General features: G+C 45.3%; 202 protein-coding genes, 2 pseudogenes, 3 riboswitches and 1 other annotated feature (1 of these 208 cut by a window edge). Of the genes and pseudogenes, 61 read left to right on the top strand and 143 right to left on the bottom strand.

The window, feature by feature from the left end; genetic code table 11:
* Positions 1 to 354 precede the first annotated feature (354 nt).
* The 3 genes from NYE58_RS29535 to NYE58_RS29545 all read right to left on the bottom strand — a co-directional run bounded on the left by NYE58_RS29535 (position 355) and on the right by NYE58_RS29545 (position 3,056).
* Entirely contained in the window at positions 355 to 1,011 is a 657-nt protein-coding gene (locus NYE58_RS29535; protein WP_076220464.1) for an XTP/dITP diphosphatase, read from the bottom strand.
* A 1-nt stretch (position 1,012) separates the two neighbouring features.
* Entirely contained in the window at positions 1,013 to 1,771 is a 759-nt protein-coding gene (gene rph, locus NYE58_RS29540; protein WP_036686952.1) for a ribonuclease PH, read from the bottom strand.
* 163 nt (positions 1,772 to 1,934) lie between these two features.
* Complete coding sequence (locus tag NYE58_RS29545) at positions 1,935 to 3,056, bottom strand: GerMN domain-containing protein (protein ID WP_341003726.1); 1,122 nt, start codon at positions 3,054 to 3,056, stop codon at positions 1,935 to 1,937.
* 269 nt (positions 3,057 to 3,325) lie between these two features.
* Between NYE58_RS29545 and NYE58_RS29550 the strand changes: the two genes are divergently transcribed.
* Positions 3,326 to 3,934: a phosphatidylglycerophosphatase A family protein gene (locus tag NYE58_RS29550; protein ID WP_076129198.1), complete on the top strand. Its 609-nt coding sequence runs from the start codon at positions 3,326 to 3,328 to the stop codon at positions 3,932 to 3,934.
* A gap of 1,308 nt (positions 3,935 to 5,242) precedes the next feature.
* Complete coding sequence (locus tag NYE58_RS29555; RefSeq protein WP_341003727.1) at positions 5,243 to 5,386, top strand: hypothetical protein; 144 nt, start codon at positions 5,243 to 5,245, stop codon at positions 5,384 to 5,386.
* Positions 5,387 to 5,805: 419 nt separating this feature from the next.
* Here the strand turns inward: NYE58_RS29555 and NYE58_RS29560 are convergent, their stop codons facing one another.
* The 5 genes from NYE58_RS29560 to NYE58_RS29580 form a co-directional block, all read right to left on the bottom strand.
* Entirely contained in the window at positions 5,806 to 6,759 is a 954-nt protein-coding gene (locus NYE58_RS29560; protein ID WP_341003728.1) for an MBL fold metallo-hydrolase, read from the bottom strand.
* A gap of 95 nt (positions 6,760 to 6,854) precedes the next feature.
* Positions 6,855 to 7,589 (bottom strand): class I SAM-dependent methyltransferase, encoded by a 735-nt coding sequence (locus tag NYE58_RS29565; RefSeq protein ID WP_341003730.1) that lies wholly within the window; start codon positions 7,587 to 7,589, stop codon positions 6,855 to 6,857.
* Between the two features lie 152 nt (positions 7,590 to 7,741).
* Positions 7,742 to 9,433 (bottom strand): glycoside hydrolase family 13 protein, encoded by a 1,692-nt coding sequence (locus NYE58_RS29570; protein WP_076220455.1) that lies wholly within the window; start codon positions 9,431 to 9,433, stop codon positions 7,742 to 7,744.
* A 71-nt stretch (positions 9,434 to 9,504) separates the two neighbouring features.
* Positions 9,505 to 11,160 carry a response regulator gene (locus tag NYE58_RS29575; protein ID WP_341003731.1) on the bottom strand — a complete coding sequence of 552 codons (1,656 nt, stop codon included), beginning with the start codon at positions 11,158 to 11,160 and terminating at the stop codon, positions 9,505 to 9,507.
* Positions 11,161 to 12,981: a sensor histidine kinase gene (locus NYE58_RS29580; RefSeq protein ID WP_076186346.1), complete on the bottom strand. Its 1,821-nt coding sequence runs from the start codon at positions 12,979 to 12,981 to the stop codon at positions 11,161 to 11,163.
* Positions 12,982 to 13,219: 238 nt separating this feature from the next.
* Here NYE58_RS29580 and NYE58_RS29585 point away from each other — a divergent pair, with 238 nt between their 5' ends.
* From NYE58_RS29585 to NYE58_RS29595, 3 genes are all read left to right on the top strand, one after another.
* Positions 13,220 to 14,596 carry an ABC transporter substrate-binding protein gene (locus tag NYE58_RS29585; protein ID WP_076129193.1) on the top strand — a complete coding sequence of 459 codons (1,377 nt, stop codon included), beginning with the start codon at positions 13,220 to 13,222 and terminating at the stop codon, positions 14,594 to 14,596.
* Positions 14,597 to 14,803: 207 nt separating this feature from the next.
* Entirely contained in the window at positions 14,804 to 15,688 is an 885-nt protein-coding gene (locus NYE58_RS29590) for a carbohydrate ABC transporter permease (RefSeq protein WP_036679565.1), read from the top strand.
* Positions 15,689 to 15,715: 27 nt separating this feature from the next.
* Positions 15,716 to 16,606: a carbohydrate ABC transporter permease gene (locus NYE58_RS29595; protein ID WP_036679567.1), complete on the top strand. Its 891-nt coding sequence runs from the start codon at positions 15,716 to 15,718 to the stop codon at positions 16,604 to 16,606.
* Between the two features lie 92 nt (positions 16,607 to 16,698).
* Here NYE58_RS29595 and NYE58_RS29600 read toward each other — a convergent pair whose 3' ends face one another.
* Positions 16,699 to 17,829, bottom strand: a complete 1,131-nt coding sequence (locus NYE58_RS29600) for a homocitrate synthase/isopropylmalate synthase family protein (RefSeq protein WP_076277611.1) — start codon at positions 17,827 to 17,829, stop codon at positions 16,699 to 16,701.
* Between the two features lie 641 nt (positions 17,830 to 18,470).
* On the opposite strand from NYE58_RS29600, the gene NYE58_RS29605 reads away from it, so the two are divergent.
* Positions 18,471 to 19,298, top strand: a complete 828-nt coding sequence (locus NYE58_RS29605; protein WP_036679597.1) for a TerC family protein — start codon at positions 18,471 to 18,473, stop codon at positions 19,296 to 19,298.
* Between the two features lie 78 nt (positions 19,299 to 19,376).
* Here the strand turns inward: NYE58_RS29605 and NYE58_RS29610 are convergent, their stop codons facing one another.
* The 6 genes from NYE58_RS29610 to NYE58_RS29635 all read right to left on the bottom strand — a co-directional run bounded on the left by NYE58_RS29610 (position 19,377) and on the right by NYE58_RS29635 (position 29,639).
* Positions 19,377 to 21,029, bottom strand: coding sequence for a response regulator transcription factor (locus tag NYE58_RS29610; protein ID WP_341003733.1), 1,653 nt, complete (start codon positions 21,027 to 21,029; stop codon positions 19,377 to 19,379).
* Positions 21,016 to 22,779: a sensor histidine kinase gene (locus tag NYE58_RS29615; protein WP_341003734.1), complete on the bottom strand. Its 1,764-nt coding sequence runs from the start codon at positions 22,777 to 22,779 to the stop codon at positions 21,016 to 21,018. The genes NYE58_RS29610 and NYE58_RS29615 overlap by 14 nt, the downstream gene beginning before the upstream one ends.
* A gap of 83 nt (positions 22,780 to 22,862) precedes the next feature.
* Positions 22,863 to 23,750: a carbohydrate ABC transporter permease gene (locus tag NYE58_RS29620; RefSeq protein ID WP_038573097.1), complete on the bottom strand. Its 888-nt coding sequence runs from the start codon at positions 23,748 to 23,750 to the stop codon at positions 22,863 to 22,865.
* 19 nt (positions 23,751 to 23,769) lie between these two features.
* Positions 23,770 to 24,675 (bottom strand): ABC transporter permease, encoded by a 906-nt coding sequence (locus NYE58_RS29625; RefSeq protein ID WP_341003735.1) that lies wholly within the window; start codon positions 24,673 to 24,675, stop codon positions 23,770 to 23,772.
* Positions 24,676 to 24,858: 183 nt separating this feature from the next.
* The gene (locus tag NYE58_RS29630; RefSeq protein ID WP_076194604.1) at positions 24,859 to 26,511 is read right to left on the bottom strand and encodes an extracellular solute-binding protein; all 1,653 of its coding nucleotides are present in this window, start codon (positions 26,509 to 26,511) and stop codon (positions 24,859 to 24,861) included.
* A 755-nt stretch (positions 26,512 to 27,266) separates the two neighbouring features.
* Complete coding sequence (locus tag NYE58_RS29635; RefSeq protein ID WP_341003736.1) at positions 27,267 to 29,639, bottom strand: YcdB/YcdC domain-containing protein; 2,373 nt, start codon at positions 29,637 to 29,639, stop codon at positions 27,267 to 27,269.
* Between the two features lie 113 nt (positions 29,640 to 29,752).
* On the opposite strand from NYE58_RS29635, the gene NYE58_RS29640 reads away from it, so the two are divergent.
* Positions 29,753 to 30,748 (top strand): serine hydrolase domain-containing protein, encoded by a 996-nt coding sequence (locus tag NYE58_RS29640; RefSeq protein WP_081387614.1) that lies wholly within the window; start codon positions 29,753 to 29,755, stop codon positions 30,746 to 30,748.
* Positions 30,749 to 30,896: 148 nt separating this feature from the next.
* On the opposite strand, the gene NYE58_RS29645 is transcribed toward NYE58_RS29640, so the two are convergent.
* The 25 genes from NYE58_RS29645 to NYE58_RS29765 all read right to left on the bottom strand — a co-directional run bounded on the left by NYE58_RS29645 (position 30,897) and on the right by NYE58_RS29765 (position 59,584).
* Entirely contained in the window at positions 30,897 to 31,673 is a 777-nt protein-coding gene (locus NYE58_RS29645; protein WP_076277614.1) for a Cof-type HAD-IIB family hydrolase, read from the bottom strand.
* Between the two features lie 131 nt (positions 31,674 to 31,804).
* Positions 31,805 to 32,893, bottom strand: a complete 1,089-nt coding sequence (locus NYE58_RS29650) for a low temperature requirement protein A (RefSeq protein ID WP_076220415.1) — start codon at positions 32,891 to 32,893, stop codon at positions 31,805 to 31,807.
* A 199-nt stretch (positions 32,894 to 33,092) separates the two neighbouring features.
* A complete protein-coding gene (locus NYE58_RS29655) occupies positions 33,093 to 34,085 on the bottom strand; it encodes a carbohydrate ABC transporter permease (RefSeq protein WP_081387615.1) in 993 nt (330 codons plus the stop codon).
* Between the two features lie 3 nt (positions 34,086 to 34,088).
* Positions 34,089 to 34,964, bottom strand: a complete 876-nt coding sequence (locus NYE58_RS29660; RefSeq protein WP_081382489.1) for a carbohydrate ABC transporter permease — start codon at positions 34,962 to 34,964, stop codon at positions 34,089 to 34,091.
* A gap of 4 nt (positions 34,965 to 34,968) precedes the next feature.
* Complete coding sequence (locus NYE58_RS29665) at positions 34,969 to 37,341, bottom strand: DUF5696 domain-containing protein (RefSeq protein WP_076277615.1); 2,373 nt, start codon at positions 37,339 to 37,341, stop codon at positions 34,969 to 34,971.
* 18 nt (positions 37,342 to 37,359) lie between these two features.
* On the bottom strand, positions 37,360 to 37,974 hold the full coding sequence (locus NYE58_RS29670) for a YIP1 family protein (protein WP_341003737.1): 615 nt from the start codon (positions 37,972 to 37,974) through the stop codon (positions 37,360 to 37,362).
* Entirely contained in the window at positions 37,971 to 39,461 is a 1,491-nt protein-coding gene (locus NYE58_RS29675; RefSeq protein WP_076277617.1) for an NHL repeat-containing protein, read from the bottom strand. The genes NYE58_RS29670 and NYE58_RS29675 overlap by 4 nt, the downstream gene beginning before the upstream one ends.
* A gap of 11 nt (positions 39,462 to 39,472) precedes the next feature.
* Complete coding sequence (locus tag NYE58_RS29680; protein WP_036679629.1) at positions 39,473 to 40,333, bottom strand: carbohydrate ABC transporter permease; 861 nt, start codon at positions 40,331 to 40,333, stop codon at positions 39,473 to 39,475.
* A gap of 1 nt (position 40,334) precedes the next feature.
* Positions 40,335 to 41,300 carry a carbohydrate ABC transporter permease gene (locus NYE58_RS29685; RefSeq protein ID WP_076129175.1) on the bottom strand — a complete coding sequence of 322 codons (966 nt, stop codon included), beginning with the start codon at positions 41,298 to 41,300 and terminating at the stop codon, positions 40,335 to 40,337.
* Positions 41,297 to 43,777: an extracellular solute-binding protein gene (locus tag NYE58_RS29690; RefSeq protein WP_341003738.1), complete on the bottom strand. Its 2,481-nt coding sequence runs from the start codon at positions 43,775 to 43,777 to the stop codon at positions 41,297 to 41,299. Before NYE58_RS29690 ends, NYE58_RS29685 begins: the two co-directional genes overlap by 4 nt.
* Positions 43,705 to 44,226, bottom strand: coding sequence for a hypothetical protein (locus NYE58_RS29695; RefSeq protein ID WP_341003739.1), 522 nt, complete (start codon positions 44,224 to 44,226; stop codon positions 43,705 to 43,707). The genes NYE58_RS29690 and NYE58_RS29695 overlap by 73 nt, the downstream gene beginning before the upstream one ends.
* 167 nt (positions 44,227 to 44,393) lie before the next feature.
* Positions 44,394 to 45,830 (bottom strand): ABC transporter substrate-binding protein, encoded by a 1,437-nt coding sequence (locus NYE58_RS29700; protein WP_341003740.1) that lies wholly within the window; start codon positions 45,828 to 45,830, stop codon positions 44,394 to 44,396.
* A gap of 75 nt (positions 45,831 to 45,905) precedes the next feature.
* The gene (locus tag NYE58_RS29705) at positions 45,906 to 48,479 is read right to left on the bottom strand and encodes an alpha-L-arabinofuranosidase C-terminal domain-containing protein (RefSeq protein ID WP_179087485.1); all 2,574 of its coding nucleotides are present in this window, start codon (positions 48,477 to 48,479) and stop codon (positions 45,906 to 45,908) included.
* Between the two features lie 470 nt (positions 48,480 to 48,949).
* Positions 48,950 to 49,645: an ABC transporter permease gene (locus NYE58_RS29710; RefSeq protein WP_076103733.1), complete on the bottom strand. Its 696-nt coding sequence runs from the start codon at positions 49,643 to 49,645 to the stop codon at positions 48,950 to 48,952.
* Positions 49,646 to 49,695: 50 nt separating this feature from the next.
* Entirely contained in the window at positions 49,696 to 50,472 is a 777-nt protein-coding gene (locus tag NYE58_RS29715; RefSeq protein ID WP_341003741.1) for an ABC transporter ATP-binding protein, read from the bottom strand.
* Positions 50,453 to 51,445: an ABC transporter substrate-binding protein gene (locus NYE58_RS29720; RefSeq protein WP_143761954.1), complete on the bottom strand. Its 993-nt coding sequence runs from the start codon at positions 51,443 to 51,445 to the stop codon at positions 50,453 to 50,455. Before NYE58_RS29720 ends, NYE58_RS29715 begins: the two co-directional genes overlap by 20 nt.
* A 236-nt stretch (positions 51,446 to 51,681) precedes the next feature.
* Positions 51,682 to 52,155 (bottom strand): YhcH/YjgK/YiaL family protein, encoded by a 474-nt coding sequence (locus tag NYE58_RS29725; RefSeq protein ID WP_341003744.1) that lies wholly within the window; start codon positions 52,153 to 52,155, stop codon positions 51,682 to 51,684.
* Positions 52,156 to 52,185: 30 nt separating this feature from the next.
* Positions 52,186 to 53,040 (bottom strand): MurR/RpiR family transcriptional regulator, encoded by an 855-nt coding sequence (locus NYE58_RS29730; protein WP_051491079.1) that lies wholly within the window; start codon positions 53,038 to 53,040, stop codon positions 52,186 to 52,188.
* Between the two features lie 23 nt (positions 53,041 to 53,063).
* Positions 53,064 to 53,942 (bottom strand): ROK family protein, encoded by an 879-nt coding sequence (locus NYE58_RS29735; RefSeq protein WP_076218766.1) that lies wholly within the window; start codon positions 53,940 to 53,942, stop codon positions 53,064 to 53,066.
* A 23-nt stretch (positions 53,943 to 53,965) separates the two neighbouring features.
* Complete coding sequence (locus NYE58_RS29740) at positions 53,966 to 54,655, bottom strand: N-acetylmannosamine-6-phosphate 2-epimerase (protein ID WP_076218767.1); 690 nt, start codon at positions 54,653 to 54,655, stop codon at positions 53,966 to 53,968.
* Positions 54,656 to 54,679: 24 nt separating this feature from the next.
* Complete coding sequence (locus NYE58_RS29745) at positions 54,680 to 55,522, bottom strand: carbohydrate ABC transporter permease (RefSeq protein ID WP_081382492.1); 843 nt, start codon at positions 55,520 to 55,522, stop codon at positions 54,680 to 54,682.
* A gap of 13 nt (positions 55,523 to 55,535) precedes the next feature.
* On the bottom strand, positions 55,536 to 56,411 hold the full coding sequence (locus NYE58_RS29750) for a carbohydrate ABC transporter permease (RefSeq protein WP_341003745.1): 876 nt from the start codon (positions 56,409 to 56,411) through the stop codon (positions 55,536 to 55,538).
* A gap of 44 nt (positions 56,412 to 56,455) precedes the next feature.
* Entirely contained in the window at positions 56,456 to 57,877 is a 1,422-nt protein-coding gene (locus NYE58_RS29755; RefSeq protein ID WP_341003747.1) for an ABC transporter substrate-binding protein, read from the bottom strand.
* A gap of 148 nt (positions 57,878 to 58,025) precedes the next feature.
* Positions 58,026 to 58,667: an SGNH/GDSL hydrolase family protein gene (locus tag NYE58_RS29760; RefSeq protein WP_076129213.1), complete on the bottom strand. Its 642-nt coding sequence runs from the start codon at positions 58,665 to 58,667 to the stop codon at positions 58,026 to 58,028.
* 5 nt (positions 58,668 to 58,672) lie between these two features.
* Positions 58,673 to 59,584 carry a dihydrodipicolinate synthase family protein gene (locus NYE58_RS29765; protein ID WP_038573110.1) on the bottom strand — a complete coding sequence of 304 codons (912 nt, stop codon included), beginning with the start codon at positions 59,582 to 59,584 and terminating at the stop codon, positions 58,673 to 58,675.
* 507 nt (positions 59,585 to 60,091) lie between these two features.
* On the opposite strand from NYE58_RS29765, the gene NYE58_RS29770 reads away from it, so the two are divergent.
* Entirely contained in the window at positions 60,092 to 60,277 is a 186-nt protein-coding gene (locus NYE58_RS29770) for a hypothetical protein (RefSeq protein WP_036679656.1), read from the top strand.
* A 200-nt stretch (positions 60,278 to 60,477) separates the two neighbouring features.
* Here NYE58_RS29770 and NYE58_RS29775 read toward each other — a convergent pair whose 3' ends face one another.
* Complete coding sequence (locus tag NYE58_RS29775; RefSeq protein ID WP_341004313.1) at positions 60,478 to 61,407, bottom strand: aminoglycoside phosphotransferase family protein; 930 nt, start codon at positions 61,405 to 61,407, stop codon at positions 60,478 to 60,480.
* Between the two features lie 248 nt (positions 61,408 to 61,655).
* Here NYE58_RS29775 and NYE58_RS29780 point away from each other — a divergent pair, with 248 nt between their 5' ends.
* The 4 genes from NYE58_RS29780 to NYE58_RS29795 all read left to right on the top strand — a co-directional run bounded on the left by NYE58_RS29780 (position 61,656) and on the right by NYE58_RS29795 (position 65,431).
* A complete protein-coding gene (locus tag NYE58_RS29780; protein WP_341003748.1) occupies positions 61,656 to 62,867 on the top strand; it encodes a sugar efflux transporter in 1,212 nt (403 codons plus the stop codon).
* An 87-nt stretch (positions 62,868 to 62,954) separates the two neighbouring features.
* On the top strand, positions 62,955 to 63,503 hold the full coding sequence (locus NYE58_RS29785) for a hypothetical protein (protein WP_341003749.1): 549 nt from the start codon (positions 62,955 to 62,957) through the stop codon (positions 63,501 to 63,503).
* A gap of 238 nt (positions 63,504 to 63,741) precedes the next feature.
* Positions 63,742 to 64,275, top strand: a complete 534-nt coding sequence (locus tag NYE58_RS29790; protein ID WP_076277623.1) for an RNA polymerase sigma factor — start codon at positions 63,742 to 63,744, stop codon at positions 64,273 to 64,275.
* A complete protein-coding gene (locus NYE58_RS29795) occupies positions 64,262 to 65,431 on the top strand; it encodes a DUF4179 domain-containing protein (protein WP_076277624.1) in 1,170 nt (389 codons plus the stop codon). Before NYE58_RS29790 ends, NYE58_RS29795 begins: the two co-directional genes overlap by 14 nt.
* Before the next feature lie 236 nt (positions 65,432 to 65,667).
* Here NYE58_RS29795 and NYE58_RS29800 read toward each other — a convergent pair whose 3' ends face one another.
* From NYE58_RS29800 to NYE58_RS29850, 11 genes and pseudogenes are all read right to left on the bottom strand, one after another.
* Positions 65,668 to 65,988 (bottom strand): hypothetical protein, encoded by a 321-nt coding sequence (locus NYE58_RS29800; RefSeq protein ID WP_445671773.1) that lies wholly within the window; start codon positions 65,986 to 65,988, stop codon positions 65,668 to 65,670.
* Positions 65,961 to 66,461: an ABC transporter substrate-binding protein gene (locus NYE58_RS29805; protein WP_143761955.1), complete on the bottom strand. Its 501-nt coding sequence runs from the start codon at positions 66,459 to 66,461 to the stop codon at positions 65,961 to 65,963. The genes NYE58_RS29800 and NYE58_RS29805 overlap by 28 nt, the downstream gene beginning before the upstream one ends.
* 193 nt (positions 66,462 to 66,654) lie before the next feature.
* The gene (locus NYE58_RS29810) at positions 66,655 to 67,461 is read right to left on the bottom strand and encodes an AraC family transcriptional regulator (RefSeq protein WP_341003752.1); all 807 of its coding nucleotides are present in this window, start codon (positions 67,459 to 67,461) and stop codon (positions 66,655 to 66,657) included.
* 645 nt (positions 67,462 to 68,106) lie between these two features.
* Positions 68,107 to 68,571 (bottom strand): phage tail protein, encoded by a 465-nt coding sequence (locus NYE58_RS29815; protein WP_076194578.1) that lies wholly within the window; start codon positions 68,569 to 68,571, stop codon positions 68,107 to 68,109.
* A gap of 92 nt (positions 68,572 to 68,663) precedes the next feature.
* Positions 68,664 to 69,563 (bottom strand): hypothetical protein, encoded by a 900-nt coding sequence (locus NYE58_RS29820; protein ID WP_076130858.1) that lies wholly within the window; start codon positions 69,561 to 69,563, stop codon positions 68,664 to 68,666.
* Between the two features lie 657 nt (positions 69,564 to 70,220).
* Entirely contained in the window at positions 70,221 to 70,604 is a 384-nt protein-coding gene (locus tag NYE58_RS29825; RefSeq protein WP_341003754.1) for a hypothetical protein, read from the bottom strand.
* 32 nt (positions 70,605 to 70,636) lie between these two features.
* A complete protein-coding gene (locus tag NYE58_RS29830; protein ID WP_341003756.1) occupies positions 70,637 to 72,376 on the bottom strand; it encodes an ABC transporter ATP-binding protein in 1,740 nt (579 codons plus the stop codon).
* Entirely contained in the window at positions 72,373 to 74,154 is a 1,782-nt protein-coding gene (locus NYE58_RS29835; RefSeq protein ID WP_341004314.1) for an ABC transporter ATP-binding protein, read from the bottom strand. Before NYE58_RS29835 ends, NYE58_RS29830 begins: the two co-directional genes overlap by 4 nt.
* 171 nt (positions 74,155 to 74,325) lie before the next feature.
* Positions 74,326 to 75,345 carry a helix-turn-helix transcriptional regulator gene (locus tag NYE58_RS29840; protein ID WP_179086330.1) on the bottom strand — a complete coding sequence of 340 codons (1,020 nt, stop codon included), beginning with the start codon at positions 75,343 to 75,345 and terminating at the stop codon, positions 74,326 to 74,328.
* Positions 75,346 to 75,545: 200 nt separating this feature from the next.
* On the bottom strand, positions 75,546 to 76,307 hold the full coding sequence (locus NYE58_RS29845; protein ID WP_341003757.1) for a SagB/ThcOx family dehydrogenase: 762 nt from the start codon (positions 76,305 to 76,307) through the stop codon (positions 75,546 to 75,548).
* 166 nt (positions 76,308 to 76,473) lie between these two features.
* A pseudogene (locus NYE58_RS29850) lies at positions 76,474 to 76,572 on the bottom strand (LuxR C-terminal-related transcriptional regulator); the annotation flags it as partial.
* 408 nt (positions 76,573 to 76,980) lie between these two features.
* On the opposite strand from NYE58_RS29850, the gene NYE58_RS29855 reads away from it, so the two are divergent.
* Complete coding sequence (locus NYE58_RS29855; RefSeq protein WP_076277629.1) at positions 76,981 to 77,307, top strand: 30S ribosomal protein S15; 327 nt, start codon at positions 76,981 to 76,983, stop codon at positions 77,305 to 77,307.
* 219 nt (positions 77,308 to 77,526) lie between these two features.
* Here NYE58_RS29855 and NYE58_RS29865 read toward each other — a convergent pair whose 3' ends face one another.
* Positions 77,527 to 78,078, bottom strand: coding sequence for a TetR/AcrR family transcriptional regulator (locus NYE58_RS29865; protein WP_076277630.1), 552 nt, complete (start codon positions 78,076 to 78,078; stop codon positions 77,527 to 77,529).
* Between the two features lie 149 nt (positions 78,079 to 78,227).
* Between NYE58_RS29865 and NYE58_RS29870 the strand changes: the two genes are divergently transcribed.
* From NYE58_RS29870 to NYE58_RS29880, 3 genes are read left to right on the top strand one after another with little or no spacing between them, the layout of a single operon-like run.
* On the top strand, positions 78,228 to 78,872 hold the full coding sequence (locus tag NYE58_RS29870; RefSeq protein WP_076277631.1) for an NAD(P)-dependent oxidoreductase: 645 nt from the start codon (positions 78,228 to 78,230) through the stop codon (positions 78,870 to 78,872).
* A gap of 12 nt (positions 78,873 to 78,884) precedes the next feature.
* Complete coding sequence (locus NYE58_RS29875; RefSeq protein ID WP_076277632.1) at positions 78,885 to 79,229, top strand: DoxX family protein; 345 nt, start codon at positions 78,885 to 78,887, stop codon at positions 79,227 to 79,229.
* A gap of 15 nt (positions 79,230 to 79,244) precedes the next feature.
* Positions 79,245 to 80,288 carry an LLM class flavin-dependent oxidoreductase gene (locus tag NYE58_RS29880; RefSeq protein ID WP_341003758.1) on the top strand — a complete coding sequence of 348 codons (1,044 nt, stop codon included), beginning with the start codon at positions 79,245 to 79,247 and terminating at the stop codon, positions 80,286 to 80,288.
* Positions 80,289 to 80,399: 111 nt separating this feature from the next.
* Here the strand turns inward: NYE58_RS29880 and NYE58_RS29885 are convergent, their stop codons facing one another.
* The gene (locus NYE58_RS29885) at positions 80,400 to 80,606 is read right to left on the bottom strand and encodes a recombinase family protein (protein ID WP_341003761.1); all 207 of its coding nucleotides are present in this window, start codon (positions 80,604 to 80,606) and stop codon (positions 80,400 to 80,402) included.
* A 236-nt stretch (positions 80,607 to 80,842) separates the two neighbouring features.
* Positions 80,843 to 81,067 (bottom strand): helix-turn-helix domain-containing protein, encoded by a 225-nt coding sequence (locus NYE58_RS29890; protein ID WP_019908812.1) that lies wholly within the window; start codon positions 81,065 to 81,067, stop codon positions 80,843 to 80,845.
* A gap of 215 nt (positions 81,068 to 81,282) precedes the next feature.
* On the opposite strand from NYE58_RS29890, the gene NYE58_RS29895 reads away from it, so the two are divergent.
* From NYE58_RS29895 to nagA, 8 genes are all read left to right on the top strand, one after another.
* On the top strand, positions 81,283 to 81,450 hold the full coding sequence (locus tag NYE58_RS29895; protein ID WP_169744806.1) for a hypothetical protein: 168 nt from the start codon (positions 81,283 to 81,285) through the stop codon (positions 81,448 to 81,450).
* A 952-nt stretch (positions 81,451 to 82,402) separates the two neighbouring features.
* Entirely contained in the window at positions 82,403 to 83,290 is an 888-nt protein-coding gene (gene efeO, locus NYE58_RS29900) for an iron uptake system protein EfeO (RefSeq protein WP_076219327.1), read from the top strand.
* 5 nt (positions 83,291 to 83,295) lie between these two features.
* On the top strand, positions 83,296 to 84,633 hold the full coding sequence (gene efeB, locus NYE58_RS29905) for an iron uptake transporter deferrochelatase/peroxidase subunit (protein ID WP_076219326.1): 1,338 nt from the start codon (positions 83,296 to 83,298) through the stop codon (positions 84,631 to 84,633).
* 238 nt (positions 84,634 to 84,871) lie between these two features.
* On the top strand, positions 84,872 to 86,476 hold the full coding sequence (locus tag NYE58_RS29910) for an FTR1 family iron permease (RefSeq protein ID WP_341003762.1): 1,605 nt from the start codon (positions 84,872 to 84,874) through the stop codon (positions 86,474 to 86,476).
* A 197-nt stretch (positions 86,477 to 86,673) separates the two neighbouring features.
* Positions 86,674 to 87,654, top strand: coding sequence for a LacI family DNA-binding transcriptional regulator (locus NYE58_RS29915; protein ID WP_076130419.1), 981 nt, complete (start codon positions 86,674 to 86,676; stop codon positions 87,652 to 87,654).
* 229 nt (positions 87,655 to 87,883) lie between these two features.
* A complete protein-coding gene (locus NYE58_RS29920) occupies positions 87,884 to 88,762 on the top strand; it encodes a MurR/RpiR family transcriptional regulator (RefSeq protein WP_076277634.1) in 879 nt (292 codons plus the stop codon).
* Positions 88,762 to 89,490, top strand: coding sequence for a glucosamine-6-phosphate deaminase (gene nagB / locus NYE58_RS29925; RefSeq protein ID WP_076130421.1), 729 nt, complete (start codon positions 88,762 to 88,764; stop codon positions 89,488 to 89,490). The genes NYE58_RS29920 and nagB overlap by 1 nt, the downstream gene beginning before the upstream one ends.
* Entirely contained in the window at positions 89,478 to 90,662 is a 1,185-nt protein-coding gene (gene nagA, locus NYE58_RS29930) for an N-acetylglucosamine-6-phosphate deacetylase (protein WP_341003763.1), read from the top strand. Before nagB ends, nagA begins: the two co-directional genes overlap by 13 nt.
* An 81-nt stretch (positions 90,663 to 90,743) precedes the next feature.
* On the opposite strand, the gene NYE58_RS29935 is transcribed toward nagA, so the two are convergent.
* Entirely contained in the window at positions 90,744 to 91,787 is a 1,044-nt protein-coding gene (locus tag NYE58_RS29935) for a YhcN/YlaJ family sporulation lipoprotein (RefSeq protein WP_341003764.1), read from the bottom strand.
* Positions 91,788 to 91,988: 201 nt separating this feature from the next.
* On the opposite strand from NYE58_RS29935, the gene NYE58_RS29940 reads away from it, so the two are divergent.
* Positions 91,989 to 93,056 (top strand): glycosyltransferase family 4 protein, encoded by a 1,068-nt coding sequence (locus NYE58_RS29940; RefSeq protein WP_076219322.1) that lies wholly within the window; start codon positions 91,989 to 91,991, stop codon positions 93,054 to 93,056.
* Positions 93,057 to 93,132: 76 nt separating this feature from the next.
* Here NYE58_RS29940 and NYE58_RS29945 read toward each other — a convergent pair whose 3' ends face one another.
* Genes NYE58_RS29945 through wecB form a run of 8 tightly spaced genes read right to left on the bottom strand, consistent with a single transcriptional unit; the run spans position 93,133 to position 100,091 of the window.
* On the bottom strand, positions 93,133 to 94,170 hold the full coding sequence (locus NYE58_RS29945) for a glycosyltransferase family 4 protein (protein ID WP_076141521.1): 1,038 nt from the start codon (positions 94,168 to 94,170) through the stop codon (positions 93,133 to 93,135).
* Entirely contained in the window at positions 94,167 to 94,889 is a 723-nt protein-coding gene (locus tag NYE58_RS29950) for a glycosyltransferase family 2 protein (protein ID WP_076141520.1), read from the bottom strand. The genes NYE58_RS29945 and NYE58_RS29950 overlap by 4 nt, the downstream gene beginning before the upstream one ends.
* A gap of 33 nt (positions 94,890 to 94,922) precedes the next feature.
* Entirely contained in the window at positions 94,923 to 95,498 is a 576-nt protein-coding gene (locus NYE58_RS29955; RefSeq protein WP_076277638.1) for a class I SAM-dependent methyltransferase, read from the bottom strand.
* A gap of 5 nt (positions 95,499 to 95,503) precedes the next feature.
* Positions 95,504 to 96,220 carry a glycosyltransferase gene (locus NYE58_RS29960; protein WP_076134235.1) on the bottom strand — a complete coding sequence of 239 codons (717 nt, stop codon included), beginning with the start codon at positions 96,218 to 96,220 and terminating at the stop codon, positions 95,504 to 95,506.
* The gene (locus NYE58_RS29965; protein WP_341003766.1) at positions 96,217 to 97,188 is read right to left on the bottom strand and encodes an NAD-dependent epimerase/dehydratase family protein; all 972 of its coding nucleotides are present in this window, start codon (positions 97,186 to 97,188) and stop codon (positions 96,217 to 96,219) included. Before NYE58_RS29965 ends, NYE58_RS29960 begins: the two co-directional genes overlap by 4 nt.
* Positions 97,185 to 98,024, bottom strand: a complete 840-nt coding sequence (locus tag NYE58_RS29970; RefSeq protein WP_076130430.1) for a dTDP-4-dehydrorhamnose reductase family protein — start codon at positions 98,022 to 98,024, stop codon at positions 97,185 to 97,187. The genes NYE58_RS29965 and NYE58_RS29970 overlap by 4 nt, the downstream gene beginning before the upstream one ends.
* Positions 98,021 to 99,007, bottom strand: a complete 987-nt coding sequence (locus NYE58_RS29975) for a polysaccharide biosynthesis protein (RefSeq protein WP_036679704.1) — start codon at positions 99,005 to 99,007, stop codon at positions 98,021 to 98,023. The genes NYE58_RS29970 and NYE58_RS29975 overlap by 4 nt, the downstream gene beginning before the upstream one ends.
* On the bottom strand, positions 98,997 to 100,091 hold the full coding sequence (wecB, locus tag NYE58_RS29980; RefSeq protein ID WP_076103696.1) for a non-hydrolyzing UDP-N-acetylglucosamine 2-epimerase: 1,095 nt from the start codon (positions 100,089 to 100,091) through the stop codon (positions 98,997 to 98,999). Before wecB ends, NYE58_RS29975 begins: the two co-directional genes overlap by 11 nt.
* A 104-nt stretch (positions 100,092 to 100,195) precedes the next feature.
* Between wecB and NYE58_RS29985 the strand changes: the two genes are divergently transcribed.
* Entirely contained in the window at positions 100,196 to 100,534 is a 339-nt protein-coding gene (locus NYE58_RS29985) for a hypothetical protein (protein ID WP_341003767.1), read from the top strand.
* Positions 100,535 to 100,741: 207 nt separating this feature from the next.
* Here the strand turns inward: NYE58_RS29985 and NYE58_RS29990 are convergent, their stop codons facing one another.
* From NYE58_RS29990 to NYE58_RS30005, 4 genes are all read right to left on the bottom strand, one after another.
* Positions 100,742 to 102,214, bottom strand: a complete 1,473-nt coding sequence (locus NYE58_RS29990) for a glycosyltransferase family 4 protein (protein WP_341003769.1) — start codon at positions 102,212 to 102,214, stop codon at positions 100,742 to 100,744.
* A gap of 171 nt (positions 102,215 to 102,385) precedes the next feature.
* Positions 102,386 to 102,556: a hypothetical protein gene (locus NYE58_RS29995; protein WP_175619029.1), complete on the bottom strand. Its 171-nt coding sequence runs from the start codon at positions 102,554 to 102,556 to the stop codon at positions 102,386 to 102,388.
* A gap of 53 nt (positions 102,557 to 102,609) precedes the next feature.
* Complete coding sequence (locus NYE58_RS30000) at positions 102,610 to 103,725, bottom strand: CgeB family protein (RefSeq protein WP_341004315.1); 1,116 nt, start codon at positions 103,723 to 103,725, stop codon at positions 102,610 to 102,612.
* A 54-nt stretch (positions 103,726 to 103,779) separates the two neighbouring features.
* On the bottom strand, positions 103,780 to 104,880 hold the full coding sequence (locus NYE58_RS30005) for a CgeB family protein (RefSeq protein ID WP_076098583.1): 1,101 nt from the start codon (positions 104,878 to 104,880) through the stop codon (positions 103,780 to 103,782).
* A 253-nt stretch (positions 104,881 to 105,133) separates the two neighbouring features.
* Between NYE58_RS30005 and NYE58_RS30010 the strand changes: the two genes are divergently transcribed.
* Positions 105,134 to 105,886 carry an AAA family ATPase gene (locus NYE58_RS30010; protein ID WP_076278170.1) on the top strand — a complete coding sequence of 251 codons (753 nt, stop codon included), beginning with the start codon at positions 105,134 to 105,136 and terminating at the stop codon, positions 105,884 to 105,886.
* A 325-nt stretch (positions 105,887 to 106,211) separates the two neighbouring features.
* Here the strand turns inward: NYE58_RS30010 and NYE58_RS30015 are convergent, their stop codons facing one another.
* From NYE58_RS30015 to NYE58_RS30070, 12 genes and pseudogenes are all read right to left on the bottom strand, one after another.
* The gene (locus NYE58_RS30015; RefSeq protein ID WP_076280494.1) at positions 106,212 to 107,126 is read right to left on the bottom strand and encodes a phosphotransferase; all 915 of its coding nucleotides are present in this window, start codon (positions 107,124 to 107,126) and stop codon (positions 106,212 to 106,214) included.
* Between the two features lie 26 nt (positions 107,127 to 107,152).
* Positions 107,153 to 108,058: pseudogene (locus NYE58_RS30020) on the bottom strand (IS1595 family transposase); the annotation flags it as partial.
* A 173-nt stretch (positions 108,059 to 108,231) separates the two neighbouring features.
* Positions 108,232 to 109,647, bottom strand: a complete 1,416-nt coding sequence (gene wsfD / locus NYE58_RS30025) for a glycan biosynthesis hexose transferase WsfD (protein WP_076278172.1) — start codon at positions 109,645 to 109,647, stop codon at positions 108,232 to 108,234.
* Positions 109,648 to 109,655: 8 nt separating this feature from the next.
* Positions 109,656 to 111,554 (bottom strand): LTA synthase family protein, encoded by a 1,899-nt coding sequence (locus tag NYE58_RS30030; RefSeq protein ID WP_076309175.1) that lies wholly within the window; start codon positions 111,552 to 111,554, stop codon positions 109,656 to 109,658.
* Between the two features lie 206 nt (positions 111,555 to 111,760).
* Complete coding sequence (locus tag NYE58_RS30035; protein WP_341003772.1) at positions 111,761 to 112,927, bottom strand: hypothetical protein; 1,167 nt, start codon at positions 112,925 to 112,927, stop codon at positions 111,761 to 111,763.
* Positions 112,927 to 113,466 (bottom strand): RNA polymerase sigma factor, encoded by a 540-nt coding sequence (locus NYE58_RS30040; protein ID WP_341003773.1) that lies wholly within the window; start codon positions 113,464 to 113,466, stop codon positions 112,927 to 112,929. The genes NYE58_RS30035 and NYE58_RS30040 overlap by 1 nt, the downstream gene beginning before the upstream one ends.
* Positions 113,467 to 113,636: 170 nt before the next feature.
* Positions 113,637 to 114,974 carry a 5'-deoxyadenosine deaminase gene (locus NYE58_RS30045; protein WP_076130441.1) on the bottom strand — a complete coding sequence of 446 codons (1,338 nt, stop codon included), beginning with the start codon at positions 114,972 to 114,974 and terminating at the stop codon, positions 113,637 to 113,639.
* 69 nt (positions 114,975 to 115,043) lie between these two features.
* Positions 115,044 to 115,142: riboswitch (purine riboswitch) on the bottom strand.
* 2,065 nt (positions 115,143 to 117,207) lie between these two features.
* The gene (locus NYE58_RS30050) at positions 117,208 to 117,738 is read right to left on the bottom strand and encodes a GNAT family N-acetyltransferase (protein ID WP_143762005.1); all 531 of its coding nucleotides are present in this window, start codon (positions 117,736 to 117,738) and stop codon (positions 117,208 to 117,210) included.
* 142 nt (positions 117,739 to 117,880) lie between these two features.
* Complete coding sequence (locus NYE58_RS30055) at positions 117,881 to 118,321, bottom strand: hypothetical protein (protein ID WP_139330222.1); 441 nt, start codon at positions 118,319 to 118,321, stop codon at positions 117,881 to 117,883.
* Entirely contained in the window at positions 118,302 to 118,604 is a 303-nt protein-coding gene (locus NYE58_RS30060) for a hypothetical protein (protein ID WP_051491084.1), read from the bottom strand. Before NYE58_RS30060 ends, NYE58_RS30055 begins: the two co-directional genes overlap by 20 nt.
* Positions 118,601 to 118,945, bottom strand: coding sequence for a hypothetical protein (locus tag NYE58_RS30065; protein ID WP_036679724.1), 345 nt, complete (start codon positions 118,943 to 118,945; stop codon positions 118,601 to 118,603). The genes NYE58_RS30060 and NYE58_RS30065 overlap by 4 nt, the downstream gene beginning before the upstream one ends.
* Before the next feature lie 24 nt (positions 118,946 to 118,969).
* A complete protein-coding gene (locus tag NYE58_RS30070; RefSeq protein ID WP_036679726.1) occupies positions 118,970 to 119,257 on the bottom strand; it encodes a hypothetical protein in 288 nt (95 codons plus the stop codon).
* A 195-nt stretch (positions 119,258 to 119,452) separates the two neighbouring features.
* Between NYE58_RS30070 and NYE58_RS30075 the strand changes: the two genes are divergently transcribed.
* Positions 119,453 to 119,968 (top strand): GNAT family N-acetyltransferase, encoded by a 516-nt coding sequence (locus tag NYE58_RS30075; protein ID WP_076278183.1) that lies wholly within the window; start codon positions 119,453 to 119,455, stop codon positions 119,966 to 119,968.
* 65 nt (positions 119,969 to 120,033) lie between these two features.
* Here NYE58_RS30075 and NYE58_RS30080 read toward each other — a convergent pair whose 3' ends face one another.
* Genes NYE58_RS30080 through NYE58_RS30095 form a run of 4 tightly spaced genes read right to left on the bottom strand, consistent with a single transcriptional unit; the run spans position 120,034 to position 123,306 of the window.
* Complete coding sequence (locus NYE58_RS30080) at positions 120,034 to 120,765, bottom strand: sugar phosphate nucleotidyltransferase (protein WP_076208710.1); 732 nt, start codon at positions 120,763 to 120,765, stop codon at positions 120,034 to 120,036.
* 47 nt (positions 120,766 to 120,812) lie between these two features.
* Positions 120,813 to 121,550, bottom strand: a complete 738-nt coding sequence (locus NYE58_RS30085) for a glycosyltransferase family 2 protein (protein WP_076219589.1) — start codon at positions 121,548 to 121,550, stop codon at positions 120,813 to 120,815.
* Positions 121,547 to 122,467 (bottom strand): glycosyltransferase family 2 protein, encoded by a 921-nt coding sequence (locus tag NYE58_RS30090; protein ID WP_341003777.1) that lies wholly within the window; start codon positions 122,465 to 122,467, stop codon positions 121,547 to 121,549. Before NYE58_RS30090 ends, NYE58_RS30085 begins: the two co-directional genes overlap by 4 nt.
* Positions 122,464 to 123,306: a glycosyltransferase family 2 protein gene (locus NYE58_RS30095; RefSeq protein ID WP_249267796.1), complete on the bottom strand. Its 843-nt coding sequence runs from the start codon at positions 123,304 to 123,306 to the stop codon at positions 122,464 to 122,466. Before NYE58_RS30095 ends, NYE58_RS30090 begins: the two co-directional genes overlap by 4 nt.
* Positions 123,307 to 123,864: 558 nt before the next feature.
* Here NYE58_RS30095 and NYE58_RS30100 point away from each other — a divergent pair.
* A complete protein-coding gene (locus NYE58_RS30100) occupies positions 123,865 to 124,182 on the top strand; it encodes a transposase (RefSeq protein ID WP_036683594.1) in 318 nt (105 codons plus the stop codon).
* 11 nt (positions 124,183 to 124,193) lie between these two features.
* Entirely contained in the window at positions 124,194 to 125,057 is an 864-nt protein-coding gene (locus NYE58_RS30105; RefSeq protein WP_341004317.1) for an IS3 family transposase, read from the top strand.
* A 254-nt stretch (positions 125,058 to 125,311) separates the two neighbouring features.
* Here the strand turns inward: NYE58_RS30105 and NYE58_RS30110 are convergent, their stop codons facing one another.
* The gene (locus tag NYE58_RS30110) at positions 125,312 to 130,000 is read right to left on the bottom strand and encodes a WIAG-tail domain (RefSeq protein WP_076278182.1); all 4,689 of its coding nucleotides are present in this window, start codon (positions 129,998 to 130,000) and stop codon (positions 125,312 to 125,314) included.
* A 217-nt stretch (positions 130,001 to 130,217) separates the two neighbouring features.
* On the opposite strand from NYE58_RS30110, the gene NYE58_RS30115 reads away from it, so the two are divergent.
* Together NYE58_RS30115 and asd are read left to right on the top strand one after the other, a co-directional pair.
* Positions 130,218 to 131,312 carry a YheC/YheD family endospore coat-associated protein gene (locus NYE58_RS30115; protein ID WP_341003779.1) on the top strand — a complete coding sequence of 365 codons (1,095 nt, stop codon included), beginning with the start codon at positions 130,218 to 130,220 and terminating at the stop codon, positions 131,310 to 131,312.
* 86 nt (positions 131,313 to 131,398) lie between these two features.
* Positions 131,399 to 132,190, top strand: a complete 792-nt coding sequence (gene asd, locus NYE58_RS30120; RefSeq protein ID WP_076278180.1) for an archaetidylserine decarboxylase — start codon at positions 131,399 to 131,401, stop codon at positions 132,188 to 132,190.
* Between the two features lie 1,357 nt (positions 132,191 to 133,547).
* On the opposite strand, the gene gpmA is transcribed toward asd, so the two are convergent.
* The 3 genes from gpmA to pdxR form a co-directional block, all read right to left on the bottom strand.
* Positions 133,548 to 134,291 carry a 2,3-diphosphoglycerate-dependent phosphoglycerate mutase gene (gene gpmA / locus NYE58_RS30125; RefSeq protein WP_076141983.1) on the bottom strand — a complete coding sequence of 248 codons (744 nt, stop codon included), beginning with the start codon at positions 134,289 to 134,291 and terminating at the stop codon, positions 133,548 to 133,550.
* Between the two features lie 779 nt (positions 134,292 to 135,070).
* On the bottom strand, positions 135,071 to 135,856 hold the full coding sequence (locus NYE58_RS30130; protein WP_036679782.1) for a helix-turn-helix domain-containing protein: 786 nt from the start codon (positions 135,854 to 135,856) through the stop codon (positions 135,071 to 135,073).
* Positions 135,857 to 136,043: 187 nt separating this feature from the next.
* Positions 136,044 to 137,549, bottom strand: coding sequence for a MocR-like pyridoxine biosynthesis transcription factor PdxR (gene pdxR / locus NYE58_RS30135; RefSeq protein WP_341003780.1), 1,506 nt, complete (start codon positions 137,547 to 137,549; stop codon positions 136,044 to 136,046).
* A gap of 144 nt (positions 137,550 to 137,693) precedes the next feature.
* On the opposite strand from pdxR, the gene NYE58_RS30140 reads away from it, so the two are divergent.
* The 3 genes from NYE58_RS30140 to NYE58_RS30150 all read left to right on the top strand — a co-directional run bounded on the left by NYE58_RS30140 (position 137,694) and on the right by NYE58_RS30150 (position 139,994).
* Positions 137,694 to 138,311: a pyridoxamine 5'-phosphate oxidase family protein gene (locus NYE58_RS30140; protein WP_076277568.1), complete on the top strand. Its 618-nt coding sequence runs from the start codon at positions 137,694 to 137,696 to the stop codon at positions 138,309 to 138,311.
* 111 nt (positions 138,312 to 138,422) lie between these two features.
* Complete coding sequence (locus NYE58_RS30145) at positions 138,423 to 139,724, top strand: aminotransferase class I/II-fold pyridoxal phosphate-dependent enzyme (protein WP_036679816.1); 1,302 nt, start codon at positions 138,423 to 138,425, stop codon at positions 139,722 to 139,724.
* Between the two features lie 150 nt (positions 139,725 to 139,874).
* Positions 139,875 to 139,994 (top strand): YjcZ family sporulation protein, encoded by a 120-nt coding sequence (locus tag NYE58_RS30150; RefSeq protein WP_212592220.1) that lies wholly within the window; start codon positions 139,875 to 139,877, stop codon positions 139,992 to 139,994.
* Positions 139,995 to 140,519: 525 nt separating this feature from the next.
* Here the strand turns inward: NYE58_RS30150 and NYE58_RS30155 are convergent.
* The 6 genes from NYE58_RS30155 to NYE58_RS30180 form a co-directional block, all read right to left on the bottom strand.
* Complete coding sequence (locus tag NYE58_RS30155) at positions 140,520 to 148,364, bottom strand: glycoside hydrolase family 3 N-terminal domain-containing protein (RefSeq protein ID WP_341003781.1); 7,845 nt, start codon at positions 148,362 to 148,364, stop codon at positions 140,520 to 140,522.
* A gap of 262 nt (positions 148,365 to 148,626) precedes the next feature.
* On the bottom strand, positions 148,627 to 149,847 hold the full coding sequence (locus tag NYE58_RS30160) for an ABC transporter permease (protein ID WP_076277567.1): 1,221 nt from the start codon (positions 149,845 to 149,847) through the stop codon (positions 148,627 to 148,629).
* A gap of 1 nt (position 149,848) precedes the next feature.
* Complete coding sequence (locus NYE58_RS30165) at positions 149,849 to 150,595, bottom strand: ABC transporter ATP-binding protein (RefSeq protein WP_036679788.1); 747 nt, start codon at positions 150,593 to 150,595, stop codon at positions 149,849 to 149,851.
* Positions 150,592 to 152,100 carry a DEAD/DEAH box helicase gene (locus NYE58_RS30170; RefSeq protein ID WP_339244835.1) on the bottom strand — a complete coding sequence of 503 codons (1,509 nt, stop codon included), beginning with the start codon at positions 152,098 to 152,100 and terminating at the stop codon, positions 150,592 to 150,594. Before NYE58_RS30170 ends, NYE58_RS30165 begins: the two co-directional genes overlap by 4 nt.
* Before the next feature lie 97 nt (positions 152,101 to 152,197).
* A complete protein-coding gene (locus NYE58_RS30175; protein ID WP_076141978.1) occupies positions 152,198 to 152,974 on the bottom strand; it encodes an SDR family NAD(P)-dependent oxidoreductase in 777 nt (258 codons plus the stop codon).
* A gap of 28 nt (positions 152,975 to 153,002) precedes the next feature.
* Positions 153,003 to 153,458 carry a chemotaxis protein CheX gene (locus NYE58_RS30180; RefSeq protein ID WP_036679793.1) on the bottom strand — a complete coding sequence of 152 codons (456 nt, stop codon included), beginning with the start codon at positions 153,456 to 153,458 and terminating at the stop codon, positions 153,003 to 153,005.
* A gap of 254 nt (positions 153,459 to 153,712) precedes the next feature.
* Here NYE58_RS30180 and NYE58_RS30185 point away from each other — a divergent pair, with 254 nt between their 5' ends.
* Both NYE58_RS30185 and NYE58_RS30190 read left to right on the top strand, forming a co-directional pair.
* Positions 153,713 to 154,615 (top strand): LysR family transcriptional regulator, encoded by a 903-nt coding sequence (locus tag NYE58_RS30185; protein ID WP_038573173.1) that lies wholly within the window; start codon positions 153,713 to 153,715, stop codon positions 154,613 to 154,615.
* Between the two features lie 71 nt (positions 154,616 to 154,686).
* Positions 154,687 to 155,496 carry a histidinol-phosphatase gene (locus tag NYE58_RS30190; protein WP_076277566.1) on the top strand — a complete coding sequence of 270 codons (810 nt, stop codon included), beginning with the start codon at positions 154,687 to 154,689 and terminating at the stop codon, positions 155,494 to 155,496.
* 143 nt (positions 155,497 to 155,639) lie between these two features.
* On the opposite strand, the gene NYE58_RS30195 is transcribed toward NYE58_RS30190, so the two are convergent.
* The 7 genes from NYE58_RS30195 to NYE58_RS30225 form a co-directional block, all read right to left on the bottom strand.
* On the bottom strand, positions 155,640 to 156,371 hold the full coding sequence (locus tag NYE58_RS30195) for an NADPH-dependent oxidoreductase (RefSeq protein ID WP_254857065.1): 732 nt from the start codon (positions 156,369 to 156,371) through the stop codon (positions 155,640 to 155,642).
* A gap of 210 nt (positions 156,372 to 156,581) precedes the next feature.
* Entirely contained in the window at positions 156,582 to 157,124 is a 543-nt protein-coding gene (locus NYE58_RS30200; RefSeq protein ID WP_341003782.1) for a GNAT family N-acetyltransferase, read from the bottom strand.
* 38 nt (positions 157,125 to 157,162) lie between these two features.
* A complete protein-coding gene (locus NYE58_RS30205) occupies positions 157,163 to 158,092 on the bottom strand; it encodes a metallophosphoesterase (protein ID WP_081386412.1) in 930 nt (309 codons plus the stop codon).
* Between the two features lie 57 nt (positions 158,093 to 158,149).
* Positions 158,150 to 158,941 (bottom strand): DUF3891 family protein, encoded by a 792-nt coding sequence (locus NYE58_RS30210; protein WP_341003783.1) that lies wholly within the window; start codon positions 158,939 to 158,941, stop codon positions 158,150 to 158,152.
* Positions 158,942 to 159,151: 210 nt separating this feature from the next.
* Complete coding sequence (sdhB, locus tag NYE58_RS30215) at positions 159,152 to 159,916, bottom strand: succinate dehydrogenase iron-sulfur subunit (RefSeq protein ID WP_341003785.1); 765 nt, start codon at positions 159,914 to 159,916, stop codon at positions 159,152 to 159,154.
* Between the two features lie 75 nt (positions 159,917 to 159,991).
* On the bottom strand, positions 159,992 to 161,734 hold the full coding sequence (gene sdhA / locus NYE58_RS30220) for a succinate dehydrogenase flavoprotein subunit (protein WP_076127961.1): 1,743 nt from the start codon (positions 161,732 to 161,734) through the stop codon (positions 159,992 to 159,994).
* Positions 161,735 to 161,779: 45 nt separating this feature from the next.
* On the bottom strand, positions 161,780 to 162,445 hold the full coding sequence (locus NYE58_RS30225) for a succinate dehydrogenase cytochrome b558 subunit (protein WP_036679804.1): 666 nt from the start codon (positions 162,443 to 162,445) through the stop codon (positions 161,780 to 161,782).
* A 402-nt stretch (positions 162,446 to 162,847) separates the two neighbouring features.
* Between NYE58_RS30225 and NYE58_RS30230 the strand changes: the two genes are divergently transcribed.
* Positions 162,848 to 163,750 carry a LysR family transcriptional regulator gene (locus tag NYE58_RS30230; RefSeq protein WP_036679806.1) on the top strand — a complete coding sequence of 301 codons (903 nt, stop codon included), beginning with the start codon at positions 162,848 to 162,850 and terminating at the stop codon, positions 163,748 to 163,750.
* Between the two features lie 537 nt (positions 163,751 to 164,287).
* Here NYE58_RS30230 and NYE58_RS30235 read toward each other — a convergent pair.
* Positions 164,288 to 164,959 carry a potassium channel family protein gene (locus NYE58_RS30235; RefSeq protein ID WP_036679808.1) on the bottom strand — a complete coding sequence of 224 codons (672 nt, stop codon included), beginning with the start codon at positions 164,957 to 164,959 and terminating at the stop codon, positions 164,288 to 164,290.
* 13 nt (positions 164,960 to 164,972) lie between these two features.
* Entirely contained in the window at positions 164,973 to 166,331 is a 1,359-nt protein-coding gene (locus NYE58_RS30240) for a TrkH family potassium uptake protein (RefSeq protein ID WP_249267754.1), read from the bottom strand.
* A 62-nt stretch (positions 166,332 to 166,393) separates the two neighbouring features.
* Positions 166,394 to 166,571, bottom strand: a riboswitch (cyclic di-AMP (ydaO/yuaA leader).
* 320 nt (positions 166,572 to 166,891) lie between these two features.
* Between NYE58_RS30240 and NYE58_RS30245 the strand changes: the two genes are divergently transcribed.
* Positions 166,892 to 168,568 (top strand): CPBP family intramembrane glutamic endopeptidase, encoded by a 1,677-nt coding sequence (locus NYE58_RS30245; RefSeq protein ID WP_339169666.1) that lies wholly within the window; start codon positions 166,892 to 166,894, stop codon positions 168,566 to 168,568.
* Positions 168,569 to 168,656: 88 nt separating this feature from the next.
* Here NYE58_RS30245 and uvrC read toward each other — a convergent pair whose 3' ends face one another.
* Both uvrC and trxA read right to left on the bottom strand, forming a co-directional pair.
* On the bottom strand, positions 168,657 to 170,609 hold the full coding sequence (gene uvrC, locus NYE58_RS30250; RefSeq protein ID WP_282580007.1) for an excinuclease ABC subunit UvrC: 1,953 nt from the start codon (positions 170,607 to 170,609) through the stop codon (positions 168,657 to 168,659).
* 121 nt (positions 170,610 to 170,730) lie between these two features.
* Entirely contained in the window at positions 170,731 to 171,048 is a 318-nt protein-coding gene (trxA, locus tag NYE58_RS30255; RefSeq protein WP_036679814.1) for a thioredoxin, read from the bottom strand.
* Positions 171,049 to 171,402: 354 nt separating this feature from the next.
* Between trxA and NYE58_RS30260 the strand changes: the two genes are divergently transcribed.
* Positions 171,403 to 171,561, top strand: a complete 159-nt coding sequence (locus tag NYE58_RS30260; RefSeq protein ID WP_094902239.1) for a YqzM family protein — start codon at positions 171,403 to 171,405, stop codon at positions 171,559 to 171,561.
* A gap of 424 nt (positions 171,562 to 171,985) precedes the next feature.
* On the opposite strand, the gene dnaI is transcribed toward NYE58_RS30260, so the two are convergent.
* From dnaI to NYE58_RS30275, 3 genes are all read right to left on the bottom strand, one after another.
* Positions 171,986 to 172,942 (bottom strand): primosomal protein DnaI, encoded by a 957-nt coding sequence (dnaI, locus tag NYE58_RS30265; protein WP_341003787.1) that lies wholly within the window; start codon positions 172,940 to 172,942, stop codon positions 171,986 to 171,988.
* Positions 172,943 to 172,960: 18 nt separating this feature from the next.
* Entirely contained in the window at positions 172,961 to 174,499 is a 1,539-nt protein-coding gene (locus NYE58_RS30270; protein WP_076184760.1) for a DnaD domain protein, read from the bottom strand.
* A gap of 240 nt (positions 174,500 to 174,739) precedes the next feature.
* Complete coding sequence (locus tag NYE58_RS30275) at positions 174,740 to 175,036, bottom strand: YuiB family protein (protein ID WP_036685224.1); 297 nt, start codon at positions 175,034 to 175,036, stop codon at positions 174,740 to 174,742.
* 373 nt (positions 175,037 to 175,409) lie between these two features.
* Between NYE58_RS30275 and hemQ the strand changes: the two genes are divergently transcribed.
* Positions 175,410 to 176,168, top strand: a complete 759-nt coding sequence (gene hemQ / locus NYE58_RS30280; RefSeq protein WP_076218134.1) for a hydrogen peroxide-dependent heme synthase — start codon at positions 175,410 to 175,412, stop codon at positions 176,166 to 176,168.
* Positions 176,169 to 176,235: 67 nt separating this feature from the next.
* On the opposite strand, the gene NYE58_RS30285 is transcribed toward hemQ, so the two are convergent.
* Both NYE58_RS30285 and NYE58_RS30290 read right to left on the bottom strand, forming a co-directional pair.
* Positions 176,236 to 176,514, bottom strand: a complete 279-nt coding sequence (locus tag NYE58_RS30285; protein WP_076218133.1) for a hypothetical protein — start codon at positions 176,512 to 176,514, stop codon at positions 176,236 to 176,238.
* 1 nt (position 176,515) lies between these two features.
* Positions 176,516 to 177,709: an NAD(P)/FAD-dependent oxidoreductase gene (locus tag NYE58_RS30290; protein WP_036685230.1), complete on the bottom strand. Its 1,194-nt coding sequence runs from the start codon at positions 177,707 to 177,709 to the stop codon at positions 176,516 to 176,518.
* A 331-nt stretch (positions 177,710 to 178,040) separates the two neighbouring features.
* Between NYE58_RS30290 and NYE58_RS30295 the strand changes: the two genes are divergently transcribed.
* Positions 178,041 to 179,015: an NAD(P)/FAD-dependent oxidoreductase gene (locus NYE58_RS30295; RefSeq protein ID WP_076184831.1), complete on the top strand. Its 975-nt coding sequence runs from the start codon at positions 178,041 to 178,043 to the stop codon at positions 179,013 to 179,015.
* A gap of 132 nt (positions 179,016 to 179,147) precedes the next feature.
* Here NYE58_RS30295 and NYE58_RS30300 read toward each other — a convergent pair whose 3' ends face one another.
* Together NYE58_RS30300 and NYE58_RS30305 are read right to left on the bottom strand one after the other, a co-directional pair.
* Positions 179,148 to 179,291, bottom strand: a complete 144-nt coding sequence (locus tag NYE58_RS30300; protein ID WP_036685584.1) for a sporulation histidine kinase inhibitor Sda — start codon at positions 179,289 to 179,291, stop codon at positions 179,148 to 179,150.
* A 315-nt stretch (positions 179,292 to 179,606) separates the two neighbouring features.
* The gene (locus tag NYE58_RS30305; RefSeq protein ID WP_076218131.1) at positions 179,607 to 180,269 is read right to left on the bottom strand and encodes a YheC/YheD family protein; all 663 of its coding nucleotides are present in this window, start codon (positions 180,267 to 180,269) and stop codon (positions 179,607 to 179,609) included.
* 333 nt (positions 180,270 to 180,602) lie between these two features.
* Here NYE58_RS30305 and NYE58_RS30310 point away from each other — a divergent pair, with 333 nt between their 5' ends.
* The gene (locus tag NYE58_RS30310; RefSeq protein WP_036685233.1) at positions 180,603 to 180,812 is read left to right on the top strand and encodes a hypothetical protein; all 210 of its coding nucleotides are present in this window, start codon (positions 180,603 to 180,605) and stop codon (positions 180,810 to 180,812) included.
* A gap of 480 nt (positions 180,813 to 181,292) precedes the next feature.
* On the opposite strand, the gene NYE58_RS30315 is transcribed toward NYE58_RS30310, so the two are convergent.
* Complete coding sequence (locus NYE58_RS30315; protein WP_076128052.1) at positions 181,293 to 181,745, bottom strand: GNAT family N-acetyltransferase; 453 nt, start codon at positions 181,743 to 181,745, stop codon at positions 181,293 to 181,295.
* Between the two features lie 107 nt (positions 181,746 to 181,852).
* Complete coding sequence (locus NYE58_RS30320) at positions 181,853 to 182,212, bottom strand: HesB/IscA family protein (protein WP_036685235.1); 360 nt, start codon at positions 182,210 to 182,212, stop codon at positions 181,853 to 181,855.
* Between the two features lie 458 nt (positions 182,213 to 182,670).
* On the opposite strand from NYE58_RS30320, the gene mqnE reads away from it, so the two are divergent.
* Entirely contained in the window at positions 182,671 to 183,777 is a 1,107-nt protein-coding gene (mqnE, locus tag NYE58_RS30325) for an aminofutalosine synthase MqnE (protein WP_036685236.1), read from the top strand.
* A 51-nt stretch (positions 183,778 to 183,828) separates the two neighbouring features.
* Positions 183,829 to 184,890, top strand: coding sequence for an NAD(P)/FAD-dependent oxidoreductase (locus NYE58_RS30330; RefSeq protein WP_076277563.1), 1,062 nt, complete (start codon positions 183,829 to 183,831; stop codon positions 184,888 to 184,890).
* Between the two features lie 409 nt (positions 184,891 to 185,299).
* Here NYE58_RS30330 and NYE58_RS30335 read toward each other — a convergent pair whose 3' ends face one another.
* On the bottom strand, positions 185,300 to 185,554 hold the full coding sequence (locus NYE58_RS30335) for a YuzB family protein (RefSeq protein WP_036685247.1): 255 nt from the start codon (positions 185,552 to 185,554) through the stop codon (positions 185,300 to 185,302).
* Between the two features lie 81 nt (positions 185,555 to 185,635).
* Here NYE58_RS30335 and NYE58_RS30340 point away from each other — a divergent pair, with 81 nt between their 5' ends.
* On the top strand, positions 185,636 to 185,884 hold the full coding sequence (locus tag NYE58_RS30340; RefSeq protein WP_036685249.1) for a NifU family protein: 249 nt from the start codon (positions 185,636 to 185,638) through the stop codon (positions 185,882 to 185,884).
* 158 nt (positions 185,885 to 186,042) lie between these two features.
* Here the strand turns inward: NYE58_RS30340 and NYE58_RS30345 are convergent, their stop codons facing one another.
* The 13 genes from NYE58_RS30345 to NYE58_RS30405 all read right to left on the bottom strand — a co-directional run bounded on the left by NYE58_RS30345 (position 186,043) and on the right by NYE58_RS30405 (position 200,455).
* Positions 186,043 to 186,909, bottom strand: coding sequence for a MetQ/NlpA family ABC transporter substrate-binding protein (locus NYE58_RS30345; RefSeq protein ID WP_036685252.1), 867 nt, complete (start codon positions 186,907 to 186,909; stop codon positions 186,043 to 186,045).
* A 57-nt stretch (positions 186,910 to 186,966) separates the two neighbouring features.
* Positions 186,967 to 187,596 (bottom strand): methionine ABC transporter permease, encoded by a 630-nt coding sequence (locus tag NYE58_RS30350; RefSeq protein ID WP_370510697.1) that lies wholly within the window; start codon positions 187,594 to 187,596, stop codon positions 186,967 to 186,969.
* 29 nt (positions 187,597 to 187,625) lie between these two features.
* The gene (locus tag NYE58_RS30355) at positions 187,626 to 188,642 is read right to left on the bottom strand and encodes a methionine ABC transporter ATP-binding protein (protein ID WP_076218128.1); all 1,017 of its coding nucleotides are present in this window, start codon (positions 188,640 to 188,642) and stop codon (positions 187,626 to 187,628) included.
* 102 nt (positions 188,643 to 188,744) lie between these two features.
* Positions 188,745 to 188,880: riboswitch (SAM riboswitch) on the bottom strand.
* Between the two features lie 102 nt (positions 188,881 to 188,982).
* The gene (locus NYE58_RS30360) at positions 188,983 to 189,717 is read right to left on the bottom strand and encodes a Cthe_2314 family HEPN domain-containing protein (RefSeq protein WP_076178960.1); all 735 of its coding nucleotides are present in this window, start codon (positions 189,715 to 189,717) and stop codon (positions 188,983 to 188,985) included.
* A gap of 155 nt (positions 189,718 to 189,872) precedes the next feature.
* Complete coding sequence (locus NYE58_RS30365) at positions 189,873 to 190,841, bottom strand: COX15/CtaA family protein (protein ID WP_445671774.1); 969 nt, start codon at positions 190,839 to 190,841, stop codon at positions 189,873 to 189,875.
* Between the two features lie 117 nt (positions 190,842 to 190,958).
* A complete protein-coding gene (locus tag NYE58_RS30370; protein WP_036685265.1) occupies positions 190,959 to 191,303 on the bottom strand; it encodes a thioredoxin family protein in 345 nt (114 codons plus the stop codon).
* Between the two features lie 78 nt (positions 191,304 to 191,381).
* Positions 191,382 to 193,007, bottom strand: coding sequence for a putative polysaccharide biosynthesis protein (locus NYE58_RS30375; RefSeq protein ID WP_076277561.1), 1,626 nt, complete (start codon positions 193,005 to 193,007; stop codon positions 191,382 to 191,384).
* Positions 193,008 to 193,033: 26 nt separating this feature from the next.
* On the bottom strand, positions 193,034 to 193,519 hold the full coding sequence (locus tag NYE58_RS30380; RefSeq protein WP_038573189.1) for a DUF456 domain-containing protein: 486 nt from the start codon (positions 193,517 to 193,519) through the stop codon (positions 193,034 to 193,036).
* A gap of 58 nt (positions 193,520 to 193,577) precedes the next feature.
* Positions 193,578 to 194,345: a Cof-type HAD-IIB family hydrolase gene (locus tag NYE58_RS30385; RefSeq protein WP_036685270.1), complete on the bottom strand. Its 768-nt coding sequence runs from the start codon at positions 194,343 to 194,345 to the stop codon at positions 193,578 to 193,580.
* A 77-nt stretch (positions 194,346 to 194,422) separates the two neighbouring features.
* On the bottom strand, positions 194,423 to 196,528 hold the full coding sequence (locus NYE58_RS30390) for a peptidoglycan D,D-transpeptidase FtsI family protein (protein ID WP_076218712.1): 2,106 nt from the start codon (positions 196,526 to 196,528) through the stop codon (positions 194,423 to 194,425).
* A 31-nt stretch (positions 196,529 to 196,559) separates the two neighbouring features.
* Positions 196,560 to 198,635: a peptidoglycan D,D-transpeptidase FtsI family protein gene (locus NYE58_RS30395; protein ID WP_341003789.1), complete on the bottom strand. Its 2,076-nt coding sequence runs from the start codon at positions 198,633 to 198,635 to the stop codon at positions 196,560 to 196,562.
* 173 nt (positions 198,636 to 198,808) lie between these two features.
* Entirely contained in the window at positions 198,809 to 199,954 is a 1,146-nt protein-coding gene (locus NYE58_RS30400) for a transglutaminase domain-containing protein (protein ID WP_076218714.1), read from the bottom strand.
* 63 nt (positions 199,955 to 200,017) lie between these two features.
* The gene (locus tag NYE58_RS30405) at positions 200,018 to 200,455 is read right to left on the bottom strand and encodes a hypothetical protein (RefSeq protein ID WP_076127990.1); all 438 of its coding nucleotides are present in this window, start codon (positions 200,453 to 200,455) and stop codon (positions 200,018 to 200,020) included.
* Between the two features lie 270 nt (positions 200,456 to 200,725).
* On the opposite strand from NYE58_RS30405, the gene NYE58_RS30410 reads away from it, so the two are divergent.
* Together NYE58_RS30410 and NYE58_RS30415 are read left to right on the top strand one after the other, a co-directional pair.
* Positions 200,726 to 201,913 (top strand): MFS transporter, encoded by a 1,188-nt coding sequence (locus NYE58_RS30410; RefSeq protein ID WP_076277558.1) that lies wholly within the window; start codon positions 200,726 to 200,728, stop codon positions 201,911 to 201,913.
* A 133-nt stretch (positions 201,914 to 202,046) separates the two neighbouring features.
* The gene (locus NYE58_RS30415; protein WP_076218721.1) at positions 202,047 to 202,394 is read left to right on the top strand and encodes a DNA primase; all 348 of its coding nucleotides are present in this window, start codon (positions 202,047 to 202,049) and stop codon (positions 202,392 to 202,394) included.
* A gap of 95 nt (positions 202,395 to 202,489) precedes the next feature.
* On the opposite strand, the gene NYE58_RS30420 is transcribed toward NYE58_RS30415, so the two are convergent.
* Together NYE58_RS30420 and cyoE are read right to left on the bottom strand one after the other, a co-directional pair.
* The gene (locus NYE58_RS30420) at positions 202,490 to 203,107 is read right to left on the bottom strand and encodes an SCO family protein (protein WP_036685589.1); all 618 of its coding nucleotides are present in this window, start codon (positions 203,105 to 203,107) and stop codon (positions 202,490 to 202,492) included.
* Positions 203,108 to 203,130: 23 nt separating this feature from the next.
* Entirely contained in the window at positions 203,131 to 204,063 is a 933-nt protein-coding gene (gene cyoE, locus NYE58_RS30425; protein WP_036685285.1) for a heme o synthase, read from the bottom strand.
* Between the two features lie 232 nt (positions 204,064 to 204,295).
* Here cyoE and NYE58_RS30430 point away from each other — a divergent pair, with 232 nt between their 5' ends.
* Positions 204,296 to 205,297 carry a metal-dependent hydrolase gene (locus tag NYE58_RS30430; RefSeq protein WP_076218717.1) on the top strand — a complete coding sequence of 334 codons (1,002 nt, stop codon included), beginning with the start codon at positions 204,296 to 204,298 and terminating at the stop codon, positions 205,295 to 205,297.
* 105 nt (positions 205,298 to 205,402) lie between these two features.
* Entirely contained in the window at positions 205,403 to 205,591 is a 189-nt protein-coding gene (locus tag NYE58_RS30435) for a hypothetical protein (RefSeq protein WP_341003792.1), read from the top strand.
* 2 nt (positions 205,592 to 205,593) lie between these two features.
* Here NYE58_RS30435 and trpS read toward each other — a convergent pair whose 3' ends face one another.
* Entirely contained in the window at positions 205,594 to 206,580 is a 987-nt protein-coding gene (gene trpS / locus NYE58_RS30440; protein ID WP_076277571.1) for a tryptophan--tRNA ligase, read from the bottom strand.
* 63 nt (positions 206,581 to 206,643) lie between these two features.
* Positions 206,644 to 206,883 (bottom strand) — a binding site (T-box leader).
* Between the two features lie 134 nt (positions 206,884 to 207,017).
* On the opposite strand from trpS, the gene NYE58_RS30445 reads away from it, so the two are divergent.
* Positions 207,018 to 207,992: an aldose 1-epimerase gene (locus NYE58_RS30445; RefSeq protein WP_076184767.1), complete on the top strand. Its 975-nt coding sequence runs from the start codon at positions 207,018 to 207,020 to the stop codon at positions 207,990 to 207,992.
* A gap of 200 nt (positions 207,993 to 208,192) precedes the next feature.
* On the top strand, positions 208,193 to 208,423 hold the full coding sequence (locus NYE58_RS30450; RefSeq protein WP_036685295.1) for an alpha/beta-type small acid-soluble spore protein: 231 nt from the start codon (positions 208,193 to 208,195) through the stop codon (positions 208,421 to 208,423).
* Between the two features lie 153 nt (positions 208,424 to 208,576).
* Here the strand turns inward: NYE58_RS30450 and NYE58_RS30455 are convergent, their stop codons facing one another.
* Positions 208,577 to 208,987, bottom strand: a complete 411-nt coding sequence (locus tag NYE58_RS30455) for a hypothetical protein (RefSeq protein WP_036685297.1) — start codon at positions 208,985 to 208,987, stop codon at positions 208,577 to 208,579.
* A 611-nt stretch (positions 208,988 to 209,598) separates the two neighbouring features.
* Positions 209,599 to 211,398, bottom strand: a complete 1,800-nt coding sequence (locus NYE58_RS30460) for a M3 family oligoendopeptidase (protein ID WP_341003794.1) — start codon at positions 211,396 to 211,398, stop codon at positions 209,599 to 209,601.
* Between the two features lie 118 nt (positions 211,399 to 211,516).
* On the opposite strand from NYE58_RS30460, the gene NYE58_RS30465 reads away from it, so the two are divergent.
* Both NYE58_RS30465 and NYE58_RS30470 read left to right on the top strand, forming a co-directional pair.
* The gene (locus tag NYE58_RS30465) at positions 211,517 to 211,708 is read left to right on the top strand and encodes a YycC family protein (protein ID WP_036685305.1); all 192 of its coding nucleotides are present in this window, start codon (positions 211,517 to 211,519) and stop codon (positions 211,706 to 211,708) included.
* Entirely contained in the window at positions 211,705 to 211,935 is a 231-nt protein-coding gene (locus tag NYE58_RS30470; RefSeq protein ID WP_036685307.1) for a hypothetical protein, read from the top strand. Before NYE58_RS30465 ends, NYE58_RS30470 begins: the two co-directional genes overlap by 4 nt.
* 79 nt (positions 211,936 to 212,014) lie before the next feature.
* On the opposite strand, the gene NYE58_RS30475 is transcribed toward NYE58_RS30470, so the two are convergent.
* Both NYE58_RS30475 and NYE58_RS30480 read right to left on the bottom strand, forming a co-directional pair.
* Complete coding sequence (locus tag NYE58_RS30475) at positions 212,015 to 212,731, bottom strand: DUF2225 domain-containing protein (RefSeq protein WP_036685310.1); 717 nt, start codon at positions 212,729 to 212,731, stop codon at positions 212,015 to 212,017.
* A 36-nt stretch (positions 212,732 to 212,767) separates the two neighbouring features.
* Positions 212,768 to 213,151 carry a globin domain-containing protein gene (locus NYE58_RS30480; protein ID WP_076134176.1) on the bottom strand — a complete coding sequence of 128 codons (384 nt, stop codon included), beginning with the start codon at positions 213,149 to 213,151 and terminating at the stop codon, positions 212,768 to 212,770.
* 412 nt (positions 213,152 to 213,563) lie between these two features.
* On the opposite strand from NYE58_RS30480, the gene ylbJ reads away from it, so the two are divergent.
* The 4 genes from ylbJ to NYE58_RS30500 all read left to right on the top strand — a co-directional run bounded on the left by ylbJ (position 213,564) and on the right by NYE58_RS30500 (position 218,556).
* Positions 213,564 to 214,826 (top strand): sporulation integral membrane protein YlbJ, encoded by a 1,263-nt coding sequence (ylbJ, locus tag NYE58_RS30485; protein ID WP_076277554.1) that lies wholly within the window; start codon positions 213,564 to 213,566, stop codon positions 214,824 to 214,826.
* 74 nt (positions 214,827 to 214,900) lie between these two features.
* Positions 214,901 to 215,704, top strand: coding sequence for an NAD kinase (locus NYE58_RS30490; protein WP_076184770.1), 804 nt, complete (start codon positions 214,901 to 214,903; stop codon positions 215,702 to 215,704).
* Positions 215,705 to 215,850: 146 nt separating this feature from the next.
* Positions 215,851 to 217,035 (top strand): copper amine oxidase N-terminal domain-containing protein, encoded by a 1,185-nt coding sequence (locus NYE58_RS30495; protein WP_076218719.1) that lies wholly within the window; start codon positions 215,851 to 215,853, stop codon positions 217,033 to 217,035.
* A gap of 81 nt (positions 217,036 to 217,116) precedes the next feature.
* The gene (locus NYE58_RS30500; protein WP_341003795.1) at positions 217,117 to 218,556 is read left to right on the top strand and encodes a S41 family peptidase; all 1,440 of its coding nucleotides are present in this window, start codon (positions 217,117 to 217,119) and stop codon (positions 218,554 to 218,556) included.
* Positions 218,557 to 218,886: 330 nt separating this feature from the next.
* On the opposite strand, the gene NYE58_RS30505 is transcribed toward NYE58_RS30500, so the two are convergent.
* The 3 genes from NYE58_RS30505 to lipA all read right to left on the bottom strand — a co-directional run bounded on the left by NYE58_RS30505 (position 218,887) and on the right by lipA (position 221,208).
* Positions 218,887 to 219,147, bottom strand: coding sequence for a hypothetical protein (locus NYE58_RS30505; RefSeq protein WP_341003796.1), 261 nt, complete (start codon positions 219,145 to 219,147; stop codon positions 218,887 to 218,889).
* Between the two features lie 244 nt (positions 219,148 to 219,391).
* Positions 219,392 to 220,033: a YutD family protein gene (locus NYE58_RS30510; RefSeq protein WP_445671775.1), complete on the bottom strand. Its 642-nt coding sequence runs from the start codon at positions 220,031 to 220,033 to the stop codon at positions 219,392 to 219,394.
* Between the two features lie 269 nt (positions 220,034 to 220,302).
* Entirely contained in the window at positions 220,303 to 221,208 is a 906-nt protein-coding gene (lipA, locus tag NYE58_RS30515; RefSeq protein WP_036685320.1) for a lipoyl synthase, read from the bottom strand.
* Between the two features lie 254 nt (positions 221,209 to 221,462).
* Between lipA and NYE58_RS30520 the strand changes: the two genes are divergently transcribed.
* Positions 221,463 to 222,563, top strand: a complete 1,101-nt coding sequence (locus NYE58_RS30520; protein WP_341003800.1) for a M23 family metallopeptidase — start codon at positions 221,463 to 221,465, stop codon at positions 222,561 to 222,563.
* A gap of 38 nt (positions 222,564 to 222,601) precedes the next feature.
* Here NYE58_RS30520 and NYE58_RS30525 read toward each other — a convergent pair whose 3' ends face one another.
* A complete protein-coding gene (locus tag NYE58_RS30525; protein WP_341003801.1) occupies positions 222,602 to 224,302 on the bottom strand; it encodes a glycoside hydrolase family 13 protein in 1,701 nt (566 codons plus the stop codon).
* 122 nt (positions 224,303 to 224,424) lie between these two features.
* Between NYE58_RS30525 and NYE58_RS30530 the strand changes: the two genes are divergently transcribed.
* Positions 224,425 to 225,453 (top strand): LacI family DNA-binding transcriptional regulator, encoded by a 1,029-nt coding sequence (locus NYE58_RS30530; protein WP_076128009.1) that lies wholly within the window; start codon positions 224,425 to 224,427, stop codon positions 225,451 to 225,453.
* 197 nt (positions 225,454 to 225,650) lie between these two features.
* Entirely contained in the window at positions 225,651 to 225,776 is a 126-nt protein-coding gene (locus tag NYE58_RS30535; protein WP_341003802.1) for a hypothetical protein, read from the top strand.
* 157 nt (positions 225,777 to 225,933) lie between these two features.
* On the opposite strand, the gene NYE58_RS30540 is transcribed toward NYE58_RS30535, so the two are convergent.
* From NYE58_RS30540 to NYE58_RS30555, 4 genes are all read right to left on the bottom strand, one after another.
* Positions 225,934 to 228,933 carry a carbohydrate binding domain-containing protein gene (locus tag NYE58_RS30540; RefSeq protein ID WP_076277549.1) on the bottom strand — a complete coding sequence of 1,000 codons (3,000 nt, stop codon included), beginning with the start codon at positions 228,931 to 228,933 and terminating at the stop codon, positions 225,934 to 225,936.
* Between the two features lie 242 nt (positions 228,934 to 229,175).
* Positions 229,176 to 229,844: an alpha/beta hydrolase gene (locus NYE58_RS30545; RefSeq protein ID WP_076220367.1), complete on the bottom strand. Its 669-nt coding sequence runs from the start codon at positions 229,842 to 229,844 to the stop codon at positions 229,176 to 229,178.
* A gap of 155 nt (positions 229,845 to 229,999) precedes the next feature.
* Positions 230,000 to 230,581: a hypothetical protein gene (locus NYE58_RS30550; RefSeq protein WP_036685335.1), complete on the bottom strand. Its 582-nt coding sequence runs from the start codon at positions 230,579 to 230,581 to the stop codon at positions 230,000 to 230,002.
* An 18-nt stretch (positions 230,582 to 230,599) separates the two neighbouring features.
* On the bottom strand, positions 230,600 to 230,686 hold the final stretch of the coding sequence (locus NYE58_RS30555; protein ID WP_076220368.1) for a hypothetical protein. 450 nt of this gene lie beyond the right edge of the window; the window shows 87 of its 537 coding nt (coding positions 451-537); its start codon lies off the right edge, out of view; it ends in the stop codon at positions 230,600 to 230,602.

Here is a 230,686-nt window from a genome sequence, read left to right on the forward strand (position 1 = left end):
TTATTAGTGCAGAGGCATTCTCATCCTTTGGGGCTTACGTTACGGACCCAGTTGACGTTATTTACAAATTTCAAGCCTTTGGAGCTGTGTATCGGACTCCAGTGCTGCTATTCCCTATAAAATGCTTCTTTCGGGGTGTTTTTCGTGCCCATAGCGACTTTGGGGTCCGTTCGAATCTCAAATATCGGATAAAGCTGCGTTTAAGGTCAGCTGTGTCCGGGTAGCCGCTTCATACGGGTGAATGTGCTAGAATCGAACGAAGTTTGATGCTTTGTTTAAGGGGAAGGAATAAAAAACGGGGGTGCCCAGCAGCCATTTCGCGGCTTTTGGACACCCCCACTTTTATATAAAAATCTATTCCTGCGATAGGCCGCCTTCGGCTGCCAGTTTTTTCTCCAGCTTTGCCGTCAGCAGTCGCAGTGCAGTTCCTCGATGGCTAATCTGCTGCTTCTCTTCCAGCGTAAGCTCGGCCATAGTTTTTTCATGTTCCGACAGATAAAATAGCGGGTCGTAACCGAAACCGCCAGCACCTGATGGTTCTGAAGTAATCCAACCTTCGACCGCACCTTCTGCGGTTAGCTCCTGCTTGGAAACTGGATCGTACAGCGATAAAGTACAGACGAACCTAGCCGTGCTCAGCAAAGGCTGATCTGTGTCTTCCCCCTGTTTCAATCTCTCTAGCTCGCTAAGCAGCTTCAGGTTATTTTCCCCATCCGTAGCGTCTTCACCGGCAAAACGTGCAGAGTACACACCCGGTCTGCCATCCAAAGCATCTACACAAAGACCCGAATCATCAGCGAGTACCGGAATTCCAAGTGCATCACCTACGGCTTTGGATTTTTTAAACGCATTCTCTGCAAAAGTAGCCCCGTCTTCCACCACATCGGGCAGATGCGGATAGTCATACATACTCTTAACTGTCAGGCCCAGCGGGGCAAAAGCGTGCTCGAATTCGCGCACCTTCCCCTTATTCTTCGTTGCGACAATGAGAATATTGCCCTTGGAATTCATGTTACACCTCTTGGCCCGGCTGGCCGGAAGGGATTTTCAGAGCAATCGCTCCGAGCGCTTCTTTTTGCGCCGCAATCAGTTCATAAATTCCCTTCTCACCTAGACCTAATAATAGGTCCAGCTCTTGACGCGAGAATGGTCTTTCTTCGCCAGTCCCTTGTACCTCAACAAAAGCACCGCCGCCGGTCATGACTACATTCATATCCACTTTGGCTTTGGAATCCTCTTCATAATTCAAATCGAGCAATGTTTTATCCCCTACAACACCTACACTAATTGCTCCCAAAAAGTCTGTTATAGGAAAAACAGCCAGCTTGTGCTGTAGTGCAATTTTATTAATAGCAAATGCCATGGCAACAAAAGCGCCTGTTATCGAAGCCGTCCGAGTTCCCCCATCCGCCTGAATCACATCACAATCCAGCGTAATACTACGTTCACCTAACGCTTGTAAATTCACCACAGAGCGAAGCGCACGGCCGATCAGCCGCTGGATCTCCATTGTACGTCCGGTAAGTTTACCGCGTGCAGCTTCACGTTGATTACGGGACTGGGTGGCCCGAGGAAGCATCGAATATTCGGCAGTTACCCAGCCTTTTCCTTGTCCTTTAAGAAACGGAGGCACTTTTTCCTCTACAGTAGCCGTACAAATAACTTTGGTGTCTCCCATCTCAATGATCACGGAGCCCTCAGCATATTTATTCGTTTGGGTCGTTATTGTCAGCGGCCGTAATTGGTCGTCCGTTCGCCCGTTTGATCTCATCTTTTCTGCCTCCTACATCGTATAGCTAATAGTTTAGTGTGAGTCCCGTTTCCCTGTTGTTCATTGCGGCAGTTCACCGTTCGGGACGTTACGTCTTTTTGAGCAACTTTTATTCTACCAAAGAGGAGGCACAAAAGCATCTTTTAAACCTTAGAAGGTCATTCTATAACGGGAGCTCGTTCAAAAATTCAGGTGCAGAAACAGGTTTGCTATAGTCCACATTGTCAGTGTCGGTAATCGATTGTTTGCCGTTCAAACGAATTTGAACCAGAGCATCTTCCGTATTTTGCGCAACAGTCAGAACAACCGATTCCAGCAATTCGGCAGGAACTTCCTTCCCATCTGCGAACATATCGTCAGTCAAGGATACAGTAACAACACCGTTTTGTCCGGCTTCAACCGAATCAAGTGATGTGCCCTGTGTCATAACCATTTCCAGACCGTCTCCGGATTCAGGTCCCGCAATCAGTTCATTGATAGCAGCAGTCAGCTGTTCTTGCCCTGCGGGTACAAAGCGCGTAACCGGAACATAATATTGGATACCCTCAGGAGATGTTGTGGAAAAATAAACAGTAACCGCACTAGAGTTCATCAAAGATGGACCTTGTTTTGGCAGGTTAATGCCCATTGTGCGGGACAGCGGGCGATCCAGCGGAGTACCTTGAAGCGGCATTTCCGTAAGCTTTTTACCATCTACCCAGAACTGTACACCTTTAATGTCATCTTGACCGGTAAGTGTCCAAGTGATCGCTTCAAGGATTTTGCGTTCATCCGCAGCATCATAGTTGTTAAATTCCGAATTGAACTCAACAACTGCCAGATTCGACTTGTCTACCGTAATGCTTTGCACCTCAGTTCCAGCTGGTAGAATGCCTTGGAAACCTTCTGGCAATGAGGACGCATATTCTCCCTTATTCACTAATGCCATTAAAGAGTTCTTGAGCGTGCCGGAGTCTTTGCTTTTTGGCAGATTTAGCGACACTGGAGCGAGTAAGCCATTTCCATCTTCCAAATATACGGTCGTCCGGTCACCGGAAGCCGTTGCTTTAGCGGTTTTGGTGCTGTCCTTCACAACTGCTTGTGCATCATCCTGAGCCACTGGACCAAATACACCTGAATCCAAAGTATTATTTCCCTCTGTCTGTAACATCTGTGCTTCAACCTCAGGTGGCGGAGCATCAATCGATGCTGATTCCGAACCGAACAAGCCGCAACCGGACAGTGCCAGCGGAACTGCGAGTAGGCAGACTGCGGAAATCCCGCGGATTTGTTGCATTGTTTTCATCATTTATTACCCCTTTCAAGGTTAGATAGCATTTGTACTGCTATGTATACGAGACCTTTGTCCAAAAAATAACAACTGCTTATCCTAAATTGTTGGAAAAGCCTGTGCGCTTTATTTTCAGGTTAGGTTGGATCTAGATTTTAATTCACATAGACTCCGTTTTCTGGACAAATACTTTTTCTAAACGTACAATCTGAGATAACACCAGCGCTTAACATCATGCTAACGAACGTTGTAATGCAAAGACTTAACTTACGAGGTGACTAATCATGGCTGATGAACCAATCGCAAAAATACCTTACAGTCTGAACAGCAAGGCAGTCGCAGATGCGACCAAAATGTGGTTGAATAAGCGTGGAGTGAACCTGCAGGAAATCGCAGAGCTCGTTATGTTTCTGCAAAAAAAATATTATCCAAACTTAACGATGGAAGAATGTGTCCATAACGTTGAGATGGTACTCAGCAAACGAGAAGTGCAAAATGCGGTACTTACGGGCATTCAATTGGACATGCTCGCGGAGGAGGGGAAGTTGTTTCCGCCGCTTCAGGATATGATCGAAAATGATGAGGGATTATACGGAGTGGATGAGATTCTGGCTTTCTCTATCGTAAATGTATATGGCAGCATTGGCTTCACCAACTATGGTTATGTGGACAAGCTTAAGCCAGGCGTTCTTGAACGGTTGAACGACAAAAACACCGGGCAGATCCACACCTTTCTCGACGATATCGTCGGCGCGGTAGCCGCTGCAGCTAGTAGCCGAATCGCACACCGTAAGCAAGCGGAGCGTGAGATAGACCTCGAACTTCCGCATTCGCCTGAGGATCGCGAAGAAGCTGCAAGGAAACTTGCAGAACATGAAAAACAACCAGAGTAACCGGTGTTTTGGGTACACTCTGAGAATTAAAAAGCGATTGTTTCGTAGCCCTTGCGGGTTATGAGGCAATCGCTTTTTTAAGGTTGGGTTGGGTTGGGTTGGGTTGGGTTGGGTTGGGTTGGGTTGGGTTGGGTTGGGTTGGGTTGGGTTGGGTTGGGTTGGGTTGGGTTGGGTTGGGTTGGGTTGGGTTGGGTTGGGTTGGGTTGGGTTGGGTTGGGTTGGGTTGGGTTGGGTTGGGTTGGGTTGGGTTGGGTTGGGTTGGGTTGGGTTGGGTTGGGTTGGGTTGGGTTGGGACCGTTTTAGGGAAAAACTCCTAAAAAATACCGAAAATTGTTCAAAACCTAAGTTATTAGGGAATTCTTCCCTAATAACTCTACCAAAACCTTAATTTATAGCTACATTCGTAGATTATTAGGGGGAATTCCCTAATATCAGCTCTACACCTCAACAAACCTCAAAAAACAGGGATAAATTCCCTAATTAGTCAATACCAACACTTAGTTACTCGGCAAGATGTGTTTCTACCCACGAATAGCGGCATCTGAGTCCGAATGATCTATGTGACGCATAAGTAAAGTAATCAAATGTTAGTTTGGTTATGTAATCGGACTCAGGTGACCCTATTTCCATAAAACACCCCTGATTCGGACACTTTCGGACTCCAGAGTCGCTATTCACTCAAAAGTGACCAATAACAACCCTCTACACTAGCAATAACGCCTCTCCGGTCCGATACTAATCTCAAAAGTCCTAAAACCCACGAATAGTGGCATCTGAGTCCGAATGATCTGTGTGACGCATGAGTAAAGTAATCAAATTTTAGTTTGGTTATGTAATCGGACTCAGATGACCCTATCTCCATAAAATACCCTTGATTTAGTCACTTTCGGACTCCAGAGTCGCTATTCACTCAAAAGTGACCAATAACAACCCTCTACACTAGCAATAACGCCTCTCCGGTCCGATACTCACCTCAAAAGTCCCAAAACCCACGAATAGCGGCATCTGAGTCCGAATGATCTATGTGACGCATAAGTAAAGTAATCAAATGTTAGTTTGGTTATGTAATCGGACTCAGGTGACCCTATTTCCATAAAACACCCCTGATTCGGACACTTTCGGACTCCAGAGTCGCTATTCACTCAAAAGTGACCAATAACAACCCTCTACACTAGCAATAACGCCTCTCCGGTCCGATACTCACCTCAAAAGTCCCAAAACCCACGAATAGCGGCATCTGAGTCCGAATGATCTATGTGACGCATGAGTAAAGTACTCATAGGTTAGTCCGAATGATCTGTGTAACACATGAGTAAAGTAATCAAAATGTTAGTCCGAATGATCAGCATGACGCATAAGCAAAGTAATCAAATGTTAGTCCGAATGACCTGCGTAACACATAAGCAAAGTAATCAAATGTTAGTCCGAATGATCAGCATGACGCAAGAGTAAGTAATTCAATCTGAGCCCGAATGATCAGCATGACGCAAGAGTAAGTAATTCAATCTGAGCCCGAATGATCAGCATGACGCACGAGTAAGTAATTCAATCTGAGCCCGAATGATCAGCATGACGCAAGAGTAAGTAATTCAATCTGAGCCCGAATGATCAGCGTGACGCATGAGTATATATCAAATGTTAGTTGGGTATTCGATCGGACTAAGGAGCTCAATATTCATATAAATAGCACCGAATTATACTCTCTACCTAGTCACTAAAACCAAAACCCAAAAAAGAGCAGTCCCAATAACACAGGACTGCTCTATACCTCTACTAGATCATAACCTTCACATCTAAATTCATTTCATCATTCATCACTCATCATCATCGCTCATCATTCATTTCATCACTCTTCGATCGCGCTAGAAACTCTAACTAGCATGGTCACCAGCACTTTCAGATGCTGCAAACAATATAGCACCGTCCGCCTCTATCATCACTGCCCGCTCCCGGCGCATCAGCTCCGCCAGATGCGCCAGTGTCTCACTCATCGCAAAGCGCATCTGGTGAACGGTGGTTACCCGTCTGCGAAACAGAATTTCGCAGACGGCGAAGCCGCTCAGCGGGCCGTTTGCGAGCAAGGCTGCCGCGGCATCCAGCCGCTCCTCATGATGAGCGAGCAGGCTGCTGACCCGGTGCGCGAAGCCCGTGAACGGTTCCCGATGACCCGGGAACGCCATGCTGACCGGGTAGCTCCCCAGCTCCTGCAGCCCCTGAAGAAACGTCTGCAGCGGCTGTGGATCGCTGCCTGGAAGCAGGCTGACATTGGGCGAAATCTGCGGCAGCACAGCATCGCCGCAGATCATTTGCCCGCTGCCCGCATGATAGAAACTCACATGTCCCGGTGCATGTCCGCCAGTAACAATCAATTTCCATTCACGGCCACCCATCCCGAAAGGCTCTACCTCATTCAGATAAGTTACAACCGGCTGTGGCTCTACTTGAGCGTCAAAGCTCTCCAAATGCGCTTTAATTCCACTCGACCATTCCTCCGACATTCCGTGTCTGATGAAATATAACGGCAAAACTTCATTGATATCCGTGTTACTGCCCCACATCAACATCGCTTCGGCATAAGCACGTTCAGTCACCCATACTTTACATCCGGTCTGCGACTGCAACCATCCCGCCAATCCATAATGATCGGGATGATGATGCGTTACGACGATATCCCGCACGTCCTTCCACGACAATCCCAGTTCCTGCAGGATCGCCCGCCAGCATTTTTCTGTCTCCGGGCTACGCGGACCGGGATCGATAATAGTAATTCTGCCATCCTCATCGGGCAGAATATAACTGTTCACTTGACGAAGCGGCGAGTCCATGGGCACCGAGACCTGAAGAATGTTCTCGTCCCATGAAGTGATATCCGCCTTAGACATGGTGCGATCACCGCCTTTGAATCTTTTTCCTGATACCATTACGATCGAATTCCACTAAAAATCATCCGCGTGGAGCTTTCTGCATTATAAACCTCATCTTCATAGCTGCCATGCACAGCTTCGAGCTGTAAACCCGCTTCCTCGATCATTCCGCTGAATTTCTCCAAAGAATACAGCTTCACACGTTCATGATAATGACGAGGTGTAGAATCATTCTTAGAGGTTAAAATGATGTCCTTCTTCACATACCCATCCTCGATCCGCCGCGACTCATCAATCAGATTCTTTCCATCCTCACGGGTAGAATGCGGCACCAGATGACGAATCACATACGCAGGGTTCAGATAATCAATAACAAACTTGCCACCCGGCTTCAACATCCGATAGATTTCACGCAAAACCTTTACCTGCTCCTCATCCTCTTCAAAATAACCAAAGGAAGTGAACAGATTAACCACAGCATCGAAACCTCCAGTTAACGGTAGGTCCCGCATGTCAGAACGCAGCCAAGTTACCTGCTCCGCTCCTTTTTGAGATCTTGCCTCACGCAGCAATACCTCTGATAAATCTACTCCAGTTACCTCGTACCCTGCTTCCGCAAGCGCCAGTGAATGACGTCCCATCCCACAACATAAATCCAGCACTTTGGAGCCTGGCGGTAGTCCCAGCCACGAGATCATTCGTTCAACTTCTTTACGAGCTCCACCAAAGTCTCGATGTTTGTATACGACCAGATAATCCTCTCCGAAGCTCTTTTCATACCATTCAGTCATGTTGTCTCTCCTCCCACAGGCGTCTTCCTGTAACTCCACTCTATGTATGTTAATGTATCGCCATTGTACAGTCTTTTACTCACAAACTCAAAGAAGAGTTGTCACAGTGGAGCGCTCAGCCCCTTCATGACAACTCATTCCTGTAGCTTCCCTTACACAAGCTGCTGCAAATATACTCGTGCTTCATAAGGACGAAGTTTAAGCGGTTGGATCTGCTCATCTTTTTCCACGGAATAATTAGAAATTAACAGCTCAATATTGTCTGGTTGGAACTCCGCTGGCCATTCGAATACAGGCTCTCCATCATAAAAATTCAGAATAACCAGCAGCCGCTGATCTTCTAATGTCCGAGTATACGCATATATCTCTGTATGCTCTGCGAGCAGCAGCCCGTAGGCTCCATAAACGATGACTTTGTGTTTTTTTCTCAGGGCAATCAGCTGTTTATAGTAGTTGTAGATGGAATCGGGATCTTTAATCGCATTGCCAGCGTTGATCTCCATATAGTTGGAATTTACTTCAATCCAAGGAGTGCCCGTCGTAAAACCACCTGCGTGACCATCGTCCCACTGCATCGGGGTGCGGGCATTATCCCGGCTTTTATAATGAATGGCAGACATAATCTGCTCTTCTGGAATGCCGTTTTTTCGCTTTTCTTCATAATAATTAAGCGTCTCTACATCCCGGTACTCATCAATGGATTCGAAACAGACATTCGTCATTCCAATTTCTTCGCCTTGATAAATATAAGGTGTGCCTTCCAGCATGTGAATGAAGGTCGCCAGCATTTTAGCCGAAGGAATCCGGTAAAAAAGGTCGTTCCCAAACCGGGACACTGCGCGCGGCTGGTCATGGTTGCAGAGATAATTCGCATTCCAGCCTTTGTCATGCAGAACCGTCTGCCAATTACTCATAATCTTTTTCAGCTCCAGTAGACTCCACGGGACGACATCCCATTTCCCACTACCTGCCGAAGCGGCATCCAGAAACATATGCTCAAATTGAAAAGTCATATTCAGCTCCCGGCGACCATCACCTACATAATCTAGCGCCTGCTCCGGTCCAAGTCCTGAGGTCTCTCCTACCGTCATAATATCGTAGAAATAAAGCACTTTATCATATAAATTCTGTAGCAGGGTATGCACATCTGCCAGATTGGAGAACATTCCATAAGCCCTTACGGTACGTGTTCCACCTGGATTATCCGCATCCGGGTAACCTTTCGTCTTCACGATATGTGCAATGGCATCAAAGCGGAATCCGTCCACACCCTTCTTCAGCCACCATTCCACCATCTCATGCAGCTTATCAATGACCACCGGATTCTCCCAGTTCAGATCAGGCTGATATTTGGAATAGAGGTGAAGGTAATATTCATCGGTCCGTGGATCATGTTCCCACACCGAGCCACTGAAATAAGACTCCCAGTTATTCGGGGGACCTCCATTTTTTCCTTTTCGCCAAATATAGTAGTCCCGTTTCGGATTGTCCTTCGACGATCTGGATTCAACAAACCATGGGTGCTCATGTGACGTATGGTTCAGAACCAAATCCATCATCAGCTTCATCCCACGTGCGTGCATCTCCCTCAGCAAACGGTCAAAATCATCCATCGTGCCAAATTCCTTCATAATGTCACAGTAATCACTGATATCATAACCGTTATCATGGTTTGGTGATTTATAAATAGGGCAGACCCAAATCACGTCTACACCTAAATCCTGCAGATAATCCAGTCTGGATATGATTCCTTGCAAGTCTCCAATCCCATCTCCGTTACTATCCATGAAGCTAATCGGATAAATTTGGTACACGACACTCTCTTTCCACCATTTCGGGTTCATTTCTCGGTTACCTCCTATTTAGCTATATGTAGAGTTTAACCACACAAAGCCTAGTAGATAACAATTTACTCCTACTTCCCTAGTCCCTTTTGATATTGTGAGGGCGTAAGTCCGGTCCATTTCTTAAAAGTAGCACTGAAGTGGCGTTCTTCCCCGTAGCCTACTAACTTTGCAACAGCGTACATTTTTAAGTTTTGGCGGAGCAGCTTTTTTGCCTCTTCTACCCGGTACTGATGCAAATAATCGAGAAAATTCACACCCAGCTCCTGGCGGAACAGTGAACTTAAATAAGTATTAGATACATAAGCTTCCTTCGCAACATATTCCAGAGACAGATTGGTATTATATTTGTTACGGATGATCTCAAGCGCTGTAACTACTGTTCGATGCAGAGGGCGATGTTTAGAAAAAGCTTCCACCACATTCTGCATGATCTTATTCAGGATCGTAGATAATTCCTCCAGCGTCTCGATCTGTGGTGCCTGCTCCATCCAATTGACCAAATGCTGCTTCCATTCAAATCCAGCTACTTGTTTTTCCTGCGCAAGCCTCTTAAGGCGAACGACAAAAGCTGTTGCCCGAATATTCACCTCCTGCTTGAGGCATCCGGGGTTTCCGCGAAAACGTTCCAGCCACTGCTCCAGCAGATCGAGGGCAAGCTCATTACTTCCTGCACCGACTGCCACAAGCATCTCATCCTCCAGCACATTTAATTCAGGATCATCTAAAATCCCGATCTCCTGTGCGCCACCCCCAATAACTCCTGAACCTTCTGTAAAAAAATAAACGCCGCCTTTCCCGTTCAGAAAGCGGGATTCCATGGCCTGAAGCGCTTCTTTATAAGACAGATGAGCTTCCGAAATATCCGCACGACAGGAGCCTACAGCAATACTGATTGACAGCTTGAGGTATTTCTCCAGATTGCTTTGCAGCATCCCAATCTGCTCTTTTAAATAGATGGGGGTTCGGTAAGACTTGCGGGAATCCGTTCCAGCTAAACCACTGCCGATCCAGAGCAGGAGATTGCCATCATGGAAGGTCTCGATTTTTCCTTTATAGATAGGAGACAAGGTCTCACTAATAATATTTAGGGCCGCGTAACGTAAAAGTACAAAATCCTGTCCAGACCCACCGGCAGAGGGAGGATCAAAATCAAAGCTGACCAGCCCAATCTGCGGACCTTCGTGACTAATAGCCATAGCTAACTCACCGATCAGCTCCTGCCGCCGCTCCAGCGGAACCGGAGGATGATGAATCCATTGGGACAGCACTTGGCTTTTGACAAGCGGTGCATTTTTATGCCAGGAACGATCTCTTTTTAGCTGCTCATTCTCCTGACAACGCTGCTTTTCAATTAGCTCCTTAGCCTTGAGTACCGTCTTCAGAATTTCCTCCGGCCGGCACGGCTTCAGCACATAATCGACAACCCCCAGCGCAATCGCTTGTTTCGCATAAGAGAACTCATTGTATCCAGATAAAATAATCGAGCGAAAGTCGTAACCGCGACGCCGTCCAGCTTCGATTAGCTCCAGACCATTCATCTGCGGCATGCGGATATCCGTTAACAATAAATCCGGCTGTTCAGACTCCATCAGAGCCAGCGCTTCACTTCCGTTCCCCGCTTCGCCCATTACCTCAATCTGATGCGAATTCCAGTCAATCATATTGACGATACCCTCACGGATGGTGTCTTCGTCTTCAGCAATCAGCAGCTTCAGCTTCATCATTTAGGGACCCTCCACAGTGATATGAATGATAATACGTGTGCCTGCTCCTTCTACACTCTCTACTTGCAATGAGGCTCCGGCAAAAAACAAAGCTAAACGTTCCTGTACATTCGAGAGTGCAAACCCCGAACGTCCAGCATTCTCCTCTTCCTCCGAGATAGAGCTTCCTCTCGCTAAACGCTGATGTAGCTCCTGAAGTCTTTCCGGCGTGATTCCCACCCCGTTATCTTGAACTTCGAGCACAATAGTCCTATCTTTGCGGAAGGCGCGAATCGAGATGAGTCCGCTTCCAGCCAGTGGCTCGATCCCATGAATCACTGCATTTTCCGCCAGTGGCTGGAGCAGCAGCTTAGGAACTGTAAAATCCTTGATACTCTCATCCAAGGTAATTTCGAACTCAAAACGTTCTCTAAACCGATTTTTTTGCAGGAACAAATAATTCTTTACAAGCTCTACTTCCTGTTCCAATGTAAACGTATCCCGCCCATCATTTAAGCTCAGCCGGAATACTTGAGAAAGCGAATAGACCATATCCGCTATTTCTTTGTCGCCTTTCTTCTCAGCTTCCCAACAAATCGTATTCAGCGTGTTATATAAAAAGTGCGGCCTGATCTGTGCCTGAAGCGTTTTCAATTCTGCTTCCTGCTGCTTCAGTTTGGAGGCATATACATCATTGATGAGCGATTTGATCCGCTGCACCATTAGATTATAACCATGGCCCAAGAGACCAATCTCATCATTTCCTTCAAAAAATACGCGCTGCGTGAAATCCCCTGTCTGGAATCTGCGCATGGAGCGGGAAAGCTTTTTCAGCGGTTTCGTTATTGAGGCGGCGGCGAGCCAGGTAACCATTAAGCTAACTGCTAAGCACAGAAAAGCGATCGTCACCGTGACCTGTGAAATCTGCCCCAGCTCTTTGACAAGCTGCCGTTTGGAATGCACCACCACTACATACCAACCCGTCGTTTCTGACTGCAGATGCGAGACAATCCACTGTTTGTGATCCGCTGTAGACTCCAGTCTCTGCTCTAGGTTCAACTTAGGATCGCTGTCCGCAAAATACGGAAGATCAAGATCTCTTTTGCCGATCCAGCTCCGGTTAGAAGCCGTAATGATGAGCCCGTCTCGATCAACCACAAACATATCTACATCATCTTCAGAGTTGTCTAGATATTGGCTTCCAATCTTACCAGCATCGACCCCGATCACCGCTAGCCCTGCCGGTTTTAAAGTATATACATTCTTGATAATTCTGGAAAGTACAATCTTATGATAATGATCACCAACAAATATGCCATCCGTGGGTCTGGACAATCCAAAGGTTGGACTGCCTGCGGCTTCAACGGCTTCCTTGTAGTACGAGGTTTGGACAAAGTTAGAGAACTTCATGCCAGTCGTCAATCCGGCTTGGTTCGCAGCAAAAGGCTCCGCCCCGTTATTCTGGTCTTCCAAAGAGTATAGAATCAGGGATTGAATCGAATTGCCAGCGACCATCAGGTTGGTGACCGTTTTAAATACGGAATTACGTTCTTTTTGTGCTTCTGACGACACTAAGAGCCGCTGCACACTTTCATCCAGAAAGAGTGTATTGGAAAAAGAAATCATTCCCCTCACCATCTCATCAATCTGCTCTGCTGTTTTCCGGGTCAGGTGATCCTGTGACTGTTTCATTTTCTCCACCACCTGCTGCGAAGAGATCTGATAGGAGTTCCACCCCATAGCAAATATAGTCACGAGAAGCAGCGGCACAAACCATAATAACAGCTTAAACTGGAGCGGAAGATGGCGATAACGGCTTAATAAGCGGATGTTTCGATTCATGAGAACCACCTTCATGTATAATCAATAAATGTGTAAACCAAGTATAACTGAAATCATTAAACCCTGAACCAGCTTTTTACAATCACTGAAAAATGCCTACATAGTTCTTAAATATGGACCATGTTTCTATCGGTCATAAACTCTTAAGATGGGGATGCAAGAAGAAACGACATTGTCGTCCTCGTTTGATGACAGCCGTTCTCGTGGAAATATATCTCATAAAAAAGGTGGGTTTTTGATGAAAGGTAAAGGAATAAAGCTAGCACTTATGAGTCTAATGCTACCAGCTCTGCTGGCAGGCTGCGGTGGCGGAAATAATAATGCGAAAGCTACCAATGCACCTACAAATGACAAGGCCGAAGCCACTGCCGAAGCAACAGCTAGTGCAGGGGAAAACACACCCGCCGAAAAAATCACACTGAAGTTCTTCACCGCGCTCGCGGATCGGGCCAATGGTTCAGGTAAAGTAGAGCAAGACATTATCGATGCTTACATGAAAGAGAACCCTAACGTCAAGATTGAAGTGGAAGCGCTTCAAGATGAGCCTTACAAATCAAAAATCAAAGTGTATGCCTCCAGCAATCAGCTTCCCGATATCATTCAAGCCTGGGGTCAGCCCTCCTTCCTGAGTCCGCTGCTGGATAACGATCTACTGCTTGAACTGAACAGTGCTGACTTCGAAGGTAATCAGTTTGTGTCCGGATCCATGGACGGCTTCAGTAAAGACGGTAAGCTTTACGGCTTGCCGCGTGGTGCCGACTACATGGTGATGTACTATAACAAAAAAATATTTGCTGACAACGGCATCGAGGTTCCAAAAACAACAGATGATTTGCTTGCCGCCGTCAAAACACTTCGTGCCAAGAAAATTAACCCGATCGCTATGAATGGTATGGACGCTTGGACACTGCCTATCTGGTATGAATTTGTAGCCCAACGTCAGACTGGCGATTTCAATACAATGGATGAAGCTGTTGCACGTAAAATATCCTTTACAGATCCTAGTCTGGTTGCAGCTGCAACTGAAATGCAGCAATTCGCCGATGCTAAAGGTTTTGCCGATGGCTGGCTGACTGCCGATTACGGTGCTGCACGCAACTTGTTCGGACAAGGGCAAGCTGCCATGTTCTTTATGGGCGCTTGGGAGTCCGGTCTGGCAACAGACGAGAACTTCTCTGAAGAATTCCGCAATAACGTAGGTGCTTTCGCATTCCCAGCTTCAGCTAAAGGTAAAGCAACCGATGATGCCGCTTGGTATGGTGGTGGATATGCAGTCAGCAAAAACTCCAAACATGCTGAAGCCGCTGTTGATTTCTTGAAATATTTCTTCGCTCCAGAGCATTGGTCTAAAATGCTATGGCAAGCTGGCGCGGGTACACCTGCGCAGCAATTCGATCAATTCCTAACGGGTAACGAAACCCAGCTGCAAAAAGAATTGATTGAAGTGTTCAGCTCCATGACCTCTTCCAGCGGTACTCCACTGCAGGATGTGGGTGACGATGAGTTCAAGCAAAAGGTAATGGAGGCGCATCAAAGCCTGCTATCTGATGCGATTACCCCTGAAGAATTCGCCAAAGCACTGGATGCTGCATCCGATAAATTCGCTGGTAAATAAACCAGAGAACTACAAAAAACATGAACCTTAGCGCTCCTGAAGTAAGCTTATAGATGGCAGTGCGCAAACCCCGGCTTCCCCCAGAGGCCGGGGTTTTGTTTTCGAAAAAATGTATACACCGATCTGAAATTTACGGCATGTTCCGGTGCCTGGCTTCCCGTTACGATGGTAATAGATAGATTACTCTTTAAAAGGACGGAGATTTCCATGCACAGAGTGTTAAGCGACAAAAAAGCGATATTCTTACTCATCGCACCTGGACTGTTCCTATTTGCTTTTATGATCTGCATCCCTATCTTCATGAGCGCTTATTACGGTTCTACGGATTGGGGCGGAATCGGCAAATACAATTTCATCGGCTTTGATAACTACCGCGAAATTCTATTTCATGACAAAGTGTTCTGGAGATCGCTGGTCAATGCCCTGCTCCTGACCGCTGCCACTGTATTTTTACAACATCCCTTTGCCATTCTCATGGGGATATTCCTAACCAATTCCGGCAAATACGAAAAAATATTCCGGACGATCTTTTTTATCCCCGCTGTAATTTCCGTCGTCGTTACAGCCAAGCTGTGGACCGGAATTTTCCATCCGAACTACGGACTGCTTAACAAGCTGCTAAGCGGAGTTGGATTGGACGCACTTACGCATGATTGGCTCGGTGATCCGAAGACAGCCATCTGGTGCATCATCATTGTTGTTATGTGGCAAGGCTTTGGTTATGCACTGCTGCTGTATTATTCAGGTCTGCAAGGCATTCCGGAAGATTTAAGCGAAGCCGCAAGAATCGATGGCGCCAACAACTTTACCCTCTACACGCGTATCATCATTCCGCTGCTTTCGCCGATGATGCGGGTTGCCATCATCATTGCCGTCACCACCTGTCTTAAGCAAATGGAAACCGTATTCTTAATGACCAACGGTGGCCCTGCAAATAGCACACAGTTCCTAGGGAACTATCTGTACAAAACCGCCTTCTCATCATCGCTATACGGCTATGGTAATGCCATTTCGATTCTGTTTATTGTGTTCTGCCTGATCCTAACCGTTATCCTCAACAAGATTTTAAAGAAAGATATCGGAGAATTTTAAAGAAACCCTGTAACCGGAGGATATCCTATGAATAATTCCTTATCGCCTGCCGCTTCACCCCCTAAGCTAAACCTTCACAAACAAGAACGCAGAAAGCCTACAACAGGCAAAATCCTAATGATGGTGTTCCTGTGTATCATCGCGTTGATTCAGTTATTTCCGCTTATTTGGTTGATCGATTATTCCCTGCTCAAGAGCGGTGAGTTCTTTGGAAGCTCATTTCTGAAATGGCCCTCTCCACCCCAGTGGGAGAACTATCGAAACGCTTTTACCTACGGGCGTGTGCCACGTTATTTTGCCAACAGTCTTATCATTACAGTGATAACTGTTATGCTCTCTGCGCTGGTGTCCCTGATGATGGGATATGCGTTTACCCGGATGAAATGGAAGCTAAGTGGCATTGTCCTCTCTCTAATCATGTTAGGCATGATCATCCCGATTCACGCCACATTGCTGCCAAACTTCATTCTGTTTAACAAGCTTGGGATGCTGAACAATATGTATACATTGATTTTGCCTTACTCAGCCATTGTCATCCCCATGAGTGTCCTGATTATGACCGGGTTCCTGGAGACCATCCCACGGGCTATTGAAGAGTCCGCCGTTATTGATGGCAGTGGCATTTACGGGTTAATCTTCCGTATCATCCTGCCCATCACCAAACCCGCGCTGGCAACCATCTGTGTGCTCAACTTCATCAGCACTTGGAATGAATTCATTATGGCGAATACCTTCCTCACCTCGGAAGATCTTAAGACGATTCCCTTCTCCATTATGAAATTCACTGGTGAGTATTCATCCAACTATGGTGCACAGTTCGCGGTTATGACGATCATCGCTATCCCAACCATCCTGATCTACCTGCTCTTCACAGAACAGATGACCAAGGGAATTACCGCTGGAGCGGTTAAGGGCTAACACAATAAACTTAATCCTAACAACATTAAAAGGCTGACAAGACAGGTTTCATACCCGTCTTGTCAGCCTTTATTCATTCTTACTAATATCTCTTACGGTCGTTGCCAATCCTCCCTCAGCCATTCAACCAAGAGGAGCTCTGGCACATTCACTTTATTAACTTCGGCATAGTCTCTCACCCGTTCAAGCAAACGTCCCGCGGTTCCAGCACTAACCTCTAAACCATGTGCGTTCAGTACATGTATGATTCCACCACTTCCGGAATGTTTACCTAACACAAAATGATGTGCTCTCCCCACCTCTGTGGGATCAAAGGTCTGGTAGGTGGCTGTTTCTTTCAACAAACCGTCAACATGTATCCCAGATTCATGTGTGAAGGCGAGTGATCCGACGATTGGTTTGGCATCGCCGACACTTCGGCCCGAGGCTGTGATCACCCTATCCGCCAGCCCTTTCAAACACTCCGGACGTACGCTGCTCTCCCCGCCATAAAGATAACGCCAAGCCATCACTACTTCTTCCATTGCTGCATTCCCGGTACGTTCACCAATCCCTGCTACCGTAGTGCTTGCCCAGACCGCACCCGCGGCAATACCGCTAAGTGTGTTTGCAGCCGCAAGACCAAAATCATTGTGGCAGTGTACCTCAAGCTCTACATCTACAGGAACAGCACTAAGTAATGTGCTTACCCGCTCTGCCATTTGACCCGGATGATGAGCAGATACCGTATCCGCATAACGGAACCAACGAATGCCTTCTCTATATAATGTATTTACCAGTTCAACCAAGTACTCCATACTTGCCCTTGAAGAGTCCTCCATCCCCACCGACACAGTCATTCCTAGCCGTTGACCATATTCCGTCGCATGCAGTAATCTTGTCAGACCTTTGGCAGGTGTTAAACCTAGCTTACCTTGTAATTGAATTTCCGAGACAGGGATCGATACATGACTCCAGTTCACACCCGTCGCCCAAGCTTTGTCGATATCACTTTCCAAAGCCCGATTCCAAGTCATCATCTTCATAGGTAGACCTAAATCAGCGATAGCCGCAATATCTTCTTGCTCTTGCTTGCCCATGGCAGGAATTCCTACCTCTGCTTGCTCCACTCCGCATTCCGACAGCAACCTTGCGATTTCCAGCTTTTCTTCCCTCGTGAATGAAACTCCAGCCGCCTGTTCACCATCCCTAAGTGTCGTATCGCATAGCCTGAGACTTTTCACGGTTTACCTTCCTCTCCGCAGCAAGTGCAATTCGGATTACGGGTAATATGGACGCTGTAACAGGCGAAGTCGAGTGAATTGAAGCGATGCATTACGCCCGCATAAGTCGTCCCTACCCTTGTAACCCATTTTACGGCTTGCAACGCAGCCAGACAACCCGCAATTCCGGAGGTTTACATTACAATTAAGATTTCTATGTAAGGTTATATAACCTGTTCAGCTCTAATTCCGTTTTCACTTTGTTTATTTACACTTAATTCTGAGCACTATGTCATGTTTCTAGGCCAAATTCTAGATTATAAATAGATATAATCCCATTTATTTCTGCAACTTTTATTGACAATGACTTTCATCTCGTATATGATCTCTTTAGGCAAGAACACATTGAATAATCTTAAAAATTTAATATATCCCGTAAAGGGGAGTAGCTGTTAAATAAAGTCGTCAATACGAGAATATGAGGATATTCTCCGGCTTTATTGGCAATTCACATTGTTAGCGAGACCTTTACCAATCAGGTTAGACCTTTATTCCAAAGGCTAATCTGTTTGGTAAAGGTCTTTTTTATATAAATTTGGTTAAAATGGTAGGGTAGATATCTTTTGGTAGATATTTGCATTCAAAAAGGGAGGACAACAGTAATGGATTGGGGATTATTATTAGAGTACGGTTGGGTATTGCTTGTTCTGGTAGCACTAGAGGGACTACTCGCCGCAGATAACGCATTGGTATTGGCAATTATGGTTAAGCACCTTCCTGATGAGGAAAGAAAAAAAGCGTTGTTTTACGGATTAGCGGGGGCCTTCGTGTTCCGATTCGGTTCGCTATTTGTCATCTCCTATCTGGTCGATATCTGGCAAGTACAAGCCATCGGCGCGATTTATTTATTATTTATCGCGGGTAATCATATTTTCCGAAAACTGTTGTTTAAGAAACCTGTCACAGATGAAGCTGCTGAAAGCGGCACTGACGGTGCGGTCAATAAAAAGAAATCCAGCTTTTGGTTTACTGTTCTGAAGGTAGAAGTTGCTGACATCGCCTTCGCGGTCGATTCCATCCTAGCCGCAGTTGCACTCGCGGTTGCTCTTCCTGCAAGTGGTCTTCCAAAAATCGGAGGCCTTGATGGCGGACAATTCCTCGTCATCTTTGCCGGTGGATTTATCGGTCTGGTCATTATGCGTTTCGCAGCTTCCTTCTTCGTTAAGTTGCTGCATTCCCGTCCAGGACTTGAAATTGCAGCCTTCTTTATCGTAGGTTGGGTGGGTGTTAAGCTCTCAGTCATTACATTGGCGCACCCTTCACTTGGTGTTCTGTCCGAAGATTTCGCTCATAGTACCTGGTGGAAAGCCACCTTCTACGTTGTGCTCGTACTCATCGCTGTAATCGGCTGGTTTATGAGTAGCCACAAGGTTGAAGAGAATGTTGGCGAGAATCCGGTTCGAGAAGTAGACAAACAACTCGGTAAATAATCGTTAAAATACAGCCACAAACCATACCCCGAAAGATGCACCTTCTGAACAGGTGTCCGTCTTTCGGGGTATTGTTATTTATCCTCGTTTTTGCTCTCGATATTCCTGCGGCGTACAGCCAACGGTTTTTTTGAAGAATCGAAAAAAATAGTGCTGATCACTAAACCCGAGCTGGCCGGAGATCTCGTGCATTTTTAGAGCAGTTCCAAGCAGCAGCTCCTTACTCAGCTCCACTTTTTTCTCCAGAATATAATCAGAAATCCCCTTCCCTGTCGTTCTTTTATACCAGCGTGACAGATAGGACGGATTAAGTGAGACTTCCTGCGCAATCCGGGTTAAGGATAAATCATCGGCCAGATGGGATTTAATATATTGGTGGATCATGGACAGGATATTCGATTCATCATGTTTATAGGTAGCGCTTCTGTTCGAGATAATCCATTCAAAAAACGTGTGATAAAAAGAGATGACATCCGACCAGTGTGTATTGATATTAAAATATAACATGCGTGATAAATTCATACCGCTATGTGCTTTTTCCGTTAAACCTAACTCTTGTAAAGTCTGCAGCAGGGTGTTGCTGATCCCAGACAGTAATCTTAATCTCAAAAAAGGATCCTCCGGCCCACCTTCCCCCGAGAGCTCCACCCATTTGCGAAAAGATGTGCCCCAATCGAGATCACCTTCAAGCAGCCGTTGTTTTAAATAGTCGAGCAGTAGTTCCGCTGTTGCATTTCGATTATGCATAGAACCTGGACTTGGGCTCACTTCCTTGGTATTTATCCTCAGCAGCTTTTCCATCCCAAGTCCGGGGCTATCAAAAATGGCTAATCGTAAACGGTTCAAGGCATAGTTCAGCTCATGCCAATGCACTTCCTGATCACTAGCGATAATAGACACAGATAGTTGCAGACATTTGCCACAGGCTTGCTGAACGGATTCCATTGTTCCGTGGACGAAGCGGAGCGTTTTTAACCAGAGCTCTTCTTCCTTGATTGAGGATACACTTTCACTTTTAGGCTGAACAAAACAAGCTATCGTCCCCGGATCCAGATCCACAGCCTTAACTTCAACCTTGTCGCTGAGCAGCTCCTCCGCAATATTGGCTACCGCATAACGAATTAAGCTCCGGTCAGAAGCCGTTTCATAATTTCGCCAAGCCTCCATTCGCAGAATAATAGGCAGGACGGGTCCATCCGCGTTGAACGGGAGCTGAATGGCGTCGAATTCAACCTGCAAGCTCTGCCGGTCTATCCGTTCGGTGCGTCTTAGAATATCGTGTAATAATTGCTGCTGTAACTGGGGCAGCGCGCGCGGGAGCTTGTCGCGAAGCCACTGGCTTTTATAGAAATAATCCTCTTCTGAAGATATTTTCTCCAAAGTCAGCTCCACAGCGGCACGAATTTTATCCATCCCCTCTGTCTTCAATAAATAGTCAACTACACATGGATTTCGGATCGCCTGATGGGCAAAATCGAATTCATTATGTCCTGTCAGCAGAATTACTTTACAACGTGGCCAGCGGTCGACAATTTCCTGAATTAACGCCATTCCATCCATACCCGGCATACAGATGTCACTAAGCACAATATCTATTTTTACGGTATTAAGCCAGTCTATGGCATGATCCGCTGAATGAACCTTTATGATCTCCAAATCTTTAAAATCTGCCTTTACAAAAAATTCGTACAGCCCATCCAAAATATTAGGCTCATCATCAACTATCATCATTCGTTGCATCCTGCACGTCCCCTTTAAGCGGTAAATTGACTCTTACACAAAGTCCGCCCAAACAACTTCTCTCTGCCATCAAGCCATAAGGGGAACCAAATTTGATCCTCAATCTCTGATTCACATTTAATAAACCCGTGATTTCCCCCTGAATGGCATTCTGCTCGGAGAACTGGCGCTGCAAGAGATTTAACTTGTCCTCACTAAGTGAGTCACCGTTATCTTCTATTATAATAGTCAGCGTATGCTCAACTTTTTCATAACTCATTTTTAATAGGCCATTGCTGCTTTTTTGCTTAAGCCCATGCTCGAATACATTTTCAATAATGGGCTGCAGGAGAACCCGTGGGACTTTGATGTCCCGGCAATCCGCTGCAATCTCATCTACCTCAGCTCTAATTCTCGCGCCAAAACGAATCCGCTGTATAGCCAGATAGACCAAAGCATGCTCCTGCTCTTGCTGCAAAGTAACCTCCTGGGCGGAATCCCGGGTCATGTACCGAAAATATTGCCCTAAATAATCAGATAACTCCTTGATCAGCTCTACATTTTCCACCTCAGCCATCTGTTTTATGCTAAATAGACTGTTGTAGAGAAAATGAGGGGTGATCTGCGATTGTAAATGTTTAAGCTCCGCTTCCCCTGTCCGGATACGCTGCACGTAGTTCTCATCGATTAACGTATTCAGATGCTTAAGCATCTCATTGAAACGAGAATATAGATACCCAAACTCATCCCTGCGGGAGTGAGTAATAAAGATCCCCGTCTGCCCCTGCTCCGCTTTCTTAAACCCTCTGATAAGAATAGACATCGGGCGATGAATCATCCTGTACGTCCATAAAGAGAACAAGATAATGATCACTATCGAGACAACGAACAACAACCATAGCAACAATGAGTAGACATGAATCGGCTTCATGAGCACCGTATTGGGAATATTTGCGGTCAGCCTAAAGTTATTGCTGTGATCGTAGAGCGAATAGTAAAAAGAATTATCAAAACGATACCGCTGCACACTTACAGTCTCTTCACTATTTAGAGGTTTCTCTATGGGGAACAACCTAGGCTTCTGGTCAGAAGTTGATATCACATAATCGTTATTGCCGAAGGCTAACGTAATATCGCTCCCCCCTGATACCGCAAATTCTTTCAAACGCAACTCAAGCTCAGGTGAGGAAAGCTTCACTCCCAGCAAAAAATTAGGTGAAAGATTACGATCCAGATTATAGGGATTACTGCGCAGTAAATATAACTCGTCTTCGTATTTAGATAAAGCACCCTTCAGATTACCCATAGTGGCCAGCAGACTTTGCCATTCCTCGTTGGTGACATCCCTAACCCCCACCGCAGCGCTAACCCGCTTATTAATTTCCGGTACATAATACACAACATCACTAATATAAGGACTGGTTTCTTTGATTTGTTTTAGCTTGGTGTATATATTGTTCAGATTAGAATCCACTTCGTACCGGCTCATAATTGGAATACGGGTACTGAAAGTAGCCAGCGTTTCATCCTGAGAGTACTCCGTGACTAAGCCCGTTATCCGTTGCAGCTCAAATTCAAGATGGCTGTAGTAAAAATGAACCTTCGATTCGTTCGCCCTCTCCACTTCAGCTTGCATTTGGTTGGAGCTATAGTAGGTAATAGATATACTCAACGCGCAGAGTGGAAGCATGACCAATAGGAAAGCTCCGATCAGCTTGATCACAATGGAATCGGGGTTCCACCCGATGGAGAATGATTTCATTGGAATGTTCTCCCTCTTCTATCGAATAATAATAAAGAAGGAGCCGTGTTCAGGCTCCTTCTTATATTTAGGTCCAGTCCAGTTTAACCCTTTACACTACCCACGACTAGTCCATGCACAAAATATCTTTGCAGGAACGGATAAATCGCCAGGATCGGAATGATAGACAAGAAGATCTGGGAGGCTTGCGTTGTACGGTCTGAGATTTGGTTTAACAACGCAGCTTGTTCAAAAGTAATATTTTCAGTCTGGATCGATACCTGCTGAAGTATGGATTGTAAATAGGTGGCCAGCGGATAATGTTCCGGGCTTCTCATATAAATCATACCATCGAACCATGCATTCCAGTGACCCACCAAAGCGAACAACGTAATGGTCGCAATACTTGGCATAGATACCGGCAGATACACACTCCATAACGTGCGTAAGTGTCCCGCGCCATCCATCCATGCGGCTTCCTCCAATTCTTTGGGCAAACCTCTGAAGAAATTGAGCATAAGCAGAACATTAAAGATCGGCACCGCGCCCGGTATAACAAGCGACCAGATGCTATCCAGCAGCCCCATTTCTTTTACAATTAAATAGCCAGGAATCAGACCCCCGCTGAAGAGCATCGTGAACACAAAAATCCAGGCATACACGGTCCGTGAGCGGAAGGACTTTGCCTCTTTAGACAGCGGATAAGCTACTAGAATCGTAAACAACAAGTTAACGGATACCCCAAGCACTACCCGGAGCAGACTAGTTCCGAAGGAGTGAATGAACTGGTTGTTCTGAAGGATATATTTATAGGAAGAAAGTGTGAAATCCACAGGCCAGAAGGTTACGCTACCCGCGTTAACAGCTGCGCTGGAGCTGAAGGAGATCGCCAGAATATTCACGATTGGAAAAAGACAAAGCACCGCGAGCAAAGTCAGAAATACATAATTGCAGCGGAGAAACCAACGATAAGCAGTTGAAGTATGGTGCATTTAGTCCACTCCTTTCTCTCTAAAAAATCCGATATTTAGCAAAACGATACGCCAGATAATAACCCAGCCCGATAAATACGAAGGAAACTACCGATTTTATCAATCCTAGTGCGGTCGATACAGAGTACTGAGCATCCTGTAGACCAATTCGGTAAATCATCGTGTCCAAAATATCACCTGATTCATACACTAGCGGATTGTACAGGTTGAACACTTGGTCAAATCCCCCGTTCAGGACGTTGCCAAGGCTGAGTGTAAGCATCAGGATCATAATCGGGCGAATGCCCGGAAGCGTAATATGCCACGTCTGCTTCCATCTTCCGGCACCATCGATTACAGCAGCATCATAAAGGGAGGAGTCAATGCTGGTTAAAGCCGCCAAATAAATAATCGTCCCGAATCCAAACTCCTTCCATTGATCTGTGATCACTAGTACGTATGGGAACCAGCTATTGTCCGCTAGAAATTGAATAGGCTGCATGCCTAGTGCTTTTAAAAGCATGTTGACAATCCCGCTGCTCGGAGACAGTACATCTACGATAATCCCGCCCAAGATAACCCATGAGAAAAAGTGCGGCATATAAATAATCGTCTGAATCGAACGTTTGAAGCCGTTTACACGAACCTCATTAAGCAATAAAGCCGCTATAACTGGCACGGTCAGGCCAGCAATAATTTTCATGACGGAGATAAATACAGTATTCCATACGACCTGACCAAAACCGGGAAGCTCAAACAAATAACGAAAGTTTTCGAGCCCTGTCCAGTTCATATTCTTAAACCCTGAGATCGGGGAAAAATTCTGGAAGGCAATTACAAGGCCAGCCATCGGAATATAACTAAAAATAATGATCACTATTAAGGCAGGTAAAATCATTAAATGGAGCGGAATATTACGTAGAAATTGCTTAGTATTAAAGTGCATATGCTTTCTCCTCCTTGTATCTCAATTATAGAGCAGCCCCAAATTGCCTTAATAGTGTAGCGTATTGACTTTAAGTATCTTTTGTTGACCTGGTTATCGAACCGAATAGCTGTTCAGCCAAAAAAAGAACTGCCCGTTTGTCATTATCATGACTAGGGGCAGTCCTCTTCTGCGTCGTTTTTACTAGTTTGCTTTTACGATATCATTTACTTCTTTCGTTATTTGATCTCCACCGAGCTTTTTCCAGTTGGCTACGAATTTGTCGAATTCATCGATAGGAAGACTTCCGTAAATGATTTTGACAAAGGTCTCTGCACGCAGTTTATCCAAGGTAGCCGCTTTGCTGTTCATCGTTTTAGTTGGGGCATAAATGAACTCATTCATCAACACCAAGTCGTTGTCGCGGTAGTGTTTGATAACCGATTGTGAGCTAAGCGGCCCAAAGATCCGTTCCATATGCCATTTATCAAGATCTCCACCGCGGTAGCTTTGAATATCATCATAGAATAATTTAGCTTCAAGGCCCATGTTTGAGGTATCTCCCGATTCAAGGGCTTTTTCCACTTCATCCTGTGCCTTTACATTTTTGTTCGGTGGCAGGTTGGATACAACCGCGTTTTGGAAGCCCAGACCTGTGTCCCCGTTCAAATATTTTGCCCGTTCTGTTTTAGCGGACTCCCCAAACATTTTCTCTGCTTGGAAGTTAAGCAGCTTGATCAATGCCTCCGGATGTTCGTAGCCCTTACGGACCGCGAATACGCCACCAATTGTAAGATGGTTTTGGGTTTTGGCAGGTTGGTCATCAATAGATTGTACTGGATAAGGCACCCAGTTAACATTTTGATCCTTTTTAATCATGTCCTTTACTTGGAAAGGGGCCCATTGCGGCAAAAATAACATACCGGATTTACCAGCATTCACATCCTCCATCGCTTTGGCAAAGTCTTTTACCCCAAACTCTGGATCAATGACTCCTTCTTTATACAATCTTTGCAGCTCCGCAAGTCCAGCCTTTACCTCCGGTTGAATCGTACCATTCACAACCTCGCCATCGGCGTTTTTGATCCAAGTTTCCAGGTAAGCATGGTACCCGAGTAGAAACGCATTGATTGGCAAGTCCTTGTTCAACGAAATGCCGTAAGTATCCTGTTTGCCATTTCCGTCTGGATCTTTAAATGTAAAGTCTTCTGCAATCTTAATAATATCCTGCATGGATGTTGGCTCTGCCAGATTCAGCTTGTCCATCCAGTCTTTTCGAATCCATATCATATCAGAGGAATCCAGCGAACCCGGGAAGCTTACCATCGCCATCAGTTTTCCATCTTTCGTAACCGGCTTTAGCCCTGCTCCGTCCTCTTCTGCGTAATATTCTTTGACAAGATCCGAAGCATATTTATCAAATACCCCGGTCAAATCCTCCAACATGCCAGCTTCATAAAGCTGCTCAAATTGCACCGTGGACACCTTTAACAAATCAGGCAAATCCCCGCTCGCCAAGGTAACGTTCATTTTATCGTTATAGTTGGCATCAGCCACAATCCAGTCATAGGACACTTTAATCCCAAGCTCTTCCTCGTATCCTCTGGTCCAGATGTTATTGGAATGTGTATCGCCCTGCGCCAACGTCTCTTTGCCTGTTTCGTTCATCGTGGAGCGAAGTTTGATCGGCGGATCATATTTGGTTAAAGGGCCGCCTTCCATTTCCGTTTGCGCACTAGTGTTTCCCTCTGCGGTACTACTACTGTTTCCACTATTATTGCTGGAGCAACCACTGAAAACTAATGATAAAACAATGGCCGATGCCATTAAAGGCAAGCCTTTAATCTTTCTTTTCATCTATTGAACCTCCCTTATTTTCTATATCCTAATTGTAAGAAGAAAGCGTTAACACAGCGAGTGTGAACCGTTTACATTCGGTATCTTTTCTTTACCTATTCATGTTCGCCTAACAAAGCTCCGCTTTAGGGTCACTCTGATTATCATAATACTGTGAGTTTGTAAGTGTCTATGTATTGGTAATTAATTACACAAAAAAGAGGCTGATCCTTATGCTATCCCTTAAGAATCTTAGCCATCAAGATTACCTATTTAGTGAGCCGGCGGTGCATAGTGTAGGCGGATTGGACTGAGGATTGCGCGGAGGAATGGACTGAGGATTGCGCGGAGGATTGCGTTCAGGATTACGCGAAGGATTAAATTAAGCGTTGAATTACGTTGAATTACGCGGTATTACGCGTTTAATTGTATTTAGTACACTTATAATGCATCAAATCACTCGGCCAAAGGATATAAGTGTATTCCGTACACTTATATTCTTGCTTTTCTCGCCAGTAGGTGAATTCTCTAGTTTTTAGTTGCAGAGAATGCAATTAAAGATACACATTCACCTTTTGCATAAGAAATAGCTGTATAGAATGCAGTTATTTTGCGGATTCCAGCAAGAATCGGCGCACAAAAAATGCTGAGAGAATACTGGAAACTGCATCTGCCAGATAGAGATGCTTTAGTCAATCCGCCGCGCTGCAAACTAAAAAACCAAACAGCGATTCTCCAATCGTCGGAGAATCGCTGCCTGGCTGTCTTTTTAACACTTATTGACCAATGATCTGATCGGTCTTTCCTTGCAGCTCCACTAGCTTCATGATCACCGAAGCCGCCAGCGCTTTTGTTACATTCTGCTGCGGATTAAACTTGCCGTTGTCATCCTTTAAGAGTCCCAATTTCACAACAAGAGCCACGGCCCCTTTATTGTTTATAGCTGAGCTATCACTAAACTGACTTACAGTCACATCTTTATCAAGATAAGCTGTGAGTTTATTGTATTTCAAGAAATTAGCCAGATGAACAGCAAGCTGTTCCCGGGTTAACTTACTCTCTACTTGCAGGCTTTCATCCTTATTGATCCATTTACGATCTGCTGCAAAAATAACTGCATCATAATATGAATTCTCTGGCTTCACGCCTGCCACAGTTTTTCGTTCATTATTATTATAATAATTGGTGAAATTTGGACTAGAAGCTTTGGCAAGATAGGATAACCAATCACCGACAGTTATTTCTTGATCCGGGTTCACTTTGCCTTCGGCATCCGGTGTAATCACATGGTGGTTTACCAATTCTGATAATTCCCGCTCTGCTGCATGACCTTTGATATCCGTTGCAGATAGTTGAGCATCTTGCTGACCGAGGTAATCATACACCGCAACCCATTTTCCAGTGGCTGCATCCAAAACCTGATTCAATCCATTAGATTCATCAAAGGTTGTATCATATACCAGCTTCACCTTCGGTGCGACATAGTTACTATAAGTATTGTATCCGCCAACCTGAGTATACTTCAGTTTAGTCTGATATTTAGGTTTATAACTTTCGAGCGCTTCTTTCTTGGAAATTGTTGCATCAGGCGATAATGTGATTCCATCGATACCGCTTATCCGATTCCCCATGTAAGAAGTCAGTCTGCCGTAAAGATCCAAGCTTACCGTAATGGTGCTGTCACTCACAGGAATTCCTTGATGATATCTAATAAACTGGTATCCATATCCTGATCCGTCTGAAGTCAAACTCGAATTATCCCCGTATTCTACCAGCTTTAGCTTCTGGCTCGCCTGAGGATATAGACTATTAATTATACTAAGCGCTTTCACCTTCGCTTCAGCCTCACTAAGCTTCTTACCTCCAGCAGGTGCCGGCTCTTCCTTCTTCTTATCCTGAATAGCACCATAAGCTTGAACCTGGTACTGCAATACTTCACCGGTCTTTGCATCGATCTCGGCAGAGGATTGTTCTGGAAAGCCAGCACCAATGTAACGATCATTTCCATTACTGCCCCAGTATAGCTGCCAGATTTTCCGATCTGAATCCTGATAGTCATTTCTCAAGGTTTGCGAGATCAATTTACGATCTGCCGGGATATAAGCAACCTTCTCTACAAGCTGTGCTGCTTCTTTTGCAGAAAGCTCTGTACTAGAACTTCTTGCCTGAAAAACATCCTTGCTCTTCGCTACTTCTGAATACACGACTGAGGTGGATACGGATTCTTTTCCTTCATAATCTATCCGCTTGCCCGTTAATGCATCGATAGGATATAGAGACTGATCTATTGGACGCCAGCCTAGGATCCAGTTGTTAGGTTTTCCGTTCTTATAAATAGGAATGTAAAATAGGCCCACATCAAACTGTTCCGCAAATTGCTTCTGTGCTTGCTCCAAGGTAATCTTGGGCTGTGCAGACGGGTACTCAAGCCCTTGAGAAGACTTAGAGAATTGCGTTACAGTTCCGTTACCATCCACAACTATGTTAATGCTGTCCGATCCAGAAGGAATACCATTTTTCAGAATACTGAAGTTATATCCATATTGAACAGGACCGAATAATGATTCCGAAAAATAACTATAACCAACATTCTCATTTAATTGCAGCTCACTGCTCTTAACCGATGAGGCTGCCTTAGCCACAAAAGTCTTGGCGATCTCCAATGCCTGAGTCTGCGATACTTTCGGTGGATAATAGGATTCGTTCTTCTCCTGGGAGAATGAGAGATAGGTGTTGATGATATCACCATTAATGGCGTCTACCTCACTGCTAAAACCATATCCCATATTCCCTTCTTGAACCTGCCACTGAATATGCCAGATCATTTGATTTGCTGGAGCTGGGTAGCTTTGGTTAGATCCCAGTTGAACATTGTTTACAGTTGCATCTTTTAGAGATGGGAATAGTTCTTTTAACTTTGCAATGGCTTGCTCCTGCGTGAATTTCACTTTTGCAGGATCAGCCTCAGATTTCGTAGTCGTAGCTGGAGCCGCTGATTGCGTACTAACCTGCGTTACGGAAGTGTTGCTGCTAACAGATATAGAATCGGCTGCGGCTAAGCCAGGGGGTAAGAGTAACGCGAGTGCAACGGAAGTGATTAATACCGTTTTAGCTGTTTGATGAACAAAAAGAGTACTATTGCTTTTCAAAAGAATTCATCCTCCTCTAACACGTGATTCATATTATTATACAGATATTTTCTTGTATTTTCCATAATTATTTAACGACAGGAAATTACGACATTTTTGTGATGTGAGCTATAATGGTAAACAGTTGCAGCTATAATTCATCTAGAAAGGGGGTCACCGACATTACTGACTGGAACCTTCAGCCGCTTATTGACGGTATTACTAACCTAGACATTCGCAGTTGTTTGATCATTCAACATGGAGAACCCATACTGGAGCATTACCGCGATCCACAAATTGCTGAAGAGCTTGGCAAAATCAACTCGTGCACCAAAAGCGTACTCTCCGCCTTAGTTTGCATAGCCATAGATAAACAAATGATTCCACCTCCAGACACACCTATTTCTTTATTTTTTCCTTCATTAAAAGAAGATCGTGACCCACGTAAAAGAGAGATCACTATCGAACACTTATTAACGATGACCGGAGGCTTTAACTGGACAGAGTTTGGTGGGCAGAATTCTTTTCCGGCCATGACTAAAACCGCAGACTGGATAAAATTTGTGCTTGCACAGCCATTAGCTCATACACCAGGAACCGTGATGACTTATAACTCAGGCTCCTCTCAGCTCTTGTCCGCAATCCTGCGTGATTGTGCTGGACAGGCGGTTGCAGAATTTGCCGAAGATCAGCTGTTTCAACCACTTGGCATTCAAAGCTATCACTGGGAGAGCGATCCGCAAGGCATACATACCGGTGGGTTCGGACTTCATCTGAAGCCGGAGGATATGCTGAAATTCGGCTTACTTTATTTGCAAGAGGGACGCTGGAAGGATCAGCAGATCCTTTTTTCAGATACAATTCAGCAATCTACCCGCCCTTACGTTGAAGCCAATCATCCGCAAAAAGGATTCTACGGCTGGCATTGGTGGGTATCCCAATTCAATGCAGGTTCAGAGCAACAGCCCAACGAGATCCCTTATTATTTTGCACTCGGCTTTAAAGGGCAGCATATCATTGTAGTTCCTGCTTACGAGCTGGTTGCCGTTATCACCGCGGATAAGTACAAAAAAGGCTCTCCTGCAAATGTTTTCGGCCGATTTATTGTGCCGGCTCTTCTAGGGCAGTAAGAACCAGGAATCACATGCAGTTCTATGTGTGGATACCACACAATCCATAAAGCAGCCGCAGCCATAGACTGATAAAGTCTTGGGCTGTCGCTGTTAGATTTGTACAAATGATCGCTATTAATTTTTCTTCAACTCGTTTGCTGCAAGCTTAAATGACACCAAATTTCTTTAATGCGTAGGCTATCCCGTCTTCACTTGCTTTTTTTGTAACAAAATCGGCTTTTTGTTTTAACTGTTCCGCTCCGTTTCCCATCGCAATTCCCAACCCCACATACTCCAACATGTCGATATCATTCCCACCGTCACCAAACGCGATAGCCTCTGACTTGCTAATACTCAGATAATCCAGCACTTGTTTAATCGCCGTTGATTTAGAAACTTTTGTTTCTTCAAGCACATTCATAACGTATCCGTGAAAACGTTCGAACCGTAATTCAGGAAATCTATCTTGGAATTTTTGCGCTTCATTTTCGTCCGCATACAAGCATATACAGTAAACCTCCTCTGGCAGAGCGCTCAATTTTTCGGGATATTGTGTAAGACTCAAAGTCTCCTTTAATGCCTTCATAACGCGCTCATCCTCGGAACCTATTCCGTTCATAGTTAAAAATTCGGTGAAATAGGACATGCCATGTCCGTTCAACTCAGCAAAAGCCGAGAGTTCCCGCACGGTTTCTGTTGAAAGCGTTGATTTATAGATAACGTTATCCTTACATTTGATAAGCGCACCGTTAGCAGAAATAAAGGTATCAATGCCCATAGACTTGAACTCTTCACATAAGTTATGCGGTCTCCCTGTTGCAACTACGACTTTAATTCCTCTCTCTATCAACTTCTCAATTGCTTCTATCGTGCTAAGTGGGATACTTCTATCAATTTCACTCTTTAGAGTACCGTCCACATCAAAAAATACAATCTTATACATATTATGAAATAAGCCTCCCCGTTCGATCGTAACTAGATAGATTATATTTCATGGGATCTAAAACAAGAAGTAAGCCGATCACACGGATCAGCTTCCTTCTTGTTTTCTTATTCAGCTTCGGCACAACAAGCTTACGTCGTTAATTTTGCATATACCACAAAAAATAACATCATTTCACCAATGATCAGGTAATTAGGTATAAGGAACAACAAATCTACTGCGAAAAAAACACCAAGTAAACCTAATAACAACGCCAAATGGAATATCCCTAACCGTTGCTGTATACGTCTATATTTATGGAAGACCAGTGAGGTAGAAAAGAAGTAGAGCAGGACCGATCCAAAAACAAAACACACCATAAATATATAATTTAATTGATCTAAAAATAACAGTTGGATCGAAGCTGCAATCATACTCAAGGATACATAAATAAATAAATGCCCGTAAATTATGGTTTGCCCGGCAGTCTCTATAGTCTTATCCACTTTCTTTTCAACATTATCAAAATATTGCCACCACATAGCTATAATTAATAGAAAAGTTAATAATGCAAATACAATAGATTGCCACGTCCAGTGGCTAGACTGTAAAACCGCAAGGATACTGACCACTGATTCCCCAAGCAGAATAAGTGTAAACAACGAGAAGCGTTCCAATAAATGATGAGTATTGATCGGACTTTTTACCAAGTATTTCCGGCCTACTAATGGAAGCAGAATGTCTACAGTAATTCCCGCATACAAAACTACATAACGCATCCAAGAGTCAAAGAAAAGTGATAAAGAAGAGATCACTAATCCAATCCAAAATCTGCTTCCCAAATACCGGGCAGTGCCCTTTCTATCAGCCGCTTCATTCTTATTTATCGTAAGATATTGAATGGCTGTCATAGCTCTTAAACCAACATAACCTATTAAGAATGGCATATAATATTGATCAAAGTTAACCGATAAGCTCGCCGTCATTATTAATACAAAAAATAATTGTAGAATCAAGAATATCCGATGTGAAAAGATATCTTGCCCAAACCGATTCACAAAAAGCGATTGCCCTACCCAAGCCCACCAGATCGGAATAAATATTAAGATAAATTTGGATAAGTATTCAAGTGGAATTGTACCCGCCTCTACATGCAATAGGACATGGCTCGCTTTTGAAACTGCTGCTACAAAAAGCAGATCATAAAATAGCTCCAGCCAAGTAACTTTCTTCTCAGCAATGGATACTGTGCTGTGCTCAAATCCCGATGTGCGTTTATTCATCGTCTGACTCCCTTGGTTTGGATGTGTATTTCTAATACAGTTTATCGAATACTTATCCATCTTAACCGAATTGATATACTAATTTGAAGACCCTTTACCTAAAAATAAAACCAGCAAGCCTCCACACAGGGAGCTTGCTGGTTTTTAGTAAATAAAGTTATTCCCCGGCAATACCGGAGCGTTCCACACTTTCTACAAAATGACGCTGTACGAACAAATACAGAATCAGAATTGGCAGAATGGTTAGAATACACGCTGCCATAACCTGATTCAGTCCAGTTGGGGCCATCCCAATAGAACCCGAAGTCATTTGCGACATCGTCTCCGCTGCCTGATTATTGGAACCATAAAACATCGCTAATCGCTGCGACAGATTATAGAAATCCGGTGTTGTTAAATACGTATTCGGTTCAAAGCTGTCATTCCAGTGCCATACCACAGAGAACAAGAATACGATCAGCATTGCCGGCTTGGCGATAGGAAACATGATTTTCCAGTACGTTCTGAATGCGCCTGCACCGTCGATACGTGCTGCTTCCTCCAACACTTTAGGCATGCCGCGATAGAACTGAATAAAGATCAGTACGAATAATGCCCCCTTCAACCCGTGCCCAAACATAGAAGGAACCACAAACGGCAAATGTGTATTAATCCACCCCAAGTCACTAAAGAACAAATACAGTGGCACAACAATCGTCTGCGGTGGAACTAGAAAAGTAAACAGCAGCAGAACGAAACACACTGCGTAGCCTGGAAAACGGTATCTGGCAAAACCATAACCGATTAAGGAACAGCTTAAGATTTGCAGAACCGCACTCCCGAAGGAAATAATCGCACTATTTGCGAACCCGGCCCAGAATTTAAGCGAATCCCATGCCAGAAAATAGTTGCCAAAACTAATCTTTTTCGGAAGCCATTGCACTGTGGCATCGGCCACGTCTGTTACTTGCATCATGGATTTGGATACCATGTATAACAAGGGATATAGGAATACGAACGTTAAGCTGAGAATAACCAAGTAATAAAAAGCGATATTCAGCACCTGAAGCGAACGTTTCACGACCCTGTCCAGCCTGCCGCTTGCTTTTAGACGAGTTGTCAGATGTTCCATGTTCGTTGTCCGAACCTGCTTTACGGATTCCTTCAACATCTTCTACTTCCTCCCTTCGGTGGCACCGAGCGACTTGCTGAATAACAGGAAGACCAAACCCAGAACCAAGAAAATAAATACAAAATAAATCCAGCCCATCGCTGAGCCATATCCAAAATCATTATTCTTAAAGACGACATTCAAAATATGACTCATGATTTGATTATCTGCCTTCGTGAATGAGCTGACGATACTAAACAATGTGTTTACGAGCATCATCGGCATAATCATCGGGAAGGTGATTTTCCAAAAGCTCTCCCACGCGGTTGCTCCATCACATTTGGCCGCTTCATACAGTGAAACAGAAATCGTCTGTAACCCCGCTAGAAAAATCAGAATTTGCACGCCAGAATCCCACATCACCAGCGTTAAAGATTCTGCATATTTCAGCAATGACTTCAAAATGTCGCCGGGGATAAAGTTATGGAGCTTATCATATAAATCCTGATTATAAAAAATTGGTAAATTTGCGGCACCCTGATCCATCAATTTGCCCAGAATCGCCCCTGAAGCAATGATGACCGGCAAAAAGAATACGCCACGGAAAAAGGTTTTTCCTACGAGTCCGCGATTTAGCAGAATCGCACAAAAGAGCGAAAAGATAAGAATTAACGGAACCTGAGTCACCGTCGACACCATCGTCGATTTGAGCAGAGGCAAGAAATTAACATCTGTAGTAAAAGCGGCGCGATAATGCTCCATCCCAACAAAAGTGGCCAGTAAGCCGCCTTTGCTCACTTGGAGATCCTGAAAGGAATAATACAAGGAACGGCCCAGCGGAACAGCCATAAACACCAGAAATCCGACCAGCCACAGGCCGATGAAGGAATATCCTTCAACGAAATAACGCGCTCGCATCGATAGCTTTGATTTTTTCACTTCATCATCCTCCTGTTACCGCATAGCTGAATGCCTCGACGGTCTGACCAGACACGTCAACGGACTGCTCATTATAGTTGACTATAATGCTCACACCGTTTGCATAAGTCGTCCGAAAGACCTTACTTTGCAGCTGCTCATGATTCGTCATTTGCTGGTTGCTAATGCTGTCATAGACCTCTTTCAATGCGAGATAATTCTGCACAGAAGGTGCCAGCCAGTTCTCAAGACTAGAGCTGAACAGCCGGTCTGCCATGGTTCTCTGAAGATCGCTAGTCGGAGCATAGGTTAATTCATAACTTGGAAGGGCTCCATATTCCAGCGCCCGTAAGGTTTGGTTACGGGAATCATCGTACAGATTAACCGGGCTTGCTGTATAAGGCACTAAGCCGTGTAACACTAGTTGATAAAAAGGAATCGCCCGATCTGTATAGACAAATTGACTGGAGTCGAGCGGCACCTGATCAATCCGGTTCACATGTCCTAATGTATAGGCAAAACCATAATCTACTGCCGTGTTAAGCTCACCCTTACGGAAGTTATCCAATGCATTAACATAAGTATCTTCTGTAAGCTGGCGGTCCGTATTGGATTTATTATCCTCATCGGAGTATAGCAAGCTTCCAAAGTGTTCAAACTGTACACCCTTCACACCCAGATCCTGAAACTTGCTTAACTCAGCATTACTGCGTTTTGCGATAACACTAGGTTTCATTAAATAGAAATAATCATCCGTATTCCACCGGGTAGAGAGATAATAGACGTACTGCTTCAAGACTTCACGATTAATACCGCGCACAGCATCTCTGCTTGCCTTCACGCCGTTGCTATCTTGGAAAGGTTTCACGTAGTTAGCTTTCAAATAAAGATTTACGCCCTTGCCTGCGGCATATTCCTGAAGCTCTTTAAGTCCCTTTTTGCCTCCCAGCTTCTTCTCAACAGGGAATTGTTCTGGCTGGTTTCCGTATAAACCATTTTTGGACCATCCCTCGATCGTAATCTCTAGCTGAGTAACACCCTCTGCCTGATATTGATCAATCATGTCCTTGATTTGTTTAAACGTAGCTGCTTCTATAAAAGTTGAACCGATGACTTCATCACGTGAAATCCCACCGAGCACTTGAAGATACAATGGCGTGTTCTCAAGAACTACTTCCTTGACCTTTTTCTCTTCCATTAAGTAATTACGGTATTCCTTCGCCATCCCAACGTAGTTGGCTTCCTCACCTTGGAGCAGAACATAACGTACGCTACGATCGGTTTTGATCATCTCACCCTGATAATAAGGAATTTGGCCGGAATTGCCGACAAAAATAACATCATCCTTGCGCAGGGTAAATTCACTTGATGCTCTATAAAGCGAAATAGCGCGAATGCCTGATGGAACACCGTTGATTTTAGCGTCGGTATCTCCCTTAGTAACAATTGCTAAATATCCTGTGTCTCCCTGATAGATTCCAAACACTGGCAAAGCGATAGCTTTTTTAAGAGGTGCCGCCTTTTGCCAAGAGTTATCCGTAATTTCATGATTTTGTTTCACGAAGGTTTCGTCCCCGCCGTAAATGTATTCAGAATAACCTTTCAAATAAGCGGGATGATCTTTCCGAAACTCCAGCAATGCCCCTGAACCATCTGGAAGCATCATTGCCCCCTCTGCATCTTCTCTAGCCGCATGAAAAAATGGCAGCACCTCCAGACTCGTGAATTTCGCATTCCCCTCTTCCTTCAAATACTCCTGTGGAATGGAAGCCTCAAATCCATTAGCAGTCAGTCTGTACTCCAGAGCAAAAGAAAGCTTCAGGCTAATAAAAGCAAACTCCGCGCGGACGACATCTTGCTCAATCGTTACGGTAACCGTGGAGTCTTCATCTTTAAGTGGGTAGACCTGTGTAATATCAGCCCCCTGTGTGTATCTGGCATAAATCGGCGCGGTCGTGTATTTCTTAATATTTGGCATGGCTGTTCGCTCCAGCTGTGGAGATCCAAGCCACTCCTTGTTTGTGATTTTGTCTGTGATGCGAAGATTCCCCGATTTCTCATCTACATATAAAATATAGCGTTCGTTCTCCAGTGCTTTTGTTCCAGGCGTGACCGGCTGCAGCTCAACCTTCTGAACAAGTGCTGCTACAGCTGCTGGAGCCTGCTCTTCTGCCGGAGCCGTGGTCTCCTTTTCTTGCACAGCAGTGGCCTGCCCTTCAGCTGGTTCAGTCACCACCGATGTTTCCTCTTGCCCAACCTCTTTGCTTTCTTCAGTCTGAACAGACTGCGCAGCGGTAGACGGATCGGCGGAACTGTGTAGGGGTTGAACATTTATCACTGCGAACAGCATCATCACAACAATACAGAGAATGCCCCGCACTTTAACTTTTTTTCTCATCGTGTTACCTTTCCCTCCTTACGCGCGCAATCTCAACTCTTTGAGCAGATCGACAATAAATGAAACAAATTGATTGGAAATACCAAACAGCAAAATGCCTACAAACCAGAGAATGGCGATCCCTATTACACTGATTATGGTGATAAAAATAACCTTGCGAATCTCAAAATCATGCAGGATCTTCACCTTCATTAAAATCAACCAAGCCACCCATAGAATCACAAACTTGTGCAGCAGATTGAAGGTTGAAGCCTCATCCAGCGAAAGGACCAACGTTAGCAGTGTGACTGGGATGATAAAGAGCATGTATGGAACAAGCGCAAAGGCACTACCCACAAAAATCTCTTTAAATTTCCCCTCACCATCCATAATCGTACTGACACCCCAGTTCGAAATACACCAGGTCAACCAAGGAACGATAAGCCAAATAAACTCATGAAACATAGAGATTTCATGCGGCTCTCTAGTTTGAAAAGCATACCCTGTAATCAGAATCGAGATCATTCGTGCCACAAAGGTCAGTAGAACGATGGCAATCCCCTGTATCCAGCGGATACGCTGCTTTCCTTGAATATCGTTATAGAACTGATAAGGATGAACTACAACCTGATGAATCATTCGCAAAGTGTTCATCCAATCTCCCCCTTTGCCGGGTCCAAAACTGCCTTGTTTCCTCTATACAGCCAGGCATGGAATCTCCGGTATAATCTCGGCGCACTCCAGAACAGTACTAAGAACAGTCCAATTCCGCCGGCGAAGAAATAAGTAAAGTGCTCCCGGATATACAATTTACGATATTCGCGGAAAGCGGATGAATAGTCAGCTTTGGAATTTGAAAGCTTGAAATAGCTCATAGATTCCTTATATTGCTCTGCTTTATAAAGCGCTTTGCCAATAGCCTGATAAGCCATATCATAATTGGCGTTCAATCGCAGCACCTCTTGCCATAAGGATTGCGCTTCGTCATAGCTGCCATCTACATATAGCAAAGATGCCTGATGAACCAAATCCGCAAACGGCGTGGTCCGGAAGCGATCGATTCTGCCCCGTCCTTTATCCACTACATAGATCAAACCATCAGCGGTTTGATCTACGGCGGAAGGAGTCACGAAGAGTCCATTCTGATCCCCAATCCCGCCGAAGCTGAATAACAAATTCCCCAGCTTGTCATATTGAAAGACTTTACTGGACTGCAAATCCAGCGCGGTTATAAATCCGTTCTTATCAATACTGATCCCCATAAAGGAAGCCATACTGAATGGACCCTCGGAGTAATAATCGCCATACCAGTGTTTACCAATGTTCAGCGTATCTACGCCTACCGGAGATAACCGTTTGATCTGGTTATACTCTTCGCCCAGGGTTGTGCTGTAGATAAATCCTTCTTCATCCAGATCCACGTTGGAGAACTCAGAAGGTTTAACGGTCGCCAGCTGGTTCTGCTGCTCTTTGGTGGCCACCAGCTTAATTAAGAGTCGTGTCCAGGAGAAGCCTACATGGTTCGCTCCATAGAACCCCTTGAACTTACCGCCCGAGTCAATTTGCAGCAACCCCTGCGTGTTACCATCGCTCACCACATACATATAATCACGCTTATCTACAACTAATTTAGAAGGAGAATAAGAGAAATTAGCACCCAGTAATGGGCTATCCGGTTTTAGAAACTCTTTTACGAACTTGCCATTTTTATCAAAAATAGCAATACGCGCGTTTTTTGTATCTGCTACATATACCGTTCCATCCTCTTTCACGAATACACCCTTCGGCTCCTGCAGCTTGCCGCTGCCTTCCGCATCACCGATCAGATTTAGCAGACGACCGTCCTTATCCATATGAACAATACGGCTATTGCCCGTGTCTACTACGTAGAGTGAATCGTCATCACTAATAAAGAGAGATTCCGGATTTTTGAAGGACCCCGTATCTGTTCCTGTTGGATCGATAGAAGAATCGTAGAGATAACCATTAATCGAGCGGACCTCATTGCCGGACTGATTCCACGTATACCCCTCATACGGGGCTTCGCCAGCTAGCGCCTGCCCTGGAAGCAGCAGCACTGGCAGTGTCAGCGTCACCAGTAGCCCTGTTAGCAGCATTTTTTTCATATTACGTCTTATCATCATGACTCCCCCTATTCCTTCAGCCCCGAATGGGCCATTGTCTGAAGCACCATCCGCTGCGTTAATATAAAGACAAGAATAGTCGGGAGAATCATCAAGAAGCTTGCTGCCGCCAAAGTACCTACCCTAGCAACGACTCCGGCTCCACCACTGATGGTTTGGATGGCAAGCGGCAATGTCTTCATTTCCTGAACAGTCGTATAGACCATTGAAGGATACGGATCATTCCAAGCAGAAATGAAGCTAAATAAAGCAAAAGTCGAAATCGCCGGTTTAAGCATTGGCATCACAACCACCCAGAATACCTTCCATTCTGAAGCCCCGTCTATGCGGGCCGCCTCTAATAAAGCGTCTGGAAGCTGCCGCAGGAACTGGGTCATAAGAAACATTCCCATCGGTGCAGCCAGATAAGGTAAGATCATTGCAAAATACGAATTCATTAATCCGCTGCGGCTAATCAGCAGATATTGCGGTATTTGCAATACTAAGGGTGAAAACATCAGCGCCGCCACAATCATACTAAAGATAGCGCTTTTAAATGGCATATTGTGCTTGGCAAGCGGATAAGCCGCCATTGCTGAAATTAAGACACCCCCGACCACAATCCCCGATGTAACGACCACGCTATTGAAAATAAACCGTGAGAACGGCACCGCCGAAGTTCCGGTAATTAACAGCAAATCACGAAAGTTCACCAACGTCGGATTCACTACGAAAAACCGCGGTGGGAACAGGAATAGTTCGCTTGTTGGTTTTAAAGCAGTCACTGCCATATAGACAAGTGGCAGCAGCATAATTAGGCCAAACACCGTTAAGAACAGATATAAAAAGATGCCGCCATAGTCAATACGCCGTAAATTTATTTTGTGCATCCTAATCCCTCCCCAGCACTTTGAAGATGAGACGGTTGAGCCCAAGCATCAAAGCGAACAGTAATACAGCAATCGCTGACGCATATCCCATCTCAAAGCGGATAAATGCGTAGTCGAACAGATGCGCCATAATCGTATGGCCTGCATAAAGGGGACTCGGAAATCCAACAAGCCGCATACTGACGTCAAATACGGTAAGCGAACCGACCACCTGCATCACCGCACCGAATAACAGCTGCGGTTTGACGCATGGAATCGTAATGTACCATAGCTCCTGCCAGCGGTACTTGACCCCATCAATTGAGCCAGCTTCATATAAATCTGTCGGTACATTTTGAAGTCCGGCCAGAAAAGCAAGGAAACCTACCCCCATACTCATCCATAAGGAAACTATGATGATCACCGGTACGATCGAATCTACATTTTGTAGAAATAAATAAGGTTCATTGATAATCCCCAGCTGAATGAGCCAGTGATTGAGCAACCCCTTGCGGTCGCCGGCGAACAAATACAACCAAACCACGGACATTGCTACTGCACTTGTAATCGATGGCACATAGTAGCATAGGGTATAGAAAAAGCGGAACTTCTGCGGAATCTGGCTAATCAGCCAGGCCAGCAAGAAGGCCATAATATAACCTATCGGACCTGTAATAATGGCAAATTTCAGCGTAATCCCAACAGCTTTAAGAAAGATATCATCGTCTACAAACAACAGCTTATAGTTAGAGAAGCCAATGAATCTCGGTGTCTCAATAATGTTGTAATAGCTGAAGCTTAAAACGACGGACATGATAATAGGAACAATAGTAAAAACGGTGAACAGAATCAGGAAAGGGGCCAAGAAATAATAGGAAACTTTATTTTTCTTGATATCCAACCAAAGCTGCGCCCATTTCCCGGGAGTTTTCGTCGGCTGCATCTGTACGGCTTCGTTCTGTGCCGGTGTAATTATTTCACTACTCATTTCTGACCTCCTTCCTCTTTAGCGCTTGAAGTCTGGGAAGTTTCAATTCCGAACTCTTCGCGTTTCTTACTAAGCTCTTTATTGATTTCACGCACACCTTGCTCCATCGCCTCCCGCGGGAATTTACCGTTGAGCACAATTTCATTCCAGATGTTGGCGATATGCCGGGTCGTGTAATATCCTCCAAGCACCACTTCGCGCTCTTTAAACCACTCCCACTGTTCCATAATGGCGTCGATATCTTCTTGCTGCCACGGCAGACGTTTGAGTGCTTCAACATTGGCTGTATTCCAACGAGCTTCAACACCCAGCAAAGACTCAAGCTCTGAGCCGAAGTTCTCCTGTGCATCCGCACTGGTCCACCATTTCATGAACTCCCAAGACTCTTCTTTCATATCCGTATCCTTAAAAATAATTCCTGTCTGTGCAAGCCCGCCTGTAGAACGGTTAATCTGTCCATCGGCTTGTTCAATACCCGGCATTGGTTTCATGCCCCACCAGCCTGTCAATTCAGGTGCGGCAGTAGATAACAGAATGTATGTGGAATAATCAGCAACGCCGATTGGCATCTCTCCAGAACGGAAACGGTTATAGAAATCCGCTTGTTTCTGCAGCTTGTAGTTCGTAAAGAGTCCCGTCCACATTTTCATAGCTGTCAGTGCTTCTGGTGAATCCAGATCAGACAACATCCCATTATTCTTATAGAAATCTCCACCATACTGGAATAAGAACGGCGCAAACTCATTAATGGCTAGACTCGGATTGTTCGGGGCATGTGGATAATAGAAGTCCATCCCGTTTTGTTGCAGCACAGGAATCAGTTCCATAACCTCTTGCCACGTATTCGGAATATCCTTCTCGCTAATGCCCAGCTGTGCCATAATATCTTTCCGGTAAAAGAGCATCGTGAAGTTCTGATTCTCCGGCAATGCGAAGTCTCCGTTATCATACTTATAAGGAATCAGTGCACCCGCTCTGAAACGTTCAGCAACCTCTTGATAATCTGAGAATTCATTCAGATTCACGAGTGAATTCCGCACCGCGAAGTCAATCGGCACTTCACCCTCAACCCCCAGTGCCACATCGGGAGCAAGTCCGGCAGTATTGGCTAATAACAGAATCTGCTTCTGATCCGCTGCAAGCGTAGGAATAATATTGACGTTCACCTTGATGCCCGTGTTTGGTGTAAAGTCCTCATCCACCATTTGCTTAATGATCTCCGCCCAATCACGTCCACGAGAGATCCAGACATCCAGCACCTTTTCATTTTTGTACGTATTCCCTATGCCGCTGTAATCCTTTGTAAAAGAACTAAAGAAGTCATACGTCATCGTCCCTACACGGGTATACCAAGGAGCCGCGTCTTTAGGCCATGGCTGATCTTCCGACTTCACTTCAATATAGTCCATTACAATACTCTGCTTCATTAATCCGTTGACCCATAAGCCAAGCGATGACTGCAGATCCGTAAATTGCTGAAGACGACCTGGAATACTTGAGGTATCCTTCGCCATTTCCAGGAACCGATCACGTGCTTCATAAAGCGTACTCAGCTCAGAGCTTCCATCCGCAACGCCAAAAGCATACATATCCTGCACAGCATCATCCAACGTCCGCGCCATCAAATGTAAACGTGGCACAAGATTAGGAATGTTCTGCTCCAGCTGCCAATCCCCGTTTGGATCGGGGTTCGTTCCCGTTACCTGCGTGATTTCACGTCCCAAAAGAGACATTTTATGTGTAGTGTTCAGCACAGCTTCAATCATTCCGCCTACACCCGATACTTGAACTTCCATCCGCAACGTATGCTTGCCTTGTTCGAGATAAAAGAAGTATTCTCCGTCCTCATTTCCCAGCTTGTTTACTTGCCATTCCGCTTTGTAAGGGAATTTCAAGGCATTCAGCTCTTGGAACGGTACCTCGCCATCAATCATAATCCGGCGTTCCACCGGTATCCCGTTTAGGAACCACTGGCCGTAACGAATTGCGATATTATAGAGCCCTGTCTCAGGAATCTCGAAATCCCATTCCGCCCATTGTCCACCCGTACGCCACCCGACACCCCCAAAACTATTAAGCACAATAGCATCTTTGTTAAAAGGTTCGGTGAGTGGCTCCCGGTCCTCGATCCGCTTCAGCGTTGGATCTGAACGAAGGGAGGATTCTTCTGCCTGAATTTTGATCACTTGATTCTGAACAGGCTTGTAACCCTTATTCTCATACTCCTGCTTCACTTCCGCATAAGTCGGGAGCGGTTCTGGAGAAAATATTCTCAGTTCACTAAGTGCAGCCGGTTCCCGGATGGCTTCCAGCTTCACCGTATGCTCCCCTTTGGTCAGATAAAAGCGAAAGGGATCCGCAGTTCTGGCCTCAGCATCTCTAAACTCCCGATATTGCCAGCCTGTTACCTCTTCCCGCTTGGGATTAAACTCATTCCCTTGATTGTCCAGCCATGGCTCTGCACTTTCTTTCCACATCCGCTGGAATTCCATTTTTTTACTTGAGAGAATAAATACTCCCCATCAATCTTTACGCTTCGAATGATCGAGGATCGTTTACCAGGAAGGGCATAATACTCCATCCCCATCTGATATAACCCATCTGCCGGAACCGTAAATGTATATTCCACCCAGCTATCCTCTGCTTTAAGCGCTAGTACCTTGCCGGGTTTTCCACCAAGATCCGTCATTACCTCTGTACCTTCAGCACTAATGGCCGTATAATCCTCCGAAGGAATAGCAAGCGTAAAATCCGATGAGTCCTTTGCTCCATCCTGCTGTTTTTCCTCGTAATAGCTTAAGTAAGAGGCTTCGAGTTTTGAATTCACACTATCGCTTTCTAAAATAGAGCTTTCATCAACATCCGCATAAACGGGGACGCCCTCCATCGCTGAATTATCAAACCCTCGTGATTGATTCCACCACATTAGGGAGACTCCTAAAAGTACCAGTAACAACAAACTAATCTTATATTTTCGCAGTATGCGTAACACGCATCGGTCTCCTCCCATCTTTACGGGCCTCTCGGACTTAAGTGAATACAAGCAGGGCAGCTCTGGCAATTGCAGGCTGCCCCTCCTGTTATTAGATTTCCTTACGGCTGCATTCCTATTGCCTTTTTAAAGGCAGCAATTTCTTTGGAAGCTTGCTTCAAGACATCATCACCAATTTTTTGAATAGCCGTCTTGGAATCTGTGTTCTTAGCCAGTGCATCACCGATCGCCGCTATAAAGATTTCCCAGCCCTTGTTATCTACTGGTGTAAGGTGTTTGACTGGAATATCGTTGCTTAATTGCTCATATAGTTTAAATTCCTCTTGCCCACCCAGATATTCATTTTTAGTGTTTGCGTACCAATCAAGACTGGAAATATCCTTGTAACCCGGCTGAATGGAATGTTTTGCCCAAATTTTCCAAGCATTTTCACTTCTCATGCTCCACTGAATGTAAGCCCATGCCGCTTCTTTATTTTTGCTTTGCGAAGGGATAACAAAGCTTGAGCCGCCCATTCCCACGTTAATTCCTATTGGCAAACGGGTTACCTTCCATTTTCCGGCAAGCTCAGGGAATGTTTCCTGAAGTCCGCGCGCTCCAAATGAACCCGATACGACACCAACTAAATCACCTTTCAGAACTAGCTGTTTACCTTCGTCTGAGCCATAACCGATATGAGGTGCCCAGCCCAGCTGTTGTCCACGTTTTGTAATATCAAGAACTTTCACCATTTTGTCCGTATTACGTGTCCAGTTCATATCCTTATCAAAGTAGCCGACTTCATCTCCTGCCCATACGATCGGGCCATCGCTCCACTCCATGAAATATTTACCGTTAGCTTTCAAAATTTGAGCCAGGTTCAAGAGATTCTCTTCATCTTGCATGTATTCACCAAGCTCAGCAGGATCACTTGGCAATCCAAGCTCTTCAAAAATGTCTGCACGGTAGTAATAAACCCCCGGTGTCATATCCCAAGGCATACCAAGCAGCTGTGAGCTGTCCGGTGTCATCCAACGTTCCCAGTTATATGGAGCAACCAGATCTTTATATTTTCCAGCGTTATAAGGCTCTTCCAAAAGATTCTCCAGCACATTGCCCGCCATATAACGATTCAACTGGTACATTTCCACTTCTGCTACGTCCGGTGCCCCGCTACCTGCGGCGATTGTCGTTTGCAGCTTGTCATGCAGGTCGCCAAAGGGCATAAATACCGTCTTCAACTTGATTCCAGGATATTCAGCCATAAATGCAGCGCCGACTTCCTCGAACACTTTTTCATTAAAGGCCCAAACGGTAACCTCACCTTGAATATCTTTGCTTGGCAGGTCGTTGGCAGGATCTGTTGCTTCCGTGCCCTCAGTAGCTGTTGCATTGGTTGGCTCACTAGCATTATTGGTTTTTCCAGTGTTCGTTTTCCCGTTGTTAGCTGCATTTTTATTCGTCGTTGAGCTTCCAGCGCTGCTACAGGCTGACAGAATAAGCACAAAAACCATTACCATACATACGACTAAACTGCTCGTTTTTCTTTGCGAAATCATAACCTAACCTCCCTCTTAAATTGAACAAATAAATGCTTGTTTATAGTGAAGGAGTGAACCTCCCTCCGTGACCGGCTATTTCCCCCCTTCCTTTAGTCTTAACACGGTCACGGAATATTTCGGGAATTCAAACTCCAGACTACCTTTGTCTACACTTACCTTTTGAGTTACAGGTGCCACCTTGTCAGGTTCAGCGAAGCTATTCTCAGCATTTAAATCGTCCGACTGAAGTACGGTAGCTGTTCCTTCCAGGCTTGATGTGGCAAGTCCGGTAAAAGAAACATCCGTGCGCTGAGCAGTGTCACCCGCATTAACGACTTTAACGATCAGCTCACCTGTGGCAAGATCACGGCTCGCAGTTTGGAACAGCGGCCCTGCTGGGCTTTCATCGTTCACCTCTTGTATAAGCTCATCGTCGAGATAGAGCCGGATATTAGCACCTGATAATTCAATGCGGATATCGTACAATTTCCCAGTCTCAATCCTTACAGGAACCGTTCTTCCGATGACTGCTCTTGTTCCACCTACTGATTTTTCAATCGCGCTCTGCGTATTTCCCCAGCCGCCAAGATTCCACCAATAGAAGTTGCCTTCATCTTTAGAGCCGAACATAATGAGCATACCTTCTGCTCCGCCAGTCTTTTTCGCCTTAAGAGAAAGTGTATAATCACTCCATGAAGCCTCACCGGCAACTGCACGAATATCAATATCATTAGAAGTCTGCTTAAAAGTACCCTTGGATTGTTCCCAGTCCCCATTGTTTAGAGTCCAAGCTCCGGAATCCTTCTTGAAATGATCTTCAAAAAGAACGTCATCACCTTTCGCTACTCGTACATCGCTGTACTCTACCTGGGTGGCCCAAGTCCCCAAACCAATTCCACCTTGAATGGATTGCTTACCGGAGGTTTCTTCTTGACCTAGAGCCACAAGTGAGGTTGGAAGAACTACATCCCCCTTATTGCTTCCGAACATCTGCTGCACATGATAAGAAGGTGTTCCGTAGCTAGTCGATGAATCAAACACAATAGCGTCCGGGTTCCAAGTACGATCCTTCGTATTCACAAACAACGGGGCATAAGAGGACATTTTTACGATATCAGAATTCCGTTCCATGCCCATCATAAAAGCGGCCTCGCCGATTGCAGCGTTCAGATTGCCTTCTCCGGCACCCTTGGTTACCGCATACTCACCAACATAAATCTCAGGACCACTCCGGTCATAAGTATCGTATCTGTTCGAGTTGCTGAGGAACCATTCAGAGGTTTCATAGTAATGCTCATCAACCATCTCGATAGGCTCACCTTCAACTGCCGCATTGGCAATGAGATGAATCTCTGGATACTTCTCTTTAATTGCTTTATAAAACAAGCCATAACGCTTAATATATTCACTCATCTGGAAATTGTTTTCGTTACCAATCTCTACATATTTCATATTAAAAGGCTCCGGATGACCATTGGCGGCTCTTTGTGCCCCCCATTTGCTAGTAACCGGTCCGTTTGCATATTCAATGGCGTCCAGCGCATCTTGTATCCATGGCTGAATTTCACTGACTGGAACGGTATTCTGCTTGGCTATAGGATCTCCGTTATGTGAAATCCCGATATAAGCTACATATAATGGTTCCGCTTTCAGATCTTCGGCCCATTGCAGATATTCGTGGAAGCCCAGCCCGTCTGAGGAGCGGTAATCCCAATATCCCTTATGACCGGGACGCGTTTCAATCGGACCAATGGTGTTCTTCCATTGATAAGCATCAGTTGGCGTTTTCCCTTCCACAAAACATCCCCCCGGAAAACGAACGAATGCGGGTTTCATCGCAGCTACCTTTTCAGCCAAATCGATGCGAAGCCCATTCTCCCTGTTGTTCCAAGTCTCAGGAAACAAAGACACCATATCGAGATAAACAGTCCCTACATTGGCAGCAGAGATTACAATTCGTGCGTTTGCTACAGTACCTGTAGAAGTCAGTGTGTATGTATATGGATGCCATCCTTCTTTTAACTTATCAACGGTCTGTTCAGCATATAGCTCTTTGCCATCTGGGCTCTCTAACGTTATACGCAGTGGCATATTGTCCCCTGGCTCTGGCCGCGCATAGAAAGACAACTTGTAACTGGCATCCTTCGTCAAAGCAATCCCCCAGTAACCATTATTCACAGCAGATACCGAACCACCCTCGGCAGCTGATGATACTGTTAAAGCCATTGCCTGGGTCTGAGCATCGTTCAAAAGCTTACTGCTGGTCAGAGCAAGCTTCCCTTTACTCCCTTCTTTTTCATCCATCCACCAATTAAACAGTGTGACCGAACTATCCTCAAAGGAACGATTGGAAATCAGCTCTGCATATAGCCCTCCATCTCCCGCATGATTAATCTCTTCGAAAAAGGCTCCGTACAACATCGGGCTGATCTTAGCTCCCGGATTCCCCGTATCCACAGTCAACGTATATGCGGTTCCACTACTTGTGTTAGCTGCTGTCGCCGTTGGAAGAGTTTCCTTTCCCGCTTCACCCGTTGCTTCTTTGGCAGACTCCTGAGACAGTGTTGCTGGGTTTTCGCCCTTAGAAGCCCAATAATACGTCAGCCCGCCAATCACAATCACGAAAATCAGCACCGTAAGCCATAGCTTCCGTCCATATTTATTCAAAGATAATTCCCTCCAACTTTTTATTAGCGTTTTCATTTTTATGAAGTGAACAGATCCTTCCATTCGTAATAACTTAAAATCATTTCACAAAACCTAAATGAATCCGTTTCCATTGATAAAATACCATACTAAAATCTGGTTGTAAATAAATTAAACTAAACCTTTTTATACTTTTATGAATATAATTTCCAATAGTTTTGCAAGAAATTAAGAAATTTATTAGTTTTTTTAAAACAAATTCCCTCTTTCCATCTCACCATCTTTATATTTTTCTAAAATAAACGGGGGTTTACAGCCCTAAGTAAGTTTAATTTTCATTTTTTTCTTCATTTATTTTACTGTTTTATTTTTCCATTCAAATAATAATGAAACTAAAATTAATTGTATTGCCCCCAAAAAATCATATAAAAAAAGCTCCCCCTTGCCTAAACTCAGGCAAAGGAAAGCTATAGTTCAATCTCCAACTAAATTTAGTTCCGCCACTTCATAAACTTGTAATCAAGAAAATCAACAAGCAAGAAGAGAATAAAACCGACCAAGCTGAACAACATAATTCCGGCATACATCTCCGGATAATCTAATCTTAACCACGCATCCATGATGAAAAATCCCATACCGTGCTCTGTTCCATAGATCTCCGTAAAAAACAGTACAGATATCGCCGTTCCAAGCGAAATACGAATCGTACTCAGAATTACTGACAATGCACCCGGCAGTGTCACATGCCAGAACTTCTGCACAGCGCTGGCACCTATACTAGTTAAGACATCATAGGTATTGTCCGGAATAGCCTTAACCCCATCCCTTACCGAAATGATGATCTGAAACAATAAAATCAGCATGATCATTAGGATTTTGGACGTCTCCCCAAGCCCGAAGAACAGCATCACTACTGGAAGCAGGGCAATTTTGGGAACAGGATACGTCAAGTAAACCACAGGGTCCAGCAGTTTGTTCCAGGTCAATGAACGTCCCATTAGAAGACCTATAAGCAGTCCAATAATTAACGCCAGTACCACACCTGCAAAAATTCTGAACAAGCTATACCCTACATTTATAGCAATATCCTGCGCCCCTAACTGAAACATCGCCTTATATACAGCAAAGGGACTTGGCAAAATCGAATGGTTCATAAGTAAAAATGCGATATACCAGACTACATTCATACAGACAAATACAAATAGCAGCCTTACTAGATGATGAAGTCGACGTTTGTTTACCATATCTCCTGCATTACCTTTCTAATCCGCTTAGTCTGCTCAAAGAAATCCACACTGTCCCGCTTATCCTCATGCTTCATATGAAACACCAAATGATTATCAATAATTTCAGGTGTAGTTTCTTTGTTGGACGGCATGACGATAATCTTTTGCCCCAGCAGAATCGCTTCTTCCACATCATGAGTGACAAATAATGTAGTCGTCGGGTTAGCCATCCAGTTCTCTAAAAAGAGGACCTGCAGCGTTTCCCTTGTTATCGCATCGAGTGCAGAGAATGGCTCGTCCAGCAACAGAATAGTAGGCAAAATGGCAAAAGCTCTGGCAATCGCTACTCTTTGCTGCTGGCCTCCACTGAGGGATAAGGGATAACGTTCTGCTAAATCAGAGATCCCCATCGACGAAAGCCACTGCTTAATCTGCGTCTCCCGTTCATGCTTGGATGAACTTGCCGTATGCGTAATCTTCATTGCGATTTGAATATTATCATGTACAGTCTTCCAAGGAAGAAGCCCGTAGTTCTGCGGCACCAGTCCAATTAACGTTTCTTTTTCGTGCACAGATTTCTCATTAAAAAGAATTTGTCCCTGATAACTAGGCAGCAAGCCCGCAATCGCCCGTAATAAAGTAGATTTCCCGCTGCCGGAGGGTCCGATAATGGTGTAGATCCCATGTTCCGGCAAAGATAAATCCACCTGACCTAAGGCTAATTGTCCGCTCTTATATTCTACTTTCAGATCCTTTATGGCGAGTCCTTTATTTCTTGAATTGGACATCAGAAATCACATCTTCAGCCGAGATATTTTTGCTGAGCAAACCTTTTTCCCGTGCCCAAGCAAATGCAGCCTCTACTTCCTTCACATCCACTTGATAAGCTGGTACATAATCCGGTACTTTGATCTCATCTTTTAATGTCTCTGGATATCCTACTTCTTTGATTACAAGATCGATATATTCAGATTGCTCATGGGATTTCATATAAGCTACTGCTTCATCATATGCAGCATACATACTGCGGATAGCTTCTGCTTTGGCATCAATTGCAGTTTGCGGGAAAGCTAATACGAACGGATTTACTCCCGCAGTTAGCGTTGAGCTCAGTACACGCAGGCCTGAGGTTTTGCCCATCGTTACAAAAGGTTCTGGCAAAATTGCCGCATCCGCCTTATTATTCTTAAGCAATTCTAAACGGGTCGGAATCTGTGGAACCTCTGTCACTGTAATATCAGCTTCGGTCAGACCTGCTTGTTTCAGCATCATGGCCACTGTATATTGTGTGGAGGTATTTTTGGACAAAATCACGGTTTTTCCCTTCAAATCCTTCACATCCTGAATCGATTCATTTCCAGTCAGTAAATCAAATTCCCCAAAAGTTGTACTGGTGATCTTCACATCCAGTCCAGCCTCATTGTAAATGGAGATCGCAACCAGGTCAGCACTTAGACCATCCAGCTTGCCTGCTTGAAAAGCTACATCCCGATCTTTGGCGCTTTTAAACGTCTGGATGTCCAGATCCACACCGTGGTTTTTATCGAAACCTTGTTCATGTGCGATGATAAAAGGAATAGCATCAATCGAGGGTAATAAACCGAGCGACAATGAGGTAACTTCTTTTGCAGCCTCTGGAGCAGCTCCCTCTGACGATTCTGTATTTGTATTATTTTTCGAACCACAACCGACTGCAAGTGCAGCGATGACAACAACCATAATAGATAACAACAACATTCTCTTTAGACCTTTATTCTTCATTTAACTCTCCTGCCTCCATTATTCTTTCTATAGTGTAATTCTCTGTAATATTCTTTGCTCACTCATAAATGTGCATGCAAAAAAATCCTTAAGCTCTACAAAAAAAGCTTTAGGCATGTTAAGTTTACCACCAATCTTTATATTTTGTATATTTATAAATTTAGATATAAGTAAATAGAAGCGACGCAAAAAAAGCTGACAGCGGAATGGTTCCGCTACCAGCCTCAATCTCTATGTTATGGAGTTAGTAGATTTGTATGGATTTTAATGACAGCTTTTTTAATCTGCTGCCCCGGTTGACCCATACCCGGTCTGTGAACATCATGAGGGAAAAAGACCGCGAACATTCCAGGCTTCAAAGATAACAATATTTCATCTGCTGATGGGGGATAAAGCGCATATTCTCCTTCGGCATCGTAAGGCTTAATGGGCTCGATCCCTTCTTGCAGGGGTGCCCAGCCAATCGTTTCTTCACCTTCGATCAGATAATGCACATCAATATAAGTCTCATGCTTCTCTGCGACTTGTTCCTCCAGCGATTTTGCCTCCAAAGCCATAATCGAAGCATACATTTCGTTCCCGCGGATTTCGATTCGCCCAAGTTCAGGATCATGTTGTAAGATTACTTTCAATTCCTCAATAGCCTCAACAATGACAGGATTCTCATACTTGATATGCTCTTCCCAAGATGACAAAGAACCTAAGATCATAACTTCCCATTCCCCTCACATCTTAATGTACTAGACCAGTTTCTCACTGACTGCTGAAGCTGTAGTTTCTTTATTGATTATGGATTGCTCACTAGTCTTCTTGAAATATTCTACATATAAAATATCAAGCAGATAGAGCTGCGATATCTTTGCAGATAATGAACCCCCTTGCAGCGGTCCTTCATTAGCACCACATAGCAGGGTCAGATCGGAGTACGAGGTTAACGGTGACTTTTCAAACCTGGTAATGGATATTACTTTGGCTCCTCGTTCCTTTGCTTTTCTCGCAACCTCAATGCTATCCTTGGTCGAGCCGGAATAAGAAATCACAACAGCGACATCCCGGTTAGACATCAACGCTGCCGACATCATCTGCAGATGTGAATCCATTAAACATTCCGTTTTGTTCGTAATGCGCATAAATTTAATCTTGGCTTCCATAGCTGTGACTAGAGAAGAGCCCACACCGAAAAACAATACACGTTCTGCATTAATCAAATACTCAATGGCCTCACTGATCTTCTGTATATCAATTAAATTATAGGTCTCGTTGAGTGCACTTACATTCGTGGTCAGCACTTTAGAAGCAACAGCTTCAATTGTATCATCCATCAGAATTTGATCGGTAAGCTGCGGGATCTCATTCTCCACAGTGATGCTATGTGCCAATGCGATCTTGAACTCTTGATACCCTTTATAACTTAAAGATTTGCAAAATCGAAATATACTTGATTCCCCAACATCACATGCATCTGCAAGATCAGTAATCGACATGTAGACTACACTTCTCGTATTCTCCAGTACGTAGTCCGCTACCTTCTTCTCCGTATTTGTCAAATTATTGTATTTAGAATGAATTGAAGAAAAAATACTGATTGTCCGCAAAAAAGCCCCTCCTTTTCAATAAATTAATGTACGAATAAGGAGGAAGCTCCCAGCAGACCTGCCTTATTCCCTAATGAGGCTTTAACAATTCTCACTCCCGCAAAGCTTTCCATAATCAAAGACTTCGTGCGCTCTTCTACCCTTCGAACCAAATCTTCTTGTTCCATTACGCCGCCACCAATAATAATCGCGGATGGATTGAAGATATGTGTGATAGAGGCTAAACCCACAGCCACTTCAGTAATCCATAGATCTAAAATACGTTCAAGCTGCTCATTTCCGCTCTGTATTTTATCAAATAAAGCTTTTCCGTCCGTGCATTCGGGATCTGCCAGCTTAGCCATCTTCACTAAAGCTGTAGTTGAAGCGTATTTCTCATAATACGGCAGTCCTTCTACTCCGGATGGGGCCGACAATGGGTGAGTAAAGATATGGCCAAATTCAGCCGCTACCCCATTAGCCCCTTTATAGATTTGGCGATTAATGACGATCGCACCGCCAATGCCTGTGCCAAAGGTTAGACATAAGAAATTGTTAAAGCTCTGAGCAGCTCCATAATAAGCTTCGCCTAATGCTGCTGAATTCACATCGTTCTCTACCATAACAGGTTTATGAAAATGATGGGTGACAATATCCTTAATTTTCATTCCAGTATATCTAGGTATATTTTCGTTAGCATAGACAATAAATCCTTCTTCTGCATTAACTTGGCCCGCGGTGCTTATGGCAATGGCATCAAAATGATCGTATTCTGCAATCTTTTCCAGCATTCTTGAGATTACATGGGGTCCCCCCAAGTAGCTTTCTGTTGCATACTCCTTGAAGTCATGTACATTCCCCTGTTTATCGCATATACACATCTTGGTATTGGTACCGCCAATATCTACGGCTACAATTCTCATTCCCATCTACCCTCTCTGGCGTTCTACTGAATAGCGTTCACAAACCGTTTCGTAATCTCCATCGGTCTCGTGATCGCAGAGCCAACCACTGCTGAATACACACCTAAATCAAACATGGTCTTTAATTCTTCAGGAGTGGAAACCCCACCTTCAGCTATAACGGGAACAGAGAAGTTGTTGACGATTTGTTGAACCAATTCAAAATCCGGCAAGTTGCGGCCTTTAGTAGCCTCTGTATAACCGCTCAAGGTAGTTCCTATCAGATCAAATCCCAGCTCAACAGCCTTCGCAGCTTCCGCAAATGTAGAACAATCCGCCATAAACAGTTGATCTTTATAGTTCTCTTTTAAAAGTGGAAAAAGTTCAGAAATAGTAGATCCGTCCGGGCGAATCCGGTCTGTAGCATCCATAGCAATGATATCTACCCCTTCGCGGTACAGCTCATCGACTTCCTTTTGAGTGGGTGTAATAAAGACTTCAGAGCCTTCATACACCTTTTTGATTATCCCAATGATCGGCAGATTCACTTGCTTTTTGATTTCTTGAATATCCGCTACGCTGTTTGCCCGAATTCCAGAAGCTCCGCCTAAGTAAGCAGCATAAGCCATTCTCCCCATAATAAACGGGCTATACAGCGGTTCTTCTGGTAAGGCTTGACTGGAGACGACTAGTTTATGTTTTATTTTTTTAAGTACATTATTTTCAGTATTCATCAGTAACCCACTCCACATTTTTATTTATTCTTTAACTGCTCCTGCCGTAATCCCATTGGTGAAGAACCGTTGGAATAACATGAACACTAGCAACATCGGAATTGCAGCGATGGTAGCTCCGGCCATTTTATAAGCGAAATTAGGATTCAAATCCTGCATTAAGGTCGCAGTACCAACCATTAATGTTTTCATTTTGTTCTCTTGGCCTATAACCAGCTGCCACAAATAATCATTCCAGACTTGCACGAAATTTAGAATAAATAAGGCTCCAATACCAGGTTTGACAATAGGCAACATGATGCGCGTGAAGATTCTCCATTCATTTGCACCATCTATTCTCCCGGCTTCTCTTAAGGCATTAGGGGTTAAATCGAAGAATCCCTTTAATAGGAACACTCCAAATGCACCCGCCACGTTCGGCCAAATCATACCGTTATAACTATTTACCATTCCAAATTGTTGGGTGATCCGGAATAAGGGCACAATCATAATTTCTTTAGGAATCATCAAACTTGATATAAAGATAATGAAGATTATATTTTTACCTTTAAAATTAATCTTTGAGAACGCATAGGCGGCCATAGAGCCTACAACAATAACCAAAATAGTAGAAATACCAGATACATAAATACTATTAAACGTCCATCTTAAAGCCGGCTGGTTCTGAAATACATCCACATAGTTGGAGAATGTAATCGATTTGGGCCACCAGTCTGGAGGCATCTTCACAACATCCGAGCTGTTCTTGAGTGAACTTGTGAATAACCAATATAGTGGAAAAAGATTAAGGAGTGCGAAGAGGATAATGATCACATTCGATATCACATCAAACTTCTCTCTCTTTTTCTTGTTTTTAATCTTCGACATGTTGTATTCCCCCTCACTTCACCTTAATCATGCTTCGTAGCTGTGGCACAGACAATATCAATGTAATCACGAACATGATAACCCCTACCGCAGAAGCTACACCGAGTTGGTTATATTTAAAGGCATTATTATAAAGGTAGTACATCAGCGTTACGGAGGAATTGTTCGGTCCGCCACCGGTCAATAACTGAATAACTACAAAGATTTTTAATACGGCAATAATATTGATAATCGTAATATAAGTTGTTGTAGGTCCTACCGAAGGAATCAGGATCTTTGTAATCACTTGCCATCTGCTAGCACCATCGATTTCTGCTGCTTCAAAAAGCTCTTTCGAGACACCAATCATCGCAGCTATATACAGAATAATTGCCTGGCCCACGTTAGTTGCGAAGGTTACAAATATCACGACTGGCAGAACCGTCTTTGGATTTCCCAGCAGATTAATCGTCCCTAGTCCCATGTCTTTATATAGATAAGAGATAAGTCCGTTAGCCGGATTCAGCAAAAAGCTCCAGACCATACTCATAACCACCATGGACACCATTACCGGGATATAATAACTTCCTCTAATAAAGGAAACGTACTTAGCATTCTTATCAAATACCGCAGAGGCTACGAACAATGCAAACCCCACTGTAAGTAGAACGATAAATATTACGAACACAACGGTGTTGATAGTAGCCTTAAAAAATACCGGATCATTAAACAATGTGGTGTAATTGGCAAAACCCACAAACTTCTCGCTGTCATAATTAATCTGGTATAGACTCAGCCGCATCCCTTCTAAGATCGGATAGACAAGAAAGGCTAAGAATACTATCATCTGAGGTAAAATAAACAGATAACCTGTAATATTCTCTCTTAGGTAATTACTACGTAGTTTCATATCGTTTACCTTTCTAATTAACAGCCCTAGAGTCTCTTCAGACCCTAAAGGCTGTCAATCGTGTATTGTTTATCTGGTCTTACTTTATTGGTCTCAATCACCTTGTTGCCACTTGCCTGATAATCTTGCACAAACTGTTCCGGTGTCTTAGCTCCCATGTAAAGTGCTTGTAGCTCTGGATATAAGACCTCTCTTAATTGGCTGTATCCTGGAACGTTGCCTGTGAAGTTGAACAAATATTTAGAGTTGGCATCGTAAGCTGCAAACAGTGGATTCTCCGCTTTAAGTGCTTCGGCTACAGAACTTCTTACAGGAATACCATTCTTAGAGGATTTAACTAACTCAGGATCGCTTGAGAAGAACTTCACGAAATCCTTAGCTACTTCAGTCTTCTTAGCATCTTTGGACTTGAATACACTAGCGCCTACTACATAAGTAAAGGATAGAGGATCTCCGCTTTCCGACGGAATATTAGCAAGTCTCATATCAAATTTCGCTGCCGTACCATCCGCCATATTAGCTTTCGTACCATTAAACAGAATCGGGTTAGTGAAACTGATCGCTAATTGCTGATTTTGGAACATAGCATTGGCATCATTAGAAGAAACAGATTCTGCGCCTGGATTTGTATATCCGCCGTCATATAGGTTTTTCAGCCAAGTTGCAGCTTTAACTCCGTTCTCATCATTCAGGACAATGTTGCCTTGATCATCAAAGAACTTATTGCCGAACATTCTCATATAGGCAAGGTTCCATGTATCGCCCTGATTATTTACAGCGAATAATGCCATTGGATATGCATTGGAATACTTATCCTTCGGCAGATTGTTTTTGAGACCCTCAAGAATTTGTTGATATTCATCTAAGTTCCAAGTTTTGATTTCGGATTCTTCACCCACAAACTTTTCTAAGCCTGCTGCTTTAAACATGTCCGCGTTGTAAACCAAGGTGCCTGGGTTGTGCTGGAATGGATAGAAATAAATATCTTCTCCGAACGTTACAGCGTCCCAGTAGTTTTGAGCAATATCGCTTTTCGCGTCTTCATCAATGATGTCGGTCAAAGGAACCAATGCTCCCCGGTGAACGTAATCCCCCATCGGGAATACACTCTCAAAGAACACATCTGGAGGTGTTCCTCCGCTTAAGTTAACATTAAGCAATTGATCGCGCTGATCTCCAGCAATGACCTCTATTTGAATATCTGCATCGTATTTATCATATTGTGCTTTGAATTTCTCAGCGGCGTGCTTTAGGAAGCTATCATAGTCCGCGCCTGCCTCCGTGGCATCCACAACACCCTTCCACTGTGGAGTCAGCCATACTCTGATCGCCACTTTTTCCTTCCCAGATGCAGAAGAATTATCGGATGTATTAGAACTCGCAGCATTGTTACCTGAGCAACCTGAAATTAAAGAAATAATCACCATTAGCGCAACCATTGCCGAGAGTAAACGTTTTTTCTTCATTTATAAACCTCCCTAAAAGTTTTGTGAGCATTATCTTCTCTGAATCGCTAGGTACAAAACTCGCTTCGAAAGCATACGCTTAAAGTTTTGTGAGCATTATCTTCTCTGAATCTCTTCGTACAAAACTCGCTTCGAAAGCATAGAACCTTTAATTTAAAATCCGTTTGGCATGGTATTGCACTAAATCGGCCATGCTGCGATGTCCTTGCGGATCAAGATGCATATAATCAATTTCATTCATCGATACATGGTCTCTGGAATCTACAAAGTGGATACCAGTTCCCGTTAGCAAAGCTGCAAGATGCTCAGCAAGCTCCATAGACTTCTCACTACATCCGCTACCCATTGGTTTGCCGATAGGGGTATGAATATACTCTGCTCCAATCGGAGGGGGCGCGATTACTAGAACCTCTGGAGCCTTCCCCTCAGGTCCTGCACCGCTACCTTTAGCTTTAAGAGCCAGTCTAACAATACCTTGTGCGATGTTATAAGAAGTTAATCCAAACCTTTCTTTGGTATCATTGGTCCCAAGCATGATCACAACCAAGTCTAATGGCGAATGTGACATCAGGCAGGGATAGATATAGGAAATTCCAGAAAGTCCTTCGAATAGAGGGTCCTCACTGACACTTGTTCTGCCGGGAAGCCCTTCTTCGATCATACGGTAGGCGTCACCCAATTCTGTATGAAGAATTCCCGTCCAACGAATATCATCCTTAAATCTGCGGTCTGTCTCTGCGTCGTAGCCCCAAGTATTAGAATCGCCAAAGCATACGATGGATTTCTTCATTTGTCTTAACCGCAATATCTTTCAATAGCTTGATCAATCAATTTCATAATGTCTGCGATCGGACCAGCATCTTCAGCGGCTACTGCCTCAAGCGGTGCTCTTACGCTACCAATGTTTACGCCTCTTAATTTTAGAATCTCTTTTATTCCGGCATACATGGCACCTTTGAGCGAACAAAGGGCGATTATAATATCGTTGATATCGCTTTGAATTTGTCCAGCTTCTTCGAACTTACCAGCCTTAACAAATTCATTAGCTTGCAGGAACAGCTCAGGCATAACCGCATAGGTTCCACCGATTCCCGCATCCGCTCCCATGATTCTTCCCGCAACATATTGTTCATCCGGTCCATTAAATACCACTACATCTTTTCCACCCACTCTTTTGAATCTTTCAATATCCATAGTCGGCATGGAGGAGTTCTTCACACCAATCACCTTTTTGTTCGCAAGCAGCTTCTCAAATAGGGACGGAGTCAGTGTATATCCAGTAGTCTGAGGAATGTTGTAGATGATGAAGCTTAGAGGGGTTGCCTCCATAATCTCGCTCCAATATTTATAGACTGCACTATCAGGTAACTTGAAATATATAGGCGGGATTGCGGATAATGCATCGTATCCTAAGGTTGCAGCATGTTTCGCTAACTCAATACTATCTCTAGTGGAAGGGGCACCCACGTGGGCAATCAGTGTCATTTTACCTTTCAGGTTACTAGCTACGTAGCTTAGTACCGCTTTGCGTTCGTCGAGACTCTGGTAAATACATTCTCCTGAGCTGCCTCCCACATATACACCTTGAACTCCTTTTTCAAATAAGTAATCACATAAAGCATGCGTCCGGGATTCCGAAATATTTCCTTGATCGTCATAGCAGGCATAAAAGGCAGGTATAATTCCGTGGAACTTTGTGAGTGTCATTGTTAATCCCCCTTAAGTTGTGAGCGGTTTCTTTTCTACATAAACAAAATATCATTATATTTTGCTTTTGTAAATTATTTTCTCTATTTTTAGAAAAATAAAATTTATTTCCACCAATCTTATTTATAATTAGCAAAATAATGGTTTTCAGTGCAACTCGCAGCTAATAATCATTTATTTTTCCATATTCATTAGAAAATAATCCTGTAAATTCTCCACCCTAAATTTATTTCTTCAGGGCAGTATTTGTTGGATATACGAATGTAAAATAATTTAAAAAAGTGGTACTAATGAGTATCCTTTCAGCTTCGTTAAAAATGTCTCCTACAGGGAGACACTTCTCTCCAGATGAAGCACAAAACCTAAATAACACACAATGTTCACTGAATAATCTGTGTTTTTCAGACGGACACACCTTTTAAAAAATGGAGTTTAGGATTATAATGAAAGCGTAAACAAAGAACAACAAAATCTATTTTGTTTCTTCGCCAAAGGAGGCTGGAGGAAATGCTAGCAGGACTTAAGGAACTTAAAAATTGGGTGACAGAAAACTGGAATCCAACATTGAATACAGGTAATGAGGACTACCGGAAAATGGAGTACTCCGTGGAGCGCCATCTGCACACTCCGCAATCTCCGAAACCACTTAGCTATGAAGAAGAGGCTCGCATCAAGACCGTTAAATTTCATTAATTAACCCTTTCAGATAAAGATTGATTCATAGCGAAGACATCAGACCGCCAGTTCTGGAAGTAATTTCAGTGGATGCGGTCTTTTATTATGCCTTGTAGTTGTATAACGAAAAAACCTCCTCCACCCTAAAGGGTGAAGAAGGCTAATAGGTTACTTTCGAGGACATGCAGTAGGTGTTCAATCCAAACGTCTTGTTTAGTTCATCCTTCGATAAACCTCAGCGCGCGTTCCGATTGATAATCAGCTAGGCCTTGGGCGAATTGTTGATCAGGAAATCCTCTATGCAGCAGCTTTAATCCACCTGAAGTTAAGGAGACATGATGGTGGAATTGATAAAATAACAGCCTATCATGATCCAGAGCATCGTTCTTTAAGTACCGGTAGAAATCCCCAAATCTCATCTGCAAAAAACTATGTTCATGCTCAATATCATAGTACATTGCCCCTTCGATATCGATCAAAAAGGGCTCCAGTTTATCATTAACCATAACATGGTCAGGACCCAGTTCCCCGTGAATAAACCCATATTGCTGTCTGGGTTGAATTTTTGATTCAAGCTCGTACAACTTATCGAGCAGTTTGCTTTGATTAGACCTGATCTTCTCAATATGTTGGGAGGCATAGGCTAGCTGTACTTTCGCATTGTCCATTTGTAATAAATGACATTGCCCCATGCTGCTCTCGTTAGCATTTGCTTTCCCAAAAACATGCCTCTCGTGGGTATGCATAGCAGTAAGCATCTCCCCCACACGCTGAAAAACTTTATCTTGAACACGTAACTCGGGATGATGAAAATAGGTTTCTGCCATTCTTCCATCTATATATTCAACCAGAGCATAATCGAAAGAGTAACGATCTCTTGCCTTATTCAGATCATAAAGAGCAGGGGTCTGAATTCCATGTTGTGTTAAGTACCTGTTATTTAATTCGAATAAATGACTTCCATAGGATTGTTCATTTAAATCTTCATTTGCTTTTTCTTCTTTAAAATAATTCATAGAAAGATCCCACACATACAAAACGCAGGAAAATCCATTACTGCACTCAATCTTGTAGACCACCTTTTGTGCGCCGCCATGCATGCGCGAAACACGAGTAACGAAATAACTGCTGCCAAAAACCCTACTAATATAATCCTGTAAGTCAGCCTTATCGAGATGACAAGTAACGTCCATTAACAACACTCCATTTATTAGGTTTTGCCGGCTTCACAATAGTAAATAAAATCCAGCCGAAAGTATAGACTTATTCTTTCTGATCAATTATGATGTTGAATAAGGTCTTGAAAAAAACAAGCATACAAAAAGCCGTTGGAATTCATTTCAACGGCTTTTTTTTATGAAATATCTAAACAAATATAGAGGAGTACTTTCACAACATGTTCAAACGACTAACTGCACTATTTTCGATTCCCTCTTATGGCTTACTCTTTTTATGTATGTTACTGCAGGGGATGGGGATTTCACTCAGCGCACCCTTTTTATCCATTTATTTTACGGAACAGCTTGGAGTATCTGTCGGGCTGTTTGGTGTTTTTCTGGCCACCACGTTAATTGCCGGGATATGGATCAGTACACTAATCGGAAGACGCTCTGACCTCGGCTTAAATCGAAGAAACATTTACCTTGTCTCCACGCTCTGTAATGCTCTGGCTTATAGCGGATACTTGCTCATTGGGGATTTTACGATCTTATTCATCTACATGATTGTGTTCACCGCCCTCGGTGCACCAGGGATGCCTCAATTGTTCGCCATAGCTAGAGAAGCAGTGAATAAGAGCGATTTTACGGATACTGCGTTTGCAAATTCTACCTTGCGTTCTGCTTTCTCTCTCGGCTTTATTACAGGTCCTTTAATCGGTACTCTGCTAATTGCTGCTGTTGGGTTTAAAGGGATTTTCTCGGGCACCATCGGAGTATTCCTGCTGGTTGCCTTACTTATTTCGCTATTCCTGAAATCAAATACAGAAGTGAAAAGCAGTACTACAGAAGTAAAAGTAAAAAGTTTCCGGTTGGGTCAGAACCGTAATGTTCTGCTTCCTTTTCTGATTATGATACTCATGTATGTAGCCCACTGGACGAGTAGCATCAATACTGCCCTCTTTATTACCAACAATCTAGGGGGAACAACAAGCGATGTTGGTTTAGTCAGCAGTATTTGTGCTGCGCTGGAAATTCCTTTTATGATCATGCTGGGACTACTTAGTGCGAAATACAGTAACCGAATCCTGATGATGTGCGGAGCCATTTTCGGAGGAGCTTATTATCTCGTTGTCATTACTTCAGGCGCGATGTGGCAAATGCTTGCAGCCCAAATTTTGCTTGCCTTTTTTGTTGCCGTTATTTCAGCGATTGGCATTAGCTACATTCAGGATCTGCTTCCAAACATGCCTGGGTATGCATCCACGCTCTACTCTAATTCATCCACGATCGGCAGACTGATTGGCAGTCTTGTTGGCGGGTTATTAGCTAGTGTTGTTGGGTACCGGTATTCATTTGTGCTCTGTTTCATACTCGTCATTATTTCTACAATCATGCTTGCGGTAAGCGGACGTTACTCTGTAGATGATCCACAAAAACTAGCGATTTAATCCGCTTTTTCGGGCTTCATTCAGCCCTTGAAACTTCTCCATATTTTCTCGCGACTAACTAACATATCCTTAAAAAGGTGGGGTTAGATGTTAAAAACTATTGCAAGAATGCTCATGTTGATGTCTTTAATCTTTCTGGCAGCATGTGCAGGGGACGTTAAACCCATCGAGGAGCCGAACACAGGAGCAAATACGCCAACCCAAAGTCCAGCGATGAATACGCAGAAGCCGCAAAACACAGAACCCAAGCAGCCAAATGAAACCAGCTTTAAAGCAGAATTGTCAATAAATCTGAAATCATATTCAGATCAATTGACAGAGTATGATCTCCCCGCACTTGAAGTGCTGGAAAAAAACCTAACCGCTTTGGTTGAGCATGACCACACACTTTTCCAATCCGGGTTCGTAAACAAAAAACTAGCAGATGCTATGGAACCTTATTATGACGAACAATATCAGTACAAATTCACAGACATCGAAAGCATCGATTCCATGTTACCCAACGAACATCAGGTGAATATAACGGTAATCGGACAACGCTTGGATATGGCCGCAAAGACCGTTGAAAATGTAAAAATGCTATACGCTATTCGGCCAAACGATCAAGGGGAATGGGTCATTTATATCATTGATTGATTGACTGATTGATTGACTAACAACTGACTTGCTTATGAAAAATCGTCGTCCGATTCCTGACAGGGAATTTGAACGGCGATTTTTTTGTGAAAAAAAACCAATTTCTCCCCTTGCTAGCATTGCGAGATGCGGAGAATGGAATCATGTTTGTGGTAACCTTCTAGCTACCTACCCGATCTAATATTTAAGTAACGTTACGAACATCCTAAGACTTCTAGTCAAGAAAGCAGGTAGATCTTTGCATATAGATCCTATTGTCGTCAAAGCCAAAGCTGGAGACCCTGAAGCATTCGTGCAGTTGATGCAGGAGATAGAGTTATCTTTATACAGAACTGCAAGGTCCATCGTCAACAAAGAAGAAGATTGTGCAGATGCCCTGCAGGAGACGATGCTTAAAGCCTTTAAGAACATCCATACACTCAGAGAGCCCGCTTTTTTCAAAACGTGGATCTTCCGGATTCTGATTAATGAATGCAATAAAATGCTCAAAAACAACTCAAGAGCCCTCCCTTATGGAGAGCTTCCCGAAGTCCCTTCCACTTCCAAGGATTATGAGAAAATCGAATTATGGGATGCCGTTCAACATCTTGAGGAGAACCTCCGGATTGTCATTCACCTTCATTACCTACAGGACATGCCGATCCGTCAAATTTCCGACATTCTCGAAATTTCTACGGTTGCCGTGAAGACCCGGCTGCATCGCGCCCGCAAAAAGCTAAAGCATTCATCTCAATTCAATCAAGAAATGGAGTTGCGACATGGTAAACACTAAGTTAGAAGAACAGTTAAAGAACTGCCAAAGCCTACTTCCCGCTCAGTTATCGGATATTGCCCGCTCCAAACTGAATGAGACTTACCAAATCATCAGGGAGACCGATAATTCCATTTCCCCCATTCAGAGAAAGATGGATGCATCAAGAACTTTTAATAAGTGGTTGATTTCCACTGCAGCCGCTGCAATTCTTGGAGTTACAGTCCTCGCTTCCGGATTTGTATCGCCCGCAATGGCTGGTGCACTCAAGCAAATTCCGGTTTTGGGACAAATCTATTCATTATGGGGCGAAAAAAACTTAGATCCCGGTGTTCAACAAGCCGGGGATTTCATCACAAACGTAAACCAAAGCGTGACCCATAGCGAGGTGACCATGAATATCCCAACGTTGTTATTTGACGGAACCCGAATTCTTATGAACCTAACCACTCCTGGAAACCGTCTGGCTTCGGAGCCCAATTCGCCGCCTTCAGATGCCAATAAAGGGGCGGTGGATAAGTTTGAGGTTCTCTATAAAGGTCAACCTCTGCTCTGGAGTTACGAACACATGGATGGTGAGACTGCTTCCAGCATAATGGTTCAGGTTTTGAACACTTATCATGACCCGAGCACAACAACACAGACTGTCCAGTTCCCTGATCAGTTTGACTTGATTGTAAATGTAACGTTAAAGGGTTACGATGTCCCGTTCGAATTCGTTCTGCCTGTTACCAAATCAACACCTGTTACCGCACTAACTTCAGAGGAGACCAAGCATCACGATAACATTAACTTGCAGATCAGTAAGGTAGAAATCACCCCAATCACAACGCAGGTATCCATTGAGTACAAAACCAAACCGGGCCAGAGCATAGAAGAAATGCTCGCTTCTATCCCTTCGAAATATAAGGGTGCTAACGGGGGCGTCATCGCTCTTCAATTTGACATTGTGGATGAACGTGGCGTTCAACTGAAGCCCATCGGTGCTCACCCCTTAAGCGAATCTTATAATGTTCGTTTTGAACCCTTCAAGACTATACCCAATACCGTAACCATCAAACCGTACTTAGTCGTTTCCGAAGGTCAAGCCCCAGCTGGGACTAAAGGACTGTGGGAAGACAACAATATGGTCAAGGAATATATCCCTGAGCTGGAGACTGTACTTTCGGTCCAATAGTTCATTTGTAAAAGGGTATGCAAAACTACAAAAGACGAAGCCATAATAGGCTTCGTCTTTATATTTAGATGGCTTCAGGTAGGTTCAATCCAATAAGGTTATTTTGATGAAGCCAGCTTCGATAATTTGTCGGCAATATCTTCGGCTTGTAATAAGGAGGAGTATGAATCTGCTGCAAAATATTTTTCCATATCAATCTCAATCATTCGATTGTTTTTGACCGCATCCAACATTTTCTATGTTGCTGGCAACTTAGGCGGTTCTTTGTCCTTTACGGTAAGGACAATAACGTAGTCACCTACATAATCATTTACCGTTTCCCAAGAAACTTCAACCCGGCTCATTTCCTTATCAAGGATTTCACTTTGAACTTTTGAAGCGGGATTCAGACCCAAAATATCGTAAGTAGCTCTGCTGCCTCTCTCACCCTGATTACCAATGACCATTGAAAATTTCTCTACGGTGATATAATCTACGATAGAAATAGTTGCATCTTTTGCAAGTACATTATTAATTTTTTCGCGGGCAGCTATTTTACGTTTTTCGAAATCTGCCACAAACTGTTTAGCCTCTTCTTCTCGATCCAGAATTTCTCCCATAGCTGTAATCTCTTCTTGAATCGTTGCGTATTTACTTGTATAAATAATACGGTCGGTGCGATCTTAGAATAGTTACTATAAGCATCTTTATTCCAGGTTATGATGACGTCTGGCGCTAGCTCTAATACTTTTTCAAAAGAAACACTTCCTTCTGCCCCTATATCTTGTACCGTCTCATCTAAGAAAGGCTTGAGAAACTGAGAATACTCCAGTTGGGTATTTGATGCTCCAACCGGTACTACCCCAACTCCTAAGACTGGTCCCAAATCCCAGTCAACTACAACACGTTGGGGATTGGCTGGAACATTAACATCCCCCATAACCGTTGTTATTTTCCGTAAACCCGTATTTTCAATGGCCTGATTGGAAGGTTTACTTTGTGTTGGTTCTGCTCCCGCATTGCTATTACGGCTAGTGTTCCATTTCCGCAAGCTGTAAGTAACAGTGTGAGCACAAGCATTAGCATTATTCCTTTTTTCGTTTCGATCCCCTTTAACATCTGTTTATCCCCTTCAAGTTTTAATTGATAATGATTATCATAATCAATATAACAAGCAGAAGAATATTTGCCCATGGAGGATAAGAACTCTTGCCATGGACTATCTGAAACGATCAAACCTGACTTCACCTATTTTTGTATTGAACTGGCGTTGTCCCAACCTGCTTCTTAAACAGACGGGTAAAATAAAAGACATCACTATAACCTACGCTTACAGCAATCTCCTGTACGGTGGCATCGGTTTGAATCAGTAACTCCTTCGCTTTAGCCATCCTGGTCTGAATTACATATTCAATGGGACTTCTCCCTGTACGGCGTTTGAACTGCCTCGATAAGTATTGAATGCTATAATTCCATACTTCTGCCATAGATTCAAGTGAAATAGGTTCATAATAATGTTTGTGAATGTATTGAATAATCTGTTCCACTAAATCTATTTCTTTGGGGGCAACGCCTTGAAGCTGTAACTGCTGGACAAGTATATATACGAACTGATAAAACTGGATTTTCGCCTGGAACCGTTCCATAGCCGGTCTGCGATTCCATTCCTCATACATCGATTCTGCATGACGATATAAAACAACCGGAGAAATTGGTTTACCTGCATATTGCAGATGAAATGGGTTATTTATATGATAGGATTTCAATATTGTTTTACTAGCTTTAGTAGAAATACTACCTCTATATAAAATGTAATAGTATGTGACATCCTCATGTCCAACCTCGAACTTGATGTTACTTCCTTTTCCCGCATGTAAGACAAAGAATCGTTCTAAGGAATGCCGATTACCATCCAACCAGATCGCACCTTGCCCCCGCACGACAAATATAAAACAACTAGCTGGGAGTATATGTTGCTGTTTACTCTGTCTACGTATCACATGTTGGCGAATATCCACCAGTTGAACCGTACATTTCACCGTTCCAGCCACTTCAGCTCTTTTCTACGGGATTTATACCGTACATTCTACCGTTTCAGCCACTTCAGCTCTTTTCTACGGGATTTATACCGTACATTCTGCCGTTTCAGCTACTCCAGCTCTTATCTACGGGATTTATCCCGTACATTCTACCGTTTCAGCCACTTCAGCTCTTTTCTACGGGATTTATACCGTACATTCTACCGTTTCAGCTACTCCAGCTCTTATCTACGGGATTTATCCCGTACATTCCACCTTTTCAGCTACCTCAGCTCTTTTCTACGGGATTTATACCGTACATTTCACCGTCCCAGCCACTCCAGCTCTTTTCTACGGGATTTATCCCGTACATTCCACCTTTTCAGCTACCTCAGCTCTTATCTGCGGGATTTATACCGTACATTCTACCGTTTCAGCCACTTCAGCTCTTTTCTACGGGATTTATACCGTACATTCTACCGTCCCAGCTATTCATGCAAAATAATTATGAAGTACGCTCGCAACTCCAGTTTTCGTTGCTCTATATAATAAATTCGGCCTCTTGAATGAGAGTCCATTCCCATAGATAACCTACGCAAATTATCTATATCGGCAAGATTTAGGGCCATCCTTTTACAGGATGGCCCTCTCATTGATTAAGTTGCAATTTTGCTAACCTTAATACTCTCCTTTAATTACAAAAAACGAACCCCGAATTGTTCCGGCTAGCTTGGACTTCTGCCTAGCAAACTTAAACTTCTCTTCTAGCTCCTTTGGGATCTCCATCCCCTCAGAAAGCTTAAAACCAACAGCCCGCTTCTTAGGGTCATCCACCGTATACATAACGTTCACCGCAAGACCATCCTCATAAAAGACATAAGCGAATTTAATATTTTCCACTTGAAAACGCGACGTTTCTAAAGGCTTGGCCGCAAACTCAATATCGCGTTCTTCTTTTAAAATTCGGTTCACATAATCAAGGGTCTCCTGACTTTCGCTGGCTCGTACAACCGTAAACTCATGTTTGTATTTGTTCATAAAGTAACGGGCCTCATTAGCACGCAGACCAGCAAGTGCATCTACTACAGGTGAAGATTCTAACCCAACCGTAGACACATTTTTAAAATCAACGATATAGGACATTTTCATCTCTCCTTTTCTCTCATTATTACCAAAATAACTTATCGTTACTTAGGATACGGTTCGTGTGTTGTCTGTAACGGCAAGTTTCTGTGTTAACTGCTGTGCTCTTTTTCTATTAAAGTGACCATCTCACGCTTCCACTTTTCTCGCTCCTCTGGCGGGATCGGCTCCCCTTTGTCATACAGAAATCTAATCATATAGAACCCATCCTTCGTAAGCAGGCTGGTAACAAGTTCATGCTCTAATACATTATTGTTCATCAACTGTGTCTCTACTATAGAGCTATTAACAGTCTGATGCAGTACTTGAGCGGTCAACAAGGTCTCTTGGGAGATATAATCCGCTGTATGCTTCTCTACAGAAGATGCCTCTATCTTATCAAAATAATTAATCGTGAACGTATGCGAAGGTTCGTACCGATGGTATTCTCCTAACGGATAATATCCGATAAATTGACTGTTACTGTAGACATGGAAGGTTGCAGGTACATAGCTATCAAGCTGAAAATACGGGATGAATCGCGCAATGCCTGAATTGATCTCTTCTCCAGGAGGAATGACCGCATCCACACCACTAAGGAAATCACCCTTCTTATCTACAAAAATCGTGCTATAAGGGCTGTACCTCGTAATCCAAATTGAACCATTCTCCTTCACAGCCTCAACGTAATAACTGATAATTTGATTTCTTTTTTCCTCACGTTCATCGGCGGGGTTGATACAGGTATGAATGTGCTTCCGAGTGTATGTAAAGACTGCTTTAGTGGCATCCATTGACAGCAATTCAAATTCGAGAATTTCAGATTTTATATTATAGATTTGAAATGTCATCATTAATTGAAAGTGATTTAAAAAGGACATTCCCCTTTTATCTGGATGAAATCTTTTGCTCAAACCTTCTTCATCCTTATCCATATAAGCCTGCTCCAAGCCTTCAACCAGGGCCTGCAGCTCCTCTTTTGTGATGCCTTTATTTTTTTTAAAGAAAAACATGGCTTCTCTCCCCTCATCATCAATCTACTTCCAATTACTTGCTCCTATTTATTATACGGGCATACCTGTGTACTTTTCTAGTTATGAAGAAACCATCCCTGACAAAGAAATGGTTTCTTTGAGTAGGTATACCTTTCGGTCATCCCTACATTTTTAAAATGTTCACGAACTAACCTAAATTGTTCTTCTACGCTCATGTTTGGTGTTCTTTCTATGGTTTTGATGCCCAGCTTAGTGCATTCTCTCTTCCGGGATAAACGGTAATATAAATTCAGGCATTATTCCTAAATCTATTAGGATTGGTTGGTCATCAGGTAACTTCAGCAAGTCAATAATAAAGAATTCCATCATCTCTTCGACCACTTGAAATAACCATTGGCTAGAGATCGTCCTCTAATGTTTAAAAACCTAATTCCTCTACAAACTTCTTGGTTTAATTGTTCTTTCAAATAATTATTATTTATCTTCATCCAACACACCCCATTTATATTTCAAAAAGCTTACTCTGACACGTTGGTTGTGAGCGGTTGGCGGATTCTTATCTTTCTAGACAAAAAAAAAGCCTTCCCACCCAAATGGGTGAAGAAAGCTTAAATGTGTATCCCCAAAATATGGGCAGCTATATTAGGTTTTCGTACCTGAGGGTGTCTTAGTCAATTACTCCTCCAGCCACCTTATCGCCTCAGCCTCTCCAGAGAAGGCGCCTCCGGGGCAGCCGTAGGTTCTTTTAGTGGACAACGCTGTAACTGGCTTGTAGACAGCAAGCAACTTTGCATTCTGCATTACGACCGCGATGCCTGAACAATATTGGGCGATTTCCCGCTTGTTCATCTTGCACCAGTTCATATACAGCTGTGTGACCGCACGCTCTGGACGTGTGTTTTTCTCAGCAGAATGCACCATCAGCAGGCCGAAGGCAGATCGGCGCGCGAGCAGTTCTTCCCAATATGCGATATATTCTTCTACTGTCTCCTGATCAAACGCCTCCCCCAAACTAAGGCTTATGATCGGCCAAGCGGATTCATCCTTTGTTATAGCCATACGTTTCCCTCCTAAAATGTGCCGAGCATTGCCTAAGATGTGATGCGGAATCCAACGGATTGCTGTTGCAGCTTCCAGAGCCGGTCGTACAGTCCGCCGCGCAACAGTAAGGCTTCATGTCGTCCCTGCTCGACCAGCCGACCATCTTCCAGTACGATAATGTTGTCCGCACCGCGTATGGTTTTCAACCGGTGGGCGATAACAATGACGGTTCTGCCTGTAATCAACGCATCAATTCCTTTCTGGATTTCGGCCTCATTCTGCGGGTCAAGCGATGCAGTAGCTTCATCCAACAGCACAATTGGAGCGTTCTTGAGAATCGCACGGGCAATGGAAATTCGCTGCTTCTCCCCTCCGGACAGCGTACTGCCGCCTTCGCCTACCGGCGTGTCATAACCAAGCGGTAATTTCATGATGAAATCATGGCAGTGAGCCATTTGCGCTGCCTGCTGAATATCCCGCTGCGACGCCCCCGGCCGCCCAAAAGCAATGTTGTTCCCGATGGTATCTTGGAATAGGTACACATCCTGAAACACCACCGATACAGATCCTAGCAGATGTTCTGGATCAATATCCTTGATGTTGCGCCCACCTAGCAGAACGCTCCCTTCTTCAGGATCATAGAAACGTGAGATCAGGCGCAGCACTGTACTCTTGCCGCTGCCTGACGGGCCCACAATTGCAGTCAGTGAACCTTGCGGCATTTCCAAACTTAAATTTTTGAGAACAGGCTCTCCTCCATAGCTAAAGGTTACATTTTCAAACCGAATGGTGCTGCTTTTAGGAAGAGGACTCGTATTACCTGTCATTACCGGCTGGCGTAGCAGGTCTACTATACGTTCACCCGCTTGTTCGTTATAGCGGAATTCGGCATAATTGGCTAGCGCTGTGGTCAATGGATCATAGATACGTGTGCCGACAATAAGGAATACTGCCAACTGCAAAATACCGAGCTCCCCCCCTAATAATAGATGAACACCTACGTATACCATTAAGGTCAGTCCCGCACGAAGAAGAGCCATAGCGGTTAGAATAACCGGACCGAACATCCCTTCCAGCTTCACACTTTCCTTCATCAAAGTTTTAAAAGAGTTATCCAGACGGACAAATCGTTCTCCCGTCAGGTTATAGGCCTTCATTACCCGTATACCATTCAAGTATTCTTGCAAGCGGTTCGCAGCGTTCAGCTTGGCCTTCATATGATCCGCTCCGAGTCTCCGCCGCAGCTTGCCCGATATATACATGATCAGAAGAGCAACCGGCAGCGCTACGAACATGGAAATCGCCATCCGCCAGTCCAAAAACAGTAAACCAGCAAGTGCAAATATCGGCAGGACAAAAGCCCCCGCAAGCTGTGGCAGCAGATGTGAAATGCCCGTCTCAACGAGCGTGAAATCGCCCATCATCATATTGGCTAAATCACCTGGGTCCCGGCGAGTCAGGTAACCCAGCGGAAGCTTCCGCAGATGTTCTGCTAATTCCGCACGTCCCTGTGCAGCAACATTGTATGCCCCGCGGTAAGCGGTGCGATAGGCGGGAATCTCACTCAGGAACATCAGCACCATGACGGCGACAAGTCCTGCGCAGATCCACCAAAGGCGTTCTGTCTGAAGTTCTGCGCCTACAGTAATATAAGGGGCAAAAATCAACCGCACCGCCTCAATTACAAGCGCGAACGGCAGCACACTAACTAGATTAGCCAGCAAAGAAAAAAGTACAGGCTTCAGCAACTGCTGCGGTTTACCGGCAGTAATATTATGCAATACCTTCATAGCTGATCCCCTCCTTTTTCCATATGCCAATCTCCGGCGTCACTGTAGGCATGCCACATTTTTGCGTAAAGCCCCTCCGCCTCAATCAAACCTGCATGCTCTCCACGTTCCACGATTTCTCCATCCCGCAGCACCAGAATTTGTGCAGCTTCACGTATAGAGGAGAGTCGGTGAGCAATAACAATAACCGTCTTGCCGCGCATAAGCTCCGTAAGTGCTAACTGCATATGAAACTCATTTTCCGGGTCGGCAAAAGCAGTCGCTTCGTCGAGCACGAGCACTGGTGCGTTTTTGAGAATAGCCCGAGCTACTGCAATGCGCTGCTCCTCACCACCCGAGAGATAGACACCGCCTTCACCAATTAACGTATCGTATCCCTGCGGCAGCCGAGTAATGAACTCGTCGCATTGTGCCGCTCTGGCTGCAGCCTGGACTTCCTCCAAAGTCGCTCCCGGTTTGCCGACAGCAATATTCTCATACAAAGTGTCATAGAACAGGAAGGTTTCCTGAAATACAAAAGCAACTGTATTCATTAATTCATGGATTGCCATATGGCGAATGTCGACTCCACCGATGCGGATTGCACCCACTTGCGGGTCCCAGAACCGCGGCACCAAGCTGGCCACCGTCGATTTTCCCGAACCTGACGGGCCTACCAGTGCTGTAACCTTCCCTTGTTCCGCACGGAATGAGACTTCGCTGAGCGCCGCTGCAGTCCCTGCATCTTCACTGTAGGAGAAGGTTACATCGACAAATTCAACGTCAAAAGTATGCGGAGATAGCGGTTCTGCTATTTCCGGTACAGGCTGCTGTGCCAAGAGACGGTCCATCCGCTCCACGCCTTCGCCAATATCCCGAGTGCTTGAAGCCAGCAGAAGTAGCTTGTAGAGCGGAGATGAAACGCCGGGTGCCATAATCAGAAAGAACAACAGCACAAGCGCAAAGGACATGGAATCCGGCCGACCGCTTAGCATGAAGACGCCCACCGGCAAAATAAAGGTAAACGGTGACGCAAGCAATGTTTTGAATAAGATATAACCTGTTTGATAACGGTCCGTATACTCCAGACAATAATCGCGGTAGCTGGTCATATCACTGTAGAACTTTCTGAAAGAATGCACCGTCTGCCCGAACACCTTAACCGCGGGCATCCCCCGTACATACTGCACCGCCGAAGTATTGATCTGCTCCAACGAATCATGATACTGCTTCACACTGGCCTTGCCTCTGCTGCTCATCATAAGCGCTGACTGCACACCTAATCCTATAATTATCGGCAGCAGGCAAGCTACCGCCAACGGCGGACTAAGCCAAAACATCGCCACGATCATCAGCACTGTAGAAGCCAGCACGCTGACTAAATCGGGAAGCTGATGCGCTACGAAATTTTCCACCTTGTCGACATTCTGCTCTAGCGTCTTCTTGACCACGCCTGTTGAAGTCCCGTTCAGGAAACCGAGCGGCAATCTGCCCAAATGCTCGGTCATTCGCACACGCAAATTATATTGAATACGAAAAGCCGCAATATGCGAGCACATAATACCACAATACGAAGTCACCAGCCCTCCGATTAACCCTCCAAGTGCAATCCACCCCCAGCGGATCATATACGCACCGTCGACCTGTCCAGGCGATGAAGCATGGCGCAGCAGCTCTGCCAAAATGAAATAAACAGACAAAAACGGAATCAGCATCAATACAGCGCTGACAGATGACAATATTCCGGACAAGAGCAGCAAACCTCGCTTCTCTCCGGCGATCTCCAGCAGCCTTGGCATGCCGGTTTTGGTTTTACTCACAGCCGTTCCCCCACTCTTGGTAATTACGCGCAAAAAAAGTGCACTGAGAATGATTCTCTGTGCACTAGTGTATAGGAACGTTGTTCACGATTGCTACCGTTTAAGGGATTATAATTAACCAAATCAGGAGCATCTGTGCAGGATACGGACTTACAACTTAATACCGAAGAGACGCTGCCTGCCGCTGATCAGATATTCTCCTGGACGCACACCGAACTTTTTGCGGAAGGCTGCCGAGAAATGACTCACATTACCGTATCCAACTCTGGAGGCTGCTTCACTTACAGTCATACTCCCTTGTTCCAGCAGCTGCTGCGCTCTCTGCATCCGTTGTTCGATAACGTAGGCATGCACGGTATAACCAAACATTTCCTTAAAGCCCTTTTTCAGCTTGAACTCATTGAGGCATATAATGCGAGAAAGGCCTGCAAGCGTCGGCGGGTGCAAATAATCACGCTGTAAAATCTCCTTAGCGAGCCGCAGGCTCTCCATATCCTCTCTGGACAGCTTGACCGAGCGTGGAATCCGGTCTGCTTCATATAAAGATTCATTGAGATAGACCGCCATAAGCTCCAGCATTTTGCCCTCCAGATAAAGTTCACGCATGCCATGGCTATAGGAACAATCCGCAATCTGCGATAGAATGAAGCGGATGGATGGTGTGATGTTATTTTTTCCAAAAAACAAACCCGCACCAGCTCCGATGCGAAGCCGTGTATCCTCAGTCAGACCACTGGTCATCCGCTCAAATTGTGCAGGGCTCATATCTATGCTGATGAATCGGTACCCCGCTCCACTCAGGTATGTGCAGTTTTCACTTCTTACTCCGCCATGAAACAGCGCAATTTCTCCTGTATCTATAACAAAATAGTCCGATTTCAGCGAGGTCCCCCACTCAATGCCATGCCCCATGCAGAATGCCAGCTCTGTACGCGGAGTGCTAAAATTGCCCTTCGCTTCGATATCCCGATTAAAACAGAGATTAAAATCTGTCATCTGGATATACCCATGGCTAAGCAGGCTGCGGCAACTGCCTTCCCCTATTTCGACTGGAGGTTTAATCTCAAAATGAGCCCCATCAAAACGATAATTATAATCTACCCCTTCACATGTAAGCGTCTTATGGGCATCAATCGTTTCTGCTTCTTTCAGTCCATTGCTTCGCTCCATGCACATCCCTGCTTCCTCTTACTTTGGGTTAATTATATATGCAATGAGAATGATTATCAATTAAACATTACGATTTCCTCTTCGTTCAGACTGAGCAGTTGGGCAAATACACTGGATTATAATCAAAAAAACCTTCCCCACCCCGAAGGGTGAAAAAGGCTTATATGTCTCACTTCTGAAGCTGCATCTAGCCTTCATAGCTACTCTCGTTTCTTCCCAACTGCCCCAAGATAGATAACAAACTCTTCATCACCGTCTAATTCTAAAATCTCATCTATCAACTTTTGATCATAGATTCCAATTGCGCAAGCACCTGCACCGATGGATTCGCTGGCTAAATAAAGGTTCTGGCAGACATGTCCAACATCGATGAGGATTTTTTTGTGAGCAGAAATATCATACTTCCATTCGGAGCGGTAGGGTGTGGTACTCCAGGCAAACAATACAGAAGCCTTTTTGGCAAAGTTAGGGACAAAGGGCTGATCCAAAGTAATAGCATCAATCTTTTGTTCAAGTTGATCTAATTCAAACATAAATAAGAGCTTATGTTCCACAGGCAGATATCTGTAGATCCCTTGCCCAATGCCCTCTACACGCATAATCATTAAATAGGTTTCAAAGGTGTGCGTCGCCCCACTGCAGGGTACAGTCCGCAGCGTAAGTCCGTTCTTATTCATGCCGCTAATTCCTTGGGTAGCCCATAATAAATAGGATAACTCCTCCAGACTCACAGTATCCTCAGAATAGAACCGTGTACTTCTTCTTTGATCTATACAATCAAAAATATTATCTTTACTCACAACGTCTTTGCTGACCTTGGGCAAATCAATAATTAGTGCATCTGAATCAAATAGCTTAACAATTGGCGGTTGTGCAATTCCCTTGATCTTATCTGTTTTGATATGTTTGAATTCATGAAAATTGGATTTCAGAAAATTTCTTTGTTGTTCATATCTGGTCATAACAGATCCTCCTGAACTACCTTAATATCTCTAATTTATCATGCCATAAAAATCATACGGTGATCTAACTCACTCTTCAGTTATTTTGGTGAGTAAACAAAAAACCTCCCTTTGCCCCGAAGGGCAAAAGAAGGCTTAAACGCGTCACTTCCGAAGACATGGCCAGCTATATTTTCAGCTCCCCAAGCTTGATCAGCTCGACAACCGCTTGTGAACGGCCTTTAACGTTTAGTTTTTGCATTACATTCGTGGTGTGGTTTGAAACACACCAAATTGAACTCACAGTCAATGCAATAAAGCCTTGAATCTCAAGATTTCCTTTGTTTTCTTACTAATATTCGATCCGTTTGACTACCTTCATTATTCAACTTTCGTGTCCCATTAGTTCAATCATATCTCGTTATAATTCACTTACTTTAATTAGCTTTAAGTAGTCTTTCCGAAAATATCAGAGTTTGGTGTGGTGTAATTTTGATTATCGAGAGGTGATCGAAGTTTACAAAGGTTAGTTGTTCCGCTAACGGGCAGAATAGTTAAAGAAATTATTGTTGTATTTTTATGTAGATTAAAGGTACAATAAAACGCGAACATATGTTTTTATAAGTAATGAAGAAGCTCTTACCAATCCACAAACAGGTGAACAATAATTGTCTGGAAAAAGAAAGGAAATAAAATGAAAAATATAAATTTCAGTGAAGCTATTGAACGTTCTATACAATTAAGGGAAGTCTACCATCGTTTAGAACGAAAGTATCATGAAAAAGCATGGACAGTAGAAGAAGATGCGTTAGCTTTCCTTACAGATGCTGGCTTGGTCGGTCGCCTAACAATGTCTCAACAAGGTCGTTGGCCAACAAATGGGGATACTGAATCTGAACTTGAACATAAGATTGGTGAATGCATGTGGTGGTTGATTATTTTGGCTGAACGTATGAATATTGATAGCAGTGAAGCATTGGGGAAATTCTTAACTAAAACTGAAATTAAATTAGGGAATTGAGATAATATACCTGATATTGTCTCAACATTTGGTGATCTAGAATCTTACGTACGACAACAAACAAATGCTGTTGAAGCGGCAAAACAAGCAGGTGTAAAACAATTGGTGTATTCTTCTGCTCCACGTGCTGACGCAAGCCAGCATCTGTAAAAGAAGCACTTCAACAATTATTAGCATAAAATAAATAAGCCTCTGTTCATCAAGAACAGGGGCTTATTTTTAGTCTAATAGTAAAGCTTTAAAAATGGATTCAACTACATCTTCCGTAGGCTGTTCGCCATTTTTTACATACTCCGTAGAAATTCCGTATAGCGTCCAACTGATCATAATACTGTGCAAATTTATCTTTTCATCTGCCCAAGTTGGATGTTCTCCCTTTAATAACTCACAGAAAATCCTTCCAAGTTCTTGTTTAACAATGGTTTCAATTTTAGGTGTGAATGCTTCATAGCTTCTACTACATTGGCTAGCTAAGCCCCTTTGAAAGCTAATCAGACTAAGTAAAATATTCTTTAATGAACGCTCTGACAATGCTTCATGTGAACCCACATTCTTTAATACTTCTTTTAGCACATCTTCACTCAACACTTTCTCAAGCAAATCATATTTGTCATAGAAGTGATAATAAAGGGTTGCACGATTTACTGTTGCGCGCGAGGTAATATCTTTTATCGTAATATCTTTAAAATCCTTTTCAATCGCTAATTGCATAAACGCATCCATAATTAAACGTTTCGTTCTTAAAATGCGTGGATCAATTGTTTTTTCCAATACTAGTCCCCCTACTTTTCCGACATTTCGAGTAATATGTCGGATATACGATTTTCCCAAGCATTTTGTTGGTTGTGCCAAAATCCATTTGAATTTATGCTAACTATACAACAAATGTTGGATATACAAAAGTAGTTGGAGGTCACAAAATGAACATTATAGTATTTGGTGCCAACGGGAAAATCGGTCAGCACTTTATTCAAATTGCCCTACAAAATGGCGATCACGTAAAAGCATACGTACGTCGTGAAGGTGCTTTAACGATGCAACACCCGAACTTAGAAACCATTGTCGGTAGCTTAACGGATGAGCAACAAGTGGCAGCAGCTATTCAAGGGCAAGATACTGCTGTGAGTACCCTTGGCTCTCCTTTATCAATGAGTCGTAAAGTAAAAGACTTACCGATTACAAAGGCACATGAAACCATCTTACATGTCATGGAGCAATTACATGTAAAACGTTTTATTACACTTGCAACACCTACCATTAAATCTACTTTCGATCAAAAACAGCTTGTAACGATCATGCCAAGTATTATGGCGAAGCAGCTGTTCCCTACTGGTTACGCAGAAATGAAAGCGATTGGTAAATTAATTCATCAAAGTCAGGTGGATTGGACAGTTATTCGCATCGTCAACCCAAATACCAACAAAGATGGTGGCGGGTATGCAATTTCACTCGGGGATACCAAAGGAAAATTTACAGTTTCACGTAAAAATGCAGCTCAATGTATGTACGATGCAATTCGTAAGAAAGAATGGATTGGCAAAATGCCAATCGTATTTAACAAATAAGGGGGATTACTAATGACAATTTTAGCATGGATTTTACAAGGCTTACTTGCATTAATGTTTATAATGGCTGGTTTTGGGAAAATAACTGGTTCAAAAATGCACATCGAGGGCTTTAAAAAATGGGGATTACCACAATGGTTCCGTGTTGTAACAGGTGGCATTGAATTAGGTACAGCTATTTTATTAGTCGTAGGTTTTTGGAATCATACAGCAGCTCTAATCGGTGCAGCCATTTTAGTAGCAGTCGGTATTGGTGGCGTAATTACACATCTTCGCGTGAAAGATACAATGAAAGAAACAGCAACAATCTTAATACTTGGTGTTTTAGCACTTATTTTACTAATCATCCTACTATAAAAGAAGGTAAATACGATGAACTTCGAATTTGGTGTTTATTCATTAGGAGAACGGTTTCCAGATGCAAATGGTTACGCGCTCCCTGCACAGGAACGTATTGAAAATATCATTCAAATGGCTAAATGGGCAGATGAAGCTGGGCTTGATGTGTTTGGGGTTGGTGAACATCATCGTTTAGATTTCGTCACGTCAAGCTATACAATGATTCTTGCAGCGATTGCACGAGAAACAAAAAACATTAAATTAGCGAGTTCGCTATCGGTCATTAGCACGGCAGATCCTGTTCGCGTATATGAGGATTTTGCTACACTGGATTTATTAAGTGGTGGTCGCACCGAAATTATTTTAGGTCGAGGGCTCTATTTAGAAAGCTTCTCATTATTCGGAGTAAGTCTTGACAATTATGACAAGTTATTTGAAGAAAAGCTTAGACTGTTTATGAAATTGCAAGAAAAAGAAGTCGTGAATTGGCATGGTGAATTCCGTCCCCCTCTTCGTGATGCACAAATTGCACCTCGTCCCGTACAATCAAAAATTCCAATGTGGATTGGCGTGGGTGGTACACCAGGAAGTGCCATTCGTGCAGGGAAATTTGGCCTAAACATGGCACTTGGACTTCTTGCAGGTGCACCAGAACGTGTATCGCATTTAACGAAACTTTACTGGCAAGCTGCAAATGAAGCAGGTCACGATTTATCCAAGCTAAAGGTATCCGTAACAGGGCATAGCTACCTTGCTGATAGCGGCGAGCAAGCCATTCGTGAATTTGCACCTTGCTATAATCAGTACATGGCGTATGGCCTGAAGGACCGTGGCATGCCATTTTATCCAATATCAGCCGAGCAAATGATGCCACAACGCGCTGCAAATGAAATATTAGCCGTCGGTAGCGCAGAAGAACTTGCTGAAAAGATTTTATATCAGCATGAGCTATTTGGTCACTTACGCTTCATGGGGCAATTTGATATGGGTAACCAATCGATGGCACGTGTGGAAAAAGCTATTGATTTACTTGCGAATAAAGTTGCGCCGATTGTTCGTCGCTCGCTGAATAAATAAACTAGTAGATAAATCCAATTATAAGATGCAGAATAGCGGAATCACTCTCCATATGTAAAGTAATTCCGCTTATTTTGTATACGCAATGAAATTCGAAGGGATTTTTAAAAGTTATTTTTCAATTAAACTGCCAGTTAGAGACTTTTTCACTTCGTATTTACCAAACATATTCTGGCCTGTGTATACCTCATTAGTGAGAATCCCCTGAATAGTGGTAATTCCCCAGACTCCTCCTTTTGGAGATAGAATCTCCATCTCTTCATCGAAGGCGTTTCTAAAGCAGTCCCGTCTCCAAGCTAACTTAGTAGTATAATCCACATAAATACCGTTTATACATAGCTCCAAAAAAAAGGAACGAGCACCCTATAGGCAATTCACGAAATCTTTCATGTTTTTAAAGACGAAGTTCTATCAAAAGAGCGTTTAGATTTTCACAGAAGAAGGGAACAGCACAGCGACATCACGTGTCGCTCTTTCCTTCACAACAAAAAACCTTCCCACACCCCTAAGGGTGGAGAAGGCTTAAACGCGTCACTTCTGAAGACATTGGCCAGCTATATTTTCAGCTCCCCAAGCTTGATCAGCTCGACAACCGCTTGTGAACGGCCTTTAACGTTTAATTTTTGCATTACATTGGAAATGTGGTTTCGAACTGTTTTTTCGCTGATAAATAATAAGCCAGCGATATCACGAGTCGTTTTGTCCTGCACGAGAAGCTCAAAAACTTCGCGCTCACGATGAGTCAACAGAAATTTGCTGTGGTGTTCGTTCCCCTTCAATGGTGTCACCCCTCCTTGCCCTGGGTTTGTTTGGTATAACAAGGTAAAGGGATACAGTCAAAACATATTATGTAGTGTTGATGTTAATGGTGCTGTCACAATTATAAAATGGGCTTAGTTCATTCAAATGCAAAAGCCTGAAATTTTCATGAATAAGAACATCTTTTTTCAGGGCAAACTACGGTTTGTTGTTCCTTATTAAAGGAGGTGTATGTATGAGCCATTCAAAAAACAATCAACCTACCAAAGCAGAAGTACAAACAACGAAATTAAACAAATTACCACTCGTAGGTAAATTCGAACCTGAATTTTCTGCAGAGGAAGCTGCAGAAGTGTTCGAAAACCAACCCTCTGCAGATCATGAATCCCATAATGAACGATAAAAAGCGGATGACGCTTTGATCTTATTCTTAAGCAGATCAAACCTTCAAAGAATGGAACTGTCACATTAACAGCTTAATTAACTATAAATGAGACGGTTCCCTTCATTTAAACATCGTAAACGACTTAGAGCAGCGATTCGCCATTAATGGGAATCGCTGCTTTATGTTGTAGGCTGTTGGCTGCCCGCTCCAATAGTGTATTCACCAGCCCCAACTGAGGCTTTCGGACCCAAATGGCGTTATTTGCAAATTTATCGCCTTTTAAGCGAAGTTTCGGACTCCAGTGACGCTATTCCTTAGAAACAGACTCATATTCGGTACTTTTCAAGCCAATAGCGACTATGCGGTCCGATAGCGACTCAAATATCGAATAATGCTGCATGTAGTGTCATCTGGGTCCTTTAGTTACTGCTTATGCGCAAAAGTTTGCTGGGGCGGTTACTGCTGCGTGCGCGCAATGGTTCGCTGGTTCGACGGGTCCGCTGCCCGCTTCAATAGTCTATTCACCGCCCCTACTGAGGCTTTCGGACCCAGATGGCGTTATTTATCAAATTTATCGCCTTTTGAGCAAAGTTGCGGACTCCAGTGACGCTATTCCTTAGAAACAAGCTCATATAGGGTACTTTCGAAGCCAATAGCGACTATGCGGTCCGATAGCGGCTCAAATATCGAATAATGCTGCATTTAGTGTCATCTGGGTCCTTTAGTTACTGCGTATGCGCAAAAGTTCGCGGGGTCGGTTACTATTCTGCTTTTTAAATTGTAATCGGATACATTACTGGATACATTACTACAAACCATACTCCCGACCCTGGGAGTTTTTTGTCGTGTAATTATTACAATGAGATACATCACATTTTTATATTGACAGTAATTGTATACGGACTTATGATAAGTCCAGCATAATTGATAACGATTATCATTTAGATATAAAAAAAGGGGTGTTTTTTTAATGAAATTTACTTATGCTGTGCCTGCAAGTCTACTTGCGGCCTCCATACTGTTCACTGGATGTGCCAATAACAACAACTCTACAAATACTGCTGCCAACAGCACTACAGCCACCAACGCACCGACGACTGCTGCAGCTACCAACACACCAGAGACTGCCACCGCTGACTTCACGTCAGCTATAGATCAATATCGCACATACGTCATCCAGCAATGTGATGAATTTGTGAAGCAAACAGAGAGTTTCACCAACGCTGTAAAAGAGGACAAGATTGATGAGGCTAAGGCGCTATACGCTCCTGCCCGCATGTATTATGAACGGATTGAGCCTATTGCAGAAGCACTTGGTGACTTGGACCCAAATATCGATGCCCGGGAAAATGATGTAGATGCGGCAGAATGGCGCGGTTTCCACAAGCTTGAGAAAGCACTCTGGCAGGACAATACAACTAAAGACATGACAGAAGTTGCTGACCAATTGCTGAAAGATGCACAGCTGCTGCGTGCGAAAGTTGAGACCGTTGAGATCAACGCGAATCTGCTCGTAACTGGTGCTGTTGAGCTTTTAAATGAGGTCTCCTCCTCAAAAGTAACCGGAGAGGAAGAACGTTACTCGCACACAGACCTGTATGATTTCGTCGCAAACGTTGAGGGTGCGCAAAAGATATACGAGCTGTTAAAACCAGAACTAGCTAAAAAAGATGCCGATCTTGAAAAAACCATTGGTGAACGATTCGCTGCCTTGCAAGCTGAGCTTGCCCCTTTCAAATCTGGAGATGGATATGTTTCCTATGAAGAGCTGAAAGAAGATGAAGTACGTAAACTGAGTCAGAATTTGGACGCCTTGGCTGAGCCATTGTCCAATATGGGAACTATTCTAGGAGTGTGACCCTCATGAATAAACATAACAAGTTCACTGGAGTACCAGGTAATCCTGAAAGTCCCCCTCTTAATGATCAATCGAAGAATGAGCCTATATTTGGTAAAAAATTAAGCCGCCGCGATATGCTGCGGCTTACTGGCGCCACTGGCCTTGGTCTTTTGTTAGGGGGCGGAGGTGTCGGTGGAATTATGGCTGCGCGTAATGCTGTAGCTGAGCCAACGAAGGCCGCAGAAGGTGATTCCAGTTCCATTCCTTTTTATGGGAGCCATCAGGCGGGGATTTTGACACCTGCACAGAACTTTATTTATTTTGCTGCCTTTGATTTCACCACAACCAAACTGGCCGATGTGAAAAAACTAATGCAAGCATGGACCACTGCCGCTGCCGCTCTTACTACTGGCGAGCTTATTGGTGACGTAAATGACAACCCTAATCTTCCACCCTCAGACACCGGGGAAGCGGACGGGCTAAACCCTGCACGGTGTACGCTGACCTTTGGTGTTGGTCCTTCCTTTTTTGATGAAAGATTCGGCTTAGCTTCGAAACGCCCAGCCCTATTGGCCGATCTTCCGGCATTTGCGGGTGACAATCTTGATCCGAAATGGTGTGGCGGGGATATTTGTGTGCAAGCCTGTGCGGATGATCTGCAGGTCGCATTCCATGCGATCCGCAATCTGGCGCGTATCGCCCGGGGGACTGCTGTACTGCGCTGGACACAGGAAGGTTTTCAACGCACTGGAGCAGCGGATCCCAAGGGGGCTACGCCACGCAATCTTTTGGGTTTCAAAGACGGCACGGGCAATCCCGATACTACCGATAACGCTGAAATGAACAAAGTGGTCTGGAACAGCAGCAGTGACGGTCCCTCTTGGATGAGCGGCGGCACTTATATGGCGGTACGCCGGGTGCGTCTGCGTATTGAAGTCTGGGATCGGTCTTCGCTAAGTGATCAGGAGGCTACCTTCGGGCGTTATCGTCACACCGGAGCTCCACTCGGAGCTAAGGATGAATTCGATGATCTGGATCTTTCAGCTGCGGACGCTTCCGGGAAACCTGTCATTCCGGTGAATTCACATTCCGCATTGGCGCATGGTGACGGTACAGTCAAAATGCTGCGCCGCTCCTATTCTTTTTCCAGCGGTTTGGACGTCACCACGGGCCAGCTTGATGCAGGTTTGTTATTCATTAGCTTTCAACGTGATTTAATGAAACAATTCGTTGCCATTCAGCAGCGCCTCTCTAAGACTGATCTTTTGAACGAATATATGACTCACACCGGCAGCGCTGTATTTGCCTGCTTCCCCGGTGTCCGCAGAGGCGGCTTTATCGGGGAAACACTACTAAGCTAAATTTATGGCTGTCCATTATTGAAGGGGGATTATCCCGATGTTATCTCTTACGCATCCTAAACGGCAAATGCCAAAGGTTGCCTTGCTGATTCTGTTTGGCTTTTTGTGTATGCTTTTGCTCTCCAGCCCCGCGGGGGCGGAGGGCGATGGCACGGTCGACGAGCTCCTGCCGCCGGTCGGCAGCGCACTCGTCGAAGCCGGCCAGAGCCGCTGGGACGCGGCCGCGGCCGATGTAGAAGTGTTCGCTGCGCTGTGGCGCACCGCGAACACAGGCACGCCGGACCCGGCACTCGCTGGTCCGGCTGCTGCCGTTGACGCCGCGCTTGCAGACGCGGCGAAAGCCCTTGCGGCGGGCGGCGGCGAGCCCGCCAAAACCGCACTGTCCACGCTCGCGAGAAGCGTGGACGCGTACGTCACCGCCGCCTCCGGCACGGTCGGCGGTGACACCAGAGCCGCCGGACGCGAGACGGCGGCGAAGCTTTTGCCCGCGGCGGAACGCACGCGGGATGCGGCGCGCAGCGCCGACTGGAGCGCGGCAGCGGCAGCGTACCGCGACATCGTCAGCGGATGGAAGCCGGCGGAGCGCAACATCCGGGCGGACGATTCCGCCGTCTACAGCCTGCTGGAGACGCGAATAAGCCTGCTGCGGATTGCGCTGCAGGCTGAACCGCTTCGCGAGGCATCGGCGAAATCGGAAGCAGAAGCTCTGTATCAACTGCTGGCTGATTACAGTGAAGGCAAAACCATTGACGCTGGGGATACTTCCAGTGAACCAGCTTCTATAGAGGGACTAATCAGCTACCTGAACAAAGCATCCTCCGCTGCCAAAGACAATAACAGCACAGAAGCCGCTAACATCATGGAGCAATTCATCGTAGCCTGGCCTTCTGCCGAAGGGCAAGTCCAGATCGCCTCACCAACAGTCTACAACAATATCGAAAATGAGAGTGCGGCTGTCACAGGTTACCTGCTCTCAAATCCGCCTAAACTGGATCAAGCTTTAACCATCATGAACAATATGCTTAGCGAACTAACGCCTTTGGCTGGTGAAACCACTTATAATGCTTGGGATGCCGCTTTGATTCTCTTGCGCGAAGGGCTTGAGGCTATTCTCGTCTTGTCAGCTCTTCTTGCTTACCTGAAACGTGATGGGAACGCCAAAGCGCAAAAATGGATCTGGTCCGGTGCAGCTGTCGGCCTCATCGCAAGTATCGGATTGGCTGTTGTGCTCACTTATACCATTTCTCGGGCAGCTTCCGGGGGAGCACGGGAGATGATTGAAGGAATTACTGGTCTTGTCGCAGTAGTTATGATGCTCACAATCGGACGCTGGTTACATAGCAAATCAAACACTGCAAATTGGAACAACTACGTGGGTAGGCAAGTTGATGGCGCGCTGGCCAAAGGAAACCTTTGGTCACTGTCCTCCGTTGCAGCGCTTGCTATTTTACGTGAAGGTGCAGAAACTACAATTTTTTATGTGGGCATGGCTCCATCCATCAAGCTGTCTCAATTACTGCTTGGGATTGGATGTGCTCTGATTATTCTTGGTATTGTAGGTTATGCAATTATTGCCTTGAGTGCAAAATTACCGATTGCCGCCTTCTTCCGTACAGCTACAATTCTAATTTATTACCTAGTATTCCGCTTTCTTGGGGAGAGCATTCACTCGCTTCAGGTTGCCGGCAAACTTCCTGCACATGCACAAGAGGGCTTGCCTTCAATCAACTGGCTTGGCATGTATCCCACTTGGGAAACCTTGCTTCCACAGCTGCTTGTCCTGTTGTTTATTGTGTGGGAGCTGTTTCGGAACAGATCGCCAAAGGCTTCACGAACAGCTTAGTTTTATTAATACAATAGATATACCGGTCCGTCACGCCCTTGTGGTTACGCCGGTTTAGTCCGGTAATCTCTTGCATTTACAGTCTAATTTATGAAATGGATTCCATAGCAAGCTTTTTATTTGGAAGGTAATTTGCGGACAATATGATAAAATAAAATGACTATACACAAGCACAAAAGGGAGGCTGTTGTACTCTAATGGCTAATATTAAAGAAATTGCCCGTATGGCTGGTGTTTCCGTGACAACAGTCTCGCGGGTGCTCAATAATCACCCTTATGTAAGTGAAGTCAAACGAACCGCAGTCCTAAATACTATTGAAAAATTAAACTACACGCGTAATATGAACGCCGTGCATCTGATCACTGGGCGGACTCAAGCTATAGCTGTTATTATTCCGTATACCAACTTATTTTATTTCTCAGTCATTATTGCAGGCTTGGCTCAAGAAGCACTGCTGGCTCAATACCGGCTCGTTCTCTGCCAAACCGATTATCGTACGGAAGAAGAAATTAAGGTGCTTGAGATGCTGCGGAACAAAGAAATTGACGGTGTAGTTATGGTCTCTTCAACAATGAGCTCAGAAGCTATTGAAGAATATACAGCTTATGGTCCTATTGTGGTATGTCAGGATAGGGGAGAACGCCAATTTTCTTCTGTATATATTGAGCATTATTCTGCTTTTCGCAGTGGCCTTCAATATTTGAATGATAAAGGTTACCGCCATATTGGCTACTGTGAAGGAAGACCACACGGCAGCAGCAGCTCTATCCGCCAAATTGCCTTTAGAGACTTTCTAGAAGCTACAGATCAGCCTTACAATGATGAATGGATGATCTATAACTGTCTGACCGAAGAGGATGGTGCCCGCGTACTTCACCAACTGCTGCAGATGAAGAATCGTCCTGATGCCCTGATTATTTCAGCAGGCGATCATATAGCGGCTGGTTTAATCATCGAAGCTTGGAAAAAGGGTATCCGCATTCCTGAAGATTTGGCCGTCATTGGATTTGATGATCAGCCTATCGGCCGAACGTTAGGTCTGACCACTGTAGATAATCAGTTAACTGAAATGGGCATATCCGCTTTTCGGATTATCTATGATCAGATCCAGCGAAATGATGGACAACCCGTTCACCGCAAGCTTGAGTACCGTATTATAGAACGCAATACAGTATAGTATCCTTTTCATCTTATATCTCAGTAATTACATCATTTTAACGGTCCACTTTGCAGCCTTCTGCGAGTAGACCGTTTTTTATTTTTGCATATTCCCCTTTAGTATTCATTTTTATCCCTTGCTTCCGAATGGAAATTGTTTTATCCTAAATATGAAAATAATTTTCTGAATTCAGTTAATAATCATAAAAATAATTTCAATACCCCATTGAAACGAGGTGGATGAATGGATGTCCCCAATACTGCATGCACTCGAGCATGAGAAGGCCAAGCTCTCTCAAATGGAACGAAAGCTGGCTGAACGAATTCTCTCCTCACCAGGCGAAATCGTTCATATGGGCATTACAGAATTAGCAGAACAATGCGGAATAAGCCCGGCAACGATCACACGTTTCTGTAAGGTGCTTCATTTTAAAGGCTTTCCGGATTTCAAGGTGAAGCTGGCAGCAGAAATTGCTCATAGTGATGCCGCGCCGCAGGATGGTGGCTCTTCTTATCAAGATATTGTAGCCGGCAACCCACTCTCCGTGATTGTGGAAGCGATGCAGACGAACCATCTGACCTCCATCCGGGATACTACCTCACTGTTAGATCTGGAGCGATTGCAGGCAGCAGTTCATTTATTGTGCCAAGCACGCCGCGTTGATCTATACGGGATGGCGACCTCTTCCATTGTCGCTCAGGATTTCTATCAGAAGCTGATCCGCATAGGCGTAAATTGTACTGCTTTTGCTGATTCCCATATGCAGATTACCTCTGCTTCATCACTCTCCAAAGGTGATGTCGTATTTGCAGTATCCTATTCGGGAGAGACTCCCGAGACCATTGATGCCTTGATGTGTGCGAAGGCTAGCGGAGCAAGCACTATCGCACTAACCTCTTATGGCAGCAGCACCTTGGCTACTCTGGCGGATATCCCCCTATTCTCCTCATCTTTGGAGAAAGGCATGCGCCGGGGAGACATGGCCTCACGCATAGCTCAGCTTCACATCATTGATATTTTGTTCACTGGAATGGTCAGCACCCGTTTTGGGGATTTTATTCCTAGACTGGAGCAATCTTATCTCAATGTCCAACAATACCGAAACAAACGAGGAGGACAATCCTAATGAATATTCTAAAGTTCCATAGTGATGAAGATTTCGTACAAACGGGTGCGAATCTTATTGCCAGCCTGTTGCAAAGCAATCCTAAAGCCGTGCTCGGTCTTGCGACCGGAAGCTCCCCAGTTGGGGTTTATGCCAAATTGGTTGAAATGCACCAAAAAGGACTTGTGAGTTTCTCTAAAGCAACTTCCTTTAATCTGGATGAGTATATCGGCTTGCCTGTCGACCATCCACAAAGCTATCGCAGTTTCATGAACGAGCAATTATTTAACCATATAGATATTGATCCAGGACAGACACATATCCCTAACGGAAACGCAGCGGATATGGAAGCAGAATGCCTTGCATACGATAAAATGCTGGAAGAAAACGGACCCGTTGACTTGCAGATTCTCGGTATTGGCAGCAACGGCCACATTGGATTCAACGAACCCGATGCTAACCTCAGCAGCAAAACCCATGTCGTCGACCTGCTTGAAGATACCCGGGAAGCAAATGCTAGATTCTTTGACAGTTTGGATGAGGTCCCTCGGCAAGCGATCACAATGGGCATTGGAGGCATCCTAAAAGCACGCCAAATCCTCTTATTAGTTCGTGGTGCCGGCAAAGCTGAAGCTATCCGCAATGCTGTTGAAGGCCCGATTACAACCCAATGCCCTGCATCCTTGCTGCAGAGCCATCCAAATGTAATCGTTCTCGTAGATGAAGGAGCAGGCAAATGGCTGAAATAAATAAAGAACTAGAACAGTTGCTGTTCGGTAAGGTACTGACTCCCCAAGGTTTAATTGAGCACGGTGTGATTGCTGTATCTGGAGAGCAGATCCACTATGCTGGCGATGCGGCTTGGCTTCCAGAGCGTTACGCGCATTGGCCTGCCAGTGGTCAAGCAACGGAACTTCTGATCCCCGGATTTGTAGATGTACATGTTCATGGTGGAGCTGGCCACGACTTTATGTACAGTGATACTGAATCGCTGAATGCCATCACTAAGTTCCATAGTTCCCAAGGAACAACAACAATGCTGGCTACAACCATGACCGCTTCCAAGTCTGCTATTGACCAAGTATTCTCCGAAGTCAGCGCTTATCGCGCTGCTGAAATGCCTTACACACAAATCGCAGGCATGCATTTGGAAGGACCCTTCATCAGCCCGAAATGGTCCGGCGCACAAAATCCAGAGCATATTGTTCCTGCCAATATTGAGTGGCTAGCACAATGGGAGAACGATTATCCAGGAATGATCCGGCAAGTCACGCTTGCTCCGGAACGTGAAGGTGCCCTCGAAGCTATTCTCTGGCTGCGCAAGCACGGTATAACTGCAGCGCTCGGGCATACGGATGCCTCCTTTGAAGAGGTTATTGCCGCAGCAGATGCTGGACTTAACCAAGCCGTGCATATGTTCAATGCGATGACACCCCTACATCACCGTAAGCCTGGAGCGGCTGGAGCTATTTTGTTCGATAAGCGCATTCGCGCAGAGATTATAGCCGACGGGATTCATGTTCATCCCGCAGCCATTTCTATATTGACCCGTCTCAAGAAAGAGAACAATTTATTACTGATTACTGATGCCATGTCTGCAACTGGACTTAGTGATGGTGAATATACAATCGGTGATTTACCTGTACTCGTTCAAGATGGCATCGCTACCCTTAAAGATAATCCTGCTGCTCTAGCTGGAAGCACACTAACGATGATTCGCGGCTTCCGTTATCTGATCCAAGAGGTAGGACTCAGCTTGGAAGAGGCCTCCCGCGCTGCAAGCCTTACGCCAGCGGCGTCCATTGGAATGGAACGAAGCATTGGCTCCTTGGAGGCTGGAAAACGCGGCGATATCCTACGCCTTGATGCTGAATTTAATATTCGCGGCGTATGGATCGGCGGACGTCCAATCACCACTTAATAAAATTAGCTCCAAACAAAAAAGCAACAATTCTCTCCAGATGGTGAGATTGTTGCTTTTTTATTTAGATCACAAAAATCATTAATAATTACGAGTTGGGAAAATTCGTTCAACCATGGTGCGGAATTCATCCACAAATCCTTTTATCGGATGACCGGCACGAGCCTCTTCAGCATAAACATTGGCGCGTTCCACGAAGTCAGGATTTGCTGATACGTATACATCCTTAATTCTCGCATCATGTTTTTTAACTTCTGCAGCAATTTTATCTTTAATTGCTTTGGTAACTGTTTCTGTTTCTCTTGTATTTATGGTGTTATTTGTGTTATTCGTGCTATTGGTGTTATACATATGCGTCGAATTACTTCTGTAATTCGTATCATGGGTACTAGGAGTGGTACTGCGCATGCCCATTCCCATTCCAGTTCCCATACCTTTTCCTATCCCCATATCTACATCATGTTTCGAGCCATTGCTGTTCAGCAGAGGACCATTATTATAAGTATGGTTTCTTGTCGTACCTGTACCTGTTCCTGTACCTGTACCTGTTCCTGTTCCTGTCCCCAACATACCCGCTCCCAAATTACCCATGCCATTGATTCCATTTCTAGTTGCCGGTCCAGTACTTGTTGTACCAGGAACTGTATTTACAGTACCTTTTAAGGCTCCGTTCATACCATTGGTTACGGCTCCAGTATCATTCATTCCATCACGGCCAATTTTCACTCTTCCTGTACCAGACATTACGCCAGTCGGTCCGTAATTGTGAGGAGTGGTTGAGGATTTTGCCCGATACGATGGAGTCCCTTTGGCACGCAGGCCAGCAGTTGCATCATTTAAAGTTACTGCTACATACGCGCTTTTTCCTGCAAGCATTACATTCGCTGAACGGACTTCAGGCATTGCAGCAATCCGGTCTGCAAGCTCCTGACTAACTTCCATCTTAGTGATGTTATGCGTGCCACCGCGTACGGAATTCACACCAATACGCCCATCATTTACTCCCCGGACACTATTGGTTTGCACATTCGATTTTTCTGCCGTATTGGTTCCACACCCTGTAATACTCACCAAGCCGAGAAGCAATGCAGCTGAGACTGACATACTGATCTTGGATCGCAACATGAATTCATCCTCCATCTCTAATGTTGTATGTGTGCAGTGTACGATCGTTAGGATGACCTTCTGAAGAACAAGCTATCCTGAAAGGATTTGGAACTATGCCGCTTTGACCGTCACCCGCGAGTGCAGATCGGCGTATCTTATAAACAGTAAGCCATATCTCAACAAGTCGGTATTACTCCGCAAAAGTCAGGAGGCTTGTGCATGAAAGTTCTATTTACGTTTTATGTACCGAGTGGCGGGGTGGAGACATTAAATAAGCTGCGATGTGAAAGTCTCCAGCGAAGTGGGATCGAATGCCATGTTTTATATCTAATGCCGGGTTCAGGCCAGAATACGACCAATTTTCCGGTATTTGTCTCATCTTCAGATGAAGAAATTAAAAATTTGCTGGAGACCCATAATTACGATGCCATTATTGTTACATCTGATTATTTATTACTGAAACGTCTGCGTGAACTCGGTTACCGCGGTATTATGATATACGAATCTCAAGGCCTTGGAAAACGCAGTCATGCGGAAACTCTGATCAGAGATGCCGTCCCTTATTTACGTTCTTATTGTAATGCAGTACTAATCCCGCCAACCGATCATTTATTGGAGCTTTTTATTGAAATCTGTCCCTGGCTGCATCGTTATGTAATTCCGAATATTGTTGATGTCCAGTCCTTTCAGCATATCCCTGCTGAACCTCCCGCTAATCCGGTTATCGCTTGGGTAGGCCGGCTAGAGAGCAATAAAAATTGGCGGGAATATTTGAGAATCGCCCATGAAATTCGCCTTTATAAACCAGATATTCATTTGTGGATGTTCCATGATCCTAATTTAGCCGCAGAGGATCAGAAACAATCCTTTCAGGAGGAGCTACACGCCCTAGGGCTGAATGATCGTCTAAGTACTTTTACCAATATTCCTAATCATGTAATGCCCATTTATTATTCCTCGATCGCTAATTCGGGTGGATTCCTGTTAGCTACCTCCATTACAGAAGGATTTGGATATGCTGTTGCCGAAGCGATTTGCTGCACTTGTCCAGTACTTAGTACAGATTCCGATGGTGTCAGATCCTTTATTGTTCATAATGTCACGGGTAAATTTTACCCGCTTGGCAATATTCCAACTGCCGTCAACGAAGGACTGGAGCTTATGAACAATATTCCTCTGCGAGAGGGTCTCCGCCAGCAAGGAAGAGGATATATGGTCTCACGCTTCGGAACCGAGAAGTATGCGCAATCTTTTCGTGAAATGATGAATTCCTATGCCATCTTCTAACCGATATCATGCAAAAAAACCTTCAAGCCACTTCTCACGTGGTATTGAAGGTTTTTTATATTTTAAGGACATATTATTAAGAGTTCCTCGCTACGATCTCAAACAGTGCATTCTGAAACAATTGTGTGCTTTTTTCCCAAGTGAAATGCTGTGAATCCTGCTCCCCCTTACGAGCCAGCCGCTGGCGTAAATCCGGGTCTTTAATTAAGGTTATGATATCATCCGCGAGCCGATTCTCAAACCGGTAGGACATTAAGCAGTTATGGCCATGCCTGCCATATTCCATATTCCCACCGGAGTAAACAGTAACGAGTGCTGCTCCACAACGCATAGCCTCGATGCCTGGTAGCGATCCCGTATCATACGTACTTGAGCTTACAAAAATATCGCTCTCACTATAATGGTAACAAAGCTCAGTATCATTTGCAGGAGTCCTTATATGATATCGTTCGTCCGCTAATAAAGTTTGCAGGGTAGTCGACTCAGCAAATTCACCAGGAGGAATAATCAAATAAAGTTCAACTTCTGGATGAAGTCTTCTGACCCGATTTAACTGTTCAAGCAAATAGTCTTGTTCACGATGGCCTGAGAATCCACCCTCTGGCTTTCGCATAACCGCGGAAACTACAAGCTTATTTTCAGGTTCACGAATGTTCAAATTTCTAAAAACAGGATTCACACCAATGGGCACGATTGTCCCCTTAATCCCATGATTCATCTGGACGATTTCTTGCTGCCAACGGGATAGTACAAGCAGATTGCTGGTTAAACTATAGGATGCAAAAGAACGGCTATTGTCAGGTAAAAAAGTGGGCTCGTAGCAAAGCGCTAAACGAATATGAATCCCTTTTCCCTCATTACTTGCCTGCTGCGATACCTCGACTGTGGTATAAAAGTTGGAGACAATCACGTCCCCCACTGGAAAATCGCTGGCCGACAAATCACCATCTGCCGCATAACGCAATTCACAATTTATCTCGTATTCAACGACACCATCGCTGGGCAAGAGGATCGTAATTTCATGACCGATCTCTGACAGACGATTAGCCAGTTCTGCCAGCATCCGTTGTGCTCCGCCCCTAGATAGAGTTAGAACAGGAAATATTAATTTCATTCCCCTCTCTCCTTTAGCAGCAGATGCGATAGAACCCCATGATGGTTTGCTTGTACCTGTTCTATCTCTCTTTTCTGCGCCTCACTATAAATCACTGAGCCCATCTCTTGATGCACTCGATAATCAAGCTGCGGATACTCAATATAAGACCAGCTAAAATGCGGTAAAATACGCAGCCATAAATCATAGTCTTGAGTATATAACAACATTTCATCGAACGTTCCTACAGCACGAAATATATCCATATGAAGAAGAACTGTACTCCCATTCACCGGACAACCCAACATCATAGTCTCAATAAAATGGGCTCTGCTGCTAAAAAGCATACTTACCGTATCTGAGATCCGTTCTCCCTGCTCATTTATATAATAATAGGCTGTATAGTTAAACAAAGTACCCGTACTTTTGAGCTTTTCTATTTGGTTTTTGATTTTATCCGGGTGAAATTGATCATCTGCACTGAGCCAGGCAAAATACGTTCCGGTAGCCACTTCTATCCCTTTGTTCAAAGCAGAAGCCGTCCCTCCATTACTCTTTTGTATATAAATGATTCTGTCACGGAAGGGGGCCAACTTCTCCAGCCATAGGGTAGAACCGTCATCGACTACAATAAGTTCTATATTCGGATAGCTTTGATCCAAGACACTTTGGATGGCGAGATCCACATACGAACAGTTATAAAATGGGATGATCACCGATACTTTAGGTTCTTCACTCATACGCGCTCACCTCCTTCACCCGGAGCTCAACTTTTATACTGTTTTACAAGCAAGCAGGGCATCTACTGGTGCATGGCCCTCCCCGAATGCTTCACGAAACGATGGGTTTTGGGCATGATGGAAACCTTTAAGTACCGTTACCTCATACCCAAGTGCAATAAAATCCTCCGGCTCCCACCCGCTCCGATGCTTTTGATAATGCTCTCCCTGCAAATGATAATGATCCATACCCTCCTGTGGAAAAAAGCCCCGAGGGGTAAATACAACTACTCGGTTATTGGCGATTCTTTCGGCCATCCCTAGCAGAGTCTTCGCTTCATTTTTATTAAAGTGCTCTATTGAATCAATAAAGGTAACCGCTGAAAATGTTTTGGGGAGGAATAATTTATCCATATGACTGGCATCTGCATGTACCGGAATAATATGAGGTGACTTATATTGACGATGCAGCAGGTACGGCCTGTGAATTTCTAATCCAAGCACTACTGCGGCTTCATATCGTTCAAGCAGGGTACCGGTGCCGCTGCCGATATCCAGAATACTCTGGCAGAATTTCAACTGTTCCAGTAAGACTGGCAGAAAGTCATTCACTTCAATTTCCCGGTACATTACCTTCAGCCCCCCATAGAAGAAATCAAGTGCTGCAGCGAATTTTTGTAGCGGGCATTGGTCGCAGCTGCCTCTGCCATAATTACATCAAAATATTTGATCGTTCCCATGCCCTCATGCGTCCGGTAAGCAGTGAGGGATTGATTCAACATCACCGGTGGATATCCGTTTAGAATGGCGCGGAACCATAAGTCATAATCATGGGTGTAAGGAAGTGATTCATCAAAAAGTCCGATGGCTCCAAACACCTCTCGTTTAAACATCACCGTACAGCCATTAATGGGATTACCGTGTAAAAAACAACGTAAGTAATCCAGGTGACTAGGAAACAATGGCGCAGCATTCAGCTGAACCAGCTGCGATTGAGCGTTAATATAATTAAAGTTGGTATAGGAGATTAACAAGTGGTTCTGCTCCATGAACAGAACCTGATTGTTGATCTTATCCCGATAAAATAAATCATCCGAGCTAAGCCAGACCACATAGTCCCCCGTTGCATTCAATATGCCGTGATTCAGTGCGGAGGCGGTTCCCCCATTGCCTTTGCCCAAATAATGAATTCGGGAAAGATACGGTGTAATTAGATTGCTATGAGCATGTGAGCCGTCATCGACAATAATGATTTCGTAAGGTTCCCAAGACTGGGAGAACGCACTTTGCAGGGCATGCTCAATATAAGGACAATTATAAAAAGGAATCACTACCGAAACCTTCGGTCTCATAACAACCTCCCCTCCCCGCTAACTCGGTAATAATTCAAAATATCCATTAACGATTGGCTAAGTCCAATTTCCGGACGCCAGCCCAGTGAAGTCACATCAGCCTCAGGGGTTGATGCTTCTGAACGAACCTGCTTATCTGCAGTGGCTGCGATCTCTGAAATAGCCCGTTCAGCATCTGCGGGTCCCCAGTCCATTGGCACTGGACCTACAGAATGACTGAGCAGCTGCTCCGCGATCTCCCCGAGTTCCCGCTGCTTCCCCGAATCGATGCGATAGATGGTTCCATTTGTACCTTTACGCAAAATGTAATCATAAGCTCTAACGGCATCTCTTACATCTAAAAAATCACGCAGCGCATAACGAGAAGAGAGCTTAAATGGAGGTATTTCCTCTTCTGGCTGGCCTTCACTTCGGACAATGTGCTGTGCTAATAAAGAGCAGAAGCCGGTGGAAGGACCGGGACCAATCAGATTACAGGGCTCAGCCAGCAGAACCGGCTGTTTAAATAAGGTGCCCCAAGCGAGGGACACCAGCTCTTCTATTGTTTTGCTAAGACTGTACGGGTGTGGTGGCCCAGCCACCACACCCGGTTTGAACTTAAGTCTGGAGCCTGCCACTAGAATCCGACTGCTCGGCAGGCTTCGCATGGCCTCTAGTAAATATAAAGTGGCCATCACATTGGTCTCCATATAAAGCAAGGGATTAAGCCATGACTCGGGTACGGAGTTCTTCCCAGCCAAATGAAGGACAGCGTCCGGTATAGTTTGCTTGATCATCTCAGCTACTGCTTTCCGGTCACTTAAATCACAAATATATATCTTTACTCCTTCTGGAAAAAGAGTGGAGGCAGCTGTTGATTGCGGCCGCAATACAGCGATAACCTCAGCCCCTCCTGCCGAAAATAATCGAACGGCATGTTGCCCGGTAAATCCACCGGCTCCGGTAATCAGAAGTCTTTGACCTGTCATAAATACATCTCTGACTGTTTCATCCAGTCAGCCAGTTCCTGCAGCATTAAAGGATATGAAGGCAGCGGCAAGAGGACATCCGCTCTTGTATTCACTAGTGTACGATCCTGAATATGTTCATCCTCAGGGATGATCTCCACATTTTCTTTATGAAAAGCCGCCTGAATATGCTGAAGCAGCTCATATTTACTTACCGGCTCTGGATGCGCTAAATGGATCAGCCCCGATACGGGGGAATCCAGCATTACATCCACTGCTTTGGCTAATTGGAGCGTTGTGACCCCGTTCCACATCACCCGCCGGTATCCTGAAACTTTACCACTCTGCGCCAGGAACCAATCCATCAGACCAATACCGCCTGAGCGGATTTCGGGACCAATAATGGAAGTGCGAATCGTAAGATGCCCGGGTTTTTGCACCTCACCGAGACTTTTCGAAATTGCATATACAGAGGTTCCATCAGGAGCATCCTCTTCGGTGTACCCTCCGCGTGTTCCTTCGAACACGCAGTCGGTACTGATATGGATGAGCCTTGCCTGAACATCCTCTGCCTTTCGCCACAAGTGATGAGGGAGAAAGCCATTCACGTGGTAAGCCCCAATTTTGTCACGCTCCGCGAATTGATTGAGAACCCCCATTGCATTGATAATGCAATGAGGGGAAACGATATCGACCAGCTTCTCAACTCCGGCTATATCGTTCGCATCTACATACAGCCCGCCAAGATCGCTCTTATCCCGGGTTGTATGGAAGACGTGATGCTTGCCCTGGCGGCGAAAATAATCCGCCAGCATATGCCCCGCCATACCGTTTCCACCTAGGATAAGCAGCTTCATTGCAGGAACCCTCCCCGGATCAAGATGCTTTTGATCTCTTCCCGATCCATCAGATTCGTCTCTGAACTGAAGCTATTGAAAGAGACATGAGGATAAGCGCTATAATGTGCCTTTAATTCCGGCATGTTCAGCGTAGGGAGAATTACTAGATACTGTTCATCGTAGACAACGGTAGTTAAGCTTTCGAAATCGCTCATCAAAATCTCGTGGATTTTCTCCCCCGGACGAATCCCGGTCTCGACAATACTCACATTGGACTCTCCGGAAGCTTCAATCAGCACCTCAGCAAGATCGATAATTCGGCAGGTAGGCATAGTCATGACGAAGATTTCTCCACCCAAGCTAACCTCAGAAGCTTTAAATAATAACGTAATAGCATCGCGTAGGGTAAAAAAGAAACGGGTCATTTTCATATCCGTAATGCGTACCTGACCCTTATCCTTAATCTGCTTCATGAACAAATGCACTACGCTGCCGTTCGTTCCGAGCACATTACCTCCGCGTACAGTAACGAACCGGGTGTTTGAGCCAATCAGATTGGCATAAACGAACAATTTTTCCCCGATCGCTTTGGTCATTCCATAGAAGTTGGATGGGTTCGCAGCCTTATCGGTAGAGATGTAAATTGCTTTCTCAACGCCATTTACAATGGCAGCTTCGATCACATTTTGAGTTCCCACTACATTGGTTTTGAGTGCTTCATAAGGCTGATCTTCACAGACTGGAACATGTTTGAGCGCCGCCAGATGAAAGATATAATCAACGCCACGGCAGGCTGCAATCAGCGCATCCTTGTCACGGATATCGCCAATGATAAAGCTGAGACGTTGATCTTCAAACTCCCGGCTCATCGCCACTTGAGCGGATTCACTGCGGGAGAATACGATGATTTCCTTAGGATTTTGTGGCAGAAGTTGCCTAATCAGTTCATGCCCCCAGGAACCAGTTCCGCCTGTGACCACAATCCTTTTATTATTGAACATGCAGGTTCCCTCCAAGCAAGAATTTAACTACCTTGACCGAAACATCCGGAGTCATGTATCCTTCCGGTGCCTCCCAATCCCGATTGAGCGCCGTCATCAGCTTGACGCTGCGCAGAATACTTTTCTGATCTACACCTGAGACTACATTGCTGCCACAATCCACTGTTTCTGGACGTTCCGTCGTTCTGCGAATCGTAACTGTTGGCACTTTCATCAAGCAGCATTCCTCCTGTACAGTCCCGCTGTCGGTGATGGCACATAAGGCGTGCTGTTCCAAATAGACAAAATCAAAAAATCCGAAAGGTTCATGAAATTCAACTAGTGGGTTCATTGGAAGGGAAAATTGCTCGGTAAGTTTGGAGCGAGTGCGAGGATGAATGCTGCATATTAAACGAATTCCAAAATGCTCAGCCACTGCGTTTAGACCCGACATAATTTGTACAAGGGACTCTGGATCATCTACATTCTCAGCACGGTGGGCCGTGACTAGGAAATACTGTCCTGAGGTAAGCTTCAGCTGTTCCAGAATGTCGCTAGTCTGGATTTTGTGCTCAAAATGGGTCATGACCTCATGGATCGGATTTCCTGTTAACACGATACGCCTGCTGGGGAAACCTTCGCTGATTAGATGTCTTTTGCTCTGCTGCGTATAAGGCATATTAATGGTCGAAACGGCGTCGATGACACGGCGGTTTTTCTCTTCTGGTACTTGGAGGTCATAGCAGCGGTTGCCCGCTTCCATATGCACCACCGGAATTCCCATACGTTCAGCCAAAATCGCGCATAACGCGCTGTTCGTATCGCCCAGAAGCAAGACGCGATCTGGCTGTTCTTTTAGTAAAATACTTTCTAACCCTCCGAACATGGCGGCAAGCTGGCCGCCTAGTCCTGCTTGTTTATCCTGCAGCACATAATCCGGTGCCCGCAGTCCCAGCTCAGCAAAGAAAATGCCGCTGAGACTGGCGGTGAAGTTCTGGCCTGTATGCACCAGAATGTGCCGCTCAGCATGTTCGTCGAGAAGCGGAATGATTACACTGAGGCGAATGATTTCAGGCCTCGTGCCTAAAATCGTCATGATCTTCATGAGTTCACTCCCCTGCCTGTTTAATTATGGTCTGACTTGCTCAGTCAGCGGATTATGCTCTAGTTGCTGGATTTAGCTCATTTAGCGGGATTTATACCGTTCATTTGGCTCTGGTTGCTGGATTTAGCTCATTTAGCGGGATTTATACCGTTCATTTGGCTCTGGTTGCTGGATTGAGCTCATTTAGCGGGATTTATACCGTTCGTTTGGCTCTGGTTGCTGGATTGAGATCAATAAGCGGGAATTATACCGCTCATTGGGCTCAGGTTGCTGGATTGAGATCAATAAGCGGGAATTATACCGCTCATTGGGCTCCGGTTGCTGGAATGAGCTCTTTTTGCGGGATTTATACCGTTCTTTGCGCTCAGCTTGCCGAATTCGACGCAGTCAAGGGCATAACTGCCTCTCTTTGCGCTCAGCTAGCCACTTTCGCCGCAATCTAGGGCAAATATGCCTCTCTTTGCGCTCAGCTTGCCGAATTCGACGCAGTCAAGGGCATAACTGCCTCTCTTTGCACTCAGCTAGCTGAATTCGACGAAATCTAGGGCAAATATGCCTCTCTTTGCGCTCAGCTTGCCGAATTCGACGCATTCGAGGGCAAATTTGCCTCTCTTTGCGCTCAGCTTGCCGCTTCGCTGCAATCGAGGCATTTACGCCGCGCGCCGCCGTCCACCGCGGCGGGCCCGGCGGCGCTTACCCCCGGCAGTGCTGCGCCGCCGGGCAGAACCTTTACGCCGCTTGCGAGCAACGCGGCGCAAAACCAACGGTCGCCCGCTTCGCCGGCGCGCCCGGGCTTTGCCGCGCCGCTTGCGGGCGACGCGGCTCGGCAGGCCCTTGCTTCGCGGCGGCAAAGCCGGCGACGCTGCGGGTAAATCAGGCTGGACAGCAGGTGGTTCCACCACCACCACGCTGTCAGCCTCGTGCACCGCAGGTGCGCTGCAATAGCGGAGGTTCCACATCTCCGCAAGACCCTGCAGGCGGCTCCGATAAGCCGCCGGACCATAGACGGCGTCGACGCGCTCCCGCGCTTGACTGCCTAGAGTCAACGCTAATCCCGGCTGCGCCAGCATGACGTTGACTCTTTCTGCCAGCGCGGAAATGTCCGATGCTGGCACGAGATTTTCGCCGCAGCCCGCTGCGTGCAGAATTTCCCGCAAGCCCCCAGAGTCGTAAGCGATCACGGGCTTTCCAAAAGCCATTCCTTCCAAAGCAGTCATACCGAAGCCTTCGCGGATCAGACTAGGAACCACTAGCACATCCATGGCGCAATAAGCAGATGGAAGACATTCAGCATAACCAACAAATTTAAACCGGGTGTACAGTCCCTCAAGCTTTACCTTGCGGACACAACGCTCATAATAGCTTTTATCGCCAGCTGACCCAATGACAACAAATTTCGAGCTTGGATGAACCGCGTGCACAAGCACAGCCATTTTCACAAAATGTTCTAGACCTTTTTCTTTGTTGATAAAAGAAGAAATATAACCGATCAGCTGTTCATGCGGTTTAACCCGCAATTCCCGCCGCCGTTCGCTCCGAAGCTTGCTCCAAGCCTCAATCATCATCTCTTTATCATTCCAAGAGGGAGGCAGCTGGATCACTTTTTCCGCTCTCACGTCCTCTGGAAAGCAAGCTGCAGCTGTTTGTGAAATAGCTAGTATCTCATCACTATTCCGATGAATCAGCCCTACACTAATAGGTGTATATTCATTGTCTGTTATCGTCTCTGATATTTTCCATATCACCGGAATGCCCAGTGACTTTGCAGCCATTGCTGGCAGAGCATGCACACAGGTACTTGTAATAACAAACGCCGGGCGCAGGGAATTCAGCCAGTCTGTTAATTCGTGATACTCCCTGCTTTCCTGGAATTTCTGAGCATCTGCCTCCAACCCTGCATAAGGAGTGTACATTCCATATAAAAGAGGAATCGAAAGCAACTGTACACTTATTCCACAGCTTCGAGCCTGAGAAGTCAGCTTGCCGTCCTGAGGCGCAACGAGAATACAATTAAAGTACGGAGAAAGCTCCTGAGCGAAAAACAACAATAGCTTCTCCGCTCCCGTAATACTGCGTGTATTGGATACATGTGAAAAGAGGACGATTGTAGCTTTGTCAGCCATGGCGTTTCGGCGCTCCCTAACGAGGGGCCTGGAGCAGCCATTCACCTCCTTAAAAAATTTACAAACTTTGCGCTAAGTTCTATCCTTCGCAGTAAAACTCTCTTTGAAAATGGTCGCTCCTGTGACTCGCAACATCGCTTCCGCTTCGCTCTAGAATCTCGTCAGTCAATTTCAATTCGCTCCCGAGCTTCGCCCCTTCACTTCCACTCTGCTCTCGAATCTAGCCAGTCGCTTCCGCTCCGCTATACAAGCCCGCTCCAGACGTTGCTTCTTTTCATCAGGCCACAGGCATAAGCTGAGGTTCGGTTCTACAGTATATCGAGGAAAAACAGATGCCGGCACGACACCTGTCCCCTGGTAAGCGCACATTTCCGTTCCATTTCCGGGCATATGACCTAGCCATAAATTACGGTTAACAGCTGGTGTATACGTTTGGTGTAGGTGTGATCCTTAAGCGTCCGTTCAAAAGCGCGCAGGGCAATCGCACGGCGTTCTTCCTCATGAGTCAGGTAATAACGGATTTTATCCATCATTTCTTGAGGGCTTGCAAAAGTCTCAATTTCTTCACCAGGTTTGTAGAAAGATCCCATATCATCTCTGGCATCCACTAATTGCAGCGTACCCGTAGCCGCGATTTCAAAAGTACGCGGATTAGGAGATACCGCCGGAATCGAAAGCGTATTGTTGTTCACTACTTCATCAATGTGCGAGCGATGGAGGTTAATGACGATTTTGGATCCGCTGTAAGCTACCGCTGTTTCCTGTGGTGACATCCACTTGCCAATCTCAATTCGATCTCCATAGAGTGCCGCCTCAGGCAGACGGTCCCACCAGATGCCGTTAATCACCGTGTTATAGTTCATCAAATCCGGAAGAATCTCACGGAAGAAATTAACCCGGTTCCAATAGGCAGAGCCAATAAAACTAACTTCGCGATTCAATGGTGAACGTGTTGTAGTTGGACGGTAATGCTCGCGGTGAGCGGCAAAAGGAAGATAATGAACTTCAGGGCAGCCAAGTCCCTTATAAAAATCAATACAATTACGCTCAAGCGTGAACACAAAATCGTAATGCGCCACAATTTTAACTGTAAAATCAGTGTAATAAGGATCATCTGTAAGCCAAATGGCTGTCTTAATTCCGCTAGCCCGAAGAACGGAGATCTGCTCAAGCGGTAAATCCATACCATCCAGCACAAGTACCAGATCCGGTCTTTGAGTGGCGGCTAACTCCACTAAGTTTTGACGCACATCTGTTATCGTGACTTGTGTGGTTAATTTTTGCAGCGCGTAGAGGACTGCATCGTCTAATGGAGAGTAGGGATATCCTTTACCAGAAGCCACATACATTACATGAATATTCCGTACAGGAAATACTTCTTCTGGCCGACCATCCAAAATCGCAAGCCGCCCCCGTAAATATCCCTCATCATATCCGCCCTTAAAACCACTCAGACGACCACGAAGCTTTTCTTCCTCTGGAGGTGTCAGTGGTAGCGGTGGTGCAGGCATAATAAATTCATTGTTGTTCATCATCATCCTCGCTCCTTTATCCCGTTATAGATTTCATACACTTGAAGCAATCACATTCAGCAAATGAGGCAAACGCGCAGTGAATGTATGGTTGCGCATGGTTGTCTGTAGTCCCCGTAAAGCGTAAATTCGGCGCTCTTTTTCATGCTTCAGATAGTACTCAATCTTCTCCTGCAATTCCTTAGCAGAGCCAAAAGTATCCAAGTCATAACCTGGCCGATAATAATTGCCCAGATCCTCACGAACATCCGTAAGCTGCATAGTACCGCAGGCACTGATCTCATAAGTACGTGGGTTGATAGAGCGTGATGGTAAACGGAAGCTATTCCGGTTATCCTGCCCCTCCTCCCACGGACGGTGAATATTAATGACTAGCTTTGCACCACTGTAATAGTTCGCAGTTTCCTCAGGCGGGATAAAGCCATTGCTAATAAAAGGGGCAAGCTGGTCATAAGTCGCAAGCCGTTCCCAGAAGCCGCCAGCGATCAGCACCTTCTTATCCTTTAGATAGGGGGCAAGTTCATCAAACAGCGCTGTCCGATTATGAAATGCATTGCCAATAAACACAATGTCGTACTTATACTGCGGTGCCGTACGGCGCGGATAGAACATCTTTGGATTGACGCAAAGCGGTAAATAATGAACGGATGGAACTCCAAAGGATTGATAAAACTCCACACAACCGAGCTCATGCGTAAAGACGTGATCATAATGCCGGCAAATCACTGAAGTATCCTCTGTAAAATAAGGATCATCCACAAACCAGATCGCAGTCCGAATGCCCAGCTTTCTGATTTCTGTAATCTGTTCTAAATGATTTTCCGGAAAAACATGCAGTCCATTCATAACCAGCACTGCCCCGGGCATCTCCCGAGCTGCGGTCTCCAGCATAGTTTCTGGAGTGCTTATCACAAGCTCACTTACAAGCTGCTGAAGCGCCTCAATTACCCCAGTATCGATTGCATGGAACCCTTGAGGAACATACATTAGCTTAAATGGCCGACAGGCTTCGACCTCTACAGTACTCCGACGCTGCACAGCCTCACACATGCCAAGACGATATCCTTCGTGATAACCGTCGCGATAATCTCGCGGACGCTTGTGTTTTCTCCTTTTCGCTTTCACGGCCTTCACCCTGCCCCGTTGTATTCTCAAGACAGTATAACTATATGCGGAGTCAGCACTCGCCTCATGGACATCTGTCATTACTAGAACTAAATTGGCAGATGTACCCTGTCTTTTGCCCGGCTTGCCCGAACCCCGTCAGATTTCATCCACTCGCTGGATGCTGTTATACTATAAAGGTCTAGCTAGAGGCACTAAACTTGTCATCTCTGTCCAATCTGTCCGAAGATGATTACTTTTTGAAATTCACAAGGGGGGAACTATGAATAACACCACGTTGTATTTGCGACACGCAGAGCTGCTGCGTGATCTGGTGCCATCCTTTCAAACCTATCCATTTCATCTGCCTGCTGTTCGAACGCTGGATCGCCTGACTTTTCAAAAACCAGTGACCTTTCTTGTTGGAGAGAACGGCACGGGCAAATCAACCTTGTTAGAGGGAATTGCTGCTGCTTGGGGCTTTAACCCTGAGGGTGGAACGCTAAACTTTTCTTTTAACACTCGTTCCTCGCATTCGAATCTTTATGAGTATTTTAGAATTGCTAGAGGGGTTAGACGGCCGAAGGACGGCTTTTTTCTGCGTGCGGAGAGTTACTATAATGTGGCTTCTTATATTGATGAGTTGGATGAACAACCCGGTGGCCCACCGATCAAAGACTCCTACGGAGGCAAATCTCTGCATGAGCAGTCCCACGGAGAGTCTTTTTTAGCTACATTCGTTCACCGTTTCGGCGGCCGCGGCCTTTATATCCTCGACGAGCCTGAAGCAGCGCTTTCCCCCTTACGTCAAATGTCTCTGCTGGTGCGTATGCATGAGCTGGTCGGGCAAGATTCACAGTTCATTATCGCAACTCATTCCCCCATTCTGATGTCCTATCCCGGTGCTGAAATTTTTCTCTTGGAGGGGGAGGGAGTACGGTCCGTCGCCTTGGAGGAAACCGAACATTATACCGTGACCAAAGCGTTTATGAACGATCGTCAAGGGATGTTGCGTGAGTTATTTGAAGATGAATAAGCATACACGACTTCGACGTCCCTTTAAGGACGGTAAGCGTTTAAGCGAGAAATATAAGGATAATTTACAACATGGAACATATAAATTCTTATATTATAGGCTATGTTAAATTCTAATGTTGATATTTGACCATAAGAAAACCGCCTTCGTTGAAAAGGCGGTTTATTGCTATCGTGTCCCGTTAGCGCAACGACTTACTCTGTTGAATTTCGTGTTCCTCAACATAAAGCGGCATCAGAGAAGGCGGATCGTACCTTATCGCGGCCTTTAAACGACAAAATGGTGCCGATAGCCATAGCCCCATAGCCGCAACGAAATAATAAGCCTAATCCGACAGTGCCCGCATGATGTTGGATTTCGCCTCTGCCGCAATTGCTTCATTCCCGTCATCGACCGCTTGCATTAAGATCAGTATGGGGATGTATACCGCGATTAGCCGCGCCAGCAGCTTCGTTTCCTCGTCCGCTCCTCCGTACGTTTCGAAAAACACGCCGCGAGCGTAAGGTGGTAAAAAGCTATAAGCAACGCTCAAATCGCAAGCCGGATGGCCTACGCTCAGATCGCCCCAATCAATGATGCCGGAAACGATCCCGTTCTCATTCACAAGCATATTTTTGAAATGAAGATCGCCATGTAGCAGTGCATTCACCGCCTCGACACGGTCCTTTTGCAGCCTGCTAATATACGCTTCGATCACACCGGACTCCTCCGGCGACAAGTGTTCAACCACCTTCGATAGAAAGCCCTCCAATTTCACTTTGCGCGATGCTATGTCCGTCAAGTTTCGATGATCTTGCTGAACTCCGCACTCCAGCGCTGCCTGCACCGGAAACTCATGCAATCTCCGCAAAAATTTCGCCAGCGTCTCTGCCGATAAAGCCCGGCGTTCTTCCGTCAAACCGATTGGGAAATCTCCTAGCACGTAGTCATAGCCAAGAAATGGTGCCGGGTATTCGTCACTTGCTTCGCCATAAAACAACGGTTTCGGATAGGGGATGGTTATATATGTCTCCAGCTTTGGCAGCAGCTTCCCTTCCATACGAATCGAACCAACTGCAATCGTTCTTCTTGGAAACCGGAACACGTACTCGTCACCGATGAGAAAAACCGTATTGTCCCAGCCCCAGCCCAATCGCTTCACTTGCTTCGATGACAGCTGAGGGAATTGTCTGCCGATCAGCGTCCGCGCCTGCTCTTCGTTAACCTCCCACTCCGCATCCCATACATTCGTTCCTCCCATGAATTGTCTGCCTCCTCGTTCCTTACGTTATTTAGATGTTTACATTCCCTAAAAGTGAAGCGATCCATCCATTTCTTCAAGCGGCTGTGGTAGCTGTTTACGTTTTGGATATGGTACACGCCTTTCACACGTTGTTTTCCGTCGGACTTGAATCGGTAATGAGTCATGCCTTTTGAATTCGCATAGGAGCTAAATGCCCTCCATAAATCAGTGCATAACACGTTTGAGTCAGATAGATGACCACCAATCGCTTCGTCTAATTTTGTAATCCGAATACGTCCACGCCCAAGTACGCCAGAGTAAGGCATTTTCTGACGGTCACGGGCAACCAGCACGCACACTTGATCGTGGCTTATACCACGATATTTCGCTTTGCCGCCACGTTTACGTGGCTTGCGTTCGGTAATATTCCGCTCGCCCTTTTCCGAGTAAAGAAAGTAGGTCTCGTCCATTTCAACAATATCTTGAAATGCTTCGGTTGGAATCTGCTTCAGAGCGGAAAGAATCTTATGCCGCCAGTAAAACAAGGTGACATGCGTGACTTCATCGTTTAACTGCTCTGCACATTTTCTCAGAGAAAAGCCCTCAATCATGCATTCGATAAAACGAACCCACATATGAGGTCGCCTCATTCGTTGCAGAGGGGTGTTCGTAAGGTCATTGAATGTTTGGCGACAGGACTTACAACGGTAACGTTGACGTTTAACCTCTCCAGTGCGTGTTCTTACAGCCTACTTTCCAAATCGAACAACAGAATCGTTTTTGCAATGCGGGCAAATAAGTCCATATTTATGCTTCTGCTCTTGAATTTCATCAATCGCTCGAACTGGAAGTGCCACTCCCTTGGTTCGGGACTGCAAAAAGTAGATAAGTTCTCGCTTACCATTATCGTCCAACGTATCAGCAAGCTTTTTCAGTTCCTTTAAATCCATGGGCAAATCATCTCCGAACAGTTATATCGCCCTTATTATAGAACGCTTGTTCTTAATTATGAAATATCAACAACAAAGTTTAACATAGCCATATTTTTAAAAAAACAGCAGGTCTCCAAATCGGAAACTTGCTGTTTGCTTTGTGTTATTTTGTGTTTGATAGGTGCTTGAAATTAGCGTCTCGCAATCCCCGTCAGCTTGTGTACAATCCATCCAAACATGACTACAACCATCATATCGAAGCACACATTAAACAAGAATAAATGCTTACCGATGTCAGCCCTTCCGTCCCCAAGAATCGGAACCAAGAAGGAGAAAATCCCTATTAGCCCTAGCAGCATCAGCAGCTCGCCGGCAACTTTGCCACGAATATCTCTGCTGCGGAAATACTGGAACAAAGCTCCCGCAAAATACACCAGATAGAATATGGAGAGAAATCCGAGCGTATGCGGAATATGTTTATTTTTGAATTGGCTCCATGCACTGTAAGTATAGGATAATGCACCTGCTGGTTTATTCTCGCTTTTCTCGTAGTTTCCTAGATAATACGGGCGAATCGCCATGCTGTTACTCGCAGCATATTTCATATTATCTATCAACCGGTCCGGATGCTTCAGATAGAAGAACAATACATCTTTATGAGATACACGGTCATAGAAGTCCGGAACCAGCGAAGGATCATTCTGCTTAATCACTGTATCGGTCTGAAAATAATTTGTACCCGCCAGTACCTCCAGCCGCTCCGGCAATCCGAGATCCTGCAAGTCTCCCTTCACATCCGGCGATTCGTTTAAAATCCCAAAAAACACCGTTTGATACAGATTAATATGCTTCAGATCTTTTGGCGCTGCCACATACAAAACGATGGATACAAGAAAGATGGCAATCGAAAAACGTAAAGCCAGCTTCCTCCATTTGCCCTCTCCGTCAAGCATCATAAACCGCAAGAAAATCAGAGCAAAGGCAATCCCAATGGGTGCATTCTGGATTTTGGAGGTGACCAGAAACAGAATTGCGATAAAAAACAAAGTTAATCCTTTAGTGGTTGGCTTCTCTTGGCTGGTTAATCTTAATCCTAATGCAAATGTCAGCAGCATAAACACCATCGACACTGGTTCTCCAAACAAGGAGTTGAAATAGGCCACATACCCGATATCGTAAAACACAAATAAGATAGCTGCTCCCAACAGCAGCCCTGTAACATAAGAGCCACGAGCATTATACTTCACCAGCAGCCAAGTTGCCGCCAGTAAAAGAAGCCCATAAACTGCACCCAGCAAACGAACATCAAAAAAGCTGCCATGGATGAGCCCGCCGATCAATCTCGGCACAAGTACTATAAAAATCTGTGAGGAAGGATAAAAACCTCTAAATAAATTTTCATACGCAAAACTGGAATGACTAAAATTGAAAAACTGGTCGGCATACGATGCTCCAGTGTCATAGTAGTTCAGACCGATGGTATTCATCATACGCAAAAAATCTCCGTTATCGGCAACACCAATAAAAGGCCCTACGAATAGCAAATAAATAATGATACCGCAGCCGGCAAGGCCTACGAGATACTCCGGTTTCCAGAACTTTTTCATGATTCCCCCTATCTCTGTGGTAACAGCTTCACATATTCGTCGGACAAATTCATTAGCTTCAAAATATACTCATAATCAGTCTGATATTTTGTGAAATCCGATACTGGCTTAAGCGTATCCAGCGACACAGCTTTACCATCAGCAAAATCTTTACCAGGCACATAGAGAATATCATCATTAAAGAAAGAACCAGAAGGCAAATAATACCGCATTCCTAACACATTACGATCAATGTTCAAGAGATCATGACCAAATGCTGTATAACCTTCTTCTTTTAAAGAAACCCCCAATAGGTTAGCTATCGTAGGAAGAATATCCAACTGTCCACCTGTTCTCTCTACTACCTTCCCTTGCTCCATTCCTGGTACATGTACAATCAATGGAATATTAAAGCGACTGATCCGGGAATCGTATGGAATCCCCAACGCACTTTCTACTTGCTCCGGTGGCACATCCTGCGGCTGCAAGCCAAAATGATCGCCATACATCACCAGCACAGTGTTATCCCACATTCCATTTTTCTTCAAACCCTCTATTAAAGTTCCAATGGCATAATCAGTATAGTTAATAGCAGTCAAATAATCGCCAAGCATCGTGTTTTTTAACTCATCAGGCACTGAGATCTTCTTAAAAGAGTCCGGAATTTGGAAGGGATGATGGCTGGACGCCGTCACCATTTGTGCGTAGAAAGGAGTTCCTTTCTTCTGCAGCTCTGCCAATTTCTCGACACCCGTAATATAAAGCTGTTCATCGGAAGCACCAAACGCATTAAAATGATCATTGGTAAAATAATCTTTATCATAATAGCCGTTAAATCCAAGTGCAGGATATAGCTCATTCCGATTCCAAAAGCCCACTTGATTCACGTGAAAGGTGTACGCCTCATATCCTTTATCTCTCAGCAGACGTGGTAGGCTCGGCAGTTCTCTGTCCCCGAATCCAGTGGACATTGCCAAGGTCCCGATTGGATAAATCGACGTGTTGCTCATAAATTCAGCGTCAGAAGTATTGCCCGGACCAATCTGCTGGTAGACATGGGGGAAGTAAAATCCCTCATCTGCCAACTTGTTCAACACTGGAGTCAGCTCTTGACCCTTCAGGGATTGATGCAGCGGGAAGTTTTGGAAAGCTTCCATTTGGATGACAATTACATTTTTGCCCTTTTGGGAGCCGAAATACTCAGGTGCTGTGCCCGCGGCCTTACTACTATAAGGATAGGAAGCTTGTAGCTCATCAATCTTCGCGATGGTATCCTTAATATCTCCGGTTCCAATGAGATTGTTATCTTCCTTGACCTTAATTGCGGCAACGACCTCATAATTCAGGAATCCGGCACTTTCTGCCTGCACAAGCTCATTTGTAATTCCCCGCGCAGAATTGACAGAATTGGCCGATAAAGCAAAACCTCCAAGAATAGCCACCAGAATCACCATCATATGTGCCAATCGTGTGTTCCGGGAGCTGAATCGCTCACGCTCACGCGGATAGGCTTTTCCATGCTTCCATCTGCGGATCAAGACATAGATTGCCATGATCACAAAATCAGCGAAAAATAAATAATCAATAGTCTGTATCGTTGATTCTACGCTTGCCTTCACTTGAAACACCTGATTCAGTTCATATAAAGCCAGATACGTAGGAACAGAACCAAAGTGATTGAAATATACACTGGCTGCGAACAGCAGCAGCGATAATATCCCGTTAAATGTCCAATAGACAGCTGTTCTCACCCGCGAAGGAGTAATGACCGTCAGTATCCCCATGATGAAGAGGACTGGAGCAACATCTGCTGCAATCCATTCCCAAGCAATTCTATCAAAGAACAGCACTCTCAGCAGGAGCAGCTTCAACCATAGCAGCAGGACAACAATATAGAACTGAGCTCGATTCGGCCCGTGCTTTTTCACGTTTTAATCCCCTCTTACCTTTTCATTTGTTCTGATTATGAACTCTATTCATCTTTTCTGTAAAATATCAGATTGTTCTAGTATAACAATACTTACTTTTTTTATCAAAAATGTGCACCTTTCGCTCCCACTACAAATAGGGAAATCCCACGCCTTTTCGGCTGTGGAACCTCCCTATTTAAGCCTATTATGTTATGACTTTCAATCTAAGACTGGCTTGCTGGCAAATCCTCTTTTACCTTCCAGATCGTTAAATCACTATCATAATATACAGTGATCTCAGGACTGCCAAGCTTATGAAAGGTGAGATTCCCGGGCTCCTGATCTCTTTTAAGCAAGCTATATCCGCCCACATCAGCAACGCTAAATATCTTAGTCAGCAGAGGTGCTGCCTTCTCACGTAGGCGATCCCCATCAATTAGAGACAACTCCCGGTCTAATACCGTTAGTTGTTTGGGATCTGTTTTATCACTAGCACGAGGATTTGTATCACTAATCTGCTCAATCCTTCTAGTAACAGTATCGAACGTAACCGAAACCTTTGATCCGTATTGCAGCGTAAGCGTATCCTGATCCTTGTCCATAGCCCGAAATACTAAACTAAGCTCTTCATCACCTCCGTTACCTCTCAACACCTTCAATGCCTCTTCCCCAGCTTGACGCATCTCTTCTGATACCGCCGAGGCCTCAAGCGTGGCTGATGCGTAATCGAATTCACCATTCACAAATCCGATACGCCATTTCTCCGCCCTAAAGTTATTCTCAATTTTCACGCCAGAATGTTGTGTAACATCATATTCAACGTATCTGAGCACTTCATAAGCTGAATCATTCGCATAACCCAGTTTGCCCTTGATCTCTTCCGCACGGGTTTTCATTTCAGCGTCGATCTCTGCAGCTGTCAGAATCGTACTCATCTTCGTTTGCACCAGTTCTCCTGTCTCATAATTGATCCAGATATATGCGGAGTCCTCACCTTTCTGGTAAGAGTAAAATATCTGCTGTTGCTCCTTAAGCCATTCCCGGTGATCTAGCGGATAAGTCTTTCCAAGTAAACTCTGCATCACCTGATCTGCGTTCCGCTGTAGCTCAGCCTCCGTGAAATGCGACGAAACCTCCGTTTGCGCAGGGTTGCTTGATTCATTACCGAGGAACCTTCCGTTCAGAAAGAATACACCTAAGCCCAACAATACAATAAAACTCGCCACAGCCAACAATTGCACAGGCAGTCTTTTTCCTGAGTAAGATTTCGCTCCCTGTTGATCTTCTTGAATTTGGCGAATGACGTTGTCTGCATGCCTCATAGTAAACTTTTCATTTCCAAAAGGTCCTTTTCGGGCCTGAGCATACCATTCCGGTTTATGATCCTCCATCATTCTACCCCCTTTAATTTGTTCTGAATTTTTTGCCGCGCTCGGTGCAATCTTGATTTTACCGTTCCGTGACTCAAGTTCATCAGTTCAGCTATTTCTTTTATAGAGAGCTCATATTTCAAATCCAGGACCAATATTTCGCGCAGCTTTGGAGGCAATGCCATAATTAGACCCCATATCTCACCAATGGACTGATTACCCAAATACTCCATCTCCGCAGATCGGGCTACGCCAAGAGGTTCGATAGTTTTTTCCCGCTGCTCCACATCAACCGTGGACAATGGCTGTACACCACCCCATAAGCCCGAACGAAAAAAGCGCGATTTCCGGTGCGAAAAAACAGTATTCCTGGCAATCGTAAGCAACCATGCTTTAAATGAAGAATTCCCCCGGTACGTTCCAATCCGGTAATAACATTTAATGAATACTTCTTGAGCCAGATCATCGGCTTGTTCAGAATTTTTGGTAAGATAATAGATATAATTCCATATATCCTCTCCGTAACGGCTCATGATTTCTCTTAGTTGCTGTTCATTCATCGTCTCGCTATGCTGAAGACCTTCCAGTTCCAATTAGCTTCACCTCACTTAATACGACCTCATAAAAGGCACTTTAGTTCCCTTATGTTCATATTTTCTCATAAAAAAACAGGGGGTCCAGTGATCCCCTGCGAATGATAAGATATCCAAATCCGAATCGACCTCTCCCCTCAAACGATCGAGGTATGCGTGAGTAATCTTTTAATAGAACGGTTAGCTTCATTTAGTACAATTTCTTTATCCACAGTCTTTAGCAAACCTCTTTCCATCACGATCTCCCCGTCGATTATCGTTGTCTCCACATCTGCCCGCGTAGCGGAATATACAATTCTAGAGATGGGATCTACGTCGTAAGAGGGGAAGGTATGAAAATTGTAGAGATTCAGGAGCACTAGATCTGCTTTTTTGCCTACCTCGATACTCCCGATCTTATCCTCCATCCCTACGGCCTTCGCCCCACCAATAGTAGCCATACGGAATACACTGCGGGCATCCATGGTTGTGGGTCCGTGATGAGGCTTTTGAATAATCGCCGCCAATCGCATCTCATTAAACATATCCAGATTGTTATTGCATGGAGCGCCATCCGCTCCCAGACTAAGAGAAACATGCTCATGAAGCATCCCTGGTGTGTCGGCAATTCCGGAGGCCAATTTCAGATTGGAACCCGGGCAATGACTTACATGCACTCCTCGATCCCGCAAAATCCGCCGCTCCTCAGCATCCAGCCACACGCAATGCGCCAGTATAAGCCGTTCATTGGCTAATCCTAGATGATCCAGATAGACGATGTTACGCATGCCAGTCATGGCCTGCACAATCTCAATTTCCCCTAAATTCTCAGACGCATGAGTATGCACCTTCACATCGTATCTTGCGGACAGATCCCGCACCTCGGTTAATAAAGGCTCTGTACAGGAAATCACAAAACGTGGAGAAAATGCATACTGAATCCGGCCGTTTCCATAACCATTCCATTTTTCCAGTAGATCGACACTTTCCTGCAAAGAAGATGCGGTATCCTCCTGCAGCGCCTCAGGCACATCTCCCCCTTTTTGATCCATCATCACCTTGCCGGACAAGGCCCGGATTCCACTTTTAGCTATAGCCTGAAACGCAAAATCCGTATGATGGACAGTCTCCATATCCACAATCGTCGTCGTGCCGCTAGTGATCAGTTCGCCGATGCCAAGCATAGCCGAATAATAAAGGGATTCTTCATCATGCGCGGCCTCTAATGGCCAGATTCGTTTGCGCAGCCAATCCATCAGCTCCAGATCGTCCCCTTTACCACGGAATAACGTCTGGCATAAATGAATATGAGTCTGGATAAAACCCGGAATTAATGTACGGTTCGTAGCATCAATGATCTGCTCGTCGCCCTGCGGGATCAGGCCAGTGCCGATTTCAACGATGAGATCATCCTTAATCCGGACATCCCCGTGTATAATTTCCTCTTGCTTGTTCATCGTAATGATTTCGGCATTTTTGATCAAAATATTTCCCATAGCCTTCTCCCCCTCATTGAGTTAACTCCAGTACAACTTCACGCTTGTAACACAAAAAGGCCACAAAAATATGCCTGAGCATATTTTCGTAGCCAGAAATTTACGGTTCCCGGTAGAGACCCTTAAACCAATTATTAAGGATATACGAAAAAAAGACTATTCATTTGTAATTTGAATAGTCCAATAATAATCTAAAGACAGGTTTTGTGTCAATATACATTACACATAAAGTCGATTTTGTTTTATCAATACTGTTTCATTAAAGGAATTCAGTATTTTATGTTATGTTAAATAACATTATTCGATTTATGATCACGATTATTCTGTTTCAAGAAAATTTCGATCACGATACCTTATACTTTGCGTCAGATTTACTGTCAGGAAAACATAAAAAATAAGCTATCCAAGAGCTATTTCATGGCTTAAGAGACAGCCGTTTCGTTCGATTAGGTCGGCCATTTCGGACAGTATCTCTGCTTACTCTAACGCGTTATGCTAAACCGCTATGCATATAGCGCAATATGGTAAACTGGTCAGAGCCCGAAAGTGTACGTCTAACTCTATTCATCTAACTGACCTATGCCGACCCTACTGCTACTCAACTGCTACTTCTGCACTGCTTCGGCTTCTACACTACTCCTACTTCTGCACATCTACATTCTCCCTGCGCCTATACCACTGCTACGTCTACTGCTTCTGCTTCTACACTCCCCCCTACTTCTGCACTTCTACTTTCTCCTTGCGCCTATTACACTGCTACGTCTACTGCTTCTGCTACAACAACTACAACTCCAGCTCCTACACTACTCTTATTTCTGCACTTCTACTTTCTCCTTGCGCCTATTACACTGCTACGTCTACTGCTTCTGCTTCTACTACTGCCCCTACACTACTCTTATTTCTGCACTTCTACGTTCCCCTTGCGCCTATTACACTGCTACGTCTACTGCTTCTGCTTCTACACTCCCCCCTACTTCTGTACTTCTACTTTCTCCTTGCGCCTATTCCACTGCTACATCTACTGATACTGCTACAACAACTCCAGCCCCTACACTACTCCCACTTCTGCACTTCTACTTTCTCCCTGCGGCTATTCCACTGCTATGTCTACTGCTTCTGCTACTACTACTGCCCCTACACTACTCTTATTTCTGCACTTCTACGTTCCCCTTGCGCCTATTCCACTGCTATGTCTACTGCTTCTGCTACTACTACTTCTTCTGTACCGCTACTTTCCACTTGCGCCTACTCTACTGCCTACTTCGGCTTCTATTGTTCTCGCTACGTCTACACCACAGGTGAGTCATAATCCTCCATACTTTCGGACCCAGATGTCGCTATTTGCACATTTATCGCCTTTTGAGCATGGTTTCGGACTCCAGTGACGCTATTCCCTCGTTACAGGCCCATATGCAATGTGTTTTATAGCAATAGCTGCGCTGGAGTCCGATAGCATCCCAAATGTGGGAAAATTCCACGTTTAAGGTCATCTGGGTCCGTTACTATCGAGTCATACTCAACTGCTGATGCTTATGGACCCAGATGACGCTATTTGCATATTTTCGCTTATTGATCAGGGTTTCGGACTCCAATGACGCTATTTGCACATTTATCGCCTTTTGAGCAAGATTTCGGACTCCAGTGACGCTATTCCCTCGTTAAAGGTCCATATGCAGTGTGTTTTATACCAATAGCTGCGCTGGAGTCCGATTGCATCCCAAATGTGGGAAAATTCCACGTTTAAGGTCATCTGGGTCCGTTACTGTCGAGTCATACTCAGTCGCTGATGCTTATGGACCCAGATGACGCTATTTGCACATTTATCGCCTTTTGAGTAAGATTTCGGACTCCAGTGACGCTATTCCCTCGAAACAGGTCCATATGCAGTGTGTTTTATACCAATAGCTGCGCTGGAGTCCGATAGCATCCCAAATGTGGGAAAATTCCACGTTTAAGGTCATCTGGGTCCGATAGTGTCGAGTCATACTCTGCCACTGATGCTTTCGGACCCAGCTGACGCTATTTGCACACTTATCGCTTTTTGAGCATGGTTTCGGACTCATATGACGCTATTTGCAAATTCATCACCTTTTGAGCAGGGTTTCCGTAAGCGCAAATGCTACCTAATCAAACAAAGTTTTTGTTTAGAGAAAGGTGTTATTTTCACGAAAAAAAAGGATATCCCAGCAGCCATTTGATGGCTCATGAGATATCCTCTGGTTCTCTTGCTATGTTAAGCTTCCGAATTTCCGTGCTTTTCTAGAACCTTCTCGAACACCGGAAAATTAGCGGTGCGCCCCGGAAAAGTTACTTCACCCCTGCGATCATAACCTAACTTGGGATATAGGGCGAGTGCCCCAGTGTTCTTAGCATATGTATCCAGACGGATACTGGAATAACCATTCTGGCGAGCATATTCTTCTGCATAAGTGCTAAGACGGCGTGCAATTCCCTTCCCTTGAACTTCGGGATGCACAGCCAATCTATGCATAATTAAATGAGGCCCTTGCGTTTCAGTCCAGTCAATCTTCCCATACTGCTCAGATTGATGCTCGTCCAACACTAGAATGCCGGCCACCGCATTGTTCTCCTCACATACCCATAGATTGCCACGTTCAATATCAAGGGAGATGATCTCCCGGTTCGGATAATGCTCGTCCCACTGATCGCTGCCACCTGTTTGCATCACCTGTACGCATTTGGCAATCAGCTCCATAATTTCATCAATCTCATCTTTGCGTGCTCTGCGAATCTCAGTACCCAAGAATCATCCCTGCCTTCATCTTAACCTCATATTATTTTCACTTTCATTATGAAGTTTATCACATCGGCAGCGCAGCAAACCAGTCCGCACGAAAACCCCAAGACCCGCTCACGGACGGAGCGGATCTTGTCATCTGTGTCTCCTAGCTGAATTCCAGCTTATGCCCGTCCTCGAAGCCCTTGGCGAAACCGGCGTCGAACCCCACGTTGTATGCTTCGGTGTATCCCTGTTGAAAGGCGTCTGCCGGAGGCGTTTCCGGCGAAACGCCCAGCTCCGGGGGGAGCGGAATTACCTGTGGAGCAGGCGGAGCCTCGCTCACGGGTACCACAATCACCGGTGGCTGCGCAACCCTTACTTTACGAACAAGCTTGCGACGAAGTCTTCTTTTCTTGCGTAGCAATAGGCCTTTCTTTGACTTCCCATAACGAGCAGTTTTCCGGGCAAGAACTCTGCGGGATTTACGGGCTAGCCCTTTACGAACTTTTGCTTTCCGCGAGAGCAGCAATGTGCGTCTACGGGTTCTGCCTGAACGTAGCGTTCTGCGGCTTTTTTTCTTCATGCTTCTACTCCTCCTGTGCTCCATGTTCTCTGGAGGTTCCTACGGCGTATGCCTTGCTCAGCCATGGCGCAGCAGGAATTCCCCGTTTAGGACGATGTAGTGAAATCCCGGACATCATCCGGCACATCGCACTCTGATACCCACTTAAAATCCTGATATTGTCGCTCAATTTGCGGGCCGTCAACTCAGATTGCTCCGTCAATTCGGCGATGCTCTCCAAGATGGCCGCCAAAGCAGCCTGACTGCGCGAAATGGAGCGAATCATCTCCAGCTTGACGGCATGTTCAGAGAGACGGTCCCCGCTCATTTGCTGTCTTCTCCAAAACTAAAGCCATCACCTGACATGTCTCCAAAACCTTCCCCGCCACCATCGTCTTCACCACTGCCCAGCACTGCTTTTAAATTGCTGTAGAGTCCGTTCTCCAGTTTGGTCAGCCCTTCGACCATCTCCACGATGACCTCGTGTATAGAGAGGGACTCCTTCAGTTGCTCACTGTGGGAATCAAAGGCTCTAGCGTGGATATGATGCTGTGCCCACTGCTTTACCTTTTCAGCTTCAACCGCCTTAGCTTCCAGAATCAACGCAACGTTCCACTGGATGGCGGCGGTGGACTCCAGCATTTGCAGATAAGCCTTTTCTCTGCTCATCTTCCGCCTCCTGCTCCTATAGCGTTACTCTTCTTCTTGACCGTTCAATTCCTTAATCACTCTGCCTACCCCATCAGCCATCGCTTCTTCCAGATCTGCAAGTGCATTCAAGTAAGCAATAATATTCTTGTTTACCTGAGTTGAGCTTTCGATCATCCCGCTGATCCCATCAAAATCAGGCTCCGCATCTGGCAGATCGTGGACAATTTGCGACATACGGACAGCCACATGGCGCTCAGCATCTAGAATCCGCGCCATCTGTTCATGCGTATGGGCCATGTGCTGCAGGACTTTAGTTATTTTACTCTGCACCTTCATGTCTCCTTTGCTCAAACGCCCTGCTACAGCATATGCGGCAGGAGCCGGGACGGTGCCGGGATCCTCGACAAGTTAAGGCTCTATTCGTGACTGGAATGACATAAAAATTACGTTATTGCTAAGTACATTTAAAAGGATTAAAATGTGAAATGCACAATCCTGAGTTTACCAAAGGTTGGTGGGGAATATATGAAGCTTGAAAGCAAGCGTATCGATCTAATACCTTTAACTGCCCCAGAGCTCACGCTAGCAATAGATAACTATTCGGAGCTACAGCAGCAATTAGGCTTAGCTGCCATCAGTGCGGCGCTTGATGATGAAATGCAATATGCTATGCAGATCAGGCTAAAAAAGGTGCAGCAGGACCCCGACCATTACCTATGGTTAACGAACTGGGCCATCATCCATCGGGAAGATCAATGTATTATAGGATTCATTATCCTTAAAGGTTACCCGAATGAGAAAGGCGAGGTTATTCTAGGGTATGGGATTGATGAGAAATATAGAAGAAAAGGATATGCAACAGAGGCACTACACACAATTAATGCATGGATTTTCTCCCATCCCCAAGCTGTCTATGTAATCGCTGACACTGAAAAAGATAATACAGCCTCCCACAAAGTATTGGAGCGTCTAGGCTCTGAGAGATACAAAGAAACTGAGGATTTAATCTGGTGGAGGATTTCTAACCCTCGAGCTCTCTGAGTAACGTGTGATTTCAAAGCCCTTGCAGCTATCTATAGTAGGATTACAACAAAAAAAGCACTGCCTTATGGCAGTGCATCTTTTAACTTTTCCCCCGCCTCGTGTAAAGACTGGAACGTCCCCGCATCACTCCACCAATCCTTAAGCACATCATAACTAAGTCTGCGATCAGCGGCGTATATATTATTTACATCGGTAATCTCCAGCTCCCCCCTCTTGGAAGGCGATACCTGCCGGATGATATCAAATACAGCTTCATCGTACATATAAATACCAGTTACACAATAATTGGTCTTCGGATGCTCAGGCTTTTCTTCGATATAAGCAATCCATGCCGCATCTTGACTATCAAACACAGGTACACCGTATCTGCGCGCGTCCTCCACCGGCTTCAGCAACACCTTTGCAGTGCCCGCTGGCTGACGAAGATAACTCTCCACATAAGGCTTCAGATCATCCATAAAAAGATTATCCCCGAGCAATACAACAAATCGTTCCCCTGGGAAAATGAACCCTTCTGCTAAATCAAGCGCCTCGGCAATGCCTCCGGCAGCTTCCTGAATTTTATAGGTCAGAGATACACCAAATGCAGCACCGCTGCCTAAAAAATCCGTGTACAGGCCAGCAGACTGCTTGCTTATGACCAGAAGAATGTCGGTAATTCCTCCCCGGCGAAGCCGGTCTATGCCGTAACAGACCATAGGATATTTGCCGACCGGAAGCAAATGTTTGTTCATAAGCCGGGTCAGCGGTTGAAGTCTAGATCCTGTTCCGCCCGCCAGTATGACTCCTTTCACTTACTTTCCTCCTCTTTATCTACGTCCTTTGCCTTCGGATCTGCACTTCATATAAAATTAATAGGATCTACATTCCATTTATCTATAAAGATCTTGCGATTTCGTTCCACCAGTACTTGCAGTCCGGTATTGTAAACTTGCTTGAAACTTGCACTTCCTTCATGGTGCACCAAGCAATCCCCGGCGATAAGCAGCCGATATCCCTTTATCCTGGCGCGATAACAATAATCATCATCTTCGTAATGTCCAGGTGAGAATCTCTCATCCAGTAGACCTACGGAAGTTAGCAGCTCTCTTTTGAATAAAAAACATAATCCTACCAGCCGTCTCGTCTCCAGCCATTTCTGGGGATTTGGAAGGTTCGCCCTCTCAGCAGCCTGATGAAAACCTATCAGACCTTCATAATCGGTCTTCACCTGTTGACGTCCACTGGCATAGTTTGTGACTGGTCCAACAATACCTACATCAGGAGCACTATATAGAGCCCTCTTCAGATTAGTTAACCATCCTTGAGACACCACTACATCGTTATTCAGCAGCAGGACTTCATCACCTGACGCTAGCTGTAGCCCCAAATTGCATGCAGTTGGAAAGCCGCGATTGTCTGGCAATGAAATAAACGTTAGATGATTCGCACGGCAATAGGTGTCTGTTCCGTCCGTTGAAGCATTGTCCACTACGATAATCTCATAAGGCGGCGGAGTGTAGGCACGAATAGATTCCACACAGGCCCGCAGCAAGGGCAGCGCATTGTAGGTTGGAATAATAATACTCGTCAGCGTCATATCCGATTCCTCCAAGCGGCTACCTGTCTGCGGTACTCACGCTGTGTTTCACTACTTAGCAGACCGCCAGCTTTTCGCCGGGAAAGAACCTCATGTAGAGCCTCAGCATGATCTCCTATGATCAGTTTTTCCACAGCATTTCCAACCCCTGTATTTGCCTTGCGCAGCCGATTATGTTTAATAACATTTACCGTTCCTACCTTCTCCACCCGTAACTTTTCTAATACAGAGCGAGCTTGGGCTTTAGGTGGAACCATTAATTCACGGTAGCCTATGGTCTCAAGCGCATGCCGCGAAAGCGCATGAGGAACAGCTGTCATAGAGCTAACCCCGAGATCGTACCTATCCAGAGCATAATTCAGAAACAGTTTGCTGCGGGTGACATCATCACATAATCCAAAGGAAGGCATCAGTGAGTCTAAATCATTAAGAGCTACATCAATTCCGCGATCTACAGCCGCCGTGAATGAAACGAGCTGAGAGGCCGGAATGACCATATCTCCATCCAGAAAAAGCAATATATCCCCGCGACTCAGCTTTGCACCGATAGCCCGGCCCACATCATGTCCGACAGACTCTGGGCAGTGTACTACAATGGCTTGACGATGTTGTCTAGAAATAGGAAAAGAGTTATCACTGCAGCCATTAAGTACGACGATAATTTCTGCAGGTTCAAGCCGTGCAACCTGATGCAGCAGACGGGACAAGGTCTGCTCCTCATTACGCGCGGAGATAATGACTGACAAAGTCCCGCGTAACTTCGGTAATTTCAGAGTCTCCTTGCCTGCCTTCGATTGCCGAGACAGAAGCGGGCGAGCAGCAGCGTTGGCTTTTACAGAGCGATTGGCTGACCTGTGACGGATTGGGCGTTTCTTTGCCGTTCGAGCTACTGTGCCTCGTAAAGTTGCAACCATCATCTCACCATCTCTCTGCGCCGGGCTCCGTCGCCAAAGCCCGCTCTGTTCCCCCGATGTTCCAGCAAGAGGGATACAGCCTCCATATGATCCGCTGTAATCAACTGCTGCAATGGATCTATGCCGTCTTCCTTGCGCCTCACCGCATTTAACTTCCCTACAGGTACTTTGTGAGCGGCTACCACATGCAGTCCACTAAGAATTGCCTGGGCATGCGCCAGTGGAGGACGTGATAATGAATCGCTCCCTAAAATATCAAGTGCTCTGCGGCTGATTGCGTGCGGAACTGCCGTCATCGAACATCCCTTCAGATCTGGACGGCCAAGCAGAATATTCAGTGCATGTTTAGACAGCACCACCGGATGGGGGGACAGCTTCCGGACCGGACCGGAATAATCATTAAGCGCTATGTCCACTCCACCACTAACAGCAGTGACGTAAGGACGCAGCCCCGAAGCAGGTATCACCAAATCTCCATCTGTAAACAATAGGATTTCTCCCTTGGCTGCCTCAGCTCCCACACTACGGCCAGCGTCGTGTCCAAGCGGCAACTCATAGGAAATAACACGCGCACCTAGCGATTGTGCAATCCCTGCCGTTTGATCAGTGGATCCATTCACGACCACAATTACCTCGCAGCGCGGATGGACCCCTCTGGCTCCAGATATCACTCCCGCAATGGTCTGAGCTTCATTCATGGCTGGAATAATAACCGAAACATAGGGATTAGGATGGTTAACTATAGGGACTACAGCGACTTGCCGCACTGGGCGTGAAGTCCGCCGCTTCATCCGAGAGACCCGCCGCCCTGTGCGGCGGGCAGAAGTTCGTTTGGGCTTCATGCTCATCCACCTTCCTTACAGAGCCAATTCTTCAGGCTGAGGGTTACATCACAGTTTATGTACTATAACGCACAGGGTAACGGCAATTGTCTCCTGTCGTTCTGAAAACAGGACAAATGTACTCCCCACCAAACTTCGGCTTAGATACATTGCGCATAGCCAGCTGCCGCGGACACAACCTGCGGCGGTAACGAACGCAGTAACGCAGCAGGGGGATTAGGTTAGGACGCTATCGGACACAACCGAATCCGCATCAGGTAATTGTACTTTAGCGCTATCGGACACAGCCGAATCCACAACGGATGATTATACTTTGGCGCTATCGGACACAACCGAATCTGCAGCGGATGATTATACTTTGGCGCTATCGGACACAGTTGCTCCTATTCGCCGCATTATCACACTTTTAGATTATTAACGGACTCCATAGCAGCTATTGGCATCAAAAGAACCCAATAAGGCTCTATTTCTATACAATAGCGTCACTAGTGAAGCTAGAATAAAAAGTGGACAGTAGTTAACAGACTGGCGATAATGAGTCCACGGAGGTGTGTTCACATGGGAGAACATCGACAACGGTATAACGAAGAATTTAAAAAACAGACAGTGCAGTTCATTCAAGAGCAAACAAAGACAGTGGGCGACTTGGCGGAAGAGCTCAACATCCCAAAAAGTACCCTGCATCAATGGATGAGCCAGTATCGAGAACTAAAGAATGAACCGGCAGCTAGCGTGGATCGAGTACGGGAACTCGAGGCACAGTTGAAAGAAATGAGCCGTCAACTTCAAGAAAAAGATAACAAGATTGCCGATGTGGAAGAGGAATTAGCGATCGTAAAAAAAGCAGTGCACATCTTCAGCAAACCAAGGAACTGAGATTCCAGTTTATTGAAAAACATCGCTCCGAGTTTCTCTTGGAGAAGATGTGCATGACCCTACATGTGTCACGGAGCGGGTACTACAAGTGGCGGACAGAAAAAAACAGTACGCATATGCTTCGTAAGGCTGCGATAATGAAGCGAATTCAGTATCATTTTGCAGACCATCAAAAGCGGTATGGGAGTCCGAAGATCACCCGCCTGTTACATCAAGAAGGTTATACCGTTACCGAACGCACGGTGAGTGTGTACATGCGACATATGAAGCTTCGCTCCATTGTCTCCAAAACGTATCGCGTACAGACCACTGACTCCAATCATGACCATCCGATTGCCCCGAATACGCTGAACCAGCAATTTAAAATACTCAAACCCAATTCAGTATGGGTTACCGACATTACGTACATTCCTTGCCGGGGAGGGCGCTTGTACCTGGCTAGTGTAATGGACCTTTGCACGCGCGAAATCGTGGGGTGGCGCTTGGAGAACCATATGGAAACTAGCTTAATTTCGGGCGCCTTACAAGATGCTTACGAAGCTAAACAACCGGAAAAGGGTCTATTACATCACTCCGATAGAGGTTCTCAATATACTTCTCATGAATACAGGCAGCAGTTGAAAGCGTATGGCATGGAGTCCAGCATGAGCCGCAGAGGTAATTGTTATGATAACGCCTGTATCGAGTCGTGGCACAGCATTTTGAAAAAGGAGCTCATTTATTGTAATCCACGCTTCAAAACTAAGGAGCAAGCCTACCAGACACTTTTTCAATATATTGAGTTTTATTATAACCGCAAGCGAATGCATGGCGCGCTGGGGTATCTTTCTCCAGTTCGTTTTGCTGAGCAATTGACTAGAATGTCTGTTGCGTGACTGTCCACTTTCTTGACAGAGGTCCATAGAGTCCGAAACCAGCCTCAAAAGACAACAAACCTGCAAATAACGCCATTTGGGTCCGTAAGTAGTAGCAGATGTTTAGACTACCAGGTATCGGACAGAGCCGCAGCCACAGCGATTGATTAAACCCGGCAATGCTGACAAGTACCGTTCCCAACAAAAAAACAGAGCAGCGATCTCCAATAAGGAGATTCGCTGCTCTGCTGTTTTTAAGAGGAACTGCTTAAGGTTCAATCAAATACACGATCATCTGCTGCCGGTTTAGCTAAGGGAGCACCTATAGCAATCCAAGAGATAACCCCATAGAAATGCGGAGTTTCGCGCAACCGCACCACTTGAATCACTGCTTCTCCATTGGCTCTGCTCTTTAAGGAAGCATAGAAGTAAGGCTGATTGGTCATGGCAACAAGCACATAACCCGTATGCCCAAAGCTCTCATCAAACGATACGGTCACCTCTACACTCTCTGCATCCCCATTGAACATAAATGCTGTCATTCCAAACTGCTGTAGTGCTTCTCGCTTCCCAGCTGTCTGAATCGGACTGAAGGACAGATGATCTGTATTTACAGAGTTCGGTGCCAGATGAGTCCCGTTTACTGCACCTGGGGAAATATGATATTCCTGAACACTTTCTTCTTCCAGATGGCGGGCTTGAATCGCAAACGAAGAGATTTTGGATGCTACTACTGCTTCATCCTGAAGCTCTGTTGTCCCTACTGCACCTTCTGTCAGATGAGCGGACTCGATACTACCTTCCTTCAGCTTAGCTCCGTTGATACTGCCATCCGGGAGCAGGGCTGAGCTGCGTGTTTCATCTGCAAGATGTTCTAATTTGATGATGCCAGGCTGCAAATGCCGATCTGCCACGATCTTGTCAGCAAGATGCTCTCCGTAAACACTCCATGGTTGTAAATGTGAGGAACTCACGGAGCCTTCAGCGAGTTTTTCTTCCGTAATGCTGCCATCCGGCAACAAATCCGCACTGCGTACCTCTTCTGCCAAATGCTTCAGCGTGATGCTGTCCGATCGAATATGGCGGCCATCCACCGCATCCCCGGCCAAATGACCTCCAGAGACGCTGCCTTGGGCTAAATGGAAAGACTGAATCGTCGCGACTTCAATCTTCTCGCCTGTAATACTGCCTTCCGGCAATAAATCAGCGCTGCGCACTTCTTCTGCCAAATGATTCAGAGTAATGCTTCCAGCACGGATATGGCGGCTATCTACCGCATTCCCCCCTAAGTGTCCCCCATAGACACTGCCAGGAGCCAAATGGTAGGCAGTAATAGATCCACCCTCCAACTTTTTACCGGTAATGCTGCCATCCGGCAGTAACTCGGAGCTGCGTACCTCTTCCGCTAGATGTGCTAGCTTGATCTCACCTTTTCCAATATGGAGACCTTCTACTGCAGACGGACTCAGATGAGTTCTATCCACACTGCCAGGCACTAGATGAATTGCTTCTACGGAGGCTTCCGCCAGCTTCACCCCGGTAATGCTTCCGTCTGGCAGCAGCTCGGAGCTGCGTACCTCATCTGCCAGATGTGCTAGCTTGATCTCACCTTTTCCAATATGGCGTCCTTCTATTGCAGACGGACTCAGATGAGTTCCCTCCACGCTTTCAGGTACAAGGTGATTCGAATTTATGGATGCTTCCGCCAGTTTCTCCCCAGTAATGCTACCGTCTGGCAGCAAATTGGAGCTGCGTGTTTCTTCGGCCAAATGAGCCAGCGTGATCTCACCATATCGGATATGACGTCCTTCTATTGTGTCCGGACTCAAATGACTGCCATCTACGCTTCCAGGCACCAGATGATTAGAATTTACGGATTCTTCCGCCAACTTCTCCCGAGTGATGCTACCGTCTGGCAGCAAGTCAGCGCTACGTGTTTCTTCGGCCAGATGAGCTAACGTAATCTCACCTTTTCCAATATGGCGCCCTTCGACAGAACCTGAGCTTAGATGAACGCCTTCCACACTGCCAGGTACTAGATGATTTGAATTTACGGAAGCATGTGCCAGCTTTACTCCAGAAATACTACCGTCTGGCAGCAATTTAGAGCTGCGTGTTTCTTTTGCCAAATGAGCCAGCGTGATCTCACCGTATCGGATATGACGTCCTTCAACTGTGTCTGGGCCTAAATGGCTGCCATCCACACTGCCAGGCACTAGATGTATAGAACTTACAGATTCTTCCGCCAGCTTCTCTCTAGTAATGCTACCGTCTGGCAGCAGATCAGCGCTTCGGGTTTCATCGGCGAGATGAGCTAGGGTAATCTCACCTTTTCCAATATGACGTCCTTCGACGGAACCTGAACTCAGATGTCCGCCTTCCACACTTCCAAACACTAAATGAATAGAATCCACAGATGCTCCCGCCAGCTTCTTCCCGGTAATACTGCCTTCAGGCAGCAAGTCGGAGGTATATGCATCTGCAGCCAGATGAGCAAGCGTGACCTCACCCGGTAGGATATGTCGACCTTCTACAGAACCCGAGTTCAAATGGCTTCCGTTCACACTTCCAGGCAGGAGATGGTTGGAATCTACCGATCCTTCTGCCAGCTTCTCCCCAGTTATGCAGCCGTCTGGCAGCAACTCAGAGCTACGTACCTCTTCCGCCAGATGAGCCAGCGTGATCTCACCCGGTAGGATATGACGGCCTTCAATGGTATCGATACACAGATGGCTGCCGTCTACACTACCAGGTGAAAGATGCTGAGAATCCACGGCACCTTTTACCAGCTTAGAGCTATTAATACTGCCCTCTTGGATTTGAACTGCAGAAATAGAATTCGGAAGGATATGACCATTCCCGATAGACAACGGCCGGATATGCGCCCCACTGACACTGCCGGGATTCAAATGTCTACTTTGAACAGCACTTTCGCTTATGGTTTTCGAACTCACAGCATTTACCGACAAATGCTCCGCTTGAACTGCTGACGCCGCCAGTTTACTGGATTCTATGCTGCCGTCTGCAAGCTTAGCCGAAGTGACTGCTAAATCACTGATTTTATCCGTTGAGACACTTTCCGGTGAAAGCTTCAACGAGGTCACTGCATGATCGGCCAGATGATGAGGCTGCACGGCTCCTGCTGCCAGGTGAATTTCTCTCACCGCAGCGGAAGCCAGCTTATCTCCTGAAACTGAGCCCGACTGAATCGCAGCGGAAGTCACACTATTTTCACCAAGATGTCTTCGTTCCACGGCTCCCGTGGCCAAATGATCCTTATTTACCACAGCATCCTGCAATACACGGCCGCTCACACTGGCATCCGCCAGATGTTTTTCCTCCACTGTACAAAAAGCGATATGTTCACCACTGACTACTTCACGCGCAATCGTGCTGCCAATCACTGCACCCGCTGCCAGCTTAGCTGCATTTACACTTCCATCTGCCAACTTGGCTGAAGTAACGCTCTGTGCACGAAGATGCTCCCCACCCACAGATTCTGAAGCCAGCTGTTCTCCAGTCACAGCACCGGAAGATAAATGTTGAGTCTGAATAGCTTCTTCCTTGAGCTGCTCCGAGCCGACCGCTTCCGCAGCTATATGCGAATGATTCACTGCTTCGCGTTCCAGATGAATAGAAGTTATGGCTTGCATAGCAATTTGCGGTCCGCGAATGGCGGATTTAGCAATATGTCTTGTGGTCACTGCTTCGTCTGCCAACTTATGTGGGAGAATGCTTTGGTCAGCAATTTTGGACGAGGTTACCGCTTGCTCCACTAACTGCGCAGTCCCTACTGCACCCTCAGCCAGCTTTAAAAAAGAGATGCTGCGGTCAGCCAAATGCCGACTTGATATTTCGCCATCACCGATATGATTACCATTCACACTTTCTGGGCTTAAATGGATGCTTCTCACGACATCTGCACCAAGTTGCTTGGAGCCTATGGCTCCATCAGCTAAATGTCCGCCTTCGATAATACCCGTCTGCAGCTGTTCCTTACCGATCAATTTGCTGGCAAGCTGATCAGAACCAATCGCTCCCGGGGCCAGATGTCTGGCGGTTATCAAGGCGTCGCTAAGATGGCGGCCTTCAATGACAGCATCCGCTAGCTTTGAGCTGCTGATTTCACCATCAGCTATTTTATCGCCAGATACCGCTGCATCGGCCAGCTTGGAACGGTCAACACTGCCGTTTGCTAGGTGGCGGCTTGTGATGCTGCTGCTTCCTATTTTGTCACTAGTAACGGCTCCATCTTCCAGTAAATCCGCAGTAATAATCAAATCGCTTAAATGGCGGCTCTCAATAGCTTTATCTGCAATTTGACCGCCGCCTATAATCCGATCAGCCAGCTTCTCTGGACTAATACTGCCATTTTTCAGCTTCTCTCCACTGATCGAATGATCCAGCAGCTTACCGCCACTAACGCTTCCTTCTGCTAAATGCTCGCCCACAATCGATTCTGGTGCGATTTTTGCAGAAGTGACTGCCTTGTCCGCGATATTGATACTCTGTACAGCGTAATCTTGCAGCCAAGGTGTACCAATAATGCCGAACTTTAGCTTAGAACCGTCAATGGTACGTGGAGCGATTTTGGCTCCGGTCACCGCTGCATCCGAAAGATCATCTGTATAAACGGGCTGAAAACGTTCTTTCTCTGGAGGAGCGAACCATACGGTTTCAGGAAGATTATCCGCCTGTTTCTGAAGCTGCGCTTCCTCTATAAGCTCCGGCTCCAATTGTAGAACTGGAGCAGAAGTTGGCTCCTCTAAAACGACTTCAGCTATTGCTCCCCCACTTACCTGAACTTCCGCGATCTCTGCTTCACTGACTCCGTCACTGTTATTCCCCGAGCTTCTAGAGCTGCTTTTGGTATCCAGCATACTCAGTTCCTCTTTATTGGGATTATCTACAAAATAGAGTCGTTTCTGTGGACTGCGCGGCTGCTTTTTTTTGGAACCCCTCACAAGCAGTCTCCTCCTTCCATCTAATGTTTCTCCTAGGCATCATATGCAGCGGTATGGGCTTATGACACCCTTTTGCGATGAGGCCTTCATAAGATTATGTATAAAAAAAGGCATCTGCCTTCGCGCATTCGTCCACCCTGACACGCGGGTACAAACATACTATGACAAGAGTAGAAAAAGCAGGGATCATGTAACCGATGAAACAGGAGGAACAAACATGGGGCATAAGCTCGTTGGAATATTACTAAATGCCGATATGCACCGGGGCGTTCCCCGGCTAAAAACAGGACAGGAGTCTCTATCCAACTATGAAGAGGCCGCGGCGGCATACGGTTTAGTCCCTTGCTTCCTGAAGCTCGCGGACATCGATACGGACACAGGCTTTAGTGCCGCCTATATAAAGGGAGTTAATGGATATAAAAGCGTAGTTGTTCCTACGCCTGCTGTTATCCATAACCGGGCAATATACAGCAAAAACAGCACGGGGATGCAGCGTCTGCTGAAGCACTATCCCCTGATTTTCAATACATGTAATCGATACGGCAAAGATGAGATCCATCAGCTGCTTGAAAAAAATACGGAGCTTCGCGAATATTTACCCGTAACAACGAGAGTCTCAGGCCTAAAAGAAATGATGAATCTTTATCCCGATCTCATTCTAAAACCTTGCCGGGGAAGTATAGGGAATGGGGTCATGCGGCTGGTCCGCAAGGGAGCTCAGCGTTGGACCTTGAGCTACCTCTCCCCTTCGATGCAGCGCTGGAGAAGTATTCCCGTCAATCAGGCGGCGTTGCCACAAGCGCTCCGCGCACGCCTAACCTCCGTGCCTTATCTTGTACAAGAACGTATTCCCCTTGCTGAGATTGGAGGACGTCCCTTTGATCTACGCGTCACCGTTCAGCGCGGCTGGGGAGGAGATTGGCAGGTCACTGGGCTCTTCGCCAAACTGGCTGCCCCAGGGGGCTTTGTCTCCAATATAGCCCGCGGAGGAGAAGCGTTAAGCTCCTCCCTCGCGCTCGAAAAGGCCTTTTCAAGATCCACAGCGGCCCACATCCGTATGTCTGTCGAAATACTTAGCCTTGCAATCGCACGGTGTCTGGAGCAAGACCTTCCCGGACTGGCCGATATCGGACTGGATATAGGCATTACTAAGGACGGACGACTCTTCTTCATAGAGTGTAACGGTCGTGACCAACGCTACGGATTTCATAAAGCCGGCCTTACGGAAATTTGGAAAGACAGCTATCGCAGACCTATGGGATACGCGCGTTTTTTAATAGAAACGAACAGTACGGTATATAACAGTTATTGATTTGTCTCCTATTCTATGTCAATATAATGCAGAGCAGAGACGACCCGTATACAACCGTACTGCTGCATTATGGAAGGGAGATGGGCATGGTAAAACAATTGCTACGGCTGATGACCGAGCTATCCTCACACCGGTGGCTTTCACGGTTAATGGGATCTTTTTCTCATAGTAGAATCAGCCGTTTTCTTATCCCGGCATTTATTAAGACTTATCAAATCCCCTCCGCTCAAGCGGAGAAAAATCCTGGAGAATATCTCACTCTTAATGAGTTTTTCAGCCGCCGGCTGAAGCCGGGCATGCGGCCTATTGCAACCGACGCTGACGCTTTGGTTAGTCCCGTAGACGCAACGATTACTGCTATGGGTGACATTAACGCCGGTACGATTATGAATGTAAAAGGGCAGGATTATAAGATCGAGGATCTCCTTAATCACTCCCCGCATCTGGAGCTGTACAAGAAGGGTTTTTTCTTCGTTCTTTATTTGAGTCCTACCGATTATCACCGGATTCACTCTCCCCTTACCGGACAAAAGGTGGAGAGCGATTATATTCGCGGACGGGCCTATCCTGTCAACGATTTCGGAATGCGACATATGAAGGGTGTCCTGAACCGCAACGAACGTCTCATTACGTATATTGCCGGGAGTCACGGAGAAACCGCGGTAGTAAAGGTAGGCGCAATGAACGTCAGCAGTATTCGTTATACGGATGATACCGCTGCCGAGTGGCAAATAGGCGATGATCTGGCTTATTTTGAGTTTGGCTCCACCGTAGTGCTGCTCACGGAAAGCGGTACCTTTACCCCGAGACCCAAGCTTGAGGTCAACTCAAAGGTAAAAATGGGCGAACTACTGGGAACGTTGCATCAACCTTTGTAGGGAGATTTAGGCGAATTCCAAGAAAAATTAGAGGGTACCTCAAAAGCCATGAAATGGCTGCTGGGGTGCCCTCTAATTTTGGGGACTTCGTGTGGAGCACAGTTGCGGAGGCGAACGCTCTAGCTATCGTGTACCTATCGTCCAGCTATCGTCCAGCTATCGTCCAGCTATCATCTACCTATCGCTAGCCAACGTACACCTATCGCTAGCTATCGGACCCAGCTGACCTTATACGCGGCTTTTTGACACATTTGCGATTCTATCGGACTCCACCGCAGCTATTGGCATGAAAAACGCCATATTAGAGTCGATTCTTGGGAAATAGCGCCGCTGGAGTCCGAAACTCCGCCCAAATGGCGATAAATGGGCAAATAGCGGCTGCTGAGTCCGTAAGCATTTGCAGAGCGTTGGTGGAGGTTGGTCGAAAGTTAGTTGAGGGCTGGCCGAGAGTTAGTTAAGGACTAGTCGAGCGTTAGTTAAGGACTAGTCGAGCGTTAGTGGAGGGCTGGTCGAGAGCTGGTGGAAGGTGTGCACTCGCCGCTATCGGACCCAGCTGACCTTATACGCGGATTTTTGACACATTTGCGATTCTATCGGACTCCACCGCAGCTATTGGTATGAAAAACACCCTATTTGCGCTAGATCTTAGGCAATAGCGGCGCTGGAGTCCGAAAATCCGCTCAAATGGCGATAAATGGGCAAATAGCGGCTGCTGAGTCCGTAAGCATTTGCAGAGCGTTGGTGGAGGTTGGTCGAAAGTTAGTTGAGGGCTGGCCGAAAGTTAGTTGAGGGCTAGTCGAGCGTTAGTGGAGGGCTAGTCGAGCGTTAGTTAAGGGCTAGTCGAGCGTTAGTTGAGGGCTAGTCGAGCGTTTTAGTGGAGGGCTGGTAGAGCGTTAGTGGAGGGCTGGCCGAGAGTTAGTTAAGGACTAGTCGAGCGTTAGTTGAGGGCTGGTAGAGCGTTGGTCGAGAATCAACGGAGAATTGGTGGAAGGTTAGCATTCAACGCCATCGGACCCAACTGACCTTATACGCGCCATTTTCGCACATTTGATTGGCCACAAACACACTAATAACAAAAAGGACAGCCCCAAGGCTGTCCTTTTATCTTTTCATGTAACCCACCTATTACGCCTGTTGCGCCTATTTAACCCAATACACCTGTTATGCTTGTTCAACCTGCTACGCCCTAATATGCTTATTACACCTAATACGCCTGTTACGCTTATATAACCTACTACACCTGTTGCGCTTATTTTACCTTTACGCCCCGTTTTGCTTATTACTGTACACCCGTTATACTCAATACACCCGTTATACTCAATACACCTGCTACGCCTATACGCTTATTACACGCCAATTACACATGTCCCTGCTTAGCAACATCAAGCGCCTTGGCCGCTACCTGTTCCGGATCGCCTAGATAAAAGCGACTGATAGGATTCATGTCCTCATCCAGTTTGTACACGAGTGGTACTCCGGTAGGGATATTGAGCTCCAGTAATGCCGCTTCATCAATATCCTCCATAAATTTAATCAATGCACGCAGCGTATTGCCGTGGGCTGAGATAAGCACCCGTTCTTTTTTACGCAAAAGAGGTACGATCCGGTTTCCCCAGAAATCGCCTACACGATGTACAGTGTCCTCCAGGCTCTCTCCACGCGGGATATCTCCCGGACGAACACTGCTGTAGCGAATATCGTTTCTGGCATACCTAGGATCATCAAGCTCCAGCAACGGGGGTCTCACCGATAAACTCCGCCGCCAGATATGCAGCTGCTCATCTCCATATTTTAGTGCTGTCTCGCTTTTACTTAATCCCTGCAATGCCCCGTAATGGCGTTCATTCAATTTCCAAGACTTTTGCACGGGAATCCACAGCAAATCCATCTCATCCAGTACATAGTTAAGAGTTTTAATCGAGCGTCTGAGTACCGAAGCAAAAGCCAGATCAAATGTATACCCAGCGTCCTTCAACAGCTTACCAGCAGTCTTTGCCTCTTGGATACCCTTCTCAGTTAAATCCGGGTCACTCCAGCCTGTGAACAAATTCTGTACATTGTACTGGCTCTCACCATGACGTATAAGTACGATTTCGTACATTTTCTCTCTCTCCTTCCAACTATGGACCTTATATATTCTACCGACGAACAACGTTATGCGAAACGTATGCAGAAAGCTCTCACCTTAGTAATAACCCAATCGTAGAAATAAATATCTACCGCTACCTCATAGTTAGGCCAATTAAACATCCTTAAAGGTACGTGAATGAGGCGTGCATGGAGCGTGAACGGTGTGTGGATATTGCGGTAAATGAGCATACGCTTCATTGCAGAATGTGCAACAGAAAATCTTAACTTTCACTTGAAGATACATTACATTGTACTTCGTGCAATAGATTATCGTGATAATCTCTAAAAAGGTTGTTTCTCCTGAATTTGAATGTAAGATGTGCTTCAGAATTCAAATTCGACTGCTATTAGAGTCAATCTATTGTACAAAATACAACGTGAGGCACGATGAAATGCCCATCAGTTACTCTAATCTTCGACTTAAGTTCATTATATATATCATTTTCTAACAACACAAAAAAACCGGATGCCTCACGGCCCCGGCTATTTATATTTTTAGTCATATCAGGCGATTCTATGCTTGCTTGTTCAGTTTAGAACCAGCTATCCACGACAAAAGCATTCGCCTGCTTTAACCGTTTTAAGCGGTTTCTAAAAATACCTCCGCCTCCACTCTTACAATCCGTGTTGCAAATTCTGCGTCTGATGATCATGCCAAGAGTCTCCTTCCAAGAAGTTATGTAAATTCTCTGTAAACTAAACTGCAAAGTATTTACCCTTGGGTGATCAAACTGAAACAAAAAAAGTGAATCAGCGGATCTCAGATGGACTTTTTCCGGTATATTGCTTGAACTGGCGGCTGAAAAAGAAAATGTCACGATATCCAAGCGCATCTGCTACCTCAGTAACATTCATTCCCGCGTACAGCAGTAAATGCTGAGCACGCTCAATCCGGGCTCGGATGACATAAGACTGCACAGAAGAACCCGTAAGCTCCTTGAACTTAATTGAAAAATACCGCGGTGAAAGCCCCGCACGAGCAGCAAGATCCTCTACTCGATGTGCAATCCCCGGATGCTGGCTCACATAGTTCGCTATTTCGTGAATGATTTCTGTCAAATGGTTGCTAACATAACGTTCTACTGGCTTCACACGGTCCTCCCTCAGCAGATGAATCATCAGCTGCTTCAGTACAAGCTGCCCTTCTTCTTCAGCGGCGTAAGTATCCACCAGAAATAGTCGAACGTACCTAGCAAGCAGATGTTCAAATTCAACGGTTTCTGTAAGCTCACGATAGGGCAGCGGAATATCCGTCACCTCTTCGGAGACATCAAAATGAATATATGTAAGTACAAGTGGCTTTTGCGGATTATGTGTAGCACTTGTATGGTCACCCGGACGAAAAAGGAAGCAGCTTCCCTTACCTACTTGAAAGGGTTCATCGTTACGCACAACCGTCCCTTCCCCGCTCCATACATAAAATAAATCATAATTTTGCAGCGACTTCTCTCTTTTTTGCCATTTCCAGCCCGGCTCGCATACAATCTTAGCCAGAGCCGGCAAAATAACAAAAGAGGACGGCGATGCATGCAGCATAACGTTCCCTCCTAAAAGTTTTGTTAGCATAACCTACTTTGAACTTCTTCGCAAAGCTTGCTTCGTAAGCATTCGCTTTGTTTTGTTAGCAAAGCTTGCTTCGTAAGCATCCGCTTTGTTTTGTTAGCAAAACTTGTCTCGTAAGCATTCGCTTAGTTTTGCATTTCATCTTCTTTATCATACCTTGTCATGTTGCATTTTGTACATCTTCCCACGCCAGATGCAGGCTTGTTATCCCTTCCTCCAGCTCCGCGGCATTCAGATGGGCAAAAGAAAAACAAGCGGCCGGCGCTCCCGGTGATAGCTGATATAACGCGGCATCTCTAAAATCCGTGCCGCGCCTAAGCGCTGCCGCTCGGAAAGCAACAAACTCTTCGCTGCTGCGCAGCCAGCGGGCATATACATGCAAGCCCGCATCACCAGGCAGCAGCTCGAAGAGCTCCTTAAGCCGTTCCGACAGCAGCGTCCTGAGGATTCGTCCGCGTTCACCATAGATGCGTGTCATCCGGCGCAGATGACGGCCATAGCCGCCTGTATTCATGAACCGCGCCAAGGCTCGCTGCTCCAGCAGCCCTACCGGCAAGGGCTCATATAGCGCCTTGGCGGCGATAGTCGGCTTTACTAAAGAGGGTGGAAGCACTGCAAAGCCGAGCCGCAGGCCTGAAAACATCGTGTTTGAAAAGGAGCCAACATATACGACCCGCTCTTCACGATCCAGTGCTTTTAAGGGCTCGATAGGACGCCCAGCCCAACGGAACTCACTGTCATAATCATCTTCAATGATTACTGCATGATGCCGCTGCGCCCATTCCAACAAGGTTCGGCGTCGTTCCAAAGGCAGTACCACACCCGTAGGAAATTGACGGCTCGGCGTAACAAACAACAGCCGGGCATCCCAATCCTCCGGAATAAGACCGTTGCCATCCAGCTCCCCTGCCAGCAATCGGCCTCCGGTGATCTCTACGGCTCGGCGAATCCCGTGAAAGCCCGGGTTCTCAACGACCGCTGAGCCTCCTGCATCCAGCAGCAGCTGCGTCAAAATAACGATGCCTTGCATCGAGCCGCTGAACAATACGATATGCTCTGCATCCGCGCGAATCCCGCGGGTAATCCGCAGATGTGCAGCGATAGCTTTCCGAAGTCCTTCATCGCCTTGAGGTGGACAAGTGCTTTGCAGCAATCCACCTTCCTTCCCTCCGGCATAAGAGAGCGCACTGCGCCATTCGGAGTATGGAAAATGTTCCATCCGCATACCACTACTCTGGAAGCTCACTACTTTCTTGTTACTCTTTTCATAAAAGGGTATCGGGCGCGCGAGCAGCCGCTTTCCCCACGCCGAGATCGGAATCGTAGTCTCGCTTGCACAATCTCCTCCAGCAGCATCTGCGGCTTCATCCAAAGCCCGGTTCTCACCGTCACTGCCACTGGCAGCTGAAGCAAAGCTATCTTCCGATACGAATGTCCCCCGCCCCGTTTCAGTCCTTACATAACCATCAGCGAGCAACATTTCATACACCTGCGAGACCGATCCGCGCGACAGCTCATAGTGCTTAGCAAGACTTCGTGTAGACGGCAGCGGAGTGCCTCCCGGAAGTGTTCCTTCCAATATTCCTGCGCGGAGCGCGTGATATAACGCTAAATATTTGTAGCGGTGTATCGCCAGATATTGATCGTATGCCAGCGTGATATTCATCGTTATCCTCCTTGACCAGCAAGTGGTCCATTAAAAACTATCTTAATTGGTCCTTTTTAATTGTCAACCACTCTACTATTCTTTAAAGAACATTTACATTGGAGCAGACGCTCTAGACTAAAAAAGAAAGAGGACGTGATCCCTATGCGCAGAAAAGAATTTAAAGTAGATCAGGAGGAAGAATTGGTCTCTTTTCTTAACGGAATGAGTTTTGGTTTTCTCGGTACAAGCGATGAACAGGGGCAACCGCGGGTGACACCGCTGAATTTTGTATATACAGATGGTTGTTTCTATTTCCACGGCAGTCATGCTGGTGGCAAAATGAAGGCGATCCGCAATCAGCAGCAGGTCTGCTTTACGGTAGCGGATGAGTATGCTCTTATCCCGTCTTATTTTAGCGATCCCGAGCTGGCCTGCCCTGCAACCGCCTATTTTAAAAGTGTGACCGCCTACGGCAAAGCCGAACCTGTTGAAGACATTAGTGAAAAAGCCAGTGTACTCTCCTTATTTATGAAAAAGCTCCAGCCCGAGGGGGGTTATGATTCCATCGATGCAGAGGACCCTAAATATCGTCCCCGTCTAAAGGGAGTTGCCGTTGTGCGCATTACCCCCGAGGAGATCACTGCGAAGTTTAAGTTTGGGCAAAACCTAAAAGAAGAAGAGCGCTCCGGCATCATTTCCGGCCTGTCCGAAAGAAATAATCCGCGTGATGAAGAAACGATAGAAATGATGAAAAAATACTGCCCTTTCCACGCCGAATGATATTTTTTAAAAATCGTATCTTTCCAAGTGACGGTTGCAATTGGCGGTGATATAATGTTAGGCAATGTTAACAGTATGTTATCCCCAAAGAACCCTGGAAGGATGAAACTGATGAATCCACTAGCTGGACAATTAAACGAAAGTATCAAAGCAGGAAATGAACATGTGTATGATATGCTCTCTACGCTTGGCAAAGAGATTTACTTCCCAAAAGAGGGCATCCTGAGCCAATCCGCTGAAGCAGGAGCTCACGCCAAGAAATACAACGCAACCATCGGTATTGCTACTGAAGGTGGCGTACCTATGCACCTCGGCGTCATTCAGGATAAACTCTCCGCTTACAGTCCTAAGGATCTTTATAGTTACGCCCCTCCGGCAGGTAAACCAGAGCTGCGTACTGTATGGCGTGAAAAGATGCTGCGCGAAAATCCATCGCTAGAAGGTAAAACCATCAGCAATCCCGTTGTAACCAATGCCCTGACTCACGGGCTTAGCATTGTCGCTGACCTCTTCGCAGAGCCAGGTGACGCGATTATCTACCCGGACAAGAACTGGGAGAACTACGAATTAACCTTCGGAATCCGCCGCCATGGGGAGACCGTTAACTATCCGCTGTTCACAGAAGAAATGACGTTTAACAGTGCAGGTCTGGAAGACGCGCTGCTTGCTCAAAAAGAACGCGGCAAAGCGATTGTGCTGCTGAACTTCCCTAACAATCCTACCGGATATACTCCAGGGATTAAGGAAGGCGATGAGATCGTTGCAGCTATCCTTCGTGCGGCTGAGGAAGGCATCAACGTTGTTGTTGTAAGTGATGATGCATACTTCGGGTTATTCTTTGAGGATTCACTTAAAGAATCGCTGTTTGGCAAACTGGCTCATCTGCATCCTCGTGTGCTTCCAATCAAGATTGACGGTGCGACCAAAGAAGAATTTGTCTGGGGCTTCCGTGTCGGTTTCATCACTTATGCCTCGGAGGACAAAGACCTGCTGGCAGCATTGGAGCAAAAAACACTAGGCATCATCCGTGCCACCATTTCCAGCGGTGCGCATCCTTCGCAGACCTTCGTACTAGACGCCTTGAAATCTCCGGAATTCGAAGCACAGAAGGAAGAGAAGTTCCAGATCATGAAAGGCCGTGCGAATAAAGTAAAAGCACTGCTGGATAGCGGCAAATACGGCGAGGATGTATGGACGTATTATCCTTTTAACTCCGGTTACTTTATGTGTCTGAAGCTGCATACTGTTGCGGCTGAAGATCTCCGGCTTCACCTGATTCATAATTACGGACTAGGCACTATTGCTTTGGGTGAAACTGACCTACGTATTGCTTTCTCATGTATCGAAGAGGAACAGCTCGAAGATCTTTTCGATCTTGTATACGCAGGTGTTCGCGATTTAGAAAAAGCCTAACTGAACTTTATATAGCTTACAATCAGCTCCGTTTTCACGGAGCTGATTTTTTTTGTACACGAATCCGACATTGGCCTATACACGCCCCTCTCTCCGCACATACAATACGATGTACTCAAGTACAACACACACACCGAAAGGGGAATGAACATGAGCGAAGAAGTTAGAGGCGGATATGGATGTTGTGGAGGTGGCCCATTCACTAGCACTGGCGCCATCCTGGTTCTCTTTATCTTGCTGGTTATCATCAGCCGTTCACTTTTTGTCTAACCATTAATGACAGTCTCGGGAGAGAGCTTTAAGCTCTTTCCTATTTTCAATCCCTTTTTTTCACAATAGACGTGGGTGCCCAGTAGGTCATGATAATGGCTGCTGTGACGTCCGCGTCTTTTTTTAAAATTCCACCTTGGTCTAAGCACCAACCGCACCAACCTTCGTTACCTCAGATCACATTTGCCGCACAAAAGCAGCTATCGGACACCGCAGACCCTAAAGGCAGTATAATCCCATATTTGGTTTCCTTACGGACCCCAAAGCCGTTATTGGCATGCCAAACCCCAAATATGAACCTCTTCATAGGGAATAACGCCACTGGTGTCCGAACTTCCCCGATAAAGGTTGTATATTTGCAAATAACGTCAACTGGGTCCGTAAGCCTCAGGGGATAATTATGATCGGCGGCGGAGGTGCGGGCTTAATGTAGATCCAAACCACACCTTAAAAAGGCTGTCGCAAACGTAGAAAATCTACGGATGCGACAGCCCAAAAGCTTAAAGTATCTTTACAACTGATGTATTACAGATTGTACAAGTTGTAGATCAAAACCGCTGCCTCTGCACGGGTGGTAACACCTTGTGGATGAATCCGCAAGCCGTCTCCCTTGATCAGGCCAGCACGTATTAGTGCTGCCACACTGTCACGTGCAAACGCTGATACTTGCTGGCTATCCGTGAAACGGGGCATTGAAGCTCCGTTGCCGGCTGGAAGCTGTCTGCCGGCTGCTGCAATCGCTTTTGCAGCCAATGTCATCATTTCCTGCCGCGTAACAGAAGCGTTAAGATCAAAGCTTCCATCTGGACGACCAGTGGCGATCCCCAACTGCTTCGCTATAGCCAACGCTTCATATCTGTAATCGCCAGGCTGCACATCTGTGAAGCTTTCTGCACTAACGCCTTCCAAGCCAAGCGCTTTTATAAGCAGGAGCACAAAATCTCCCCGCTTCACTTCCGCTTGAGGTACAAATTGATCCTCTGTCATTCCGTTGATGATGCCTTTGGAGCCAAGCACCTCAATCGCATTGCGGGCCCACTCAAATTTACCGATATCCCGGAATGTCTTCTCCGTAAAGGTGATACTGTACGTACCAGAGAGAATTCCTGTAAAAGAAACCATCCCTGTAGCAGCGATATATCTGCCACTTGGAACAACCGTTAGAATCCCCAACGGATTCAGACTATGAATCGTTATATGTCCTTCTTTACCGCGTTCTTCTGATCGTGGAATATACGGTAGGGACACCTTAACCCGCATGTCAGGACTGTTCCATACGGCTTCCTTGCCATTGATAGTTACGCTCAGTTTAAATTCTGGACGAGAATCTGAATCCACCTTGGTTATCGTAATTACCCAAGGGGTTCCTGCCTCTTTTGCCGCTTGTTTCAGCAGACTACCTGGCAGCTCCAGCACACCAAATTCAGTATGAACGACCAATGAAGTCTTATCATCTGCAAAGATTATACCGTTTGGCAATTGCAGCTCATAACCCTCAGCTTTAGCTACTGCCGGTATATCAACAGTAACCGCTGAAGTTGCTCCACTTAAGCCTGCTGTAGCAGCCTTTTTCAAGCTCTCCAGGTCTACACTTGCTCTCGCCGCACCGGTATTACTGTTCAGCACTGGTGTTGCTGTAAGGAGGGTGCCGCCGGTTACACTGCCAGCATTTCCGCTTGAATTCCCCCCTGTTGTTCCGCTGTTGCCACCACCTGTGGTACCCCCGCTTCCGGAAGTTGGTGCTGTCGTTGGCCGAGTAGTCGGTTCAATGGTTGGACTTGGGGTTGGTTCAGGCGTTGCTGTTGGTGTAGGTGTTGGATCAGGTTTATCCGCAGAAACAATATATTCAAAACTGGAAATATCACTTGGCTTCCAGCCCTCTTTTACAGCAATCGCCTTAATCGTCTTGCTCTTGCCTACATAAATCACTCCACTATAAAGTTCGCTGGCTGCTGTAGGTACAGTGCCATCCAACGTATAGTGAATAGACGCTCCAGCTGTAGCTGTAGTTAACTTCACGGCAACCTGCCCTGAATAAGTTCCCCCGGCAGGATCAGCCTGCGGAGCAGACACCGTTTTCATATCAACCACTCCGCTGATCACATACGTGAATGGAGCTACAAAACTGTTCTCCATGCCCTCTTTTACCGCTATCGTACGAAGAACTGTGACTCCTGCTGCGTCAATAGTTCCGGTATAAAGTGGACTGTCTGCTGTAGGCAATGACCCATCGGTTGTGTAATGAATCTCTGCTCCTGATGTCGCTGTAGTAAGGCTGATCGTTTGTAATCCGCTGTAAGCTCCCGGTTTCAAAGAAGAAACGGGTAAGGAAACCTTTGAATGAATCGGCTGCTCTCCTTCTTCCGTCCGTTCCAGCGTGAACCAATCTAGATTGGCACCGTCATTATTGAAGCTCATCCGTACTACCTGTTTTCCTTGCGCAAGTTGTACGACACCACTCGCCAGCGTGTAATTCGACCATCCACCTGTAGTAGGCATAGGCACTGTTGAGAGTTTTGTACCCTTTACAGATAACGTAGTGCTTACCCCGCCTTGTGCTGTAGCATACCGATATACAATTTTATAAAATCCGGCTTCAGTAATATCAAGGACATAATCCATGGAACCCCCTGCAACGGTAAACCCTACATTTCTAAAATCCAGCACACCGCCAGTCATGGTACTCTGAATTCCATTGGGTGTAGCATCGTAATAATTCTCGGCTTCCACCTTTAAAGAACCAGCGCCATCCATGATTTCATCAGTATAAGGTTCTATTTGAATACCACTGAGCTCATATCCTGCTGATCCAGCTTGCAGACGGAGCTTCTGTTCACCCGCCTTCAATTGAAGAACGGTGCGTATGCCAACGGTTTGCGAGTAAAGATTCGGCACATCAACGGTTCTTAATGTCTTCCCATCCTCCGTTTTATAAATAATGCCCTTAGGAGCACCATTCGCGGAAGTTACGGTAAGCGTAAAAGCATAGTTTCCATCCTGCGGCACATTTACCCAGTAATCGATGCTGTCTCCAGCATCAATGCCAGTCAGCTTCGCTCCACTGCCTTGGCCGCTGACTGTGATCCCTTGCAGCTGGTAGAATTGATCCAGTGCGTTCAAGCTTGTGACTTCTATAGGTGCTGTAGCACTAGTTGTTCCTAAGAGCTTAACCTCCGCACGCAGCACGCCGCCACCACTTGAATCGGCATAAGCATTTGCAGGCACATTCACGGCAAGCTGTAAATCACTATAATACGGGGTATGATCATTCCAGGCCAGCGTCAGCTTCACATGGGTAGGGTCAAGTAAGGCAGCTGCCCCAATACTTACATGCCCCTGATCCTTACCTGGGCCCGAGACAGAAATGCTCTGAATGGCATCAGGATTAAATGTCCCTCCTGAAAGGCTGACTACCAATTCATTCCCGTTCACTTGATAAGGAAGCGTGCTCGGAGAAAGACTAATGCTCTCTTCGTCGTTGATTGCTGTAACTATAAGAGGCAATTTCAGAACATGTACGCTGTCAAAAGACTGATTTGATTCTGTCTGATACACATCAGCGGTAACCGTAAGAATACGATCCGTGTCGAAATCAATAATTCGCGTACCCGCTAATACGACCTTCGCTGTATAATCATCCACCCGGTATACGCTATTGACAACTGTACCTTCGTAACCTTCAATAGACCAATAAGCGGTGTCCAGTTCAGGTGCATATTTGTCATTTACTAGCTTGACGATAACTTCTGCACCCTCCTCATTTCCTTCTACCAGAGCAGTCTCTGATTGAAGCGCGGGGCCGATCGTAAGCGACTGCAGATGAAATCCTGCTCCATTTACTTTCATGGTCAGCGTCTGCTCCCCGGCAGGCAAGGTTACCGTTCCATTAGCTATTTGCCAATTGGACCATCCCCCCGTCTTCGTCAAAGCATAAGTAGCTGCCGTTACCGTTACTCCATCCTCTCCCGTCAGCAGTTCCAGCTCTGCATCATCCTGATTAGTAGCATAGGAGATCAGGAGTGGGTAGGTACCGCTGGCAGGTACATTAATCTTGTACTTCACCCAATCGCCGGGGTCAGTATAACCCACTGCACCACCCGTTACTAATACACCTGAAGCTGTCGTGTAGTCTTGCCCTTGAAGCACAGCAGGAAGCTCATGTGATCCGGAAGGCGCTTGGCGTAAAGCTAATGAACGGATATTATAACCGTTCCCGTTCGTCTTCAAGGTGAGCTTGTGAATGCCCTTGTTCAGAGAGATCAAGGATTGATAATCTGCAAAATCGGTCAGACTCTCCGTCTGCTGCACAATTGGAAGCGTAGCAATGACCTTACCATCTTCACTAATCTCCACCGATTTTCCGGCGCCATCGCTGAATTGAGCGGCATACTTAAATTGAAGTGAATATTCACCGCTCTCTTTAACATCAATCACATAGTCGAAGGTGGACGATGCGTCTGGCGAGAACCCGCCAATATAACCCTGCTCATTCACAGTGTAAACCCCTTGCGCTTCTTCAAAATCAACAGCATTCACTACACCCGGCACCGCCTGTATACCATTCAGACGTTCCCAGCTATAAGTGCCCACTGATTTCGCCGGCAGCACAGCACTAATTTGCGCACCGTCCACTAGCAATTTAAACGGCTGTGGATCCGATGTCTGGTTGATTACTACCGTCACAATCTCTTTTCCATCTGGACTAGCAAAAGCTACGTTCGTTACAGTACTGCTTGAGCCGTAGTCACTATCAATCCGCACGTACCCCGGTTTAACGAATTTTGTATATTGGCCCATCAGATAATATTCTGGCAGCAGCCAGTAATGGTTACGGTCTCCCGAATCCTGCACAATCGGGGTTGGGTCTGGCGTTCCGGTCCACTGATGGGAGGCAATATCACTGTCCAGCATCGCTACCCATGAGTTATAGCTGCGGGCCCAATTACGGAAATATTGAGCAATGCGGTCTGCGCCTGAGGTACCCCAGACTGCGCGTTCGGTCAAATATACATTTTTGTCAGGATAGAGATTATGGAGTTGGGTCATCAGACCAAGGTCACCGCCATAATCATGAAAAGCAGTTCCGTCCACCGCATCGTAGGCACCTAATTCAGGATTGCCTAGGATTTGTGCTGGATAGGCCATCGTGTCACCAGGATTATGATCAAATGTCCACAGCTTCACGTCTTTGAAACCATGTTCATCTAATTCCTTCCGCAGCAGTTTAGCCAGCTGGGCTTCTTGCTCCCACGGCATTTTGGTGCTTGGATATTCAATTTCCAGCAAAGGTTCATTCTGCAAGGTCAGACCTTCAAAGGTAATTCCCAGCTTCTCGTACTCCTGTACGAATTTAAGATAATATTTGGCCAGTACAGGCAAATATTCATCCTTCACTTGGCCTTTGATCATACTGTCTGTAGTCTTCATCCAACCGGGCGGGCTCCAAGGTGAGGCAAAAAACTTAATATCCGGATTGATGTTTTGAATTTTTTTAACCGTGCTGATGATATGGTAGTCAATATCCTTTTGTATGGAGAAATTCTCCAAATTAATGTCGGTTTGTCCTGGAGGCATATCATCGTAGGTATAAAATTGTTTATCTGTAAAGTCAGCCGTCCCAATCGTCAACCTGAGCATACTCATTCCGATCCCCGATACAGGATCAATCATTTTCCGCAGCAATTCCTCCTGCTTCGCCGCAGACATCTTCGCCAGATTATTAACCGTCGATTCCTCCATAGAGGTACCGATCCCTAGAATAGATTGATATTTCCGGTCAGGATCAATATGGATCTCTGTACCTGCCTTCACGTCGGGAACCACAATATCCAGCTTCGCCTGCTCTTCCAGCTTCAAATCACCCTCTTGATAACGGTCAGCATAATACCACTTCCGATCGGAAGGATCTCGCTCACTCGATACCCAGGAGCTAACTACATCTGACTTAATAACATGTTTAGTGCTTTCCCCGCCATCTCCGGGATTCGATGGATCTACAGGCACATCACCTGTTCGAGTGAAGCTTACCCAGTTCAGGTTGATATCTCCACCGGTAAATTCCAGACGGATCTTTTGCAATCCTGCCTTCTTAAACACAACATTTTCTACAGCTTTCGTCTGCCAATTCTGCCAGCCACCTGTTGAGGTCACGCTTAATGTTCCTAGCTTAGTTCCCTCTGCTGATTTGATGTTGACGCCTGTAGTGCCACTATTAACGGAATAGCGGAAATCGGCTTGATACGTACCTGCTTGCGCCACATTCACGTTATATTCGAGCCACTGGCCAGCCGAGGTATAGCCGACATTGAGACCGCCACCTATATCCTGCGTATTTTCAGTTTGCAGTCCTGCGCTTTTGTTCAAAAAATCCTCTGCTTCAATTTTGCCGGGAATCGGCAGAGAAGGAATCTCTGGAGCTTCCGGATCGACAGGAGCGGTTGGAAGCTTTGGTGTTTTCTCATTTTTGGTCAAGCCATATCCCGTTTTGAACAACACATTAGTACTGTTATTGTCTGCCGGATAATTGTTCAAAGTGAATGGCCAACGAATTGGATTTTTGCCTACAAAATCCTTAGTACCAAATAACACATCAGCTACTCCAGCACCCTCTGTGCCTGGTAGCCAAGCTGCCACAAGCCCATCCCAATCTTCCAATTGGCTGGCTATCGTCATTGGACGTCCAGACACCAGTACAACGATAAGCGGAATATTAGGATCAGCAGCACGTATATTCGCAAGTGTCGCCAGATCCTGCTCATCCAGATTCAAGCTGGTCCGGTCGCCATCGGTCTCGGCGTAAGGTGTCTCACCGATAACAGCGATCGCCGCATCATAACCCGCAGCCCCACGCCCATTAAGGTTATATGTGACCGTTGTAGAAGCAGGAACAGCCTCCTTTATCCCTTCGAGGATCGTCGTGCCTTCAGTTATATTGCCTGACTTCCCTTGCCAAGTGATCGACCAGCCGCCGGCTTGGTTACCGATATTATTAGCGTTTTTACCCGCTACGAATATTTTATCCATCCCGCTTAATTGCGATAGAATTGGACTTCCATTTACCTCATCGTTCTTCAAAAGAACAAGCGACTCCGCCACAGCTTGGCGGGCTAATTTGCGGCTTTCTGCTGAGCCAAAAGCACTCAACAGCTCCGGTTCGCTTTTGGGATGCTCGAACAATCCTGAAGCGATTTTGACCTGCAGGATACGTTCTGCCGCATCATCTATGCGCTCAGTAGAGATTTTACCTTCGCCTACAAGTTCTGTGATGTACTTAATCGTATCCTTCCAAACGGTCGGCATCATGAACATATCGACTCCGGCGTTTACGGACACATTCAGTTGGTTCTTCAACCCGCTAACAGCTTTGCCCTCGCTATCCACTGTGATTTGCTGCACAGCGTTATAATCTGAAATAACGAAACCGGTAAAGCCAAGTCCGCCATTTTTCTTGTCACCCTTCAAAACATCGGTCAGCAAATGTTTATGGGCATGCATTTTAAGACCTTGGATGCTGTGATAGGAGGCCATAACCGTCTGCACCCCTGCGTCTACAACTGCTTTATAAATTTTCAAATCCTTATCCATGATCTCTTGCTCGGTATATTTAGTGATGTTGCCTTGATTTACACCATTATCCGTATAACCTTCACCTAGATAATGTTTTGCAGTTGCCGTGATTGTATCTGTCCCTGCCAATGCAGCAGCAGTCCGTCCTTGCAGACCAAACACATAAGCCGCACCTAGTTCTGCTGAAATATCCTGATTATCACTAAAACCTTCATAGGTTCTACCCCATCTTGCATTATGAGGGGAGGCTATCGTTGGGGCAAATGTCCAGTTCGCTCCTGTTGCGGATACTTCCTTAGCAGCAGCTGCACCAATAAGCTCAGTCAATGCCGGATCATTAGCAGCCCCTAGACCAATATTATGCGGAAAAAGCGTCGCGCCTTTGACATTGTTATGTCCATGCACCGCATCCACCCCATAGAGCAGCGGAATGCCTAATCTGGTAGACAATGCACCATCCTGATAGCTATCAATCAAACTTCTCCAGTTATCGCGAGTGCTGTCACTTTCTTTTCCGTTAGGGAATGAGCCTCCCCCGCTGAGTACAGAGCCAAGAGCATATTTCTGTACCTCCTCAGGTGTGACAGCAGCTCTTTCTGCTTGAACCATCTGCCCAATCTTCTCTTCCAGCGTCATTCGGGATAATAGATCCGCAGTGCGCTCCTCCACACTTTTTGTGGGATCATAATACACTGGAACTCCTGCGGCATCCGCTGCGGCCCGTGGTATACCCGCCTCAAGCACATTCAAGAATAAGGACGATAGTAAAAGCGCCACCATGAATATTGATAATCTTCTTTTCACGCCTGAATCCTCCCCCAATACTGTTTTGTTGGTACGGATGACTACACCTATGAATGGAAGCGTATACATGTTGTAAGATACAGGCTTATTATGCTGGAGCCATCTGGTAAAAGACATACAGCATTTTTTAAATACTCTGTTCCGTTTTTGCAAATTTAAGGACTTGCCCGGCTCAAATTATGCTTCCAGCAAAAAAAGGCTCTCTCATTCGTAGAATTTCTCTACTGTGAGACAGCCTTTTTATTGTGACTATGAAATTGCTTTACAAATCATCGTCATCTAATCGTGCCGCTTTGCGGGACAAGTATCCTTTAAACAGAAAGACTACCACAATACCTGCCGCTAAGGTAAAGATCACTGGCATCAGACGGTCACCTATGGAAGCTAAGAAAGGTAATCCAAGAACCAATGCCACAACCAGATGCGCACGGAATACAAATTGTGTTGTGTTGTCCGCCTTACTGCCTTCAGGAAAAGGATACACTGTCAGCCAAAAAGACTCGCTATGCAATTTGCGGAGTGCCGACAATTGAACACCAATGATGAACAGGAAGAACAAATAAATTCCGGTGCCAAAGTAACTATCACGGTTCCACCAATTCAGCAGCAGAGCCAGCACCGATATCCGCATAATGATTCCAAAGATATCGCCCCGGGCAAAGCTTTTGGTCAGCAGATACCGATAAGCAGTATCCTTGCGCCAAGGCAGCTTAGCGCCCCATTTGGAAAGATAACGGCGGGAATACACTCGTTGCTCACGGCCCGGCACATCCACGAACCAGCCCAGAACCATCAGCGCACGTGCACCTTGATTGTTTTCCATGGCGATCAGTCTTTCCCATGGCACAGCGTGACGTCCGGGCACAGACAGTGCAGCAAGATAGGCTGCTGCCAACAACACCATAAATATCAGGCTCGGGCCGGCAGGCTGCCACAACCAAGCAGCAATAATCAAACCTCCAACTGCCCAGCGCAAGAAAGCATACACACCTGCCATCGGACGTGACAGCATAGCTATCTCTTTCCATAATCCATAGCTCGCGATCAGCTTCACAGCAATCAGGATCAACACTGTAAATAAAAGTCGCTTGGGAGAATCATCTGTACGTATGTACAACGGCCAAAGGGTGATCAGTACAAATAACAAGCGAATGATCTTCCACACGTTTCCACTGACCCAGGATGGTGCAAAATATTCCTTCATGCGGTGACCCTGAGGCAGCAGAAAGATCGTATCCGGGGTCTGCAAATAGGTTCGGAAGCTGCTATGCACTGTCGCAGGCAACAGTAATGCTAACATAATCCAGCGAATGGGAATGCCTTCTGGTACATTTTGTAGCAGCGATGTATACCAAGCAGAGAAGACGATCAACACGAACAGGAAGACCATGGCTACGCCGCTTTGAATGATATATCCCACATAAGGAAGCATACTTCCCATGAATCGACCGCGCCGCGTGCGCCGCAGCTCTTTCAAATCCATATTATTTCCCTCCCTGAACCAGCTCGTAGAACAGCTGCTCCAAAGTCAGCCCCTGATGCCCGGCAGTTGCCGCTATTTCCGCCAACGTGCCCTGTGCAATCACCTTACCTTTATGCAATACAATAAAACGGTCGCAATAATTCTCTATTGTGGAAAGAATATGAGAGCTTAACAGAATCGACGATCCAGAGTTCTTCAGATCCATCATGAAATCAAGCAAGGAGCGGATCCCTAGCGGATCCAATCCTAAAAAAGGCTCATCGATGACATATAACGCAGGTCGTGCAACGAAAGCGCACATGATCATAACCTTCTGTTTCATCCCTTTGGATAGATGGGTCGACAGGGTGTCCATCTTATCCTCCATATGGAACAGCTTGGCAAGATGCGAGGTGCGGGATTCATAATCCTTTTGATCTACCCCATAAGCTCTGGCAGTAAATTCAACATGCTCACGAACCGTCATTTCGTCATACAGCAGCGGCGATTCCGGTACAAAAGACAACGCATTATTGTATCCAACGGGATCTTCAGCACGCGTCTTGCCCTGTACGGTGATATCGCCCTTATGGGGCGACATCAATCCTAGAATATGCTTCATCGTCGTACTTTTTCCTGCTCCGTTTAAACCAATCAATCCAACCATTTCACCAGGCTGCACCTGAAGTGCAATATCATGCAGCACTGGCTTATTCAGGCTGTACCCACCACTGAGACCCGTAATTTGCAATACGGGAGCATTATTCATTGACCGTCACCTCTCGGAGTTTTGTCTTTCAACCACTTTGGAGCTCCTTTATTTTTACGGTTCTTCTCACGTTCCGCATTGCTGCTGCGTTTGCTCCGTGCAGGAGTCGCATCTCCGCGTGCTCCCGCAGAAGGATTCGCGCTGCGCTGTGGATCGCGTTGTTGTTCTCCGCTTGTTGTTTCACTTGTGTTAATCGTAGCCATTCTTTTGGCAGGCGGTGTACCTGCTCCAACGGATGGCGACTGAACATTGGAGGCTCCAGATGTGCTAACAGGCGGCTTGCCGCTGCGTGGAGCGGATCCATCACGGCGTTGCCCACTGCCTTCATTACTCCGTCCCCGTCCATTGTGCAAAGCGCTGCGTGCTTCATCTGCTGCTAGCACCTTACCACCGACCATCTCCCGCTCCTCAAGCGCAATATCCAATTCGCGGGCGAATTTCCGCATGATAAAGGTCTGTTGCTCTGTAACAATCGTTACAGATAAGCCGCGGCGTCCCATCCGTCCGGTACGGCCTGCACGGTGTACATAATGTTCAGAATCAAAAGCAGGATCGTAGCTAACTACCAAAGAAAGATTCTCAATATCCAGTCCTCTGGCTGCTACGTCACTGGCAACAAGCACACGAAATTTTCCTTCCCGGAAACCTTTTAATACATTGCTGCGCGTTACCTTATCGGCATCTCCGTAAAGTGCTGCCGCAGTAAGCCCAAGATGATTCAGCTTAGCCTCAACCTCGGCAATATCATCTGTAGCATTCACGAACACAATCGCTTTATCGGGATTGTAATGGCGAATCACCCGGCGCAGCATGTCCATTTTGTTACGCTCTTCAGCAACAACATAATGATGCTCCAAGCTTTCAGCAGTCATTACACCTGGAGCAATCCCAACCTCTGCCGGGTTCTTCATTTCACGATTAGCCAGCGCTTTCGTCTCTGGTCCGATCGTTGCCGACAGCATAACAAGCTGGCGTGAACGCAGCGCACTGCTGACAATTTTTGTGACTTCGCCGGCTCCGCTAAGCTGGAACATTTGGTCCGCTTCATCCAGAACAATAGTACTGACTTCATGCATCTTCAATTTACGAAGTCCAATCAGCTCGCGGATCCGCCCAGGTGTTCCCACAACTAGCTGTGGATGCTCACGCAGCTTGTCAATCTGGCGTTTGATTGCGGCCCCGCCAATAAGACCCATAACTCGGATTCCGCGCTGTTCACCATAACGTTCCGCCTCGCGTAAGATTTGCATCGCCAGCTCCTGTGTAGGAGCGAGCACCAGCTTTTGGACCACCTTCTGCTCCGGATTAATCGTTTGAAGCAGCGGCAATAGATAGGCCAGCGTCTTACCCGTTCCAGTCTGGGAAGCTGCAATAACATCTCTTCCCTCTAGTAGAAGCGGTATTGTCTGCTCTTGTACCGGGGATGGAGCGTTAATGCCGAATTCCGACAACCGGGCAATGAGGTCTTCCTGAATGCCGATAGCCGCAAAAGAAGCTTTATTCATAAGTGTAATTCATCCTTTTCGCTTGAGATAATATCTTCATTATATGCCAAAAAGGCCTCTCCACCAAATGGAAGGCCAATAAAGCTGACAACAGGGTCTATTTTCTGTTCATCGCATTATAAGTAAGCTTGTCCGCCAGGCGAGGAAACAGCCCGTAAAGCCGTATGCCAAACCCTGCCAGACCCGGAAGATCGAGCTCTTCTTTGCCGGTCTCCATAACCTTAACGATCTTGGAAGATACATGCTCTGGGGTCATCATCATCCGGGCTACACTCTTCTCATAATTGCCAGACGGGTCAGCCGTTTTGAAAAAATCGGTGGCAATCGGCCCCGGGTTCACAGCCGAGACGATAATTCCACTCTTCCGCAGCTCCTGACGGAGCGCATTTGTGAATCCGAGTACAGCATGTTTGGTAGCCGTATAGGCTACGGACTTGGCTGTGCCTATCTTCCCTGCCATGGAAGCCACATTTACAATCTGGCCGCTTCCCCGCTCCAGCATATGTGGAATAACAGCCTTCGTGCACCGGACAATCCCCATGTAGTTAACATCCATCATATCGTCAAATTCATGAGGCTCCATCTCCGTAAAAGCAGCAAATTTGCCGTACCCTGCGTTATTTAGCAAAATATCAATTCTGCCGTATGCCTCCAAAATTTGTGCGAAGGTCTTCTGAACACCCTCAGCATCTGTTACGTCACAGGTGTACAGTCCAAAAACGCCCGGGATACCGGCCGCTGTTTCTTTCAGCTTCGCTTCGGAACGTGCTACCAGGACAGGGATTGCCCCCTTTTTACTAAGCATCTGTGCCGTTAATGCACCAATGCCGCTGGACGCTCCTGTAATCACAACAACCTTATCTTTGAGTACCATGAAAAGTATTTCAGCTCCTAACTCTTGCCTAAGAGATCATCACCTGAATATCCATCTCTCCAACCCCATCCATCAACAACGGAATACTAAGCGCTTTACGAGGCATAAAAGACATGCTTTCCATCTTCATAATCTGAGGAGGACTTATATCCACCGAAACACCTTGATTATATAGAATGGTACTGGCATTCCCACTGATCATATTGCTCAGCTCTGAAATCGCACTTTGACCCATCTCATCCATCTCGGTGATCACAAAGCCACCCATCATAATCGATACCATTCGCAAGGCTACCTGCTCCGCGATACCAAATATAATATTTCCGCTCAGTTGGCCTGTCATCCCTACTTGAATCCATATATGATTATCGATCAGTTCAATTTCTTTAATGCCTAAACTCCCCGTAGAAGGCGAGACCTGAATTACTTGTTCTATAACAGTCCGTGCAGACTCTAGAAACGGATTAATTACTTCTGCTTTCATGAATGTCTAGTCTCCCCCTTTATCGTGCTTTGGTCATATACCAAAAGTCCCAAGCAATATGGATATATTATACTTTATATATCGGCACAATTCAGCAAAAATTAATGCATATGTCGAATTCAAACCCAAGATAGTTTACGCAGCAACATTGCTCTGCCGGGTATTATCTCCTATAATTTAAACAAATGCCAACGTGGAACGTAAGATATTAACGCAATTACACATCCAATTCGATGGTCCAAAGGAGGTATTCCATGAACATCAGCCAGCTGGAGACACTAATAACAATTTCCAAAACGATGAGCTTTCGCAAGGCCGGAGAACTGCTTAATCTGACCCAACCAGCGGTTTCAGCACAGATTAAGAGCCTTGAAGAAGAGTTCAAGACTCAGCTGGTTGACCGAAACCAGCCTGTTACATTAACGGATAGAGGGACTGTCTTTCTGGAGCATGCGGAACAAATAGTGAGGATTGTCGAGGAACTTAAGGAACGGCTTGCAGATCTTGATGAAAATCCCCAAGGTCATATAGTTTTAGGCACAACTACCTCAATCGCTATTCAAATTTTACCGCGTATTCTATCTTATTTTAAAGACCAGTTCCCCCATATCAAAACATCAATTTCCTCTATGTCCTCATCACAAATTTATCAGCATGTCGAAAACGGCATTGTTGATGTCGGCATCGGTTATTTAATTGGACGTAGCCCGGGCATGTCTACTTCCATTTTGTATTATGATACCTTCGAACTGGTGGTCTCTCCCAGACACCCTCTCGCTCAAGTGAAGACCGCTGGGATAGAAGCCTTAAGCAAAACCCCGCTGATTCTGCTCTCACCAGACACAGTGGGCCGTAAATTTGCGGATGAGGTTCTGAACAAACATGGCATTCAACCTCAGGTCATTATGGAGCTGACCAGCAGCGAGGAAGTGAAACGGATGGTCGAGCTCGATTTGGGCGCCGCCATTATTTCCAAGCAGTCAGTTACCGCTGAAGTTCGGGCCGGCACTCTCAAAATTGTGCCAATTATTGAGCTGGAGGTCACGCATCCTGTTGGTGTGATCACGAAATCAGGAAAATACGTAAACTCTGCTATGAGGCAGTTTCTAAGCGATCTTAAAGGCATGCCAGAAACCCAATTTATCGGGTCTGAATAAATCCCACCCACAAAGTGGAACCGATTACTTCTGAGCTGATTGCATAACCTTGTTTAAAGGAGATGTTCTTGATGAAATTTGATTTACACACCCATCATTTCCGCTGTGGCCATGCTGACGGAACGATTAGAGATTATATCGAAGCTGGGATTGCCGCTGGATTGGGCGTTATAGGTATTTCCGATCATACTCCCTATTTCGGAGATCCATCCGATCAGGCTTTTCCCAAAATCGCAATGGCTAAATCCGAATTTGCTAATTATGTAGATGATGTTCTCTCCCTCAAAAAAGAGTACGAAGGCGTTATCGACGTCCTGTTAGGCATCGAATCAGATTACTTCCCCGAACATGCTGAGATATACCGCAAGACATTATCCGCCTACCCTTTTGATTATGTGATTGGATCGGTACATAGTGTTGGTGGTATCAGCATTTTTAACAAAGGGCGCTGGAAAAACCTTAGCAAAAATGAGAAGATCCGCGTGAAGTCTGAATATTACCGGTTGATTGCTGATTCCGCACGCAGTGGTATGTTCCAAATACTCGGGCATATTGATGCGATGAAGGGGAATTATCCTGCTTTTTCCGAAATTCCTGCACCTCAGCCGATTGACGATTGTCTGCGTGTAATTAGTGAATGTGGCGTGGCCATCGAAATCAATACCTCAGGCGGAACTAAGCTGGTCGGCGGCTGGTATCCCTCTGAAGATATTCTGGAGCGGGCACTACATTTTGGCGTAGAGGTTAGTTTCGGTTCGGATGCACATAAGCCTTCCCGGGTCGCCGAGGATCGGGATACGGTAGCTGCACAGCTCAAAGCAATAGGCTTTACACACTGGGTTTATTACAAGCAGCGCCAAAAAGTCAAAGTTTCTCTGTAATCAAGCATAAAATCCTTCAACGTCCCTATAAGGACGGTAAGCGTTAAAGCGAGAAATTAAATAATGCACCAAGTGTTATTGGTTTAGGGGCAGGGTTCACCCTCCGTTAAACCAATCTCAGCTTGGTGCATTTTTTTGTTTATTTACAGATTATCACAGCTAAAACCTTGTTGTTTCAGCGTACTTTTCGCATCTCCATATTCCGGGTTGATCTCATAAAAATGAGCAATCGTACTGGTCCAATCTCTCTCCGTCATCCCCTGCTGCTGCAAGAATTCACGGTGGGTTTGATTATATGCCTCCAGGAGGCCTTGTACATCCGGATTGTATTGCTCCTCATGAAATATAGCTTCCAGCGGCAGCCGCGGCTTCTGAGAAACCTCCTCCGCTGGGTATCCCACGCAGAGACCGACGACAGGGAATACGTACTCCGGCAGCTTCAGCAGTTCAATCACACCCGCTGTGTTGCGGCGTACACCTCCAATAGGAATGATGCCCAGTCCCATGGATTCCGCCGCTGCAATCGCGTTAGACAATGAGATTCCCACATCTGTAGCTCCAACCAAAAGTGCATCCACATCTTTTACGGCTTCAAAAGACTTGCCTTCCAGCTCACTAGCTACTTTAGCTCTATAAAAATCCATGCAAAACACCAAAAAAACCGGTGCTGCCGCTACATGCTTCTGATTTCCGCACAAAACTGAAAGCTGCTGCTTACGCGCAGGATCTTTGATGGCGATTATCGATACCTGCTGTCCATGAACCCATGACGGTGCGGCTTGAGCCGATTCAATCATTGTTTGTAGCTTCTCTGGCTCCACAGGCTGGTTTGAATATTGCCGGAAAGAACGATGATTTTTTAATGTTTGTACCACTTCATTCAAAATGTTACGCCTCCTTGGTCATTCCACTCCATAGTATGTTAATCATAAACGATCGGATTCGGTACTGCCAATCACTTACGCTACTCTTTTCAAACAAAAAAAATGGACCCGAATCATCGGGTCCCAAAGCAGTATATTTTTAAAAGGGGGTCATGTACTTAGTTTAACCGCACACTGTTAGAGTTTGATAACGGCATTATTTCATTTGTGTAACAATGTGAATACTTTCATTACATCGTCCAAGGAGCCGACTTTGGGCATCACCCGCTCCAGCTTCATACCGTTCTTGAGCATCACACGTTCCGATCTAATATTATCTCCTGTGCAGCGTCCTTCGATCCTTGTTATCCCAAGGGTATGAACACTATAGTTCAAAAACAAACCCACGGCCTCCGTCGCCAGCCCATGTCCCCACCATGCCGGGTCCAGCATATATCCTAAGGTAGCTGTGCCCTCACGGCGGTTCCAATTCTGCAAAGCCACTATACCGATCAACCGCTGCTGCCCCTTTAAATAAATCCCGGCATGCAGCGCACAAGGATCGAAGGCAAATAACATCCGGTTCACCAGCTTCTCCACCTGGGCAGATGCTGATCCAGGGCCGGAGCGTACTAGAATATGGCGCTGCACATCTGGATGGGAGAGCAGCTGCCGCAAAGCTAAAACATCCTCAGGCATGATCAGCCTCAGATCTACCGCTAAACCATGTTGTGTCTCTAACAACACTGCTCCATAGGTGCTCATCTTCTCTCCCCTTCCGTGCAGCTAAAATTCCAGCCTAATCAGCTCATGGACCGATGCAGCGTCAGAACCGTTAATTCTGGCCTACACAATAACCGAAAAGGCATGTATGTCTCTCCAAACCCTCTATTCACATACACAGGCATGGCTTTGTCTTCTGTATAATACAATCCATTTATGTATTTTAGAGATCCATAAGGTGTAAATGGCGCACCTATAAAGGGCAGGCGAATTTGTCCGCCATGACTGTGCCCGGAAAGCTGTAGATCAAATGAATAGGCCTGTGCGGTATCCGCATAATCCGGCTCATGCATCAAAAGAACGTTAAAGGTTCCTTCAGGAACACCAGCAATTGCTTTCGCTGGGTCGGGCTTACCGTGTAACAGATCATCCAGACCCGTAACCGCCATGACTGCCCCGCCTCTTTTTAGAAGGTAGGATTTATTCCTTAGCACCCGGAAGCCCGCAGACTCCAGCAGCTCGGTAACAAGCTGGGTATTCTTGTAATCATGATTGCCTAATATCGCAAATTTACCCAATGGCGCACTTAACGCTGCCAGCACCGGTACGGCTTCAACAAGATCCTCAGGATTGCTGTCCACAATGTCACCCGTGAAGCAAATAAGATCCGGTTCAGCTTTACTTATATGTTTAGCGAGCCGGGCGAGATCCCTGGCATCCTTATTAAATCCGAGATGCGTATCACTGAAATGAACAAGCTTCATCCCTGAAAAAGCGGAAGGAAGCTCCTTAAAGCGCAAGTCCAGCTTAGTGACCTCAATCCAGTTCGGCTCCCCCTGCCATGCATATCCGCTTGTAAGCAATCCTGCGCCGATTACAGCAGCCGCACCCCGAGTCAGGAACTGCCGGCGGGTAATTGTTGACTCGCCACCAGAACGCCCCTTAGAGGTGTCCTTGTGGATCTTATCGCCATTCTTATTGGGAGAAGCCCCAGACGATTGTATCTTCATAGGGAGATTCTCCTTTCTTTACCTTTTCCCCGAAAAACAGATGGTCCAAATAATAACTTATATATTATTTCGGGCAGTTAGAACAATCCGGCATTCTTTCTCCGGAGTTTCGCTGTAAGCGCGTGCAATCCCTTTTTTTGCGATTTCTGATTTTTCAACTCGTCTCAGCATAAATGCTACTTCCAGCGTTTTTTCAAAAGGAAACGGTTCAAGCATTAACGTTGACTTATCCTGCCACTCCGCTGTGATAACACGACCTGACGTAAAACTGAAATCTTCAGTACCTGAGAACCCTTCACGCCACCATGGATGCTCCTCTGATTTCGGACACCCTGGCTCATTTAAGGCCAAATACAAGGACAGATCATCGCAGAATTCTAAAAGGCGGGCATCATAATACAGCTCATCTTCCCCAATAGGCTTGGTAGCTTCAAGTTCCCGATGGATACGTGCTCTGCGTTCCTCTTCATGTTCTTGATATAACGTTAGTTCTGGATAATCGAGTCCCGCAATCTTAATAAGCCGCTCAAAATGCAAGCTGCACAGCAACGCTCCGTACGGTGTGTGTTCCTCGATCTCATCTAATCCACGCTTATAAAAGGTCAACTTAGGCACTACAGGAAAATCAATAAAGGTGTAGGGTGCTTGCTCCGCATCATTCCAGAAAGGGGTCTCATCCAGATCAATCCAGCCCCTATCATGCTGTGCTACTGCCCACAGTACCTCTTCCCGGCGTCCTTCAGTTGGCACATGCTGCTCTTTGAACCCAATGGCCAGCTCTCCGGCAAGTTTCCCGTGATCATGCTGCTTAACCATTACAATTGCTCCATCTTGCTCCCGACAAATCACGATTATTCCTCCTTGTTCCACAGCTAACATTACGTTAACAATGGATATTATAGCATAAATTGGTCAATGTTCTGAACCTGCTCCAGCCCTGCAAGACTTTCCCGCCACAAGCAGATAAGAGAGTCATAACAACATAAAAAAAGCTACCCCCAGCGAATGGAATCCACTTTGAGGATAGCTCAATAGATAAACATTTGGCGGTACTATTAATTACACACCTAACCAACGTTTGAACATATGCTTCGTTGTTTGCTTGTTAATTTCTGCAATGGATGTCGTAAGAGGTATCCCCTTTGGACAAGCGCGTACACAGTTCTGTGAGTTACCACAGCCATCGATCCCGCCATCCTCCATCAGAGCATCCAATCTTTCGTCAGCGTTCATTTCACCTGTAGGATGAGCATTGAACAGACGTACTTGAGAAATGGCTGCCGGTCCGATGAAATCCGTCTTTTCGTTGACATTCGGGCAAGCCTCCAAACATACGCCACAGGTCATACATTTGGATAATTCATAGGCCCACTGCCGTTTTTTCTCCGGCATCCGCGATCCCGGTCCAAGATCGTACGTACCGTCAATCGGTATCCATGCTTTCACCCGTTTTAGCGCATTGAACATCCGGGTACGGTCAATGACTAAGTCACGCACCACCGGAAATGTCTTCATAGGCTCAATGCGTACAGGCTGCTCCAGATTGTCTATAAGTGCAGCGCAGGCTTGGCGGGGTTTGCCATTAATCACCATGGAGCAAGCTCCGCACACTTCTTCTAAACAGTTGGAATCCCAGCATACGGGAACTGTGCTGTCACCTTTGGCATTCACAGGGTTACGCTGAATTTCCATCAAAGCACTGATCACATTCATACCTGGACGATAAGGAAGTTCAAATTCCTCGACATACGATGAACTTTGTGGATCGTCCTGGCGGGTGATGATAAACTTTACGTTTTTGGGAGCTGCAGCTGTTTCCGCCATAATGGTTCCCTCCTAAAATTGCCTGATTTTATTTCATGAAGCTTGCCTCGCAAGCTATTCTGTTACTGGAAAGCATTAATCCTTCGAATAATCGCGTACCCGTGGAGGAATCAGCGAGACATCCACTTCGTCGTAGGAGATTTGTGGACCCTCTGCAGTCCAGGCTGCTTTTGTGGTCTTCAGGAACTCCTCATCATTACGATTCGGGAATTCCGGTTTGTAATGTGCACCACGGCTCTCATTGCGCATAAGCGCTCCAAGTGTCATCGCTTCGGACAGCTCCAGCATATTCCAGAGCTGGCGAGTGAAGGCCACACCTTGGTTATTCCAGCGCGATGCATCATTCATATTGATCTTGCGATAACGCTCCTTAAGCTCTTTGATTTTGCCAATGGTCGCTTCCAGCTTCGGATTGTGCCGCACCACGGTCATATTAGCGGTCATCCATTCGCCCAGTTCCTTGTGGATCACATAAGCATTCTCTGTCCCTGACATTGCCAATAGAGACTCATATTTGTCCGTTTGCTTTTTGTGGAAGCTATCGAATACGGAAGAAGAGATATCCTGCGATGATTTCTTCAGGCCTTTAATGTATTCAACAGCCTTTGGTCCTGCGACCATACCGCCGTAAATAGCAGATACCAGAGAGTTGGCGCCTAGACGGTTCGCTCCGTGATATTGATATTCACATTCTCCGGCTGCAAAAAGACCCGGAACGTTCGTCATTTGATTGTAATCAACCCACATGCCGCCCATAGAATAGTGCACAGCCGGGAAGATCTTCATTGGTATTTTACGGGGATCATCCCCCATGAATTTTTCGTAAATTTCAATAATCCCGCCAAGCTTCACGTCCAGCTCTTTCGGATCCTTGTGAGAGAGGTCCAAATACACCATGTTCTCGCCATTAATGCCCAGCCCTTGATCCACACACACATTAAAAATTTCACGTGTAGCAATATCGCGCGGCACCAAGTTACCGTAGGACGGATATTTTTCTTCGAGGAAATACCACGGCTTCCCGTCTTTATAAGTCCAGATACGGCCGCCCTCGCCACGTGCCGATTCCGACATCAGGCGGAGCTTGTCATCTCCCGGAATAGCCGTTGGGTGAATCTGGATAAATTCTCCGTTGGCATAATGTACGCCCTGTTGGTATACCGCACTTGCGGCTGTCCCTGTATTAATTACGGAGTTCGTTGTTTTGCCAAAAATAATACCCGGCCCGCCGCTTGCTAAAATAACAGCATCCGCAGGAAAAGTCTCAATCTCCATCGTCTTAAGATTCTGGGCACTGATGCCGCGGCATACACCTTCGTCGTCGATGATAGCTGAAAGGAACTCCCAGTTCTCGCGTTTAGTTACGAGACCTTCAGCTTCCCAGCGGCGCACCTGCTCATCCAACGCGTACAGCAGCTGTTGGCCTGTAGTCGCGCCGGCAAAAGCTGTACGGTGCCGCTTCGTTCCGCCGAAACGACGGAAGTCGAGCAGACCTTCCGGTGTGCGGTTGAACATAACGCCCATCCGGTCCATAAGGTGAATGATACCAGGCGCAGCTTCACACATCGCCTTAACCGGCGGCTGATTCGCCAAAAAGTCACCGCCATAGACGGTGTCGTCAAAATGCTCCCAAGGGGAGTCGCCCTCACCTTTGGTATTTACAGCGCCATTGATGCCGCCTTGCGCACATACGGAGTGTGATCTTTTTACAGGAACTAATGAGAATAAATGGACATGCGCACCGGCTTCCGCTGCCTTGATGGTAGCCATCAGGCCGGCCAGGCCGCCGCCCACGATAATGATATCGGATGTTGCCATGATAGTTCACTCCTTTTATCGAAAATATCAGAAAGGATTCTTAAATTAAATGAAGGTCTTTATGGACTGGGCAATGGTTGCTGCGGTTTGAAATTCACTGTCACGGAAAGTAACCAGCGAAATCAGGAACATGAAAGTTACTAATACAAATATGCCAAGACAGAGGTAAGAAGATACCCGCTGTGCACGTGGACCTACGGTAATTCCCCAGCTGATCAAGAAAGACCAGAGACCGTTCGAGAAGTGGAAGCATGCAGCAACGATACCGATAATATACAGTGTCAGCAGAAGTGGCTGAGTCACGATATCATGCATCAGACCGCCTAATTCTTCGTGCTCCACATTACCCACCGCCACCTGAACCCGTGTTTGGAACAAGTGCCAGACGATAAAGATGAAGGTAACAATACCTGTAATCCGTTGCAGGGTATAACGCCAGTTTCTTTCAATGTTGAAACGGTTCAAGTTCGGCTTGGATTGATACGCAATATAAAGTCCGTATACCCCATGGTACAGCAGAGGAAGCCATATACCGAACAATTCCAGGAAGAAGACGAGCGGCAGGCTGTTCAGCCATAACACGCTGTCAGTGAAACCGGAAGCGCCACCCTCTACAGCCGCAAAATTCGTCATCATGTGCTCAATGAAGAAGGCTCCAAGTGGGATAACGCCTAGCAAGGAATGAATCTTTCTGGAATAAAATCCTTTCATACAAAGTAACCCCTTTCCGATTAAAACAGCGTTTTCATTAATGGGTATTCACCGCCGGAACTACATTTGACACAGGATAACGTTGACAATCCAATGACATAATTCCTTAATTTACCGTTATCCTAGAGTTTACCGGACTTAGTTTTATTTTTCACAAAATGTGAATATCTTGTGTCACTTTTCATGTTACTCTTTTTTCGCTTATAAGGGAATTGCAATCTAATTATTAAACGTTATACAATAAACGCATAAGAATAGATTTTATATGATAATAATTCTCATTTAGCAAAACAACATTTTCCGACATAACCTGATTTTCCTTATGTAATAAGAACAGTTACTCTTACGGCTATGAATTTCATCACTACTGATCGTACATCGCATTAGGAGAGGAACTCAATTATGTTTGACGATTTAGATGTTTTTGCAGCAGTTGTGGAACATTCCAGCTTAAACCGGGCCTCACGCCAGCTCAATCTATCCCAGCCCGCCTTGTCTCGCAAAATTTCTAAACTCGAGGAACGTCTGGGGGTCGCACTGTTTAATCGTTATGGCAAACGACTGGAGTTAACCGAGGTTGGGCGTCTCACTTATTCCTATGCGCTTGAACAACGGCAGCAGCGTTCGAAGTTTCTGGAGGCTCTTTCCAAATTCAAAGAGGGGGAGCCAAGGCTTGTCACCTTGGGGGCTAGTCTTACCTCCCTGCAGACCACGCTTCCGCCGCTGGTAAACGCTTATATGGACAAATATCCGACCGCAGAGCTGAAGCTGATCACAGGCCGAACGCATGAGATCGTATCCTCAGTTAGTGAGGGAAAATCAGATGTAGGTCTGATCGCTTCCTCTATTCAAGAACCCGGGTTGCGCTGCATTTCTCTATTTGAGGATCAACTGCGACTAGTCGTCTCAGAGCAGCATCCTTTAAATTTATCTTCCAAGCTAACCATGGATAATCTATCCCGGCTGCCTATGATTCTCTTCTCAAAGGGGACCTGGTACCGGCGTCTGACGGACGATCTATTCCAGCGCTGCGGGATTGATCCCGATGTGCGCATGGAGATTGACTCCTTCGAAGCCATCGTACGGCTGCTTCCGACTGTCAAAGCGGCTGCGTTGCTGCCAAAGTCTTATCTGCGTCCAGAGCTGCTGAACGGCGGCGGGCTGGTGTCCTTACATATCAAGGAGCTGGAACAGACTCAACGGACCACCTGCCTGATCTACCGTGACGATGGAAGCATGAGCACGGCGGCTCGCAGTCTGGTGCAAGTTACCGAAGAGATGTTTCTGACAGAACGTGAGCAGTAAAGCCGGACCAAATGAATCAGGGGGCGCACCTAGTGATCTCCAAATGAGGCAATAAGTGAAGCACTTATAGCGTAATTAGGGAATTTCTCCCTGAAGTTCAGAGATTTCTGTTCAGCAGACTTAAAATTAGGGAAAACTTCCCTAATTTTCGGCCGATTCAGTAACTAATAAAGGAATCCCTCTGTTTATTAGGGAGGAATTCCCTAATGTCGTTCATTTAGAGCGAATAGTGGCTATTTTCAGGGAGTTTTTCCCCAACTAGTTTAAAACCCACTCTGTACATCGCACAAACAAAGAACACATATCGCTTTACGCCACACATATTTCACCGTCACAGATACCACAAATCATCTAATTGCAAGCCGTACGATAACCACACCTAGCAAGTCGCGCACCGACCAAACCAACATTATAGAACACTACGCATGGTCCATAGTCATATGGCATATTAAAATCCAATACGTTTCCTACTCTTTACTCCATAAAAAAGAAGCTGCCCCCAAGTAGAATTCACTACTTTTGAGTCAGCTTCTTTTCCTATGATTCTTGGTTCACAACTTCACTCTCAAAACGGTCAATACTTTCATTAGGACCAATGAGTACCATAACATCGCCTTCACTTAAATAATCATGGGCAGTTGGAGCGACGATTATTCCGCTTTCCCTATTTAGGGCAACAATACTGCAGCCATATTTAGCTCTTGTATTTAAATCAGACAAGCTTCTGCCGTTCATGCAGGACGGTACGGTCAGCTCGACAATTTTATAATCCTTGGACAGTTCAATATAATCCAGCAAATTGGGCGTCACCAGCTGATGTGCCACACGAATCCCCATATCCCGCTCCGGAAAAATAACCCGATCAACCCCCAGCCGCGACAGTGCGCGGCCATGAAGGATAGAGATTGCCTTAGCCACCACTTGCTTGACTCCAATCTCCTTCAACAAAATGGCCGCCAGAATGCTTCTCTCCATATTGTCACCAATCGCAACAATCCCACAATCAAAGTTCCGTACACCAAGCGAGCGCATAATTCCCTCATCTGTAGCATCTGCTACTACCGTATGCGTCAGCTGATCGCTCATTTCCTCCACGCGTTCTTCATGGTGGTCAATGCCGAGCACCTCGTAGCCCATTTCCATCAGCTCAAGCGCCAGGCTTGAACCGAAGCGACCTAAGCCGATTACTACAAATTGCTGTGCTTTCATTTCTAATTAACTCCTATCCAATAATTATTTTACCTTCCGGATACTTATACAGTGGTTTACCCTGTTTGGGACCGAGTGCATACGCTAAGGTTAGTGGACCTAGCCGACCTGCAAACATCGTCAGACAGAGTAGAATCTTACCGATCGCTGACAGTTCCGGAGTTAGCCCCATAGTCAGTCCTACCGTAGCAAAGGCGGAGGTCGTCTCAAACAAGATTGCCAAGAAATTACTGTCTTCAGTTGTGGAGAGTATCATCGACACAGAGGCGATTAACAACAAAGCCAGCAGCGTGATCGTTAATGCCTTGTAGATGCGCTCCTGAGCCAGCCGATAACGGAACAACACAACATCTTCCCGTCCACGCAGCATAGCAATTACAGCACCAATCATCATCGTAAAGGTTGTTGTCTTAATCCCCCCGCCCGTTGAGCCCGGAGAAGCACCAATAAACATAAGAATCACTATAAAAAATTGTGTAGCCTGCCGAAGTCCAGCAATATCTACTGTGTTCGCGCCAGCCGTACGGGGAGACACGGATTGAAAGAAGGCCGATAATATTTTACCGCCGAAATTCAGTGAACCCAGGGTACGAGTGTTAGTAAACTCAAATATAAAAATAACCAAAGCTCCGATCAGAATCAGCCCTGTACTGGTGGACAGGACAACTTTACTATGTAGAGACAGCCTGCGGGTTACCCGAAACTCCACCAGATCTGACATTACAATAAAACCAATCCCGCCGGAGACAATCAGAAACATCACAATAATATTCACAAGCGGATCATATACATAATCAGTTAAACTGCGAAAATCCCCAAAAATATCGAACCCCGCATTATTAAACATAGACACCGCATGAAATATGCCATAATAAATCGCTTTTCCCAACGGCATATCAAAAGCCCAGCGAATAGACAGCAGCACAGCGGCACAGCCTTCTATGACAAGAGAATATATGAGGACTCTCCGGATCAGTCGCACAATTCCTTCCATAGAGCCTTGATTCATGGCTTCCTGTAGGATTAGCCTGTCCCGCAAAGATATTTTACGCTTTAACACCAGTGAAAATAGAGTGGCCATGGTCATAAAACCTAAGCCGCCGATCTGGATCAGAATCATAATTACGGTTTTCCCAAAAATGGTGAACGAAGTTCCGGTATCCAGCACAACAAGCCCTGTAACACAGGTTGCCGACGTTGAAGTAAATAATGCATCAATAAATTCCACGGAATTCCCGCTTGTGCTTGAGATGGGCAGCATAAGCAGCAGGGCCCCTATCAGAATGATCGATGCAAAACCAAGCACCAGTATCTGCGGCGGCGAGAGCTTCAGAAACTTAAATTCAGAAATCCTGCGAAACTGTGAAGCCACTTTGCTCACCTTCTTATCAAAAATTCCAACAAAAAAAGCACTGGAAAACCAATGCTGACTTGGTTCCTGCAGTAAATTAGCCTACGAGGTTAGCTGTCGGATTCGGACTGTGCAGGCTGCCCTATTCGTTCCCAGAACGAAATTCACCCCTGATGAAAGTGCCATTTATCGTGTACACTCCACTTTTCATCACTTCTTATGGTTCCCCCGTTTTCACCAGAAATTCGGCTACTATACAATTGCATACAAATTATATACGTTATTTAGTGAATTCACAAAGACACAATTAATGCTCATTCACATGAAAAAATGCGGTTTAAAGAGACTGCATCAAAAGGAGTGCCTTTTCTCATCACTTTTCCGTGTTTTCCCTGCAATTACACCGATTCTCATCATTCGTGCAGAAATGAACACGATAAAATTCATGGTATAAATTCACATGACTATTCTATACTATCTCTATTACCCATAAAAAGAACATATAATGTTTTTTGTAACCAACCAGGCACTAATACTATAATGGAACATAACATTGTCAGTACATAACAAGGAGGCGTTACATGAATCCCGTCGGCCAGCCCTTACAGCAACGTGCCCTCTCCAAGAGGCTCATCATCTCGGGCATTATCGGTCTTATTCTATTTATTATGTTTCAGATTTCCCCTTCACTGCTTAGTAGCCCTACAGGTGAAGATACCACCGTCATTAGCAAGGCAGAAGCCCGTGACCAAGCCATATTATTTGCAGAACAAAAGCTCAACTACACCGAAGCACCAAACGATCAATGGAATGTACTTTACCAGACGGACTCTTCCTTTTATGGCTATATGTCTCGCGAGAAGCTTGTGGAGGACTACACCAAGAAAAAATTGGATCAAAAATATCCTTTTGATGTCTTTCGGGCAACGCTTACTCCTTCAGCGGAGCAAGAGCCGCAAATCATCGTTGACCTCAATATGTATAACGGTAAGATTGTCGCTTTCTCAAAGGCTGCAAAAGTTACCTCCGAAGAGGGGTCAGGCATCGCTTCCGTTGGTGCAAAAGAGGACAAGGGAGCTGACCTCACTCTAGCGCAGAAGGAGAATCTTGCTCGTCCTTGGCTTCAGGAATGGGAAGTAAATCCTGCCAAGCTACAAATTGAATCGAATACAGGAAGCCATGGGCTAGTGTATACGGATAGTACTGTTCAGGTCGGCGAATCCTTATTGCACTATTATTTTGATTTCAGTGGAGAGCAGGTATCCAGCTTTAATGCCGGATTCACTGCACCGGCTTGGCATACCTCCTACGTACAAGGACAGACCTCTTTAGCGGAAAAGCTAACATTATTCGGTTACGGTATACCCACACTGATTTTAGGAATTCTGGCACTCGTCTACAGTATTCTTAGAAGAGAGCATACTTCCTTTAAACGTGGAGTATTCCTAAGCTCAGCCTATTTTGTAATCATGATGATCAGCACCTATAATATGCTGCCTGAATCAACGGGCGAAGGGCTAGAAGCACAGATTACCTCTGTCATTATGTTTATCATTTATGCTTTGTACAGCCTGCTGATGTCCTCCTTGCTCTACTTCTCTTTAGTGGGCGGCAATGGCCTATGGCGAAAAGAGGAAGGCATGAACCCTTGGCCCCGCGCCAAAGAGCCCGGCTACGGACAATATGTGTTGGACAGTATCCGGGCTGGATACATCTGGGCTTTCGTTCTGCTAGGGGTGCAGACGGTTATGTTCATCATATTATCGTTTACCTTGCACAATTGGTCTACTACAGACGCCACCCAATCTCCTTATAACATGAGATATGCTTGGCTTCTGCCTATCGTCGCATGGCTCGCTGGTTTATCTGAGGAAGCCATTTATCGCTTTTTCGGAATTCCTATGCTGAAAAAGGTGTTCCGGAACACTTTTATCGCTTGCTTGATCACCACGCTGGTTTGGGCGTTTGGCCATACGTTATATCCGATCTATCCCATCAGCTCCCGTCCCATTGAGCTGACTGTAATCGGGCTGCTGTTCAGCTATATTTTCCTTCGTTACGGGTTTATTGCTGTCATGTTCAGCCACGTCGTGTTTGACAGCATCCTGATGGGCGCTACGCTGATCTTTATGAAGGAGAGCGTAAATGTAGGAGCGGGTATCTTCGCGATTATTATGCCGTTCATAGTCGCTTACATCGTCTATCGATTTAATCCACCACAGAAGCCTAAGCCGGTGGAGCCTTCTTCTTTGATTTAAACTAATGTGAAGACGTAATGAAATTAAAAAAGGGCATCAAAGCCGTTTTAGTCGCTGCTTTGATACCCTTTTTCTTTTGTCACCATTGCTATGAGGTTGGCTCTTCATCCTTGAGCGCATCAAGAATTTGTTTTGCCAGCTTTTCTCCAATAGAAAGTGTACGGAAATCATCCACGGAGGCTTCTTTAATTTTCTTAAGCGATCCGAAATGCTTTAGCAGCGCTTTACGGCGCTTCTCACCTATACCAGGTATAGAGTCCAGCTTGGAGGTAACCATGGACTTCCCGCGCTGTTCACGGTGGAAGGTGATCGCGAACCTATGGACCTCATCCTGAATCCGCTGCAAAAGGTAAAATTCCTGACTGTCCCGGGCTAGCGCGACAGGCTCTGGCGGATCTCCAACCAAAAGCTGAGCCGTCTTATGCTTATCATCCTTAACAAGGCCGCAGACCGGAATGAATAATCCCAGCTCATTCTCCAGAATATCAATAGCAGAGGAGATTTGCCCTTTCCCTCCATCGACCACGATAAGATCCGGTATCGGAAGATTCTCCTTCAATACCCGCTCATATCGCCGCCGAATGACCTCGCGCATCGTTCCATAATCATCCGCACCCACCACCGTACGAACCTTATATTTACGGTACTCTTTTCGTGCAGGCTTGCCATCAATGAAGACAACCATCGCTGAGACCGGATTAGTCCCCTGAATGTTCGAGTTATCGAACGCCTCAATACGGCTCAAGCGTTCAAGCCCCAAGCTCTCGCCTAAGCTGATCGCTGCTCCAGAGGTACGCTCTTCATCCCGTTCAATCAGCCGGAATTTCTCGTCGATAGCCACTCTTGCATTTTGACAAGCCATGCCAACCATCTGCTTCTTAAGACCGCGTTGTGGCACAAGCACCTTAATGCCCAGCCACTCCTGCAGAATGGAGGCGCCGCCAGCGGCATCCACGATCCCTGCTGCCGCAGCTTCCTCCGCCGCCGTCGCACGTGCCTCAGCCTCTTCAGCCGATTCAGGAGTATCTTCACCCTGTTGTAAATCCGCTTCTGCTGGAGCAGCTATGGCGATCTCGGGTTTAGTCTCTTTATTAGCCAGAGACTCCTCATCGAGCACATCCGGCAGCAGGATCTCCTGCGGCAAAGCGGGATTATCACTATAATACTGCGTCACATAAGACATAAAGTCACTGTAGGCTTCACCATAGAACGGGAACACGGAGGAATGGCGCTGAATCATCTTCCCTTGTCTCATGTACAGAATCTGTACACACATCCATCCCTTGTCTACAGCATAACCAAATACATCCCGGTCCTTAGTATCTGTAGTGTTGATCTTCTGCTTCTCCATTAATGCATCGATATGGATAATCTGATCCCGCAGTTCCTTCGCCCGCTCAAAATATAATTCCTCAGCAGCTTCCTGCATTTTTTGCTGTAAATCCTTTTTGACCGCCTCATGACCTCCGCCTAGAAAAGCAGCGATGTCCTGCGTAATCTGCTCATACTCGGATTTCTGAACCTCCTTCTCACACGGTGCCAAACACTGGCCCATGTGATAGTAAAGACAGACCTCCTTTGGCATCACGCCGCATTTACGAAGCGGGTACATACGATCTAGGAGCTTTTTTGTCTGCTGAGCAGCATAAGCATTAGGATAAGGGCCAAAATATTTTGCTTTATCTTTAATCACCCGGCGTGTAACCTCAAGGCGCGGGTGAGTTTCATTCGTTATTTTTATATAAGGAAACGTCTTGTCGTCTTTCAAAAGCACATTATAACGCGGCATATGTTTCTTAATCAGATTACACTCTAGAATGAGCGCTTCCATGTTACTGGACGTAACGATATATTCGAAATCAGCAATATTAGCGACAAGCCGCTGCGTTTTACCATTATGACTGCCTGTAAAATAAGACCGCACCCGATTCTTAAGTACCTTCGCTTTGCCCACATAAATAATAGTGCCTTCCTGATTCTTCATCAGATAGCAGCCAGGCAGATCGGGTAGTAGTGCCAGTTTATTGCGGATATTGTCCAAAATGATCCCCTCCAGCTAAATTGGACCCATGATTAGTTGGCATTCAGCACACAAAACGCCTCCGGAATGAACCGAAGGCGCTGAGTGGCAGGGCCGAGGCCCGAACAGTAGCATCTATCAATTATTGATGTTTTGCTACGATATTTTTCAGGGATTCTTTGGAGTTCAGTCCCACAACTTTATCTACCGGTTGACCATCTTTGAAGAAGATCAGAGTTGGGATACTCATAACACCAAAACGGGAAGCCGTTTCCGGATTCTCATCCACATTCAATTTTGCAATTTTCACATCGTCTCCGAGCTCTGTGGACAATTCATCCAAGATTGGAGCGAGCATTTTACAAGGACCACACCAAGGAGCCCAGAAGTCTACTACTACAGTACCTTGACCTTCCACTTCGTTACTGAAGGATTGGTCAGACACGTTCACGATAGCCATGATATTGTTCCTCCTTTAAGTTTTGCGAAGCATTACGCACATCTTAAGCCAAAGCTTAGTTCATGGAAGCTGCTCCGAAATATGAGTTAATAAATTGTTTCATGTAATATGATAACCAAATTACCACTTACCGACACATTACAAGTATAACATATCTTTATGGGATATGTGAAATATCACTCGCAATTATATTGCCTTCAATGTATTTTTTTTGCGTACTCTTTTCTTTACAACCTCCCCAGCATTTCGGTATACTTAAAGAAAGCGCATTAATTGTCAATGACTTATTTCATAAACAAATGTCAATTTGCATCTAATAATACAGGGCTTTGTCCCTGTAAGGAGGCAGAAACTATGGATGTTAACGCGCAAGTACGGGACCCACGAGAACATATCAACGAAGAACCCCGCAATGATCTTGGGGATTTAATGACCGGATTTTTCGGAATGACCACGTTTATGACGGTTGTCTTTTTCGGAATGGTCATCCTTAAGTTTATTCTCTCGGAGTAAAGGAATCATCGCACAATAAAAAGAAGCTGTCTCAAAAGTAGTGAATGCTACTTATGGGGCAGCTTCTTTTTTTGAGAATAATGAGGGAAAACCTCCCTGATTATAGCCGATATTTGCTATAAATCAACGGAATCAGGGAATTCCTCCCTAATAATCGGGAGAATATCTATTTTCGCTGACGAATCAGTTCATTTTTAGGGAGACTTTCCCTAATTATCGATCAGATTCAGTATGCCCGCCAGATGCTGCAACCCGAAAGTGTGTTTGAACAAGTGAAAAACAATCAGGACTTAAGGCGATCCTGCTTCGTAGCAGGGAGAAAGCGGCGTTTGAGTTCGAATAACTAAAAAAACGAAGAGCAGCGATCCTCCAATAAAAGGGGGATCACTGCTCTTTTGAATTTTACATTATGAATATTCCAGGCTTATCTATTGGCCCCTCGTTGATTTTCCCCATGCAGTGGAAGAACATCCACAAAAGGAGCAATGCGATCCATTAGTCGTTGGCCTTTATAGACCTCTTCACCATCTTTGCTCGTAAAGCTAAGATGTTTCTCCAAGCCATCCAACGGATAATTCGAGGTGTAGAAGGTTGGTTTGCGGTTCATCCGATAATTCAAGATCGCCCCAAGTACATGATCACGAGCCCAAGGATTCAAATTTTCCGCACCAATGTCATCAAAAATAAGTAAATCGCAGTTTTTCATCGTATCAACAGTTTCCTTCATCTTCTGGCCATCCATCATGATCGATTTCAAGTCCTCTATAAAGTCTGGCATGTATACGATCACTCCGGTATATCCAGCAACAGCAAGCTCATGCAGTAAATAACACATCAAAAAAGTTTTGCCTGTTCCGAAAGAGCCATGTAAATAAATGCCGCGTGAAGTCAGGCCTTCCTCTTTAACATTCGTGATATAATCAAATATTTTATTCACAGCCGAGACCCGGCGCGGGTCTTTGCCCATAATATCTATCTCATCATAACCGCCGTTAAGTACACGCTCGTCCACATAAAAGCTACGAATACGTTTGCGGATGTTATCCTGATTATCTTGTGCCACTTTAAGCCGGCATGCCGTCTTGCGTTCATATAGATCCACTGAACCATTCACAGTTTCTACCGTTAGTTTACTATAATGGCCAGGAAAATCATTTGGACACTTCTCTAGTCCTGGGCAGTTCGCACAGTTTCGGCTTTCCTCTACATATTGATACAGGCGACTCATATGAAGCCGCAGTCGTGATTCGTCCAGTTCAGGATGTTCGGACTGTAATGCCTTCACAAGTGGATGATTGAATAACCCCTGTTCAAGATCGCGTTGACGCTGCTGTAGAGTTGGATTGTTGATCGAACGAAGTACATCGCCCATTGACTCCATTGTTCCACCTCTCTTTCATTAAGGCGTTTGCGATACGCCTTTTTTCTTACTGGCTTTAATTTCTGCCGCTTTCTTCATCATCGCCGCGAATTCCTCTTCCGATACTGTTCCGGCACTTCCATCATCCAGCACAATCGGAATTTCCGGTTTATTGGATCGGCCTGTATTTTTGGCATAAGAACGTGATCGTGTTCCTCCAGCCGTATTAGCCGTTGTCCCCTTGCCCTTCACTTTGGACTGATCTCTAATATATCTTACAGCCTTCTCGTAGGTGTTCACTTGTTTAACCAGCATATTGGAGGCGATAGCCTCTACAAAATTGCGGTTCATCCGCTGTTCTCCACCCGAGGCTACCATAGTCATTAAATAATGAATGAGTACATTAATTACTTCACCGCTCAGCTTATAGTTCAGATCTATTTTCTCGAACATATCCATCAGATGGCTGGGTACTGCACCCGGGAAAAAGGTTTGTAGCAGTCTTGTATAAGGTTCGTTCCGCAGCATCATATTATATTGGTGAATGTCACACTTGGACAAAAATTGTGGCGGTACTTCTACATAAAACTCCATCTCAACAGATTGCTCTGGTGGTGCTATAGAATCATCATTCTCTTCGGTCGCACTGGACCGGATAGAAACAACTTTCGCAGCTGCAATTTCACGTTTTTCCTGTCGTTTCATATCTTGCCTGAAATGTTGGCTCGCTTTATATTGCAACGCATCCAGCATGACCTCGCCCTCCGGTGAGAACACTCCATCCTCATCCAGCAAACGACATAAATCCTGCGGACTCAGTTCGTATTTATGAGCAACATAGTTAATTACACCCATTTGAGTATGGTCAAAGCGCAGTTTTTCTACATGAGCCCGATTCACAGACTCCCGTGGAAAACGCAAAATAATGTCACTATATCCGATTGCCTGCTCTCCGGATTCAAGCGTGCCGGGCTGTCGAACAGAGGCTACCTCTGCCAAAGCTTGCTCCAGCTCATAATCAATGACATGTGTATTAAGTTGAAAAATATCATAAAAAGGCACGGAAATATTCTCTTTGCCTATAGATCTGCGACTCCACTCTTCCGGCTCGCGATTCCAGAACTGTTCCCGTAAGGACAGCACAGCAAATTTGCCAATTTTATCACGTAACAGCAAGGTTAAATGCTGAGTGGCAAAAAAGTCGGCTGGCGATAGCGGCGGCATTAGCTCATATTCATATAAATAATCATCTGTTTCCGGCACATAGATTCGACAGGTCTGCAACAGACCCACTGCTTCTAACCGGGAAGCCTGATCAATTAAATATTTGCGGCCTTTCTCATTGGGTTCAACACCCAAAGTCATAAATAGCCTGCGCTGTTGCTCCACTCCAGAATAGCCAATGCTATCTGCTGGCACATGTTCAACCAGCAAGCGATAGAAACTGATTGCAAAGGCTCCTACCATAGGTTGATATACAGAGCTAAGCATACGTCCATCTATAACACTAAGACCAAATTCGCGGGAAACGCAGTACCGATGATGTTCGGTGAAATGATGTAAGTTACTCATCCGCATCTACGGATACCCCCTTGTTTACACGAATTCATACAGGATTCTATTCTATCACAAATTAACATAGCGAAAATGTAAATAAAATCCCAATTTCGACTCTTTTCGCAATATAATCAACTTCTTCTTACGAATATCTACCTCTATTAAACAAGAAGAAACGGCTTCGCCGTCCTCTAAAGAGGAAGGTATCCCGTTTCTCGCAGAAATATAAGACTGATTCATAACATAGGCTCTTTCAAATCTTTAAAACATCTTGTAACCGCCAAAGCGCAGCTTTTGAATGGTCCATCCACTAAGTATAGCACCTGCAAGACCAGCGACACCTGTAAGATAATCAACAAAGTGGAAACTGGAGAGATGCTCCCAGAGCGACATCGCGTTTCTATCCCAAATAGAATAGATTACGACGGGTAGAATAATAAGTACGAATAGATAAGCGGGAAACCAGGTTGTCTTCATTAGCATGTTAAGAATAAAGCCGATACCAAACATCATCACAAAGAATAAAACGGCTAGGATAAACACTGGAATAAATCCCATCTTACCGTCTCCACCCCTTTCTATAAAGAAGCGCACATCTTTTACAAGCTAGTAGTAAGTTTACTAGAAAAAATGTCACGAAGCAATGAACTTTATTCAAATTCACGCACTAATTCGCACACTTAGAGGATGCCTCCGTTTGCTCTTGGCGGCTTGATTGCGATACAATGCAAGTAGATTAATCAGATCATACATAGCCTATGAAGCAGATGCTTCGTAAGACTAAGTTTATGCTTCAATTGCGAGTTTTACGCGATGTTATTTTGGGCGAGGCTTATGCTTCGTAAAACTAAGCGTTTGCTTTCGAAGCAAGTTTTACGCGATGTTATTTCAACGAGGCTTATGCTTCGTAAAACTTTTAAGGAGTGAGATCATGATCGAAGCCGCTTTGACACTGGAAGGCTGGTATGCACTGCATGACTTCCGCTCTCTGAACTGGACCGCTTGGACGGCAGCAGATGATGAAGAACGTGCCGTTGCCCTGGAAGAACTACATGCTTTTATGCAGGAATGGAGCCCTGTTGAGGAAGCTAAAGAAGGCAGCACCGCAGTATACTCCATAGTGGGCCAAAAGGCCGATTTTGTAATGATGTTTTTGCGCGAAAACCTAGAAGCTTTGAACCAACTTGAGACCGCCTTTAACAAAATCGCTTTTGCTCAATATACAACCAAAGCTTATTCATATGTAAGTATTGTTGAATTAAGCAACTACGCTGCTGGTGGCAGTGGCAGCGACGGCAGCGACCCTATGCAGAATCCGCATGTTGCCGCACGTCTAAAGCCTATTTTACCGCAAGCGAAACACATCTGTTTCTATCCTATGAACAAAAAACGCGAGCTTGCCGATAACTGGTACATGCTTGATATGGACAAACGCCGGGAGCTCATGGCTTCACACGGGTTAATTGGACGTTCATATGCAGGTAAAGTGAAGCAAATTATTACCGGCTCCGTCGGTTTTGATGACTGGGAATGGGGCGTGACTCTGTTCGCTGAAGATGCACTGCAATTCAAAAAGCTGGTATACGAAATGCGTTTTGACGAAGTAAGTGCCCGCTACGGCGAATTCGGACCTTTTTATGTCGGCAATCTGCTGACTGAAGAATCTTTTGAAGAAATGCTCAAGCTGTAACAACAAAAAAAGGGTGTGTCTCCAGTTCGCATGGAGACACACCCTTTTTAACTGCCATATTATTAGATTAAGACACCGAAGTTCCTGGATCCTCGTCTTCGTTATCCTCATCATCTTCACGTAAACTTTCCAGATATTCAGCCGTGGCCCGATCCCGAGCGCGCCCTTTATCCTTCAGGCGTTCGATACCAGGGAGAATGAGCAGATCAATTTCCTTCTGAACGATATAAGCCAGATCATACTGGTTCTGATCCTCCAGATAAGATCCAACCTCTATCAGTCCGTTATAACGGTCCAATTCTTCACGAGTCAGCAGTCCGCGTACCTGTACGCTGCAATGGCGCATCTTATAAGAATCTTCCTTTTTTCAGAACCAGCGGAATTCCGCCGATAATGAACAAGTAGCGCATATCTACAACTTTTTTCAACTGAGCTGCAGTCCAGCCCTTGTAAGTTTTGCTGCCTACTACAGCGATTCCTTGGCCTTTGCCTAGGGAAGCTACGGTTCCTTTATTGCTGAATGCGAATTTCTTCGGCTGTTGATTGCGGATTGCCGCCACCAAATTATGCGCACAGCATTCACCCTGCTGCATAGCAATTTGAGCGGTTGGCGGGTAAGGGCGTCCTTCCGGATTAATCATAAGGGAGCCATCACCAATAATGAAGATATTCTCTTGGCCCGGTGCACGTAGATATTCATCTACCTTCACGCGCCCACGCATAGCTTCAAATCCGGCAGCCTCAATAAGACGATTGCCACGGATTCCGCCTGTCCAAATAATTGTGGAGGCTTTGATTTCTTCGCCTGATGCCAGAATTACCCCGTTTGGCAGACACTCCTTGATCGCAACACCCATCTTGAAGGTAACTCCCTTTTTGGTGAGCAAGTCCATCGCATACTCGACAAGCTCAGGAGCAAAACCAGGCAGTGCTGTCGGAGCAGCCTCTACGTTATATATATTAACCATACTTGGATCAACGTCATATTCTTTACACAGTCCAGGGATACGGTCAGCTAATTCAGCTACAAATTCGATACCGCTAAAGCCGGCACCACCGACAACAAAATTAATATGCTCCTGAGCATTGTTCTCGTTCTTGTACTTAGCGAATTGATATTCAATATGCTCGCGAATTAAACGAACGGAATTGATGCTCCGGATTGTCAGTGCGTATTTATCAAGTCCAGGAATACCAAATGTTTCAGGCTCTCCACCTAAAGCAATGACAAGATAATCGTACGATAGGGTACCATCCTCCAAAATAATCTTTTTCTGCTGAGTACGAATTTCCTGAACAGATGACTTCACGAGGTCGATCTTGAATTCATCGATTAGTTTCGAAATGGACACCCGAGTGTGTTCAATACTGTCCGTACCCGCCGCAGGCATATGTAGATGGGTAGTAAAATAGTGGTACTCGTGACGGTTTACAAGCGTGACATCCGCTTCATTATAATTCAAAGCCTTCTGCAAGCGCTGTGCGGTCAAAATACCCCCATAGCCCGCGCCTAAGATAACGATTTTGGGAATACTACTCATGTTCCGGCTCCTTCCAAGAGGTAAATCTGTCTTTGTATTTTTTATTGAAACAATGTACGGTCCTTTTTGTGAATTTATACACTTATATTTAGAAGAAATTCCAATCAAACTTGAAGCATTTCTAAATTGACCATATCCATTGTAAACCTTAGTGTAGCATTAATCAAACATTAAAATACTAAAAAACGTCACACTTTTATTGACTTCTAAAGTCTTTCTTTGCAGGTATGTGTCACAATGATTATAATAAGTAGGTACACAAGTATGGCAAAATGAATATATCAACTCGGAGGTGTAATATCCCGTGACCCAAGAGCAATCCAGCGTTCCTATGAGCGACCTTTTAATCATAGGTGGCGGGCCAGCTGGCATGTTTGCCGCATTTTACGGCGGAATGCGTCAGGCATCAGTAACCCTTATTGAAAGTATGCCCCAATTGGGGGGACAACTTGCTGCCCTTTATCCAGAAAAATACATTTATGATGTGGCAGGTTTTCCAAAAATAACAGCACAAGAATTGGTCGACAACCTGTCTCGGCAAATGGATATGTTCCAATCCAATATCCGGCTGGAGGAGAAAGTGATTTCTGTTCAAAAACGGGACGAACGTCATTTTGTGGTTACAACCGATGTAGCCGAATACCACAGTAAGGCGATCATCATTACAGCTGGTGTAGGTGCATTTGAACCTCGTCGTTTGGAATTACCCAACGCTGGACGTTTTGAAAAAGCAAACCTCCATTATTTTGTAAATGATCTAAATGCCTTTAAAGATAAAAAAGTTCTGATCAGCGGTGGCGGTGACTCTGCAGTTGACTGGGCGCTCATGCTGGAACCCATCGCTGAACAGGTAACCCTGATTCACCGCCGGGATAAATTCCGTGCGCATGAACATAGCGTTGAGAACCTGATGGCTTCCAAGGTTAACGTAGTTACCCCTACTGAAATTACAGAGCTGCATGGTGATGAGTTCATTACCAAGGTTACATTGTCAAATATCAAGACCAAAGAAACTCAAGAAATTGAAGTGGACAGCGTTATTGTTAACTTCGGATTCATCTCTTCCCTAGGTCCTATTGCCGAATGGGGTATTGATATTGAGGGGAACTCCATTGTTGTTGACTCGCGTATGGAAACAAGCATTCCAGGCATTTTTGCTGCCGGCGATATCACAACTTATCCTGGTAAGCTGAAGCTGATTGCTGTAGGATTTGGCGAAGCTCCAACGGCTGTGAATAATGCTAAGGTGTACATTGATCCAGAAGCGAAGCTATCACCGGGTCACAGCAGTAATATGAAACTCTAAATCTATTAACACAATAAAAAAGGGTATTCTTACAGACCTGTTAATAACAGCCTGTGAGGATACCCTTTTATGTTTGTTTGTGCCTCGCGGTTTTATATATGTAGCCTGCTACAAAGTTATCCTTTGCGCTTTTTAATGAAGAACCGCATGTACTGGAGAGTGTAAGTTTCGTTTGCGAATTTCAACGAGTAGAAGAGCGATGAAATCATGCTCTAGTTGCAGCTCTATTGCTCTATGGTAAGAGTCAAGCAGCATCTCATCCGACAATTCAACCATAAACTTCATCTACCTTTCCTTTATTTGGATCTGAATCTATCATATCAAACTATCATTTTTCGAACAAGCGTTCGCGTTATCCACAAGTACATGTGGAAATCCTGTGTATAAAATGTGTGTAAGCGTTATAAAGGTACTAGCTACACAGTGGACTATGGGGATAATAGTTATACACAGGATTGAACCACTTGTATACAGCTAAAAATATATTTTTATTGTAAATAAATTACAATGTTATTTACCCCAAAAGAACGCAACTAAACGCAATTTTATCTTACTACTCTATTATCGTCAATTCTTAAAATAATTGTTAATTTATTGAGGTCTTGTATTAACCTCCAAAATCCATATTTTCCCCGAATAATCTACAGCATAATCAAAGCCCAGCTCACCTATTCCCGGAAAATGCCGTTCCATAATTCCGATACATACATGGGTTAGTCTCCGCATTTCTGCTTTCTTCGCTGAAGCTTTAATCCGCGGCAACGATCTACGAAGTCCTTCACGACATGATAGCATCGTTCCCCCTTTACAAAGATTGGTTACGAACAGACCTGGCCGAGCCAATCTCCCTACCATGGAGCGAAATTCCCAAACCTCACCATTCTTAACTACTTTGACCCGATAATCAATAGGCCGTCCACCGATTCTTGCAAGGGAAATCCCTTGTTGAATCAAATATCTGCGTCTTGCCTTCACAGTATTAAGCGCACGTCTCATGGTTCCAAAATCCTTGTAAATTCGAGTTCTGTCCATATAGGTGAATCCATAACCGCGACTATCCCGAAAAACTTTGATTACACCGTAACCTCCGCCACCCACAATAGGTTTAATGACAACATTTCCATATCTACGAAGCATTGCCAGGAGCGTTTCTGCCCTGTACCCCCTCGTCATTGGGATATAGGGTGCAACCCGAGCGTCGGTCAGCAACGCTTCTGTCTTCAGCCACTTACTGGCCAATTGTCTTCCTGCCATCGTCCTTTCCCTCCCTTCACAATCCAGCCTACCCTATACATTACTCAGAGAAGGTCTCGCCCTCTTGTATGATTGTCCGTGTAAGATGCCGCTCTTAGCAAAAAGGGCTTAGTGTTTAGCACAGCATCAGTCGACAGCGACAGGGTACAACCGCGGATTTTGTAGATTCAGTTCTCAATAAATTCGACATCAATATCTTAATGGATGAGTTCACTATAACTAGAATAATCTTCAAAATCGTTGTATTATTAATAGCGGTTACATTTTCAATTTCTACTATTATAGTGAGTACTAACAGAATCACTAAAAAGCACAGCGCGGGGAGGGCTCAGAATGGCACAGTTTTTTGAGGTTTTATATTGGGTAGCTATGCTTGGGATGTCCATTGTATTGGCTGGAACGACTATACTGATCTGCGCCATTGGCTTTAAATTTATTAAAGACAAACGCAGAGCACTGGGTACGGGCTGTATCGCCTTCTCCCTTGGAGCTGCAGCGCTCATCGTATTTATGATTAATTACAAGTTTATTATTCCAGCCTAATGTACGCAGGGGACTGCCTATAAACAGCTTACTTCTATGCACAGACGGTCCGACCCTCGCAAAAAAAACACAGAGCAGCGATTCTCCAGTTATGTGGAGAATCGCTGCTCTGTGTTTTTAAACAATAGCTATCTGCTTCAACAGTGTCGTTAACCATGAGCATTTCGGACCCAGATGACGTTATTTGCAGATTTTCAACCTTTGAGGCGTGGTTTCGGACTCCAGTGACACTATCGCTTAGAAAGAGTTTCATATTTACTGATTTTCATAGCAATAGCGGCAATGCGGTCCGTCGGCACCACAAATATGGGAAAATGTGGCATTTATGGTCATCTGTGTCCGATACATGGCTTGCGATACATGGTTAGCGATATATCGTTCGTGATACATGGTTAGCGATTTATCGTTTGCTTCCTATGTAAAAGAATAAAGAGCTACCCCAGCGGTCATTAAATGGCTTCTGAGAAACTCCCCTATTACTCATAAATCCAGCGACAGGCGTATCATATCTATGACTTGAATCCCATTTTCAAAGATTTCTTCACTGTAATGCCTAATAAAAAAATCTCTATCAATGCCGGTGATTCTGAATCCACATTTCTGATAAAGTGCCAATTGTCCAACACTCGAATTACCTGTGCCAATTTCAATGGTTTTTGCTCCAAGCAGCTTGGCATTCTGAATCGCATGGTTCAGCAGCTGTTTTCCTATACCTTGCCCGTGTTTATTTTCGTCGACGGCGATATTAACAATCTCTACAGTCTCCGGTCTTGTCTGCAGCACAACGTAGACTCCGATGATGCTGTTATCCACCTCAGCCACACAACATAACCCTCTTTGTAAATATCCGTTAACTAAGCTCTCCGAAGGATCTGCTAATAGAAGTAATTCTAATGGAGGCTGTTCACCAGCTTTTAATTTTCTGATTTCCATTTCCATTTCCGAACTCCTTGTGATGATTTTTGTCATTGAGAATAAAAAAAACTCCAAGCCTGTGTTGTTAGAATCCAACACGGGGCTTGGAGCCGTGATTGCTGTGATTAGCAAGGCTCTTCGTTCGGTTTTCCTGCATCCGTAGCTGTACGGAAGCTTGAGCCACAGCCACAGGTTGCAGTAGCGTTCGGGTTATTAATGGTGAAACCACCCGTCATGCCGGATTCTTCAAAGTCGATTTCGAGACCGTCCAGGTAACGAAGGTTCTCCTTCTCCACAACCACTTTCATGTCTTGAATGTCCATATATACGTCCTGATCGGTTTCATTATCATCAAAGCCCATAGCGTACGAGAATCCACTGCAACCGCCGGGCGTTACTCCAATACGGAGGAACATGTTCGGTACTTCTTGTTCAGCAAGCATCGCCTTTAATTGTTCTGCTGCCTTTTCACTAATATTAATCATGATCTCATCCTCCTACAAATTCGTCTCCCTTCATAAGCGGAAACTTATGTTTAAGGGACCTTCCGGCCAAAAGTTATTTCATAAAAATATAAGATAGTATAAGTGTTGCACCTATTCTTTATGTCTTATATTTCTCGCTTAAACGCTTATCAACTTTATAAGGATGCCAATGACGTTTATGCTTGATAAATTCAGTATAACCGACTATTCCGTTACCCTCAAGTCACAACTGTCTTAGGCATAACCCTTCACAGCAAAAAACACCATCAATATCAAGCTGTTGATACCCTTAGGAGAGTAGGTTTATAATAGGGAAGGCACTCTAAGTAAAAATTCGGAAATTTGTCACGGAGGCAAGCTCGCCTCTTTCTTTTTTAGAATGAACAGCTACCACTTGGGTACGTCTGGAATTTATCTTCGAGCAATCTGCTCGTAAACTTTCAGGAGGAAATCATAATATGTCTACTCTTTTTACCCCCCACACGGATGCCCGAATGGCGAACATTATTGATAAGGTTCGCAGCGGCGAAAGATTGAATTTGGAAGATGGCGTTTATTTATATCAAAGCAACGATTTACTTACCATTGGCCAGCTAGCGAATGAAGTCAATATCGCCAAGAATCACAACCGGGTATATTTTATCGAAAACATGAGTCTATATTTCACCAATGTTTGCGAATCGCACTGTGCATTCTGCAATTTCCGCAAAGATGATGGAGAAGAGGGAGCCTATACCCTATCCGGTCAGGAAATGGTGCAATATGTCGAACAGCATATCCACCCAGGCGTACGCGAATTCCACATTGTTGGTGGCCATAACGACAAGGTTCCCTTCCAATATTATGTGGATTCTTTAAAAGCTTTGAACGAACGTTTCCCTGAGGTTACCTTAAAAGCCTACACTGCGGCTGAAATTGATTTTTTCACCCGTATTAGCGGTTTGAGTATTCGTGAGGTACTGGAACAATTGCGTGCTGCTGGACTTAAAACACTCACCGGTGGTGGCGCAGAGATATTATCCGACCAATATCGTAAAAAAATGCGTGTAGACAAAGCTAATGTGGAAGAATATCTGGAAGTCCATCGGACAGCACATCAGCTTGGGATGAAGACCCATACCACTATGCTGTACGGCTCCATTGAATCTCATGAAGACCGTATCCGCCATATGATGCAAATCCGTGATTTGCAGGACGAAACCAATGGCTTTATGGTATTCATTCCATTGTCCATGCAGCCTAAGAATAAAAACGCTGGCATCATGCGCCGCAACTCTGCTTATGAGGATCTGAAGACCATTGCGATCAGCAGATTGATGTTGGACAATTTCGATCACATCAAAGCGTACTTCATTAACATTGGCCCTCAGCTTACTCAAGTCGCGCTGAACTTCGGTGCATCAGATGTGCATGGCACAATTCTAAAAGAACGTATCAGCCACGCGGCTGGCGCCTTAACACCGGAAGGTCTGACTCGCGACGAATTGATCTGGCTAGTGAAAGGTGCTGGACGAATTCCTGTCGAACGTGACACTTTCTATAATGAAGTTAAGGTATACGAATAAGAAGACTACCTGAGATTTGTTATCCCATATTGGAAAGGAAGTTCGGTCAGCATGAGAACAATACTCGTTCTTGGCGGTGGCTACGGCGGCCTAGCCTTAATTCAAGAATTACTCAATAATCATCTTCCTCATGATGTTGAAATTATCTTAATTGACCGAATGCCTTATCAAGGAATCAAAACGGAATATTATGCGCTCGCCGCAGGTACCGTAACTGATTATCACCTGCGCATTCATTTTCCGGTTCACCCCCGGCTTACTGTCCGGTACGGTGAAGTGAGTTCCATTGATTTGGAGAGCAAAATAGTCAGTATGGAGTCCGGTGAGATTGTATCTTATGATCTCCTAGCCATTGCTCTTGGATGTACCGACAATTACCACAACATCCCTGGTGCTGATCAATATACCTGCAGCATCCAGACCTTTGCTGGTACTCGGGAAACCTACCGCCGTTTAAATGATGTGAAGCCTTACGGAACGATAAACATCGTAGGTGGAGGATTGAGCGGTGTTGAATTAGCCGCAGAGCTTCGGGAAAGCCGTCCAGACCTTAACATCGCTATTCTGGATCGCGGTGAACGTGTTTTGTCTGCCTTTCCGGCAAAGCTGTCACAGTACGTAGAGGAATGGTTTCATCACCATCAGGTGCAAACGCTGGGACGAATCTCTGTATCTCATGTAGAGAAGGATTCGATTTTTAACGGTACCGAGGAAATCCTTTCAGATGTGACAGTATGGACCGCAGGGATTCAACCTGTAAAAGTAGTTCAAGATTTGAATGTGTCGAAGGACCGCGGTGGACGGATTATGCTGGATGAGTATTATCGTATACCGGATTATCCGGAGGTATATGTGATTGGCGACTGTGCCAGTCTGCCATTCGCACCAAGCGCACAAGCCGCTGGAGCACAGGGTGAGCAGGTAGCTCAGGTTATCCAAGCGACCTGGCGCAGTGAGACTCCCAAGCTTCATCCTATTCGCCTGAAGGGTACTTTAGGGTCACTAGGAAAAAAAGCAGGATTCGGACTTATGGGACAACGCTCCGTCAAAGGACGGGTTCCCCGCATCCTCAAGAGCGGAGTGCTCTGGATGTCGAAACGCACTTTAGGATAAGCCTATGATGGTTCATAATTATTAAAGGAAGCTACTCTCAGATAAACACGAGAGTAGCTTCCTTACGTTATTGGTGCGTATACCCTTCGGACTCAGATGACCTTATTCGCAAATTTTCAGCCTTTGAAGGAGAGTTTCGGACTCCAGTGAAGTTATTGCTTATAATGAGGTTCATTTATGCTGTTTTTCAGGTGAATAGTGACTATGGGGTCCGATAGCAATCCAAATGTAGGAAAACACTCAATATAAGGTCGCCTGAGTCCGGTGGCACCTTCACGGTAGCCCCTGCACTCTCCAATATGTTGCCTAATCGATCAAATTGGTGGATTTTGTTCAAGTAAGGTTCCAAAAAGAGGGAGCACTCCATAATTTAGATTATGGAGTGCTCCCTCTTTTTTTCTCGAGAAATTTAGTCAAGATCTATATTAAACCAAGCCTCAAGCTCTTTGATCTTGGCCTCAATTTTCTCTTCTAGCTCTGCAACAGTGTCTGCTGCAATAATGTCACCTTCAACCATGGCGAAAGGCATTAAATAACACTCTCCACAATTGTTCAGACATCCGTATTCAATGACATCATAATCTGGATTTTCCTCCAGCTTATGCATTAGCTTGTCTGTTCCGTGACCCATGTTACTGGAACAAAATTCAATAATTGGTCTCATGATGATCTCCCTATTCCGCCTAACCATTTTATTTTTTAACTTTTTGTACTATAATGAACTTACGAAAGGAGTGATTGAGAAATGAGTGAGAATGCACAAAGCACCGAAATGTATGATGAAGTACTAGAAGTGCTGGATAAGCTTCGTCCGTTCCTGCAGCGCGATGGCGGTGACGTAGAACTGGTCGATGTGGAAGACGGCATCGTTAAGTTGAAACTTATGGGTGCCTGCGGCAGCTGCCCAAGCTCCACGATCACCTTGAAAGCCGGGATTGAACGCGCCCTCCTTGAAGAAGTAGAAGGCGTTGAAGAAGTAGTTCAAGTATTCTAAATCCCGTTCAATAACCCTCCCGATTCTCCTGTATAGGAGATCGGGATTTTCTTATTATAGAGGATTTAACATTCTCTCACAACCTTAGAACATAAAACCCGCAAGCCAACTTGGCTGCGGGTTCTTGTTATGACTATAGACGAATTTAGCTTCATTCCTTAAAACGCTGGAATGATCGCACCTTCGTACTTTTCTTCAATGAAAGCTTTAGCTTCTGGAGAATTCAGGGCAGCAACCAGCTTTTTGATGGCTTCGGAATCTTTATTGTCTTGACGGGTTACCAAAATGTTAGCATAAGGGGAATCTACACCCTCGATGAACAATGCATCTTTAGTTGGCACAAGACCAGCGTCTAGTGCAAAGTTCGTGTTGATCAAAGCAAGGTCTACCTCATCCAGTTGACGTGGGAGCATAGCAGCTTCCAACTCAATGATGTCGAGATTTTTCTTGTTTTCAGTGATATCTGCTTTTGTTGCAGCAATGTTTGTATCATCTTTCAAGGTAATCAGACCATTTTTTGCAAGTAGGATTAGTGCACGGCCACCGTTAGTAGCATCGTTCGGAATGGCAACTTTTGCACCATCAGCCAACTCATCGATTGATTTGATTTTTTTGGAATAAGCTCCAAAAGGTTCAACGTGAACGGATGCAACAGAGACCAGGTCGGTTTTATTATTTTTGTTTTGGTCATCCAGATACGGTTGGTGTTGGAAAAAGTTAGCGTCTAACTCCTTCTCATCAAGCTGCACGTTAGGTTGAATATAGTCAGTGAATTCTTTGATTTCAAGTGTAATTCCATCTTTTTCAAGCAATGGAGCAATAGCCTTCAAAATTTCAGCATGAGGAACAGGTGAGGCACCAATAACCAATTTCACTGGATCTTTAGTAGGTTCACTTGTTGCTTCTGCGTTTGGTGCTGTTGTAGCAGCCGAGCTCCCAGCATTATTAGATGCATTGTTGTTACCGCAAGCCGCAAGCACCGCAACCAGTGTCAGGCTAAAAAATGTAAGTAGTACTTTTTTCATTGTAAATCCCCCTCTAATCTATATTTTGTATTGAATAAGGATATATATGGATGTACCTTATTTCCGTGTGTAATGTTTTACGAGTCGGTCACCGGCCATTTGTAGCAATTGCACCAGTACGACAATAAATACTATAGAAACAATCATAATCTCCGTCTCATAGCGGTGGTAGCCGTAACGAATCGCCAAGTCACCTAATCCGCCGCCCCCAACCATTCCAGCCATTGCTGTATAGGAGACCAGTGTAACCAGTGTGATCGTAACTCCAGCGAGCAGACCTGGACGAGCTTCTGGCAAAAGAACACGCATAACGATTTGGTTCGTCGATGCTCCCATACCTTGTGCGGCTTCGATGACTCCGCGGTCTACCTCTCTTAACGACGTCTCTACCAAGCGGGCAAAAAACGGAGCTGCACCAATCACCAGAGGTGGAATCGTACCGAGTACACCAATGGAGGTTCCAACAACGGCTTTGCTGAAAGGAATTAGAGCCACCATCAAAATGATAAAGGGTACGGAACGTAGAATATTTACAAGTAATGATAAGACCGAGTAAGTTACTCTGATTACTATACTATTCGATTTCCCCCATAAATACAATAGAATTCCGAGTGGTAAACCAAGAATAATTGTGAACAATCCGGAAAAAAATATCATTTTTATAGTAGCAACCGTAGCATCCATCATTTCTTGCCAATTTAGATCTGCAAAATTCATTACGAAATCACCTCCACATCAAGGCCTTGAGCAATTAGCCTGGAGATCGTTACAGCAATCGCCTCAGCTGGCCCTTCGAACCGCACAATCATCTGTCCATAAGGCACATCTTTAATCGTTGAAATGGTACCATGTAAGATTGCAAAGCTTACACCCGTATCACGCACGACATCGGATAGTGCCGAGCCGTAAGTTTTTTCTCCGAAAAAAGTAATTTTGACAGCTTGAGAGTTATCCCCGGCAGCAGCATCAAGCGCCACTCGAAGAGGTCCTTCATTCTGTGTCTCACTGCGGATGAAATCGCGTGTAACCTCATGCTGCGGCTTGAGAAATACCTCTGTAACTTTGCCTTGCTCAACAATCCCACCACCATGAATGACCGCGACACGGTCGCAGATGCTCTGGATTACATGCATTTCATGTGTGATCAGCACAATGGTCAAATGGAATCTTTTATTAATATCGAGCAGCAGCTTAAGAATGGAGTCCGTTGTCTGGGGATCGAGCGCAGAAGTGGCCTCGTCACACAGCAGCACATCAGGGTCACTGGCTAGTGCCCGGGCGATGCCGACCCGCTGCTTTTGTCCTCCAGATAACTGAGAAGGAAACTTATCTTTATGTTCTTCAAGCCCAACTAGAGCGAGCAGGTCTTTGACTTTTGTATCAATAGCTGTTCTAGATGTACCTGCAAGGCGCAGTGGAAAGGCAATATTATCGTATACGGTCGCCGAAGACAGCAAATTGAAATGTTGAAAAATCATCCCAATCTTGCGCCGCTGTTCCTGCAGCTGACCTTGGTTAAGACTGGTTAGCTCAACACCGTCTACCCAGACCTCTCCTTCTGTCGGACGTTCCAACAGATTAATGCAACGGATCAATGTACTTTTCCCGGCTCCAGAGTGGCCGATGACTCCGAATATTTCACCTTTCTCGATGGACAGATTCAATCCAGAAAGTGCTGTTGCCGCATTACTCCCTTTTCCATAAATCTTTGTTATCCCTTTTAGATTAATCAACTCTCGTCGCCCCCCCTTTATACTTCACTTATTCTATACAAAAAAACCTCTAACGATCGATGCAGATCGCAAGAGGCTCTGTGGGTTTATTAAGACAATGCCTTCTCATCTGCCAACGACCGCAACCTGCGCCATTGTAGGAATTAGCACCATGACATTTGTACAACGCTTCCCGCGCTGGATACAAATCGGTTGCCGGGCTTCATCGGGCCTATCCCTCCGCCGCTCTCGATAAGATAAAGTTATGAAATTATATTTTTTCTGAAATCGTACATACTTTAATGCAAGCATAAGTATAGTGAGTTTATCTATTTTTGTCAAAAGGAAATATATTGAACGATTACGATTTTATGCTCTTTGCCTTGCTTATTTCCTTACGCAGCTGTTCATTGCTGTAGCTGAATGCCGCGATTAATGTCTTACAGTTCATTTCGAGCGATTGTTTTAAATCCTCAAGATGGCTATCCAAATCCTCGAGCTGAATTTTGTCATGCAGACCTTGGTGCCGCTGCCACAAATCATCCTGCATTTCGGAATTCATATAATGAATTTCAGCATTTCTGCGCTTGCGTAAATTCTCCAATGGATCGCGGTAGGAGTTCTTAATCTCTTCCAGTTGATCCGCTAATGCAGGATGCACATTCAATAATTGAAGCTGACGCAGCACTGTAAAATAAGAAAAGTGCGTTTTTAATTTGGATGTTTTGAGATCATAAAAATGATTCAGTACCGTCCCAAGCTTGTCCAGAAGAGAGAAAACCCGGATAAAGCCATCTTTATAAAAATAAACATAACGTGCATAATCGCCCTGTTCCACCGGTGTCATATCATCCATATAACCCGCAATCACTAATTTCCGGTAAAAAGCGGCTGCGAACCAACTTTGCTCCAGTTCATCCAGAGAGGAAATCAGCCCACGTGTCCAAATCTCCAGCTTGCGGTATTCATGGTCATTATCCTCATGGGCACTCATTTCCTTGCGCAGCAATGCTGCAAAAGTGGCCATATTCTCCATCGCATCAGCCAACACACCGCTGTTCTTTCGAGGCGGCTCTCCAAGTAATACCCGCAGCATATCCCAGTCCTCCTAAAGTTTTGTTCAGCGTCTGCTTCCATGGACTGCTTCGTACAAAACTCGCGACGTAAGCATCGGCCAATCAGCTCCACGATATACCGATTTCCACTTTATTATTCCGCGGGTGAAGCGCCTCTATCCACGGAGGGAATGTTCTACCAAGGCGGTGGAATCATTGGGTTCGTTACATTTTTTCCAGACACGACACTACTCGCGCGATTTAGCTGCCAGACTCTTACACTCATATAACATAAGACACCAAACAAACTGGCAATCAGCAAAATATGAGCCAAAGCGGCAAATATGTACAGCCTTTCATTATCTAGAGTGTAAACCACAGCCGCCCCACTAAATACCTGCATCAAGCATAACAGTACTGCAGCTATACCTAGCGCTCTAAGCTCTGGATAATCCTTATGTTTCCAAAATGCCAAATGCCCGAGCAGCGCAGTAAGCATGAATAAGATTAAAGCCGCAATCCGATGCGTAAAAACAACACCTACTCCTCCGGAAAGCTCCGGAACCCATTCTCCATTACAAAGCGGCCAACCCGAACACCCGCCTTGTGAATCCGTATGACTTACAAAGGCTCCAATATACACGACAATATAAGAATAGATGGCAGTAAAACAGGTTAAATTGCGAAAAGCCTTACTTACGGGCTTCTTTTGAGCCTCCAGCTTATGATCATATTCGCGTGCTTCATGCCATCTCTTGGTTCCAAGAGCCAACATCATAGCGCTCGAAAAGGCGATCAAAGAAAAACCCATATGCAGCGCCATTACAGCGGCGGATTGGGATTTAATTACTGCAAGCGCTCCCATACCACCTTGAACGATGACGAATAATAAAGTCATAAATGCATATCCCAGCAAATCGCGCCGAGTACGGGCATAACGCCAAAAAGCAAACATCGAGGCAAGTGAGAATAACCCTGCCAAACCGCTAAACAAGCGATGGGTGTATTCAATCATCGAGCCTATAGTATAAGCCGGAATTAATTTCCCATGACAGAGCGGCCATTCATTTCCGCATTCCAAGCCCGATCCAGTCTTCGTCACTACCGCTCCTCCGAGTACAGCAAGGAACATGATAAGGCAAGTAAGATAACTAAGCCATTTCAACTGATTTGTCGTCAAAAATATCACCCGCAGTTTTTAGTAATGAAGAAGCAGCCAGACTTATATTTCAAAAAACCACCGCTTTTGCACAAACAGGCGAAAGCGGTGGTTCCTTAGGAATTACTTTTGAAGGCTTTGATGCACTTGGACCGCTTTATCAAGGAAATTCTCAATCTCTTCACGGGATTTGCGCAATTTATTAACGAATCTAACCAATTCCCGTCCATCCGAATATGCGACGAAGCTTGGAATACCCATAATATTTTGTTCTTGACTAACATCGCCCACGGCATCAACATCTACCTCAACCAGTGTAAGGCGGTCTGCATAAGCCTGCTCTACCTCTGGGATAAAAGGATCGATAAATTTGCAATCCGAGCACCAGTCAGCCTTGAAGATGGCCACTGTTAATCGAGGTGATTGAATGGCTACCTGAAATTCAGCAGGAGAACTAATTTTGTCCATGATTTACTCAGTCCCTTCTTCAATATCTGTCTATTTTCTACTCTTTAAGTGAAGCAAAATGCAGTGTAGAAGTCAAACCTATTCTCTCATACGAACACGTGCAGGCTGTAACTTCATCAGCGGATTCAATAATTTTTGCAGCGCCCGCGGATAACTGGAGATTTCCTGTTTAGTCAGCACACCCAGCACAATAAGCAGTACTAGATAAATAACAACAACGGCTGCTCCTACAACTAGACAAGTGATCAGAAACGCCAAACGTGCCGGCATCAGATCCGTTAACAAAATTCCAGCTTCATTCAAGCCATAACCAATCCCGCCGGACACAAGTACCGCAATCGCGAAACCGCCCCAACGTTTGCCCATAATTTCAAATGGCACAATCGATTTCAGCATCCGTAAGTTAAGCAAAGTAATGACCACGAAACAAAGTGCTGTTGCACCGATAATTCCGTAGATGCCAAATACCTTACTAAGTAATAAGCTTGCCACTAATTTTACAATAATACCCGCTAACACATAATACATGGAAATTCGCGATTTGCCCATACCTAACAAAATAGAGTTCGTTGTCATCATCGTAATCTGAAAGATCGTTCCTAAAGTAAGCATGGCTACGATACCACTGCCATCTAAACTACTGAACAAGAGACCATTAACTGAATATGCAGCAACTACGAGTGATAGAACAATCGGTGCTCCTGTTAAAATAGAGATTCGAAGTGCTAACGTCACTTGCCCTTTTAGATGTTTTTCATCCCGACGGGCATATGCAGCTGAAATAATTGGTATAAGTGATGTGCTCAGTGCTATAGAAAGAACCGGTGGAATCCCGGCGACACTCTGTGCCCGACTCCCGAAAATACCCAAAGCACGTGTGGCATCAGCTACACCAACTTGTCCACTCAGTAACGGTACAATTAAAGATGTATCAATAAAGTTCACTACTGGAACCGTAACTGAAGATAGAACGATAGGAATGGATAATTTAAATATATCCTTATAAATTCCAAATAGAGGAAGCTTCGCTTCATTCGTTTCGTATAACGCAGTTTGCCCCTCGCTACGCCGTAATTTCATAGCGTAATAGAGCATTACACCAAACGCACCAACACTACCAAATACACTACCGAATGATGCACCAGCAGCCATCCACGTGTTGTCGTACCCTTTTTGTAACAATACAAATGCCAGAAGAACAGCGGTAGATACCCTCGCGATCTGCTCCACAATTTGAGAGATGCCACCAGCCATCATATTATTCCGCCCTTGAAAGTAACCACGCATCATTGCAATAGAAGGGAAGAGTAGGAGTGCCGGAGCTATGGCCCGGATCGCCAAAGTACTTTCAGGAACTTTTGCATATTCTGCATAATAAGGAGCACCTATGTATAACAATGCGCTCATAATTACGCCAACTACAACACCAAAGATTAATGCCGCCCGATACACCTGCTGAGCTTCATTTGGTCTATTCAGTGCATAACGCTCAGATACCATTTTACTTAATGTACTTGGAATCCCTGCTGTAGCCAGCGGTAATAACATTAAATAAACTGTGTTTGCCTGTGTAAATGAAGCATTACCAACATCATTAAATAAATGCTCCAGCGGCACACGCTGGACAAGCCCGAGTACCCTTGCCACCAAAGCTGCAGCAGCAAGGATAAGCGTGCCTTTAACAAAAGACTCTTTCTTGGACAAACTCTTTCCCCTTCTTCACTGTTAAATTAAAACCGGGCGACCCATATAAAAAAGAGGACGACCATAATTACCTGCAACACGATTTTGACCAAGGTGCTGCTAAATAAGCCGAGTATGGAGCCAACACTTACCTTAGCAGCTTTAGACGGGGAAGATCCCACTATCAATTCTCCAATAAAAGCCCCTAGAAATGGTCCAATGATAAGACCAAAAGCTGGAATAACAAAAGGTCCCAAGATCAGCCCGATCGTGCTCCCGATAATCGATGAACGTGATCCGCCAAATTTTTTGACACCCCACGCTCCTACAACATAATCAGCAACAAAAAGAACTACAACGATCAGTGTTTGAATAATCCAGAACCAAACCCCAAAGGGCTCAAAAGAAAAAAACCAGCCGTATACAAAAAAGGCAAGATAGATCGCTAACGCACCCGGCAGTATGGGATACACAGCCCCTGCCAATCCTACAGCAAACAAAACAATGATAAGAATCCAACCCAGGATCGTCAATTCCTTAACCTCCTACTAGCATAATGCTCCATGGATTCACTTCGCAGTACTGCTTTTATTATTTGCTGCCTACAGAGGCTGCAGCTTCGGTAAAGATATACTTTTGGATGACCTCGGCAATCCCGTCTTGATTATTGGTCGCCACCACAACATCAGCCTCTTGTTTAACCGTCTTTTGCGCGTTGCCCATGGCAACCCCAAGCCCAGCCTGCTGGATCGCCGCCAGATCGTTAAGGCTGTCGCCCACAGCTACAACTTGCGACATTTCTATTCCCAGCAGCTTGCAGACTTCCTTTATTCCTGCTGCCTTATTCACGCCTAGAGGATTAATCTCCAGATTGTGCGGAGAAGAGTTCGTAATCTCCAGTCCACCCATATCTTGAAGACGAAGCAACAGCTTATGACGAAGCTCATCATCTTCAGTGTGATAACCGAATTTAAGCCATTCTCTACCCGTTACATCCCCATCCCAGTTATCCTGTTTAAGAACTTCGTCCAGAGAATAAGCCCAGAACCAGATGTCATCTGCTTTTGCAAGATCATACATTTCTTGTACCAGCTTGGGATCCATTAGTGATCTCCGGTATATTTCATGTGGCGCTCTCCACACCTCACTGCCGTTCACAGTGATCATCGGTGTCTCTAAACCTAGCTGCTCTGCATAGGGTAAGGCACTTACAAATGCCCGGCCTGTCGACAGACAGACATGAACGCCTGCGTTGACCGCCTTTTGAATCCATTCCACCGTTGTGGGTGTAATTATCTGTTCATCATTCAGTAGGGTTCCATCCATATCCAATGCAAGCAGGCGGTATTTGGCAATCATTTGCCATCCCTCCATTCTTGTATGCTCTCATTTGAGAAGCTGTTTATTTTTTTAAATCTTAGGCCATAGGGTCAGAGTTACTCGGTACCTGTAGTCTCTCCCTCCTTCGCATTATCATTAGTATTATTGCCAGACTGGAGACTTTTCTTTGGAACTCCATCAAGGCCATATTCCCAATCATAGGCATCAAATATTTTACGTGCGACTGGTGCCGCACTTTGTGAACCAAAACCACCTTCAGGGATTACAACCGCCACAGCCAACTTAGGATTATTACGTGGAGCATATGCAATAAATACCCCATTATCGCGAATTTCACCCTTAGCTACTTGCTGAGAGGTTCCCGTCTTACGGGCAAAGTCATAAGGGAAATCAGAAAAAGCACTAACTTCACTTCGCATCCCCTGCTTAATTTCATTCCAGTAGGACTTATCGAAGTTTGTTACTTCATCAAGCACCTCACGTTTAAACTCTTTGACTATATTTCCATCTGCATCAGTAATCTTGCTAACCAATTGAGGTTTAATCCGCTGTCCTTCATTAGCAAGTGTTGTAACATACTGTGCAAGCTGCATTACTGTATAACTTCCTTGTTGTCCGAAAGAGGCATAGACCAGTGCGGACTGCGCACTACCAGCAGCTTCTATATTGGTATAGTTTCTTTGACCCAAGAATTCATTTGGCAGGTCAATTCCCGTAGATACACCAAGGCCGAACTCTTTCATATAGACATCCCAGATGTCTATCCCCTTGCTTTTATATTTGTCATACAATCTTTTACCGACCATATCGACCATAAATGCATTCGAGGATTTCTCAATGGCTCTAGCAGGATCCAAAGAACCATATACGTGGTTAGAAGAGTTTCTTACCTTCGTTTCATGCCCAGACTTACCAAAAGTCGCAAAACCTTTATCCTGATAATACGATGAAGTTGAAAACAACCCTTCATTCAGGCCCACGAGTACACTCAAAGGTTTAATCGTTGAACCTAGAAGCAATACAGATCTTAGTCCATTCCCTGAGGTTCCTGAAGAAATAGGAGTTATCGTGCCGTTCTGATAGTTATCCATAATACTGTTCCAGACATCTGCAGATAAAGAACCCGTTGTCCAAACATTCGTATCATAGTCAGGCATACTCGCCATAGCAACAATATTGCCAGTATCTACTTCCATCGCTACTGCATATCCCGTTAAAGCATTCGGATGCGTTCTGCCTTGTACGGTATTAGAGTGCAACCATTTGAGCTGATCTGTTATCGCCTGTTCTGTCTTCATCTGAACGTTCTTATTAATCGTTGTCCAGATGTCATTTCCTTTGACAGGCGGAACGACACGCTCAATTTTCTCCGCCATATTCTGTGGATTGACGGAAATTTCCTGATAGCCGTTTTGCCCGCGAAGCTCACGCTGATATTTCAGCTCCAGCCCATCGAATCCAACAAATTCATCATCCTTATACGTTAGCCCTGGCTCCGGATTGTTTTTCATAGCACTTAGAATGTTTTTATAAATATTAAGACTGTTCGCGGATTTGAAGGGTTTGATATAACCAATCGTCTGTACAGCAACCGTATCTTTATCGTAATGACGAATGCTCTCCTCGACAATCTCAAGCCCCGGATATTCTCCTTTATGTTCCATGAAATAAGCAACTTCTTCAGTAGTCAGATCAGCCTTAATTCGCCGTGCCATAAAGCCAAGTGATTTACGGAAATATAAATCCAACGCATCAATTACATCTTTCTCCGTCATCTTCTCTGCATTTGGATCCCCATATTTATTGAAATCAGCTACCAGCTTGGCTGCCAATGCATCAGACTTGGCCTTAGCCTCTGGGGTCAGCGTTGTTTTACCGGTGACTTTATCTGTTTCCTTAGCCGTATACTCTTTATTGAGTGTGATATACAGCGATTGAACAGGTGTGGAATAAGCTAGCTTCTCACCACCTGCAGCGTATATAACCCCTCTCATGGAAGCTAACGGTACATTTTTAGTATCTCTACTCGTCTCTACCTCAGTTAAAGTTGGACCTTCCACGAACTGCAGAACAGCTAGTCGGATGATGATTACGCAAAATATAACGAACGTGCTAAAGAAAAACACGTTGAGTCGCAGGCCAATGGAACTTTTGCTGCTGGTCTCGTCAGGAGGTGAGGCCTGCTTACGGAAAAAACTCACAGTTTTTCTCTCCTTTTTCTCTAATTTAAGCTTATTGTTCTTGAACGGGATCTGCCACAGGTGGAATATTCTTCTTCGGAACCCCATCCAGCCCATATTCCCAATCATAAGCATCAAAAATCTTACGGGCAACCGGAGCTGCACTATTGGAGCCAAAGCCGCCTTCCGGAATCACAACCGCTACAGCCAGCTTCGGATTCTCACGTGGAGCAAAGGCAATAAAGACCCCGTTATCACGGTTTATATTTTTTCTATCCGTTTTTTCAGAGGTTCCTGTCTTACGGGCAAAATCATAAGGAAAATCGTCAAAAGCACTAACTTTACTGCTCATTCCCTGTTTGATTTCTCTCCAGAACGATTTATCAAAAGTTACGCTATTAAGCACTTCTTTTTTAAATTCCTTAACCACCTTACCTTGCGCATCAGTAATCTTACTTACAAGCTGCGGTTTAATTCGCACACCTTCATTTGCAAGTGTAGTAGCATACTGGGCAAGCTGTAATGTAGTATAACTGCCTTGCTGGCCAAAAGATGCGTAGACGAGCGCGGCCTGTGAGCTCCCTGCAGCCTTGAAATCTGTATAGTTAATCTGACCTGGTGATTCACCGGGAAGACCACTTTGTGTTGACACACCCAGTCCGAACTTTTTCATATATTCGTCCCAGACCTCTACACCTTTATCCCCCAGGTATTTCTTGTATAGTTGCTTTCCGACCATATCTACCATAAATACGTTAGAGGATTGCTTGATAGCATCAGCCGGATACAGTTTTCCATAGACGTGACCTGATGAATTTCTAACCGATGATTTATCATCCTTACCGAAATAGGTAATCCCCACATCGGGATAGGTGCTCGAGGTGTTAAAAAATCCTTCATTTAAACCAATTAATACACTTAACGGTTTAATGGTCGATCCCAAGAATACAAGTGAGCTAAAATCATGACCCGATCTCCCGGAAGAATTCGAGGTAATTGTACCATTCAGATGATTATTCATAATTTTATTCCAGACAGATGTAGGCAGCGAGTCCTTTGTCCATACATTCGAATCGTAATCAGGCATACTCGCCATAGCGACAATATTCCCAGTCTCTACTTCCATTGCTACTGCATAACCTGTTAAAGCATCAGGATGAGTTTCGCCTTGAACAGCATTGGTATGCAGCCATTTAATCTGATCCAATATAGCTTGTTCAGTCTTCATCTGAACATTCTTATTAATGGTCATCCAAATGTTATTGCCTTTTACAGGGGGAACGGTCTGTTCTACCTTCTCCGCCATATTTTGAGGAGTGACCGAAATGATCTGATAACCATTTTCTCCGCGCAGTTCGCGTTGATACTGCATTTCCAGACCATCAAATCCTACATATTCTTCCGTTTTATACATAAGTCCCGGTGAAGAATTGTCTTTCATTGCACTACGAATATTTTTGTACATCGCTATGTCTTCGGTTGATTTAAAAGGTTTACCAAAACCCACCGTCTGCACAGCTACCGTATCTTTATCGTAGTGGCGTACACTTTCTTCCACAATGGTAATGCCTGGATATTCATCCTTGTGTTCCATGAAATAAGCTATTTCTTCTGAAGTTAGCCCTGCTTTTATACGACGCGGTACATAACCCAGATACTTTTTAAAGTCCAGATCAAGTAAATCCAGCACGTCCTGCTGCGTTAACTTAGGGGCATCTGCACTTCCATATTTCTCAAACTCCGCTACTAATCTTGCTGCAAGGTAATTAGACTTATTTTTCGCTTTTTCCGTTAGTGAGGTTTCACCCGTTACTTTATCGGTAGTTTTAGCTGTATATTCCTTATTTAGGGTAAGATAGAGCGACTCAACAGGTGTAGAATAGGCTATCTGCTCACCCCCGGCAGCAAAAATAATCCCTCGCATGGCTGCCAGCGGAACAAACTTCGTATCCCGTTTGATCTCTTCTTCTGTCAGCAAAGCTCCCTCAGTAAACTGCAAACCTGCAAGACGCACAATAATGATACAAAAAATAAAAAAAGTGCCAAAGAAAAACAGATTCAATCTCAGACCTACAGAATGTTTCGAAGATTTCCCGTCCGCAGGCGGGAGCTGCTTCCCAAAGCTCACCAGCTTTCTTCCCTTCTATATAAAAATAATGTCTGAATTGCCTTAGCCAGCGACATTGCTCTTATAATGAAGGTGATTTCTAAGAAGCTGATTGTGAGCATTGCACTCGCATTTGTGTTAGAGCGGTTGGTATGAGTTTATTGTACCACACGGAAGGAGTGCGGCGCCCTCACTCAGAGTGCGTTCTCCCTAATATGCGTATCGTCAAAATCCTTCGGATTAAACCAATCCCCACTGCTCGCCCAAGTGGGATCCAATGGAATCCAAGCTTGCCGGTCACTTATATAAACTTCATTCCAGGCATGTGCGCCATACCCGCCTCGACCATCATAGCCTTGACCCGTTACAACGCGCACCTGCAATCCTTGGGAGCGGGCCATTACAGCGTAAAGACGTGCATAATCAATACATACCCCTATGCGTGTGTCGAAGGTATCCTGCGGGGTCTGTTCATGCCAAATTCTATTTTTTTCATAATTTTCCGCTTTGGCGTAATCATAAGTTACTCGTGTTCCTACCCAATCATACAGTAGTCTGGCTTTCTTCTCGTCTCCTTGCGCTTGTCCAATAATATCTTCAGCCGCACCCACAATATCTTGTGGAATGTCATGATCAATAACTTCATATTTTCTGCGCAGGATATCATTCATCTCAGCTGCAACGGTCTTCGTCAGAATAGGCAGCTTTTTCTGCACTGTCTCCCCAACAAAGGGCTCAAATACAGCGGCAGCGCTTTGACTGTAGATCGGAGAAGATTCCACATAACGGCTAAATTGACTTTCTGGATTTAGGCCAACACAAATGAAGAGAGCAAGCACAATAATTAAACCACGAGTCAATCCTATAATTAATCCTATGATAGCTCCGCCCATACGGCTTACTTGCGTAATCTTTCTGTCCTTAAATGTCTTGGTGCGCCGTAGCTGATGGAATGGGAGCAGCATAGACAACAATCCCAGAAGCATACGAATTAAGATATAAGAGAGCAATAACAACAATAGAAACCGCACCAGCGGCGATTCCGCCAGCACAGACACAGCCGTATAATAAATTTGCTGCCACTGGGTCAGCTGTTTATCAGGCAGACTTATTCCTGCTGCCCAAGTCTGTACATGAGGATTGAGATAAGCCGCAGCAGGAATGGCCAGCACCAAAGAAGCTATTGTATACAGTCCTGCTCCCAGCAGACCGAATAATCTTCCGGTGGCACTTGAGAACCCTCTGCTCCAGCCTTGCAATAGTGAAAAGACTACTACCAGCAGGAGGGCGATGGAGATGATATTTGCATCACTCAGACTAGTCAACCAACCGTTTATCATATCCGATCTCCCCTTTCAGTCGCCCGCTTGCTTGTTTTTGATAATGATTTAAACTGAAGCCGTTTATTGATGTTTCCGAGCTTCCTCGATAAATGTTTGTGTGGTATCAGTAATACTCCACTTCCCAAGACTAACTCCGCGGAAAGTAACCTCTACCTTATCTTCGCCAGTAGTACCTTTCACTTCAATATTCGGAGTTGTAATCGTAAATGTTCCGTCACCATTTGAAGTGTACTTCGCATCCTGCGCCTCTTTAAGCATAACCTCTTGTGCTTCCTTCTTCACCGTACTTACCGTTCCATCTGCCACCTTATTCACAGCGTTACCAATTTGGTCCATTGTCACACCACTATAGATGAATAGACCTACAACGATAATAATGACAATCGCCCATTTCAACATCGTTTTGACCAAATTAACAACCGCGAACAACAGAATGAGCGCAATAACAATAACTAACCAATTCTCTCTAATAAACTGTGACCACACCTCTGGATCCATCAACCTCACAACACCCCTATCACCTAGTTTCGTCCTAAGGATTATCTCCTCTATAGACATGACGCCAATATTAATTATTATACATGAATGCCCATCATAATTCATGGTTCCACAGCCAGAGAAAGGTATACCTGCTTATAGGAATTAAAAAAGCGGTATAAGCCTTCTCTGTCCCACGTAAAGTACAAGTAGTTGCTTAAATTTGATCTTCTTAAAATCCGCCTTCCTGCATTAATCTTTATTGTAGGTGGCTCTCGGAGGTGTTTCCCTGTGAAAACTGCGCTGTGGCTGTACCTGTTTCTTTTTCTGGCGTTTTTTGATTTACATGCACAGTATCCTATTCTAACGCCCTTTGCCATCTCTCTTGGTGCGGGACCCGCCTTTATTGGCTGGATGATGGGCATGTATTCGTTAACCCATCTTCCTGGCAATTTGCTCGCAGGCGTACTCGTCGATCGTAATGGCAGCCGCCGCTACATCGTCTTTAGCCTTGTTACTGCGGGAGCCATTCTACTGCTGCAGGCTCATGCTCAGCTTCCGTGGCATTTGCTGATGCTACGAGCAGCAAGCGGGTTCGCGCTCGCCTTCCTCTCTCCAGCGTGCATGACCTTGCTGGCTTCATTATCATCTGATGCTACTGAGCAGGGGAAATATATGTCCGGACATGGTATCGTTCATACCTTAGCTTCAGTGGTATCCCCGGCAGCGGGGGCCTTTATCGTAGCTAAAGCTGGCTATTCCGGCACCTTCACCTCATTGGGATGGCTGCTTATCGCTACAGGCATCATGGCTTTTTTCAGTGTACCGGCACCTGCCCGGCGTTTAGTACGCCCTGTAAACTCTGCAGCACCTCCTTTAAAAAAACAGGATCTTCCTTCGGTCCCTATATCCGATGCCAATCCAGTTTCCAAACGTTATTATCTGCTGCCTTTTTTCGTTTCTTGTTCACAAGGGGTTCTGTTCTTTGAACTTCCTCTATCTCAGACCGGAAGTAATAGCATTGTTTCCACAGGCATTCTTTTATCGCTCCTTAGCTTAGGGGCTTTGGTAACACTCAGTTTGTTCTTCCTGAACCGCTTTTCCCCAGGAGGAAGAATAGCCGTGGCCTTGCTAGGAATGGCCCTTTGTTTTTTTGCGCTTGCCTCACTTCACAGCATTCCCGCTTCCGTTATTCTCTTTATGCTGGGTGCAGCTAAAGGAATATTATTTCCTGCAATGGCATCGCTCTTTATTAGTCTAGGTGGACCAGGACGTATGGGACGCACCTTCTCCATGCAGTCGATAGCCATGTCACTAGGCGCATTCGCAGGCCCTGTGGCCGCAGGACAATTAAGAGCCGTTGTTTCGCCTTATTTCATTGCCTTTCTATTGCTAATGGTTGCACTATTACTGCTTCCGCCAAAAAATTCAACCAAGCTGTCTACCTACTCTTCCAAATGGAATGGGCGGGCCGCATGATTTATTGTTTTTACGACATTTCCCGGGGAATGAAGATTTTCCTGTAGAAACAGTTGTTAAAACTGCTCCTCCTTCGGTAAACTATAATAAGTCTGTAAGTTCAGGCTTCATTTCCGGAGGTGATTGTCAGCAAATGTCCATTACGATTATTGTCGAAGGCAAAAACGATCGCAGCAGATTACGACGCGTGCTGGTACCGGAAGTCGAAATCCTCTGTACCTTTGGTACATTAAATACGCTCAAACTCGAGTCCCTGCGACAAAAAGCAGGAGATGGAGAAGTATATCTTTATATGGATAACGACAGTTCAGGCAAAAAAATACGCGGGATTCTCCGCGATGCCTTTCCCGATGCTGGTCACATCTATACACGCCGGGGTTATGCCGGAGTGGAAGGCACTCCAGATGAATACAATATTAATCAGCTTGAAAAAGCGGGTCTGGAAGAGTTCATCATTTACCCTGAACCTATTCCTTTTTGATTCGCGATATATTGCCTAAGAAATTAAAAACGCCTTTTTCGTTATCCTTCAATAAATGGGATTCGAAAAAGGCGTTTCTGTTATGCGGTTATGTTCTATTCACGAGCCAATTCATTCAGCCTATCGGCAAGAAATTCAGGCGTTATGTTATCCGTATCCCCTGCGTCATACAATGCACGGAGACGATTGTCCCGATCAACCAATGCTATGCGATTGGCATGTACGAAATTTTCTTTACTATTCCCTGCAATTAGTACTTTAAAAGAATCAGTTGCCAGCTTACGAATGACTTCCTGATCCCCCCGTAAGAAGTACCAACCCTTATAATCTGCCTGGAAACGGTCCGCAAAGCTTTTAATGGCTTCACGCGTATCATTCTCTGGATCAAAAGAAATGGAGACGAACGCCGTATCTTTTCCAAAGCTGCCATCGTCGACCAGAATTTTCTGCGTCTGAGATAACAGAAACGTAGTTATAGGACATACATCCGGACATTGTGTGAAAAAAAAGTATACCAGCCGCGCCTTACCTTGTGTATCAGCCAGAGTAATCTGGTCTCCATCCACATTTTCAAGTGAAAAGTCCTGCACTTCACCGATTACCGGCAGTTTTTCTTTTCCTAAATTCAAAGAATTAACTGCCAGATAACCAGCCATTACCAAAGCAAGCAATAGTAGAATCCAGGTCCATTTATAACGCTTAAAGGTCTGCACGGACAATAATACCCTCCCTCTTCTTAACCGTGAATCGTATTCAATACAAGTACGATCAAACTTACCGTTAGGTAGTTAATGGAGAAGAGGAAGTTCTTCTTCGCCCAGACTTCGTCATCTTTTGCTGCAAAGCCCATCAAGGTTATGATTAACCAAGCTAAGGACAGCGCTGTTGAAATCACCAGATAAAAAATGCCTGCATAATCGTAGGCGTACATTAACACTGGAATAGGCAGCAACAGTGCTACATAAGGAATCATTTGAAACTTCGTACGACGTGTTCCTTTGACTACAGGCAGCAGCGGAAATCCAGCGGCTCTATATTCTTCTTTACGTCTAATCCCGAGTGCCCAGAAATGGGGAGGTTGCCACAGAAACAACATCGCAAACATCAGCCAAGCCCCTAGATCAACTGTTCCCGTAACTGCAACGTAGCCAATTACCGGTGGCATAGCTCCAGAGATCGCACCTACTGAAGTGCTCCATGTTGATGTCCGTTTCAACCAAAGGGTGTATACTACAACGTAAACGAACATCCCTACAATCCCGAACAGACCGGCTAAAACTCCGGAAAAAGCAAACAGTACAATCAAGCCCGCAATCCCTAGCCCAATAGCATACAGCAATACGGTTTTGGGTTTCAGTCGTCCTGTAGGAAGCCCCCGATCGCGCGTTCTTTCCATCTTCATGTCCAGGTCACGGTCGAAATAGTTATTAAAAACACAGGCCGAAGCCATAACCAGCATTGTACCGAGCAGTGTCAGAACTAATCTGCCGTATTGAACATCCCAACCTGAAGCCAGCCAATATCCTGCAAAGGCAGCGATGAGGTTAGATCGGATAATACCGGGTTTTGTTACGGTAATGAAATCACGCCAACTTGCACCTTCCGGTGGAGATTTTGCAGACATAGCTGCAGAATCGGAAGAAGCTTGAAATGTTATATGATTATCCACACCAAATGATCCTCCTTCTAAACGAACTTCTAACGTTCTAGCCGAAGCACTAAATAGACTTCGCTGTTAACTTTATCATATCAAACCCGAGGAGACTTTGACAGTCATGGCACAGTATGTTCATGAATTTGACAATTACGTGACAATATTTATTTCCAGCCCGTTAATAACCTAAGCTGTATTTGGGTAATTATTAATAATGTACTTCCGAACAACAAAGGAGAACTGACCAATGGACACCGCTACACATTTAGTTATGGGCATAGGGTTAGCCGGACTTTCATTCGTAGATCCTGTCGTTGCTTCTGACCCTAAACTGGCCGGGGCCGTTATGCTGGCTACGATTTTAGGCTCACAAGCTCCTGATGCCGATACCGCATTAAGACTAAAGGACAATGCAATATATATTCGTAATCACCGGGGAATCACACACTCCTTGCCTTTTCTAATTTTGTGGCCCGCTCTGATTGCCCTAGTCTTAGGGCCTCTGTTTGGATTTACTGATTTGGCAGCTTTAAGCCATGTTGCACTCTGGGGTTTCATAGGCGTAGGCGTGCACGTCTTCTCTGATCTGTTTAACACCTATGGAACCCAGGCCGCCCGTCCATTTACTGAGAAATGGATTGCCTGGAATATCATCCACATTTTCGATCCATTCATTTTTGGCAGCCATATCGCAGCTATTCTACTCTGGATCACTGGGATTGTGCCGCCCAAACCTTTATTTATTACGCTTTATGCCTGTACCATTCTTTATTATATTTGGAGAACGGTTGTTCATGCCCGCCTTACACGAAACATCAAGCTTAAAGATATACACCATAATGCTGGTGAACGTTATATTGTAATCCCTACAATTTCACTTAAACGCTGGAACGTAGTTAAAGTGAAAAAAGACGGCAGCTATGACGTAGGGCAGCTACTGAACAACCGTCTGGAATGGTTCAAACATGCGGTCTGCTCGAATCATCCCGCTGTGGAAATATCCAAGTCGCATCCAGATATTCAGTCCTTTCTATATTTCACCTCTTATGCGGTTGCCGAAGTGGAGGAGCTTCCTTCAGGATATATGGTGCGCTGGGGAGACGTTCGTTATTTACACCGCAAACAATACCCTTTTGTGGCTGTATTAGTTATGGATAACCAATATAAACCTTTAAATACTTATGTAGGCTGGCTTAGCAGTGATAAGCTCGACAAACGATTTTCCATCGACCCTGGTTCTTTACGATGAAACTGTAGACTTACTGAGAGATCTATTCTATAATCACAAAAAATCCCGGAGTATTTTATAATACTCCGGGATTCATTTTAGCAGACACGGAAAGGAAGGCTCTTAATGGGTAAAGGACTCTCACTTTGGTTCGCTTGTTCTTCTATTCTTATTCTCACTGCCGCTTCAATCGCGATCAGCTATAGCTTCTGGCTGGCACTTCTGCTTGGTTTTCTTTGCGTAATTAATATTGGCTGGGGATTTATCCTCAAAGCCAGAATTAGACGCAAACAGGAAAGCTTAAGCTCTGACTAAGATTAACGAGCTGGCAGAAAGCCCATCCGCTCTTTTACGCCATTCAACGTCTCAGCTGCAACAATACGTGCGCGTTCAGCGCCTTCGGCAAGAATATCAGTGATCGCACCTGAACTGCGAATTTCATGATATCTTTGTTGCAAAGGCTCAAGTGTGGATACAACCACTTCCCCAAGATCCTTCTTAAAGCCACCATACATTTGTCCCTCATAACGATCGGCAATTTGCTGAAGGGACATTCCAGAACATTCCGAGTAAATACTCATCAAGTTACTAATCTCTGGCTTGTTAGCCGGATCAAAGATCACTTCACGTCCAGAATCAGTCGTTGCGCGGCTGATTTTTTTACGGATCACATCCGGCGAATCCAACAGGGCAATATAGCTGCCTGCATTCGGGCTGCTCTTGCTCATTTTTTTAGTGCCATCATCCAGAGACATAATGCGTGCGCCCACTTCAGGGATATACGGTTCAGGAATCGTAAAGAATTCGCCAAAACGGTTATTGAAACGGCCAGCTAAATCACGGGTCAACTCCAAGTGCTGCTTCTGATCTTCACCTACTGGCACAAGATCCGCATTATAAACAAGAATATCTGCTGCCATTAAAGAAGGATATACGAATAGGCCCGCGCCAACTGAATCCTTACCTGATGATTTATCTTTGAACTGTGTCATACGCTCAAGCTCGCCCATTGCCGTTAGCGTAGTCATGATCCAGCCCAATTCCGCATGCTGAGGCACATGAGACTGCATATATACATTCGAACGCACAGGATCAATTCCTGCCGCGATAAAGAGTGCAGCTACAGCTTCAGACTGCTCACGCAGTGCCGCAGGATCTTGAGCAACGGTGATCGCATGCATATCGACAACCATAAAGAAACAATGATGATCGTCTTGCAGCTTCACAAAATTTTTCAGCGCTCCGATATAGTTACCCAAAGTTAGAGAACCGCTCGGTTGTATGCCTGACATTACTTTTTTCAACATAATATAGACCTCCGTTAGATGTAATTTCCGATTTCCGAGAACGCAAAAAAAGCCTCATCCGCAAGGGACGTGAGACCGTGGTGCCACCCTTATTCGCTGCTTAACCTTTGTATAGTCGAAGGGAAACAGCCTTAGTCTTCCGTTAACGGGGAAGATCCGGCCGGTCTACTAGGGCATCTTGCTCCCGTTCAAGCGCGGCGCTCAGGGGTCCATTCATCAGGAGTGTCCTACCGGTTCGCATCAACCACCGGCTTTCTGAAGGTGCATTTCCTGTCTACTTGTCCCCGTCATCACATTCTCATCATAATTTAATGCCTTCATCATAGAACCATAAAGAGAAGTTGTCAAATCACTTAACCACTTCCGCATAAATCTGTTATGATAAGGTTATCCATGTTCTATTCGATTACAGTTACGATAAAGGAGCATATCTCATGAAACAGGTGACCAAAGGGCAGTGGGGCGGTTATGATACTTATATTTTGCACAGCCGCGAACTGGAAGTCACGCTTTTGCCGCGACTAGGAAACAACGTGATTTCATTGTTTGATGTAAAAGAACAACGGGAAATTCTGCGGCGGCCTGATGAAAGCGATCAAGCTTTCTTTATGCAAAAACCTTACCATTTTGGCATCCCGCTCTTAATTCCACCCGGAAGAATTCGTAAAGGAAAATTTCAATTCGAGGGTACAAGTTATCAATTTGACCAGAATACCGCTGGTGACAATCATATCCATGGCCTACACCGGACTCAATCCTGGTGTGTCAGCGATATTGAAGAAGACGAGGACGGTTGTGCAGTCACTACTGAATTCCTAACTGAAGATGATCCGCACTGGATGGAGCAATTTCCCATTCCACTCAAATTCGAAATGACATTCAGGCTTCAGGATGCCCGGCTCAGCCAGACTTTAAAGGTTACAAATCTCGGCGATCATCGTATTCCCTTTGGGATCGGTTATCACACCTGGTTTATGATCGATGGAGAACCTGAACGTTGGAATCTCAAGCTGCCCGTAAACAGCATTTATGAACTAAACGATGAATTGCTCCCTAGCGGCAATCTAATTCCACTTGGTGATCTAGATTCTCTAAATTCTGGAATCAACCTCCAGGGAACTAATTTTGATACTGCTCTACGTATTGGTGACAAGCAGCCCGTAGAAGCCTTGCTATTACGCGATGATGGTTATGGTCTTCGTTATACAGCTGACGAGAATCATTTCCGTCACTGGGTCCTGTATACCAAAGGACCGGCCGACCAATTTCTGTGCATCGAACCTTACACCTGGCTCCCGGATGCTCCTAACGTTTCCGATGACCCTTCCTTCACGGGCTTGCTGAAGGTAGAACCAGGTCAAAGTCTTGAGCTGTCCACTATGCTGGAAATGATCTATCCCGAGAATTAAAGCAGATATACATTATATCGGTCTTCCCTTGCGTTTACGTAAGAGAAGGCCGATTTTTTGTGCGAGCTTAGTTATTTGGGCTTTCTACCCTTACTTTTAATCGACTAATAATTACCATCCTTAAAACCTTTCGATAGCATGCATGAATTAGCCTCTTAGCGCTCATACTATCTTCACAACGGGCGAAGGAGGTGACACACATGGGTCAAGCAGGTCAAGGTCGTAGCAGCCGTTCCAATAACCTTGTAGTTCCTCAAGCAAATGCAGCGTTGCAACAATTGAAATATGAAGCAGCACAAGAGCTTGGAGTAACGATCCCAGCTGACGGTTATTACGGGAACTACACTTCCCGCGAAACTGGTTCTTTGGGAGGTTACATCACTAAACGTCTAGTACAACTGGCAGAACAACAACTGTCCGGTCGTCAGTAACATCGTTATCTTAAGTGTTTTATCCGGCAGAGGTCTTAAAAAGCCTATTGCCGACTAGCTTTCAAACCTCTCACACTTCTTCCAGAAGCTGTGGGAGGTTTTTCTAATTTATAGCCTATAGTCCCAGCTGCAAACAATTTTTATGTAAAACGTTTAACTTAAAAATTGATCAGCACTCTCGGCGTAAGCATTACGGGGAGATCGAATCATCAGATTCGCCATATTATAATTAGACTCCAGCGTAGCATCTACGATTAGCTTGCCCTGTCTTATAGCGAATTCATAGCTGATCTCACCATGAGTCCAACGGCGTTTGTATTTCAGACTCTCCAGTGCCATTAGACGAAAAGAAGACTGCTGGCTCTCCGTTATTCCTTCCTTCACTTCTGTGAATCCACCCCCCCGACCGGCTAAAGGGTGATGACGTATGCCGAATTTGCCAATGGTATTATTTCGTATTTGCACAAATACCGTACCGGAAGATAGCCCTGACAATTCCTCTTGCAGTTCCCTAAACACCAAATCCATCTGTCTTGCTAATGATAGCTGTTCTGTCTTAAGCATATCTTTCCTCCTAAAAGTTTTGTGAGCTTAGCTTCTTCGAGTTTTCTTCGTCTTATAAATCGAACCCTAAATATTTGGGCTAAGGGTCCGTCGCCAATGCGGGGAATGTTTGGACTTCCAGCCGCTGTTCTCTCCAAATTTCTTGAATTCTTACGCGTATAGCGGGTGAAATTCGGAGACAAAGGCGGTCGCTCCCGCTCTTACAGTTCCAAAATCCCCCTCGCCACTCCTTCCCCTTTTCCCAAGTTTCTGGTTCGATTTATATCGTTTTGTGAGCTTAGCTACTTCGAGTTTTCTTCGTACAAGCCGGCTTAGTAAGCGCTTACTTAAGCTTTTTGAGCTGAGCTCATTTGTCTTCCATGCAAGCCTTTTATAAGGCTCAAGGCTCATTATAGACCCCTTACATACGTCCAACAACATTATTCTACAAAATTGGGTTATTATCCCTAGTAATGCGCAAAATTCATAGATCATTCGTATATTAATTTTTATAAACCGGGGGTTTTCGACATTTAAGCATTAAAAAAAGACCCCTTAACCGGGGTCTTTGCGTGTTCACACTGAAATTCCGTTATTTTTTGTGTCCTGAAATTTGTCTTATTTTAGACATTTCACGCAAAATGCTCTGTCATCTCCAAGAACTCGTTAATATCAGCCACGATCAGATCTGTAGCTCCTTGCCAGAAATCCGGTTTTGTCAGATCCACTCCCAAATGTTTGAGCACCAAATCCTCCAATGTCATCACGCCGGTATCCTGCAACAAGCTATCATATTTGTCTGCAAAGGAAGCTCCCTCTTGTAATGCCAGACGATATAAGCCTGTACTGAACATATAACCAACGGTGTACGGGAAATTATAGAAAGGTACATCTGTGATATAGAAATGCAGCTTTGACGCCCAGAAGTGAGGATGGTATTCAGAAAGCACACCACAGAAAGCTTCTTTCTGTGCTTCCACCATCAGAGCAGACAGTTCCTCAGCATTTACAAGGCCTTCCTTACGTTTCTCATAAAAGCGAGTCTCGAACAAGAATCGAGCATGAATGTTCATAAAGAATGCCACACTGTTCTGTATCTTCGTTTCAAGCAGAGCCAGCTTCTCCTCTGCATTGCCCGCAGCTTTAACCTGAGCATCAGATACAATCACTTCTGCAAAGGTTGAAGCGGTCTCTGCAACGTTCATTGCATAATTCTGATTAAATACAGGTTGATCATCAAGCAGGTAGGAATGATAAGCATGTCCCAGCTCATGGGCCAATGTTGAAACATTGGAAGGTGTGCCGCTGTAAGTCATGAATATCCGTGATTCTTTACTCTCAGGGAAGGAAGTACAGAATCCACCAGGACGTTTGCCATTACGATCCTCAACCTCGATCCAGTTATTATCAAAGGCACGCTCTGCAAACTCAGCCATCTTAGGACTAAATTTACGGAACTGTGTGACGATATCCTTCGCAGCTTGATCATAAGGGATCTTGCCGGAGGATTTGCCTACAGGAGCTTCGACATCGACCCATGAGAGAGAATCCAGCCCCAGCAGCTTGGCTTTACGCTGAAGGTAGGACACAAGTACAGGTTTGCTATTCGTAATCACGTCCCACATCGTATTTAAGGTGTCCTGTGTCATACGATTGATGCTGAGCGGATCTTTCAGAACATCGTCCCAGCCTCTGCCCTTATAGAGCTTCAGGCGGAAGCCTGCTAAGTGATTTAAGGTATCCGCGCAATTATCTGCCGCTTCAGTCCAAGCCTCTTCCCATTTATGGAACATCGTTTGACGCACTTTTGGATCTGGATCATCCAGCTTATTAAAAGCTTGACCAGCAGATAGCAGCTTTGTTCCTTCTTCATCCTCAAATGGGATCTTGATCGAGCTCACAATCGTATCATAGTGCCCGCTCCATCCATGATATCCGTCAACAGCTAATTCCAACGCTAAGCTTTCCAGCTCAGGGCTCATCTTCTCACGGGCCAAATCACGGCTCTCGCTCAGTACGAACGTTAAAGGAGCAATCTCTGGACGAGCCATCCACTCAGCCCATACCTTGTCCGTAGTCTGACGAAGGACATTGCTAAATTGCGAGCTGATCCCTTCGAATCCGGCGCGCATGCTTGTCACTTTGGCCGCCAGCCTTACCGCACCCTTGTCCATCTGATTCTGAGCGCCTAGACAGTCTGCGAAGGAAGTGACCTCCACAAGTCTTCCTGAACAGCTCTGAAGCAATGCTATAACCTCATCCAATGCTTTTGTAGACGCAACATCCGTTGGTGCCACAGCATCCTTCACAAAGCCTTGCAAGGATAAAATATCTTTTTCAAGCTTGCTCAAGAACCCTTCTAACTCTGCAGACGAAGAACCCCCCGGAAAAATAGTATCAAGTTCCCAAGTCAGTGATAACGGTTGTTTCATGTGTACTCACCATTCCTTTGCTTTCATTTGACTTTCTTTGTAATTGTCTTAACACCATGGTAAAGTGAATAACGATATCTGAACATTTATAGCCGATAAACTTTAGGAGGGCATCCATATGAAGCCACTACAAATTTCACCGGAAACAGCCATTACGTTATCCAAGCAACTAGGCGTTCCTTTGGAACACTTGATGCATATGCCCCAACATATTTTACTACAAAAAATAGCGGAGCTATCCAAAAAAGAAAATCCCCCACAAACTGAGGGCGAAAATGAAGAGACTCCTTCTGGGAAGGACTCACAATGATTCCATTTAGTCATACCTGGCCTTATGACATCATTCTAGGCGATATGTATGTGCAATACTGTCCATTCTGCAACTCAGAGAATGTGCTTCTGCCTATGAAGCCAAAAGAATTACAAATCGTTCGTGACGGCAAGAAAAAACTGCTCGTCTTCCCCTGCTGCAGCGCCAGTCCTACAGTTATAGATAATGACGGCGATTACCTTTTGTTCGATCGAGCTGTCAGATAAGCAAATCCTAACATTTTCTTTCTACAAAGCGCAGAGGAGAATTTAAATTCTCTTCTGCGCTTTTTGTTGTTCGCAAACATTATGAACTTGAAGACAAGCCTTCGATATCAACTTCAACATCTAGAGCCTCAGCACGCATTTGCTCCCGTAAAATAACCCACTGCTCACGTGCCGCTCGAATCATCGCCGCATCCATGATCTTCTGATCATTAATCAGACGGGAGAACCACATTACAGCCACTGAGTATTCTCCGATGCGCCGATTAAGTTCGCCGATCAGGTACATGAGCCGGGCATCATTGCCGGCAATGCCATCTATTTCATAGACCTTAACATACTCGTCCAAAGAATAGCGTAAAAAACGCTTCTCCTGCTCAGTCTCCCCTTGATAGCGATAGAGCCAAGCAATATGATGCAGCAGACTTGCGATAATCCGATCTTTATCGTTAATACTCTGAGCACATAAAAGCGCCAGCTTATAGGTCTCGAGCGCAGTTTCCCAGTCTCGTTTCTCTCCAAAGTCCCGGCTCTTCCAGCGTTTCCCTACTTGTTCATTAAATGCCTTGCGCTGGCGTTCCGTCAGCTTGTCAGCCGAATTTTCTGTGGAGGCAAACCCGCAATTGGGGCAGACCCGTACAACATAATAATCCGGATTCTCATTTTTATAATACGCGCAGAAATCAGCATCACGCCGAATAGCCTTTTTTAGACTAGGGCGTACCCGCGAGGTTGAAAATTCATTTTCACAGTTGCAACACTTGACCTTAATAGAATATAGGGGTATTAACTCTGTCAAGTACTCTCATTCCTTTCAGGATCAACCTGTCCCTTGTTATTCCTGGGGCATGTTAACAAAATGATGTGCAGGACCTGCAAGGCGGCTAAGCACGAATGAACGCAGTGGTTCTTCGACTCCAGTCTCCACGAGTGCCTCTTTCATACATTGTAGCCACTCCTCAGCACGTTCTGGAGTAATAGGAATATGCATATGCCTTGCTCTCATCATGGGATGTCCATGTAATTCCGAATAAAGTGGACCCCCGCCAAAAAACTGTGTCAGGAATTGATATTGCTTCTCCAGAACTGGAGTAATATCTTCAGGGAACAAGGGTCCCAGCTGCGGATGAAGCTGTACCTTGGCATAGAACACTTCCACCAACCGATGTAGTGCTTCAGCCCCCCCTAGATTGTCATATATACTCTCATTTGGATTCATTGAGGTTACCAGCCTTCTTCCATATTAATGAAACGTTACTTATTTTATTATACCAAAGATAAGCATAACACGGATATCCGTCGAAAGTGCTCTCTAAACTACAGAAAAAAGGCGCTAAACTATAGTTCAGCGCCTGAAGAGTAAGGTTAGTAGGTCCTAAATTCCTCATCACCAGGAGGGACGAGAGAGACCCGGATTACATATACAAAAGCACAAACGAGAACTCCGGCTATAACGCTCATCGCTATCACTCCATCCCATTTAATCGTGTAACAGAGGGTGCATTTATTTATTACATAATATCATAATTCCTGCGAAAAAGCACAGATAATTGTAACCGCTTTCTCCATTTTTTTGTGCTGTTTGTCCCTCTTTTTGCATACATCTAACCATAGACCAGGAGGCGTTAATTATGACTTTTAAAAAGATTGGCGGCCCGCTGCTGGGATTCATATTGGCAGGTTGTATGCTGCTTATGTTACTTCATCCTGAAGCATCTCTTGCCGCAGCCTTACGTGGCCTGGCCATCTGGTGGGACGTGCTCTTCCCTTCACTGTTTCCCTTCTTCGTCATTTCTGAAATCATGCTAGGCTTAGGCATTGTCCATCTCTTCGGCGCTTTACTTGATCCACTGATGCGTCCCCTCTTCGGTATACCAGGCAGCGGTGGTTTTGTCGCGGCCATGGGATATGTATCAGGATATCCCGTTGGAGCCAAATTAACCGCTAAGCTGCGGGAGCAGAAGCTGATCAGCAGAATCGAAGGTGAACGCCTTGTAGCATTTACAACCTCCTCCGATCCTATTTTTCTATTAGGGGCGGTATCCGTTGGGTTCTTTCGCGATGCTTCTTTGGGGCTAATATTGGCACTAGCCCACTACGGAAGTGGCTTAATGGTTGGTCTCCTAATGTCATTTCATGGACGTAAGGAACAAAAGACTCCCACCCAAGACCCAACAAAAAGTAGTTCTGACGTCCCCACTGCTCCAGCAAAACAAGGATTCGGCAGAATACATGCCGCACTCCTTGCGATGTCCGAAGCCCGGCGCAAGGATGGACGTAGCTTCGGGGAGCTGTTAAAAGGAGCGATCCAATCCTCGCTACAGCTTATTATTGTCGTAGGGGGTCTGGTTGTATTCTTCAACGTGCTAATGGAGCTGCTTGCCCGTGCCGGAATCCTGCCCTCACTATTTAGCCTGGCCGGATCTCTCGTCTCCCTTGTTGGAGGGCCTCCCGAATTAGCTCAGGCCTTGATCAGCGGATTATTCGAGGTCACCATAGGTGCTCGTTCTGCTGGTGAAGCCGCTTCTTCCATCCCGCTTCAATTCAAGGTCGCAGCAGCTGCCTTTATTCTCTCTTGGGGCGGATTATCTGTACATGCCCAAGTCGCCAGTATTTTGAACGGTACCGGGCTGCGTTATCTGCCGTTCTTAACAGCGAGACTAATACATGCCGTACTCGCAGCAGGTCTCGTGGTGCTGCTATGGAAGCCTGTGATGGGATCAGGATTGTCTTCTGCCTGGGTCTCTCTGCCAGCCTCCACCGCCTTTACACCTTCAGCCTCTGGTGTCACTGCCAGCCTAGCTCTACTGAGTCTTATACTGGCCGCTGCTCTTCTAGTGTCACTGCTTATTCCTGTCTTTATGGCAATGCTCCGATTGATGCGCCGAAGTTGATTACATATTGTGTTCCGGGGCAAGATTGATTATGATCGGTGTATGACGGAATTATATAAAGGAGCTTGTACATCTTGAGATATTATGTTCTGGACCGCGGTGATGAGCTGTCAATCAAACTTGCCGAGCAATTTCACAAGCTGGCGGCGGAGCGGGATTTGCAACTGGATGCCGAGTCTCCGGAAATCGTCATCTCGATAGGTGGAGACGGCACAATGCTGCACGCTTTTCATACCTTTATCGATCAGATTCCCAACTTAGCCTTTGTAGGTGTGCACACAGGACACCTCGGCTTCTATGCGGACTGGCAAGCAGAAGAGCTGCCCACCTTAATCGATTATATGTGCGGAACCGGTGATACTGAGCCGCAGAAACCGCGCATTGTGAAATATCCATTAATAGAGCTGGAGATTCACAAAAAATCGGGATCTTCGTCTCACATTGCCCTCAACGAATTTACCCTTAAAGGGGTGGATGGAACTATAATGATCCAAATCGACATCAATGATGTCACCTTCGAAATGTTCCGGGGCGATGGACTTTGTATTTCAACTCCCTCTGGCAGCACCGCTTATAACAAAAGCCTTGGGGGCGCTATGGTTCACCCTTCAATAGAAGCGCTGCAGATTGCCGAAATCGCGTCTATTAACAACCGTGTATTCCGGACAATGGGCTCTCCGCTACTACTGCCGAAGCATCATCATTGTGACATTTTTTCATGTAAAGACCAGCGCTTGCTGCTCACCGTAGATCATAACAACATTCCTGTTGATGATCTGATTTCAGTACGCTGTCAAGTTTCAGACAAAAAAGTCAGCTTTGCAAGGTATCGTCCGTTTCCGTTCTGGAACCGTGTCCGTGAAGCTTTCTTAGTCTGAAATCAGGGGATCAAAAAGCTGGAGATTTCAATATCTCCGGCTATTTTTGGTGTGACAAAACTAACACCAATTGATAGACATAGAGAGAAATCAAATGGTATAATGAGGCTATTTTACAAAGAGTTACATAAAAGGAGAGAGTACTGTTGAAAAAATTATTATCCCTCTTGAGCATAAGTCTTCTGGCCCTGATACTGGCGGTCCCGGCTTTTGCTGCTTCAAAACCGATTGATGTTTATATCAACGGCAGTAAGGTTTCCTTTACCGCAGGAACCCCATACTTAGCGAACAATTCTGTACTTGTCCCTTTCCGGGTCATCTTCGAAAAGCTTGGACTCCAGGTGCTTTGGGATGCCAAGACTGGAACAGTAACAGGTAAAAGTTCAAATCTGGCGATCAGCCTGAAAATTGGCAGCAACCGCGCAACCGTTAACGGAACCGTGAAAAAACTGACCACCGCACCAGTCTCCTCAGCTGGCACTACATACATTCCTTTACGTTTTATCGCAGAGGCAACCGGAGGCACAGCCGTCTGGAATTCAACCAGCAGAAGCGTGCAAATTACCACCCCAGTATCCAAAGATAAGGACGAAGCAGCGATTACAGCATTAATCCGTTTGTCTAATAAATATTTCAATGAAGAAAAAGCAATTAGCTTCTATTCCCTTATGGATTCAGAATCCTCTAATGCGGAGTCGGTGGCGGATCTTAATGCATCCTTTGAGATTTTTGATATAAAAAATACTATTGAGAGTTTGGAAATCATTGATATTTCAGGCAATGACGCTACTGTATATACACTGGAAAGCTCTCGCCGGACAGGTGGGGCCTATACGCCAGATACAGAGGACGAATACATGTATACACTTGTCCGCAAGAATGGAAGCTGGAAAATATCATCTGTGGAATCCCAAAGCTCCGTGATACTGCTGACTCGTGAACAAGCTCTAAAAACAGCAGCTAACATTCCTCAAAATGATGCGGATGCCATCAAAGGTAATATCACCAAATATTATCAAGCTATGAATGAACAAAATTCGGCTGCTGTTCTCTCCACCATGACTTCATACGGAGAAGAATATGATACCTCCCTTAAGGAAGATCTGGAAGATTTCTTTACTTCATATGACGTCACTTATACTCCAAGCGTTTCGAATATCTACTATTTTAGCGCCAAAGAAGCCGCTATTTATGTAGAAAGCAAAGAGAAGGATGCCAGTGAAGAGGAAACTTTTGAGCAAGGCACGATCTTCATTTTATCCAAGTCGGATAACGGGGTATGGACTACTGATAATACCTACAGCGTTTACTATAAACTTGTGAAATCCTAACAACCATACGTCACAGAAAGTTAATTCGTGCAGTGTATACTTTCTTATCTTATAAATTATATAAAAAGGGCGTATGATTCCATGAAATCCAATAAAGTAATAAGTGCACTTCTAGGCAGCTGTCTGGCTTTATCCCTAACTTTTGCTCCAGTGGTGTCTGCTGCCGATGCCGCTCAGGCATCTACAGATAACCGTGATCTTATCAATGAAGTCATGAATATTCTGGAGAACTATAACCTCTCCGGTGTAGATAAGGATACCTTGATTCGTGGAGCCATTGACGGCATGGTGAACACCCTGGATGATCCCTATAGCCAATACTTCAATACCGAGGAAGCGGCACAATTTGAACATGATGTTGATCTGGAATACGTTGGTATTGGTGTTAGATTGCAATATACCGCAACAGAGCTCTACATCGAAGACATAACACCCGGTTCGCCTGCAGAACGAGCAGGTCTGAAACGCGGCGATACGATAGTCAAAATTAACGGAATCCCCGTTGAAGAGACTGAAGGTGACGAGTTAAGCGGAGCCGCAGGCACCAAGGTCACTCTGCAGGTGGTCCGGAATGGAGTGTCTAAATCATTTCGTGTAACCCGGAATGAAATCAGCTCAACTTCCGTTACCGGAACCATTGTTGGACAGAAGATAGCCTACATCACACTGAGCGGTTTCACACAGAATTCCGATGAAGAATTTGCCGCCATGCTGAAAAAGATGCGCGCAGCAGGTATGAAATCGATGGTGCTTGATTTGCGTGACAACTTAGGCGGCTATATGGATTCGGCATACAACATTACCTCCAATTTTATGGATAAAGGCATTATGATGTATACCTCTGATCAAACCGGAGCACTTACTCCAGTAACGATTACCAGCGGCAGCAAAATAGGCGTACCCGTCGTTATTCTAACGAATGAGTACACTGCCAGCGCTTCTGAGGCGCTTACTGGCGCATTACGTGATAATAAGCTCGCTACCGTCGTAGGCACTCGTTCTTTCGGCAAAGCACGTATTCAGAGCCTGCTTCCAATGTCTAATGGAGACATGCTGAAGCTGACTACGCAGAAATACCTAACTCCAAATAAAGAAGACTTTAATCACATCGGCCTTGCACCGGATATTGAGGTTAAAGGCAAAACTGCACAGCTGATTACCGCTCTTCAGATTGCAGGAATGAAAAGCATTGAGGTTTCCGGTGATCATCATATCTTGAACGTCAACGGGGTTGCCTTTGCTGGTAATGTGGGTCTAATAAAGCAAGGAGATAAGACTTATGCTTCTTCGCTCGTATTAGGTGCACTGATCGAAGGCGACATCACATGGGATGCCAAGAACAAAAAAGTCATCGTAACGAACGGGGCAGGTAAAGCGACCGGCTTTACATTGTCCTCCAAAGAGGCGCTTTCTCAGAACGGCGAGACCTTCATTGAATTAAATGCCTTTAAGAAGAAGTTCCCTGCGCTTGTATGGAGTTACAATGCAACACAGAAACAATTGAAATTATCTGTAAAATAGATCCTTAATCTCACTAATCATTAAGCTGCTGAATCAAGCACCAATGAGTAAAAACAGGAGTTGTCACATAAGCCATGAAATGGCCGTTGGGACAACTCCTGTTTTTTGTTTAGTTTGATAATATTTGCACCTACGAAACATCTGTAGCACCTATCGGACATGGATGACCCTAAACGCAATATTAATCCATATTTGTTATGCTATCGGACTCCATAGTCGCTATTGGTATGAAAAACACCATAATTACGCCTCTTTCTAACGAATAGCATCATTGGAGTCCGAAACACCGCTCAAAAGGCTGAAAATTCGCAAATAACGGCATCTGGGTCCTTAAGCCTTAGGGGATGATGAAACTGCTGGGTCAAGCAGCCAACGACTAACAGCAAAGAGCAGCAGAGCAACACACAGTAGCACAGCAACACCGAGCGGCACAGCAACACCGAGCGGCACAGCAACACCGAGCGGCACAGCAACACCGAGCAGCACAGCAACACCGAGCCACACAGCAACACTGAGCAACACCGCAACACTGAGCCACACAGCAACACCGAGCAGCACAGCAACACCGAGCAACACTGAGCAACACAGCAACACTGAACAGCACAGCAACACAGCAACACCGAGCAACACAGCAACACAGCAACACCGAGCAACACAGCAACACTGAACAGCACAGTAACACTGAACAGCACAGCAACACAGCAACACCGAGCGGCACAGCAACAGCAGAGCAGCGATCTCCAAGTAACGGGAGAAACGCTGCTCTGCTATTTTTTATAAGAAAAAAAGCTGGCTCATTCGTAGAAGGACTCTACTTATGGTTCAGCTTTCATCATTAAGGTTGTGAATTTTCTATGTTTTGATTGTTCTGGTTGTTTTGGTTGTTTTGAGCGCTTTGAGGTTTTGGTGTGTTTTGGGGCTTCTGAGACTGACCTTGTGGCGGTCTGCCTTGGAAATCCTTTTTGGATTTCTTGCCCTGTGAATCCTTGCCCCGGTGATTTCGGCTCTGATGTTCTCTCACAGGTCTATCCTTCGCCATATTGTCCTTAGAAGAAGTCATCTCTTTAAATGCCAATGAGTGATTCGAGCCTTGCTTAGAGGATGTTTCTTTAACAGAGAACTCTTTATCTGCAGCCGCTTCATCACTAGCTTCCGATTCTTGCTCCAAGGCCTCTTCATCACTCGGCTCTGGTATTTCTTTGATTAAAATATCCTTGAACATGCCTTCCTGTGGTACCTCTTTCAATTTATGCAGCACAAAATAAGCGCAGCCAAAATTGCAGTATTCATTAATATAATCAACCATACCCGAAATCGCTGTATCCCGATTCACCTTAGGATGGTTGTCCCGGTAAAAACCTTTCAAACGCAACTGACTGTAACCCCAGTCACCGATAATATAGTCGTATCTTTCCAGCACCTCGCTATATCTCCCGCGAAACGCCTCCGGATTCCAACCATCCTTATGATCCAACATAAGTTCATAGCCTTTTCCGCCTATTACGATCAAACCTTTTGTCGCCTGCCTTTCTTTGGGTATCGTGGCGTTGATTATGCCGCCATCTATGTGGAATATTGGGCTTTCGATCGCTGTTCTAGAACCGCTCCTACAGCACCAATATTCCCCTCCGATGACGCAAATCAACGATTTTTATGGGTAACCTAAGAGCAGAGATATCAGAACGCTGTCGCTTCTTCCTCCTCTTACTAACATTCTCCGTGAATTAAACCACAGAAAAGCAATAATTAGCTAGAAGAAACCGCACGCTCCTCGCGAGCTTGAGCTGCAGACTTCACCTGCTCATGCGCATGATAAGAGCTGCGAACTAGCGGGCCTGATTCCACATGGCTGAAGCCACGCTTCATTCCCTCTTCCTTCAACAGTGCAAATTCCTCCGGTGGATAATATTTCTCCACATTTAAGTGTTTTGGAGTGGGTTGCAAATATTGTCCTAAAGTCAATATATCACAATTTACGGCTCGCAAATCATCCATTGCTTGTAAAATCTCATTCCACTCTTCACCGACACCAAGCATGATGCTCGATTTGGTTGGAATATTGGGTTTCATTTCCTTGGCTCTACGCAGCAATTCCAAGGAACGAGGGTACTTCGCTTTAGCCCGTACACGATCTGACATCCGTTCCACGGTCTCAATATTATGATTAAGAATGTCTGGATTACTGTTCATGACAATCTCAAGACTATTCCGGTCTCCTAAAAAGTCTGGAATAAGCACTTCAACACTACATAACGGAAGGCGTTTACGAATCGCCGCTACCGTCTCAGCAAAAATCTGAGCGCCACCATCCGCAAGATCATCGCGGGCCACACTAGTCACCACACAGTGACGAAGATTCATTTTCTCTGCAGCTTCAGCTACACGTTCAGGCTCCTGCAGGTCCAGTTCTGTAGGCATCCCTGTATTCACTGCACAAAAACGGCATGCGCGTGTACAAATATCACCTAAAATCATGAAGGTAGCCGTACGGTTTGCCCAGCATTCATAAATATTCGGACACCTAGCTTCTTCACATACGGTATGTAAAGTTTTGGAACGCATCATGCTTTTGATTTCCTGATAGTTGTCACCGGTAGTTAGCTTAATCTTAATCCAATCCGGTTTAGGTTGCTTTGCTGTTTTATTAGACAAAATGATAAACCCCGCTTCCTCCTGAATGTGATGCTGCAGATGAAAGTTGCTGCCTCATATTATAACATGTGCGATTTACAATTGCCTGTTTTTGTGAAATATGCAGGGTGTATCATCTGGAATTTCCAGCGAGATTTTTCTGGTACCTTTAGACAAGAACGGATAAAAAGTAGCATTTTGCACCAATCTATAAAAAAGCTTCATCCGAAGTAACTACATTCAATTTAATGCCCGGACAAAAGGAGGCTGTTATCTTGCTGGCCCTATTGAAGAATATTAAAGACCGGAGAACCCTGTTATGCCTGTCCGCGGCCGCTATCCTCTGGGGTGGTTTAAACCTTCCCGTTTCAGCAGCTGTAGCGCGGCCTACAATCCAACCGGTGATGAGCAGCGGGGATCCCGCTAGTGCTAGCAAAGAAGCGCAATGGTCTGGCCGAAGACAGCTTTATGAGCAAATGAGCGCAGCTACTGGTATCCCGTGGTTTAGGTTCGCAGCCATTGATCAATATGAACGCACGCTCGCCAAAAAGGGAGCCTCAGGGCAGCCTGTCTCCACGCGCCTTACAGCCATAAAGATCCCGGCACCGGTATGGGCTGGTCCACTCAATCCGGATCAAGGGGATACTTCCCCGAACTCCATTAGCTTCTTTGATGGTTTTGGCAGTGATGGCTCAGGAGACGGGATTGCTGATCCAGAGAATGATGCGGACGTTCTGTATAGTATGGCTAGACACTTATTGAAGTATGGACAATCCGCTAGTGATTTCAGTATCGGGGTCTGGGAGTATTATCACAATGGCCGCGCCTCGCAGCGCATTACCCAGTTCGCGAAGTTATATGAACATTTTGGACGGCTGGACCTATCCGGCAATGCCTTCCCGCTTCCCTTAAGTAACCTTTATTCTTATCGTAGCACTTGGGGCACTGGAAGAAGCTGGGGTGGAGCACGTATCCATGAAGGAACAGATTTATTTGCACCTCAAGGAGTGCCAGTCCGAAGCACCTGCTTTGGCTTAGTGGAGACAAAAGGCTGGAACCGGTACGGCGGCTGGAGAATCGGGATTCGCGATATTGAGAACCGTTACCATTATTACGCTCATCTATCTGGATATAACAAAACCATTTCTCGCGGAGATATAGTCACCCCCGGTGAAATTATTGGCTGGGTAGGCAGCTCGGGTTACGGCAATCCCGGAACACAAGGGAAATTTCCTCCGCATCTACATTTTGGCATTTACCGCGATCGCGGAATTACCGAATGGGCTTTTGATCCGTTTCCGTTGCTGAAACAATGGGAGAATCAGGAATATAGAGACTTAAAGAACAAAAGAAGCAAAAAAAGTGCCGTAAATTAGAATAAGGTCCCTTTCCTTAGAGAGGGGCCTTTTCTTTTTTAATACAACATCAAACAGCCGAATGGTTCAATGCTGACCGTAAGCTTATTATTATTTTTAAAAATTACTCCAGACAATAAATCAGTTAATTCGTTCTTATCAGCTCGATATGGGCTAAGCTCTAGTTGGTAAGGGTTTGGAGAATTATTGATAATCAGCCCTATCTTTTCGTGCTCCACACCTCGTATGTAACCAAGCACATTACGAACTTCATCAGTAAACCAAGGACGGAAGGAACCTTTGCGCAGAACCTCATGACTTTTTCTCAGAGAAATCAACTGTTGATACCACTTATGCAGCACTGCATTCTGAGCTTGTTCTTGCCATATCATAGCTTTTCTACAGTGGGGGTCCGTCGCCCCTTCCATCCCAACCTCATCCCCGTAATAGATCATTGGAATGCCGATATAGGTCATCTGGAAAAAAACAGCCAGCATCATACGTTCAACAGCGGTACCCAAGCGGTCCCAACCACGCCCACCTTCTTTACACGCCGTAAGAAACCGCAGGGTATCATGGCTGCCAAGCAACTGAAACATAGCCGAATTCGCCTGGTCATTATACAACGCCTCCTGATGGAGCAATTGCTCCATAAAGCGAACTGGCCCCGTCGATTGTTCCGCAAAAAATTCTAATACTGCATCACGAAGCACATAATTCATTCCTCCATCGAACTGATCCCCTCTAAGCCATGGCCCAGAAGCATGCATAATCTCACCGATCAGCAGGATTTCAGGATATTCAGATTTGAGTTCTTGCCGAAACCGGGACCAAAAACGCGGATTAACTTCATTGGCCACATCCAGACGCCAGCCGTCAATCCCTGTCTCGCGCACCCAATACTTCGCAACCTCAATCATGTAATTCGCCGTATCCGGATTATCCATGTTCAGCTTTGGCATATGCGCTTCAGCTTTGGCAAACGTTTCATAATTGGGTACAGGGGTCTGCGTAACCGGAAAGGAATGAATGAAGAACCAATCTTTATACGGAGATTGCTCTCCTTTTGCCAACACATCCTTAAACGCGAAAAAGCGGTCTCCCGAATGATTAAACACAGCATCTAAAATCACTTTGATTCCATGTCTGTGCGCCTGGCCGACCAGTGCCTTCAATCCTTCCGTATCCCCAAATACTGGATCAACCTTATAGTAATCGGAGGTATTATATTTATGCTCTGAAGGAGACTCAAAGACAGGCGTCATATAAACAACGTTTACTCCTAACTGTTGCAGGTAGGGCATTTTGTCAGAGATGCCTTGTAAGGTCCCTTCGTTATAACTGCTGGGATAGATTTGATAGGTTACTGCATCCATGCTCCATGAAGGTAACTTCAACGCCTCAGAATGATGGAGATATGCATATTGAAAAGAACCCGCACGTTCCCGGTTCTCCGACGCCCCTCTCTCTCCATACCAGACATATTCACCCGCAGGATTAGTTACATGGAATAGATATCTGCATTTTTTAGTAGGGGTCTCAATGACCGCTTCATGTATCTCATAAACACCTGCCGACCCAATCCGCTCCATCTGCAAGGGAACTTCATGCCCCGGAGAATCATAACGGTCTGAGTAGATGACGGTACAGGATAATTGCTGTCCAGCTTGCGTGAACAGTCTGAGCTTCAAGATGCCCGTACCCATAGGATAGGCAAACGGATCTTCACTTGTATGATATAAAAACCATGTATGAGGCATAACTTCTAAACTCCTTTTTATGCTTTTATCGTTAAATCTATAAGACTTATTGTGATTAGAGAGACTGCTAAATTTGTGTTATTATGGTTACAAATACCGTTCCGGATTATGAGGGGAAGACAATGAAAGTAACCATTTCTGATATTGCCAAAGCAGCCAATGTGGCTAAATCTACCGTATCCAAAGTATTAAACGATTCCCCAAAAATATCACAGGAAACGAAACACAAAGTTCGCGAAATTATGAAGCAAATGAACTATACACCAAGTAGTATCGCTACCGGATTAGCCAGACAAAGCAGCTGTAATATTGGTCTCCTGGTCGATATGTCCAAGGAAAGTGAATTTCTAAACCAATTTTTCTACAACATCATCGGTGGAATAGAAAGTGTAATTGCGCCTTTAAAATACGAGCTGACTATTTCCAATGTGCAGCATAGTAGTCCGGAAGGACATTTTCTAAATAGACTTGTATTCAGCAAACGTGTCGACGGAATCATAGCGAATAACTCCGTACTAACGGAAGAGCTTTGCGAAGAACTGAACCGCTTGGAGTTTCCCTACATCTCCATCGGCGAAATTATGACTCCCGGAAGCTGGGTTGATTTCGATAATGAGGCAGGCGGCAGCATGCTGACCTCACATTTAATAAAGCAGGGGTACTCCAAAATAGCCTTCATAGGCGGGCAGCAGCAGGAAAAGATTTATACCCATCGTCTGAGTGGATATTTGCAAGCATTGCAGCAAGCAGATCTTGCCGATCAGCAGCAATGGATTATCAATTGTAAGGCTGATGAACATGAGAGCTATCATGCTGCACTTGAGCTTCTACAGAGCGAAGATCGACCAGACTCCGTAGTATGCATGAACAGCTATGTTGCCTTCGGGGTGCTTCAAGCTGCAAAATCACTGGATATTCATGTTCCCTCACAGCTCGGCATTGCCGCATTTGATGAATATCCTCTGTCCCGTTACACTACGCCTCCTCTAACCTCGCTAAATATCGACACCTTCCAGCTGGGGGTATCTTCAGGCGAGCTGCTGATGCAACGCATTCGTAATAACAACATACCCTCTAGGCATTTGCTTCTCGAGCCAGAACTCATTCCTCGTGAGTCAACTATGAGATCGCAGTTCCCGGCGGGAACGTAGTGAAGAGGCGGGAAGCTTGGTTGCGCTTGTATAGCTGACTGAACTTTATTGCGCTGCGTGCTGTTTTGGCTTGATTGTCTAGAGTAACTGAGCTTGATTGAGCTTGTATAGCTGACTGAACATTATTGCGCTGAGTGCTGTTTCGGTTTGATTGTCTGGAGTAACTGCTTTAGCTTGATCGAATTTGAGTAGCTAAAATGGCTACATCGGATTTAATTGCATTTTGTGCAATACAAATCCTTATAGGATGGGTAACATTCGATTTAATTGCACTTTGTGCAGTCAAAACTCATAAAATCGGTAAAAAACAGCCTTTTTCCTGAATTCTACTGCACAAAATACAGTTAAATCTTTCTACCAGCTTCAAACAGAAAGTTTAATTGTACTTTCTGCAATTAAAAAGCTTCATACTGCTTACCAAGGAGCGGCCCCATACGGGAGCCGCTCCTTGTTGTGTTTAAGCTGTAGATATTATGAAGCTTATAGATCCTTCCAGCGCTGAACCGTCAGATTTACGGTTTGTGCACCGCCTGATGGCGTAAGGGTTCGATTGGAAAGATCCGATCCATTCGAATTCACCTCCACATTAGTCCAAGCACCTCGTGTAACTTTGTATTGAATTGCTGTTCCCGCCGGTAGACTTAGTGTGATGGAGTAAATACCATCACTGCCCTTCGTCAGTTGGTAGTTCGGATCTGCCGCATTCCAGCTATTGAAGGAACCGGAGAGATAAACGGGACCACTCACAGGAGTAGACGCAGGAACAGTTGCTCGGAATGTAACACTATCCGCTTGTGGCTCTCCTGCGGTGATGTTGCCATTCACCATACTCCAGGTGCCCGCAGCAAAATGATAGTTATTGCCTCCATTGTTATCCCATGTGCCACTGCCATTATTAAAGGCTGCGGTCAGCCCAGCTGCCGTGTCCAACTGAATCGTAACCGCCTTATATCCTGTAAAAGCAGAAGCTTGAAGCTGCTCGCCTGGAGACGTCGTCCAGACCGTTGAACCATCGAGCTTATAATGGATATAAGAGCTGCTATAAGCCGCATTCTTATAATAGATCGTTGCCGTACTACCGACAGGTGTTGCCGTTGGTGTTGGCGTTACGGTCGGTGTTGGCGTTACGGTTGGTGTTGGCGTTACCGTTGGCGTCGGTGTTGGCGTTACGGTTGGTGTCGGTGTCGGCGTTACCGTCGGAGTTGGCGTTGGTGTTACCGTCGGTGTCGGTGTCGGCGTTACCGTTGGTGTCGGCGTCACGGGTCCACCCGATTGAATATTGCCAGTTGGTGTATAGGTCCAGGTGCCGGTACTAAATAAATAGTTGCTGCCCCCATTACTGTCCCAAGTGCCGCTGCCATTGTTAAAGCAAGCTTCAAGCTGGCTGGCTGAGCCGATATTAATCGTTATTTTGTTGTAGCCTGCTACATCAGAGACAGGTATCGCCACACCCGGTGATGTCGTCCAAGTTCCGCCTGCAGGGCGATAATGAATATAAGGCGAGGCATAGCCCTGCTTATAGTAAATAGTGACACTGTTCCCCGCTGGTGTTGTCACTGAAGCAATCGCGCTAAGGAGGGATAGATTGCCTGCTGCATCCATTGCTTTTACCGTATAGTCATACGTAGTACTGGCAGATAATCCGTTATCTGTATATGAAGTAGTTGCGGATGTACCCACTTTTACGCCGTTGCGATAAATTTCATATCCGGTCACACCTACATTGTCGGTGGAAGCGGTCCAGCTTACTAAAGCACTGGATGCATTTTGAACGGTTGCGGTCACGTTAGTGGGTACAGTTGGAGCAACTGTATCTGTAGGAAGCTGTTGTTTGGCATAGATTTTGGCTGCATTTGCACCCACGGTTACAGTGATCTGCTTGCCAGTTGCTCCACCCGATTGTACGGTTACCGTATCCGAAGTGTTCAACTGGTTATAAAGAACCGTCCCGACTGCCAAGCTGCTCTCTGCACGCAGTGGAATGGTAACGGTCTGCGAGCCGCTGGATTTATTACTGAATACGGAGATAACTTCCTGCCCCAGATTAGTTCCAGTGTCAATACGACGTGAAAAAGCATATAAGTTCTGTGCAGACCACATTTCACGTTGAGTGCCTGTACGGAGTGCCGGATTATTTTTCCGAATCTCATTAAGTTTGGCTACGTGCTTGTAGGTGCTGGCATTCTCATTAAAATAATTCTCTATTACATTGCCGTTTGCATCCCGTTTCACCATTGACCAGCGGTTCCAGGTATCGGCGATGCCTCCCGTCATAATCTGCCCATTACCATTGCCTTTGTTCTGTTCCGTACCTTGGAAGACAACGGGTGTTCCACGCACTGTAAAAATAAAACTCAAAGCGTTCTGCAGCTTATCTACGCTTCCTCCAGCTTCTGTGAGAAAACGATTGCGGTCATGATTGTCGATAAAGGTAACCATGTGATTTGCATTTCCGTTATAGTAGGAATCCTGTGCCAAGGTGCTTTTAATATTGGAGTCAAAAGACTGCCCATATGCGAAGCTATTTAGAACGGAGAAGAACATTGGGAAATCAAGCATGCCCCACTCCTTGTTGTTGCCGACCCAGCGCGAGACAAATTCAGCATTGCCGTCAAAATTCTCGCCAAAGGTATTAACCCCCAGATAATTTTGCAATTCACCAATATCAGTCGGCTTCATCAGCTTGGCTGCGTCTACACGCGCACCATCTGCCCCTGTATAGTCAAACCAGCCTTTAATCGAATCAAATATGGCCTTTTTAGCAGCAGGGACATCGAAGTCAATGTCATCCAGTCCGCCTAGATCATGATTTTCTAAGTAATCCTGTGCCCATTGATCGTATCTTCCGTCTGCCAAAGACCAGTTGATATCTCCGTTATGGTGATACCAAGCCGGGTTATTGAAAGGAGCTGCTGGCTGCAGACTAGGGATATCATAGTAGGCTTGGGTACCCAGCATATAATCCCCGATATGGTTTGGCACAACGTCTATAACTACCTTGATGCCAACCGCATGTGCGGAATCCACTAACTCCTTCAGCTTCTCCTTTGTACCGAAGTAGGGATTGGCTGCGTTAGGGTCCTTAACGTTGTACCCGTGATACGCCGTGTTTTTACCACTGCCATTGTTCTCCCGATTCGTCATCTGCGGCTCCGCCACTGGGGAAATCCAGATCGCGGTGTAGCCCATATTTTTAATATAAGACAGCTTGTCGATCACTCCTTGCCAATCTCCGCCTTTCATATAACGGAAATCTTCTTCAGAGTTCTCGCCATAGCGAATTGCCGCTCCCGTAGCATTGTTGGAAGAGTCCCCGTCATTAAACCGGTCAACCATAATCTGATAAATGGTATCATTCTCGTTAATCGTACCGATGCTGGCTGCATCTGCCTGTTGTGGCGCTAAGACGAATAAATTAATCACAGTAGAAAGAAGAATAGATGTAATCAGAACGGGCACGTACCATAACTTACGTTTCATCGCGCGCATCTCCCTCTCTTATTAAAGCGTATTCATAACACACTAAAACCTACTTCTTGGATTAAAAACGACCTTTCCAGCGATGTTTTTGGCATAGAAACAAACGAATTTTAGGGAAACCGGTTTCCCTACTAAAAATTACCATGACACCGGACGCGTTGTCAAGCCTTAAAATTGAAATGCACAACAAAAAAAAGCTCCTATTTAGGAAGCTCTTGGAGTTGAATATTTACTGTTTGAGTTCAGCGTCCCGCCGTCTGAATAAACTGCAAGACCTCATTCATAATTCGGTCCTTCTCTTCACAATGGCACACCATATGACCACTGTTGTTGACCATCAGCACCTGTTTTTGGGTTGCCTTGATCATATGATGTCGTAGGTAATCGGCGCTTCTAGTCTTCACTAGATGATCTCTTTTTCCTTGCACGATCAGGGTTGGAGTCTCAATATGCGGATAGACAGAAAAGCTCTCACGAACCAATCGCTGGAACTCTCGAGTTGCTTTTGGAGGCGTTGAACTGAATTTACTAATATAAGTTTTTAGCATGGAAAAGCTCCCAAGAGTCTTAATAATTTCTACAGGATTCAGCGGAAACACAGGGGTAGACAACAAAGTGAGAGATTTAATCCAAGGTTTATAGCGCACGGAAAGATGTGAAGCAATAAGAGCACCGGTTGAAAAACCGATCAGATGAACGCCGTCATTTGTCTTTAACAGCTCTGTTAATTCATCCTCAGCACTTTGCTGCCAATCATGTCGATCCGAATGCAGTAGATCATTCCTGCTGCCCCCGTGCCCCTTCAGGGTAAATGTTCTGGAACGATAATTATGCTGCTCCATAAACTGGGACAAGGGAGAGATTTCATGCTCACCTCCGGTAAAGCCATGAATAAATAAACAACTTTCCATAATTGTCCCTCTTTTCACATTCCAAACTGAATTCCAACTTTATTGTATAATGCCAATCCCCTTTATTTTCTATTCATTCCAACCTTCTATGTAAAACCTTAACCAAATGATGTCAAGGTTTACCACCGTTATAGGTTCAAAAAAAAATATAAACTCTATTGCTCCCACCAAAGAAGACCAAGTGCAGAAGTAATCGTTAAGCCTACAGCCGAGCTAGATGAAGTTACGTTAGCACAAATAGCAGTCCCCGGCGGAACGATGATGCTGCCCGTAAAGTTCTGTGAGAAAGCGCCTGGAGCTAATTGATAATTGTAAAGTGTCGTCCCCCCGCTAATTGCCGCTGTTGAAGATTGAACGGTCATCGCACTTGTAGCCGCGCTTCCGAGATTATTATTGGTTGGTGTCAAGGTTGCAGGAGAGGTTAACGTCCCTCCTTTTACAATTGTAAAGCTTCCAGACATAGCCGATAGCAGAGAAGATCCGCCGATACTGCCGCTAATACGAGAGATATATACGGTTTTCCCGCTACCAGCAGCATTACTAATCCGAATAGAAGTAATTGCAGAAATAAGACTAAGTACGACCAAACTAGACGCGGATGTGTTGGTAGAATACAAGACCGCAGCCTTCGAAGCACTTATTTCAGGTGGCGCGCTGATATCCGGAGATTGGAAGGTATTGACCATATCCACAAAAAGAGGTTGATCATTGTCGTTAAACACATATTGATTAGGCATGATTATCCCCTCCCATTTCTAATATTCCCACCAGCTGATAGATGTTGTCGCTGCTGAAGTTCCCGATGCAATCGTGATGGACGTGGTTATGGAATTTCCGGGAGG

Source organism: Paenibacillus sp. FSL L8-0708, assembly GCF_038009325.1.
Lineage (GTDB): Bacteria > Bacillota > Bacilli > Paenibacillales > Paenibacillaceae > Paenibacillus_AQ > Paenibacillus_AQ odorifer.

Coding starts and splice junctions, on each gene's coding strand:
- NYE58_RS30010 (WP_076278170.1), top strand. CDS start 105,134: ATGAATAACACCACGTTGTATTTGCGACACGCAGAGCTGCTGCGTGAT.
- NYE58_RS30340 (WP_036685249.1), top strand. CDS start 185,636: ATGAGTGAGAATGCACAAAGCACCGAAATGTATGATGAAGTACTAGAA.
- NYE58_RS29745 (WP_081382492.1), bottom strand. CDS start 55,522: ATGTCGAAGATTAAAAACAAGAAAAAGAGAGAGAAGTTTGATGTGATA.
- pdxR (WP_341003780.1), bottom strand. CDS start 137,549: ATGAATATCACGCTGGCATACGATCAATATCTGGCGATACACCGCTAC.
- NYE58_RS29555 (WP_341003727.1), top strand. CDS start 5,243: ATGAGTAAAGTAATCAAAATGTTAGTCCGAATGATCAGCATGACGCAT.
- NYE58_RS30335 (WP_036685247.1), bottom strand. CDS start 185,554: ATGAGACCAATTATTGAATTTTGTTCCAGTAACATGGGTCACGGAACA.
- NYE58_RS29590 (WP_036679565.1), top strand. CDS start 14,804: ATGCACAGAGTGTTAAGCGACAAAAAAGCGATATTCTTACTCATCGCA.
- NYE58_RS29535 (WP_076220464.1), bottom strand. CDS start 1,011: ATGAATTCCAAGGGCAATATTCTCATTGTCGCAACGAAGAATAAGGGG.
- NYE58_RS29920 (WP_076277634.1), top strand. CDS start 87,884: ATGTCCCCAATACTGCATGCACTCGAGCATGAGAAGGCCAAGCTCTCT.
- NYE58_RS29830 (WP_341003756.1), bottom strand. CDS start 72,376: ATGAAGGTATTGCATAATATTACTGCCGGTAAACCGCAGCAGTTGCTG.
- NYE58_RS30185 (WP_038573173.1), top strand. CDS start 153,713: ATGAACATCAGCCAGCTGGAGACACTAATAACAATTTCCAAAACGATG.
- NYE58_RS30015 (WP_076280494.1), bottom strand. CDS start 107,126: ATGGGAGGAACGAATGTATGGGATGCGGAGTGGGAGGTTAACGAAGAG.
- NYE58_RS29585 (WP_076129193.1), top strand. CDS start 13,220: ATGAAAGGTAAAGGAATAAAGCTAGCACTTATGAGTCTAATGCTACCA.
- NYE58_RS30055 (WP_139330222.1), bottom strand. CDS start 118,321: ATGGAGCACAGGAGGAGTAGAAGCATGAAGAAAAAAAGCCGCAGAACG.
- NYE58_RS29895 (WP_169744806.1), top strand. CDS start 81,283: ATGAGCCATTCAAAAAACAATCAACCTACCAAAGCAGAAGTACAAACA.
- NYE58_RS30230 (WP_036679806.1), top strand. CDS start 162,848: ATGTTTGACGATTTAGATGTTTTTGCAGCAGTTGTGGAACATTCCAGC.
- NYE58_RS30060 (WP_051491084.1), bottom strand. CDS start 118,604: ATGAGCGGGGACCGTCTCTCTGAACATGCCGTCAAGCTGGAGATGATT.
- NYE58_RS29845 (WP_341003757.1), bottom strand. CDS start 76,307: ATGACCAGATATGAACAACAAAGAAATTTTCTGAAATCCAATTTTCAT.
- NYE58_RS30285 (WP_076218133.1), bottom strand. CDS start 176,514: ATGCGCCATTGCAGCGTACAGGTACGCGGACTGCTGACTCGTGAAGAA.
- NYE58_RS29950 (WP_076141520.1), bottom strand. CDS start 94,889: ATGAGTGAAGAACCTAAAGTATCGGTGATCATCCCATTTTATAACTGT.
- nagA (WP_341003763.1), top strand. CDS start 89,478: ATGGCTGAAATAAATAAAGAACTAGAACAGTTGCTGTTCGGTAAGGTA.
- gpmA (WP_076141983.1), bottom strand. CDS start 134,291: ATGTACGAAATCGTACTTATACGTCATGGTGAGAGCCAGTACAATGTA.
- NYE58_RS30305 (WP_076218131.1), bottom strand. CDS start 180,269: ATGGCAGGAAGACAATTGGCCAGTAAGTGGCTGAAGACAGAAGCGTTG.
- NYE58_RS30145 (WP_036679816.1), top strand. CDS start 138,423: ATGAATCCACTAGCTGGACAATTAAACGAAAGTATCAAAGCAGGAAAT.
- NYE58_RS29990 (WP_341003769.1), bottom strand. CDS start 102,214: ATGGCTGACAAAGCTACAATCGTCCTCTTTTCACATGTATCCAATACA.
- NYE58_RS30330 (WP_076277563.1), top strand. CDS start 183,829: ATGAGAACAATACTCGTTCTTGGCGGTGGCTACGGCGGCCTAGCCTTA.
- NYE58_RS29720 (WP_143761954.1), bottom strand. CDS start 51,445: ATGAAGAATAAAGGTCTAAAGAGAATGTTGTTGTTATCTATTATGGTT.
- NYE58_RS29605 (WP_036679597.1), top strand. CDS start 18,471: ATGGATTGGGGATTATTATTAGAGTACGGTTGGGTATTGCTTGTTCTG.
- NYE58_RS29785 (WP_341003749.1), top strand. CDS start 62,955: ATGTTAAAAACTATTGCAAGAATGCTCATGTTGATGTCTTTAATCTTT.
- NYE58_RS29570 (WP_076220455.1), bottom strand. CDS start 9,433: ATGAACCCGAAATGGTGGAAAGAGAGTGTCGTGTACCAAATTTATCCG.
- NYE58_RS30345 (WP_036685252.1), bottom strand. CDS start 186,909: ATGAAAAAAGTACTACTTACATTTTTTAGCCTGACACTGGTTGCGGTG.
- wecB (WP_076103696.1), bottom strand. CDS start 100,091: ATGAAGATCATGACGATTTTAGGCACGAGGCCTGAAATCATTCGCCTC.
- NYE58_RS29935 (WP_341003764.1), bottom strand. CDS start 91,787: ATGTTGCGATCCAAGATCAGTATGTCAGTCTCAGCTGCATTGCTTCTC.
- NYE58_RS30035 (WP_341003772.1), bottom strand. CDS start 112,927: ATGGAGGATCATAAACCGGAATGGTATGCTCAGGCCCGAAAAGGACCT.
- NYE58_RS29760 (WP_076129213.1), bottom strand. CDS start 58,667: ATGAAGAAATCCATCGTATGCTTTGGCGATTCTAATACTTGGGGCTAC.
- NYE58_RS30500 (WP_341003795.1), top strand. CDS start 217,117: ATGAAATCCAATAAAGTAATAAGTGCACTTCTAGGCAGCTGTCTGGCT.
- NYE58_RS29815 (WP_076194578.1), bottom strand. CDS start 68,571: ATGTCCTATATCGTTGATTTTAAAAATGTGTCTACGGTTGGGTTAGAA.
- NYE58_RS30350 (WP_370510697.1), bottom strand. CDS start 187,596: ATGATGGATGCTACGGTTGCTACTATAAAAATGATATTTTTTTCCGGA.
- NYE58_RS30545 (WP_076220367.1), bottom strand. CDS start 229,844: ATGGAAAGTTGTTTATTTATTCATGGCTTTACCGGAGGTGAGCATGAA.
- NYE58_RS30200 (WP_341003782.1), bottom strand. CDS start 157,124: ATGAGCACCTATGGAGCAGTGTTGTTAGAGACACAACATGGTTTAGCG.
- rph (WP_036686952.1), bottom strand. CDS start 1,771: ATGAGATCAAACGGGCGAACGGACGACCAATTACGGCCGCTGACAATA.
- NYE58_RS29550 (WP_076129198.1), top strand. CDS start 3,326: ATGGCTGATGAACCAATCGCAAAAATACCTTACAGTCTGAACAGCAAG.
- NYE58_RS30310 (WP_036685233.1), top strand. CDS start 180,603: ATGGCACAGTTTTTTGAGGTTTTATATTGGGTAGCTATGCTTGGGATG.
- NYE58_RS30445 (WP_076184767.1), top strand. CDS start 207,018: ATGAAACAGGTGACCAAAGGGCAGTGGGGCGGTTATGATACTTATATT.
- NYE58_RS30320 (WP_036685235.1), bottom strand. CDS start 182,212: ATGATTAATATTAGTGAAAAGGCAGCAGAACAATTAAAGGCGATGCTT.
- NYE58_RS29975 (WP_036679704.1), bottom strand. CDS start 99,007: ATGTTCAATAATAAAAGGATTGTGGTCACAGGCGGAACTGGTTCCTGG.
- NYE58_RS30455 (WP_036685297.1), bottom strand. CDS start 208,987: ATGCTTAAGACAGAACAGCTATCATTAGCAAGACAGATGGATTTGGTG.
- NYE58_RS30245 (WP_339169666.1), top strand. CDS start 166,892: ATGAATCCCGTCGGCCAGCCCTTACAGCAACGTGCCCTCTCCAAGAGG.
- hemQ (WP_076218134.1), top strand. CDS start 175,410: ATGATCGAAGCCGCTTTGACACTGGAAGGCTGGTATGCACTGCATGAC.
- NYE58_RS29770 (WP_036679656.1), top strand. CDS start 60,092: ATGCTAGCAGGACTTAAGGAACTTAAAAATTGGGTGACAGAAAACTGG.
- NYE58_RS30540 (WP_076277549.1), bottom strand. CDS start 228,933: ATGAAACGTAAGTTATGGTACGTGCCCGTTCTGATTACATCTATTCTT.
- NYE58_RS29580 (WP_076186346.1), bottom strand. CDS start 12,981: ATGAATCGAAACATCCGCTTATTAAGCCGTTATCGCCATCTTCCGCTC.
- NYE58_RS30140 (WP_076277568.1), top strand. CDS start 137,694: ATGCGCAGAAAAGAATTTAAAGTAGATCAGGAGGAAGAATTGGTCTCT.
- NYE58_RS30225 (WP_036679804.1), bottom strand. CDS start 162,445: ATGAAAGGATTTTATTCCAGAAAGATTCATTCCTTGCTAGGCGTTATC.
- NYE58_RS29670 (WP_341003737.1), bottom strand. CDS start 37,974: ATGAACACTTTGCGAATGATTCATCAGGTTGTAGTTCATCCTTATCAG.
- NYE58_RS30165 (WP_036679788.1), bottom strand. CDS start 150,595: ATGAATAATGCTCCCGTATTGCAAATTACGGGTCTCAGTGGTGGGTAC.
- NYE58_RS30470 (WP_036685307.1), top strand. CDS start 211,705: ATGATTCCATTTAGTCATACCTGGCCTTATGACATCATTCTAGGCGAT.
- NYE58_RS30235 (WP_036679808.1), bottom strand. CDS start 164,959: ATGAAAGCACAGCAATTTGTAGTAATCGGCTTAGGTCGCTTCGGTTCA.
- NYE58_RS29630 (WP_076194604.1), bottom strand. CDS start 26,511: ATGAAAAGAAAGATTAAAGGCTTGCCTTTAATGGCATCGGCCATTGTT.
- NYE58_RS29740 (WP_076218767.1), bottom strand. CDS start 54,655: ATGAATACTGAAAATAATGTACTTAAAAAAATAAAACATAAACTAGTC.
- NYE58_RS30040 (WP_341003773.1), bottom strand. CDS start 113,466: ATGAATGAACAGCAACTAAGAGAAATCATGAGCCGTTACGGAGAGGAT.
- NYE58_RS29880 (WP_341003758.1), top strand. CDS start 79,245: ATGAACTTCGAATTTGGTGTTTATTCATTAGGAGAACGGTTTCCAGAT.
- NYE58_RS29695 (WP_341003739.1), bottom strand. CDS start 44,226: ATGTGGTGGAATCAATCACGAGGGTTTGATAATTCAGCGATGGAGGGC.
- NYE58_RS29565 (WP_341003730.1), bottom strand. CDS start 7,589: ATGACTGAATGGTATGAAAAGAGCTTCGGAGAGGATTATCTGGTCGTA.
- NYE58_RS29915 (WP_076130419.1), top strand. CDS start 86,674: ATGGCTAATATTAAAGAAATTGCCCGTATGGCTGGTGTTTCCGTGACA.
- NYE58_RS30295 (WP_076184831.1), top strand. CDS start 178,041: ATGAGCGACCTTTTAATCATAGGTGGCGGGCCAGCTGGCATGTTTGCC.
- NYE58_RS29700 (WP_341003740.1), bottom strand. CDS start 45,830: ATGATTTCGCAAAGAAAAACGAGCAGTTTAGTCGTATGTATGGTAATG.
- NYE58_RS29715 (WP_341003741.1), bottom strand. CDS start 50,472: ATGTCCAATTCAAGAAATAAAGGACTCGCCATAAAGGATCTGAAAGTA.
- NYE58_RS29765 (WP_038573110.1), bottom strand. CDS start 59,584: ATGACACTCACAAAGTTCCACGGAATTATACCTGCCTTTTATGCCTGC.
- NYE58_RS29575 (WP_341003731.1), bottom strand. CDS start 11,160: ATGATGAAGCTGAAGCTGCTGATTGCTGAAGACGAAGACACCATCCGT.
- NYE58_RS30170 (WP_339244835.1), bottom strand. CDS start 152,100: ATGAATAAAGCTTCTTTTGCGGCTATCGGCATTCAGGAAGACCTCATT.
- NYE58_RS29965 (WP_341003766.1), bottom strand. CDS start 97,188: ATGACAGGTCAAAGACTTCTGATTACCGGAGCCGGTGGATTTACCGGG.
- NYE58_RS30270 (WP_076184760.1), bottom strand. CDS start 174,499: ATGCGGATGAGTAACTTACATCATTTCACCGAACATCATCGGTACTGC.
- sdhA (WP_076127961.1), bottom strand. CDS start 161,734: ATGGCAACATCCGATATCATTATCGTGGGCGGCGGCCTGGCCGGCCTG.
- NYE58_RS29970 (WP_076130430.1), bottom strand. CDS start 98,024: ATGAAGCTGCTTATCCTAGGTGGAAACGGTATGGCGGGGCATATGCTG.
- NYE58_RS29795 (WP_076277624.1), top strand. CDS start 64,262: ATGGTAAACACTAAGTTAGAAGAACAGTTAAAGAACTGCCAAAGCCTA.
- NYE58_RS30180 (WP_036679793.1), bottom strand. CDS start 153,458: ATGAAAGCAGAAGTAATTAATCCGTTTCTAGAGTCTGCACGGACTGTT.
- NYE58_RS30360 (WP_076178960.1), bottom strand. CDS start 189,717: ATGCTGCGGGTATTACTTGGAGAGCCGCCTCGAAAGAACAGCGGTGTG.
- NYE58_RS30000 (WP_341004315.1), bottom strand. CDS start 103,725: ATGCCTGCACCACCGCTACCACTGACACCTCCAGAGGAAGAAAAGCTT.
- NYE58_RS29750 (WP_341003745.1), bottom strand. CDS start 56,411: ATGAAACTACGTAGTAATTACCTAAGAGAGAATATTACAGGTTATCTG.
- NYE58_RS30095 (WP_249267796.1), bottom strand. CDS start 123,306: ATGAAGCCCAAACGAACTTCTGCCCGCCGCACAGGGCGGCGGGTCTCT.
- NYE58_RS30260 (WP_094902239.1), top strand. CDS start 171,403: ATGGATGTTAACGCGCAAGTACGGGACCCACGAGAACATATCAACGAA.
- NYE58_RS30045 (WP_076130441.1), bottom strand. CDS start 114,974: ATGGGAAATATTTTGATCAAAAATGCCGAAATCATTACGATGAACAAG.
- NYE58_RS30290 (WP_036685230.1), bottom strand. CDS start 177,709: ATGAGTAGTATTCCCAAAATCGTTATCTTAGGCGCGGGCTATGGGGGT.
- sdhB (WP_341003785.1), bottom strand. CDS start 159,916: ATGGCGGAAACAGCTGCAGCTCCCAAAAACGTAAAGTTTATCATCACC.
- NYE58_RS30400 (WP_076218714.1), bottom strand. CDS start 199,954: ATGATAAACGGTTGGTTGACTAGTCTGAGTGATGCAAATATCATCTCC.
- NYE58_RS29945 (WP_076141521.1), bottom strand. CDS start 94,170: ATGAAATTAATATTTCCTGTTCTAACTCTATCTAGGGGCGGAGCACAA.
- NYE58_RS29545 (WP_341003726.1), bottom strand. CDS start 3,056: ATGAAAACAATGCAACAAATCCGCGGGATTTCCGCAGTCTGCCTACTC.
- NYE58_RS30100 (WP_036683594.1), top strand. CDS start 123,865: ATGGGAGAACATCGACAACGGTATAACGAAGAATTTAAAAAACAGACA.
- NYE58_RS30405 (WP_076127990.1), bottom strand. CDS start 200,455: ATGGATCCAGAGGTGTGGTCACAGTTTATTAGAGAGAATTGGTTAGTT.
- NYE58_RS30275 (WP_036685224.1), bottom strand. CDS start 175,036: ATGGGATTTATTCCAGTGTTTATCCTAGCCGTTTTATTCTTTGTGATG.
- NYE58_RS29840 (WP_179086330.1), bottom strand. CDS start 75,345: ATGGAGCGAAGCAATGGACTGAAAGAAGCAGAAACGATTGATGCCCAT.
- NYE58_RS30385 (WP_036685270.1), bottom strand. CDS start 194,345: ATGATTGCCAAATACCGCCTGCTTGCATTGGATATGGATGGAACCCTA.
- NYE58_RS29620 (WP_038573097.1), bottom strand. CDS start 23,750: ATGCACCATACTTCAACTGCTTATCGTTGGTTTCTCCGCTGCAATTAT.
- NYE58_RS29710 (WP_076103733.1), bottom strand. CDS start 49,645: ATGAATGTAGTCTGGTATATCGCATTTTTACTTATGAACCATTCGATT.
- dnaI (WP_341003787.1), bottom strand. CDS start 172,942: ATGGAGTCAATGGGCGATGTACTTCGTTCGATCAACAATCCAACTCTA.
- NYE58_RS29725 (WP_341003744.1), bottom strand. CDS start 52,155: ATGATCTTAGGTTCTTTGTCATCTTGGGAAGAGCATATCAAGTATGAG.
- NYE58_RS29940 (WP_076219322.1), top strand. CDS start 91,989: ATGAAAGTTCTATTTACGTTTTATGTACCGAGTGGCGGGGTGGAGACA.
- NYE58_RS30065 (WP_036679724.1), bottom strand. CDS start 118,945: ATGAGCAGAGAAAAGGCTTATCTGCAAATGCTGGAGTCCACCGCCGCC.
- NYE58_RS29680 (WP_036679629.1), bottom strand. CDS start 40,333: ATGCACAAAATAAATTTACGGCGTATTGACTATGGCGGCATCTTTTTA.
- NYE58_RS30190 (WP_076277566.1), top strand. CDS start 154,687: ATGAAATTTGATTTACACACCCATCATTTCCGCTGTGGCCATGCTGAC.
- NYE58_RS30530 (WP_076128009.1), top strand. CDS start 224,425: ATGAAAGTAACCATTTCTGATATTGCCAAAGCAGCCAATGTGGCTAAA.
- NYE58_RS30130 (WP_036679782.1), bottom strand. CDS start 135,856: ATGCTGCATGCATCGCCGTCCTCTTTTGTTATTTTGCCGGCTCTGGCT.
- NYE58_RS29665 (WP_076277615.1), bottom strand. CDS start 37,341: ATGAGAAAAAAAGTTAAAGTGCGGGGCATTCTCTGTATTGTTGTGATG.
- NYE58_RS30085 (WP_076219589.1), bottom strand. CDS start 121,550: ATGACGCTGACGAGTATTATTATTCCAACCTACAATGCGCTGCCCTTG.
- NYE58_RS29645 (WP_076277614.1), bottom strand. CDS start 31,673: ATGTATAAGATTGTATTTTTTGATGTGGACGGTACTCTAAAGAGTGAA.
- NYE58_RS30450 (WP_036685295.1), top strand. CDS start 208,193: ATGGGTCAAGCAGGTCAAGGTCGTAGCAGCCGTTCCAATAACCTTGTA.
- ylbJ (WP_076277554.1), top strand. CDS start 213,564: ATGACTTTTAAAAAGATTGGCGGCCCGCTGCTGGGATTCATATTGGCA.
- NYE58_RS29610 (WP_341003733.1), bottom strand. CDS start 21,029: ATGATGATAGTTGATGATGAGCCTAATATTTTGGATGGGCTGTACGAA.
- NYE58_RS30175 (WP_076141978.1), bottom strand. CDS start 152,974: ATGGTACTCAAAGATAAGGTTGTTGTGATTACAGGAGCGTCCAGCGGC.
- NYE58_RS30465 (WP_036685305.1), top strand. CDS start 211,517: ATGAAGCCACTACAAATTTCACCGGAAACAGCCATTACGTTATCCAAG.
- NYE58_RS29615 (WP_341003734.1), bottom strand. CDS start 22,779: ATGAAATCATTCTCCATCGGGTGGAACCCCGATTCCATTGTGATCAAG.
- NYE58_RS30315 (WP_076128052.1), bottom strand. CDS start 181,745: ATGGAAATCAGAAAATTAAAAGCTGGTGAACAGCCTCCATTAGAATTA.
- NYE58_RS30510 (WP_445671775.1), bottom strand. CDS start 220,033: ATGTTGGATCATAAGGATGGTTGGAATCCGGAGGCGTTTCGCGGGAGA.
- NYE58_RS29820 (WP_076130858.1), bottom strand. CDS start 69,563: ATGTTTTTCTTTAAAAAAAATAAAGGCATCACAAAAGAGGAGCTGCAG.
- NYE58_RS29690 (WP_341003738.1), bottom strand. CDS start 43,777: ATGTGGAAAGAAAGTGCAGAGCCATGGCTGGACAATCAAGGGAATGAG.
- NYE58_RS30525 (WP_341003801.1), bottom strand. CDS start 224,302: ATGCCTCATACATGGTTTTTATATCATACAAGTGAAGATCCGTTTGCC.
- NYE58_RS29855 (WP_076277629.1), top strand. CDS start 76,981: ATGAAAAATATAAATTTCAGTGAAGCTATTGAACGTTCTATACAATTA.
- NYE58_RS29955 (WP_076277638.1), bottom strand. CDS start 95,498: ATGTACCGGGAAATTGAAGTGAATGACTTTCTGCCAGTCTTACTGGAA.
- NYE58_RS29625 (WP_341003735.1), bottom strand. CDS start 24,675: ATGCACTTTAATACTAAGCAATTTCTACGTAATATTCCGCTCCATTTA.
- NYE58_RS29735 (WP_076218766.1), bottom strand. CDS start 53,942: ATGAGAATTGTAGCCGTAGATATTGGCGGTACCAATACCAAGATGTGT.
- NYE58_RS30370 (WP_036685265.1), bottom strand. CDS start 191,303: ATGGACAAAATTAGTTCTCCTGCTGAATTTCAGGTAGCCATTCAATCA.
- NYE58_RS29595 (WP_036679567.1), top strand. CDS start 15,716: ATGAATAATTCCTTATCGCCTGCCGCTTCACCCCCTAAGCTAAACCTT.
- NYE58_RS30205 (WP_081386412.1), bottom strand. CDS start 158,092: ATGAAGATACAATCGTCTGGGGCTTCTCCCAATAAGAATGGCGATAAG.
- NYE58_RS29780 (WP_341003748.1), top strand. CDS start 61,656: ATGTTCAAACGACTAACTGCACTATTTTCGATTCCCTCTTATGGCTTA.
- NYE58_RS29960 (WP_076134235.1), bottom strand. CDS start 96,220: ATGAGACCGAAGGTTTCGGTAGTGATTCCTTTTTATAATTGTCCTTAT.
- NYE58_RS30150 (WP_212592220.1), top strand. CDS start 139,875: ATGAGCGAAGAAGTTAGAGGCGGATATGGATGTTGTGGAGGTGGCCCA.
- NYE58_RS30415 (WP_076218721.1), top strand. CDS start 202,047: ATGTCCATTACGATTATTGTCGAAGGCAAAAACGATCGCAGCAGATTA.
- NYE58_RS29675 (WP_076277617.1), bottom strand. CDS start 39,461: ATGATAAGACGTAATATGAAAAAAATGCTGCTAACAGGGCTACTGGTG.
- wsfD (WP_076278172.1), bottom strand. CDS start 109,647: ATGAAAAAGTTCTGGAAACCGGAGTATCTCGTAGGCCTTGCCGGCTGC.
- nagB (WP_076130421.1), top strand. CDS start 88,762: ATGAATATTCTAAAGTTCCATAGTGATGAAGATTTCGTACAAACGGGT.
- NYE58_RS29560 (WP_341003728.1), bottom strand. CDS start 6,759: ATGGACTCGCCGCTTCGTCAAGTGAACAGTTATATTCTGCCCGATGAG.
- NYE58_RS29755 (WP_341003747.1), bottom strand. CDS start 57,877: ATGAAGAAAAAACGTTTACTCTCGGCAATGGTTGCGCTAATGGTGATT.
- NYE58_RS30160 (WP_076277567.1), bottom strand. CDS start 149,847: ATGGATTTGAAAGAGCTGCGGCGCACGCGGCGCGGTCGATTCATGGGA.
- NYE58_RS30430 (WP_076218717.1), top strand. CDS start 204,296: ATGGACACCGCTACACATTTAGTTATGGGCATAGGGTTAGCCGGACTT.
- NYE58_RS30075 (WP_076278183.1), top strand. CDS start 119,453: ATGAAGCTTGAAAGCAAGCGTATCGATCTAATACCTTTAACTGCCCCA.
- NYE58_RS30090 (WP_341003777.1), bottom strand. CDS start 122,467: ATGATGGTTGCAACTTTACGAGGCACAGTAGCTCGAACGGCAAAGAAA.
- asd (WP_076278180.1), top strand. CDS start 131,399: ATGGTAAAACAATTGCTACGGCTGATGACCGAGCTATCCTCACACCGG.
- NYE58_RS29875 (WP_076277632.1), top strand. CDS start 78,885: ATGACAATTTTAGCATGGATTTTACAAGGCTTACTTGCATTAATGTTT.
- NYE58_RS30550 (WP_036685335.1), bottom strand. CDS start 230,581: ATGCCTAATCAATATGTGTTTAACGACAATGATCAACCTCTTTTTGTG.
- efeO (WP_076219327.1), top strand. CDS start 82,403: ATGAAATTTACTTATGCTGTGCCTGCAAGTCTACTTGCGGCCTCCATA.
- NYE58_RS30460 (WP_341003794.1), bottom strand. CDS start 211,398: ATGAAACAACCGTTATCACTGACTTGGGAACTTGATACTATTTTTCCG.
- NYE58_RS30300 (WP_036685584.1), bottom strand. CDS start 179,291: ATGGTTGAATTGTCGGATGAGATGCTGCTTGACTCTTACCATAGAGCA.
- NYE58_RS29835 (WP_341004314.1), bottom strand. CDS start 74,154: ATGCCAAGGCTGCTGGAGATCGCCGGAGAGAAGCGAGGTTTGCTGCTC.
- trxA (WP_036679814.1), bottom strand. CDS start 171,048: ATGGCTATCGTGAACGTGTCTGACCAATCCTTCAGTAACGAAGTGGAA.
- NYE58_RS30115 (WP_341003779.1), top strand. CDS start 130,218: ATGGGGCATAAGCTCGTTGGAATATTACTAAATGCCGATATGCACCGG.
- mqnE (WP_036685236.1), top strand. CDS start 182,671: ATGTCTACTCTTTTTACCCCCCACACGGATGCCCGAATGGCGAACATT.
- NYE58_RS30535 (WP_341003802.1), top strand. CDS start 225,651: ATGGCTACATCGGATTTAATTGCATTTTGTGCAATACAAATCCTTATA.
- NYE58_RS29825 (WP_341003754.1), bottom strand. CDS start 70,604: ATGGCTATAACAAAGGATGAATCCGCTTGGCCGATCATAAGCCTTAGT.
- NYE58_RS30480 (WP_076134176.1), bottom strand. CDS start 213,151: ATGAATCCAAATGAGAGTATATATGACAATCTAGGGGGGGCTGAAGCA.
- NYE58_RS29655 (WP_081387615.1), bottom strand. CDS start 34,085: ATGTTGAAGGAATCCGTAAAGCAGGTTCGGACAACGAACATGGAACAT.
- NYE58_RS29685 (WP_076129175.1), bottom strand. CDS start 41,300: ATGAGTAGTGAAATAATTACACCGGCACAGAACGAAGCCGTACAGATG.
- NYE58_RS29870 (WP_076277631.1), top strand. CDS start 78,228: ATGAACATTATAGTATTTGGTGCCAACGGGAAAATCGGTCAGCACTTT.
- NYE58_RS30435 (WP_341003792.1), top strand. CDS start 205,403: ATGGGTAAAGGACTCTCACTTTGGTTCGCTTGTTCTTCTATTCTTATT.
- NYE58_RS29640 (WP_081387614.1), top strand. CDS start 29,753: ATGGTAAACAGTTGCAGCTATAATTCATCTAGAAAGGGGGTCACCGAC.
- efeB (WP_076219326.1), top strand. CDS start 83,296: ATGAATAAACATAACAAGTTCACTGGAGTACCAGGTAATCCTGAAAGT.